Source organism: Leisingera sp. XS_AS12 (genome assembly GCF_041224635.1).
Lineage (GTDB): Bacteria > Pseudomonadota > Alphaproteobacteria > Rhodobacterales > Rhodobacteraceae > Leisingera.
Genome location: NZ_JBGFGM010000108.1, coordinates 1 through 210,279, shown reverse-complemented (window position 1 = coordinate 210,279; position 210,279 = coordinate 1). Strand labels below are relative to the sequence as shown.

Here is a 210,279-nt window from a genome sequence, read left to right as displayed (position 1 = left end):
ATCGCAAACCATTGCGATTTATGAAGATAATTCCGCTCAGCACCCGCTTGTCATCAACCCGAGGCTTGCCATGCGACTTCGGGAAAAAAGGGGTGAGCTTGGCCATCTGCTCGTCGGTCAGCCAGAAAAGATCGCTCATGTTACAGCTCCATTTTCCGAGCCGTGAATCACGCAGTGCGGCGGAAATCAATGCATCCTGACCCTAGGCGGCTCAGGGTCGAATCTAAAGATCAGGCGCGAGTTGTTATCATCCAGAAAAGTAATTATTCCTTTGTCTCGGCTCAGATATAGAATGCCACCGGAGTAGTTCGCAACCAACTCGAATGTTGCATCACTTTCTTCTTCTTGGGCGATCTGTACTACCGGAAGTGTGGCGCTTCCAGATTGAATGCCAAAAGACTGGTTCACTGCTTGTGAGATGAAGAGAGAAATTATAAGCGTGTATGCTGCCATAGCCGTAAGAGCCGTGTCGCTTAAGAAATGCTCAATATGCGGCTTGATTAGGCCCAAAATGAAGCGCCACAAAACAAGAATTAGGAAAAATGCGCCTATTTCTGGCGCAGCGCCAAAGAGGGTAAAAATGAATGCGCCAAAATAAATTGTCCCCAAGAATATATAATCAAAAATGTCCGATCTTTGAGGGGAGTTGCTCTTTGCTCTAATATTGCTCGGCTTTGCTCCGGAAAAAAAGTCGCCCCAGCCTTGAAGCAACATTATTACAAAAAAACCTGCACATGCTGGTAGCACGTAGATGGCGCTTAACAACACCATGTCGCTAATTTGCAATACGTCAAAGGGGCTTACGCCAAGCGTTTTTAGGAAGGCATACTGGTGAGAAAGAGCGAGAATAAAACCTGCTGCCGGGATTAGAGTTAGCAATCCGGCAATTTTTTCGTAAGTGATCTTCTTTGAAGCAGCATCATCACCTGAAAGCTCTTCCTCGCCCTCAAACATCCAGCTCCTCCACAAACTTCGCGTTCTCCTGAATATACTGGAAGCGCAGCTCGGGCTTTTTCCCCATCAGACGCTCGACCAGGTCGCCGGTCTCGCCGGGCTCGTCCTCGTCGATGGTCACCCGGATCAATTTCCGGGTCTTGGGGTCCATTGTGGTCTCCTTCAGGTCCTTGGCGTCCATTTCGCCCAGACCCTTGAAGCGGCTGACGTCGATCTTGCCCTTGCCGCCGAGGCCCTTTTCCAGCCAGTAGTCGCGCTCGGCCTCGTCCTGGCAGTAGACGCGCTTGGCGCCTTGCGTCAGGCGGAACAGCGGCGGGCAGGCCAGGTACAGGTGGCCGTGGTCGATCAGCGGGCGCATCTGGGTGAAGAAGAAGGTCATCAAGAGCGAGGCGATATGGGCGCCGTCGACGTCCGCATCGGTCATGATGATGATCTTGTCATAGCGCAGATCGTCGAGGTTGAACTTGGAACCCAGCCCGACCCCCAGCGCCTCGCAGAGGTCGTTGATCTCGGCGTTGGAGCCGAGCTTGTTCGAGGCCGCGCCCAGCACGTTCAGGATCTTGCCCTTGAGCGGCAGGAGCGCCTGGTATTCGCGGTTGCGCGCGCCCTTGCCGGAGCCGCCCGCGGAGTCGCCCTCGACGATGAACAGCTCGGTGCCGGAGCGGTCCTTGGAGGTACAGTCGGTCAGCTTGCCGGGCAGGCGCAGCTTCTTGGTGGCGGACTTGCGCTGGGTCTCCTTCTCCTGCTTGCGGCGCAGGCGTTCCTCGGCGCGCAGGATCAGGAAATCGAGGATGGCGCCGGCGGATTTGGTATCGGCGGCGAGCCAGTTGTCGAAATGGTCGCGGACCGAGTTTTCCACCATCTTGTTGGCGGATTCGGTGGACAGGCGGTCCTTGGTCTGGCCGACGAAGGCGGGGTCGGCGATGAAGCAGGAAACCAGCGCACAGCCGCCCGCCATCAGGTCATCGCGGGTGATCTGGGCGGCCTTCTTGTTGCCGACCAGTTCGCCGTAGGCCTTGATGCCCTTGAGGATCGCGGACCAGAAGCCGGTGACATGGGTGCCGCCTTCGGGGGTGGGGACGGTGTTACAGTAGGACTGCGTAAAGCCGTCGCGCGACGGCGTCCAGTTGATCGCCCATTCCACGTAACCCGGCTCGCCGAATTTCTCGCGGAACTCGACCTTGCCGGCGAAGGGCTGGTCTGCGTAGACGGAGGATTTGCCCAGCACCTCGGTCAGGTAGTCCTTGAGGCCGCCGGGGAAGTGGAAGGTGGCCTCGGCCGGGGTTTCACCGTCGTCGATTTCGGTTTTCCAGCGGATCTCGACGCCGGAGAACAGGTAGGCCTTGGAGCGCACCAGCTTGAACAGCCGTGCGGGCTTGAAACGGTGGTGGCCGAAGATCTGCTCATCGGCGTGGAAGGTGACGAAGGTGCCGCGCTTGTTCGGCGCTGCGCCGATCTTCTCGACCGGGCCTTGCGGCAACCCGCGGGAGAAGCGCTGTTCGAACAGCTCCTTGTTCTTGGCCACCTGCACGACCATGGAATCCGACAGCGCGTTCACCACCGAGGAGCCGACGCCGTGCAGGCCGCCGGAGGTCTGGTAGGCCTTGCCGGAGAACTTGCCGCCCGCATGCAGCGTGCAGAGGATCACCTCGAGCGCGGATTTGTCGGGGAACTTGGGGTGCGGGTCGATCGGAATGCCGCGGCCGTTGTCGGAGATGGTGACGGAATAATCGGCGTGCAGCGTCACCTCGATGCGGTTGGCGTGGCCGGCCACGGCCTCGTCCATCGAGTTGTCGAGGATTTCCGCCACCATGTGGTGCAGGGCGCGCTCATCGGTGCCGCCGATATACATGCCGGGGCGCTGTCGGACCGGTTCGAGGCCTTCGAGAACCTCGATGGAGGAGGCGTCATAGGTCTCGGCTGCGGGCGTGCTGAGGAGGTCGTCGGCCATGTGCGGGAGCTGCTCTTCCTTGGTTTTGGTTGACGGTCATTATGGCAGGTGTTGGGGCCGGGTGGAAGAGGGACGCAAGGGGCTGTGGATAAGCTGCGCAGCGCCGCGGCCGGCCTCGGGCGGGTGCGAAGCGCCCTCCCGTTTTGCCGAAGGCAAACCTTTGGTTTGACGGGGAGGTCGGGGGCTGAGCCGCGGACCGCCGGGCAGCTGCGGCGATATTCTCCGTGCAGCGTCGCGGTCTGCGGGCTAAACCTGCGGCCAGCACAGGGCAGGCAGAGGACGCGGGGATGGCGGATCAGGGAATCAAGACGCAGGACTGGGTGGCCTTCCGGGCAGAGGCGCAGCGGATGCTGGAGGCGGCGCTGGACCAGATGCAGCAGGCGGCGGAGCGCCCCTGGCAGCCGGTGCCGGACGACATCGATGCGCGCTATGCGGTGCAGGCCGAGGCGCGCGGGCCGCAAGAGACCGTGGACCGGATCATCGCCGATGTGCTGCCCTATCATGGCGGCAACACCCATCCGCGGTTCTGGGGTTGGGTGCAGGGCTCGGGGCTGGCCTCGGACCTGATCGCGTCGGTCGCGGCGGCTGCGGTCAATGCCAACATGGGCGGGCGCGACCACGGGGCGAACTACATGGAACGCGCGGTGGTGGATTGGACCCGCCGCAAGATGGGGATGCCGGAAGGGGCCAGCGGATTGCTGGTGACCGGCACCTCGCAGGCGACGGTGATTGCCTTTCAGGCGGCGCGGCTGAGGGCCTTGCCGGATCTGCGCAAGCGGGGACAGGGCGATGTGCGGCTGACGGCCTATGCGGGGGAGAGCGTGCACAATGCCACGCTGAAGGCGGTGGAGCTGCTGGGCATTGGCTCGGACAACCTGCGCAAGGTGCCGCTGGTTGATGGCAAGATGGATTGCGCCGCGCTGGCGGAGATGGTGGCGCAGGATCGTGCTGCCGGGGCGCTGCCGTTCCTGGTGGTGGGCACCGCCGGGTCGGTGGACCTGGGGCTGTTTGACGATCTGAACGCCCTCGCAGATGCGGCCGCCGAGCTGGGCCTGTGGCTGCATGTCGACGGGGCGTTTGGCGCCTGGACCCGGATCGCGGCAGAGCCCTACCGGTCGCTGAGCGACGGCATCGGCCGGGCTGACAGCATCGCGCTGGATTTCCACAAGTGGATGTACGTCGGCTATGACTGCGGCATGGCCTTGATCCGCAACGAGGCCGAGCACCGGGCGGCTTTTGCGGCGCGGCCCTCCTATCTGGAGGGCGCGGAGCGCGGGTTGGCGGGGGGCGAGCCGTGGTTCTGCGACTACGGCATCGACCTTTCCCGTGGCAACCGGGCGCTGAAGGTCTGGACGGCGCTGGAGACCTATGGCGAGGCGGCGTTCTCGGAGGCGATTACCGGAAACTGCGACCTGGCGGCCTTGATGGCGGCTGAGGTCGCGGCGCAGCCAAGGATGGCCCTGGCGGCGCCGGTGGTGTCGAATGTCTGCGTTTTCACCGCCCAGGCGGACCTGCCGCCGGATGCGCAGACCCGGTTGAATGCCGAGATCGCGCAGGTGCTGCAGGAAAGCGGCGAGGCCGTGTTCTCCACCACCCGCGTGGATGGCCGGGTGCTGTTGCGGGCGGCGATCACCAATCACCGCAGCCGCGCGTCGGACGTGCGCGCCGCCATCGCCGCGGTCGCGCGAGAGGCCGACGAGCGGGCAGGGGCCTAGCCTGCTGCGGCGGGCTGGCCCGGGCTGTCCGGCATCACGCACATGGCGTCGGCCTGTCCGGCATGGTGGCTGTCCCCCCGCGCATGCGGCAGCAGCACCATCGTCTGCGCAATGCCTAGGTGGTCGAGCTGGAACGGGGTGCCGCCGCGGAACTCCAGGTGGCCGCGGCCGATGATGCCGACCACCAGCGGCGCGTCCGGCGCGGCCGCCCGTTCGGCGATGCGGCAGGCAAATGCGCGGTCCCATGTCTGCTGCGCCCGCACGAAACGGTCAAAAGCGGGATCATCGGCGGATTGCGCCGCGCGCCCTTCGCGTCGGCCGCCGGTGATGTCGAACAGGTACTGGCGATAGGCGGCGGTTGCGGGCGCGGCCGGGCTCAGCCCTTCGCGGGCGTCCTCGGGGATGTTTTCCCAGCCGTCGCGGCCGACCTCGGCGACCAGCGCGCGGCGGCAGTTGAGGCCGATCATCTCGATCCCGAAATCCCGGGCAAAGCGGAAGATCGGCATGTAAAACTCGGCATCAAAGCCCCAGACCGTGCTCCATTCGGCGCGCTCCAGAAACGCCGCCTCGCTGAGCGTGCCGCCGACCCAGTCGGCCAGCACCGGGTTCAGCCGGGCCGGGAACATCTCGAAGCCGAGCACCAGATCCGGGCGATGCGCCAAAAGGCCCGCGCAGACGTGCATCTGCCAGCGGTGGTTTTCCGCCCTGTCGTGGCTTTCGCCCAGCAGCACCGCCTGCTGGCGGGCGGCGCGGGCGAGCACCTCCTGATGGCTGAGCGGGGCCTGCGTGCCGGGGGTGAACCAGGTGCCGGGGGTCATGTTTCGGTAATCTCCAGTCCGAGGGGCCGTGCCTGTGCATCAAGCGCGACATGGTGGCCTTTCGTGCTGTTCCAGGCGGCGATCAGGCCCGCGCGCAGGTGCAGGTGAAAGGGTTTGGTGATGATGTTCACATGGCCGCCCATCGGCATCAACCGGTCGATGACACCCTGCCAGCTTTGGCGGATCCCGTATTGGCGGGCGGTGATGCGCAGCGGTTGCGCAGCACGCTGGAACCGGCCCAGAAGCTGCAGGGCGGGGTCCTGATCGGTGGGATCATCGGGCGTGTCCACCGGGGCCTCGGCGCTGGGCGGCGGCAGCGGCGTGCGGTTCAGCGTGGCGAGGGGGGAAAGGAACGGGGCCGCGCCCTCCAGCCCGGTGACGGAGAACACATGGGTGCCGTCGCGGTCGAGGAACTCCAGCCGGGGGTAGAGCTTGCCGCGCATCTCGGCGCTGACATCCAGACGCACCGCCGCCAGCAGGCCCTGCGGGATGCGGGCAACCGGATCGGTGCCGCCGAGCACGACGTGATCGCCATCAAGGCACACCTCGCGGATCCGGCCCAGACGCTCATGCAGCAGCCCGTCCTGCCGGATTGCCAGCATCACCCGGTCCATCTGCGTCAGCCGTGCCAGCAGTGCATTCGGTTCGGCACCGCCGAGGGTCCAGCGGCCGCGCTCTGCGGCGTCGCCTGCGGGGAAGGATCGTGTGTCTGTCATGCGATTTGTCTTTCATCCGGGGTTGCGGGGCCGATCTGCCAGCGGTCGAAGGGGGCCAGCCCGCGGGGTTCGTGGTGGGCCACGCACAGGATCGCGGCCCGGGGCAGCGCGCGGCGGATCAGGGACAGCAGGCGGGTCTCGCTGGCGTTGTCGAGCGCGCTGGTGGCCTCGTCCAGCACCACCCAGGCGGGGCGGTTCAGCAGCACGCGGGCGAGCGCCAGGCGCTGGCGCTCTCCCATTGACAGCCCCTCGAGCGCGGCGGGGCCGGGCTGATCCAGCATGTCCAGCCGGTGGCCGAGGCCGATCTCCTGCAGCACCGCGCGCAGGCGGGCGGGGGCAAAGCCTGCCGGATCGCTGGGGTAGCAGGCGGCCGCGGCCAGCCCGTCGGGCAGCAGATAGGGTTTCTGGGGCAGGAACATCAGGCCCGCAGGCGGTGTCAGGATCTCGCCCTCGCCATAGGTCCAGAGACCGGAGAGGGCGGCCAGCAGCGTGGTCTTGCCGGTGCCGGAGGGGCCGCTGATCCAGACCGATGCGCCGAGCCGGATGGTGACATCCGGGACCGGGTCGAGAGCGCGGCCCTGCGGGGTGAACAGGGACAGCCCGCGCACGTGTAGCGCGTCGTCCGGGGCGGGCGCGCGGCGGATTGCGCGGGGCACACCGGGCATCGGCGCCGGGGCGCGGGTGCTGGCGAACAGCTCATCCAGGCGCTCGGCGATGGCGGCGATTTCGGCAATGGCCTTGTAGTTGAAGATGAACCAGCTGAGGGTCTGGGTCACCCGGCCGAAGGCGCCGGCCAGCTGCATCATGCCGCCGAAGGTGACGAAGCCTGCGAAATAGGCGGGCAGCGAGAAGAACATCGGCACCCGCAGCACGGTCTGGAAATAGGGCCGGTGAAAGATGTTGAGGACCGCCTCGCGGCGGATCAGCGCCAGCCAGTTGCGGCGGATGCCCTGAAACCGCTGGCCGAGGCGGCGCAGCTCGGCGTCCTCGCCGCCGGACTGGGCGATTTCGGGTGCGTTGTCGCGCAGCTGCACCAGCGCGTGTCGAAAGTCGGCCTCCTGCCGTTCCTGGCGGAAAAACAGCGGCTTGAGCTGGCGGCCCATCAGATGGGTGATGCCGCTGGAGATGCCGACATAGACGAAGGCGAGCCAGACGAGGTAATGCGGCAGGGTGAGCTCGGCGCCGAAGACGGGCACCGTCAGCACGAAGCCGGTCAGCCCCCAGAGCACCACCAGGTAGCTGACGATGGAGACGCAGTTCTCGATCAGGTCCAGCGACAGCAGCAGCAGCTTGTCGACGAACTGGCGGCAGTCCTCGGCGACGCGCTGGTCGGGGTTGTCGATCGCCTGCGGCGACAGACCGGGGCGCAGGTGCCAATAGGCGCGGGTGCTGGTCCAGGCGGAGAGGGCGCGCTCGGTCAGCTGCGCGCGCCAGCGCAGGAGCAGCCGCTTGCGCAGGTAGTCGCCGGCGATGAACAGCACCACTTGCAGCCCGGTGATGACAAAGAACACCGCCAGCTCGCGCAGGGTGGTGGCCAGGTCCAGCTGCTCCACCGCGTCATAGAAGCGTTTGTTCCAGGCGATCATCAGGACGCTGGTCCAGACCCCGACAAAGCCGAGGCCGAGCACCGTGGCATAGAGCACCAGCCCCTGCCACGCCTGCGGCCCCGAGGCCGCAAGCCGCGTCAGGCGGTAGAGTCTGCCGAACAGCGCCCGCATCAGAAGTCCAGGTTCAGGCTGACCTGGAAGCTGCGGCCTGCACCGGTCATCAGCTCCAGCGGGTTGGACCGGGCCACCGCCTCCGAGGGGGCGGTGCTGCGGCCGATGGCGTCGGCGGTGAAGTAACGTTTGTCAAAGACGTTCTGCACGCCGACGTTCAGCGAGGCGTTGGGCGCAACCTGCCATTTGCCGTAGAGGTCCAAGAGCGCGTAGCCTGCCGGTTTGAAACCGTCGGGATCGGCGGTTTCCTTGACCCGCGCGGCCACGGTGGCGACGGCCTCGAGCGTCAGGTCATACTGCGGCAGCGCGTAGCCATAGGTCAGGGTAGCGGTCAGCGGCGCAAGGTCATGCGGGGTTTCGGCGGCGCTGGCACTGGTCCGCTGGGTGCCTTTCTGCCAGGCGGCTGCATAGGTCAGCCAGCTGCGGTCGTTCAGATCCCAGGCGCCGGACATCTCGATCCCCCAGATCGAAACCTCGGAGAGGTTGCGGTAGGTGTACTGGCTGGTGCCGGGGATGTTGTAGAAGCTCTGGATGAAATCGTCGTAGTCGGACTGGAACAGGTTCACCGCGGTGTAGCCGCGCGCGCCTTCGTAACGCAGGCCGATCTCGTAGCTCTTGACGCTTTCGGGGCGCAGGCCGGGTGCAGGCACCAGATCGAAGAAGGTGGAATCCAGCGACTGGAACAGCTGCTGGGCGGTGGGCATCTTGAAGCCTTCGCCGTATTTGGCCCAGACCGAATAGCGGTCGTCGATGTGGAACTGCGCCCCGAGGCTGGCCAGCAGCTCGCTGTCCTTGCGCGTGACGGGCTCCGCGCCCGGCACCACCTGGTAGTCGGCGTCGGGCTTGGGCTCGATCCGGTAGGTGGCAAAGCGCACCCCCGGCGTCAGCTCGAAGCGGCCACCGGCAAAGCGCATCCGGTTTTCGGCATAGAGGTCGGCGCGGGTCGTCTCGGCGTTGGCAAAGTTGAAGCCGCCCGCGCGGGTCTCGGTCGTGGTGCCGGTGGTCAGGTTGCGGACCCGCGAGATCCGCTGGTAGTCGGTTTGCGCGTAATCGCCATCGAAGCCGAAGACCAAGAGATGGTCGATGTCTCCGGTCGTGAAGGTCTTGGTGGCCTGAATGTCGAGTTCGTGGAAGTCCTCGGAGTACGTCAGGATATCCGTCGTGCGCAGGCTGTCGCCCGCGGCAGAGGTGGTGGATTTGTGGCTGAGGCTTTCGTAGCTGTGGGGCACATGGGCCAGTGTGGTCTTGACTTCGTCCAGCCAGCCCTGCGCCGGGGTCCATTGGTGCTCGAGCCCGAACCGCTGGCGCGACAGGTCGAGGTGGCGGTCGCGGCTGTGGATCACCTCGCCCGTCGGCGCGCCCGAGAAGCTGGAGTAGACCGGGCCGAGATCCTGTTTCTGCGTTACATCCGTCTTGCGCGCCAGATGGTCGGCGCTGAATTCCAGCCGGTGCTGGGCGTTGGGGGTCCAGACCAGCTTGGCCAGGGCGCGGCTGGTGGCGGTGTCGGTGGGGTCCAGCTCGCCGCAGTGGGTGGCGCCGTGGCCGAGGTTGCGCGGACAGCCGTAAAGGCCGCCATCGGCGCGGGCGTTGGACTTTTCGATCTCATGCGCATGGCTGCGCTTTGCCCCCAGCAGGAAGCTGAGCTGGTCGTTCAAGCGCTGGGCAAAGATCGTCTCGGCCTCGGTACCGCGGTTGAGACTGTCATGGGACGCCTTGGCCCGGCCTGCGCGGTCCTGTCCCTGCAGCAGGTCTTTGGGGTTCAGGGTTTCAACCGCCAGCAGGCCCCCCAGCGCATCGGCACCCCATTTCACCGAGGCAGGTCCGCGCACCACCTCGGCCTGTTTGGTGAAGGAAAAGTCGAAGTAGTCGCGGGTGCCGTCGGTGATCCGCTCCGCCACCCGTGAGCCGTCGACCTGCAGCGCCACCCGGTTGCCGCCGACGCCGCGGATGGTCACGCCGCCGATGGTGTTGAACGGATCCGTTGCCGAGGTCTGGCGCGAGATGGTTACCCCCGGAACCGTGCGCAGGAGATCCTCCAGGTCCTGCACGCCACGGCGTTCCAGTTCGGTTTCGTCAACGACGGTGACATTGGCCGGAATATCCAGCGGCGTGCCGCCCGCGCGGTCGCTGGAGACGATGATCTCGTCCAGCAGCAGCGGGCTGTCCTCGGCCCATGCGGGGGCGGCCAGGCAGGTGCCAAGCAGCAGGGCGGCGATCAGGGGAAGGTGGGGGCGTAGGGAGGGGGCCATGGTCCAGGTCCGTTCATGCATACAGGGAGGGATGCGTGCTGGACGGTCTTGCTGGCTCCGCCGTTTGGCATAGGTATTCCGACTATTAAAGTCAACTTTATTTGCGGTGATCCCCGCGGGTAATTTTGCGGTGCCTTGACGATGGGCGGAGCGGCGCCACCGCTGCCGTCGTCGCGGTTGCAGCGTCGGGGCCATGGGCGTAGATCTTGGGACATGAAAAAAATCTGTCGATTGCTGTTGGGCGCCGCGCTGTTGCCGGCTGCTGCTGCGGCGCACCCGCATATCTTCGTGGACACCGCCGTAAAGGTGATCGTCAGCGAGTCCGGCACCCTGGAATCGGTGGAGGTCACTTGGGCCTATGATGAGTTCTATTCGTTGCTGGTGCTGGAGGACCGCGGGTTGGACAGCGACTATGACGGCAAGCTGACCGAGGCCGAACTGGCGCAGCTGCAGGGGTTCGATCTGGCCTGGTTGCCTGATTTCGAGGGCGATACCTATCTCGACCGGGAGGGGGAGGCGCTGGCGCTGGGGGACCCGGAGCACCTGTCGACCGAGGTCGAGGAGGGCCGGATCACCACCCGCCATCGCCGCGCGCTGGCACAGCCGGTGGCGGCCGACGGGGTGGTGATGAAGGTTTACGATCCGACGTTCTACACGGCGTACACGCTGAACCTCGGGCTTGAGGTGACGGGCGGATGCCAGGGCGAGGTGACGCCGCCGGATCTGAATGCGGCCTATTCCCAGGTGGAAGAGCTGCTTTATGCCGTGCCGACGCAGGAGGCGGAGTTGGAGTTTCCCAAGGTCGGAGAGAAATTCGCCGATGTGGTTCGGCTGCGGTGTGAGGGCTGAGGATGCGGTATGCGCTGACAGTGGCGGCGCTGGGCGTCGTGGCGCTGGCGGTCTGGCTGTGGGGCCTCGGCGGCGCGCAGGACGTGGCGAGCTGGGCCGCAGAGGGCCAGCGGCAGGCGCAGAACGCGATGGCGCGGGGGCTGCGCGCGCTGCGCGGCGGTGAGCCGGGGGCGCTGGCGGCGCTCTTGTCCCTGTGCTTTGCCTACGGGTTCTTTCATGCGGCGGGGCCGGGGCATGGCAAGCTGGTGATCGGCGGCTATGGCATGGGGCGACGGGTGCCCTTGATGCGGCTGGCGGCCCTGGCGGTGGCCTCGTCGCTGGCGCAGGCGGCGACTGCGGTGATCCTTGTTGCGGGCGGGTTGCTGGCGTTCGACTGGGGGCGCGAGCAGCTGACCGACATGGCCGAACAGGTGCTGGCGCCGCTGTCCTACGCGCTGATCGCGCTGGTCGGTCTGTGGCTGCTGGCGCGCGGGCTGCGGCGGTTGCTGGCCCGCACGGGGCCCGAACTGGCGCTGGCCACGGCCGGGCACGGAGAGGCCGCCCATTCCCATGACCCTGCGGGTCACCATCACCATCATCACGATCACGATCAGGTCCACGGGCACGTGCATGATCACGACCATGGGCACACCCATGGGGCGCAGGCGCATGACCATCACGATGGCGTTTGTGCCTCTTGCGGGCATCGGCACGGGCCGACGCTGGAGGAAGCGGCCAATGTCACCTCGCTGCGCGATGCGCTGGCGGTGGTGGGGGCGGTGGCGCTGCGACCCTGTACCGGTGCGGTGTTCCTGCTGCTGCTGACCTGGCGCATGGGCGTCTTGTGGGCGGGGGTTGCCGGGGTGTTCGTCATGGGGCTGGGCACTGCCACGGTGACGGTTGCCGTGGCTGTTGCGGCAGTGACCTTGCGTCGGGGCGCGCTGGCACAGTTGCAGGGGCGCGGTGCCCTGCGGGCCGCCGCAATGCTCGAGATCCTGGCGGGGGCGGTGGTGGCCATCCTGGCAATCCAGATCATGCTGCGCGCGCTCTAGGCCCTCAGCCCCGAAGGGCGTCCCCCAGCAGAGCGAAGGCCGGCGCGAGCGTCAGCTGCGTGGACATCACCGCCGCCATTGGCGCGGCCTGTTCGGCGCGGGACAGATCATGCCAGAAGGTCAGCGATTTGCGGCGCAGCAGGTCACCATGCGGATGCGCCTTGCCATAGGGCGCAGGGGTGCGTTTCAGCTCGGCCGGGCGGGTGGCAAAGCCCTTGAGGGCCAGAATGTCCACCAACGCCGCGGCTTCGTCCCCCGTCGCCCCGTCCACGGCAGCCCGCCAGCGGGTGACCTGCGCGGGGCTGAAGCCCATGATGCCACCGCCGGTGGTGCAGCGCGCGGGATCGATCCCGAAAAACAGCGCGCAGCTGGTGTCGGCTTCGGCGTCCTCGATCGACCAGAGCATATGCAGATGTGTCTTGTAAGGGGTCTTGTCCTTGGAGAAGCGGATGTCGCGCTGGGGGCGGAACAGCTTGCCCGTCACCTTGGCCCCCGTGCGTCGGCTGATCGCCTGGGCGACCTCGTCCACCAGGCGCAGCGCGGGGGTGCGCAGCTGCGCCTCGTAGCGGGATTTATGGGCATTGAACCAGTCGCGCGTGTTGTTTTCCGTCAGTTCGGCCAGGAAGGCGCGGGTGTCGGGGATCAGCGGGGCAAACGGGTCGGATTTCGAGGCGGGCATGATGGCGGGCTCCTGCGCGGGCGTGGCTGTGCAGTCTACCACCATAAGGCTGTGCGCGGGAAAGGAAACTCTGCCCTTGCCGGAACGCGTGACCGGGCCTAATGCTGGCGCATGAGCAAGACGGATAACAAAGCAATGGTCATGAGCGCGCGCGGCCATGCGCGTGCGATCGCGGTTCTGGGGCTGCCTTTGATCGGCGGCCATGTGGCGCAGTTTGCCATCGGCCTCACCGATACGGTGATGCTGGGCTGGTACGGGGTGGAGGCGCTGGCGGCGGTGACGCTGGGCTCGACCTATTTCTTCTCGATCTTCCTGCTGGGATCCGGCTTTGCCTTTGCGGTGATGCCGATGGTGGCGGCGGCGGCCGGCGCCGGGGAAGAGCGCCAGATCCGTCGCTCGACCCGCATGGGGCTGTGGCTGTCGCTGCTGTATGGCGCGTTGGCGATGCCGCTCTTGTGGTGGTCGGAGCCGATCCTGCTGCTGCTGGGGCAGAAACCGCAGGTGGCGCATGACGCGGCGGAGTATCTGCGCATTGCCGGCTGGGCGATCTTTCCGGCGCTGTTGTACATGGTGGCGAAATCCTACCTGGCGGCGCTGGAGCGCACCCAGATTGTTCTGTGGATGTCGGTGTTCGGCGCGGTGCTGAACGCGCTGGTGAACTATGCGCTGATCTTCGGCAACTGGGGCGCGCCGGAGCTGGGGGTGATGGGGGCCGCGCTGGCCTCGGTGGTGACCAACGGGGTGTCCTTTGTGCTGGTGCTGGCCTATGCGCTGCGGGTGCTGCCGGAGCATGAGCTGCTGAAGAATTTCCAGCGCCCGGACTGGGAGATGCTGGGCAAGGTTCTGCGCATGGGCGCGCCGATCGGGCTGACCACGGTGGCCGAGAGCAGCCTGTTTGCCGCCTCGGCGATGATGATGGGCTGGCTGGGCACGGTGCCGCTGGCGGCGCATGGGATCGCGGTGTCGCTGGGCGGGCTGGCCTTCATGGCGCACCTGGGACTGTCCAACGCGGCCACCATCCGGGCGGGCAATGCCTTTGGCCGGGGCGACCGGGCGCATATGGCACTGGGGGCCAAGGTGGTGACCGTGATGTCGCTGGCGTTTTCGGTGCTGGGGGTTGCGGCCTTCCTGCTGTTACCGGAGTGGCTGATCTCGCTGTTTCTCGACCCGGCCGATCCGCAGAAGGAGCAGATCGTGCTGATCGGCGTCGGCCTTTTGGCGATGGCGGCGCTGTTCCAGCTGATGGACGGCATGCAGGTGGTGGCGCTGGGGCTGCTGCGCGGGGTGCAGGACACCGCCGTGCCGCTGGTGATCGCGGTGGTAAGCTACTGGGCGGTGGGTATACCCGCGTCTTACGTGATGGGCTTTGTGCTGGGCTGGGGCGGCGTTGGCGTCTGGGTCGGGCTGGTGGCCGGGCTGACCACGGCGGGCGTGTTCCTGATGTGGCGCTTCTGGGGGCGGATCATCCGCACCGTCGGCACCGCCAACGCCTGAGCTCCATGGCTTGACCGCTGCGGCAGGCGTCGGCAGGCTGGGGCAAGTCCCCACAACCGGAAAGCGCCCGCCGATGATGACCGAAGATGACCGCCGCCTGTTGCGCATCGCCTATGAGGAAGCCCGTGCCGGGTTCGACGAGGGCGGCTGCCCGATCGGCTCGGTCCTGGCGCGGGGTGGTCAGGTGGTGGCACAGGGGCGCAATCAGCGGGTGCAGAAGGGCGATCCCATCGCCCACGGCGAGATGGACGCGCTGCGAAAGGCGGGGCGGCAGGCCAGCTACCGCGATACGGTTCTCTATACCTCATTGTCGCCCTGCATGATGTGCAGCGGCACCATCGTGCAGTTCGGCATCCCGCGCGTGGTGATCGGCGACAGCCAGAACTTTGGCGGCAACGAAGACTTCCTGCGCCGCCGCGGCGTGGAGGTGGTGGTGGCCGACGATCCGGACTGCATCGCGCTGATGGCCCGCTTCATCCGTGAAAAGCCCGACCTCTGGGCCGAGGACATCGCCGAGTAACGCCGCAGCCCTATTGCGGGTCGTCCCCGCGTGGCTCCTGTGCCTTCATCAACCGGTCAGCCTTCTTGCGCACCAGAACGCTGCGCAGGTCGTGCATGGCCAGCAACAGGGCGTCGGTGACCTCCTCCAGCTGCGCATCGGTGGCGCGGCTGTTGGCCCAGTGGGCGGTGAGGTTCAGATGGTCGATGGCGCGGTGGATGTCGTCGAGTTCGCGCGCGGCCAGCGTGGCGCTTCGCTCGGCCATCCAGCGTTTGATCTCCTCGAGGTCGCGGTCGGACAGCACCCGCTGGCCATGCGGCTTGATCTCGCCGTTGCGGATGTTGACGACCGCGATCTGGTCCATTTCGATCCGCCGCTGCCGGTTCTCGCCGTCGATGCGAAAGACAAAGGCGCCGTTTTCGCGGACGCGGAAATAATACTCCGGCAGGTCGGCACTCATACTCGCGGCCCCTTCAGTTCAGCTTGGCGCAGAAGGCCTGGATGCGGGTGCAGGCTTCTTTCAGCGCCGCATCCGAGGTGGCGTAGCTGACCCGGAAATTGGGCGACAGGCCGAAGGCCGCGCCAAAGACCACGGCGACGTCGGCTTCCTCGAGCAGGGCGGTGGCGAAATCCTCGTCGGATTCGATCACCTTGCCCGCGGGGGTGGTCTTGCCGATCAGACCGGCAATCGAGGGATAGACATAGAAGGCGCCTTCCGGCACCGGGCAGGTGATGCCGTCGATCGCGTTCAGCATCTCGACCACCAGGTTGCGACGGCGCACGAAGGTTTCGTTGTTCGGTGCGAGGAAATCCTGGGGGCCGTTCAGGGCCTCCACCGCAGCCCATTGGCTGACCGAACAGGGGTTGGAGGTGGATTGCGACTGCACCTTGCGCATGGCGGCGATCAGCGTTTCCGGGCCAGCCGCATAGCCGATGCGCCAGCCGGTCATCGCATAGGCCTTGGAGACGCCGTTGCAGGTGAGAGTGCGGTCATAAAGCTTTGGTTCGACCTGCGCCGGGGTGCAGAATTCAAAGCCGTCGTAAGCGAGGTGCTCATACATGTCGTCGGTCATTACCCAGACGTGCGGGTGGCGCAGCAGCACCTCGGTCAGCGCCTTCAGCTCGGCCCAGCTGTAGCCTGCGCCGGTGGGGTTGGAGGGCGAGTTGAAGATGAACCACTTGGTGTTCGGGGTGATCGCCGCGTCCAGCTGCTCGGGCGTCAGCTTGAAGCTGTTTTCCAGCGTGGTTTCCACCGTCACCGGGGTGCCGCCCGCCAGCAGCACCATGTCAGGGTAGCTGACCCAGTAGGGCGCCGGGATCACCACCTCGTCGCCCGGGTTGAGGGTGGCCATCAGCGCGTTGTAGAGCGTCTGCTTGCCGCCGGTGCCGACCGAGATCTGCGCCGGGGTGTAGTCGAGCCCGTGGTCACGTTTCATCTTGGCGCAGACCGCCTGCTTCAGCTCGGGGATGCCGTCGGGGGCGGTGTATTTCGTCTTGCCCGCGGCGATGGCGGCAACTGCGGCGTCCTTGATGTTCTGCGGGGTGTCAAAGTCCGGTTCCCCTGCGGACAGGCCGATGACATCGCGTCCGGCGGCCTTCAGCTCGGCCGCCTTGGCGGTCATGGCAATGGTCGGCGAGGGTTTGACGCGCGACAGCGTATCGGACAGGAATGACATGAAACGGGCCCCGGTTTGTATGTTCTGCAGAACTGTCATAGGGTGCCGCTAAACAGCGATCAAGCGAGCAAATAGGAGATCCGACGATGGAAGCGCAGGAGACTGACTGGTACGGACCGGACGCGGCAACATTCGGGGACCGGGTTGCCGCAGCACGCGAGGCTGCCGGGATGACGCAGGCGCAGCTGGCACGGCGGCTGGGGATCAAGAAAGCGACGCTGATGGGCTGGGAACAGGACCTGTCGGAGCCGCGGGCCAACAAGCTGACGATGATGGCGGGCGTGCTGAACGTGTCGATGTCCTGGCTGTTGACCGGCGAGGGCGAAGGCATGAGCGAACCGGCCAGCGGCGACGTGGATCTGGGCGATTTCGCGGGCGTCCTGCGCGAGCTTCGGGCGCTGCGCGGCGAGATGCGCAACAATGCGGAGCGGGCGGCGCGGCTGGAAAAGAAACTGCGCACGCTGCTGCAGACGGCCGAAGCCGCCAGCGCCTCGACAGGCGGGGAAGTCGCCGCGGGAGTTGCAGAATGAGCGAGACCCGCGAAATCCGTCTGAAGCGCCTGCACATGCGCTCCATGCGGCGTGGCATCAAGGAGATGGATATCCTGCTGTCGGGGTATGCCGCTGCAAATCTGGCGCAAATGGAAGACCCGCGCCTGGACCTGTATGAAGCCCTGCTGCATGAGAATGATCAGGATTTGTATCAATGGGTTACGGGGCAGGTTGCCGCCCCGGAACAGTTCCGTGACCTGGTGGGGGAGATCGCGCAAACCTACCAAAAATAATAAAATTCGGGCTTAACCGATTTTTGGGAAATTGTTGGCATCTTTACTCAGGAGCAAATTCGAGTCGGAGATGCGAATGAGTATGGAACTGCCAATCAACCAGACGGACCGCAAAGGGTTCATGACTGGTTATCTGGAGGCGCTGGCCCTTGTCGAGCGTCTCCACCGTCTGTTGCTGGATGTCATCAAGGATGAATTCGAACGCGTCGGCGTGCTGGAGATCAACGCGGTCCAGGCGCTGCTGCTGTTCAACATCGGTGACAACGAGGTCACGGCCGGGGAACTGAAAACCCGCGGTTATTACCAGGGCAGCAATGTCAGCTACAACCTGAAGAAGCTGGTCGAGATGGGCTACATGCACCATCAGCGTTGCGAGATCGACCGTCGCTCGGTGCGGGTGCGTCTGACGCCGCGCGGTCGCGAGATTCGCGATATCGTGTCGGCGCTGTTTGCCCGCCATGCCGAGGGGCTGGAAGGCAAGGATGTGATCTCCTCGCAAGGGATCGAAGATATCACCGCGTCGTTGAAACGCGTCGAGCGCTACTGGTCGGATCAGATCCGCTATATCTACTGACTGCCGCGCCGGGTTGCTCCTGGCAGGCAGAGGACAGCCGACGCAAGCGGGAAACATCGCGAGTCGGCATCGGGACATGCGGGGAAACCATGTCCCGGACGGGATAAAAGGGTCAGGCACCAGGTTGTGAAAACCTTGGTTGAAGGTCACAGAAGTGGCCGCCCTTTCCCCCACCTTTCGAAACGAAGAAATACGGGCCGCGACTTGTGACACGCGTCGCCCCTGATGCCGCGGATTGATCCGGGCAGCCAGTGCTGGCTGCGCGGAAATTGTCATGTCTGGCCTCGGGCGCGCCGCCTGCGTGGCGACGCGGGTGGGCATGTCTTGCCCGTCCTGCCAGTGGCCGTCTTACCAGTGGCCGGTGTTTTCCATGCTGGCCCAGGGTTCCGCGGGCTCGAGCCGGTCGCCGTTTTGCAACAGCTCGATCGAGATGTTGTCGGGCGAACGCACAAAGGCCATGTGACCGTCGCGCGGTGGGCGGTTGATGGTGACGCCATTGTCCATCAGGCGCTGGCAGGTCTCATAGATGTTGTCCACGCCGTAGGCCAGGTGGCCGAAATGGCGGCTGTCGCTGGGAAGCCCGTCGTCGCCATCCCAGTTCCAGGTCAGCTCCAGCGGGGTTTCCTCCTGGCCGGGGGCAGCCATGAAGATCAGGCTGAAACGTCCCTCTTCGGAGTCCTTTCGACGGATTTCCTTCAGGCCCAGGAGCTCATAAAAGGCCATGGATTTCTCCAGGTCCTTCACACGGACCATGGTGTGTAGATACTTGAGGGGCATGAGGCTCTCCTGTTTGGGTTGCGCTGCGCACTTTACCCACCCTGTTGGCGAAGGCCAGTCAAAGGCTCGGCGCGATCAGAATTTTGACTGGATGCCCAGCGAGACGGAAAACTCGCTGCTGTCGTATTTGCTGAGATTCGAAAACCGCTTGCCCGCGCGCAGGCGCAGCTGCGGCGCAAATCCGGCATAGTCGTAATCGGCAAAGAACAGGTTGAGGTCGGCATAGGCGGATCGGTCGGTCCGCCCGCCCGGCACCGGCTGCCAGGCGCTGCCGGTATAGACCACCTGATCGGGATAGGCGGAGTTGCCGAGGATCAGGCCGGTGCTGACACGGGCGGGGCCGACCTGCTCGTCAAAGGCGTAGCCGAGCCGCAGGGTGGTGGTCTGGCTGGCGAAGTATTTGCTTTTGGCGCGCGTGTCACGCAGGCCAAGGCTGACATCGACGCGGTCGCCGTTGCCCAGCTCGCGGGTGAGGGCGGCCCCCAGTCCCAGCACGTTTGCATCCAGCGACAACCGCTGCGGCGCGATCCGGTGCTCGGCGCTGCCGCTGAGGGTCAGGCGCATCTGCGGCGACAGCACCCAGCTGCGCGAGGCGCTGAGCTTGGCCAGGTCATAGCTGCGCTCACCGCCGTACCAGGAGGTGGCCGCGGTCAGCGCGACGCGGGCGCTGCCGCCGCTGTCGGCGGGGCCTGCGCGAAAGGCATGCGCCAGCGTCAACTCGCCATAGGTGGAGCCAAAGTCGGCGTTGCGCGGCACCGTGGTATGGGTCCTTGCGGCGGCGTCCTGCGCCTTTGCCTTGGCGCTGGAGGACAGCGCCACCCGCTGCACGTACAGCCGCGCGCTGAGCATGGTCTGGCTGTTGGCGTTCTGCGCCAGGCGGCGGCTGATGCCCGCATCCAGCGTGCCGATCAGCCCCGACAGCGCGATGGCGCGCGGGCCGAGCCGATTTTGATGCGAACCGAGCCCGTCGACCTGCAGCGTTGCCGCATCGGAGCCGTTGTTGACGTTGCTGGAGGGTTTCACCCCGCCACTGAGGCGGAAGGACCAGGGGTTGATCCGGCGCAGTGTCTTGTAGTCGCGGGCGATCAGCTGTTCGGCGCGGGCGTCCGGCGCATAGGTGGCGGTACGGCGCAGCCAGTATTGCGACAGCGTGGGCCTGCCGCTTTGATAGGCCAGTCGCGAGGCCAGCTGTGCCAACTGGTAGCGGCTGGCGTCATCGGGCGCGTGGCGGAAGGCGCGGGCGGCGGCCTTGCGGCCCTTAGCGGGTTGGCCGGTCTGGGCAAAAGCGGCGGCGCGCAGATGCCAGGCCGTGTGGTTCCTGCGGTCCGCCTGCAGCAATGCGCGGGAGAGTTCGAGGGTCAGGGCCGGGTCACCGTTTTGCAGCGCATGCGCCGCCAGCGCCTGCCCCTGTTCAAGGGACAGGTGCAGCTGTGGCGCGACCTCCTCGGCAGCGAGGCGAGCGGCCGAGAGGGGCAGGGCAAGGGCCAGCGCCAGGGCGGCCGCTGCAGGCCGCGTCATGGGGCAGGGCAGGCCGGGTCGGCATTGGCGCCATTGCAGGAGTCCAGAACGAAGACGCCGAATTCCTCGATCGGGACAGTGCCGTTGTTCAGTTCCTCGATATGGCCGGTGGCGTGCAGGGTGCCCGCAACGGCGGCGGCGTCGGTGCCGGTAAAAACACCGCCGTACTTGCCGACACCACCACCATCGACATGGACGTCGCCGGTGAAGGAACCGTCCGTGGCTAGGGTGCCCTCATAGAGTGTCAGATTTTCGACTGTCACGCCGGTGTGATCGGTAATGGTCCGGTCGTAGACACCGCCTTCGACCGAAAGCCCCCCGAAATCGGCATTCATGTAGGCTTTTCCAGTGACTTCAGCTGCTTGCCCCGGCAGAATATCGGGGTCCGCACCCGGACTGGGCGGAATCAGGTCTCCAGTGTCGCCATTGATGTTCAGAAGGCCAACATAGGTTCCCGCATAGCTGACAAGGCCGTTGTTAGGTGCTGTGACATCGGGCGCGGAAAAAGAATTGTCGCGTCCGTAGCTTGTGCCACCATGAAATGTTCCAAATTGGCCACCTGTCATCACGACGGTGGCATATCCTCCCTCGCTTTGACGGACATAGGCCGTGGCATGTTCTTTTTGCGCGTCCTGCTGGAACGTGTAGGCCTCATATCCGGCGCGGTCGAGTGCTGCGTTACGGACATATGTGGTCGTGTCCTGACCTGAAACCAGCTCTACACCAGAGATCGTGAGGGTTTCATTCACCGGGTCATAGCTGACGCTTGTCACATCCCCGGCAAGTTCCTCGGGGATCTGCAGCCCCGGGTCCGGGTCCGGCGTGGTGGTGTCATCCTCCAAGAAGGGATTGCCGCCGCCGCATGCCGACAGCGCGGACGCCGCCGCGAGCCCTAGCCAATAGCGCCTCATCTGCCTGTACCTCAAAATATGCTTTTTCGTTTTGTCGCACCATCATGCGCGGCTTTGGTAAAGTCAATTGAGCCTGAACCGTTAGGCCGCAACCGTGGCGGATGGGATACCTGCATATTGTAGCCAGGGCGTAGTTTGGGTGCAAATATTGTGGGTTTCATCTGGCGCAAGCGCGAAACTTTTTGACTTGGCGCGACGCCGGACAGGCGGTATGCGGGGAGGGCAAACGCAGTCACGACGGGGTGCCGCCATGCAGCAATATCTGGACCAGCTTCGCTACATCCTGGAGCACGGAGAGGTGTCGGATGATCGCACCGGCACCGGGACGCTCAGCTGTTTTGGCATGCAGGCGCGGTATTCGCTGGCGGAGGGATTTCCGCTGGTGACCACCAAGAAACTGCACCTGCGCTCCATCGTGCATGAGCTTTTGTGGTTCCTGTCGGGCGACACCAACATTCGATACCTGAAGGACAACGGCGTCTCGATCTGGGACGAATGGGCGGATGAGAGCGGCGACCTGGGGCCGGTCTATGGGCACCAATGGCGGGCCTTCCCACGTCTTGAGCCGCTCCCGGGGACCACCGGGGATGAGCCGCTTTATCGTGCGGGCAGCGTCGATCAGATCGCCGAACTGGTCGAGATGATCCGCAAGAGCCCGGACAGTCGGCGCCTGATCGTCAGTGCCTGGAACCCGGCTGATGTGCCGGACATGGCATTGCCGCCGTGCCATACGCTGTGGCAGGTGCGGATCATCGGCGGCAAACTGCATTTGCAGCTGTACCAGCGGTCGGCCGACATGTTCCTGGGCGTGCCGTTCAATATCGCGTCCTATGCGCTGCTGCAGGCGATGCTGGCCCATGTCACCGGCTATGAGCCGGGGGATTTCGTGCATACGATGGGCGATGCGCATATCTACTCCAACCACGTCGAGCAGGTGAAACTGCAGTTGTCGCGTGAGCCGCGACCGCTGCCGCAGCTGCGCATCAAACGTGAGGTCAGCTCGATCTTCGACTTCAAGTACGAGGATTTCGAGTTCGTGGATTATGACCCTCACCCCGCCATCAAGGCACCGGTCGCGGTCTGAGACGACCGGTCGATAGAACAAGGAAGACAGCAGATGATTACCCTAATCGCTGCGCGGGCGCGCAACGGGGCCATTGGCAAGGACAATGACATCCCCTGGTTCGCGCCGGAGGATCTGAAGGCGTTTCAGCGCGAAACGCTCGGTGGTGCGCTCATCATGGGGCGCAATACCTGGGACAGTTTGCCGGTGAAGCCCTTGAAAAACCGGTTGAACCTGGTCGTGTCCTCCAACCCCGAGGCCGCGGAAACGGTGCTGCCCTCGGTGTCCGCGGCCGTGGCGGCGGCGCAGGTGCAGGGCTACCGTCGGATCTATGGGATCGGCGGAGAGGGGATCTACCGCGAGATGCTGGCGATGGCGGATCGCTTGCTGATTACCGAAGTGGACCTGGAGATTGCAGACGCCGATGCCTATTTCCCAGACTTCTCCGCGCAGGACTGGCACCGGTTGGGAGAGCAGCCTCTGCGGGCCGAAGACCCGGCCTGCGTGATGGTGGAGTATCTGCGCAAGACGCCGCGGAACGGCTGAGGTTTCCGGTTGCCAAAGCCCGCTGCGCCCAGGCCGGAAGTGGTACCGGGCGCAGAGGTCAGCTTGGGGCGGGCTCGCGACTTGGCGTGTCGTCAGACCAGAACCGGCTTGCTGCGTCGGGCAGGATCCCTGTAGGCAGTCTGTATCGTCATGGTCGTAAAGGCCCGGGGTGCCACGGGTCAGACGGCCAGCGCCGTCAGGACCGGTTGCACCGGATCACAACGCCTTCAGGTCCGCCGCCATCTGGCGACCGTCGCGCCCTTCGGACAGTTCGTAAGCGATCTTCATGTTGTCGGCCAGTCCGGTCATGCCGGACCGTTCAACTGCTGAGATATGCACGAACACATCTTTGCCGCCTTCGTCAGGTTCGATGAACCCGTACCCTTTGGTGGTGTTGAACCACTTCACGGTGCCGCTTGGCATTTCCCGTGTCTCCTTCTAGTTTGCAACTTGCCTTGGGGATCCCCAGGGCATCCGGCCACGCCCCGGCACGACTGGCCGCAGGCAAGGCTGGACAACCTAGAGTTTTGCACGGGTCCGGCGAAAATCAAGAAAAACTGGTGAATTCTACCATCAATTCTGAAGATTTCTGTCGACCGCCTTGGAGGCGTTATGAAGATTTACGGGCTGAAAAACTGTGACACCTGTCGTAAGGCGCTGAAACAGTTGCCAGATTTCTCTCTGGTGGATGTGCGCGCCGAAGCGGTGCCGGATGCGGTGTTGCAGGCAGCGCACGCTCAATTCGGCAGCAAACTGGTGAACACCCGTTCGACGACATGGCGCGGGCTGAGCGAAGAAGAGCGTAGCGAAGCGCCCCTGGTGCTGCTGCGCGCGCATCCGGCGCTGATGAAACGGCCGCTGATCGAGCGCGACGGAGAATTGTTCCTGGGCTGGGACAAGTCGGTGCAGGCGGCCCTGGGGCTGGGCTGAGGCGACAGGGCAGAGGGCAGGCACCGCTGCTGCGGCAGGGTGCCTGTCACATGGGGCATCCGGATCAGCTGGGGACGGCTGCCACCCTGCGGCGCAGGAGTGCGTCCACCGACAGTGCGCCGCCGCCGCGAACCACCAGATAGGCCAGCAGGAACAGCCAGAACAGCCGCTGGTCGAGGATCACCGCATCCGGGAAGCGGTCGAACATCGCCCCCAGTGTCTTGGCGTCGGTGGCGCCATGGCCGATCACATCCGTCAGTGACTGCACGACGACGAATCCGATCATCCCGAGGGCGGCCAGCCGGGTTGCCAGCCCGAGGACGATCAGCAGCGGCAGGATGAATTCGGCGTAGGTGCCGGCCAGCACCACCAGTTTTTGCAGCAGGCCGAACTGCGAGACGTCATAGCCTGCGGCCTCCAGCTGCTTGGGGAAGATCTGGCTGTAGGCGCCGATCGAGGGGCTGAACAGCCCAAGCAGGCCATCGCCCAGCTTGGTCAGGCCGGAGTTCCAGAAGTAGAGCAGCAGCGTCGAGGCAAAGACCAGCCGCGCAGCCAGCGGCAGCAGCCAGCGTCCGGCGCGCTCGACCTGGCTGAAGACGGCGTCGTGAATGGTGACAAATGCGTTCATGGTCTTACCCTTTGTTGTCGAGCCCGGTGATCGCGCCGCCCTGCAACAGCAGGGTCAGCGTCGCGCCGAGGTCAAAATCTTGCTGGTCTTCGGCGGCCGCCTCGAGCGCCGTGCCGATGGTCTCACCTGCCTGGATCGCCGCGATCCAGGCTGCGCCGCCGGGCGGCAGCAGCTGTGGCAGCGGGTCGTACTCTGGGCGGGTGATCAGCACGTCCTGCGCTTGCGGCTGCGGCGCGGGCGCGCCGGATTCGGTGTTGAAGCGCCAGATCGCATGCACCGGCCAGGGCGAGCGCAGGACTTGCACCGCGGGGGCCAGCCGCAGTCGCGTGCGCATCAGCGCCTCTGCCCCGAGCTGACCGAGCACCTCCGGTGCAATGGCGGCGGCATCGGCAGCGTGATAGGCGCGGCGCAGGGCCAGCTCCAGCCGGGCGACATCGCCGAGATAGCCGAGGTGCCTGAGCTGCTCCATGCCTTCCAGAAAGGCGGGGAAGTCTTCGCCGTAGAACATCATCAGCGGCGAGGCTGGCGGGTGCTGCCGCAGGTAGAGACCCGCCAGCCCGTCCATGTTCTGCTTGCCCAGCAGTTTGGCGATCACCGGGAAGGCGGTGTGCATTGCCTCTGTCAGCGAGGCGGCGACATTGTTGCGGTAGACGTCAAAGCGGCGGCCTGCGGGCTGGCCGTGCTGATCCACCAGCCCGTCCGGCACCTGCTGGCCCGCATCCATCAGGGCGCGGGTGAAGTCTGCTTGCGAAACACTCATGCCGGGATGCGCTCCAGCGCGGCTGCGGCGCGGGCGGCTTCGGCCTCCAGCACGGGCCAGTCCGGCACGTCGTTGTCCCATTCCACCAGCACCGGCCTCGGGCCTGAACGCGCCAGCGTGTAGTCCAGCAAGGCCCAGACCGGATCGGCGATCTCGCGGCCGTGACTGTCGATCAGCAACGGGCGGCCGTGCTCATCCGCATCGGTGTCATGGCCGCCGAGGTGGATTTCGCCCACATGCGCCAGCGCGAAGGCGTCGATGTAGCCCTGCGGCGAGAAGCCGAGGTTGGTGGCGGAGACAAAGACGTTGTTCACGTCCAGCAGCAGCCCGCAGCCGGTGCGGCGGGCGATCTCGGCAAGGAAATCGGGCTCTGACCAGGTGCTTTCGGCAAAGGCCAGATAGCTGGAGGGGTTTTCCAGCAGCATCGGCCGGGCGACGGTATCCTGCAGCTGATCGATGTGGTCGCAGATCCGCTGCAGGCTGGCGTCGGTATAGGGCAGCGGCAGCAGGTCGTTGTAGAAATGGCTGTCGTGGGTCGACCAGGCGAGATGTTCGGAAAAGCTGGCCGGGTTCAGCCAGCCCACGAGGTGCTTCAACCGAGCGAGGTGGTCCGGGTCCAGCGGGGCCTCACCACCGATCGAGAGGCCGACGCCATGCACCGAAATCGGGAACTTCTCGGCCAGGTGGCGCAGCTGCGCCAGCGGGCGGCCGCCGTCGCCCATGTAGTTCTCGGCGTGGATTTCCAGCCAGGCAACACGGCCCGCGTCCTGCATGATGGCAGTGAAATGCTGCGGCTTGTAGCCGATGCCCGGTGCGGCGGGCAGGTGAGTCTGTGAGGCGGCGTCACGCATGGGGGTCCCCGTCGTCAGGGTGCAAAAAGGGCGGGAAAACCATGCTCCCGCCCCTTGATGTCAAATGGCTTAGGCCGGCAGGTCGCGTTCCAGCGGCTCCAGCGAGCCCTTGCGCTCGGTGCCGTCGGCCATGGCGGGCAGGTCGATGCTTTCGCAGGTGCCTGCATCGACCAGGGTCCAGGCGTTGCCCTGGTAGTCGGTGGTCGACGTGCCGGCGCAGGTGGTGCCGGGTCCGGCGGCGCAGTCGTTCTGACCGGCCAGAGACACGCCGTAGCATTTTTCCTTGGTGGCGGCAGCGGCGGGCACGGTGGAAGCAGCGGTCAGCGCAGCGGCGACGGCGCTGGCAACGGCCAGGGATTTTGCGGTGTTCGACATCTGGTAGGTCCTTTCGGTATCTGCATCCGGTGTCGTGATGACACTAGAACCCTAACCCGTGGCTACGGCGCGTTGAAGTCACGAGGGCGTGTCTCACGCCTGCGTCAGAAACCGTTACGGATTTGTCGGGGAGCTGTGGTCCCAAAGTGCTGAAAAGCGGCGATAATTGCAGTCTGTGACACAAAAACGGCCCCGCGAGGGGGCCGTTTCCGAAATTGCAGCGGCAAATGTTACAGCAGGTCGGGCGGGGTGGCTTCGACCGCCAGCGCCTTTGTAACATTTTCCAGGCTCTCGACGCTGGTGCGCTTTTCGCCGAGGCGGCGGATCGAGACGGTGCGCTCCTCGACCTCGCGGTGGCCGACGGCGAGAATGACCGGCACCTTGCCCACGGAGTGCTCGCGGACCTTGTAGTTGATCTTCTCGTTGCGGATGTCGGCCTCGGCGCGCACGCCTGCGGCGCGCAGGGTTTCGACCACCTCGTTGACGTAGTCATCCGCCTCGGAGGTGATGGAGGCCACCACCACCTGGCGCGGCGCCAGCCAGAACGGCAGCTTGCCGGCGTGTTCCTCGATCAGGATGCCGATGAAACGCTCGAAGGAGCCGAGGCAGGCGCGGTGCAACATCACCGGACGGTGCTTGGCGCCGTCCTGGCCGATGAAGCTGGCCTCCAGCCGTTCGGGCAGGTTGGCGTCCACCTGCAGGGTGCCGCACTGCCAGTTGCGCCCGATGGCGTCGGTCAGGGTGAACTCCAGCTTGGGGCCGTAGAAGGCGCCTTCGCCTTCGAGCACCTCGTAGTCGTAGCCCGCCGCCTTGCACGCATCGCCGAGCGCCTGTTCCATGTGGTCCCAGGTCTCGTCCGAGCCGATCCGCTTTTCCGGGCGGGTGGAGAGCTTGATGGTCCAGTTGTGGAAGCCGAGGTCGGCATAGACCTTGGACAGGAAGGCGATGAACTTGGCGGTTTCCGAAGTGATCTGGTCCTCGGCGCAGAAGATGTGACCATCGTCCTGGGTAAAGCCGCGCACCCGCATGATGCCATGCAGCGCGCCCGAGGGCTCGTAACGCGCGCAGGAGCCGAACTCGGCCATCCGCAGCGGCAGGTCGCGGTAGGATTTGAGGCCCTGGTTGAACACCTGCACGTGGCAGGGGCAGTTCATCGGCTTCAGCGCGTTCACCGCCTTTTCGCGGGCGTGGTCCTCGTCCACCTCAACGATGAACATGTTCTCCTGGTACTTGTCCCAGTGGCCGGATTTTTCCCACAGCTTGCGGTCCACCACCTGCGGGGTGTTGACCTCGACGTAGCCGTCGCGGTCCTGCATGCGGCGCATGTAGTCCTGCAGCGTGGTGTAGATGCGCCAGCCGTTGGGGTGCCAGAAGACCTGGCCGGGTGCCTCTTCCTGCATGTGGAACAGGCCCATTTCCTTGCCCAGCTTGCGGTGGTCGCGCTTGGCGGCCTCTTCCAGCATGGTCAGATGGGCCTTCAGCTTCTCCTTGCCGGTGAAGGCCACGCCGTAGATCCGTTGCAGCATGGCGCGGCTGCTGTCGCCGCGCCAGTAGGCGCCTGCGATCGACATCAGCTTGAAGGCATCGCCCGGCACCTGGCCGGTGTGCTGCAGGTGCGGGCCGCGGCACAGATCCTGCCAGTCGCCGTGCCAGTACATGCGCAGCGGCTCGTCGCCGGGGATGCTCTCGATCAACTCGACCTTATAGGGTTCGTTGTTGTCGGTGTAATACTGGATCGCGCGGTCGCGCTCCCAGACCTCGGTGCGGACCTCATCACGCTTGTTGATGATTTCCTTCATCTTCTTTTCGATGGTGCCGAGGTCTTCGGGGGTAAAGGGCTCTGCGCGGTCGAAGTCGTAGTACCAGCCGTTCTCGATCACCGGTCCGATGGTGACCTTGGTGTCGGGCCAGATTTCCTGCACCGCACGGGCCATGATATGGGCGAGATCGTGGCGGATCAGCTCGTTGGCCTGATCCTCGTCCTTCATGGTGTGGATGGCGATGGTGGCGTCGGAGTCGATCGGCCACTGCAGATCCCAGTGCTGACCATTGACGGTCGCCGAGATCGCTTTTTTACCTAGCGAGGTGGAGATGGAAGACGCGACCTGCGCAGGGGTGATGCCTGCGTCGAAGGATCGTGCGTTGCCATCGGGGAATGTAAGAGAGACTTGGGCCATGCTGCTGGCTGCTCCTCGTCGGTTTGGCGCCCACAGAACGCCCGGTTGCGGGTTATGGTGTCCGCCCGATTTGGCAGGCAAGGCGCAGGGTGTCAAGACGGCCGCGGCGCTGCCTGTGGCCCCCCGGCGTATTTTTCCCGCTGCGATAACAGCTTGGCCGCCGGTCAGCTGCCGACGTTATCCAGTGCCGGGGCGGGCACCCCGTCGCGGATCACCGCGGAGTAGTCGGGGGTCACCCCATGGGCCTGTGCGATCGGGGTGATGCTGCCGAGGGCGCGCAGTTCCTCGACGCTGTAGCTCTGGTCCAGAACACCCTGTTCCCATGCGTAATCGGGCAGGTAGCCGTTGGCCAACAACCGCCAGTCCAGCGGCACGTCCGGGGCAAAGCGGCGGATCAACCCCATGACCACCGAGGAACAATTGGCGGTCAGCGAATTGTACCACTGTGGCTGCGCGGCCAGCGTGTTGGCGGCATCGACGTATTCCAAGAGCAGGGTGCGGGCGGTCTCCGGGCTGACATCGATGCGGAACAGTTGCACGTTCTCGCCGCGTGCGTTGGTGCGGGTGGCCACCACGTCGCGCTCGTCGGCGGCGATCAGCACCAGGGTGTTGGATTTGAACAGATCCGCGATCGGGGAGAAGCCGCCGCCCTCCTTGCGCCGCACCTCGGCGGACCAGGCGACATGCTCGCCGCCCTCGAAGCCGAAGCTGACGATCATATGGGCCATCTGCGGCCCGGCCCAGTAGGACATGAACAGATCAACGGTTTTAATCCGGTCGAGGTCATAGCTGCGGGTCTCCCAGGCTGCGGTGAACTCCTCGGGCGTTTGCCAGGAGAAGTTGCGCACGTTGGTCAGGGTCAACTGGTTGCCCTCGACGGTTCCAGTGACCTGTCGCGCCACATCCGGTGCCCAGTTCCCGGTCGCGGGCGGGGTGAGGCTGGACCACCACAGGATGATCGCTGCCAGCGCCAGTGCAAATGTGGTCAGCCCCCTGAGCGCCGAACGCCGCCGCAGGGTCAGGATCACCATCAGGCCCAGCAGCGCAAAGCCCCCCGCCAGGAGCCAGCGCCACACGTCGTCCAGGGGCAGTCGATACCACAGCGCCATGGCGCCCCAGGCGGTGGCCAGCGCCACCGCGAGGGCGACAGCGGCAATGACGATGGCCTTGATGATCCTGAACATGCCCTAGATCCCTTGTGCAATTTTGCGCGGACCATAAGGAGGGTTGCAGGGGGCATGCAAGCGATGCGTGGTGCGGCTTGCCGAGCAGGCGCGAGCATGCCACATCTGGTGAAAACGACAGGAGATCACAGACATGCCCGCCACAGAGTTTCTGGAGACCGCGCAGGGACGCCGGATTGCCTATCACAAGACCGAGGGGCAGGGGCCCTGTGTCGTGTTCCTCGGCGGATTGAAGTCCGACATGGAAGGCACCAAGGCGGTGCATCTGGAGGCCTGGGCCAAGGCACGCGGTCAGGCGTTCCTGCGGTTCGACTATTCCGGCCACGGCGAAAGCTCGGGCCGGTTCGAAGACGGCTGCATCGGCGACTGGCACGAGGACACGCTGGCCGCGGTTCAGGAGCTGACCGAGGGGGAAATCGTGCCGGTGGGATCGTCCATGGGCGGCTGGCAGGCGCTGCTGCTGGCGCGGGAGATGCCCGAGCGGATCAAGGGCATGGTGACCATCGCCGCCGCACCGGACTTCACCGAGGATGGCTATTGGGCCAATTTCAGTGACGCCCAGAAGGCTGAGCTGGACAGCCGCGGCTATGTCGAACTGCCGAGTGATTACATGGAGCCCTATCACATCTCCAAGCGGATGATCGAAGACGGGCGCAAGCGGCTGGTGCTGCGCTCGCCGCTGTTCCTGCCGTTCAAGGTGCGCTGCCTGCAGGGCACTGCCGACACCGCGGTGTCGACCGAAACCGCGCTGCGGCTGATGGATCATGCAACCTGCCCGGACATGCGGTTGACCCTGGTCAAGGATGCCGATCACCGCTTCTCGGACGAGGCCTGCCTGAAGATGATCGAGGATGCGGTGCTGGATGTCCTGGGAGCGGCCTGAGGGCGGCTTCCATTCGTGACAAGCGCAGACGCGGAGGACAGAGGCGATGGAACAGCGTATCAGCCTGATCACCCTGGGGGTGCCGGATGTGGAAAAGGCGGCTGCGTTTTACGAGGCGCTGGGCTGGCGGCGGGCCGAGAGCCCGGACGGGGTGATCGCCTTCGACCTGATTTCGCAGACGCTGGGTCTGTATCCCTTGACCGCCTTGGCGGCGGACATCGGCCTGCCGGAGGACGCCCTGGGCACTGGGGCCGTTTCCCTGAGCCACAACACCCGCAGCAAGGAAGAGGTGGCGGAGCTGCTCGCGGCTGCCGAAGCCGCCGGGGCGGAGATCCTGAAACCGGCGCAGGATGTGTTCTGGGGCGGGCATCACGGCTACTTCCGCAGCCCCGATGGGCACCTGTGGGAAATCGCCTTCAACCCGTTCTCCGCGCTGTCACCCGAAGGGGCCTTTCGCTGGAACGGCTATTGACCGTGGCGGCAGGGTGGCAGCCGGAACGAAAGTTTTCCCCGTGTCACGGTTTTCCTTGAAGCGACGCGGTGCGCCTTGCACAGTTTCATGACGGGTGGAGGGCAAACCGTGAGGGCAGCAGATGCCTGAAAAAGAGCAGCCGTGTCGCGAACCCCTGGTTCTGTTGCCGGGCATGATGTGCGACGGGCGGATTTTCGAGGAACAGATCCGAACCTTTTCGGGCAGCATGCCGGTGATGGTCCTGCCATTGGCGGGTGGCAGCACTGTGGCGGAGATCGCCGAGCAGATGCTTGGCCATCTGCCGCCACGGTTTGCGCTGGTCGGCTATGGCATGGGGGGCGTTGTGGCGCTGGAGCTGATCCGGCGTGCGCCGCAACGGATCAGCCGTTTGTGTCTCATGGCCGTCAGCCCGTTGGCAGATACCCCCTTGCAGGCCGCGGATCGCGAACCGCAGATCGTGGCGGCCCGGGCGGGGCGACTGGCAGACGTGCTGCCCGCGCTCATGCCGTTGGAGGCGCTGGCACCGGGACCGCGGCGGCAGGAGATCCATGACCGGTGGTTGCAGATGGCGCTGGCGCTGGGGCCGGAACTGTTCGTGACGCAGGCGCGGCTGATGCAGCGGCGGCCGGATCAGCAGGCGGTTTTGCGGCGGATCCACGTGCCTGCCCTGGCGCTGTGCGGCGCCGAGGATCCGCTGGCGCCGGTGTGCAAGCACGAGTTGCTGGCGCAGATGATGCCGCAGGGTCGGCTGGAGGTGGTCGAGAATGCCGGGCATCTGCCACTGCTGGAGCAGCCGGCGGTGGTGAACCGGGCCTTGCTGCATTGGCTGGCGATGCCGAACCGTGCCAAGATGCCGCGTCCGGTGATCGTTACCGACGCGCGCTCCGGGGCCGGTGCCGCCGGTGCCTACGGGTAGAGCGCGGCGCGGCGTGACTTGCTGATCAATTCTGGCTCGGCCACGGGGCGACCGGTGACCGCGTCGAAAAAGGGTGTCTCCTTCCAGCGCCCCGAGAGGCGCGATGCGATCATGCGGCTGAGAATGCCCCAGGCCATCGCACCGCCGCCCTTCGTCGTGGGGGGCTTGCCGGGCACGGTGGACGGTATGAAGGCCCGGGCGCGGATCTTGCCCAGAGCGGTTTTGTCCTGAAACAGATCGGCGCGCATCCCCGCAAAGGGCAGGCCGGGCCGGGCGAGCGTGTTGGCAAAGGGCGTGCCGCAGCAGGCGGCATACCAGCGCAACGGGCCGCGCGGTCCCAGCCGGATCGCCCGCAGATGCTCTGCGCCGTGGGAGATGGTGATGCTGTCAGGGGCCAGCTGGAACAGCTCCACCGGGTCCGGTGCCGGGTCGGTCTGGCCGTGGTACAGCTCGTTGGCGCGACAGTCGGCGCAGTGGCAGACCAGCCGCAGGCCGGTCTTGATCCCGGCCTCCGAGACTTCTCCCCGCAGTGCCCCGCAGGTGCAGGCGAATGCCTGTGGCCCTGCCATCCGATCAGGCCGGAGTGGGTTTGCGCGCGGGTTTCCGCGAGGTGTTCTTCGCGACCGGGCGGCGGCTGTTTTCGTTCATGAAATCAATCACCAGCGGCCGGATGTTGTCGCGCCAGCTGCGGCCCGCGAAGATGCCGTAATGGCCCGCGCCGGGCTCGACATGGCTGGCCTTCTTGCTTTCGGGCAGTCCGGTGCAGAGATCGAGGGCCGCGATGCACTGGCCGGGCGCCGAGATGTCATCATTGGCGCCTTCGACGGTTTTCACGGCGACATCGGTGATCTTGCCGATGTCGATCTTGTGACCGGCGACGACAAATTCGTTGCGGGCGATTTCGCGGTTCTTGAAGATCCGTTCGACCGTCGACAGGTAGAACTCGGCCGTCATGTCCATGACGGCGAGATACTCGTCGTAAAACCGGTTGTGGGCATCGTGGTCCGACGCCTCGCCGCGCGATACGCGCTGGATCTGATCCATGAACGCCTTGGAGTGACGCTCACCGTTCATCGACATGAAGGAGGCCAGTTGCAGAAGTCCGGGGTAGACCTTGCGGCCGACGCCCTTGTACTTGAAGCCGACCCGCTGGATCATGGTTTCCTCGAGCTGGCCCATGGTCACCCGGCGGCCGAAATCGGTGACTTCGGTGGGGGTGGCGTCGGGATCCACCGGGCCGCCGATCAGCGTCAGTGAGCTGGGCTGCGCCTTGGGGTCCTGTTCCGCCAGGTAGGCGGTGGCGGCAAGGGTCAGCGGCGCCGGCTGGCAGACCGCCACCACGTGGCAGTCGGGACCCAGCTCCCGCATGAAGTCGGCAAGGTAGAGCGTATAGTCCTCGACGTCGAATTTTCCTGCGGAAACAGGAATATCGCGGGCATTGTGCCAGTCCGTCACGTAGACTTCACAATTGACGATCAGGCTTTGCACGGTGGAGCGCAGGAGGGTGGCGTAATGGCCGGACATCGGGGCAACAAGCAGCACCTTGCGCGGCTGTTCCTCGCGGTCGTTGACCTTGAAATGGATGAGGTCGCCGAACGGGCGTTCAACAACGGTGACGATGTCGACCAGATGGTCCTTGCCGTCCTCGCAGGTGAAGGTGCGGATACCCCAATCGGGTTTCACGACCATGCGTTGGTAGGTCCGCTCGGTCACCTCGCCCCAGGCGGCCATCCAGCTGAGGGCCGGATTTGGCAAGGCGGAGAAGACCGGGTACGATGCCATGGAGAGGGCCGTAGCGCCCAGCCATTGGTTGGTGTTCCGGACCGTTTCCATCAGGTCGTAGGTCATCATGTAGCGCATGCGGGGCTCCTTCGGCTCTGCCCTGGCGTCGGGATCTGGACACTTCGGAACACCGGACCTTTCGCCGCTTTGCCCCAAGAAGTGCAGATGCTTATTCTGCATAGCAGAAAGCCTATGAGGGATTCTTTTATATGACAACTGGTGACGGATTATCCAAGGCAGCCAATTCCGAGAGCATTGAAAAGCTTGCGAAAAACATGGCCCGCGTGGAGGAGTTAAGCAAGCGGCTGGCCGATGTCATGGCGCAGAAGGTGCCGCACAACCCGGCGCTCGACGGTCCGAATCAGGAGCTTTATGCACGTGCAGCAACCGCCTACTGGTCGCAGATCATGCAAAATCCCGCCAAGCTTCTGGAGCAGCAGATCGCCTTTTGGGGAAAATCTGTGCTGAATTTTGCCGAAGCCCAGCAGGCATTGACGGCCCCGCCGGAGGGTAGTGAAGCGCAGGACAACGACAGGGATCGCCGTTTCGCCAACCCCCTGTGGGACAACAACCCCTACTTCCATTTCGTCAAGCAGCAGTACCTGACCAACGCTGAAACCATCCGCAATGCGGTGCAGGAAGCGGTGGAGCTGGAGGAGACCGACAAGAAGCGTCTTGCGTATTTCGCCGACCAGATCATCGAGATGATGGCGCCCACCAATTTTCTGCCGACCAACCCGGACGCGCTGGAGCGGGCGGTGGAAACGGAGGGCCAGTCGCTCATTGACGGGCTGGAAAACCTGGTCTCGGATCTTGAGGCCAACAATGGCGAGCTGGTGGTCCGGCTGGCGGATGAAAGCGCCTTTGAGCTGGGGGGCAACATCGCGACCACCCCGGGCGAGGTGATCTATCGCAACCGCCTGATGGAGCTGATCCAGTACACGCCCACCACCGAAACGGTGCATGAAACGCCGATCGTGCTGTTCCCGCCATGGATCAACAAGTATTACATCCTCGATCTGAAGGCGCAGAACAGCCTTATCAAGTGGGTGGTGGACCAGGGCTATACCTTGTTCGTCGTCTCCTGGGTCAACGCGGATGAAAGCCATGCCGAGATCGGCATGGAGGATTACATCCAGGAGGGGTTCCTGACCGCCATCGAGACGGCCAAGGACATCTGTGGTGTCAGCCAGGTGAACGCGGTGGGATATTGCATCGCGGGGACCACGCTGGCGCTGACGCTGTCGCTGCTGAAGCAGCGCGGCGACAAATCGGTGAAATCGGCAACCTTCTTCACCACGCTCACGGATTTCGGGGATCAGGGCGAATTTACCCCCTTCCTGCAGGATGATTTCGTTGATGGGATCGAGGCGCAGGTGGCCGAGGACGGGCTGCTGCGGTCCTGGGTGATCGGGCGTACGATGTCCTTCCTGCGCTCCAAGGACCTGATCTATGGACCTGCGGTGAAAAGCTACATGATGGGGGAAACGCCGCCCGCCTTTGACCTCTTGTACTGGAATGGCGATGGCGCCAACCTGCCAGGGCGCATGGCGATTCAGTACCTGCGCGGCCTGTGTCAGCGCAACGAATTCGCCGGTGAGGGTTTCGAGCTGCTGGGCCATCGCCTGCGCCTGCGCGACGTGGAGGTTCCCTTGATGGCCATCACCTGCGAGACCGACCATATCGCGCGGTGGAAGGACTGCTATCGTGGCGTGCAGCAGATGGGATCGCGCAGCAAGACCTTCGTCGTGTCGCAATCCGGGCATATCGCGGGCATCGTCAATCCGCCCAGCAAAAAGAAGTACGGCCATTACACCAACCCGGATCTGAAAGGGGACAGCGATGCCTGGATGGCGGGCGCGGAGTTCCACGAGGGCTCCTGGTGGCCGCGGTGGCAAGCCTGGCTGAAGCCCCGGTCCGGCAAGCAGGTGCCCGCCCGTGAGGTGGGTGAGTCGGGCCTTGAACCCTTGGCACCGGCGCCGGGGACCTATGTAAGGGTCAAGGCAAACCGTTGATTTGCCCGGATTTGCGATTTTTTTCTGCAGCGCAGCAAGAAAAATCTTGAAATGCTGCGTTGCAGAAACGATATTCAGGTCATGCTGAAGAGCGCAGGATGGTCCTGCCGCAGCTTTCTGAGGAATTAGAACTATGGCAAAGACCCAAGATTTCACCGCGATGATGAAAGACTTCATGGGCGCATTCCCCGTCGACACCAAGGCGATGGAAGACATGTTCAAGAACACTGCTGCCCTGAACGAAAAACTGTCCGCTGTTGCGTTGGACGCGGCCGGCAAATCTGCCGAGATCTCCAACAAGTGGACCAAGGAAACCCTGGCCAAGCTGAGCGACGTCGCCAAGGTCAAGGAAGACCCGGCTGACTATGCCAAGTCGGCAACCGATTTTGCTTCGGCTTCCGCCGAAGTGGCTGCTGAAAACCTGGCAGCCTTTGCCGAAGTGGCAAAGAAAGTCCAGATGGACACGGTTGAGCTGATGATGGCGGCTGGCAAGGATATCTCCGAAGAAGCCTCCGCCGCGGTCAAGAAGGCCACCGCCGAGGTGACCACCGCCGCGAAGAAGGCATCGGCTGCTGCCAAGTAAGCCGCCGCTGACAACAGGACGTACACGGGCTGGTACCGGCTCTCCTCCCTTAGGTACCACACCGTGAGAAAAGGCAGGCCTGATGGCCTGCCTTTTTGCCGTTTGCGGGCCATGCGGCGCGGTGCGGTCCAGCCACTGGCTAAAACGCGGCGGCGCGGAAGTCGGGCAGCCGGGGTTGCCAGCCGGTCAACCGTCGCAGCTTGTCGGAGGCCATCTGCTGGTCCAGTGTCGGACCTTCGGCCCAGTCGCCATGGGTGAACAGCACATGTTTGAGCGAGCGCACCACATAATCGCCGGGGTGGCCGTGACGGCGCGCGATTTCCTCGGTGACCGCGGCCACTGGGACCCCGGCCTCGGCACTGGCGTTGAAGTGGCCGGTCAGGTCTGGCCGCTCGAGCAGGAGCCGATAGGCGCGCGCCAGATCGTCGCGCTCCACCAGCGGCCAGCGCGTGCGGATGCTGCCCCAGATCTCGAACGGTTGCTGCGCGCGGGCGGCAGCCAGGAAATCTGCAAAGGCACCGCCGCCTTGATGATAGACCATGGCCGGGTGGATCACCGCCGCCGAGACCGCCGGGGCGGCAAGGATCCGAGCTGCGTTTTCCTGCATCCAGGCAAAGGATTTGATCGGATGCAGCGGGCTGGATTCATCAGCCACGCGTGGCCCGGTCGCCCCATAGAGCCAGCAGCCGCCGGTATATAGCAGCCGCAGCGGTTCGGGACGCAGGGCTGCCTGTCGCAGGACGGCGTCCATCGCGGCGCGGTCCACAGTCCCCATATCCGTGTCGAAGGTGGCGGCCAGCTGGATCACGGCGTCCACCGATTGCACCTGCCGCGCCCAGAGGCCGGGCTGGCGCAGGTCGCCACGCAGCGGTTGCGCGCCCATGCCGCGCAGGGTGCGGTCGGAGGCGCTGGAGCGGCTGAGGCCGCTCACCTCGTGGCCGTGGCGGCACAGCTCCCGCGTGACGGCGGTGCCGATGGTGCCGGTACCTCCGAGGATAAAAACTTTCATGTCCGGAAATCTCCTGCTGTCGAATCTGTTCCGGAATGATCTGTAAAAGCTGAAGCTTACTTCAGGTCAAGCACCGCCGATCCCGCTGCGCGGCGCGGGCGGGCAGGGATGGTGCGCCGGTTGCACGAAGGCTTCCCTTTTGTTCTGCAGTGGCATAGGCTTTGCTGCAATGCGTCATGACCGGGGAGGAAGTAGATGGCAGAACAGGAAAAACCGCTGCTGATCAAACGGTACGCCAGTCGCCGGTTGTACAACACCGAGACCAGCGACTATGTCACTCTGGAGGATATTGCCGGGTTCATTCGCGACGGCCGCGAGGTGCAGATCGTCGATCTGAAGACCGGCGATGACCTGACACGGCAATATTTGCTGCAAATCATCGCGGAACACGAAAGCCGCGGTGAAAACGTGCTGCCGGTCAACGTGCTGAACGACCTGGTGCGCAGCTACATGGTGCCGGGCGGTGGGGTGATGCCACAGTTCCTGCAGACGTCCTTCGAGATGCTGCGCGAAAGCCAGTCGCAGATGATGGAGAACATGAATGCCATGAATCCGATGGCGCAGATGCCGGGGTTCGAGGCGCTCAAGGCGCAGCAGCAAGCGTTTCTGAAGGCGATGACCGGTGGCTTTGGCGGCCAGGGCTGGACAGGCGGCAGCCGCGAGGAAGCCACGAGTGACAGCGGCGAGGATCTGGACGAGATCAAGAAGCAGCTGGCCGCGCTACAGGAAAAACTGTCAAAGATGAAATGATCCGGGCGGCGCTCCCGCCTGTTTTGCGCCATTCAGATGAATGACACCCACAGTTGGGCGTGGCACCGCTAACGCGGTGCCACGCTTTTTCTATGCAGAAGGGCGTTGTCCGGCTGAGACCGGCCAGCCGCTCTGGCGTCAGGCGGCGGCCTTGCCCATGGTTTCGTCGGCGGCGGCCAGCAGAATGTCCGCGATCACGTCGAGTTCTTCGCGGCTGAGGCGCACCGGCAGGCGCACGTCGCAAGCTTTCATCAGCATCGCACGGGTTTTCGGCAGTTCGGGAATGTCGCGCAGGAACTGCCAGTTCCAGAAGGCGCGGGCATTGTCCTGCGACAGCCCGAACACCTGGACCTTCACACCTTTTGCATCGGCTGCAGACGCAAAAGCGCAGATCTGCTCTTCGGTGAGGCCGACAAGGTTGAACTGGATGGAGTCCGGTGCGCGCCGCTCGGGTGTCAGTGGTGCGGGCACGTCAAAGAAGGGCGAGGCGTTCAGCCGCTCCGCGACATAGTCGTGGTTCTTCAGACCGTCGCGGACCCGCCGGGCCAGCTCAGGCAGTTGCGGGCGGATCACCGCGGCGGAGAGGTTGCTCATCCGCAGGTTATACAGCGGCAGCTGGTTCTGCCACTTGGTAAAGGCCTGTTCCAGGTCCGGCGCATTTTCACCGCGCGGTCCCTTGTGTTTCTTCCAGTTGTGCTCGTAAGCGCCGGACATGATGACGGCGCGGGCGATCAGGTCAGCGTCATCGGTGATCAGGATGCCACCCTCGCCGGCGTTGACCATCTTGTAGGATTGGAAAGAGAAGCAGCCGACTTTGCCCAGGGTGCCGATGTTCTGCCCGTTCCAGGTGGTGCCCAGCGAATGGGCCGCATCTTCGACCACCGGGATGCCGCGGGCATCGCACAGCGCCATGATCGCATCCATGTCGGAGGTATGGCCGCGCATGTGGCTGATGATTACCGCCTGCACGCTGTCCAGCTTGGCCGCGAAATCCGCCATGTCGATACGGTAGTTGTCGCCAACCTCGCACAGCACCGGCACGCAATCCGCATGCACCACCGAGGAGGGCACCGCGGCAAAGGTGAAGGCGGGGATCAGGACGCGGGCGTCGCGGGGCAGGCCAAGCGCCTTCAGCGACAGGAACAGCGCCGCCGAGCAGGAAGACACCGCCAGCGCGTATTTGCTGCCCAGAAGTGCTGCATATTCTTGCTCCAGCAACGTGACCGGCGCGTTTTCCGGCGCGGTATAGCGGAACAGGTCGCCCGACTGCATCAGCGCGTCGATGGCTTCGCGGGCAGCTGCGGGAATGGGTTCAGCGTCATGCACGTTGGGCGGCTGGGCCATATTTCAAAATCCTGAATAATTTCTGTGGCAAATCTAAAACTAAGAAGCGCGCCTGCCAAGAGCTCCCTTGGCGGAAACCTGCGCCACGGGGCTTTTTTCACAAAAGTGTTGCGCAAGGTCGCGGAGTTCCGCCGGTTCAGACCCCGATGCGATCGCGCAGGGCAAACCAGGTCATTGCCAGTGCCAGCAGGGGCGTGCGCATTCCCGGCCCGCCGGGAAACCGCGGCGCCGGAACGCGCGCGAGCGTGTCAAAGCCTTCGGCCTGGCCCTGCACCGCCCTGGCCATCAGCTGGCCAGCATGGGTGGCGGTGCCGACGCCATGGCCGGAATAACCCGAGGCGGTCAGCACATTCGGCGCCAGCCGCGCAAGATAGGGCATGCGTTTCATGGTGATGCCCAGGGTGCCGCCCCAGGCGTAATCCACCTGTACATCCTTCAGATGCGGAAAAATCTCCGCCATCGGTTTGCGGACGGTTGCGGCAATATCGGCCGGGAAGCGATAGCCGTAGCTCTCGCCGCCGCCGAACAGCAGCCGTTTGTCGTGGCTGAGGCGGAAGTAATTCACCACGAACTTGGTGTCCGCCACCGCCACGTCGCGAGTCAGCACGCGCGCGGCGTCATCGCCCAGGGGCTTGGTGGCGACGATGAAATTGTTGATCGGCATCACCCGCGCGGCAACTTGGCCATTGAGCCCTCCGAGGTAGCCATTGCAGGCGAGGATCAGGTGATCCGCTGTCACGGTGCCGCCCGCGGTCCTGACACGCAAGGTGGGGCCTTCTTCGATGTCGAGGACCTCGCTGCCTTCGTGGATCTTCGCCCCGGCCCTATCCACGGCGCGGGCGAGACCCAGGGCATAGGCCAGCGGATGCAGGTGACCAGCACCCATGTCCAGGGTGCCGCCAACGTAGGCGGGCGAGGGGCAGAGCGCCTGCATGCCGTCGCGGTCCAGCAGCTCGATCTGGTCATAGCCGTAACGCTTGTACAGATGTTCGGCATAGGCGTGTTCGTGGCGTACTTCGCCCGCGGAGAAGCAGGCGTGGCTCACGCCCGGCTTCAGGTGGCATTCGATGCCATGGCGGGCAATCAGAGATTTCACGAGTTCCTTGGCGTCCTCGGCCAGCGACCACAGCTTTTGCGCATCGTCTTGCCCGACCAGCTTCTCCAGCCCGGTCTGCTCCATCCGCTGACCACTGCCGAGCTGGCCGCCGTTGCGCCCCGAGGCGCCAAAACCAACGCGCTGAGCTTCCAGCAGCACCACCGACAGGCCTGCTTCGGCCAGATGCAGGGCTGCCGACAGGCCGGTGTAGCCAGCGCCGACGATGCAGACATCGGCGCGCACGTCGGCCTGCAGCCGGGGGAAGGGCGGCAAGGGGGTGGCGGTGGCTGCGTACCAGCTGTTCGGGTATTCGCCCTTGCGGTCATTCGAATAGAGCAGGTTCAGAGCCATTGCGTCACCTCATATGGGAGGCCGGCCGCGGCCTGCCGGGCGCAGCGCTCCCCTCTTCATCTTTCCAGAAATACTCAAATGCGCTGGCGCTGCACCGGGGCGCAGCGCCGGGGGGTTACACGTTCAGCAGAAGATGTTCGCGCTCCCAGGGGGAAATCACTTGCAGGAATTCCTCGTACTCCGTGCGCTTCACGATGGAATAGACGCGGGCAAACTCCGGGCCGAGAACCTCGTGCAGGGCGGTGGCCGCGTCGAACAGGTCCAGTGCCTGGCCCATCACCTGGGGAATATCGCCTTCGCCCTCGTAAGCATCGCCCTTGAACTGTCTGCGCGGACGTTCTTCCCGTGTGAGGCCCAGATAACCGCATGCCAGCGACAGCGCGATGCCCAGGTAGGGGTTGCAGTCCATGCCGGCGATACGGTTCTCGACCCGCCGGGCCGCAGGGCTCGACAGCGGGATGCGGATACCGGTGGTGCGATTGTCGCGCGCCCATTCCAGGTTAATCGGCGCGGCATGATCCTTCACGTAGCGGCGGTAGGAGTTCACATAGGGCGCCATCACCGCCAGACCCGAGGGCAGGTGGTTCTGCAAGCCGGCGATGAAGTTGTAGAAGGCGTCGGTCTCCCCGCCTTGCGGGCCGGAAAAGATGTTCTCGCCGGTTTCGATATCGATCACCGAGTGGTGAATATGCATGGCGGAGCCGGGTTCGTCCTCGATCGGCTTGGCCATGAAAGTGGCAAAGCAGTCGTGGCGCAGCGCCGCCTCTCGGATCAGCCGCTTGAAGTAGAACACCTCGTCCGCCAGTTTGACCGGGTCGCCATGGCGCAGGTTGATTTCGAGCTGACCGGCGCCGCCTTCCTGGGTGATGCCGTCGATCTCGAAGCCTTGCGCTTCGGCGAAGTCATAGATGTCGTCGATGACCGGGCCAAACTCGTCCACTGCGGTCATCGAGTAGGCCTGGCGTGCGGCCGCCGGGCGACCCGAGCGCCCCATCATCGGCTTGATGCCATGGGCAGGGTCGATGTTGCGGGCGACCAGAAAGAATTCCATCTCGGGGGCGACCACGGGCTCCCAGCCGCGGTCGCGGTAGAGTTGCACCACGCGTTTCAGCACGTTGCGCGGGCTGAAGGGCACCGGCTGGTCGTCGCGGTCATAGGCGTCGTGGATCACCTGCAGCGTCCAGTCGCCGGTCCAGGGGGCGGCGGTGGCGGTGGACATGTCCGGCTTCAGCGTCATGTCCTTTTCGATCCAGCCATCCTCATCCGCCGCATCGGCCCAGTCGCCGGTAATGGTCTGGTAGAAGATGCTGTCGGGCAGGTGGAAATAATCTTGCCGCGCGAATTTCGATGCCGGTACCGCCTTGCCCCGGGCGATACCGGGGAGGTCCGAGATAACGCATTCAACTTCGTCGAGACGACGGCCCTCCAGGTAGGTTTTTGCTGCTTCGGGAAGGTCGTCGAGCCAAGCTGACATTAGGTCCTCTCTTTCCTGTAAAACTCTGCGAGGAAGGTTGCGATTTGCTGGTTGTCCACGGGGGTATCAAGTTTGGAGGCGGCCGCGTCGAGCAGCGTGTCCGGCACCACGCCACGGCCGCGTTTTTCGATCAGCCCCCCGACAAAGGCGCTGGGGAACTCCGGGTGCGGCTGCCAGGAAATGATGTGATCGCCATAGGCCAGAACGCCGTTGCGGCAGAAGCTGTTGCCGCCCAGCACGCGGGCGGTTTCGGGCAGTTCGACCACCTGGTCCTGGTGCCAGGCATTCAAGGTCAGATCCTTGCCGTCGACCGTGTAGGTGACCGGGCCGATGGCCCATCCCCCGGTGTATTTCTCGACCTTGCCGCCAAGGGCCTGGGCGATGATCTGATGGCCAAAGCAGATCCCGGCCAGCGGCTGCTTGCGGGCATCTATGGCACGGATCAGGTCTTCCAGCGGCGCGATCCAGGCGTGGCCTTCGTAGGCCCCGTGCTTGGAGCCGGTGATGAGCCAGCCGTCAGCGGCTTCGGGGCCGTCGGGAAAGATGCCGTCGACCACAGCCCAGGTCTGGAATTCAAATCCGTTGCCGCCCAGGAGTTCGCAGAACATCGCGTCGTAATCGCCGAAGTCGCCATAGAGATCCTCGGGGGAGTGGCCGGTCTGCAGAATGCCGATTTTCATGTGTCACCAATATGATCAAATTTAGCCTAGCCGAGGCGTGAAGGCCTGGCAAGAGCCGGCGAAACCGGCTGTCCTGAGATGGATCTATACGGCCTCGAGCCAGGACAGCCAATGAGTCTCGCGGGGGCGTTCGGCAAAGCCTTTGACCTCCTGGCGTTTGGTCATCACCAGGTTCTGAATGGCGAGCGCGGGCAGGATACGGGCGATCAGCGGGTCGGTCTCGAACCAGTCGATCGCCGTCTCCCAGTCCGCGGCAAGCTGCGGCAGGCCTGTCATCTCGTAGATATTGCCGGAAGAGGGCGGCGGCGGCTGCATGGCATCCTCAATCCCGGCAAGGGCTGCGCCCAGAACCGTGGCCAGCATCAGGTAGGGATTGATGTCGCCGCCCGCCACCCGGTGTTCGATCCGCCGCGCGCGCGGGCTGCCACCAGGAATGCGGATGGCGGCGGTGCGGTTTTCATAGGCCCAGGCGGCGCTGACCGGGGCGTGGGCGCCGGGCACAAGCCGTTCGTAGGAGTTCCCGTGCGGGGCAAAGATCAGCGAACTGGCGGGCATCGCGGCCAAGCAGCCCGCCACCGCGTGCATCAGCAGGTCTGAGCCTTTTTCGCCGCCATCGTCAAACACGTTGTTGCCGTTCTCGTCTTCGACCGAGAAATGCACATGCATGCCGTTGCCGGCCTCTTCCGCGTAGGGTTTCGCCATGAAGGTCGCGGCAAAACCATGCTTGCGCGCCAGACCCTTGACCAACGCCTTGAACAGCCAGGCATCGTCGGCGGCGCGCATGGCCTCCTGGTGGTTGAGGTTGATTTCGAACTGGCCCAGCCCGGCCTCCGAGATGGCGGATTGCGCCGGTATGCCCATCGCTTCGGCACCGTCGTAGAGATCGGTGAAGAAGGCATCAAAGGCGTCAAGCTCGGCCACCGACAGCACCGACTGCTGGTCCAGTATCCGGCCAGTCTGCGGATCGATCGGCGGAGCAGGCTGCGCGCCGCTGTCGTCCAGCAGGCTGAACTCCATCTCGGTGGCGGCTACAACCGTCCAGCCGCGCGCGGCGTAGCGGGCCAGCACGTCCCCGAGCACATGGCGCGGATCGCCCAGGAATGGCTTGCCGTCCTCCCAGTACATCGCCATCGGCACCAGCGCCGAGGGGCTGTTGAGCCAGGGCATGGGCACTGCGCCACGGTTGGTCGGCAACATGACCCCGTCGGCATCCCCGGTTTCGAACACCAGCGGGTTGTCTTCGACATCGCGGCCCCAGAGATCGACGTTCAAGGTCGAAATCGGCATCCGCGCCGCGCCTTCGGCCAGTTTGCCCGCCATCTCAGCAGGCAGGCGCTTGCCGCGCATCTGGCCATTCATGTCACAGGCGGCGATGCGGATGGTTTTCAAAGCGGACAGGTCCATTGGAGGCTCCATGATTTCACTGAGCCAACCCTAGCGCAGCAAATTTCATTCGCCAAGAAATTTGATCAAAAAAATCACCTGAGCCGTGAGGGCGCTTCACATTGTGCCGTTTGCAGCCACATCGGCATAAAAAATGGCCCCCGTGGGAGCCATTTCAGTGTTTTGGGTCGAGAGGTCAGCGGATCAGGTTGAACCGAAGTTTCGTCTTGGTCCGCTTTTCCTGCGGCAAATGCCGGTTGAGCCGTTTGTTCACCATTCCGAAGACCGCGATGATCACCAGCGTCAGCAGGATGAAATAGAAGGCCAGGATCGGGTAGGGAATGAAGGGGTTGAAGGTCTTGTCGGCGAAGTAGTTGGCGTAGTAGAGCGCGTCGCCCTTCTGCCGCCAGGCAGGAAAGCCCGAGAAGAACACCAGCGTCGTGGCGTGGAACAGGAAGATCGCCTCGTTGGTATAGGCAGGCCAGGCCAGCCGCATCATGGTCGGAAAGGTGATCCGCCGGAAACGCCGCCAGCCGGTCATGCCATAGGCGTCCGCCGCTTCCACGTCGCCCTTGGGGATGGACCGCAGGGCGCCGTAGAAGATCTCTGCCGAGTAGGCGGCGGTGTTCAGGAACAGTACGATCAACGCGCCCAGCCACGCCGAGGTGAAGGAATCAAACACCGGGTGGACGCTTTTGAGGTTCAGGAACAGGAAGTAGGCAAAGAAGAACTGGATGAACAACGGCGAGCCGCGGAACAGGAAGATGAACCAGTCGGCCGGTTTGCGCAGCAACGCGTTGTCGGACGCCTTGGCCACCGCCAGTGCATTCGCCAGCACGAAGCCCGCCAGCACGGCAAGGGTGCCAAAATAGATGTTCCAGATCATGCCTGACCCGATCAGCGTGAACTGGTCGCACAGCGTGAAGTCACTGCGCGGCAGCAGGCGTTCGCCGAACCCGATCGAGCGCAGGCCGTAATCCTGGATTGTCTGAAGACAGCTCATGCCGCTTTCCTTTGCTTCTCACCTGCAACGGTTGCCTGGCCGCGCGACAGGCGGGTGCTGATACGCTCCAGAACCACCTCGGACAGCTTGGTGAAGAGGAGATAGAAAACCAGCAGACCCAGGAAGTACCACATGCGCCAGTCCGGGTGCGGATAGTCGGTGAACCGGGCCGTCTTCGATCCGCCCAGCTCGCGGGCCCAATAGACGATGTCCTCGACCCCCAGCAGGAACAGCAGAGGCGTCGCCTTGATCAACACCATCCAAAGGTTGGACAGGCCGGGCAGGGCATAGACCCACATCTGCGGAACCAGGATGCGCCAGAAGGACTGGCGACGGCTCAGCCCATAGGCCTCGGCGGTTTCGATCTGCGCGCGCGGCACGGCCTGCATCGCGCCGAACAGCACATTCGCGGCAAAGGCGCCGAAGACGATCGCGAAGGTGACCACGGCCAGGCTGAAGCCATAGACCTCGTGAACCCACTGCGGCGAGGTTCCCAGCGGCATCTTGGCGATTTCGCAGACCACGAAGTCATTGCCCTGGCGGATCGGTTGTTCCCAATCAGAGCATTTCACCTTGTGTCGCAGCCATTCGATGGCCTGGTCCAGCGCGATCACGAAGAACAGGAAAAAGGCGATGTCGGGCACACCGCGGACCACCGCGATATAGGCCTTGCCGGGCCAGGACAGCAGCGGCAGCGGCGAGCGCGCGGCAATGGCCCCGCCAAATCCCAACAGCAGCGCAGCCGGGGCCGTCACCGCCAGAAGCAGCAACACCGTGCCGAAGGACAGGTAGAAAGACAGATGCTTTCCGGTGGTCAGATAGCAGGTCAGCCACTGGATACCCTCCAGGCTGGCCGGGTCTAGGCAATAGGCGAAAATGGCGGGCCTCTTGATGATCTGGGCCTGGGGGCGCGGCGTGCCGCAGGTGGCGCCGCGGGCCTCTCAGGGCGTCCGGTCAGGGGCGAAGGGGGGCAATAACGCCCCCCTTCCGTGATTTGGAATGCGTGGGCAGCTTAGAACTTGCCCTCGATTTCCCACTTGTCCAGCAGCGCGTTCAGCGAGCCGTCTTCCTTCATGCTGGCGATGGCTGCGTCGAATTTGTTGCGCAGCTCGTCATCGGACTGGCGGAACGCCATGCCGATGCCGTCGCCCAGGAACACGTCTTCGCCGACAAACTGCAGCTCGGTCTCGTTGACGATCGGGATCAGGAAGTCCTTGTCGGCCATCACCGCGTCCACTTCACCGGCGTTCACGGCCGCGACGGTTTCATCGGGGTTCGGGAATTCAACCAAGGTCGCGCCGGTGGAGGCCACATGCGAGGACTGGATGGTCGAAGCCTGGGCCGCGATCACGCCGCCTTCGAGATCCACGTCATCCGACAGCGCCGCGTAGGCGGAGGGCGACGGGCGGGTGTAGCCCTGGGTGAAGTTCACGACTTCCTTGCGCTCGTCGGTGATGGACATGCCAGCGATGATGGCATCGTAGTTGCCCGACAGCAGGTTGGGGATGATCGAATCCCAGTCGTTGGTGACCCATTCGCAGGTCAGCTCGGCGCGCTTGCACAGCTCGTCGCCCAGCTCGCGCTCGAATCCGTCGACTTCACCCGCGTCGTTCAGGAAGTTGTACGGAGGGTAGGCGCCCTCGGTGCCCAGGCGTACGGTGTCGGCCAGGCCCATGGTGGCGGTCAGCGCCAGGGCGGCGGTGCCAAGGAACAGAGATTTCATGAAAGTACTCCCATTTGGTTGGTTATTGATTTGAATTTATTGATCGTGGCGTGTCGATGACAGGAACCCGCGCAACCGTTCCGAACGGGTTCCGCCAAACACTTCGTCAGGCGTGCCTTCTTCCTCGATCAGCCCCTTGTGCAGGAACACCACGTGGCTGGAGACGTCGGCCGCCATCTTCATGTCGTGGGTCACGATCATCATCGTGCGCCCTTCGGCAGCAAGATCCTTGATAACCTTCACGACTTCCTGCTCCAGCTCGGGGTCGAGCGCGGAGGTAGGTTCGTCGAACAAAAGTGCCTCCGGCTCCATGCACAGGGCCCGGGCGATGGCCGCCCGCTGCTGCTGACCACCGGACAGCTGCGCCGGATAGGCGTCGCATTTGTCGCCGATACCCACTTTGGCCAGGTAGTGCCGGGCCTTTTCCTCGACCTCGGCGCGGTCCCGACCCAAAACGGTGACGGGGGCTTCCATCACGTTTTGCAGGATCGACATGTGCGCCCACAGGTTGAACTGCTGGAACACCATGCTGAGATTCGTGCGAATCCGCAGCACTTGCTTGGGATCGGCGGGGCGCCGTGCGAGGCCGCTGCCGGTCCAGGTGATCGGCTCGCCCTTGAACAGGATGTCGCCTTGCTGGCTGTCCTCCAGCAGGTTGCAACAACGCAGCAGTGTGGACTTGCCAGAGCCGGAGGACCCGATCAGAGAAACCACGTCCCCCTTGCGAGCGGTGATGTCCACACCTTTGATCACCTCCAGCTCACCATAGGATTTATGGAGGTCGCGGATTTGCAGAACGGGCGAAGTATCGGTCAAGGCGTGTCTGTCCCTGTGAATGGAAATTCGTTCTTATTGGACCGAAAAAAAGCCTGATTGCAATGTTCAAACCGCAGATCTGGCGGATCAGCTGGCGAATTGGAGCTTCGGAGCGCGCAAAACGGAGATGACGTTACGCCCGGCTGCCATGACGGATGCGCTGTTCGGTCAGCACAGGGCCGGGCGGCGTCGGAACCGCGAGGTAATCGCTTGGCGTGAACCGCACGAGACCCTGCAGGCGCAGGGTCTGGCGGTCCGCCTCCCCGAGCTCCGCGATGGCTGATTCCAGCGCGGAAAACAGCGGCGTCGGGTTCGTGCCCACGGCCGTGATATAGGGGAGCGCCGGAGACGGAGCGGTATGGTCGATCTCGCAGAGCGACGCGGCAAAGGCATCATGCTCCCGGATGATCTGCCAGCTGACCACGTCCAGCGCGGCAAAGTCGGCGCGCCCCTCGGCCACGGCCTTGGCGGATTGCTGATGCCCGCCGGTGGCCAGCAAGGCTCCGGGCAGGAGACCGCGGTCGTGCAGGTGGATCATTGGCGCGGCCCACCCCGATTGCGACAGCCCGTCGTTATAGGCGAAGGTGGCGCCATCAAACGCGCTGATCGGTTGACCGCTGCGCTCCGCCCTTGCGACAAACACGCTGTTGTAGAACCCGGGCGCGCAGCCGGGCAAACCGTGGTCGGGCGTGGCGACAAGTTCCACCTCGCCATAGAGCCGCGTGCGGTAGGGGCAGCCGCAGGTCTGTGCAAGCAACAGCTGCGGCGAGGTCCAGATCCGCCAGGGATCGCCATCGGCCTCGCGGGTCAACTGCTCGGGGCCGGACCCCAAGTGTGCGCGAATGAGGGTCCACAGGCGGTCGTTGGCGGCGGCGGTTTCGGGGCGATCATACATGCCCAGATATGCGATCACAGCGCCGCCTCCGCGCGTTGGCGTGCGCGCGCGCTTTCCATGTCGCTGACCCCGAGCAGGCTGGCGGATAGCCGCAGCAGCGCGTCCTCGTTCACATCCCGCTGACCGTCGGCCAGTGCCACCTGCCACAGCGCCTCGATCACCGCGATACGGTCCTCATAGGCCACGGCATCCTTGATGGCGCGGGTGAAACGGACAGTATCGGGAGCCTCGGCTTCGAGCGCCTCTGCCTGTTCGCGCAGGATCAGCGCACCGCCGGTGTCCAGGCCGTAGCGGGTGCCGAGGATGCGGTCGATGCGATCCTTCTCGACCTCGGAATAATTGTGGTCAGACCGCGCGATCCGGACCAGGAGGGCGGTCAAGGCCAGCCGGGCCCCCTCGTCGTCCAACTGCTTGGGCGCGGGATCCAGCAAACGGCGCAACAGGTCCTTGAACATCAGTGGTCTCCTGCCGGTCGGGCGAGTTTTTCCTCGGCGCGGGCGCGGGCCGCCTGACTGTCAGCGTAGGACAAGCCCATGGCGCTGCGGGCCTCCTCGACGATCTTCACCTCGCCTTCATGCGCATTGCCGTCAGCCAACACCACCTCCCAGAGCGCGTCGAGCGCGGCCATCCGTTCCTCCAGCCCGGTCGTCTCGCGGATCAGGCGACCGAAGGTGTCGGTTTCCGGGGCCGCGGCGTGCAGTTTTTCGCACGTCGCACGCACCTTGGCGGCCTCGATCGCGTTGTGCTGGTAAAGGCGGGCCAGGATCCGGTCGATCAGGCTGATCTCCTCCAGCTGATAGTCCCGGTCCGATTGCGCCACCCGGACCAGAAGCGCGCCCAGTGCCAGCTCCACATCGGGGTCGGGCAGGGCGGGCGGTTCGGCAGGGCGGAAGGCCTGAAAGAATTTCTTGAGCAGGGGCATGCGGGATCCTCGGTGTGCGCGTGCAGATGAGGCAGCGGTGTCAGCCGTCGTAGCCTTCGATAATTTCCATGTCACCCCTGGACACCGGGTCGCGCAAGGCTTTGGCGTCCTGATAGGCAACGGAATCATAACACGCTTTGGCGGTTGCGAAATCCTTGAATTCAATCACCACCGTGCGCGCCCGCATCTGGCCCTCACGCACTTCCTTGTGGCCGCCCCGCACAAGGAAGCGGGCGCCGTAGTCCGCAAAGGGTTTGGCATTGGCGCTGACGTAGTCCTTGTAACGGTCCATGTCCTCGACGTCGACATGGGCAACCCAGTATCCTTTGGGCATGAGCGAGGGTCTCCTAGGAAGTGTCCAGATTGCAAGCACGCTGAAACAATTCCGCGGCAAAGACAATGGGGGCTTTGCGGGGAATTTCACCCGGTCTGTGCCAGCGGATACAAAGCAGGCGATTGAATTACATAGCAAAACACCCGCAGGTCAGACCTGCGGGTGTGTCGCGTTTCAGGTGAGTGAGCCGGTCAGCCGATCTCGGCAAGCCGCGCAAGCGCTTCCTTGACCTTGGCTTCTTCCTCCTCGCGCGCCGCGAGGTTGGCGCGGGCTTCGGCCACCACCTCCTCGGGAGCGGACGCGGCGAATTTGGGGTTGTTGAGACGCCCGCGCAATCCGCCCAGCTCCTTGGCAAGTTTGCCCAGAGTCTTCTCCAGTCGCGCCTTTTCCGCATCGACGTCGATCACATCGGCCAACGGCAGGCCAAAGGAGGCACCGGGGGCCGACACGGCCGCGCAGCCCTTGGGGAAGCTATCAACCTGTTCCAGGGTGGTGATGCGGGCGAGCTTCTGGATCATCGCCTCGTTCTTTTCCCAGGCCGCGCGGGCCTGGTCGGAGAACTCGGTGACCACCATCGGGATCTTGGCGCCTGCCGGTACATGCATTTGCGCCCGGGTCGAGCGGATGTTCTCGATCGCGGTGATGACCCAGTTCATCTCGGCATCGGCCTCGGCGTTGACCAGTTCGGTGTCATAGGTCGGCCAGTCCTGATGAACCAGCATGTTGTCGCGCTTGGCGGTGTTGCCCCACAGCTCTTCTGTGATGAACGGCATGATCGGGTGCAGGAGGATCATGCACTGGTCCAGCACCCAGCCGAGCGTCTGGCGGGTCTCGGCGATCACGGTTTCATCTTCCGAGTTGAACAGCGGTTTGCTCAGCTCGATGTACCAGTCGCAGACCTTGCCCCAGACAAAGGCATAGAGGCTGAGCGCGGCGTCGTTGAAGCGGAAGGCTTCCAGCGCCTCGTCCACTTCAACCCGAACCTTGGCGGTCTCGCCAATGATCCACTGGTTCACGGCGGCCTTGGCATCGGGGATGTCATAGGCCCGACGGTCAGCGTCATAGACCTTGTTGAAATGGGCAAAGTTCACCGCATTCCAGAGCTTGGTGCCAAAGTTCCGGTAGCCTGCGATGCGCTGCATATCGAGTTTCAGAACACCGCCGAGCGAGGCCATGGCCGCATTGGTGAAACGCAGCGCGTCGGCGCCGTATTCCTCGATGATTTCCAGCGGGTCGACCACGTTGCCGGTGGATTTCGACATCTTCTTGCCCTTGGCATCGCGCACCAGGCCATGCAGGTAGACGGTGTCGAACGGGATGCGGTCCTTTACCGGCAGGTTTTCGTCCAGCACGGCCAGCTGCATCATCATCATCCGGGCGACCCAGAAGAACAGGATGTCCTGACCGGTGACCAGCGTCGAGGTCGGGAAGTATTTCTGCATCTCCGGCGTGTCTTCCGGCCAGCCCAGGGTGCCGATCGGCCAGAGACCGGAGGAGAACCAGGTGTCGAGCACGTCGGGATCGCGGAACATCGGCACTTGCATCGGGCCTTCGAAGCTGCGGATGGCGCCTTCGTCTCTGACGTCCAGCAGCTTGCGCTGTTCGGTCAGGATCTCGATGGCTTCCTGCTGATCGGCCACGATGCGGAACTCGGTTCCTTCAGGAGATTGCAGGCGCGCTTTTTCCAGCGCCTCTTCCTCGGAGGCGGCGCAGACCGGATACCAGTCATCTTCGCCGGGGATATACCAGACCGGGATCTGGTGGCCCCACCACAGCTGGCGCGAGATGCACCAGGGCTCGATGTTTTCCAGCCAGTGGTAATAGGTCTTCTCGCCGCTTTCGGGCAGGATCTTCACGTCGCCGTTCTTCACCGCATCCAGCGCCGGGCCGACGACCTTTTCCGCGTCCACGAACCACTGGTCGGTCAGCATCGGCTCGATCACAACCTTGGAGCGGTCGCCGAAGGGCTGCATGATCGGCTTGTTCTCGACGAAGGGCACGGTCTCGGTGACTTCGCGCTCGGTGCCGTCCTCGTCCGTCACCGTCTTGGTGATGGTTTGCATGACCGCAAGACCTTCGTCGGTGATCTCCTGAACCACCTTCTTGCGGGCCTCGAAACGGTCCAGACCACGCAGGTGATCGGGCACGAGGTTGATTGCGTCCACCTCGTTCTCGGTGAAAGCGGCCCCCTTGGCATGGGCCTGGGCCTTGGCGGCCTCCTCGGCATAGGGCGCACCGTCAGCGCGCATTGCGCCCTTGGCGTCCATCAGGCGGTACATCGGGATGCCGCCGCGCTTGGCGACCTGGTAGTCATTGAAGTCATGCGCGCCGGTGATCTTCACCGCGCCCGAGCCAAAGTCCTTGTCCGGGTACTCATCCGTGATGATCGGGATCTGACGGCGGTGCTCCTTGGGGCCGACCGGAATTTCCACCAGTTTGCCGACGATGGGGGCGTAGCGCTCATCCGAAGGATGCACCGCGACCGCGCCGTCGCCGAGCATGGTCTCGGGGCGGGTGGTGGCGATGGCGATGTAGTCGCGCTCCTCCTCGAGGATGACGTTGCCGTCTTCGTCCTTCTCGACGTAGGTATAGGTCTCGCCGCCTGCCAGCGGGTACTTGAAGTGCCACATGTGGCCCGCAACCTCGATGTTCTCGACCTCGAGGTCGGAGATCGCGGTCTCGAAATGCGGGTCCCAGTTGACCAGTCGCTTGCCGCGGTAGATCAGACCCTTGTTGTACATCTCCACGAAGACCTTGATCACGGCATCATGGAAGTTGGGGGAATTCTCGTGGCCGGTGCGGGTGTCGCCATGGGCGCCCGCCATGGTGAAGGCGGTGCGTTCGAAATCGCAGGAGGCGCCAAGACGTTTCAGCTGCTCGACGATGGTGCCGCCGGATTTTTCCTTCCACTCCCAGATCTTGGCGAGGAAGTCGGGGCGGGAGAAATCGGTGCGCTTCTTGCCCTCCCTGGCCAGTTCACGCTCGACGACCATCTGGGTCGCGATGCCTGCATGGTCGCAGCCGGGCTGCCACAGGGTGTCAAACCCCTGCATGCGCTTCCAGCGGATCAGGATGTCCTGCAGGGTGTTGTTGAAGGCATGTCCCATGTGCAGAACGCCGGTGACGTTCGGCGGCGGGATCATGATGCAATAGGTCGAGGCCCCGGGCTTGGCATTGGCCCCGGCCTTGAAACAGCCCGCTTCTTCCCAGGCTTTGTACAGGCGGCTTTCCGCTTCCGCTGCGTTGAATGTCTTTTCCATCGCCATCACTACATCCCTCATGCAATTGGGGTTCAATTACCCAATGGCACAGCGAAGGGAAAGGCGGATCGCGGTATTTCTTTGACCGCGACCCGGTCGGGCGGGGTTTCAGGCGTTGGTGCGGTCCAGCTTGGTTGCAAGATGGATCAGGCTCTCGGATGAGCGCACCCCGCGCGCCTCGGCAATGCGGTCGATGGTGTCGTCCAGTTCGGCGGTGCTGTGGGCGACGACTTGCGCCAGCAGATCGAACCGGCCCGAGGTGGTGTGCACCACCTCGACCCCCGGCAGGCTGCGCAGCCGGGACAGCACCTCCGGGCCGGAACGGGGCTCGATCGACATCAACACGGTCGCCTGCAGCGGCGGTCGCGCCGATGCAGAGGTGCGCAGCGTATAGCCCGTGATGACGCCACTGTTTTCAAGCCGCTCGAGGCGGGCCTGCACGGTGGTTCGCGCCAGCCCGAGCTGACGGGCGAGTTCCGATACCGGACGGCGGGCGTTTTCGCGCAAGAGGCTGACAAGGTGCTGATCGATGTCGTCAGTTTTCATTTTTGGCCTGCATTTTGACGATCTGGAGCGCCAGTTTAGTCAGTTTGAGGGGAGGAATCGACGGTCATTCTGCCAAAAATAGATCAACACACAGAGGTTTACATTGATGCAGCACATTCCTCCGCTTTGGCTCTCTCCGGAAACGCACCTGGCCCGCACGGCGCCGGATCACCCGATCCTGTATTTCTCACCGCGTGTCCTGCACGAGGTTGCGGGACGGTTCCAGCGGGGCTTCCCCGGGCTGGTGACCTACGCGGTCAAGGCCAATCCGCATCCGGCGGTCTTGTCGAACCTGGTCGCGGCGGGCGTGACTGCCTTTGATGTTGCGTCACCTGCCGAGATGGAAGCGGTGCGCGGGGCCAGTGCGGAAGCGGTGATGCATTACAACAACCCTGTGCGCTCCGAGGCCGAGATCGCAGCTGGGATCCGCCATGGTGTGGCCAGCTGGTCGGTGGATGAGCTGAGCGAGCTGGACAAGCTTGACGCGGTGCCGCGCAGCTGTGAAATCGCGGTGCGTTTTGCCCTTCCGGTGGCGGGGGCCGCCTATGATTTCGGCAGCAAGTTCGGGGCTGGCGCCGACGAGGCCGTCGAGCTGTTGAAGGCGGTGGCAGCCCGCGGTTGGCGGCCGTCGCTGTGTTTCCATCCCGGCACCCAATGCGAGGACGAGGCGGCCTGGGTCGAGTATATCCATGTTGCCCGCAAGATCGTCGATGCCGCCGGGGTCAGCATCGCCCGGTTGAACGTTGGTGGCGGTTTTGCCGCCAACCGCGATGGCGTCGCACCTGATCTCGAACGGGTTTTCGGCGCCATTGGTGCAGCGGCGCAGGAGGCGTTCGGTGCCGACGGTCCACAGCTGATCTGCGAGCCGGGACGGGCGATGGTGTCGGAATCCTTCACCCTCGCGGCCCGCATCAAGGGCCTGCGCCAGAACGGCGGCGTGGTCTTTTTGAACGATGGCATCTATGGCGGGCTGGTCGACATCCGTGACATGGGCTTGCCAGGCCGTGTCGAGGTGGTCGCCCCTGACGGCTCCCGCCGCACCGGGCCGCGTCGGCCCCGGGTGGTGTTCGGGCCAACCTGCGACAGTCTTGACCGGCTGCCGGATGGTCTGCCCCTTCCCGATGACTGTGTGACAGGCGATTATGTGCTGTTTCCCGGTCTGGGGGCCTATTCTTCGGCCATGAGCACGCAATTCAACGGCTATGGTCTGTCGGATGTGGCCACGGTGATCGAGCTGACTGGACAACCGCCCGCTTAGCGGTAGTCTCCCCCCTGACAATCAGCAGCGCGGCCAGCTCGTGCGGACAAGGGGGCAAGCATGGACAAATTCGGAAAAAGCCAGCCGGTAAAGCGCGTCGAGGATGTGAGGTTCCTGACCGGTCAGGGCCGCTACATCGAAGATGTCGCCCCGGCTGGCGCATTGCGGGCCTGGGTGCTGCGCAGCCCGGTGGCGCATGGCACGGTCACTGCGCTGGATGTGTCCGAGGCCCGCGGCTGCGACGGCGTCCACGCTGTGCTGACACTTGCGGATCTCGAAGCCGCGGGGCTGGACGTGCGGCTGGACGGCACCACCGTGAAAAACCGCGACGGCAGCGAGGCGGCGGCACCCGAACGGCCGATGCTGGCCCGCGACCGGGTCCGCTACGTCGGCGAGCCGGTGGCCGTTGTGGTCGCCGAGACCCTGGATCAGGCCCGCGATGCCGGCGAGTTGATCGAGCTGGAGATCGATGATCTGCCAGCCAAGCTCGATCTGGCACCCGGGGGGGAGCCGCTGCACGCCGAGGCGCCGGACAACCGTGCCTTCGACTGGGGCATGGGCGACGAGGCCGCAACCCGCAAGGCCTTTAACGAGGCCGCGCACCGGGTATCCCTGCAGGTCGAGGACAATCGTATCATCGTCAACGCGATGGAGCCGCGCGGCTGCTTTGCCGAGTGGCAGGATGGACGCTTGCACTTCTGCTATGGCGGGCAGGGTGTCTGGGCGATGAAGACCCAGATGGCGCAGAAGCTGGGGCTGGACGAAGACGCGGTGAAGGTGACGACCCCGGATGTCGGTGGCGGCTTTGGCATGAAGGCGATGCCTTACCCGGAGTATTTTGCCGTGGCCCATGCGGCCCGCGTGCTGGAGCGGCCGGTGTTCTGGGTCGCGGACCGCACCGAGTCGATGCTCAGTGACAATGGCGGGCGGGATCTGACCTCGCTGGCGGAACTGGCCTTTGACGAAGATCTGAAGATCACCGCCTATCGGGTAACGACGCGTTGCAACCTTGGCGCTTATAACTCGCATTTCGGACAGCCAATTCAGACGCAGCTGTTCAGCCGGGTGCTGGCCGGGGTCTATGATATCCAGACGGCCTGGCTGCAGGTCGAGGGGATCTATACCAACACCACCCAGGTTGACGCCTACCGCGGTGCCGGAAGGCCAGAGGCGATCTATGTGCTGGAGCGCGCCATGGACCGGGCTGCGCGAGAGCTGGGGGTTGATCCGCTGGAGCTGCGGCGGCGGAACTTTATCAAGCCTGCGGCGTTTCCCTATGGCACCGTGACCGGGGAGACTTACGACGTGGGTGACTTCGATCTGGTGCTGAACCGCGCTTGCGAAGAGGCTGATCTGGCAGGATTCGAGGCCCGGCGCGCCGCAGATGGTAAACGCGGCAAGTACCGGGGCGTTGGCCTGTGTTACTATATCGAAAGTATTTTGGGTGATCCTTCGGAAGGCGCAGAAGTGGAATTCCTGGAGGATGGCCGTGTGAATATCTATGTCGGCACGCAGAGCAACGGGCAGGGGCATGAGACCGTCTATGCACAGTTTCTGGCCGACCAGAGCGGCATACCGGCAGAAAACATCCAGGTCATTCAAGGCGACAGCGACCGTATCGCCCAGGGCGGCGGCACCGGTGGCTCGCGCTCGGTCACCACGCAGGCCAATGCCACATTGGCCACGGTTGAAACCATGGTGGCGGCCTTCACCCCCTTCCTCGCAGAGCAGATGGGGGTCGAGGAAGATGCGATTTCTTTCGACGGCGAAAGCTTCCGGGCACCGGGGTCGAACCTGACGCCCAGCATGCTGGACGCCGCAGAGATGGCCCGCGCGCAAGGGCGGCTCGATCTGCTGCGTCACGCGGCGCGGGCCAAGCTGCCGGGACGCTCGTTTCCAAACGGGGCCCATATTGCAGAGGTCGTGATCGATCCAGAGACTGGGCAATCGGTGGTGGAGCGCTACACTGTAGTCGACGATTTCGGAAATCTGATCAACCCGATGCTGGCCGAGGGCCAGGTGCATGGCGGGGTGGCGCAGGGACTGGGACAGGCCATGATGGAGCGGGTCGTCTTTGACGAGGACGGTCAGCTCCTGACCGCGACGTTCATGGATTACGCCATGCCGCGGGCCGACACCGTCCCGACGATCGGATTTACGTCCCAGCCGGTGCCCTCGACCCAGAACCCGATGGGGATGAAGGGGTGCGGCGAGGCTGGCACCGTCGGCGCGCTGGCGGCAGTGGCCAATGCGATGCAGGACGCGGTCTGGGACAAAGGGGTGCGGCAGATGGATATGCCGTTCACCCCGCAGAGAGTGTGGAAAGTGCTGAGGGATGTTTCTAAAGCAGCTGAGTAACAGGTTTCTCGAGTGGCTTGGACGGCCGCTCCGCTCGGAACATTCGGGCGAAACAAGGCTGCGCGGGCCGCAGGCCCATGTGATCATTCTCGATGGCACCATGTCGACGCTGGACGAGGGGCGGGAAACCCACGCAGGCAAGCTTTACCGCCTGTGTCGCGAGATGTCGGGGCCAGTGTCGGTCTACTATGAATCCGGCGTGCAATGGACCGGCTGGGGCAGCGCCCCGGACGTGATGTTGGGGCGCGGGATCAACCGGCAGATCCGTCGTGCCTATGGCTACCTCGCATCGCGCTATCATCCCGGTGATCAGATCTACCTGTTTGGCTACTCCCGCGGCGCTTATGCGGTGCGCTCGCTCGCCGGGGTGATCGACCGGATCGGTCTCCTCAAGGCGGAACATGCCACGGTGCGCAACATTCGCACCGCCTATCGGCACTACCGGCTGAACGGGCGTAGCAAGACCGGCGCCGCCTTCAGCCGTGCCTATTGCCACGAGACGGTCGAGATCGAGATGGTCGGGGTCTGGGATACGGTCAAGGCGCTGGGACTGCGGTTGCCGCTGCTGTGGCGCTGGGCGGAAAAGCAGCACAATTTTCACAACCACGAATTGGGTCACCACGTCAAAAGCGGCTATCACGCGCTGGCGCTGGACGAGACGCGCGATGTGTTCCACCCGGTGATGTGGGACAGTCCCGCGGATTGGGAAGGTCATGTGGAGCAGGTCTGGTTTCGCGGCGCCCATGGCGATGTCGGTGGTCAACTGGGCGGGTTCGAGGCAGCCCGGCCGCTCGCCAATATTTCGCTCGTGTGGATGTTGGAAAAGGCCGAGGAGCGCGGCTTGCCGTTGCCGCTGGATTGGCGGATGCGCTTTCCGGTGGACCCCAAGGCTCCCTCGGTCGGCACCTGGCGCGGCTGGGGCAAGATCTTCCTGCTGCGCAGCCGCCGCCGGGTCGGGCTGGATCCCAGCGAACGCCTGCACAGCAGTGTAGAGGCCGCGCGCAAGGATGCCCCGATCCCGGCCAGCGGCTGGCGGGCCATGTTCTCCCGCACCTGACCCCACGGCTTCGCTATCGCTGGAGCGCGCCGACGCGCGGGCAATCCGGCGCCGCCGTACGGGCAGCGGTTATTCCTGCTCCAGTGCCTGTCGCAAGCGTTTCAGGCAAAGCGTGACGATCAGCTTGTGCGCTGGGCGCACCGGCACCATGTAGGCACGTCCGAACAGGTTGTGCGTCTTCACCGACGAGGTCACCGTCAGCCCGCCGTTGTGCGAACTGAGGCAGGTCATCACGTCCAGATGCCGGTCCCGCACGGTCAGGGTCAGGATCCGGTCAGAGATCGCCTCGACCAGAAAGAAGTCCAGCTTGTCTCCGGGGCTGAGCTGCCGGGGCGTCGCACCGGAAATTGGGCCGATCCGGCGGACGCCAAAACGGGCCGAGATCGCATCACGCAGCCAGAAGGCCATTCGCAGGCCGGGCAGAGGGCGTGCATGCATCAGCCGCCAGGCCTCCAACGGTGTGACCGGGCGGGGCAGATCAATGGAGCGGGTATCGAAGAAATCGAGCTCAGCCTTGGGAGCCAGAACCTGGATGCGCGCTGTCGTGGCCCGCGCGAGGGTATTTGGCGGCATCATTGCCCCTTCCGTGGTGCGACTGAGTGACGATTGGAAGATAAGCCACGGATTTGCAAAGACAAGGCTGGCCGGGGACTGCGGCCGACCCTAGGCCACCTTCATGATGATGCAGGTGGTGGATCCGGTGGCGTAGAGCCGTCCATCGTCCACGCCGCGAATGTCGCCATGGGCAACTCCGGTGGATCGCCCGGCGTGGTCCACGGTGCCGGTGCAGTCAATCATGGTGCCGAGCGGAATGGGGCGCAAGATGTTAATCTTGTACTCCAGCGTGGTGTAGACCGAGCCTTGCGGCACCCGGGTCATCACTGCGCAGGCCATCGCGCTGTCCAGAAGGGTGCCGTACCAGCCGCCGTGCACGGAGCCCATCGGGTTCGTGACATGAAATTCCGGGGTGCCGCGGAACACGACCTCGCCTTCGCTGACCGCATGGAGATGGTAGCCGAGCGTGCGCGCAATCGGCGGGCCGGGCAGACGCCCATCCAGGATACCCTGCATGAAATTGAGCCCGGACATCCGCGTGGTCTGGTCGATCGTCAAGAGATCCGAGGGTGTTTCGGCATAGAACATGGCGCGCGGTCCCTGATGAAAGCTTTTGTTCATTAGGAACCGCGCAACGGCCAGTGCAATGCTTACGCTACGTTCTCCAGCGCCACCTTGGGCGTAACGCCCAGTGCAAAGCAGACATCGCGGGTCAGCTCAGGACGGTTGAGGGTGTAGAAATGCAGGTTCGTCACACCGCCTTCCAGCAGGTCGGAGCAGAGTTCCGTGCACAAGGCGGTGGCCAGCAGCTCTTCGCGGTCATCGCGAACCGCCTTCTCGAAGGCCTCTTCGACCCAGTGCGGGACCACGGTGCCGCAGCGGCGGGCAAAGTTGCGGGCGCCTTTCCAGTTTTCGATCGGCAGGATGCCCGGCGTCAGCTTGCTGCCGTCGATCCCGGCTTTCTCGCAGGCGTCGCGGAAGCGGAAGAAGGTGTCCGCCTCGAAGAAGAACTGGGTCAGCGCCTCGTCGGCACCGGCGTCCAGCTTGCGCTTCAGCCATTCCACGTCGGCGTTCTGGTCGGCTGCGTCGGGATGGCGGTCTGGATAGGCTCCGACCTTGATGTTGAACGTGCCGCGCGCTGCCAGGGCTTCGATCAATTCCACTGAATGCGCAAAACCCTCGGGGTGCGGGGTGAACTTGCCTTCCCCCTTTGGCGGATCCCCGCGCAGGGCGACGATTTCCTTCACCCCGGCCTCGGCGAACTGATCCGCGATTTCGAGGGTTTCGGCCTTGGAGGCGTTCACGCAGGTCAGATGCGCGGCGACGTTCAGGCCCGAGGATTTGTGCAGGGTCGCCACCGCGTCGCGGGTCAGCGTGCGGGTGGTGCCGCCGGCGCCATAGGTCACCGACACGAAGCGCGGCCCCATCGGAGCAAGCACCTGAACGGTATCCCAAAGCCGGAAGGAGGCTTCGAGATTTTTCGGCGGGAAGAATTCAAAGGAAATCTTGGGCGTCGTCATCTCAGGTCACTCGCTTGTTTGATTTCGACCCTTGTTGCACGCGCAGCATTGTGAGACAATTTCATAATTCTCAAGAACAACATGAGCGACACTACAGGATGCACATCGAATTCCGTCACCTGCGCACCATCAAGGCCATTCATGAGGCCGGCGGGCTGGCCCGGGCTGCCGATCAGCTGAATATCACCCAAAGTGCCCTGAGCCACCAGGTCAAAGGGCTGGAAGAGCAGGCCGGGGTTGAGCTTTTCATTCGCCGTTCCAAGCCGATGAAGCTGTCGCCTGCGGGGCAGAGATTGCTGCGGCTGGCAGAGCAGGTTTTGCCGCAAGTCGAGGCTGCCCAAGCGGAATTTTCCTCTTTGCGCGATGGGCATACCGGCCGGATGCACATCGCGATCGAGTGTCACGCCTGCTTTGAATGGTTGTTCCCGGTGCTGGAGGGCTTTCGCAAGAATTGGGGCGATGTCGATGTGGATATCCGTCCCGGGCTGGCCTTTGATGCGCTGCCCGCCCTGCAGAAGGAGGAGGTGGATCTGGTTGTCTCCTCCGATCCCGAAGATATCGCGGGCGTCGAGTTCATCGAATTGTTCGATTACAAGCCTGTCTTCGTTGCCTCGGCGCAGCATCCGCTGGCTGCGAAGGCTTACGTGGAGGCGGAGGATTTCCGCGGCGAGGCCTTGATCACCTATCCGGTGGAGAAATCTCGGCTCGACGTGTTCAGCCAGCTGCTGACCCCGGCAGGGGTCGAACCTGCATCGATCCGGCAGGTGGAATTGACGGCGGTGATTCTCTTGCTGGTGGCCTCGAACCGTGGCGTGTCGGTGCTGCCCGACTGGGTCGTGCGCGAGGTGAAATACTCCTCCGATTACGTGACTCGCCCGCTGACGAAGGAGGGCATCACCCGGCGGCTCTATGCGGCGATCCGTAGCGAAGACCGGGACAAGCCGTTCATGCAGGAGCTGATCCGTCTGGCGAAGGTCGAAGCCCGCAAGCTGCAGCAGCAATAAGAGTTGTGTTTGAAAAAAAGCGCGGAGCGGCCTGGCCCCCTTTGGGCGCCTGTGCCCGCTCCGCGCGGTTGCATAATCCGGCCAACGTAGCGGGCCAGAAACGCTGGTCAGCTTAGACCAGCTTGACGATTTGCTTGCCGGTATTGCCGCCCTGCATCATCGAAAGAAAGGCCTTGGGGGCGTTCGCGAGCCCTTCGGCCACGTCCTCGAGGTATTTGATCTCGCCCGCGGCCACCAAAGGGGCGACTTCGGTGAGGAACTCGGGATAGCGGTCGTAGTGGTTGAAGATGATGAAGCCGTTCACTGACAGGAACTTGGTCAGGATGTCTCGCCAGATCGCGGGGGCGGTCAGGCCGGTTTCGGCGCTGTTGTACCAGGCGATCATGCCACAGACCGGAATACGCCCGAAGTTGTTCATGTTGGGCAGCACCGCCTCCAGCACCTTGCCGCCGACGTTCTCATAGTAGATGTCGATGCCATCGGGGCATTCTGCTGCGAGGGCTTCGGCAAGTGCAGGGGCGTCGGCGTAGGCGCGGTGATCGAGGCAGGCGTCAAAGCCGAATGTGTCCACCGCCAGCTTGCATTTCTCGGCGCCGCCCGCGACACCGACCACCCGCAGCCCAGCCTGTTTGGCCAGTTGCCCCACCATCGAGCCGACCGGCCCTGTGGCGGCCGCGACCACCAGCGTTTCGCCTTTTTGCGGGCGGCCATAGGCGTGCAAGCCATGCCATGCGGTAAAACCCGGCATGCCAAGAACGCCAAGCGCGGTGGTGATGGGCGCCTTTTGCGGGTCCAGTTTGCGCACCTCGGATACCGGGGCGAGCCCGTGGCTGGCCCAGCCGAACATGCCCAGCACAAAGTCACCAGGTTGTAGATCGTCACTGCCAGAGGCGACCACTTCGCCGACGCCGGCGGCGGTCATGGTCTCGCCGATTTCGACGGGGGGCGCATAGGATTTGCCTGCATTCATCCGGCCCCGCATGTAGGGGTCCAGCGACATATAGTGAACTTTGACAAGCACTTCGCCATCACCAGGCTGGGGGAGGGGAGCGTCTTCCAGGCGAAAATTCTGTTCACTGGCCTGGCCTTCGGGGCGGCTGGCCAGCACAATGCGTTGCATCTGTTCGGACATTGGCGTCTTCCTTTGTTTTACCGATTGGACATTGGGAGCGCTCGCGGTTGATTTCAACCGCTTCGCCGGATCTTGACGGTCGGGCTGCGGATCAGGCGAAGACCGGAAAGCCCCTTGGCAAGCGGGGGCAGGCCGCGTATAGGCACGCATTGACCCGGCATCTCCCCGACCGACCTGACAGGACCGAACCGACATGATTGGCAGTGCAAACCTCAACGTGATGATCAAGGCCGCCCGCAAGGCAGGCCGTTCCCTGGTGAAAGACTTCCGCGAGGTGGAAAACCTGCAGGTCTCGATGAAAGGCGCGGGCGACTTTGTCTCCAAGGCCGACATCGCGGCTGAGAAAATCCTGAAGGACGAGCTGACCACTGCGCGCCCCACCTATGGTTGGATTGCCGAAGAGGGCGGCGAGATCGAGGGCGAGGATCCGACACGCCGCTGGATCGTTGATCCGCTGGATGGCACCACGAACTTCCTGCACGGCCTGCCGCATTGGGCGATTTCCATTGCGCTGGAGCACAAGGGCAAGATCGTCGCCGGGGTGATCTATGACGCGGCCAAGGACGAGATGTTCTTTGCCGAAAAAGGTGCAGGTGCCTGGATGAACGACACCCGTATCCGGGTGTCCGGCCGTCACCGGATGATCGAGTCCATCTTTGCGACCGGCGTCCCCTTTGGCGGTCGCGCCGATCTGCCGCTGACGCTGCAGGATCTTGCCCGTCTGGCACCCGCCTGTGCCGGTATCCGCCGCTGGGGCTCTGCCGCGCTGGACATGGCCTATGTCGCGGCTGGCCGCTACGAGGGGTTCTGGGAACGCCGTCTGAACCCGTGGGACCTGGCCGCAGGGATCATCATCGTCAAGGAAGCCGGTGGCCTCGCGGAGGCGATCGACCCGGAGGCGGGCATTATCGACAGCGGTTCCGTTGTCTGCTCGAACGAGCCGATCTTCGAAAATTTCGCCAAGGTGATCCGCGGCTGAAGCCACGCATCGCGTATCCACGGATCAAGCGCGGCCTCTGGGCCGCGTTTCTTCGTTAGACTTGGCCTGGGACTGCGGCGTCGGGAAGGGCCAGTTGCAGGGTTAGGTCTTGTCCGCCGGATGGTTGACACCGTCGTGCCATGGGATTTCGCCATAGGACGCGGCATGTGTCCTCGGGTTGCCGCCTTCGATGCAGCCCAGGTTGACGCCGCATTCCGCGGGGTTTGAGCGGCGCTGGTGGTGCGTGTAAATCCCGCAAGTCGTGCAGAAGTAGTGTTTCGCCGTGTGGCTGCCCCAGGTGTAGAGGCTGAGGTTCTCCGCCCCTTTCAGGACCCTGAGGCTCGCGGCTATTGCGGTGACGGCGGCTACCCCACGCCGCAGGCAGAACGAACAATCGCACCGCGCGGCTGTGGCCAGTCCCTTGGGGAAATCCGCCTCAATCTCCACGGCGCCGCAGTGACAGGTGGCTTTAAGACGCGCCATCTTTTCCGATGCTCCTGCTGCTGATTTTTCTCATGGCTGACCCCATGCCCAAAAAATTCCCCGGAAATACAGGGGCAGGCGACCTACCATTATACTGCCCTGAAAGTTTTCGGGGTGGCGGCCTGCGTGTTGACGAGTTCACTGTTACCTAGTTGACGCAGGCCGCATTTTCCATCCATTTCCACGGATCACTTTCCCCAGGGGCCGGGTTTGCGTCTTGCGCGGGGCAACTTTGGGATGCGGCTGGCGGCGTAGGAAGGCGGGCGTTCAGGATGCGGCGGTTGGCCAGCGGTTCGGGACCAGTACGCGGGTCCACCGCGGCGCAGCCACAGCGGCAGGCACAGCAGCAGCCCGGTGACAAACCCACCGGCGTGCGCCCAGTAGGCGACGCCGCCGAGGTTGGGGTCGGCGCGAAGGCCGCCAAAGAATTGCATCACCAGCCAGACGCCCAGCATCACGAAAGCCGGGATCGTGAAGATGCGGAAGTAGATCACCAGCACTAGCAGAATATCGACGCGGGCGCGGGGAAACATCAGCAGGTAGCCGCCCATGACCCCGGCAATCGCCCCGGAAGCGCCCACCGTCGGCACCATTGATCCCGGCGCCGAGATCACATGTATCAGACCGGCTCCGATGCCGCTGACCAGGTAGAACAAGAGAAAGCGCAGGTGGCCCATTTCGTCTTCGAGATTGTCGCCGAAGATCCAGAGGAACAGCATGTTGCCGCCCAGGTGCATCAGGCCACCGTGGATGAACATCGAGGTAAACAGCGTTCCCAACCCGTAGCCATGGCTAATCTCGGCGGGCACGATGGCGTAGCTGTCATAGAAATAGGCCAGCGCGCGCGGGCTGGCATAGGTGGCCGAGTAATAGGCATAGGCCAGGATATTCACCGCCATCAGCACGTAGACGACATAGGGCGTCCGGCCTGAGGGGTTGTGGTCGCGCAACGGGAACATTGCGGAACGCTGGGCCGTAAAGGGCCCAGCGTCAAGCGCTTATATGGTATAGCTCAGGCCATTCCGCCGAGCAGATCGGCGTTGCCACCCGAGGCGGTGGTGTCGACGCAGACGTGGCGCTCGGCCAGCACGCGGGCGCGATCGGGCTTGCCGGGGATCAGCGGGATGATGGGACCATCACGCTTTGCCAGTCGCTTCTCGATCTCGCGCGCGGTGGCCTCGTCGCCCCACCACAGCACACCGGCGATGCCCTCGATGGTTTCCAGCTTGTCCAGCTCCAGCATGCCGGATGGCGTGATCGCAGTGCCGCCGAGGCTGATCACTTCCCGCGCCTGTTCGGCGGACGCCTGTGCGCCCGGACCCATGCACAGCAACGGCGGACGCGCGGAGACCGTCAGGCGGTTGGACTCGCCGGTCGGGCCGGGCAGGGTGGTGGTCACTGGCTGTGCCGGGGTGCCGCTGGCTGCGGGCAGCTCTGTCACCGTGCTGGTCCAGCTGTCCGACACCTGCTGCCGGTCGGGGGCGCAAAAGCGGCTGAGGTAGAGCGGGCCGCCGGCCTTCGGTCCGGTGCCGGAAAGGCCCTCGCCGCCGAAGGGTTGGCTGCCGACGATGGCGCCGATCTGGTTGCGGTTGACATAGATGTTGCCCGCATGCACCCGGTCGCAGACGTGCTGGACCCGGTCATCGATGCGGGTATGCAGCCCGAAGGTCAGCCCGTAACCGGTTGCATTGATGTCGGAAATCACCTTGTCCAGATCTTGCGACTTGAACCGCGCCACATGCAGGACCGGGCCAAAGATTTCCTCCTCGAGGGCGCTGATGCCGGGCACCTCGATCATCGTCGGGGCGACGAAGGTGCCACCTTGGGGGGCGCGTAGTTCCTTCAGCACGCGGCCTTCGGCGCGCGCCTTGTCGATGTGGGCAAGGATGCCTGCGCGGGCGGTCTCGTCGATCACCGGGCCGCTGTCTGTGGACAGGTGCCAGGGGTCGTCCAGATGCAGGCAGTCCATCGCGCCTTTCAGCATCTTCAGCACGGTGTCCGCGATGTCGTCCTGCAGGTAGAGGCAGCGCAGCGCCGAGCAGCGTTGTCCGGCCGACTGGAAGGCGCTTTCGATCACTGCCTGTACCGTCTGCTCGGGCAGGGCGGTGCTGTCGACGATCATCGCGTTGAGGCCGCCGGTCTCGGCAATCAGGGGGGCGCCGGGTTTCAGGTTCTCGGCCATCGCGCGGCGGATGCGCATCGCAGTCGCGGTTGATCCGGTGAAGGCGACGCCTGCAACCCGCGGATCCGAGGTGATCGCGGCGCCAACCACGCTGCCGCGGCCCGGAACCAGTTGCATGGCGGCACGCGGCACGCCTGCTTCGTGCATCAATTGTACCGCCCGGTGGGCGACCAGCGGTGTCTGATCGGCGGGTTTTGCGAGGACCGCGTTGCCTGCGGCCAGGGCGGCGGCAACCTGACCGGTGAAGATTGCCAGCGGGAAGTTCCACGGCGAGATGCAGGAGAAGATACCGGCGGGCGGCGCCGCGGGAATGCGGGCTGCATAGTAACGCAGGAAGTCCACCGCTTCGCGCAGCTCTGCCACCGCGTCGGGGATGGTCTTGCCGGCTTCGCGGGCGAGGATGGCAAACAGCTCGCCGTAGTTTTCCTCATAGAGGTCGGCGACCCGGTTCAGGATTGCGGCGCGTTCCTCTGCCGGGGCGTTCCAGGGGGTGGCGGCGCTCAGCGCCAGATTGATATCGGCCTCGCTACACTGGCGGACGCTGCCAACCGTGCTGAGGTCGGTTGGGCTGGTAACATCTTTCGCCGGTTCCGGCTGGGCCTCGCCTGCCAGCAGCGGGCCGGCCTGCCAGTGATGGTCGCGCCAGGGCGCGCGGGCTTCCTCGATCCGGGCGAGGGTTGGCGCGTGGCCAAGGTCAAACCCCTTGGAGTTTGGGCGCTCGGGTGCAAACAGCTCGGGGCCGGTCGGAATCTTGCGGCTGATCTCGCCAACCTGGGCGAAGGGATCGGCGGCGACGACTTCCGGTGCGACATTCTCATCGACGATCTGGTTCACGAACGAGGAGTTGGCGCCATTCTCCAGCAGGCGGCGCACCAGGTAGGCGAGCAGGTCACGGTGGGCACCAACGGGGGCGTAGATCCGGCAGTTGGTCTTGTTCTGTTCCAGCACCATCTGGTGCAAGGTTTCGCCCATGCCGTGCAGGCGCTGGAATTCAAACAGCTGTTTGTCCATGCCCTCGGCCATGTGCAGGATGGCAGAGACCGTGTGGGCGTTATGGGTTGCAAACTGCGGGTAGATGCGGTCGGTCAGCCCCAGAAGCTTGCGGGCGTTGGAGATATAGGACACGTCGGTCAGCGCCTTGGAGGTGAAGACCGGGAAGCCGTCGACCCCCTCGATCTGGGCGCGTTTGATCTCGGTGTCCCAGTAGGCGCCTTTCACAAGCCGCACCATGAAGCGACGGTCGTATTTTTCTGCCATTTCGTGCAGGGCGTCGATTGCCAGCCCGGTGCGCGGGCCATAGGCCTGCACCACCACGCCAAAGCCGTCCCAGCCCGCCAGTGCCGGATCAGACACCACCGCTTCGATGACTTCCAGCGACAGCGACAGGCGATCGGCCTCCTCGGCGTCGACGTTCAGGCCCATCTTGGCGGCCTTGGCCAGCAGCGCCAGCGCCTTCAGGCGCGGCACCAGATGTTCCATCACGCTGGCGTCCTGCGCCAGTTCATAGCGCGGATGAAGCGCCGACAGTTTGACGGAGATGCCGGGGTTCTTGCGGATGTCGTCACTGTTGCAGGCAGCGGCAATGGCGGAGATCGCCTTGGAATACGACAGGTGATAGCGGGCGGCGTCGGCCTCGGTACGCGCGGCCTCGCCCAGCATGTCGTAGGAATAGGTGTAGCCCTTGGCTTCCATTCCGGCGGCGCGGTTCATGGCGCTCTCGATGCTTTCGCCCAGCACGAACTGGCGACCCATTTCCTTCATCGCGCGGCTGACGGCGGTGCGGATCACCGGCTCGCCCAGACGTTTGATGGCGCCGCGCAGTGCCCCAATCGGGCTGCGCTCTTCGTCCAGAACCTTGCCGGTCAGCATCAGCGCCCAGGTCGAGGCGTTGACCAGAGAGGATGTCGATTTGCCCAGGTGCTTCCCCCAGTCGGAAGGGGCGATCTTGTCTTCGATCAGCGCGTCGATGGTGTCGGCATCCGGCACCCGCAGCAGCGCTTCGGCAAGGCACATCAGCGCCACGCCTTCGTCGGTGGACAGGCCATACTCGGCCAGGAACACTTCCATCAGGCCGGGGGCCGAGTGGCCGCGAATATCGCGCACCAGCGCGGCAGCACGGGCCGAAATCCGGGCGCGGTCTTCCGCGCTCAGCGCGGCCTGGGCGATCAGTTGATCACGGATGGCGGTTTGGTCGACATAGGTGCCAGCGTCGATACGGTGGCGCAGGGATGTATTGGCAGTCATGCGGGGAAACTCCACAAAGGTGCAGGTCTTTTGGTGGATTTTATATCCAAAATGTCAGGACAACTGCCCAAAATCTCTGTAGGTGTAGGTCAAATGGACAAAATTTGGATGCTCGGTAGTGCAAATGGACTTTTCTGATCTGGACCGTCACGATATCGCGATTCTGAACGAGCTGAGCACGGACGGGCGCATTTCGATCGCTGATCTTGCACGCCGGATCGGTCTGTCAAAGACGCCGACCCAGACCCGGCTGAAGCGGCTGGAAGCGGAGGGGATCATCACCGGCTACCGGGCGCTGGTTGATCCGATCCGGTTGGGGCTGGATCACGTCGCTTTCGTCGAGGTCAAGCTGAACGACACCCGAGAGGCGGCGCTGGCCAAGTTCAATGCCGCGGTCACACGGTTGCCGGAGGTGGAGCAGGCGCATCTGATGGCATCGCACTTCGACTATCTCCTGAAGGTTCGCACCCGCTCCATGAGCGACTACCGGGCGGTGCTCGGCGAGAAGATCTCCGCCCTGCCGCACGTGGCTTCGACGTCGACCTATGTGGCGATGCAGGCCGTAAAAGAGGATGAGGCGCTGGCTCCCCTGTGATTTCCGTTGTTCTCGGCAGCGCGCGCCCACGGGGTTTTCTGACGGCGCAAAAATGCGCGTATTCGGCGAGAAAAGACATTGTCGTCATGCTGACAGGAGGTTAGACCATGCACGCGTGGCACTGCCGCCCGGTGCCACCTGCGGACGTGGTGGAATGGTAGACACCGGAGACTTAAAATCTCCTGGCCTTATGGCCGTGCGGGTTCGAGTCCCGCCGTCCGCACCACTGATTTTAAAGGGAAATTCTTTCTCTTTGCGAAGTGCGGAAATCGTCGAAACTGCGCCACTCCCACAACCTGCTCCCACAGTCTCCTTTCGTTCCCGTTCTGGTCCAACCTATTTTCGGCGCAGTTGAGCGGAGCGTGACAGGGCCTTTCGGCTTGCGCGGGCGCGGTAGTAGGCCACCATTTCGGCGCTCTGGTTTGTCACCGCCTGGATCTCGGCATCACTGCATCCGGCCTCGGCGAGGCGGATGATGGCGAGCTTGCGCAGACCATGTAGCACGTACTTCTCGGCCTTGGGTCCGAGACTGGCGCGCCACTCCCGAAAGGCTTTGGACAAGGCCCAATAGCCACGCGGCTGAGTAAGGTTCTTGGCCAGCACATAGGCCCCCTTGCGTGGCGCCGCGGCGATAAAGTTCCGAAGTTCCTGGGGGCAGTAGACCTCCATCCGCTCATCGTTCTTTTCGTCCAGGACGCTCATCCATTCGCCGTCAAAGTCCGAGAAGCGCATCGAGATTGCAGCGTTCGGGCGTTGGCCAGTGTTCAGGATCAGCGTTGCTGCTGCGCGCACATCTTCGGGTGCTTCGTCCAGCCTATCGACCATCCATTGCGGCCACGGTTCATATTCCCGCTGCTTGCCGTAGTGATCCACGCCCTTCGTTGGATTGTCTCCGAGCGGCCAATCCAGCTTGTTCGCGCCATAGTTCCACAGCAGGCTGATCGTCTGTAGGTAGCGATCGGCCTTTCGCGGGGTGTCGGCGAGCTTGGCGTGGGCTGCACGCACCGCGGCCTTGGAGGTGCGCCGGACATCCTTGTCGGCGTTCTTTTCGAGAATGCCCTCCATGTCTCGCCGGTAAGTCTTTTTGGTCCCGTCGGAGAGTTTGCCCTGGATTCGAGGGTCTTTTCGCCAGGCTTCGATGAGGGCGCGCCAAGTATACTGTGCTTGGACCTTCTGTCGCTGGTGTTTACCTGCAGCGCACTCCCAGTAGAGCACATCCAGGCGTTCCGCATCGCCTTGCCAATCCAGTTTCACCGCTCGCTCGCGACGCTTGCCGCCTTCCGTCCAGGTGACCCGGTGGTAAGGATCCCAAATGCCGCGCCGACCGTTCCACTTCCAGGCGAGGTTCGGCTTGGTGATCCTGGGCTTGGGAGGCTTCTTCAAAGCTCAAAGTCCTCTGATGGCCGTGCGGCCGTGCCGCTGAGTATGGCGCGCAAATCGTCGGCGCGCCAACGCTCCACGCCGTCCGCCAGTCGGACTGGACCGGGCAGGGCACCATGTTTGACCAGGGAGCGGAACTTCGTCACCGAAAGATCCAAAAAGGCGGCAGCGTTGGCTTCACGTAAGGCCGCAGGTTGAATGGTTGCCATCTATTCATCCTCTTTCAAATGCGCTTCGGCGAAGGGAGCCGGTCGGCATTCTTTGGGATTGTGGGGCGCGGCGCGGATCTGTGAGTGGTGGCCTGTTTGCCGCGCCCCGGCGGTGCGGGTGGCCGGTCCCGCGAGATGAAACGTGTCCAGTGTGATGGTTTCAGTTTCAGATTCTATCCTTAAGTCGATTTGTATTTGTCGGCAATGGCTTAGCGCCGTTGTAAGGGCAGTCAGGTCGACCATCTGTCGCGCGCCGAGTGCCGTCGAGGGTGTGGTGGATCCGCGCGGCGCGAAGCCAGGCATCCAGCGCCGATGGCATGTCGCTGCCTGAGGCCGAGAGGCCCAGCAGGGAGAGGTGCCAGCGTGTCGCCGCGAAGTCGAACCGGTCGCTCGGATCCATGCTTTCGGGCGTAAGCTTGCCGCCCAATTCTTGCAGCAGCATTGCCTGGCCAAACCGGCAGCGGGCGCGCAGGGCGCGGGCGGCAGCGTAGATTTCCTGGGCTGTCGACGGCATCGGTGTCCTGTCCTTGGATGGTCGCGGGCGGCGGATGGAATGGAGGATTGCGCCGCCCGCGTTGATCCGCGCCGCAAGACGGGCGCGAAACCTCAAAGAAAAGCGGCGCGTCAATCCTCCATCACGCGCCGCTACTCGGCTATTTCTGTTGGGGTGGTGCCCGCGGTGGTGATCGGACACTGCGGCTCGCCGCTGAGTTTGTGGTCGGGCGGGCGCGGGCCGATCTCGGGTCAGGCTGCATCGCGGTGTGGAACCGGGATGTTCTTCTCCGCGATGAGTGCGCGCACCTTTGCGCCGACACGGGCAAGGGTCTGGTCGGTAGGTTCCGGCGCAGGTTCGGGCCGGTCGATCAGGTGCGCTGCACGCAGCCGGGCGGGGTCGAAGCCTTGGCCGCGTGCGGCTTTCATCGTGGCCCATGCCTGAGTGAACAGGTGTGTATCGTCCAGATAGTCTTCGGGTGATCCGACGATCTGGCGTGCAGTGTTGGTGATGTCTTGCATTCAATCCTCCATCGGTTGATAGAGTGATTGGTAGTCCGAAAAATGCGGACGCGTCAAGCTGTCAGTTCAAAAAAATCGGATCAGCTTCACCTGAAATTAAGGCGGTGAAGTTTGCTTCCCGGATAAGTGGGGGGATTTAAGAATCGGAGAGCATAGATTGATTAGATTGGTTGCGCGGTTGAGGTGCTTGGGGTTGGACTTGAATTTGCTGTTTGATCCCGTGTGGACTATTCGGCTTCTAATGCAGCGAAAAGGCGATCCTGAACATCTTGGGGGAGCTGCGCGAAATCGCCGTGCAGGATGAAGTTGAAGTCGATCCTGTGCTGTCGATAGTAGTATTTCATCGTAGCTATACTTGGCGCTCCTCGGCTTTCCTGGGAGTGAAAGGTCGTCTTTTTGAGGCCGAGCGCCTTTGCCACTTCAAGTTGTTGTAGGCCGGTGGTCCGGCGTGCCGCCAGAAGCCGGAGGCGGATTGCCTCAGGGCTTACATCACCGGTCCTTGCGAGCTGTTCTTTTTTGTCGATGTCCATTTTGATTGACTAGCCCAAATCCGAATAAAATGAACTTTCTGTTCGTCGTACCTTGAAAGTCCGATAAATTCGGACTAACGCTTCCGTATGGATACACGGAAGTTCATAGAAGCGCTGGGTGGATACCGGCAGGTCGCGAACCGGCTTGGGAAAGGTCGCACAACGGTACATACGCACATGCAAGCGGGTGTCTTGCCTGCCTCTTGGTATGATGCGCTGTGCCAACTTGCGGTCGAAAAGGGCATTGATGCGCCTCCTAAGAGGTTCTTCTCGTTCCTCGACATGAGCAAGGCTTCGTGCTCCGAGCTGATCGAAAAGGATCCGCAGGGGGAGGCTGCGGCATGAATCGCCCCAAGCTGACTTTGATTGTGAACAACGGTACCTCATACCAGCAGCATGCAGCGGGCACGGCCAAAAAGTCTTGGTCAAATCAGTTTGACCCTTACGCGTTGAAGGCCCAGGCGCCAGATCTTTGGTCGGCCTACTTCCGCGCTCGTTTCCGCAGCCCGCGCGAGGTTGCGCTGTTCTGTGACGTGAGTTTCCAGACGGCATTGAACTGGTGGGGCGCGGTGACTGCGCCTGCGAGCCATATCGCGCTGCTGGTGATGTTGACGGACCCTGGCGCGCCCAGGTTTTTCGGCAAAGCGCTGGAGCGGGCGGCATGAGCGTTTCAAGCGCGATCATTCCCAACACTGCAGGTGGGGCCGCCATGTACCTTTGCCTGAGCGCTGACCGGGGGCAGGCGCGCCTGGGAGTGGCCCCCAATCACCTCCCTGTGGACCTTGGGCGCGCGGTGGCCTCGCTGCTGCGCGCCCCTTTTTGGGCGGAGGTGGTGCATGCTTGATTTCTCGGGCCCGTACAACTGGCAGCGGCTGCGCCAGCGCGCTGGATGCGCTGCTTTGCTGCATGAGGGCGCTTTGCTGGCTGATGTGGCGTCGATAGCGGCAGGCAAACTTGCCTGCCTCGCCACGCCATACGCGGGGTTCGACGGCGGGCCGGTGCTGGCTGCAGATCTTGCCGTTGCCTGGATGGGGATGCTGGCGCAAGTCGGTATCCTGCCGCTGTCTCCGGCTTTCATGGCCTCGGAGGCCGGTCTTGCCGTCGAGGATCCGACCGGACCGGTGCGCCATGCGGACCTGGTTGTCGTGCCGACGCTACCGGGCTGGCAGCAATCTGCCGGGGTCTGGCAGGCGGCTTTTCTGGCGCTCGAAATGAACAAGCCGGTCTTCGTTCTGGACGGAGGCGGGCCGAATGATCCGGAGGTAGGGCTGTGAAAGACGTGGTTGACGGTCTGGACGGGCGGACGCCTGATACTTGGCCATTGCAGCGCGGGGAAACCTTGTCTTCGCACGACTGGTTTCCCTTCTACGGGCACAAGTTCCTGTCGTCGCGGTTCCTGAGCAAATGCGTCATGACCGGCAGACGGGCGGACATCGGCACCGCGTTGATCCTGTGGTCGGAGGCGATGCGGCAGGATCCGGCGGGCACGCTGCCGACGGATGACCTGGAGCTGGCCGACATAGCCCGGTTCCGGTCTGTCAGCGAATGGCAGGAGGTTCGCGAGACCGTGCTGCATGGCTGGGTGACTGTGCTTGTCGAGGACCCCCGCTCGGGCGAGGCGGAGGAGCGCCTCGGGCATCCCGGTCTGATCGAGGAGATCGTCCAGGACATGTACAAGCGCAAGCGGGGGCGGGATGCCGCGCGCGAGGCGGGGCGGCTGGCGCTCAAGAAGCACAAGATCCGCAAGAAGATGGCGGAGATGGGCGCGCCCGATCACATCATCAAGGACGACCGAGCGATCACCGCGCTGGCGGAGCACTTCGAGCACTCCGAGTTGTACATCACGCCGGACAACGTGCGGGCGGCGATGGTCGAGGTGCTTGGTTACACCGGGGATGTGACGCCGATCAGTGCCGCGCGGAAGTGAAATTCATCTGAAATGAAGTGAAATGATTTCACCTGATTTCAGTACGATTTCAGGTCTTTCGGTGAAATTGCCCTACAGGACAGGACAATAAAAAACAGAAGAATACAGAACACCTTACTGGGGCCGCCGCGAGGTGAGTGTTTGAGAAAAACGTGTAGTTGCTGAGAAAGAGGGGAAATGGGCTATGAGCAGTAAAGAGCAGGCCGAGGCGGAGCGCCGGGTCAGGCAACGCCTGGTCGAGCCGCTGCAGCGGTTGGGTCTGGCGCGGCCCACTGGCGTCACTGCGGCGCAGTTTGAAGCAATGATTGACGATCTGTGTGGGCGGCTTTCCTACATGAGCGAGATGAACCTGGATGCGCTGGCCGAACAGGCGGCCGCTCGCCCGGGCGGTCGTGATGGCAACCGCTTTCCGATCGCGGCGAAACTCTTGACCTGGGCGGCGGAGATCCAGCCGCCCGCAGACAGCGCGTCACCGTTGATGCGGGCCGTCTTTGCAAGTGCGATCGGGCGAGCCGCAATGGCGGAGGACTGGGCGCCGGAGCTGCTGTCCTTTTTGCGCAAGAACCGCTGCTGGCCGAAGGAATATGACCTGCGCGGAATTCGCGAGCGGGCGGTTGAGGCTCGGCAACGGCTGCAGAAGCAAGACGAACAAGCAGCCCGTGGCTTTATCGTTGCGGACACTGAGCGGGAGTTTCGTGCAAGGCGAGAGGCGGCGCTTGACCGCTGCAAACGGATCGTTGAGGCGGTGGCTTCGAATGACTGAACATATCGTAATCGTTGCGCCTGACGGAGGCGCGGATCTGAAACCGGTGGCGGCGTACCTGGCCGCGCGCGCAGCGCGGGCCGAGGAAGAGGCGGCACGTATCGAGGCGGTGAAAGCACGCGGCAAAGTGCCGAGCGTTTGCGGGGATGAAATCCCTGAGGCTCCAGCCCGCGGCCCGTTTCAAGTGTTCGAGCCGGTGAGCCTCTATCCGACAGGGGAAGATGAGTTCCAAGCGGCGCCATCGGGGTATCGCGGCAGGTCAGCCATGCGTTGCGCTGACACGTTTGACGTGATGGCGGCCAGCGCCGCCCGTCGCAAGCGGCCAGCGCCATTTACACCGGGGCAGGTGGCCATGGGCCGTCACTACCGCGATCTGGTTGAGCGACATGCTTGCGCAGGTCTGCAATGCTCTTCGATCGAAGCGGTGCGGTCGGGAGGCAGCGGGCAGGGCGGCGCATTCATGGATGCGGTTCTGCGCGACCGGGAAGAGATCGAACGCCTGCGCCGCCGTGTCGGTTCGGGATATGCAATGCAGGTGCGACGGGTGCGCCCCTCCGATCGCAACCGCCGTCGACTGATCAGCGACCTTCAGCTGGTTGATATGGTGTGCATCGAAGACCGGACGCTGTCCGAGGTGCTCGAGGCCTGCGGCTGGGTGGGCGATGGGCAGCGGGCATCTGGCAAGCATATCAAGGCGTTGCAGCTGGCGCTTGGGGCCGCGTTAGACCGGATGGCCGGACCGGTGCGGCAACCGAAGATTGTGACCCTGTGACGAAGGGGCTTGACGGTTAGTCCGACTGCGTGCCAATGAATATGCATCATCACAAATTGCGCCCGCAGGAAACTGCCGGGCGCTTTTGCTTTGGGGGTTCGCGTATGACGGCCCGTAGTGAATACCACCACCTCTACAACCTCTCGGCCTGGCGGCGGCGCTTGCGGCCTCAGCACCTTGAGAAGGAACCGCTGTGCCGGGCATGTTTGCGGCGCGGTATCGTGAATGACGGCACGCTGACCTCGGCGGGTGTGGAACAGCCTAATCCGCGGCGGCGCTTCCTGGTGGTGGATCACCTGGTGCCGCATCGCGGGGACAAGGCGCTGTTTCTGGATCCGGATAATCTGCAGACGCTCTGCCCGGATGACCACGATCAGAACAAGCAGCGGCTGGAGACGCGGGGTTATTCGGAAGAGCGTGGCGAGGACGGCTGGCCACTGGATCCGATGCATCCGGCCAATGAGTAGGGTTGCCGACCCGTTCCGAACGGGAGGGGGAGGGGCGCAAGAAAATCCGCTTCGGGTGGAAACCGGAGGGGGAACCTTTCTGTGCGCAAAGTGGAAATTGAATAGAAAAAGCCACACTGGAGAAGGAGTTAGGTAGGGTCATGCGGGGGCGGAAACCAGCAGAAGAAAAGGTTGTGCCGCTCACCGAAGACGGGGGCCAGCTGCACAACCTTGATGAGCGCGCCCGGCTCCGATTGGAGGAGCTGCGGCCAGAAGGACTGACCGGTGAGCTGCGCTGGACCTTCGATCGCCTGGCGCTGCCGCTGTGCCACCCAACCGTCGATCGTCTGAAGCCGCACAACGTGTTCATGTTCCGCCAGCTCTGCGCCGCGGTGGTCCGGCATGAGCGGTTGACCCTGGAGCTGGAAGAAACCGGCGAGACCTACGAGAGCGAGACCCGCAACGGCAAGCAACTGAAGGCGCGCCCGGAGGTTGCCCAACTCAATGAGACCTTCCGGCAGATCCGGGCGCTGGCCAATGACTTTGGCATGACGCCTGCGGCGGAGCGGGGGCTGTCCGGCGGCGGGCAGATGGGGTTCAACTTCCCAGACCCGAACGGGCCGGAGAGCTATCTGACGTGACCGACGCGGTTGAGCCGGTCTCCTACGAGGATGATCCGGTGACAGCCTGGGCGCAGGACGTGGTGGCCGGGAAGATCGTGGCGGGGCCATATGTCCGGGCGGCGGCGGCGCGGCATCTGCGCGATCTGGTCGAGGGACCGAAGCGCGGCCTGAAATGGGATCTGGCCGCCGCGAAGCGGGCCATCAACTTCTTTCCCGAGGTGCTGCGGCTGAACGGCGGGCAGTTCGAGGGCAAGCCGTTTCACCTGCACCCGAGCCAGGCGTTTCGCATCGGCTCGCTGTTCGGGTGGAAGAAATACAGCACCACGCATCGTGCCTGGCTGCGCCGGTTCAAGCGCTTCTATGACGAAGAGGGCAACGGCAAGTCGCCGATGCTCGGCGGCATCGGTCTTTACATGCTGGTGGCGGATGGGGAGCCGCGGGCGGAGGTCTATGCGGCAGCGGCCAAGAAGGACCAGGCGGGCATCTTGTTCCAAGACGCGGTGGCGATGGTCGATCAGTCGCCGGTCCTGAAGCGCCGGGTGTCACAGCAAGGCGAAAATCCGGTCTGGCAGATGACCTATGTTGGGCGCGGCGGGGACAAGCGGAAGTTTAAGCCGCTGTCGGCCGAAAAAGCGCAGTCTGGCCCGCGGCCACATTGCGCGCTGACAGACGAGGTGCATGAGCATCCCAACCGGGACGTAATCGACATGCTGGAACGGGGCTTCAAATTCCGCAAGCAGCCGCTTTTGTGCATGGCGACGAACTCCGGCACCGACAAGAAGTCGATTTGCTGGGAAGAGCATCAGCACGGTGTAAACGTGGTGACCGGCGTGCAGGAGGATGACAGCACCTTTGCCTTCATCTGCTCACTGGATGAGGGCGATGACTGGGAGAATGACCCGAGTTGCTGGCCAAAGGTGAACCCGCTTCTGGGGGAGACGATCGAGGAAGACTATCTGCGCGAGGTGGTGAAACAGGCGAAGATGATGCCGGGCAAGCGCAATGGCATCGCGCGGCTGCACTTCTGCCAGTGGACGCAATCGGTCAAGGCGGCGATCAAGCGCGACGCCTGGACCGCCTGTCACGGTGATGTGGACCCGGAGGCGCTGACCAAGGCGGGCTATCCCTGCTTCGGTGGTCTCGACCTTAGCCAGGTCAGGGACTTTACCGCGCTGACGCTGACTTGGGTGCTGGACGCCACAAAGGACGCGGAAAAGCTGGTTTCAAAAACATGGTTCTGGACGCCGAAGGATACGCTGCTGGATCGCTCGGCGCGGGACCAGGCGCCCTATGAGCTTTGGGTCGATAGGAAGTTCATCGAGGCGGTGCCGGGTGAACGGTTGAAGTATCCGTGGCTGGCGGATGCGCTCGCGGATCTGAACTCGCGCTATCAGCCGGAAGTGATCGCCTGCGACCAATACGGGCTGGAACGTCTGAAGGATAGCCTGACGGAAAAGGGGCTGGTGCTGCCGACCGAGGTTCATCCGCAGGGGTTCCAGAAACGGGTGCTTGAAAAGGTGCCCGATCCGACCAACCCGGGGCAGGAGGTCGAGATCTACCTGTGGATGCCCGACTCGATCAACAAGCTGGAGAACGCGATCTATGACGGTCGATTGACCGTCGCGAAGAACCCGCTTCTGGACAGTATGGCGGCCTCCGTGACCTACGCCGAGAACCGGACGGGGCACCGGATGTTCGACAAGGAAAAGGCGCACGGGCGGATCGACGGCATGGTGTCGCTCGGCATGTCCGTCGGGATGGCGCTGTGCCGGGAACGCGGGCAGCCGGAACAATCGCCCTGGGCGGATGATGATTACTCGCTGGAGGACACACTTTGGGACTGACGGGAATTTTCCGGCGCGGCACGGCGGCGCAGGCAGCGGCCCCCGTGGAAGACCGGGCGCAGGTGGTCGTGGACAGCGGCGAGGCCACGATCGCGGAAGTGCTGAGCGGAGAGGTGACCGAAGGTGTCACCATGAAAGAGGCGCTGTCGCTGCCCGGCGTCTGGGCGGCGATCAACTTCCTGTCGGCGGCCATGGCGGGATTGCCGGTCGAGGTGTTCGAGAAGACCGGCGAGCCGGGCGGCGACAAGAAGGTGAGCGGTGGCGTGGCCGATGTGCTCGGCGCGGCGGTCAATGACAGCACAACCAGCTTTGCCTGGCGGGAGACTTTCTTTGCGGAGGTGTTCGGGCCCGGGCGTGCCTACACCTATGTCGAGCGGCGCGGGGGCAAGGCGGTGAACCTGTTCCCGATGGAATACGACCGCACCACCGTGCGGAAGGTGAAGGGGCGACTGTTTTACGACTATCGGGAGCCTTCGGGGAAGGTGAAGACCTATGAGGGCAAGGACGTGATCGATATCGCGTTTTTGCTGAAGCCGGATCATGTGGGGCACCACAACCCGGTGATGACCTGCGCCAGCGCGATCCGGCAGGGGCTGAACGCCAACCGCTACGCGCTGACGGTGTTCGGCAAGAACGGTGTGCCGCCCTACGTGCTGAAAGGCCCGTTCACGGCGGCCAAGGAAATGATGCGGGCGGCGGCGGACCTGATGAAGGTCACCCGCCGGTCGGCAGAGGAAGGCAAGCCGGTTCTGCCGCTGCCCTCCGGTCACGATCTTGTGCGTCTCGGCGATGATCCGGAGAAGATGCAGCTGACGCCGGTGCAGATCTTTGCGGTCGGGCAGGTGGCCCGGATCTACCAGCTGCCTCCGGTGTTTTTGCAGGAACTGAGCAAGGGCAATTACAACAACATCGAGCATCAGGATTTGCACTTGGTGAAGCACACGTTGCGGCGCTGGGTGAAGAAGTTCGAGCAGGAGCTCACGCTGAAGATCTTCGGGCGTGGCTCCAAGCGTTACGTCAAGCTGAACCTCGACGGGATCATGCGCGGCGACTTCAAGACCCGCATCGAGGCGATCGTGAAGGCGATCCAGAACGGTCTGATGACCCCGAACGAAGGCCGCGCGCTGGAGAACCGGGCGCCGCTGCCGGGCGGCGATACGCTGCTGGTGCAGGGTGCGACGGTCCCGATCGAACTGGCTGGCAAGGCCTTTGCCAAAGGCGCGGCGGGGGCCGCACCTGAAAATGATGCCGAACCCGATGAGGGCGCGGCGGGACAGGAAACCGACACAGACTGAGAGGAGGCCGCCATGAGCGACCCGCAACGCGAGGTGCGTTTCTGCGCCGTCGCGCCCATTGAGCTGCGCGACGCCGACACCGGGAGCGATTTGATCAATGTCACCGGCTATGCGGCCGTTTTCGGAGAGCGGGCGGAGATCGGCCCGCTGGACCGCTGGGGTTGGGCCGAGGTGATCGAGCGTGGTGCCTTTGCCGAGGCGCTGTCCCGCGGTGATGACGTCACCTTTCTGGTCGACCATGTCGGATTGCCTCTGGCGCGCACCTCGTCCGGCACGCTGAAGCTGGCGGAGGATCAGCGCGGCCTGCGTGTTGATACCGCGCTGGACCCGTCTGATCCGGACGTGCAGCGGATCCTGCCGAAAATGAAGCGGGGCGACATGTCCAAGATGAGCTTTGCCTTCATTGCCGACAAGGAGACCTGGGACGAGACCGGGGATTTTGCCCTGCGCACGATCCAGTCGGTTCAGCTGTTCGATGTCTCGATCGTGACGGACCCTGCCTATGACGGCACCGAAATCGGGCTGCGGTCAAAGACCGCGGCCTTGGGCGGCGACAGTGATTTCTATCGCCGCCAGATGCAGATGCGCGCGCGTCTGTCCGGCCTGGCCTGACCGGCCCGCCCAGCAAATTCGCGCCTTGGGCAAGCGCAGTTTCCAGACAACCGAAAGGGTTTGATATGTCGAAGATCAAGGAGCTGCGCGAGAAGGCGCAGAAGCTGCTGACCGAGGCCACCGGCATCCGGGATGGCATCACTGAAAAGACGCCGAAGGATGAGGCGCGTGCAGCGAACGAGAAGTTCGATGCGATGATGGACCAGTACGATGACCTGGTGAAAGAGGCCGATCGCGAAGAACGCGCCTGGAAGGCCAAGCAGGAAGAGGAACAGCGCCGCGAACAGCGTGAGCGCGAAGAGCGTGAAGAGCGCCGCCCCGGGCAGGAAGATCGCAGCCATTCCCCCGGCGAGAACGTCAGCGACGAATACCGGGAAGCTTTCCGCCAGTACCTTGCCTCTGGTGCCGACCTGTCCGAGCTGAGCAAGGAGGCGCGCGATGCCCTGCGCGCGGGGTATCGCGAAGAGCGGGCCCAATCGACCGGCTCGGGGGCGACGGGTGGTTTCCTCGTGCCGACCACCTTGGCCAATGCGATCAACATTGCGGCCGCGGCGCATGGCCCGATGATGGATGGCAATATCGCCACCGAGATCAACCTGTCCAACGGGGCGCCCTTTGATCTGCCCAAGGTCGATGACACGGACGAGGAGGCGAACCCCCATACCGAGGGCGACGAAGGCGTGGATGACAATTCCGGCGATATCATCCTCGCCAAGACGTCTCTGCTGGCCTACGGGCTGGTAACGCCCTGGATCAAATGGTCCTTTGAGCTGGCACAGGATTCCTCCTTTGGCTTCGAAGCTCTGCTGGCCAAGCTGATCGGCGAGCGCCTTGGTCGCAAGGGGAACAAGTGGCTGACGGTCGGCACCGGGACCAATGAGCCGCTGGGCTTCGTCACCGGCGCGCCGGTCGGTCACACCGCTGCGGCGGCGACTGCTCTGACCTTTGATGAGATCATGGATCTGGAGCATTCGGTGGATCCTGCCTACCGTGGCGGCCCGAAAGTGCGTTTCCAGATGCATGACCAGACCGTGAAAGCACTGCGCAAGCTGAAGGATACGAACGGGCGCTACATCTGGTCGGATGGCGACGTGACCAAAGGTGTGCCGGCCACGCTGAACAACAAGCCGGTGTCCTTCAACCAGGCCATGGCGCAGATCTCGGCCGGGGCCAAGCCGATCGCTTTCGGGGACTTCTCGGAATACTACGTCCGCAAGGTGGGAAGCCCGCTCATCGGCGTGGCGCGCGAAAAGTTCTTCCCCAACCTTGGCATCATGGGTGTTCACCGGATCGACGGTGCCCCCGCGCAGACCAAGGCGATCAAAACCCTGCAGATGGCTGCGGCCTGACCCAGCCCGGTTGCGGCGGTCCCCTCGGGGGCCGCCTTTATATTTCTCTTTCCCGAGGACTTCCCATGAAGATCAAGATCACGACCAATTGCGCCGGTCCCTTCGGCAGTTTTACCGTGGGACAGACGCCCACCGTCGCCGACGAGCTGGGACGCGACCTCCTCCGTGCGCAATATGCGGAACTGGTTGACGCGAAGGCGCAGCCGCCCGCACCTCGTTCCGAGGCCACCGAGGCCACCGAGGCCACCGAGGCCGCAGCCAAGCCTGCACGCAAATCGAAAGCTTGAACCAAGCCGTGGCAGCTGAGCGCTGCTGCGGTGCAGACCTCCGGAGGATCGCCCCATGGCCCTGACCCTTATCAGCCCGCCTGCGGTTGCGCCGGTGGAACTCGCCAAGTTGCAGGCGCATTTGCGCGTGGAGCCGGGCGACGATGATGAGTTTCTGCAGCATTGCCTCGATACGGCGATCGCGCAGTTCGACGGTGCTGATGGCGAACTTGCGCGGGCGCTGGTCAGCCAGACCTGGCGCGAGACCTTTGAAGCAGTGCCTGCGCGGGGGCAGTCGGTCGAGCTGTTTCTGGCGCCCGTGTCCAGCGTGGCCCGTGTCGAGGTTTTCACCTCGGCCGGAAATTGGGAGGCGGTGCCCGAGGCCTCGATCGAGTTGTTCGAGGACGATGGCAGGTTTCGGGTGGCTGCGGCGTCAGCGTGGCCGCGCCACGGGCTGCATCGCGCACCGCTGCGGATTGAGTATGTCGCGGGATACGGCGCTACCGCAAACGCCGTGCCCAAGCCGGTCTGTCATGCCGTACTGCTGTTCGCGGCGCATCTCTACAAGGCGCGGGAGCCGGTCGTGTTCGAGGGCGCGCCGGTAGAGGTGCCGCTGTCGATCGGACGGCTGGTTGCGAACTTCAAGACCTGGTGGCGGTGATGCGGATTGCGCAGCGTGATCGACGCATCCTCATCCTGAAGGCCGCCTTCACGGAGAATGAAGCGGGCGAACAGGAGGCGGCGGGCTGGGACGAATTCGCCATGCCCTGGGCTGCCTATCAGCCGGTCAGCGATGGCGAGCGGCAGCGGGCGGCGGCGGTTGAGCAGAAGACGGATGCCCGGTTTCAGGTGCTTTGGACAGCAAAACTTGCAGCGGTCACCGGTGCCTTCCGGATCCGCTTTCAGGGGGATGACTGGCGGATCACTGGGGTGAAGGAAATCGGGTACCGCGACCGGCTGGAATTCACGGCCTGGCGGCTGGTGAAGGGGGCAGACTGACATGGCCATGAAATTCAAGATGGAAGGCGCGGGCGATATCGAGCGCGCCCTTGCGGAATTGGCCCGCGGGACTGCGAAGGGCACGATGCGGCGGGCGATGAAGAAGACGCTGAAGCCCGTGGCCAAAGCTGCAGAAGGCCTTTCGGGTGGAAACTTCAAGGTGGCAGTGACCAGCAAGCTCGCGGCCAGCCAGCGGCGGGATGCCCGCATGGATCGCGGTCGCAGCAAGGTGGTTCTCTATGTGGGGCCGGTCATGCCGGATGGCGACACGGCACCGCACGCGCACCTTTATGAGTTCGGCACCGTGCAGCGCTTTCACAAGAAGTCTGGCAAATCCGTGGGCGCCATGCCCGCACGCCCGTTCATGCGCCCGGCTTGGGATGCGCACCAGGCGACCATGCTGGAAACGCTGAAGCGTGAGGCGTGGAAGGAAATCGAAAAGACGGTCGAGCGCGCACGCCGCAAGGCGGAAAGGGCGGCAAGATGAGCATGGAAGGTGAGCTGAAAGACCTGCTGAAGACGCTTGGCTATCCCGTGGTCTGGGGCGTGTTCGGGGCGGACGTGGGCTTTCCGCGCATCAGCCTGCAGCGGATCAGCAATGTCACAGGGTATTCGCTGACCGAGCGGACAGACATTGAGACCGCGCGCATCCAAGTGAATGTCGCAGCCGAGAAATACGGTCACCTGATCGGCCTTGTGCCGCTGGTCTCGCAAACCCTGACAAGTTTTCGCAGCGGTTCGGTTATCCGCTGCAAAGAGATATCCCGCCGGGACGGTTCCTCGGAAACCGGTGGTGATGTGATCCGGCTTCAAATGCTGGATTTCCAGGTGCGTTACCGCGCCTGACCCTGCCGGGCGACCGGCTTTCTCACAACATGATGAAAGGATGATGTGATGGCACAAAATGTCATTGCGGGTGATCTGTGTACCGTGAACTGGTCCGCGGACGGCGTTGCCTGGACGGAAATTCCCGGCTGTAAGACGGTCGGCATTCCGGAAGAAACGCAGGAATACCGGGACCGTACCTCGCTGGACAGCCCGGGCCGCAATCGCGAATGGGGCACCGGCTTGACCGATACGGGCGAGTTGACCCTGAACTGCTACTACTCGACGGCGCTCTATGAGCAGGCGCTTGCCTACAAGGCCGCTGGCAAGCCGGTCTATTTCCAGGTGGTGCTGCCGCCGGAAGACGGCGTGCAGTCGACCGGCGACACGTTCGATTACCAGGCCTTCCTGAACCCGTCGATTCCGGCGGTAGATCAAGACGGCGATCTGATGACCGACCTCAAGCTGCGTCCGACGGGGCTGGTCAACTGGACCAAGGGGGATCCGGTCGTATGATCAGCACCCATTCCGTGAAGGTGGGCAAGAAAACCCACAAGCTCAAAGCTTCCATGCGGGCGCAGGTGCGGCTGGAAGAAGAAACCGGCAAGCCGATCGGCGAGATCCTGTCCCAGCTTCTGAGTGGCGCTGGCGGCGTGAAACTGGTGTCGCAGGCCTGGGCGGCGTTCCTGGAGGATGGGGCCGGTGTCGAGCTCGATGATGCACTGGATCTGCTGGATGCGCTTGGCGGTGCAAACGCAGCGGGTGAGCACCTGTCCAAGGCGCTGCAGAACGCCTTTCCGTTCCTGCGCGAGGAGGAGGGAGAAGGCGGCGAGGGTGACGTGGGAAACGCGGAGAGCCCGGCCGTATAGACTGGCAGAGGCTGTTTTCGGTGTGGTGCGAGCTGGGCTTGCATTACGCCGAATTCTGGCAAGTCAGCCTGCGCGAATATGATCTGATCACCCGTGCCCGGATCAAGGCCAAGGATGCCGAGTTCTCGGCTCTGCGGGTGCTCAATCAGGAGCTGGGCATCCTGGTGCAATATGCCTTCCACGATCCGAAGAAGATGCCGGATTTCACCCAGGCAAGCGGCGGCAAGAAGAAAGTCGGCCGCGACAAGAAGCACGAACTGGCGCAGCTGCGCGCCGGTTTGATGAGCATGCATTACCAAAGCAAGAAGGGGCGGTAGATGTCCGCAGTCATTGGCGCGCTTCGCGGTGTCCTCTCTCTGGATTCCGCTGCATTCGAGAGTGGCGCGAAGCGCTCCAAGGCCGCCATGGGCGATTTGGAACGGCGCATGATGCGCATGGGGGCGGGGATCGAGGCCGCCGGACGCAAGATGGCGCTGGGTGTCACCTTGCCGCTGGCGGGTGCGGCTACTGTTGCCGTCAAATCCAGCCTTCAGGTGATCGATGCTCAGGCCAAGATGGCGCAATCGCTCGGCACCACTGTGAAGTCGATGCAGGTGCTGGAACGGGCCGCTGACTTGTCGGGCGTCTCGATCGGTGAGGTGCAGCAGGCGACTTTGCAGCTGACCAAGCGCCTGAGCCAGGCGGCGAGCGGATCCGGTGCGGCTGCCAAGGCGCTGACCCGTCTGCATTTGAATGCGCGCGAGTTGCAGCAGCTGCCGCTTGATGAGCGGCTGGCAAAGATCCAGTCGGCGCTTGCGAACTATGTGCCGGAGGCGGAGCGAGCCGCCGTGGCCTCGGATCTGTTCGGCAGTCGTGCAGGGTTGATCTTTACCCGGATCGATGGCTCCGCCCTGCGCACCGCGGCGGAGGATGTCGCGCGCTTTGGTCTTGCCGTGTCCGAAGTCGATGCGGACCAGATCGAAGTGACGAATGACGCGATTTCCCGGCTGGGCCTGGTGGGGCGTGGTGTCGCCAACCAGCTTGCCGTTGGGTTGGCGCCGTCGCTGGAGTACCTCAGCGAAAAGGCAGCGGATGCCGCAGAATGGTTCAACGGGTTGGGTGAGCGCACGAAGCAGTTCATTTCTGTTGGGGTAGCACTGACCGCGGCTGTTGGCCCGGCGGCGATCGGGCTGGGGCTTTTGCTGAAGGTCGCGGTGCCTTTGGGAGCCGCCTTGCTGGGAACCGTCTCAGCAGTTGCACTGGCACCGGTCAAGTTTCTTGCGGCAGCGAAGGCCGCTGTGGCGCTTGAAGTCGCGCTTGGCGCGACCAGTGCGAAAGCTGCGCTTGCCAGCATTTCCGTCAAGGGTTTGACCCGTGGGCTGAAGCTTTTGCGCATCGCGGCAATGGCAACCGGGATCGGGGCGCTGGTGGCCGTTGCGGGGGGCATCGCGGCCGGGTTCGTGCAGTCACAGCAAGCGGCTGAGGACTATGCCGAAGCCGTGCAAATGGTGGCCGATGCACATGACACGCTCACCGCGGCAACGGACGCGTTCTACAAGAACATGACCGCCAAGAACGCCGAGGCAATGCGCCGGGCCGCCGAGGCTGCACGTGATGCCACGCGTGAGGCGTTGGAAGCCGCGAGGGCTGAGCTAGAGGCCGCATCCTTCACCACGAACTTCTTTGGGGCCAGCCTTTGGGAAACAGACCGGATGGCGGCCGCGCGGGCGGAAATAGATCGGCTTGGGGCTGCGCTGGCAGAAGCCGAGGCGCGCCTCGATGCTGCGACCGTTGCCGCGCAGCGTGTCGCTTCAGAGACGGGAGCTGCGGCTGACAACACCGGCAATGCGGCCGACAACAGCAATGCCCTGGCGGGCGGGCTGGGATCTGCTGCGGGGCAGGCGTCTGCGCTGAGTACCTACCTTGCTTCGGTGCCGGGTGCCTTGGCCGCCGCGCAGTCCAATATCGCCGGATTGAAAGCGGGCATGGCGGTCCTGTCGGCTGGTGGGGGCGTGGCAGCGGCAAACGCTGCCAAGTACCGCGCCGAACTCGAAGCTGCGGCCGGGCCGCTGGATCAGATGCAGGATGGGCAGCGCGCTTACGTGCAAAGCACCATTGAGCAGCGTGTTCAACTGTATGAGCAGGAACAGGCTTTGCGGGCTGAGTACCAGAAGCAGGTGAACGCACTGAACAGTGTCAAATCTGCGGGTGGAGCCGCAACAAAGAGCGCGCTGGCGGGGCTGAAGAAGGAGATTGCCGATCGTCGGAAACTGGTCGGCTTGTCCGAAACGCAGCGCAAGCACATGCAGGCGGTGCGCCAGGTGCAGCAGCGTCTCGGCAAAGAGGGGGCCGGGCTGAGCAAGGCGCAGATCCACGGCCTGGCGGCGCAGGTGGTCGAGCTGGACAACGTGGAAGGCCGCATGCAGCGCGTCAAAGACTTGCAGGGCCAGTGGAGCGAGGCAATTACGCGCACCGCGTTCGAGGGTGGCAGCCTTGGCGACACGATCAAGGGCATGCTACGCGATATCGCCTACCAGTTCGCGCACACCAAGATCGTGCTGCCTGTCATCGCCTCGGTGACCGGGTTCCTTGGGTTGGATCAGCTTTTGCTAGGCAGCGGTGGTCAGGCCGTCGCTGGTGCGGCGGGTGGCGGCGGTGGTCTGCTGAGCCTGTTGGGAAGCGGTGCGAACCTGCTGGGCGGCGGCGGGGCCATTCTCGGCGGTTTTACTTCCGGTCTTGGTGGGATCTTGTCTGGCGGTGGCCTTGGCGCCAGCTTTGCGAACCTTGGCGGATTGGCGACAGGTGCGTCAGCGGGGTGGGGCGCCTTGGGCGCGGCGTTGCCCGCGCTCGGCATCATTGCGGGCGGGATCGCGGTTCTCGCGAAAGCCTTCAGCCGGAAATACAAGGGGTCAGGAATCGACGGAGCCCTTAGCCATGAGGGGTTCGAGGGTGGGCGCCTGTTCGATTTCTACAAGGGCGGGATATTCCGCAGCGACAAATGGGTTCACAAGGCCATCCCGCAAGAGATGACCGACGCCCTCGATGCGGCCATGAAGGGTGCGGCTGCGTCCGTGCTGGAGCTGTCTGATGCCCTGAACCTCAGCACCAGCGGTCTGAAGGAAATGGAGAATGTATCCTTTTCCATCTGGACCAATGGCAAGTCGCAGGAACAGATCCAGGAACTCCTTCAGGCGCAGGTGCAGAGGACCGCCGAGAAAATGGCGGAACTGATCCTGACGAACGAAAAGTATATCCGGGCAGGTGAGACCCACTTGGAGGCACTGGACCGCATGGCGTCAGGCTTGATGGCGGTCAACGACATGATGGACCTTCTGGGACGCACTGCGTTCAAGGCCTCTGTTGAGGGTGGCGACCGTGCATCCGACCTGGTTGAGGCGTTCGGTGGCGCAGAGCAGATGCGCGCTGCGGCCAATGCCTATTTTGCCGGGTTCTACAGCGAGGCGGAGCAGGCGGACGCATTGCGGCGCCGGGCACTGAAGCAATTGCGCGGCGAGTTCAAGGAGCTTGGCCTTGCCATGCCCAAAACCCGGCAAGGTTTCCGCGACCTTGTTGAAGGTGCTGACCTGACCACCGCGGCAGGCCGCGCGCTTTATGCCGAGCTTCTGCAGCTGGCCGCCGGAATGGATCAAGTCCTGCCAAAGGTTGGTGCGTTCTCCCAAGCCATGCAGGGGTTGGTCGGCAAGGTCGGGGCTGAGATTGAGCTCCGCATCGGGGCCGCGCGAGATATGGCGGCGGATGCCAAGGCCGCGGCGCAGCTTTGGTATCGCGCCGCTGGGACGCTTCGGGATTTTCTTGGCAGCTTGGTCAATTCCGACCTGACCGCCGCCAGTTCAGCCCAAGCGCTGGCGGTCCAGCGAGGGCGCTATGAAAGCGCATTTGAACGGGCGCGCGGCGGTGACGTCCAGGCGGCGCAGGCCATCCCGCAATTGGCGCGGGCATACCTGCAAAGTCTTCGGGCAGGGGCGGCCAGCTCGCTCGTATATCGCCGGGCCGCGGCTGAGGTTCAGGGGCAGTTGAACCTGGCCGCCGGCATCGCGGACCTGGAGGGCGCGAACCAGGACATTTTGCGCGGGCTTTACGAGCAGCAGATCGAGGTGCTGACAAGCCTTGGCCAGTTCCTGCAGTTGGAAGGGCTGACCGCCGAGGAGGTGGGGCAGCTGGGCGCCGGTGTGCAGGCGCTGGCGGAGGATTGGGACGGGACTGTTGGAGCCTTTGAGGGCGCTTTGGGAGCGCTGGAAGATGCAATCAAGAACGCCGAAGCTTTCAGCTATGATGACCTGGTGGGCCGCCTCGATGTTGCAGTGGGGCTGGATGACAATGCGCCAAAGTGGCTGAAGAAACTGGTGGCGCGCGCGGATAGTGGAATTCGGACCTCGCTGGATTTCGTGATCCGCAACGACGAGTTGTCGCCAGCCGACAAGTGGATCGCGACCAATGCCTTGTCCGAGCATGTTGCCGCGCTGGATTTGGTGCTGCGTGAAGATCTCGACGCGAAGACCCGCAAGCTGGTCCTGAAGACCTCGGCCAACCTGCGGCGTGACCTGAACTTGAACCTGGCGCAGGATCTTGACCCGAAGACGCGCCAGATGGTGCTGACCCGCGCGGCCACCCTGTCACGCCGGGTGAATGTCGCCTTGACGAAGGAGGGCGGCGCGACGGTGCGTCAGCTCAACCGCCTGCAAGATCTGATCGGTTCTAAAGGGAACGGCAAAATCACCTTCGGTGGCGGTGTCTTCTTCGAGCCGGATACGGCTTTCAGCACGCTGTTCGAGGACGTTGCCGACAGCAGCCGAGGCCTGATCAATCCGATGGGTAAGTTGTCTCGCATGCTGGGCAGGCTGCAGGCCGCCGTCGACAAGGACCGCAAGCAGCGCGAAACAGCCTTGAAGATTTCGGACCTGCAGAGCAAGGGCGCGCAGGCGATGTCCGACCTCTCGAACATGGATGGCCAGTCTATCATCAGCAAGATCCGGGCGCTGGAGCAATCCACCGGCGTCAGGTTGAACCCGGGCCATACGCTGAAGGTCGGAGAGGACGGCCAGATCCAGTACAGCGCGGATCACGTTGTGCGCAGTGCGGGAAGCAATCTGGACGCGTGGCGCAAGCAATTCTGGGCAGACGGCGGGCTGGAAGATCAGATCTTCGGGTTCAACCGCTCCAAGCGGCAAATGGAGGGCAAGCTCGACAAGCTGCGACAGCAGTTGCGCGCCTTGGGGGCTGTGCCGAAGTTCGCAACTGGCGGTCTTCACTACGGTGGCCCGCGCATCGTCGGCGAGCGCGGGTGGGAGATCGAGAACACGGGCGCTTCTCGCATCCACAGCCATGCAGAAAGCGTGGCGATGCTCGACAACCGGCCACTGGCGCAGGCGATCGATGCCTTCGCGAAAACCGCCCTGGCGCAGGGGCAGCGAATGGAGCTGTTCGTGCGCAAGATTACGCAGTTTCTGGAAGATTGGGATGAGGCCGGGCAACCGGCGGAGCGTGCGTGATGGATTTCAATATCATTTCCCCGATGCAGGTGACCGATGTGGAATTGGTCGCCTCGAACATTGCTGAAAATGATCACCCGGACTGGGGTGCCGGCACCACCTATGCGGCCGGTGACAAGGTGATTTCCACCGCGTCGCACCGGATCTACGAAAGCATGCAAGACGGAAACCAGGGCAATGACCCGGTGGCCGACGATGGCACCTGGTGGCTGGACCTGAGGGCAACGAACCGCTGGTCCGCCTTCGACAACCGGCGTTCGAACAAGGCCCGCCGCGCGGATCAGATCACCTATTCGATCGTCCCGACGCAGGACTGTGATGCGATCTCTCTCTTCGGCCTAACCGCCGGTTCGGTGCGGATCGAGGTATGGGATGGCGCGGTCAGGATCTACGACCAAACCTTTGTCATGGCCGATACCGGCCATGTCGTCAGCGTCTACACCTACTTCTTCGGCGGCATCGTCTATGCCCGGCAAAAGGTGTTGAACGGCTTCCCCGGCTACATCGGGCACCGGATCGACATCACGATTTCCGCGATCGGCGCGACGGCAGAGGTCGGACATATCGTGCTCGGCCGGAACCACCTTCTCGGCACCGTTCTGAACCTGCCGCGCATCGATTTCGTCAGCCACAGTCGAAAGGGCTATGACGACTTCGGCGAGGAGATCCTCGTCAAGCGCGGCTCGACCCGGAAGGTCGAGGTGTCCCTTGCGGTGCCCACCATCCAGGCGCCGCGGGTGATGGATATCATCGACGAAGTCGATGGGCTGGCGACCGCCTTCTACGCCTCGGGCAACGGCCCGAACTTCGGGGTCGAAGGCCTGGGCTTTGTGGATGACCACGGCCAGCCGCTCGATGTGGCGGGTGAGTCCGTTTTTCCCCTCATTCTGAAAACCCTCAAATAGGATCGATCGAGCATGAGCATTCCCAGCTTCTCGGAATGGCCGGACATTCCGCAGCGCAGCGCGCCCGAGGCGGATTTTGACGCCAAGATGTACGCGCTGTTCCAGCATTTCGCGACCACGCACCGCAATGAAATGCTGGCGTTCATCAACTTTCTTGAAAACAACAGCACGGTGATCAACGGGGCGCTGAACGGCACCTCGATCGGCCTTAACACGCCCGCGGCGGGCAAGTTCACGACACTGGAGGCGGACAGTCTTGGTGGCGCGGCGGTGCAGGCCAGCGCCACTGATGCCACGGTGGGCAAGCTCATGAAGGTTGGGGCGTTTGGGCTTGGGGGATCAAGCCTTCCAACTCTGGATGATTGCAACAAGGCCGGTCTGGTGTCCGGGATTTATCGCACAAACAGTTCCACCTTGAATGGTCCGCCTGCGGGTAATGATTGGGGCATGATGTTTGTGCTGGTTGCGGGGCCCATTGTAACGCAACTTTGGTTATCGGACGGAACTTCGAGTTTCCATGCAGAGGAGCGGATGTGGGTTCGCAGTGGTTCCATGGGTGGAACATACTCTGACTGGCAGCAAATGATTACCGGAGTGGGCAACCAGAAGATCAACGGTAAACTACAGGTTGAGGACGGGTCCGCGGGCCACGCTATCGCGGACAACTTCGTTGTCAGTAAGAACGCGGGCGATGTTGGTATGTCGCTGCTGACGCGCGACGGTGACGGGTTTGCACGTTTCTACCTTGGTTCTCAGACCGACACGCAAGCCGCAAAGGTTCAACACAACGAGAACACTGACGAACTGACTGTGCAGGCCAAAGGTGATCTTGTCTTGCAGTCTGGCGGAACCAATGACCATGTAACCATCGACAGCTCGGGCAAAGTCGGTATCGGCAGAAGCCCTGCCGCCTATCTTGACGTCTTGAACAACGTGGCAGGCCATGCGGCTAATTTTGAGTCCGGTAGCGGGAACGCGTCAAACAACCATGCGATGGGGGTGTCCCACAACAGCGCGTCATTCACAAATGATGTTGTGCGTATCATCGCCGCGAAGTCTGGAAACTCCGACTATTCCCTCTTGACCGCCCGCAGCGGCGGCGGGGCGGATATTGAGTTTCTTCTGACCGGTGATGGTTTGGGAAAAAGTGATCGAGGGTGGGAAGGGACCGGTGCGGACTATGCGGAATATTTCGAATGGCTGGACGGCAACCCGGATGCTGAAACCCGCACCGGCCTGTCCGTGGTTCTGGATGGCGATAAGATCCGCCCGGCGCAGGATGGGGAAACCCCCATCGGCGTGATTTCGGCTAATCCTTCCGTGGTCGGTGACGGCGATATTGACCGCTGGAAAGGCAAGTATCTGCGGGATGATTTCGGCGCCTACATCTGGGAGGATTACGAGGCCGTAAGCTGGACCGAAACCGTCACCGAGACCGAGACGGTGCAAGAACAGGCGACCGAGGCACAAGAGCGCACCCGCGAGGTGATCGAGGTGGCGAACGGGCAAGCGGTCAAGAAGATCGTGACCGAGACGGTCCAGGTGCCGCTGTTCGATGAGTTCCCGCTGGTGGATGAGGCGGGCAACGATCTGGGCACTTACCGTGTGCCGCGCATGGTCGAGGTGGTGAGGGAAACCGCTAAGGACGTGGGCCGCAGCTACGCCGCTGATGAGGTGCCCGAGGGCGTGACTGTGCCGGCCGATGCCGAGCGCGTGACCCAGAAACGCCGCAAGCTGAACCCGGAATATGATCCGTCGCAGCCGTACATCCCGCGGGCCGAACGCCCTGAATGGGATCTGGTGGGCCTCATGGGCAAGCTGCGCATCCGCAAGGGACAACCTGTGGCCCCGAGCTGGATCAAAATGCGCGACGTGTCCGCGGAGGTGGAAGAATGGCTGGTAAAGTGACCGCGGGGAGTGCTGTGGCCGCATCCGTCCGTAAGTTCTTCCTGGACGAGTCGCTCAAATGGATCGCTCGCACCGGTTTCGCTGCGGTTCTGGTTCTGTTGGCGGCAATCTTCACGCCGCTTAGCGACCAGGCGCTGGCGATCTGGCGCAGCCCTGATAGCCTTGAGCGCATCGATCGGCGACTGGCGCACCTGGTCGACCGCATCGATGAGATCGCGGGCGAAAACCGGATCATTCGCCAGCCGCGGGGCTACAGCTATGTCGAGGAGCCGGTGCGCGAAGGCGAGCCGCTCTGGATTGTGCTCTACATGGCCCGAACCAAGGCGGGAACGAACTGCACCTTTGTCGAGGGGGCGAGCGTTTTTGAGGACAGCCGCGGCGTTCGGCAAGGCGGATCTCGCCTGAAGCCGATTACGCAGGTTGGTATGTCTCCGGAGCGTTTGAGGGCGCCTGTAGACATGCCGGCCGGTCTGCGCCTGGGGCGTGTCGGCGTGCATATCGTCCTCGAATACCGCTGCCCGGTCGCAGGGGGGACAGAAACCCGCTGGGACCGCACTGACACGTTGTTCTTCGAGTTGCTGCCGAAGGCCTGATCCATCCCCCTCACAATTCAACTTCAATGGCCCGCCTGCGGGCTCTTTTGGCATGGAGAATTCCCATGAAATTTATCGACAACTGGCAGGCCACGCTGAAGGGCGCCTGGTCTGTTCGTCTTCTGGTGCTGGCAGCCGTCCTGTCGGTTGCCCCTGTATTCGTTTCGCTGGTCACGCCCGACATGCTGGGGCTGGACCCGCTGTGGTTTGCGCTGGCGGCGACCGTGGTGAACCTGCTCGCCATTCCGGCCCGGGTGTTGGTGCAGCCTGCCTCGGGGCTTTGGCGGGCGTTCCGGCGGGATGAGAGCGGTGCCTTGTGCAAGCGGACCGTCGGCCTGATCGCGGGCGGGTCGGTCGCTCTCGCCTCGGCGGTGTCCTTCATCGGCCAGTGGGAAGGGCTGAGGACGCAGGCCTACCGCGACATCGTTGGCGTCTGGACGGTCTGCTATGGCGAAACCAAGGGGGTCAGGCCCGGCGATCGCTACAGTAAAGCGGAGTGCGATGCGATGCTGGCGCGGGAAGTCGTCAGCTACGAGGCCGCATTGGACCGTTGTCTGACCGCAAAGGTGCCCGTGGGGGTCAAGATCGCGCTGGTGTCCTGGACCTACAATGTCGGTGCGGGTGTCGCCTGCCGCTCGACGCTGGTACGCAAGGCCAACGCAGGCGATCTGCGCGGCGCCTGTAATGAATTGCCGCGTTGGAACCGGGCAGGGGGGCGGGTGATCCGTGGCCTGACCAATCGCCGCCTGTCGGAGCGATCGATGTGCCTGCGGGCGCTGGATGCGGAAGCATGAGAGGGGCGGCCGTACTGGTCGCCCTCGCGGCTTTGGCGGCGGTTGCCGCGTTCGGCTATCGGCAGGGGGCCGCGGACTACCGCGCCAGCTACCAGGCGCGCGAGCTGGCTCAGATCGAGGCGTTCCGGAAACTGGAGGCCGCCCGGATCGAGGCTTTGCGCGCCCGCGATGAACTCTCACGCCAACTGGAGGAAAAGGCCCATGCGGATCCTGTTGCTGTGCCTCGCTGTCTCGGCCCTGGCCGGGTGCGGCGGCTCAATGCGCTACGCTGAGGCCGTGGAGCCGTGCGCGGCGCCGGTGCGTATCCCAGAGGGCTGGCTCAGCGATCAGCAGGTGGAGCTCCTATGGTCCCGGGACCGGCGCGCGCTGCTGAATTGCGGGGAGAAGGTCGAGGTTCTGTCGGGGCGACAGCCCCGCCAGTAGACGTGATGTGCGGCATTGAACGGCATCCAGTCTCGTGTTCGGCTTGTATGCTGATGAGCTGTTCGGCCACTAGAATTGTTCGCTTCACAAGAGGTTTCGAAATCGGACCGAATTCTAATCCAAGGCGAGGAAAGAGACTTGTTGCAGGTCAGCTGCAAAGGACAAAACGAAATATTTATTTCGACGAGGTAGGGTTGCAGGGGTTTGTGTGTAGGAGAGTACCAATGTGGTTAAACAGACGGTCTGTTGGCACCAATAATCAAGGACGTCACGGAACTAGTAGGCAGCTTGGCGTTTATGCAGTCGAGGCGGTGTGCCGCATGAGAATGAAGTCTCGCTATGACTGAGCCGGTGTTCAAAATCGGAGACGCAGCAATTGCCGAACTGTGGATAGGTGGCGGGGAACTTGTGACGGTGGTCGAAGGACCTCTGCAAAAGAGCGGAAAACTAGTGTATAAGGTCAGGCATGTCGAATGCGAAATGTTGTACGATGAAGACCACCTGACGCCTTGTGTCACCGAGGAATTCGGAAGGCTTTAAGAGGTGTGAGAGGGCGACAACTCGTTGACATAGCAACTATTGCCCCATGGGTAGAAATCGCATGTCGTCATGAGGCTCCTCGTAAGTAGGCCAGCGAGGTAGCGGATGAAAGTTTTCCGGCCGACTTGTAGCAAGGAGTAGGGCGATGAATGCAAAGGATCGGCGTTTGTATAGTGAGGTCTGCGACCGTCTAGCTTTGGCCTTGCGTCGTCTGGCAGTGGCTGGAGGGAAAGATCTGCCGTTCTGCCCGCTGAATGTCGCCGCGCATGCAGATGCAGCCGCGACGAAACTGCTTCCTGCCCCTAAATTGGTTAGCTCAAAATAGGTTTGGCGGTTTGAGGCGTAGGAAGGAGAGACTTAGGGCGGCACGTCTCGGTGAAACCCTGTTGGTCGTGGCTGGGTGCGGTGTCCTGTTTCTTCTGTTGCGTAGCGTCTACTACTTTGCCGGATTTCTGGCGTTCTAGGACATCTATCCATCAAGTTAGTGGTAAGCGGTGGGATGCGTGCAGGAGTGGCGGCGGATATCAGGTTGAGGGCGGAGTTTACTACAGCAGCTATAAAGAGGTCTGCCTGCTCTTGTTTGTGGGGGTTTAGACCTATCTGGCCTGGACGGGCAGCGGTGAGAGCCGCGTCGGAGCGAGCGCTGGCCTGCCAACTACGATGAACTGTCCCGAAGCCTGAGGGGCCGCTACGGACTGCCCAGCGTTGGCGGGGGTATCGCAGTGGAGGTTCTGAGCGCGTCCTATCGCTTCTCGCCTATCTAGGTCCGGCCGTCCACCCTGCCGCCGGACACCGATACGGTCGTGGTGTTGTACTTATCGATTGCGGTCGATTGCTGAGGCTTGATTGCAATTGAAGCCAGCATGATAATAAGGGAGTGGCCCTCCTTGACAGCCGCCGAAAGGGGGATACTCAATCATAATTCGGGCGAAGGTTGGGTGGTTGCCAGGCCAAAAATTTCGTCTAGCCTGCATCCCAAAATCAGTGAGATGGCACTCATGGCTGACTTAAGGCAATTTGCAAACAGGCGAAGAAGTACCGCCATAAGGCGAGGGGGCAAGAGCCGTCTTATAATCCTCATAGCGCCGGGTGTCCTTTTGCTGGCAGGCTGGCTTTTTACAGGCCAATGGACCGCGCCCGCACCTGAGCAGTCAAATGCGGTCCGCATGGTAGTGGTGGCTTCCCAGATCCGCGTTGTTGACGGAGACACGATCGAGGTCCACGGCCGGAAGTACAGACTTACCGGCTATGACACGCCAGAAACTGACATGTCCAAATGTAGCTCGGAGAAGGCGCTTGGCGACAGGGCAACTCGGCGCTTGCGCCAGCTGATTGACCAGGCGGGTTCTGTGAGGCTTGAAACAGAGCTAGGCAGGGACCGTTACGGAAGACGGCTGGGGCAGCTCTGGATCGATGGTCAGGATGCTGGGAGATTGTTAGTCAACGAGGGGCTGGCCAGGCAATACCGAGGCGGACAGCGCCAAAGCTGGTGCTGATCGGCGATCGTTTCTTGCAGTGTTTCTGGAGCTGATTGAAGAAAGGTTCCTTTGACCATTCCTAGAAAAAAGTGTGATCATGGCTTTCGTCAAGCTACCATTAAATTGCTTTGGCATGTCTGGAGCTGCGGTCCGTGTTGACGAGTGCTGTTTTTGTTGGTTATGCGGACCGCATTTCGCTTTCCTGACCATAGACCGGGTGATCTATGAAATGTCGGGGCAGTGTCATTGTGAGGGGCGAGCTATACTAGGGGCCCGCGGGGCAGTTCACTTAGAACTTCGGTCACAAGGGAACAACGTGCAACCGTCATCATCGCGCATTCACCGAAGGCTCCACTCATGAAGGCCGCAGCATCCAATAGGTGTGAATTCCAAGTCGAATTGCGGCGATGCGGCAGTTGGCACGCAGCGCTTCCGCTCCTATTGTCGGCAGTTGGATGGCACCAGTTAGCCCAATCACGACATTCGTGGAAGGCCCAGCGATGGCCCTGCTGCGAGTGCGAAGCCTTCGGGCCATTTTCCCTTAAGCGGCCAACCAGCAGGCGCTGGGGGTCCAAGGCGATGCTGCACTCTGCTCGAGTGTCAGCGAAGCGCAGAGTTCAGCGAGAACTTGGGTACTGGCGTCCACCTAAGACACTCGGCAGAGCTATCGCTAGAAGGCAACAGCCAGCAAGTGCAAAAAACCACGTGTCCACGAAGCCATAAAGTAAGGCGCCCGCGACACCTCCGAGTGCAAAAGCGGAAAGTGTCAGAACATGTAACGCCAATTTCGGTAGTGCTTCTTCGCGAGAGCGTCCGGGCATTATCACAGCTGCTAAGCCGATCCCAATATCCGTAGCCATCCCAGATACATGCGTGGTCCGGACACGAGATCTGGAGATGAGACTTGTGACCGCATTCTGAAGACCCATTACAAGGCTTAGGATTCCGACCAGAAACATGTTCGAAGTGCCAGCTGATGCTGAAAGAAGCACGCCTAAGGCAAGGACTACTACCCCCTCTACAGCGATGGCGGCGGCATAAATTGATCGGATGCCGCGTTGCTCACCGAAGGTGACGAAGGCTCCGGCCAATGCCGCTCCGCCTACGAAGAGGGCCAAAAGAAGCAGGAAACTAAGACTTGCCCGCCAGGAACCCTGAGCAACTTCGTCAGCGAAGGCAGAAACGTTGCCGGTCATATTCGCCGTGAAAGAGCGCGCCATGAGAAATCCTACCGCATTCAATGCTCCGGCCATTGAGGACAGTGCTGCAGCCAAGTACCGATCAATCCTGCCATTTCGTTCCTCACCGACATGGATCAGCATTTTCTGTCCCCGCTGCTCTGGCCCTAGCTATCCTATTGGCACGACATTTTCGGTGCAAATATCTTCTGGAAAAGGCGACAATCGAACATCCAGGGCGCGGATGGAGACGGCGCTTGAGTGTCCGGCAGCTTTGGGCAGGCTGCCGTTATATGGTGGCCAAACGTTCGCCGATCCAGAAAAGAAACTTTCGCCGTAATACTTCATGTCGGCTTTGATGCCTTACCCGCCAGTCTTGCTGCCCATAGATGGTGAAGGTGCATCAGGCAGCACACAGCCCGAAGCGGACACGACTTGTGCCGCCGCAGCACCAAGGCTTTTAAAAGTGTCGGCAGGAAGCCGACCTTCGCTGCTTCCTGAGCGAACGGCAGCGATGCGCAAGAAAGCATCGTTCGCGATTGCGCACCCTGGCAGCTGCGAGGCTTAAGATGGACTACACGCTGCATTAGCCTATTCGAGGCGATGGGATGAAGTAGAATGGTGGATCGTTGTACTTTCATCTGTAGGCCATCCCTCTGCAAAGAAAGCGGGGAATGAACTGTCAGGACAGAATCTATTTCTTACTGCCTGCCTTCTCAGCTACGCGTTCCATGAGGTAGAATAGATTAAAAGCGAACATCCCCGATACCATCGAAACGAAAATTGTCGCATAAACACCGCCAATCTCTACTGTTTCAGTGATATTGGCGGCTTGCAGTTCGCCTCCATTTCGTTCGGAAAAGTATGCTTCCAAGAAAATAGACACCAGACCGCTTTCAAAGCTCAATACTGCTAGAACGGCGATAAGGCCCGAACCAACTAAACCTCCCACGTGCCGAGCGAGAGAGGCGCCGCTCATAAGGCATCGAGTTATCGCGCCAGCAATCCCGCCCCAGAAGGCTGGAGAAAGTGAAAAGATCGCGTTAATATTCTGATCGATCAGAGACCTCACGCCGTCATCTACTCGAAATCCACCAGAATAAACGTAAACGGATAATGAAGCGCCAAAAACAGATATCAGGGTAGCGAAAATCACTTGAGCGGCGAAAAGCGCCCGTCGCTCCTGTTGTCTTTTCAAATGCTCAATATAGTTGAAAGCATCACGCTGTTCTACATCATTCGAATAGCCGTCTCCGCTAGCATCTTTCGCCTTGTCGGACGAGTTACCTTCATTCCTGGTGCCGTTAACATGTGTCTCTTCGATTTCGGGCGACTGCATTGATAGATCCTTGTTTTCTCGGCTGCTTATCATGTTAAGAAAGCGATAGCTGTTGACCTTGTGCTAGTCAATGTACGCATCGAGGATAGAGAGCCCGGAAACGCATTCTCGCATGAGCAGTGGTTGAGCAAGATTGGCTGTGAAACAGTATGACTGATCTATCCGCCCAGGTCGGTCGCTGAGGATAATTAGATCTCACGGACAGGGTCGCCAATGTAGTTTCTCGATGACTGATAGACCACACCTTCGGTGCTGACATGGCAAATCAGGCGGCGCTCGGAGGCTACTTGCCCTGGGTCGATGGGCAGCTAAGGACTGGACAACGGGCATGTTTCGTTCCGATTTCGGCGTGTGCGACGACCTACAACTATTCCATCGGACGCGGGCGGTTCTCCCCCCCGTTCCAATGGATCACTTAAAGACCAAGAAAAGTCTGGACGCGTCGTATTCGATATGTTCATCTTCCGACATCAAATTTAGGATGTACTATGACGGCTGGTCAGCAAAAGAACTCCGGCAACAAGAACTCCAGCAGTGGCCCCAGCACAAACTCCGGTGGTAGCGGCGGAGGTGGTGGGAAAGCACCATCTCGCAAGCCCAATTTGGTGGGCACAGGCGTACAGAAGGGCATTTCCACAAACCATGGCCAGAGTCGGGGCGGCGGGAACTCCAAAAAATAGTAGTGTTTGGCCACGAATGAGCCATTTGGCCTTTTGTGCGTTGGCGCGTTCGTTATTCTCGAAAGCGCGAAGCAATTCCGAAACTTCCGCTTCCAAGTATTCCCTCCAATGTTCATCCTTACCGTTCGTGTAATAGTCCATTTCGCCCAATTCAGGTCGACTCGGCCTGAGAATCCCAGCTTGTATTGATGCAACACGAAGCGATAGGGCAAATGTGATAATTACTGTCACTAAAATCACAAGCGTCGCAACTGACGTGGAAGTAAAGTAGACCCCCAATGCGCCTGCGTCGGTTTTCAACAAGTAGCCTAGTAAGCCAATTGATGCGGGGAGGAGGAAGGTCAGCCAATACTTAACCTTCGCTTCGATTTCGGAGAATTCTTGCCTGTGAAACTGAACGCCTCGGTCATACTGCTCGCGCAGGTGTTCAATCCGACTTTCGCGACAGTGTTCAGTGTGCATTTTCTCACCGATTATTAGTTCAATTGGTACCTTTTCACGACTTTGTTGCACAAATCCTGAGGAGGGTATAGTTCCCTTCCCTAGGCCAGTTTATCCTGCGGCCTTTGTGACGGGTCAACTCCGATCTTCTCGCTTCCACCGGTCTTTTCCTCTATGCCAAACGGGAGGCAGTCGCCAGCTTCTGAGCATGACATCGCAGCGCGGAACGCTGCTTGAAGGGATGGGGAAACTGAATTTGGAAAATTCACTTCCCGCACAAAGCTGGCTCTCAAGGCTGTCTGAGCTGCATGTGCGGTGAAAGCCCCCTTAGTCCCCAGACTGTGAGTTCGATCATCTCCAGATTTTACTCGCGCAGCGAGTGACCGGAAAGCGGGCTGCGCCTGCAGCAACGTGAGGGTAGGGCTAAGGTCCGGAATGGGCCGGATCAGGTTCCGAAGGGCGAAGACGGTTCGCAATTTTGCAGCGACGGCTTTCTGCGCTCCTCCGACATCCGTACCAAGCGCAGCATCGCCGTGGTCTTCTGAGCGATCTGGAGGTCCGCTCCTGGGAAAGCTTTGCATTTGCAGCATGACCTGTGCTGCGCCTGGCGCGAATGTCTAGTTTGGGCTGCCTGCTGTCACCTTTCGCAGCCCAGCGACCGTATGCGATTTCCCAGGGCCTTGATTCAAGTGCTGCATCTTCGCAAGGAGGCAGAAACGCAGGCTGCTCTGACTTCGCTAGCGAGCCAAAATGGACGGCCAGATGGACGGTCGGGCAATGACTGCAGTGGTATTTCAATTGGATCACAGGTTGAACCTTTCGCAAGCTGATGAAATTTTGCGCAAAACTCATCCGGAGGCGCGCATTTGCTTACTTTGAAATCACTCGGCCCCGCTGTCGCCCGCGTCTCAGGCGTTGAAGCAATACGTGCCGGGCTTGGTGCCCTGATCGGTTTGGGGTTAACCGGGCTTTTTCTTTTGTCTCCTCAGATCGACCAGGAACTGGGGCTCTATCTCGTCGCTCCATTCGGGGCGTCTTCCGTCCTGCTCTTCGCGGTGCCAAACAGCCCTCTGGCGCAACCTTGGTCGGCGATTGTCGGCAATACCGTCGCCGCCATCATAGGTGTGGCCGTCTGCCTACTGGTGCCGGACCAGACGCTTCGGATCGCCCTGGCGGTGGGTCTTGCGGTCACAGCAACCATCCTGTGCCGCGCCGTTCATCCTCCTGCAGGAGCGGTTGCTATGACCGCCGCCATGTCCCCGGACGCCATCGAGCAACTGGGGTTTTGGTTCGCGATTGCCCCCATAGCTGTTGGAACGACAACTCTCGTAATACTTGCGACCCTCTACGCAAGGCTCACCGGAAGGCACTACCCGTTCCGGCAATTCGATGATCTTAGCAAGCATGCAACAGAAGATCGCAACCCGACAGAACGGCTCGGTTTAACTGAGCACGAGCTGACTGGTATCCTCGAACGTTATAGCCAGTCCTTCAATCTCGGTGTCGAGGATCTCGCGCGGCTGATCGGCGCGGCAGAACTCCTGGCCGCAGCGCAATCGTCTGGTCCTTTGACCGCAAAGGATATCATGTCCCGCAACCTCATCACCGTCAGCTTGAACACATCCCTCGGCGAGATCGCGGACTTGTTTCGACAGCATCGGTTCACATCACTTCCCGTCGTGGGGGCCGACAAGGCGTTCAAGGGGGTCATATTCCAAATGCATCTCATTAACCAGGCCCGGGCCGACGCGTTGCGCCTGGAGCGAGGTTATTGGGCTGCGCTACGGCGCCTTCTAAGCCGTGAATGGACAAAGCAGCTGACTGCAGGGGACATCATGAGCGCAGCCGTGCCCCGCGCTACCACCAACACTCCAATCGGGGTGCTACTTCCAATGATGGCCGATGGGTATACCGATGCCGTCCCTGTGCTCGAGTATGGAAAAATTGTTGGCATTGTCACTCGGACGGATCTGATTGCCGCAATCGCCAGAAATGCTGCCCGCGGTCGAGGATGATCTTCATGCCTCCAGCAGGCTGCTATGAGTTTGATTGGCATAGGTGAATGCCTGATCTGTCCGCACTTCAGCGGGTGGCGCGGTGTGAAGCATCAGAAAAAGGGTTCGTGGCAAAATGAAGGTCCGCTTTCGTAAGTGGTTGGAAAACTTTGCACATGCACCATTCAGACCAGCGCGCTGCAACTTCACAGCAAGATTGGGCTGGTTCAAGTCGGTCATGGCTGGCCTAGGGCAGGCAGGCGCTAGTTTCTCGGCGTTTGCTCGCCGAATTTCCCCTGTCACTTGCTCCCTCGCTGCATGGCAGAGGTCAATCCACCGCAGACCTAACTAGTTCAACATCTTCTTAGCAGGCCAAGACCAAGGAAACTTGAGAGCCCCAAACAGCCCGCATAAACCGCCACACTAAGCTACGCTTGGTCGAGCGTACCGAGCTACTGTGCAAGATATTCACGTGATTTAAGCGCTGGCCTCTTGCAATCATCGATCGGATGACCCATCTTTGCTGGGCAAAGCTTCTTCCTACGACCTTCTGTTTCCTAACGGCCCCAGTTGTTCCTATGTTGACACTGGGCCGGGCTATCGCGTGTTGCGGATAGCAATTTTTAAGGAGACGACACGATGGCCAATGGCACCGTGAAATGGTTTAACTCTCAAAAAGGTTTCGGTTTTATTGCTCCCGAGCAAGGATCGAAGGACATCTTTGTCCATATTTCCGCCTTGGAACGCGCTGGCATCCAGCAGCTGAACGATGGCCAAGCCGTGACTTTCGACATCGAGAGCGGCCGCGATGGGCGCGAGTCCGCAAGCAACCTCGCACTGGCGTAAGCCTTCCAAGACCTGAAACCTTTAGCGGGAGCATTCTTGCAATGCTCCCGTTTCCGTATCTGCAGTAACAGTCTTCAGATGCGGTTTTCCCAAACAACATTGAAAGAACAAACTTGATAGAAATCTACTGGGGTACCCCCATGACTATTTTTCTGCCCTCCGAAGGGCGGACACGAAAAATCTCGACACTCGAACAAGCCCATGTCTGGCTTCAGAAAGCTTGGCCTGTTTCTGATAAACATAGAGACGTTGCGCTTGAAAAAATCGATGCAGCAATGGATTGCCTTGTCGGTGTAACCGCGGCCCGCGCAGCATTCGTCTCCGCTGTTGGGACTGCAGGATATCGAGTGGGCTTCACTGCTGCCGCTTAGGCTTCTGCATCGAAATGGCGCGATCACAGCGCCGCGCGTGCCATTTGCATCATGCCACACATGTCAAAGTTCCAGACTGAATTTTCGCTAAGAAAAGACTTGCCCACAATCAGCCCCGTAGGAGTTAGACGATGACCAAGTTTAATATCGAGCAGTTGAAGCTAACTGGCCTGTCCCACAAAGAAACATCGATGGAAAAAACCTCACGGACCGCGCGTGAAATCTTGCAAGATGAAAACGAACTGCGGCGCAACAAGATTGAGCGCCTGAAGCGCTCCCGGCTGCAGTACGAACGTGGCAGTAAGTGAGTTTGGCGAAAAGGCCATAGGATCTGCAATTCCATTGTGACTTGCCCACAAAGACGACGTCTCTCAGGCTGGAACACAACGTCAGCCGGGGTTTCGGAATCTGGTGAGGGGCGGCTTTTCCTGTTGGGAGGTACCAGCGGGTGCAGATCACAGAAGGGTTAGAATAGGTATAGACCGCTCTAATCGGTGTCGGCGCTTCTGAAGTTGCTTAAAGGGCTCATACCTTGGGTTTCCTGAGTTCGATCGGGGAAGCGACCCTGAAATTTCCGAATTGCTCGCAGGCGCCAATGATCCGGCTGGTTAGGATATGGCTGCGATACCGAGAGACGGATTGTAGATGCGCTCCCACTTTCACTGTATGTTCATGTTTTGTATGTGGGGGTGGTTTTGCTTAAGCGTTTGATTTTTCGCAATTCAATCATAACTTAAAATCTCCTGGCCTTATGGCCGTGCGGGTTCGAGTCCCGCCGTCCGCACCACTGATTTTAAAGGGAAATTCTCTCTCCTAGCGAAGGGCGCTTGCGCGTTTCGTGTCTTGTCGGGCCAATGGTGCTCGCGGGGGGGGCGCGCATTGCATTTCGCTAGCTTCAACCCAGCCGACAGCAACCGTCGCGACGGCTCGCCGTGTGCTAGCATCTGGGGGAGCGGACTTGGAGCCTTCACTGTTGCGCGACAGCTGGATGCCCGGCACGCTTAGGCGTTGAAGAAGACCCGTGCGGCCGCTTCGAATTCGCGTGGTTTTTCGGCGTGCAGCCAATGGCCTGCCTCGGGCAGCTTGGCGAACCGCGCGGCGGTGAACCGGGCGCGGATGACCGGCCGGTGTTCCGCCAGCACGTAATCCGAATTGGCCCCGGACAGGAACAGGGCCGGACCGGACCAGCTTGCATTGGTCTCTGGGAAAGACATGATATTGGGCATCTGGTCGGCCAACACGTCAAGGTTCAGCTTCCAGCGCCGGTTCGGCAGGTCCAGAGATTGGGTGAAGAAGCTTTGCAGTGCAGGTTCCACCCCCGCTTCGGCCAGTTGTGCCGCTGCCTCGGGGCGGCGTTGAACCCGGTCCAGATCGACCGAGCGCATCGCCTCGATATAGTGAATCTGCGTGTGCCCATAAGCGACGGGCGCGATATCCGCGACCAACAGGCGCCGCACCGCTTGGGGGTGCTTGAGTGCCAGCATCATGGCAGCCTTGCCGCCCATCGAATGGCCGATCACATCCATCTGCCCGCCATGGGCGTCGATCACCTCGGCCAGGTCGTCGGCCATCTCCGGGTAGCTGTGGCTGTCCATGCGGGGGCTGTCGCCGTGGTTGCGCATATCGACCGCTACCACCTGACGTTCATCTGAAAGCCGTTTCGCGATGACGCCCCAGTTGCGCGCAGAGCCGTAAAGCCCGTGGGCAATCAGGAGTGGCGGTTTCTCGGTGGCGGAGCCATGTGTGATCGTGTTCAGCATAGGCGCTTGATAGCCGCCTGACGCGCCGTGCGCCAGCCCCATTGAGAGCCCGACAAGGGCAGGCTAGGGTGGGGCGACAAGCCGACCAAAGGAGCAGGAAATGGCTGCCAGCCTGGAACAGGATATCGAAGAGATCCGCGTGCTTCTGAAGGAACGTGAGCATGCTTCGGGCGACCTCGAAATGGCACTGAAGCGGGCGCGCCGCCGCCTGCCGCGCCGGGTCTACCGACAGGGGCGCAAGCTGGCGGCTGCCGTGCCGTTGATCGAACATCCCAGGCTGCGGTTGACACTGGACGAAAAGCCGCTGCGCGGCGCTGCCCGCGAAGTGCGCGCGCACCTCGAACAGATCGATCTTGCGGATCGCCGCCGGGGGCTGTGGCTGAGCATCCTGGGCAGCATCGGTTTCTCGCTGTTGACGGTGATTGCGCTGCTGGTCGTGGTGCTGCGTTGGCGCGGGCTTGTGTGACCCGCACTGTGTTGCACCCGACGTGTGAAGCCTAGGGCAAAGGTGGATCCAGCGGCCGTCCACTTTTGGCTCGGTGCAGGTGCGTTGCAAATTCATGTGGCTGCTGAGGGTCGCGCAACGGGAGCGAGACGGGGGCTTGGCTCCTGCCGAGGCGGTCGCGCCCAAGCCTTATGTCTGCCCAGTATGCGAGGGGCTGTGGTGCGAGGCAGATCTCATCCGGTGCCAAAAATGAAACCGCCGCGACCAGGGGGCGCGGCGGTTCTTTTCGTCAATCCTGTTGGGCTTACAGGTTCGGGTACAGCGGGAAGCGGCCGCAGAGCTCCGCTACCTTGGCGCGCACGGAGGCTTCGACGTCCGCGTTGCCTTCTTCACCGTTGCTGGCCAGCCCGTCGATCACCTCGATGATCAGGTCGGCGATCTGGCGGAACTCGACCTCGCCGAAGCCACGGGTGGTGCCTGCAGGCGTACCGAGGCGCAGACCAGAGGTCACGGTGGGCTTTTCCGGATCGAACGGGATGCCGTTCTTGTTGGTGGTGATGTGGGCACGGCCCAGGGCCTTGTCGGCGATGTTGCCGGTCACGCCTTTGGGGCGGAGGTCAACCAGCATCACATGGGTGTCAGTGCCGCCGGTGACAATGTCCAGACCGCCCTTGATCAGCTGATCCGCCAGCGCTGCCGCGTTGGCGCGGACTTGCTTCTGGTAGGCTTTGAACTCGGGCTTCAGCGCCTCGCCGAAGGCAGCTGCCTTGCCTGCGATCACGTGCATCAACGGGCCGCCCTGGATGCCGGGGAAGATCGCCGAGTTCACCTTCTTGGCGATTGTGGCGTCGTTGGTCAGGATCATGCCGCCGCGCGGGCCGCGCAGGGTCTTGTGGGTGGTGGTGGTGGCCACATGCGCGTGCGGGAAGGGCGAGGGGTGCTCACCTGCGGCGATAAGGCCGGCGATGTGGGCCATGTCGACCATGAAGTAGGCGCCCACGCTGTCGGCGATTTCGCGGAAGCGGGCAAAGTCGATCTGGCGCGGGATGGCGGAACCGCCGGCGATGATCAGCTTGGGCTGGTGCTCCGTTGCGAGGGCTTGGATCTGGTCATAGTCGATCAGGCAATCGCTTTCGCGCACACCGTAATGCACGGCGTTGAACCATTTGCCGGACTGGTTCGGCGCGGCGCCGTGGGTCAGGTGACCACCGGAGGCGAGGTCCATGCCCAGGATGGTGTCGCCGGGCTGGATCAGCGCCTGGAACACGCCCTGGTTTGCCTGGCTGCCGGAGTTCGGCTGCACGTTGGCGAACTCGCAGCCGAACAGCTGCTTGGCGCGGTCGATGGCGAGGTTTTCGGCAACGTCCACATACTGGCAGCCGCCGTAGTAGCGACGGCCCGGGTAGCCTTCGGCATATTTGTTGGTCAGCACGGAGCCCTGCGCTTCCATCACCGCGGCAGAGACGATGTTCTCGGAGGCGATCAGCTCGATCTCGTCGCGTTGGCGGCCCAGTTCGGCTGTGATTGCGCCGTGCAGCTCAGGGTCGCGCTCGGCCAGCGATTGGGTGAAAAATCCGGGGTCACGGGTCGCTTCAGTCATGGTGGCTCCGTTGGAGTAGAGGGTCAGATTTGAGGATTTCCTATCGGAAACTTTGCTGCTCAGAAAGCCTGTAAAGCGACATTTGCGTGCGACAGAACGGCAACTATGGCCTTCGCTGGAAAGCTGTGCTTGTTTCGGAACCACATGGCTAACACCGGAAACAGATTTTATGTCTTTGAGAATCGCATTTCTTGCCAGCAAGGCCGACGTCGCACAGCAGGCTCTGGCCGAGCTTGAGACCCGATATGGCCATGTGTCACCAGAGCAGGCGGATGTCATCGTGGCGCTCGGCGGCGATGGGTTCATGCTGCGCACATTGCACTCCATGGTCGATCACCCCGCGCCGGTCTACGGGATGAACTGTGGAACCGTGGGGTTCCTGATGAATGAATACCGCGCCGAAGGGCTGACAGAGCGCCTTCAGGATGCGGTGCAGGAGATCATCAACCCGTTGTCCATGACGGCAATGGATCGGCAGGGGGGCGTCCACAAGGAACTGGCGATCAACGAGGTCTCCTTGTTGCGGGCGGGACCGCAGGCCGCGCGGTTGCAGGTCTCGGTCGACGGGCGGATTCGCATGCCGGAGCTGGTTTGCGATGGGGCGCTTGTGGCCACGCCTGCCGGTTCCACCGCCTACAACTACTCGGCACATGGCCCGATTCTGCCGATTGGCGCCGATGTATTGGCGTTGACCGCGATCGCCGCCTTTCGGCCGCGTCGTTGGCGTGGAGCGTTGCTGCCCAGCAATGCCATGGTGCGCTTTGACGTGCTGGAGCCCGAAAAGCGCCCGGTCATGGCAGATGCGGATTCCATTTCCGTGGCGGATATCGACTGGGTCGAGATCCGGACGGAACTGAACATTCGCCACAAGATCCTGTTCGATCCCGGGCATGGGCTGGAAGAGCGGCTGATCTCAGAACAATTCACCTGAGCTGTGCCCATGTGCGTATCATTCGCCCATGGGTGGAACGGGTGAACACTTTGGTAACACCTTCGTGCGATTATTGAACTCCAAGCGTTGGTTCAGGCCTGCGCTTGATCCCAAGGTGCCGCAAGCGGCACCAGTGGCGTAAGTGGTGTCTGGGTTACCTTTGTTTGCTGGCACGTGCCGCGTAACCGGTGAAGTGCCGCTTGCTGTCATTGCGGGCGGAACTGAAGCCGCGCAGCATTGCGTCAGGGTAGACGGTGAATGTGGTTCGGAACTGCCCCGGGGACGGAGTGCTCCGTTCCCCGGGTGATAAACCCGACCGTTCAACCTGTCAGGCTTACTGCGCTCGCTGCATCCGCTTCCACAGTGGCAGGCACATGCGGCCCACGCGGTCCTCGATCACCTTGCAGGCATCAACCGCCAGATCCTCGCGCCAGCGCTGCGCCGCAATCTGCACATTGATCGGTTGCGGTCCGCCCGGCAGCTCCGCTAGCCGTGCAGGAACGGATGCCGCGGGCAGGCCGAGGAAGTTCATCGCGTAGGAGTAGACGGCGCAACCGAGCACCTCCTGAACACCGGTCGCACCTTCGGTATCGCGGTCTGGACGGAAGAACGGCTGCGGCAGGAAGGGCGACAGCACCAGTGGGTACTCCTGCATGAACAGGGACCATTGGCGGGCAAAATCCGTTCGCTGCGCCATCACTTTCAACAATTCGTCGCCGGTGAAAGGGGGGAACTCCTGGAAATAGACCGCGAAGATATCCCGCACGGTCTGGGAGCCGGCTGCATCGACGTCAGCCTTCATCAAGGCATGGATTTCGCCCATCAGGGCGCGGTACCCGCTGCGACCTGCGTCGAACACATTGGGTGGCTCGACCTCTTCGACGATGTAACCGGCATCGCGCAGCGCATCGCGGGCTGTCAGAAGCGCCGCCTCCACCTCGGGATGCAGGTCATACCCGTGGGTGTTGCGCGTGAAGGCGACTTTCAGAGGCTGCTGGGTGTCCGTGCCGCGCCAGGGCATTGGCACGTGGAAGGGGTCGCGTGGGTCCGGCGCGATCAGGCTGGGCATTGCCAGGTGCAAATCTTCTGCCGTCCGAGTGATCAACCCCTGCACCGACATCAGCTGTGCCAGCAACCCGCGTTCGGCGCGTTGGCTGGGGTTCCAGGCAGGCACCCGCCCAAGTCCAGGTTTCACCGTGACGGCACCGTTTGCGGCCGCGGGAAAGCGCAGTGACCCACCGATGTCGTTGCCGTGTGCCAGCGCGCCGATACCGGCCATCACCGCGGCGCCGGCACCTCCAGAAGAGCCGCCGGCAGAGATATGCCGCCCCCAGGGATTGTGGGTGCGCCCATGAAGCGGGTTGTCGGTATCCGCGCGAAAGGAGAATTCCGGCGTGTTGGTGCGTCCGATCACCACCGCGCCAGCCTTTTGCAAGTTTTCCACGACCGGGGCATCGGCGGGCGCGATGAGATCTTTGAGCGCCACGACACCGTTGGAGGTGGCGTGTCCGGCCTGATCGACATTGATCTTTATGGTGACGGGGACGCCGTGCAGTGGCCCGGGTTCGACGCCACTTTCGCGCGCCTTGTCGAGCGCGCGGGCTCGGCTTCGCGCTTGCGTGCTGAGATCTTCGACCACGGCATTCAGGTCGGGGTTCACGGCTGCCATTCGCCCCAGTGCGGCCTCTACCGCGGCTTCAGCGCTGAGGTTTCCGCGCCGGGTGAGGCGCGTGAGTTCTGTCGCGCTCAGCTGCCAGATGTCTTGTTCGGTCATGTAGTTGCCTCCTGCCGTGCAGCCTAGGCGTGCGACGGCAAGTTGCAAGTCAATCCGGAGTGTCTCGCGTAATTCGAGCTTTTTTCCTGCGCGAAATAGCGGCACCGCCCGAAGGCGGTGCCAGCCCATGTTGCAAATTGAAATTCGGTTCCTGGCCGAGCTGACCGGTCGCGATCTAGCGGGCGTAACCGATTGTTTGCAAAGCTGCGGTGATTTCGTCCAGAACCGATGGATCGTCGATGGTCGCGGGCATTTTCCACGAGGTGCCATCCGCGATGTTCACCATCGTGCCGCGCAGGATCTTGCCGGACCGTGTCTTTGGCAGGCGGTTGACCACAACCGCTGTCTTGAAGGCGGCAACCGGGCCGATTTTATCGCGCACCAGCGTGATCACTTCGCTGACGATTTCCGCGTGGTCCCGTTCGGCTCCGGCATTCAGACACAGAAGACCGACCGGCATCTGCCCTTTCAGGCTGTCCGACACACCGATCACCGCGCATTCCGCCACATCCGGGTGGTTGGCGAGGACTTCTTCCATGGCGCCGGTCGAAAGCCGGTGACCTGCAACGTTGATGACATCGTCGGTGCGCGCCATGATGTAGAGATAGCCGTCCTCGTCCTTCATCCCGGCATCCCCGGTCTCGTAATAGCCCGGAAAGGTGGTCAGGTAACTTTTGCGGTAGCGGTCTTCGGCGTTCCACAGCGTCGGCAGCGTGCCGGGTGGCAAGGGGAGCTTCACGGCAATGGCGCCCAGCTCACCTGGTGCAACCGGATTGCCGCTCTCGTCCAGAATGTCGACCTCGTACCCGGGCATCGGGACCGCCGGGGAGCCGAGCTTGGTCGGCAGTTCCTCGATACCCAAGGGATTGGCAGCGATGGCCCAGCCTGTTTCCGTCTGCCACCAATGATCGACCACCGGCACTTTCAACTGCTGCTGCGCCCAGGTGATGGTGTCGGGATCTGCACGTTCGCCGGCAAGATACACCTGCTTCAGAGAGCTGAGGTCGTATTTCCCGACTTCTTCGCCCTTTGGATCCTCGCGCTTTACGGCCCGGAACGCCGTGGGCGCGGTGAAGAAGCTCTTGACCTTGTGTTCTGCGATGACGCGCCAGAACGTGCCGGCGTCTGGCGTGCCGACAGGTTTGCCCTCAAAGACCACCGTGGTGTTCCCGTGGATCAGCGGGCCGTAGCAGATATAGGAGTGCCCAACGACCCAGCCGACATCCGAGGCCGCCCAGAAGACATCGCCAGGGTCGACGTTGTAGATGTTTTTCATCGTCCAGTTCAGCGCCACGAGCTGACCCGCAGTGTGCCGGATCACCCCCTTGGGCTGGCCAGTGGTGCCCGAGGTGTACAGGATATAGGCGGGATGATTGCCCTCGACAGGCACGCATTCGGCGGGTTCGACGCCGAATTGAAACCCGTGCCAGTTGACATCACGACCGGGGACAAGCTCTGCGACCTCTTGTTCGCGCTGAAAGATGACGCAGAATTCCGGTTTGTGGGTGGCCTGTTCGATCGCGCCGTCCAGCAGCGGCTTGTAGTGCACTATACGGCCCGGTTCGATGCCGCAGGAGGCGGCAATGATGGCTTTGGGGCGGGCGTCGTCAATCCGCACGGCGAGTTCGTTTGAGGCGAAACCGCCAAACACCACCGAATGCACCGCACCAATTCGGGCACAGGCGAGCATTGCCTCCAGCGCTTCGGGTATCATCGGCATGTAGATAATGACCCGGTCGCCTTTCTCCACGCCTTTTGCGCGCAGGGCGCCGGCCAGGCTGGCCACACGATTGCGCAATTCGACAAAGGAAATCTGACGTTTGGTCTGGGTCAGCGGGCTGTCGTAGATGATGGCAGTCTGTTCGCCGCGGCCTTGTTGGACATGGCGGTCGACGGCGTTGTAGCAGGTGTTTACCCGGGCGTCGGCAAACCACTCATGCAGCCCGTCGCCCCGGTCGAACAGCGCTTTCTTCGGTGGCTCAACCCAGCTGATTGCCTCGGCGGCCTGCATCCAGAATCCCTCCGGATCCTGTTGCCAGGCAGAATAGATATCCTGATATCCCATGTCTTGTCCTCCTCCTCGCTTCCTGCGTAGGCGACTTGGCGACCAAAGGGCAAGTTTTACGCTAACGGGGCATGAAGTTCGTCAAGCAATTTACCGGTCCTGATCCTGCACACCCGCAACATTTACAGTTTTTACAAAGGTTGCCTGCCGGATCAGTCATTTTGTTTGCAAACTGTCCGGCAGGGGCGGGCTGACTGAAAAGTTTGGCAAAATTTGCAAACTACCGGGCAGGGGCGTCCGAATCGAAGGCGATATGCGCATGGCTGTTTTTCGATTTCTTGAATTGATGAAGATTTAACTTCGTTTAAAGCGACCGTTAATCCAATTTATCACACCCTAAAGTTGTTTTATGGTAACGATGAGGTGTGTGATGTACAGTCGCGAGATCAGCGTTTCGCCCTATCATGGCTCTGTGGTGACGACGGAGCTTCTGTCCTCAAAGCAGACGCTTGTGCTCAATGACTTTGGGCCGAGGGAAACCGGGACACTGTCGGATGATGATGGTGTTCTGTCCGATCAAGATGACGGCTTGTCGACCTTCAACGGTCATCCGATCAACTATCTGGGGAGCGGGACCGCCACGCCCGGCGTGGATTTGGCAGGGGCTACCGTGCCTTTGGGGGCGTCCAAGTCGGTAATCGTCTTCGAAGCGAACGGCTCCATCTATTTTCATTTTCCGGACGGCGAACCCAATCTCCTGGGAGCGGTCGCGCTCGTCGTTGATATCAAGCCCGTGAGCAGCACCGTCTTTACCCCGGTTTGCTTTGCGTCGGGTACGGCTATTCGCACCGTGACGGGCGACGTGCCGGTTGAAAACCTGCGCGCGGGCGACACGGTTCTGGATTGGTTTGGCGAGGCGCATGAGGTGGTGTGGGCAGGCGCAAAGCGGTTGCCCTTGCCCGCCGGATCCCGGTTTGACAAGTGGCGCCCGGTGCGTATTGCCGCCGGAGCCCTCGGGGAAGGGCGGCCAGAGCGCGACACCTGGGTTTCGCAGCAGCACAGGATTTACGTCGATGGCCTGCCCGTGGCGATGCTGTGCGGCGAGGATGCGGCGCTGGCTTCGGCTAGGAAACTGCTGAACGGGGGTACAATCTGCCTGGAGCGGGAGTGGGCAGAGGTCGAGTACTGGCATATCCTGTGCGCGCGCCACGTTATTTTGGTGGCGAATGGCATGCCTGCCGAAAGCCTTCTGGCCGAGGCCGACCCGGCCAATCCCGAGCATCGCGACCTGTTCGATGAACTGCGCGGGCTGCTGGGGGGGGATGCGCTGCCGATGCAACTGGCCGTGCCTGAAATGCCCGGCCATGCCGCGTACGGCGTTGCCCAGCTTTATCTCTGTTGAGAGGTGCTTTCGCCCTGCCATGCTAACACGGGCAGGGCGATGGCGTCGGTCTTCCTGGTGTCAGCCGTAGTGCGTCACTGGCGTTCCGGCAATTGCGGCCATGTTGAGCAGCCCGCGGGCGGTGATCGAAGGCGACACGATATGGGCGCGGTTGCCCATGCCCATCAGGATCGGCCCCACTTCGAGCCCGCCTGCACGCATCTTCAGGATGTTGCGCACGCCCGAGGCCGCATCGGCATGGGCGAAGATCAACACGTTCGCCGCGCCCTCCAGCCGCGAGTTGGGGAAGATCCGCGCGCGCAGCTCCGGGTCCAGCGCGCTGTCGATGTTCATCTCGCCCTCGTAGGCAAAATCGCGGCGCTTGTCGTCGAGGATTTCGAGTGCGGCACGCAGGCGGTTGCCGGTGTCGCAATCGATATTGCCGAACTGCGATTGCGAACACAGGGCGATCTTCGGTTCGATCCCGAAGCGGCGCACGTGACGGGCGGCCCCCAGCACGGTTTCGGCAATCTGCGCAGGCGTCGGTTCGATCCGAACGTGGGTGTCCGCGATGAAGAGCGGCCCATCCTCAAGGATCATCATCGACAGCGCGCCGTGCGGGGAATAGCTGTTGCCGCCGAGCACTTGCTCCACATAGTTCATGTGCCAGCGGTATTCGCCGAAGGTGCCACAGATCAGGCTGTCGGCCTCGCCGCGATGCACCATGATGGCGCCAATGGCGGTGGTATTGGTGCGCATGATCGCCTTGGCGAGATCTGGCGTCACGCCGCGGCGCTGCATCAGTTTGTGATAGCTGTTCCAGTAATCATAGTAGCGTGGGTCGTTCTCCGGGTTCACCAGCTGGAAGTCGCGGCCCGGCCGCACATCCAGGCCGAGTTTCTCGCAGCGCCGTTCGATTACCTCGGGGCGTCCGATCAGAATCGGCGTCTCCGTGGTTTCTTCCAGAATGGCCTGGGCGGCGCGCAGAACCCGCTCGTCCTCGCCTTCGGCAAAGACGATGCGGCGCGCAGCCGCGCGGGCTGCCTCGAACACCGGCTTCATCAGCAGGGCTGATTTGAACACGGTTTGATTGAGTTTCTGCTTGTAGGCGGCGATGTCCTCGATCGGGCGCGTGGCAACGCCGCTTTCCATCGCAGCCTTGGCCACCGCCGAAGACACAACCGCCACCAGCCGCGGATCAAAGGGTTTGGGGATTAGGTAATCGGCGCCGAACGTCAGCTGCTCGCCTTTGTAGGCGGCAGCGGCCTCGGCAGAGGTGGTGGCACGTGCCAGTTCCGCGATCCCGTCAACGCAAGCGATCTGCATCTCGTCGTTGATCTCGGTCGCGCCCACGTCCAATGCCCCGCGGAAGATAAAGGGGAAGCACAGTACGTTGTTGACCTGGTTGGGGAAATCGCTGCGGCCGGTGGCGATGATTGCGTCTGGGGCCACTTTGCGCGCGGCCTCCGGCATGATCTCCGGCGTCGGATTGGCCAGCGCAAAAATGATCGGACGCTTCGCCATTTTGCTGACCATGTCCGGAGTCAGCACATTGGGGCCTGACAGCCCCAGGAACAGGTCCGCGCCATCCATCACTTCGTCCAGTGTGCGCTTGTCCGAAGCCTGGGCAAAGGCTGCCTTTTGCGGGTTCATGTCCTCGGTCCGGCCCTCGTAGACGAGACCGTGGATGTCGCAGAGCCAGATGTTTTCTCGTTTCACACCCAGCTTCACCAACATGTTCAGGCAGGCAATTCCGGCCGCGCCGCCGCCGGTCGAGACGATCTTGATGTCCTCGAAGGATTTCCCGGCAACGTGCAGCGCGTTCTTGGCCGCCGCCCCGACAACGATGGCCGTGCCGTGCTGATCGTCGTGAAAGACAGGAATATTCATGCGTTCGCGGCAGATCTTTTCCACCACGAAACAATCAGGTGCCTTGACGTCTTCAAGGTTGATGGCGCCAAACGTCGGTTCCAGCGAGCAGACGATCTCCGCCAGTTTCTCCGGGTCGCTCTCGTTGACTTCGATGTCAAAGCAGTCGATGCCGGCGAAGTTCTTGAACAACACCGCCTTGCCTTCCATCACCGGCTTTGAGGCCAGCGCGCCGATATTGCCCAATCCCAGAACGGCAGAGCCGTTGGAGACGACCGCCACAAGGTTGCCCCGTGACGTGTATCGGGCGGCATTGGCCGCATCCGCCTTGATCTCGATGCAAGCCTCGGCGACGCCGGGGGAGTAGGCGCGGGCCAGATCCCGGCCGTTTGCCATCGGTTTGGTGGCGCGGATCTCCAGTTTTCCGGGCTGCGGGAACTCGTGGTAATTCAGTGCGGCCTGGCGCAGGTTCTGTGAATCGGACATCTCGCGCTCCTTCGAAATTCAGTTTGTTTAGTGTTAAACCATTTTCTGGGCGGAAACCTAGCCCAAACTGTCGCATTGCACTGCGGGACGGCACCGACCAGCGCGTTGTTGCCCGCTGAATTCAGCGGGCAGGGGGAGAATGGCCGCGGTTTCCACCTGTCTGCCTGGCGCGAGTGGCGAATGGATTCGGTGCCCTTTCGGGCGCCTTCTGGCCACTTGGCTACCTTCGCGTGCAATGCTTTGGCCTGCCGTCGTTTGCGGTCGCCCTTGCTAGAAGGCGGCCCCGAACGGCGCTTGCCGAGGGTTTTGATCCGATGACACAACCTGCATTTTTGCTAAAGAACCTGATTGATTATACGAAACCTCGTAAGTCGCGGGAGCGACGGAGCCTCTGGCAGGCGAGGCGGTGCCTTGCCGAAGGGCAGCGCGAGGGGCACGGGATGCGTGCGGCCTGATCTTACGTCAAAAGGGGTTCACCTTTGCGGCTGCGTGCCGCTATCCTGCGGCATCTTGTCCAAATGGTAAAAAACAGGGAATCACCATGAGCCTGAAGGCCGCTGCCACCGCTGTGCGTGAAAATGCCCACGCGCCTTACTCAAATTTCAAGGTGGGTGCCGCCATTCGCTCTGCATCGGGCCAGGTCTATGTCGGCTGCAATGTTGAAAATGTGGCTTACCCGGAGGGCACCTGCGCCGAGGCAGGCGCCATCGCGGCCATGGTCGCCGCGGGCGAGACCGAGCTGGCCGAGGTCTATGTGATTGCTGACAGCCCATCGCCGGTGCCACCCTGTGGGGGCTGCCGTCAAAAGCTGCGGGAGTTCGGGGGCAATGACGTGCCGGTTACCCTTGCGACCGTCGACGGGGCGGAGCAGACGACAAGTATCGGTGCCCTGTTGCCCGGTGCCTTTGATGCGGAACACATGGAGCGCAGCTGATGGATGCCCGCGGCATCATCTCCCAGTTGCGGTCGGGGCAAACGCCCTCGGACGATGCACTCACATGGTTTGCCCAGGGGCTGGCCAATGGTGCGGTGTCTGACGCGCAGGCCGGGGCGTTTGCCATGGCGGTTTGCCTGCAGGGCCTGACCGTTGAGGGGCGCCGCACGCTGACGCTGGCGATGCGGGACACCGGCGACGTGCTGACGTGGGGTCTGGACGGGCCGGTTCTGGATAAACACTCCACAGGTGGTGTGGGCGATTGCGTTTCCCTGTTGTTGGCGCCGGCGCTGGCCGCCTGCGGTGCCTATGTTCCAATGATCTCGGGTCGGGGGCTGGGGCATACCGGCGGCACCCTGGACAAGCTGGAGGCCATTTCCGGCGTTTCCACCAGTGTGAGCGAGGATCATCTGCGCCAGATCGTGCGGGACGCAGGCTGTGCCATCGTCGGTGCAACCGCGCAGATCGCCCCGGCCGACAAGCGGCTGTATTCGGTGCGCGATGTGACGGCAACGGTGGACAGTCTGGACCTGATCACGGCCTCGATCCTGTCCAAGAAACTGGCCGCCAGCCCGGATGCGCTGGTGCTGGACGTGAAGATCGGTTCGGGTGCCTTCATGAAGACCGCCGATCAGGCCCGCGCATTGGCCGTGTCGCTGTGCGAAACAGCCAATGCGGCGGGGTGCCGGACAGCCGCGCTGATTACGGACATGAACCAGCCACTTGCGCCTGCGCTTGGCAATGCGCTGGAAGTGGCTGAGGTCATGCGGGTGCTGACGGGCGGTTCAGCGGCGATGTCGACCGGCGGCCCGCTGGGGGAAATTACAGTTGCGCTCGGCGCTGAGATACTGGTGCAGGGGCGGCTGGCATCGGATATTGTCACAGGCCGCGAGATGATCGAAGCAGCCTTGAGCGATGGACGTGCCGCAGAGCGGTTCGAGCGTATGATTGCGCATATGGGCGGCCCTGCCGATTTTGCAGCGCGCTGGCAGGATCACCTGCCGGGGGCTGAGGTCGTCCGTGATGTTGCGGCTCTGGAAACAGGATATGTCGCCGCGATGAATGGCGAGGCGCTGGGGCTTGCGGTCGTCAGCCTCGGAGGTGGTCGCATGGTCGAGGGAGACCAGATCCATCCCGGCGTGGGTATCTCGGATCTGGTGCGGCTGGGCGATCTGGTCGACAAGGGCGCGCCGCTGGCCCGGATCCACGCCGACAGTGAAGCGGCGGCAGATGTGGCGGAAACGGCGGTCCGCGCGGCCATCGGGATTGCGGACGCCGCGCCAGAGCGGCCGTCGCTGGTGCATGAAAGGATCAGCTGATGCCGCGTGCCTTTGTTGTTGTCATGGATTCGGTCGGCATCGGCGGCGCGGCGGATGCTGGGAAGTTCTTCAACGGCGATCTGCCGGATCTGGGCGCCAACACGCTGGCCCATATCGCCCAGGCCTGCGCCGCTGGTCGGGCAGAGCAAGGCCGTAGCGGTCCGTTGCAGCTACCCAATCTCGACCGGCTCGGCTTGGGGGCAGCGATGCGGCTGGCATCATCCGTTCCGTTTCCAGGCTTTTCGGCGGAACCGCAAGGGCGCTGGGGCTGCGCAAAAGAGGCGAGCCCCGGCAAGGACACCCCCTCCGGCCACTGGGAGCTGGCGGGGCTGGTGGTGCCTTGGGACTGGCACTATTTCCCGGACACCGCGCCGTCTTTCCCGGCGGATCTGACCGCGCGGGTGGCAGCGCTGGCGGGCACGGAAGGGGTCTTGGGCAATTGCCATGCCTCTGGCACGGTCATCATCAATGAATTGGGAGAACGGCACCTGCAGACGGGCTGGCCGATTTGCTACACCTCGGCCGACAGCGTGTTCCAGATCGCCGCGCACGAGGAGGCCTTTGGCCTCGACCGGCTGTTGACGCTGTGCGAGGCGATCGCGCCCGAACTGCACGCGATGAAGGTGGGGCGGGTTATCGCGCGGCCTTTCATTGGCAACTCTGACCAGGGCTTCAGCCGTACAACCAACCGCCGCGACTATGCCATTGCGCCGCCTGCGCCGGTGCTGACCAACTGGGTGCAGGACGCGGGCCGCAAGGTGCATGCAATCGGAAAGATCGGCGATATCTTTACAATGTCGGGCATCGACACCCTGAAAAAGGGGAGTGATGCCAAGCTGATGGAGCATCTTTTTAATGCTGTCGAGGAGGCCGAGGATGGCAGCCTGACATTTGCCAATTTTGTCGAGTTCGACAGCCTGTATGGCCACACCCGCGATATCGCAGGCTATGCCCGGGCGCTGGAGTGGTTTGACAGCGAACTGGGCCGTCTGCTGCCGCGGCTGCGCCCGGGGGACATGCTGTTGCTGACCGCGGATCATGGCAACGACCCTAGCTGGCCGGGGTCTGACCACACCCGCGAACAGGTGCCGGTTCTGATCGCCGGGCTTGACGCAGGCCCCATCGGGCAAGTCAAATTCGTCGATGTGGCCGCCTCCGTTGCGGCACATCTGAATGTTCCGGCCCAAGGGGCAGGCAAGAGCTTTCTTTGACCTGATGGTCAAAACCCGCTTGCCAGTCCCGACCAAACCCATAAAAGCGCTGCAAACAGACTTTAGGAGAGCCCCATGACCGACCACCTGACCGTTGTTGATCACCCGCTTGTGCAGCACAAGCTGACCCTGATGCGGGAAAAGGGCACTTCCACCGCCAGTTTCCGCCAGCTGCTGCGGGAACTGACACAGCTTCTGGCGTATGAGATCACCCGCGAGATGCCGCTGACCACAACCACCATCGAAACCCCGATGGAGGAAATGGAAGCGCCGATCCTGGCTGGCAAGAAGCTGGCGCTGGTGTCGATCCTGCGCGCGGGCAACGGCATGCTGGACGGGGTGCTGGAGCTGATCCCCTCGGCCCGGGTCGGTTTTGTCGGCCTTTACCGCGACGAGGAAACCCTGGAGCCGGTGCAATATTACTTCAAGGCGCCCGAGGCGCTGGAAGACCGCCTGGTGATCGCGGTGGACCCGATGCTGGCGACCGGCAACAGCTCTGCGGCGGCGATTGACCTTCTGAAGAAGGCGGGCGCAAACAATATTCGTTTCCTGTGCCTGCTGGCCTCGCCCGAGGGTGTTGCGCGGATGAAAGAGGCGCACCCGGATGTGCCGATCGTCACCGCGTCGCTTGATCGTGAAATTGACGCCAAAGGCTATATCCTGCCGGGGCTGGGCGACGCCGGCGACCGGATGTTCGGCACCAAGTAAATCGGCCGTCTCGGCGAGAGCGCGTCGCGGCACGCATAGCTGCGACGCGCTGGCTTGCCATCTTGCGGCAAGTGGTTGGTGGGGACGCAAAAATGTCACCCGCCGCGCCATATTGTTGCCACGGAATCTTTACTCGCACGCCTGTTTCAGGCATCCTGTCGCCATATTTTGTGGGGTGCAGGGATGAAAATAACTAGAATTATTGCACTTGCCGCCATCGCGGGGATTTCGGGCGCTGCAGGACTACAGGCACAGACCCTGCGCCCAACCAGCCCGCCGGCGGAGTTTCCACCAGCCTCCTTCAAGGGCAAGCAGTATGTGGACAGCCGTGGGTGCATTTATGTGCGCGCGGGCATTGATGGCAACGTGACCTGGGTGCCGCGGGTGACCCGGTCCCGCAAGCAGATCTGCGGCTACGAGCCGACACCCGTCGTTGGCGCCACGCGGCAACCGCCACGCGCCCCGGCCCCGGAGTTGATCACGCTTGAGCCCGATCAGCAGATCGCCAAGTCGCCTGCGCAGACCTCTCCCAAACCTGCTGCCAGCTCCCCGCCCAAGGTGGTGACCACGTCGAAACCGCAGCGCACGGCGCGCACAACCAGCGTCCCGACGGCGCAGCCTGTTGAGGCAGCGGCGGCCACCGCGGCTGCGGCGACCGCGCGGGCCAAACCCGTAGTTCGGGCCAATCCCAAACCGATGGTGGTTCCTCGCGCTCAACCCACAATCCCGGCTGAAAGCGGCGCTGGTGGCTGTGCGGGGCTTTCCGATATCAGTCGTCAATACAGCAATGCCCCCGGTGCGCGCTGCGGTCCGCAGGGCGCCGCGCCTGTGACCTATGAACAGCAATCTTCGGTGCTCTTGACGCCCAATACGCGGGTGGTGCAGGCCCACATCTATCAAACCCGCCGCCAGTCAAACAGCTTCGAGGTGCCCAACGGGTATCGGCCCGTGTGGGATGATGGGCGTCTGAATCCGCGTCGTGCCGAGCGCACTCTGCGGCCAGCGATGGTAACGCCATTTTCGGGTGCGCCCGCCGGCTACGAGGTCGTGGAACGTGAGGATGGCCGGATGAACCCGATGCGCGGTCAGCGTAGCGCAACGGGCGATGCGCAGATGGCCGAGGTCTGGACCGATGGCCTGCCGCGCCGTTTGGTGCAAAAGCCGCTCGATCGACCGGTGGTGACCCTGTCTCGCCGGGCGAGCCGCAGCCCCGCCGAAGCAAAAGCACCCGCGCTGCGGTTGTCGACCCGTTCGGCGCCCGGGGCGGAGGCCCCGGCGCAGGCGAAAGTCGGCAATCTCTACGTCCGCGCCGCGACCTATGCGGAGGGCAGCGAGGCGAAAGCCGCGGCGCGCAAATTGGCGGCATCAGGGCTGCCGGTACGGCTCGGTCGGCTCAGCCGCGGCGGGCAAAGTTTCAGCGTCGTGCTCGCAGGGCCGTTTCAGAACCCACAGCGGGCGGAAGCCGCGTTGACGCGAGTGAGAGAGATTGGCTTCACTGGAGCCAAGTTGAGCCGCTAGGTTGTCGCCAGGTTCAAGTGCCGCGACGGTGGTTTATGCGAAGGCCGGGGGGATGCCCGGCCTTTTTCAACTGCAAGGTCACTCGGCCTTGGCCAAGGGCGGCGCAGGCAGGCCGTCGATGGGAAAGAGCAGGTCGTAGCCCCAGTTGAACAAGAATGCGTAGACCAGGTAAAATGCGGCAAAACCTGCGTCCATGACAAAGGCCTGAAGCAGCGAGATGTCGAGATACCAGGCAAAGAAGGGCATGAGCGCCAGCAGAAGCCCGAGCTCGAACAGCACCGCATGCAACACGCGTTGGCGCAGGGATTTGCGAACATGTCCCAACAGGCGCCGCATCGCGTGATCGTAGAGCAGGTTGTAGACATAGTTCCAAAGGGTCGCGACCGTGGCTGCAACCAGCGCGGCAACACCGATATGGTGCATGGGCATGTGAAAGACATAAGCCCCCAGCGGGGTCACGATCAGCAGGCCGATGATTTCAAATGACAGGGCATGGCGGATGCGATCCTTGGTGTTGCGCATGGCCACTCTCCTCTGATTGGCCGGGTCGTCCCGGCGGATGTGCAGATATGGTCGGAGGCCGTCCTCGCCAACGGCCAACCTATAGGCGCGGGCTAGGGTTTCAAGATATGTCAGCCACAGATATTCTGCAGTCGCACCCAGTCGCGGTCATTCAGAACCGGTTCCAGCTCCCGGCCTGCCATCGGATCCGCTTCGATCAGCCCAAGCACTGTTTCGCCCGTTATATCCAGTGCATAGGCATAGGGGGAGGAAGGCAGCGCAGCGCGGGCAAATTCCGCAAGAACAACATCATCGGGCAGCGTCGGGCGTGGACTTCCCAGCGTGGTTTCCGCATAGGCGTCCAGTGTGGCCCGCTCCAGCTCTCCGGTGGTGAGCAGTTTCAGCGTGGCCAGAAATCCACCGGCCTCCAGCAGTTCTGCCATCGGGTCGGTAACACCGGCCCGGGCGCGTTCGACAAGAATGGCGCCGGCGGCAACCGCGGGGTCCTCGAAATCTTCGACAAAGCTGCGGTTCAGCAGCACGATCCCACCCGGAAGATAAAGGCTGCCGGGAATCCCAGAACGCAGAATGGCCAGTTGCCTTACCCCGGTGCGATCCGCCAGTTTTGTCAGGATCGGCGCAGCTTCGCGGGTGGCGCAGGCCGGTCCCGAGACACGTTCGATACGCCCGAGCAGGGCCTGTCCTATCGCCTTGCGCTTGATCTCGGGCACCACGCTGACGGCGTGACGGGTGATGGCACCGGGCAACCAGACCAGCAGCAGCCCCATGACCAGTGCCAGCACGCCGACCAGGCTGACTGTGCGCAGGCGCCCGGGATGGCTGCGGGTCCGCCCGATTGCGGCCTGCACCCGCTGGATGGCATCCAGCATGGCGGTTTCGTCGCTCGGCAGTTCCAGGGTTTCGCCGGGGTCGCCATCGGGATGAAAGATTGCCGGGTAATCACCCGGATTGGCGCGTTCAACCGCCGCCAGCGACCAATGTGCCAGCGGACGGTCGTTCATGTCGGCGATGGTCAATGTTGCATCCCCGAGCGAGATGATGACATCGCGCCGTTGCGCCTTGGGATCTGCGCGCCAAAGCCCGGCGGCTTCCAGCCGTTCAAATTCCTTCAGTGCCGTCATGCAGCCAGCCCGGTCCCCAATCCTGTATTGCAGGCAGAATAATCACATAAGACCGGGCGGGCAATTTGCTTTGCTGCCTGACGCAGCCTGAGAGAGCTGAAAAGCTACAAATCCTTGGCTATTTTGCGGAGTTCAAACTTTTGTATCTTGCCAGTGGCCGTTTTCGGCAGCTCCGCAAAGACCACCTTCTTGGGGCATTTGAAACCAGCCAGCCGTTCCCGCGCATAAGAGATCAACGCGGCTTCGTCGGCCGAGGCGCCGGGTTTCAGCTCCACAAAGGCGCAAGGCACTTCTCCCCAGGTGTCGTCCGGCTTTGCGGTCACGGCAGCAAGCGATACATCCGGGTGCCCCATCAACACGCCCTCCACCTCGACGGAGGAGACGTTTTCCCCGCCAGAGATGATGATGTCCTTGGCCCGGTCAGCGATTTGCACGTAGCCGTCAGGGTGCTGCACCGCGATGTCACCGGAATTGAAATAGCCGCCCTTGAAAGCCTCCGCCGTGGCCTCGGGGTTTTTCAGATACCCTTTCATCACAACATTGCCGCGCAGGGCGATTTCGCCTTGTGTCTTTCCGTCCATCGGCAGCGGATTGTGTGCGCTGTCGCGGATTATCACAGGTTCCAGCATGGGCATCGCCACGCCCTGTCGGGCCTTGATTGCCGCGGTCTCATCCGCGTCCAAGCCGTCCCAGCGTTCTGCGTTCCAGTAGCACTCGGTGACGTGGCCATAGGTTTCGGTGAGCCCGTAGACATGCGTGACATTGAAGCCAAGCGCCTCGATCTTGGCGAGGGTGGTGGGGGCCGGGGGGGCGCCCGCGGTGAAGACTTCGACCTGGTGGTCAAACTCCTGGCGCACGGTCTCGGGGGCGTTGACCAGCATGTTCAGGACGATCGGCGCGCCGCCGAAGTGGGTGACGCCTTCGTGTTTGATGGCATTGAAGATATTTTCGGCGCTGATGTCGCGGCAGCAGACCAGTGTGCCACCCACCAGCGGCATCATCCACGTATGGTTCCAGCCGTTGCAGTGGAACAGGGGAACGATGGTCAGATAGACGGGGTGCAGCACCATACGCCAGGACACCACCGTTCCCATGGTCATCAGGTAGGCGCCGCGGTGGTGATAGACCACGCCCTTGGGACGCCCAGTCGTACCGGAGGTGTAGTTGAGCGCGAGGCTTTCCCATTCGTCCTGCGGCATGATCCAGTCGAAGTCAGGGTCGCCCTGGTCCAGAAGCGCTTCATAGTCCAGGTTCTTGCCGCTGGCAGGAAAGCCCGCTTGCGGATCGGCAACTTCGACCACCACGGGGGCGGGGCCCTTCATCCGCGCGATTGCGTCCTGCGCCATCGGCAGGAACTGCGGATCCACCAGCAATACCTTGGCCTCGCCATGATCGAGGATATAGGCAACCGTGTCGGCCTCCAGCCGTGTATTGATCGTGTTCAACACGGCCCCGCAGGCAGGCACGCCGAAATGAGCCTCGGCCTGGGCGGGCAGGTTGGGCAGAAGAGTTGCCACCACATTGCCCGGCGCAACGCCCAACCCAACGAGGGCGGACGCGAGACGGCTGCAACGCTCATGATATTGCGCGTATGTCACCCGGTGCTGACCGTACACAACTGCGGTGCGATCCGAAAACACTTGAGCGGCGCGCTTCAGGTGCGACAAAGGTGTCAGGGGCACAAAGTTAGCGGCTGTCTTGTCCAGCCCGGTTTCGTCTGCCATCCACCCCATTGTTATCCTCCCGGCATGAATCATTTTGATGTCGTTTTAAGGACAGATACTGCGGAAAGTTGCGGGCTAAGGGAAGAGTATGAAACATTCAGCAACCATTTCCTCAGCCGGTGCAGGTCCGGCTACAAGTCTTTCTGCCGACAAGCTGCGCCAGGCGCGGGCCGCGCAGTCCATGCTCGCCGCGATGCTGATTATCGGGATTACCGACAACGCGGTTCCGCTGATGGCGGAACATATTGGTTTGGGACAATTCTACCTGTTGCGCACGCTGATTGCCCTGCCGCTTTTGCTGCTGATGGCGCGGGCCGGGCTGGGAGGCCTGCGACCCGTTAAACTGGGCGCGGTGACCTTGCGGGCGCTGCTGCTCGCCGTGTCGATGGTGTTCTATTTCTCTGCGGTTGCATTGATGCCTTTGGCCCAGGCTTTGGCGGGTCTGTTTACGTCGCCAATCATCATCGTGCTGGTTTCGGTGTTGTTCCTGCAAATGCGGATCGGGCTGGTGCGGGTTGGTGCGGTTGTGGCCGGTTTTGTCGGGGTCCTGCTGGTCCTGCAACCGGATCCGGGGGCGTTTGATGCCTTGATCCTTTTACCGGTGGCGGGGGGCGTGTTCTACGCCCTCGGATCCATTGCGACCGGACGTTTGTGCCAGGGGGAAAGCACGGTGTCGATGCTGCTTGTCTACCTGCTTGTGCAGGGTGTCATGGGGGCAGCGATGCTCTTGGGTTTGCAGCTCTGGCCACAAGAGGTGGCGGCGGGCGCGGACGGCTTCCTGACCCGCGGCTGGGTGTGGGATCTGTGGCAGATCGCCCATCTGATCCTGTTGCAGGGCTTTGCCGCAGTCGGTGGGGTCTTCCTGATCACGCGGGCCTATCAGCTGGGGGAGGCATCCTTTGTCGCAGTTTTTGAATATTCGGTGATGATCGTGGGACCGGGCGTGGCTTGGTTGCTCTATGGCCAGGTGCTGAATGGTTGGCAGATCCTTGGTATCGGGTTGATCATGGCGGCAGGGATCACCATCTCGCGGCGCTCGTCCTAGCGCGGGGCAGGCGGTCGGGGGCTTGCAAAGCCATCGGTGCATCGGGCTCGGTTCGCCATGGAGCCTTGCCTGCCACTAGGCCTGGGGCCTGCAAATACGGCGTTTTCTTCGTCACCACGATTGCCTAGTGTCGGGTCATGATCCTTTCGCCGGGCCGAAAATACCTGTTTGTGCATATCCCCAAGACCGGCGGCACGGCGCTGGCCATGGCGCTGGAAGCGCGTGCCATGGCGGATGACATGATGTTGGGCGACACCCCCAAGGCGCTGAAGCGCCGCCGCCGCCTGAAGACGGCGCAAACGCGGGGCAGGTTGTGGAAACACTCCACCCTGGCAGACATCGAAGGTCTGGTGCCTCAGGACGTCTTGCACGGCCTGTTCACCTTTACGCTCGTGCGAAACCCTTGGGATCGCATGGTCAGTTACTATCACTGGCTGGCGGGGCAGAGCTTTGATCACCCGGCCGTGAGGCTGGCACAGCAGCTAAGTTTCCGCGCGTTTATACAGCATCCGCAGACCCTGCGCGCGCTTCGGCGCCATCCCGCGCGCGCTTACGTGCGCCACGCGGATGGTCAGCAGCAATGTGATCTGTTCATCCGACTGGAACATTTTGAACTGGATGCTCAGCCGCTCTTTCAGCACCTTGGTTTTGAACTGCATCTTCCGCGGGTGAATGAGAGCACGCGCCGTCGCGATTGGCGGCACTATTACGATGATGCCAGCGCGGAGGCAGTGGCGACGGCCTGCTCTGATGACATCACGCAATTTGAATACTCTTTTAACGATTTTTCCCTATCCCGGTAACAGGACAGGGCGCCTTGTCCGAAGATAGCGGCGAAATCCGCGACGCTTCGGGCGGCTGGTGCTCAAACGGCAACAATGCCGGGTTTCCGCCACGAAAATGGTCCGCGATGGCCCCGTTTGCTTGGCAACAACCCGGTAGCGTTTTCAGGGTGGTATCACCCAAGGGCGCGGGAAAGGAACGCGGATGCTGGATTGGCTGATGAAGAACAGGCAAAGCCCGACCGACCTCTTGAACGGCAGCGGTTTTCCAATGGTCCCCGTTGCAGAGGGCGGATTGCTTGCGGGCACGCATGTGGCATCGAACCTTGGATGGCGTCCGGTGGAGGCCCTGACGCCGGGCGACAAGGTCTTGACCTTTGACCATGGCATGCAGGTCATTGCGGAGTTGCACCGGGAAACCATTGCGGTCCCGTCGGGGCATCTGACCGATTTTCGCTGCCCGTTGTACGTTCCGCGTGATGCGCTGATGAACCGCGTCCCCCTTTGGCTGATGCCGGACCAGGGGGTGCTGCTGGAGAGTGAGCTGGTCGAGGACGCGCAGGGTGATCCCTTTGCGATCGTGCCCGCCTGTGCGCTGGAGGGTTACCGAGGCATCCGCCGCATGCATCCGGGCGGTGAACTGGAACTGGTGATCCCGCGGTTCGCGCAGGACCAGGTGATCTACCTGGAGGCAGGCACGCTGGGTTTCACGGCCGCATCGCGTAATCTGATGTGTGGACGGGTCTTCAACGATGAAAGTGCCTATCGGGTTCTTGCCCCCGATGAAGCGCGCGGTTTGGTGCTGGCGATGATCGCCGAGGAAGACGGCTGGAGCAGTGCTGCAACGGTCGCAGGCGCGAGAGACACCCAAGCGCCGTTGATCTGACCAGCCCCACGATTTTAAAGGACATCCCTTTGAAACAGCTGCGGCCGACGATGACGTCGGCCGCAGTTTTTGTATTTCAGTCCGGGTCAGGCCGCGGATTTCTCCGGTGCAAAGCGAGTGTAGAAGCTCTGCCCCTTGTCCGCCATTTCGCGCAGCAGCGCCGGACAGGTGAAACGCTCGCCGAACTTTTCCGCCAGCGCATCGCAGCGCTCGGCCGCGTAGGGCGTGCCTAGGATGTCCAACCAGCTGAGCGGCCCGCCGGACCAGGGCGCAAAGCCCCAGGCCAGGATGGCGCCCACGTCGCCCTCGCGGATGTCCATCAGCACGCCTTCCTCCAGCGCCCGTACCGCTTCCAGCACCTGCGCGAACATCAGCCGTTCCTGCACTTCGATCAGATCGGGTTGCTGGTCCGCAAGCGGGTATTCCTCCTGCAGGCCCTTCCAGTACTCGATGCGCTTGCCCTTGTCGTCATACTCGAAGAAGCCGGCATTGGCCTTGCGCCCCAGACGGCCCTGTTCTTCCATCCAGAAGATCAGATCATCCGCCGGGCTTTCCGGGTAGGCGTCGCCCATCGCCGCTTTGGTGGCGCGGGCAATCTTCGCGCCCAGATCGATCGAGGTCTCATCGGTCAGCTGCACCGGCCCCACCGGGAAGCCCAGTTGGCGGGCGGCATTGTCGATCAGCACCGGCGACACGCCCTCTGTGATCATCCGCATGCCCTCGTTGATGTAGGGGATGATGCAGCGGTTGGCGTAGAAGAAGCGCGCATCGTTCACCACGATCGGCGTCTTGCGGATCTGGCGCACGTAGTCCAGCGCCTTGGCGACGGCCCGGTCACCGGTTTCGCGGCCCTTGATGATCTCCACCAGGAACATCTTCTCGACCGGCGAGAAGAAGTGGATGCCGATGAACTGTTCCGGACGGCTGGAGGCCTTGGCCAATTCGGTGATCGGCAGGGTGGAGGTGTTGGAGGCAAAGATGCAGTCCTCGGGGATGATCGCCTCGACCTTTTGGGTCATCTCGGCCTTCACGCCCGGGTCCTCGAACACCGCTTCGATGATCAGGTCACAGCCCTTCAGCGCGTTTAGATCCGCAGTCGCGGTGATCTGGCCGAGCAGGGCTTCCTTCTTCTCCTCGGTTGCCTTGCCGCGCTTGATGCCCTTGTCCATGTAGGCGGCCGAATAGGCTTTGCCCTTGTCGGCGGCTGCCTGATCCCGGTCGATCAGCACCACTTCCATGCCCGCCTGAGCCGAGACCAGTGCGATGCCTGCGCCCATCATGCCGGCACCCAGCACACCGATCTTCTTCACCGACTGGTCTGGCACGTCCTTGGGGCGCACCGCACCTTTCTCCAGCGCCTGCTTGTTGAGGAACAGCGAGCGGATCATCGCGGAGGAGGAGGGGTTCATCAGCACATGGGTGAACCAGCGTGCCTCGATCTTCAGCGCGGTGTCGAAATCGACCAGCGCGCCTTCATAGATCGAAGACAGCAGCGCCTTGGCCGCCGGGAAGGCCCCTTGCGTCTTGCCGTGCACCATTGCCGAGGCACCGACAAAGGTCATGAAGCCCGCCGGATGATACGGCGCGCCGCCGGGCATCTTGTAGCCCTTGGCATCCCACGGCTTCACCAGGTCGGCGGGTTTGGCGTTCAGCACCCATTCTTTGGCCGCGGCCAGCGGATCTTCGGCCACGGCGTCGATCAGCTGCGCGCCCTTGGCCTTCTTCGGGTCCATCATCTTGCCTTCGAGCAGCACCGGGGCTGCCGCCATCGCGCCCACCATGCGCGAATAGCGCGTGGTGCCGCCGCCGCCCGGGAAGATGCCGATCATGATTTCCGGCAGGCCGATCTTGGCCTTCGGGTTGTCGGTCATCACCCGGTGGTGGCAGGCAAGCGCGATCTCGGTGCCGATGCCTGCGCAGGTGCCGTTGATGGCGCAGGCCACCGGCTTGCCGCCCTTCTTGGTCTTCGGGTCCATGCCTGCGAGTTCGAGTTTACGCAGGATGCGGTGGCCGCTCATGGTGAAGTCGAACAGGCCCTGCGCGGGGTTCTCGCCGGACTCCTCGCGGATCGTCGCCAGCACGTTCAGGTCCATGCCGCCGGCAAAGTCCTTCTTGCCGGAGGTGATCACGATGCCCTTCACGTTCTCGTCTTCCAGCGCCTGGTCGACATATTGCTCCACCAGGCCGAAGGCCTCGCGGGTGAGGACGTTCATGGACTTGCCGGTCGCGTCCCAGGTGATGATGGCGACGCCGTCGGCGTCCACGTCATATTTGAAATCGGTCATTCTTGGTGTCTCCAACCTTGTTCAGGTGAGGCTTTGGCGCTTACACGCGCTCGATGATGGTGGCGGCCCCCATGCCGGACGCGATGCAGAGCGTGGCGAGGCCGCATTCCTTGTCCTGCCGCTCCAGCTCGTCCAGGAGCGTGCCGATGATGATCGCGCCGGTGGCGCCCAGCGGGTGGCCCATGGCGATGGAGCCGCCGTTCACGTTGACCAGCTCCGGATCGACGTCGAAGGCTTGCTGGAAGCGCAGCACGACGGAGGCGAAGGCTTCGTTGACTTCGAACAGGTCGATGTCGCCGATCTTCATGCCGGTGTCGGCCAGGATCTTTTCGGTCACCGGCACCGGGCCGGTCAGCATGATGGTCGGATCGGTGCCGATCTTGGCGGTCGCCTTGATGCGCGCGCGGGGCTTCAGCCCGTATTTCTCGCCGAACTCCTTGTTTCCGATTAAGAGCGCCGCTGCGCCGTCCACGATCCCCGAGGAGTTGCCCGCGTGGTGGATGTGGTTGATCCGCTCCAGGTGCGGGTATTTCAGCATCGCCACCTTGTCGAAGCCGGGCATCTGCTCGCCCATCATCTGGAACGCCGGGTTCAGCGCCCCCAGGGCTTGCATGTCGGTGCCGGGGCGCATGTATTCGTCATGGTCCAGGATCGGCAGGCCGTTCTGGTCGCGCACGGGGATGATCGATTTCTCGAACCGCTTTTCCTCCCAGGCCTTGGCCGCGCGGCGCTGGGATTCCATCGCCAGCGCATCGGCCTGCTCGCGGGTAAAGCCGTACTCGGTCGCGATGATGTCGGCCGAGATGCCCTGCGGCACGAAATAGGTCTCCATGGCGAGGCTCGGGTCCACGGCAATCGCCGCGCCGTCCGAGCCCATGGCAACCCGGCCCATCATCTCGACGCCGCCCGCGATATACGCGTCGCCTGCGCCGCCCTTCACCTGGTTCGCCGCCAGGTTCACGGCTTCCATGCCGCTCGCACAGAAGCGGTTGATGGCGAGGCCCGGGATGCGCTCATCCAGGTCGGATGCCAGCACGGCAGAGCGCGCCAGGCAGCCGCCCTGTTCCATCACTTGGGTCACGTTGCCCCAGATCACGTCTTCGACGGCGTGGCCTTCCAGATTGTTGCGCTCCTTGATCGCATTTAGTGTCAGGGCGGACAGGCGGACCGAGGTCACCTCATGCAGGGAGCCGTCCTTGCGTCCCTTGCCGCGCGGGGTGCGCAGCGCGTCATAGATATATGCGTCTGTCATCTTGCTCTCCTCAGGCCCGGTCCGACGGGTTGCCGGGCATCAAGTCATAGGGGTGTTTCCAGCCGGGCAGGGCGCTGATGCGGTCCAGCCAAGCGTCGATATGGGGCCAATCGGCCCGGTCGAAGCCGAAGGGCTCCGGGTAAAACAGGTAGCCGCAGCAGGTCAGATCGGCGTTGGTGAGGCCATCGCCCACGATCCAGTCGCGGCCCTGCAAATGGGTGTCCAGGGTCTTGAAGGCAGCCTTCAAGCGGCCCTGCATGAAGGCAATCACCTCCTGCGGACGCTTGTTCTCGGGGATGAAGTTCATCAGGAAGCGTGTCATGCCGGCCTGGCTGGACAGTTTGTGGTTGTCCCACAGGACCCAGCGCAGAACTTCGTATTTGTCTTCCGGCGCGCCGCCGAACTTGCCGGTCTTGTCGCTGATGTACTGCTGGATCACGCCGGACTGCGACAGGCGCAGATCGCCGTCCACCAGCACCGGCGCCTCGGCCATCACGTTGAGGCCGCGGTAATCGTCGGTGCGGTGTGCGCCACCGAAGAAGTCGACAAACACCGGCTCCCAAGCCAGCCCCGATAGTTCCAGCGCCAAGGCTGACTTGTAAGAATGGCCGCTTTCGCCGAAGCAATGCAGTTTTATTGTCATGTGTTGCTCCCTGTATCGGATGGCGGAGCGGGGGTTTCACACCCCCGCGCCCCCGTGGAGTATTTTTGGAAAGATGATGGGGCGTTAACCTCAGTCTGTGAGCGGCGTGCTAACCTGGTCCCGCGGTACAGGCTGGAGAGCCGATGGCCGTGAAAGCTGAAGACGTCCCTGCTCATTCGGCGAAGGCCTGGGGGCAGGGACACTGCCCTTGCTTCATCTTTCCCCAAATACTCAAAATCCATCACCAGCCTCCCGTGGTGCCGCTGCGGCTCCTGCACCTACAGCGACCGCGCAATCAGCTCCTTCATGATCTCGTTGGTGCCGCCGTAGATCCGCTGCACGCGGGCGTCGGCCCACATTTCACCCACGGCGTATTCCTGCATGTAGCCGTAGCCGCCGTGCAGCTGAAGGCATTCATCCAGCACTTCTCCTTGCGTGTCGGTGATCCAGTATTTCGCCATCGCCGCCTTCTCGACACTGAGTTTGCCCTCTAGGTGCTCGGCGATGCATTCGTCGAGGAAGGCACGCGCCACCTTGGTTTTGGTCAGGCATTCGGCCAGCTTGAAGCGGGTGTTCTGGAACTGCAGGATCGGCCCGCCGAAGGCTTCGCGCTCCTTGCAGTAGGCGATGGTGCGCTCCACCGCGCCCTCCATCGCGCCGACCGCGCCGCAGGCAATGATCAGACGTTCCTGCGGCAGCTGCTGCATCATCTGGTAGAAGCCCTGGCCCTCGGCGCCGCCGAGGATGTTCTCCGGCGCCACTTCCACGTTGTCGAAGAACAGCTCGGAGGTGTCCGCCGCGTGGCAGCCGATCTTGTCGAGGTTGCGGCCGCGGCTGAAGCCCTCGGCGCCGTCGGTTTCCACCGCCACCAGCGAAACGCCCTTGGCGCCTGCAGACGGATCGGTCTTGGCCGCGACCAGGATCAGGTTGGCATGCTGGCCGTTGGTGATGAAGGTCTTCTGGCCGCTGAGCCTGTAGGCGTTTCCATCTCTCACTGCCTTGGTCTTGATCGCCTGCACGTCGGAGCCGGTCGAGGGCTCGGTCATCGCCAGCGCGCCGACCAGCTCGCCGGTCACCATCTTCGGCAGCCAGCGAAGTTTCTGCTCCTCGGTGCCATAGGCGAGGATGTAATGCGCGACGATGCCGGAGTGGATGCCATGGCCCCAGCTCGCCAGGTTGGCGCGGCTGCCTTCCATCAGGATCACCGCCTCATGGCCGAAATCGCCGCCCGCGCCGCCGTAGGCTTCGGGCACCGAGGGGCACAGGAGACCCAGCTCCCCGGCCTGGGTCCAGGTCTCGCGGTCCATCATGCCCTGCTTGCGCCAGGTCTCGAACTTCGGCGCCCATTCGTTGGTGATGAATTGGGCCGTCATCTCGGCAAGCATCCGATGCTCTTCCGTCATCCATGCGGACTGGCTACTGGTCATCGCTCTCTCCCCGTGCTTCCCCGCGATGGGGGTTACTTCTTGCGGCTTTCCAGCTCGGCATTGAACAGCCGCAACCGGTGGGTCAGGTTGTCATGGTTTGTAACGCTGTCGAAATTCTCAAACAGGAAGGACAGCGCCTCGCCCTCGTCCAGACCGGCTTCGTGCGCGAAGCTTTTCAGTCGCCGATACCCATCTTCCGTCATGGCGATGGGGAGGCGGCGGGTCAGGCGGAAGCGCTTGGGCATGGTTTGATCCTTAGCGTTTTGAGCGGCATCGGCGGCGCGGGCAGGGTGCGCCGCGCGGGCGCACCCCGGCTGTCTCAGAAGGCTTCTGCGTCCAGCGCCATCACAACATCGGCACCGCTTTCGATCCGGGCCAGGTGAAGCTTGGTCGCCGGCAGGCGTCGGGCCATGTAATACCGCCCGGTGGCCAGCTTTGTCTCATAGAACGCCGCGTCAGCGGCCCCAGCGTCAAGCTTTTCCTGCGCCGCCTTGCCCATGCGGGCCCACATCAGGCCAAGGCAGACATGCCCGAACAGGTGCATGAAGTCGTAAGACCCCGCCAGTGCCTGATTGGGATCCTTCATGCCGTTCTGCATGAAGAACATGCCCGCCGCCTGCAGGTCCTTGGAGGCTGCCTGCAGTGGTTTGATGAAGTCCTTGGTGTAGTCCTCGGAAATATCTTTGTTTTCCTGACAGAAGGTTTTGACCATGTCGAAGAAGGCAAGGACGTATTTGCCACCGTGCTGGCCCAGTTTGCGGCCCACCAGGTCCAGCGCCTGAACGCCGTTGGCGCCCTCGTAGATCATCGCGATGCGGGCGTCGCGGGTGTATTGCGACATGCCCCATTCCTCGATGTAGCCGTGGCCGCCATAGACCTGCTGCGCCTGCACCGTCATGTCGTAGCCCTGATCGGTCAGGAAGCCCTTGATCACCGGCGTCATCAGGGAGATCAGCCCGTCGGCATCCTTGTCGTTGGCGCGGTGCGCCTGGTCGATCAGGGTGGCGCCCCACAGAAGGAAGGCGCGCGCGCCCTCGGCAAAGCTCTTCTGATCCATCAGCGAGCGGCGGATGTCGGGATGCACGATCAGCGGATCGGCCGGGCCGTCCGGGTTCTTGGCGCCGGTCACGTCGCGGCCCTGCAGGCGGTCCTTGGCATATTCGACAGCGTTCTGGTAGGCGGCTTCGGCCTGCGCCAGTCCCTGCATGCCGACACCCAGACGGGCCTCGTTCATCATGGTGAACATGGCGCGCATGCCCTTGTGCTCCTCGCCAAGGAGGTAGCCGGTTGCCTCGTCATAGTTCATCACGCAGGTCGAATTGCCGTGGATGCCCATCTTTTCTTCGATCTTGCCGACCGACACGCCGTTGCGCGCGCCCAGCGTACCGTCCTCATTCACCAGGAATTTGGGCACGATGAACAGGCTGACACCCTTGATGCCCTCGGGGCCGCCGGGGATCTTGGCCAGCACCAGGTGCACGATGTTTTCGGCCATGTCGTGATCGCCTGCCGAGATAAAGATCTTCTGGCCGGAAATCTTGAAGCTGCCGTCCCCCTGCGGTTCTGCCTTGGTGCGCATCAGGCCCAGGTCGGTGCCGCAGTGCGGTTCGGTCAGGTTCATGGTGCCGGTCCACTCGCAGCTGACCATTTTGGGCAAATATGTTGCCTTCTGCTGATCGGTGCCATGCGCCAGAATGGCCGAGGCTGCGCCATGGGTCAGGCCCTGGTACATGGTGAACGCTTGGTTTGCGGCCGAGAAGAACTCGCCCACCGCGGTGCCGATCACATAGGGCATGTTCTGGCCGCCGAACTCTTCCGGCATGTCGATGCCGGGCCAGCCACCTTCCTTCACCTGCTCAAAGGCTTCGCGGAAGCCCTTGGGCGTGTGGACAACGCCGTTTTCCAGTCGACAGCCTTCGGTGTCGCCAACCACGTTCAGCGGATGCAGCACGCCGCTGGCGACCTTGCCGGCTTCCTCCAGCACCGCATTGGTGAAATCCGGTTCCAGTTCGGCATAGCCAGGGATGTCGCTTTGCGCGACTTTCAGTACGTCGTGCAGAATGAATTGAGCGTCTTTGGCTGGGGCAGTGTAGGAAGGCATTTTCGTCCTCGTCTTGAATTAAGTCTGATGCGGGGAAGGGGCAGGCTGGCTATTCCGCAGCCTTCTTGTCGGCCTTCATCGAGGCGATCATTCGTGCGCCCCAGGCCAGTTGCTCCTTCAAATCTTCAATCGCCTCGGTCAGCTCTTCACGCTGGCGCTCCATGTCGGCCAGGCGTTCCTGGGCAATCTCATAGGTGCGGCTCAGCTGGGTCAGCTGCTGGTCACCCACATGGTAGAGGTCCAGAAGCTGGCGGATCTCCTCCAGGCTGAAGCCGAACCGCTTTCCGCGCAGGATCAGCTTCAACCGGGCGCGGTCGCGCGACGTGAACAGCCGCTTTTGCCCCTCACGGATCGGGAACAAAAGCTCCTTGGCTTCATAGAAACGGAGCGTGCGGGGGGTCACGTCAAAGGCCTCGCACATTTCCCGGATGGTCATGGTTTTATCGGTCATTGTCGTCACTCTTACGGCTGGGTGCGTCTTCAGGCTGGGATCAGCGAAGGCGTCTTGCAAGAGAAACTTGACGTTGACGTAAGTTGTACGTTGCGTCACTCGAGGTCGCTTCGCGGCAATAGCAAAACGATCGTGAAATTACGCAACGTTCCGAGAGCGGGCGCGTGCGTCACATCGGCTGGACGGCAGGCAAACAGGGGTGTTTAGCCGCGAATCCGCGCGGCTAGGGCAGGTTGTACCTGAGCAGACAGATCTGCCGACCGGCGCGAGCCGGTCGGTTTTGAAAAAGACTATTGGAAAGGGGAAAGCCCTGGAGTTGGCTTGGCGCCGCCTATTTCAGCAGCGCCCTTGTCGCTTCGCGCAGGTCTGCCAATTCGGTGATGGCCTCGTCGATCTGCTCGCGTTGCTTCTTCAATTCGACCAGCTGCCGGTCCGCCATCTCGATAAAGGCTTGGTTCTGAACGTCATTGCCCTGTTCTTCGTAGATCAGCAGCCATTGGCGGATCTCCTCCAGGGGAAAGCCGAACTTGCGCCCGCGCATGATCAGCTTCATGCGTGCCCGTTCGCGAGGGCCGTAGAACCGGGCGCGGCCTTCGCGGTCCGGCTGCAAGAGTTCGATGTATTCGTAATAGCGCAGCGTTCGCGGTGTGACGTCGAACTCGGCGCACATTTCTTTGAATGACAGTCTGTTGTCGCTCATCCTGCTTCTCCCTTGCGGGGAACCTATGCACTTGCAGCAATCAGTGCAAGCGCCTGCTGCGCGCCCTTGCGCTTTGCCGGATGCGCGGCCAAAGATGGTGAAACGATTTTAGGGGAGCATAACCATGGCGGATCAGACCCGGCTCGCGCGGCAATTCATCGAAGCCATTCCCCATGCCCGGCAGTTGGGCATGACGCTGACGCAGATCGGCGACGGCACCGCCGAGATCCGCATGCCCTATGATGACAAGCTGATCGGCGATCCGGCCACCGGGGTCATTCACGGGGGCGCGGTCTCGGCGCTGATGGACACCTGCTGCGGTGCCGCGGTGATGAGCCATCCGGCAGCACCCGGCGGCACCGCGACGATCGATCTGCGCATTGACTACATGCGTCCGGCGACACCGGGCCATGCCATCACCACCCGTGCCACCTGTCATCACATCACCCGATCGGTTGCCTTCGTCCGCGCCGTCGCGATGGACGAGGACGAGAATCGTCCCGTGGCCACCGCCTCCGGTGCCTTTACCGTGGAGGACAAGTTTTGAGCCGCCCCCGTCCCGAACCGATCCAGGTTATCAAGCAGCGGCGCGACATGGCGCTCTCGGCGCTGGTCGACTCCGTGCCTTACATCCGGTTTCTGAACGTCACCTTCGATCGCCGCGGCGATGAGCTGACGGCGCAGTTGAACTATGATGACAAACTCATCGGCAACCCGTTCCTGCCGGCGATCCATGGTGGCGTGACTGCCGCCTTTCTTGAGATCACGGCCGTCATCACTCTGAACTGGTCGCACCTTTGGCCACGGATCGAATCCGGGGATCTGGACCCGGCAGAAATGGCGCTGGGGACCTTGCCGAGACAGCCGAAAACCATCGACTTCACGGTGGACTATCTGCGTTCTGGCCTGCCGCGGGATGCCTATGCGCGGGCGCGGGTCAATCGCTCGGGACGCCGGTATGCGTCGGTTCATGTTGAAGCCTGGCAGGATCACAAAGACAAGTTGTTTGCCCAAGCCACCGGTCACTTTCTGATGCCGCAGGATACGGACGCCGCCGGCTGAACCGCAGATGGCAGAGACGCAGGCCGAGATCACCCACAGCCGGGTGCTGAAAATCGCGCTGCCCATCGTGCTGTCCAATGTAACGGTGCCCATCCTTGGCGCGGTGGATACTGGCGTTGTTGGGCAAATGGGGGCTGCGGCACCAATTGGCGCGGTTGGGATCGGCGCGGTCGTGCTGTCCTCGATCTACTGGGTTTTCGGGTTCCTGAGGATGGGAACCACTGGGCTCGCCGCCCAGGCACGAGGGGCCGGGGACGATGCGGAAACGGGCGCATTGCTGATGCGCGGCCTGATGCTCGGCCTCGCCGCGGGGGTGGCCTTCATCCTGTGTCAGGTGGCAGTGTTCTGGGCGGCCTTTTCGCTCGCCCCGGCGAGCGATGACGTCGAAGCGCTGGCGCGTGGCTACCTCGAAATTCGGATCTGGGGCGCGCCCGCGACCATCGCGCTTTACGCCGTGACAGGCTGGCTGATCGCGGTGGAGCGCACCCGGGGTGTCTTTGTTTTGCAGGTCTGGATGAACGGGCTGAACATCCTGTTGGATCTGTGGTTCGTGTTGGGGCTGGGCTGGGGAGTCGAGGGGGTGGCCCTGGCCACTTTGATTGCCGAATGGAGCGGTCTGGCCCTCGGGCTCTACCTTTGCCGAGATGCCTTTGGCGGTAATCAATGGCGTGACTGGGGGCGCGTGTTCGACCGGGCGCGACTGCGACGGATGATGGAGGTGAACGCGGACATCATGTTGCGTTCGGTGTTGTTGACCGGATCCTTCACCACTTTCCTGTTCATCAGCTCCGGCGTGGGAGACGTGAACCTTGCGGCCAATCAGATCCTTTTGCAGTTCCTGTCGGTGACAGCATTCGGCCTGGATGGGTTCGCCTTTGCGGCTGAGGCGCTCGTGGGCTCCGCGGTGGGAGCCAAATGCCGCGCAGAGCTGCGCCGCGCCGCGATTGTTGCCGCGCAGTGGAGCCTTGGGGGTGCGGTGCTTCTGGGCCTTGGGTTCGCGGTGGCCGGACCCGCGGTCATTGATGTCATGACCACGGCCCCGGCGGTGCGCGAGGCCGGGCGGGCCTATTTGTTCTGGGTGGTCGTTGCCCCGGTGCTGAGTGTTGGAAGCTACATGTTCGATGGGATCTTTATCGGCGCCACCTGGACCCGAGAGATGCGCAATGCCATGATACAGTCGGTGGCGGCCTATGTCGTGGCTCTGGCCGTTCTGGTGCCGGTCTTCGGCAACCACGGGCTTTGGGCGGCGCTGATGGTCCTGAACCTGGCCCGGGGGATCACGCTGGGTCTACGCTACCCCAAGTTGGAGGCACGGGTCGCCGTGTGAGCAGACGTGGAGGCAGCCGGAACCCGGCTGCCGTGCACAGCGCCGTGCCTTGGCGGGCGCGGTCACAGAAGGGCTTCGAGTGCTTCAGTTGGGCGACCGATCACCGCCTTGGCACCTTTGATCGCAATCGGGCGTTCTATCAGGATCGGATGCTCCGCCATCGCTTGCAGCAGGGTGTCCTCGGGCGTATCCGTGTGCAGTCCCAGTTCCCTGAACACCGCTTCACCGCGGCGCATCATCTGCAGGGCAGGTACTCCAAGCGCCGATTGAACAGCCAAAAGCTCGTCCACGGATGGCGGTTCCTTCAGGTAGAGGCGAAGCGAGGTCTCGACACCCCGGTCCTCCAGCAGTTTCAGGCCAGCACGGGATTTCGAGCAACGGGGATTGTGCCAATAGGTGATCATAGCCAGTCTTTCCGTTTTGTTCCAACCGCTTGGGCGACGTTGTCAAAGCCGTCCCGTTCCAGCAGCCTGTCCAGCCCAGTGGCAATTTCGCCCGCCAATGACAGCCCGCCGTAGACCATCGCGGTATAGAACTGCACCGCCGATGCACCTGCGCAGATCTTGGCATAGGCCTGCTCAGCCGTGCTGATGCCGCCGACACCGATCAGCGGTACCTTGCCATCCAGCAATTCCGACAACTGCGCCAGAACCCGGGTGGACGCTTCGAACAACGGTGCGCCGGAAAGCCCGCCTGCCTCGGCCTTGTGGGGGCTGCGCAAACCGTCGCGGGACAAGGTGGTATTGGTGGCAATGACTGCGTCGATGCCGCTGTCCAGTGCGACGGCAGCAATGTCCTCGATCCCCGCGCGGTCGAGATCCGGCGCGATCTTGAGGAACACCGGCACCCGGCGGCTAAGACCATTGCGCGTGTCAATCACCCCGGCCAGCAGCGCCGACAGCGCTTCCCTGCCTTGCAGATCCCGCAGCTTTTCGGTGTTGGGCGAGGAAACATTGACCGTGGCAAAATCAAGATGCGCACCACAGTGGGCGAGAACACGGGCAAAATCCGCAGCGCGGTCTTCACTGTCCTTGTTGGCACCCAGGTTCAACCCGATCACCGCAACGCGTGGCCGTTGTGACAACCGGGCGCCAATCACCTCCATGCCTTCGTTGTTGAAGCCGAAGCGGTTGATCGCGGCGCGGTCCTCCGTCAGACGGAACAACCTTGGCTTGGGATTGCCGGGCTGTGGACGCGGGGTGGCGGCGCCGACTTCGATGAACCCAAACCCGGCTTTGGACAGGGGCGCCAATGCCTCGGCGTTCTTGTCAAACCCGGCGGCCAGTCCAACCGGATTGGGCAGGGAAATCCCGGCCAGGGAAGTCTGCAAACGCGACGAGGTCACCGGCCCCGGTGTGGGCGTCAGCCCCAGCTTGAGCGCCTTGATCGATGCACCATGGGCCGTTTCGGGATCCAGCCGATGCAGCGCGGAAAGCCCCAGCTTTTCAACCAGATTCACGCCATTTCCTCCGGAAATTGGTGGACGCCGTCAACCAGCGGCAGCGGTTTGCTCCAGATCACGTCCGACAGGCGGAGTTTGCGGTAGAGGTGAGGGAATTTTGCGCCGCCGCGGGAAACTTCCCATTTGAGGTCATCCGCCATTCCATCGGTGTCACAGGCCAGCAGTACCAGCCCCTCCGCACCGCTGAAATGCTTGGCGGCCGTTTCTGCCGCTTGGTCAGCAGTGGAAAAATGTACATATCCATCGCTCACGTCGATTGGCGCGCCTTGGGTCTCGCCGTCGGCTTGCAGGGCGGCCCATTCGTCCGCGCGGAAAATCTTGTAGATCAGCATGGGCGCGTGATGCCCTGCGAAGGGCGCTAAATCAAGGGGGAGCTGGCCTCATGCGGGCACGGATCGCGCGGTGCGCGAAGTGCGGGCAATGGCTCGGAACGTTCGGGCAAAAGTCGCTCAAGGCCGGTTTTCCCCTTTGACGGATTGCGGATTTGGGCGCACGATCACTCCAAAACATAACAACGGGAGTAAATTGTATGACTGGAAGATTTCTTACGTCGGTTGCAGTGCTTGCGCTGACTGCCGGTGCCGCCGCGGCGGAATTCAAGCTGACCATCCTGCACACCAACGACATTCACAGCCGGATCGAGTCGATCAACAAATATGACTCCACCTGCGGCGCGGAGGACGAGGCCGAGGGTAAGTGCTTTGGCGGCGTGGCGCGCATCATGACCAAGGTCACCGAGCGTCGAGCGGCGCTGGAGGGGCAGAACGTGCTGCTGCTGGATGCAGGTGATCCATTCCAGGGCTCGCTGTTCTACACCACTTACAAGGGGGCGGCAGAAGCCGAGTTCATGGAGGCGATCGGCTACGATGCGATGGCGGTCGGCAACCACGAATTCGACGACGGCCCGGCCGGGCTGGAGAAATTCGTCGATGCCGTTTCCTTCCCGGTCATTTCGGGCAACCTCGATCTCACCTCGGAACCGGCGCTGAAGGGCAAGGTTGGAAACCACGTTGTACTGGAGGTCGGGGGCGAGAAGATCGGCATCATCTCCGCGTTGGCCACTGACACGGTCGAGACGTCCTCACCGGGGCCGAATGTGGTGTTCCAGGATGAAATCGAAAGCCTGCAGGCCGATGTTGCAGCGCTAGAGGCCGAAGGCGTCAACAAGATCATCGCGCTGACCCATGTGGGTTTGCCGAAGGATCTGGAGATCGCGGAGAAGGTGGCAGGGATCGACGTGGTGGTTGGCGGCCATTCTCATACGCTGCTGTCCAACACCTCCGACAAGGCCGCCGGGCCGTATCCGACGATGGCTGGTGATGTTCCGGTCGTGCAGGCCTACGCCTATTCGAAGTATCTGGGCGAACTGACGGTGACCTTCGATGATGCCGGCAACGTGACCGCCGCCGAGGGAGAGCCGATCCTTTTGGACGCCTCGGTGACACCGGATGCCGACATCGCGGCGCGTGTCGCCGAAATGGGAGCGCCGATCGAGGAAATGAAGACCCGCGTGGTGGCCGAGACCACCGAGGCGGTCGAGGGATCACGCGAGGCCTGCCGGTCGGGTGAATGTGCGATGGGCAACCTGGTGGCTGACGCCATGCTGGCGCGCGTCAAGGATCAGGGCGTGACCATTGCTTTCCAGAACGGCGGTGGTTTGCGTGCCTCGATCGATCAGGGCGAGGTGACCATGGGCGAAGTGCTTTCGGTGCTGCCGTTCCAGAACACGCTGTCCACCTTCCAGGTCACTGGTCAGACTTTGATCGACGCATTGGAAAATGGCGTCAGCCAGATCGAGGATGGCGCTGGCCGTTTCCCGCAGGTGGCGGGTATGAAATTCGCCTTTGATGCGTCGAAAGAGGCCGGGGCACGGGTGTCCGACGTGATGGTCAAAGAGGGCGAATCCTGGACCGAGATCGACCCGGCCGAGACCTACAGCGTGGTCTCGAACAACTATGTTCGCAATGGTGGCGACGGCTACAAGATGTTCGCAGGCGACGACAAGAACGCCTATGACTTCGGCCCGGACCTTGCGGATGTGGTGGCGGAGTATCTCGCCGAGGTTGGCCCCTACAGCCCCTACACGGACGGGCGCATCGTCGCAAAATAAGCGTCTGGCTTTGCCCCGGTGTTGGCCCGACCAACGCCGGGGCGACTGCCCAAACCGGGTTCGGATCAATGCTCGCGAGATCGGGGGCGTCGCGGCGCGCAGGGGACCGAAGCTCTGCTGATGCGCCATTGCAGCGGCCTTTTGGCGTGACTATCATTCCGATATGGACCACCCGCTGATCGATCTGATAAACGCCCGCATCGAAGCCGCCGAGAAAGACGGGGCGTTCGACAATTTGCCGGGGGCGGGCAAGCCGCTGCCGACCTCGGACGATCCGGAAAATGAAATGCTGAACCGGCTGGTCCGTGAAAGTGGCGGTGTCCCGGAATTCATCAGCCTCTCCCGAGAGTTGCAGCGCCTGCGACAGGACTTGCGGGAGGCCGGAGACCGAAGCCGCCGTCAGGAGATTCTGAAAGAGATCTCCATGATGGATGCGCGGTTGGAATTGGCACGCAAGTCCTACGCCAAATAGCGTTGCGACAGGCGCAGGCCGTCTCAAACGGCGCAAACCGGCAAAGAGGGAGCCTGTGATGTGCGGACGATTTGCCATAACCACGCCCAGCGATGCGATGGCGCAGCTGTTTTCCGGGCAGCCCAGCAACGATCTGCCCAACGTTCCGAACTACAACGTGTGTCCAACCAACCCTGTGCATGTGGTGCAATGCGGGGAAAATGGGCGGCGGCTGGTTTCGATGCGCTGGGGCTTCCTGCCGCATTGGTATGGCAGCCCGAGCAACGGTCCTTTGCTGATCAACGCCCGCGCAGAGACCCTCGCGCAGAAGCCTGCCTTTGCCGAGGCCTGCCGTCAGCGCCGTTGCCTCGTTCCCGCCAGCGGCTTCTTTGAATGGACCAAGGCCGATGACGGCAGTCGCCAGCCCTGGTATTTTCAGCGTCGTGACGGGGGGATCCTGGCCTTCGGGGCGATCTGGCAGAGCTGGGGCGGCGAGACTGAGGCCATTCAGACCTGCGCTATCGTTACAACCGCTGCGAACGCACATGTCGCGGCAATTCACCACCGGATGCCGCTGGTGCTGGAACCGGATGTCTGGGCGAAATGGCTCGGCGAGGAAGGCCATGGCGCCGCCAGCCTGATGCAGCCCGCTGCGGAGGACATGCTGTGCTACCATCCGGTGGACCCGCAGGTGAATTCAAACCGGGCAGAAGGGGAGGCGTTGATCGAGCCCTTCCACGCCGCAGACACCCCGCCGGGGCGGTTGCTATGAAACCGATACTGGTTTGTCAGAACGCTAGGTCAGGTCGCCGGACTGGTTCTCGGGCAGGTCGCGCTGCGGCGCACGGCTGAGTTCATTCGCGGCAAGCGTCGCCTTTTGCAAAAGGCTGATGAACTGCTCGCGCTCTTCCGCGTTCAACCCGGACAGGAAGCGTGTCTGCGCCGCCTTTACGATTGGCAGAACCCGGTCCAGCAAGGCGATGCCAGCGTCGGTGAGCCGCACTTCGCGGGCCCGTCTGTCCACTGAGGAAATCTGACGGGCCACAAGCCCCTTGTCGACCAGCCTGTCCACGACCTTGCCCAGTGTTGCCCGGTCGTAGGCGACCAGACCAGCCACCGTGGCCTGGTCGATCCCCGGATGGCGGCGAATCGCGGCCATTGCGGAGAACTGCACTGGCGTCAGGTCGATGTCTTCCTCGGCCATGCGGTCCATGAACTGGGCAACGGAAATCTGGTGCAGGCGCCGGATCAGATGGCCGGGCAGAGCGTGAATATCCAGGGGGTCAGTGTCCAGTGCGTCGGTGTCCATCGCGGCATTTTCCCGATTACGGCCCGCGGATGCGTCCGCGGCGCAGTGGTTTTCGTGATTTCTCCTGCCATAGCCCCCGTCGCGCGCAGGGTGCAAGGTTTATTGCCACGAAGCGATCAATTGCCGCTTCCCCCACGCGGGATCGCGGATTACACCGGTGGCATGGCGCTGACTTTCACATCATTGCAAGACTTTTACGCCCATGGGTTCGATACGGTGATCGACGTGCGCAGCCCTGCCGAACACGCCGAGGACCATGTCCCGGGTGCCATCAACCTTCCCGTGCTGAACAACGAGGAGCGCGCGCGGGTCGGCACCATTTACGTTCAGGACAGCCCGTTCAAGGCGCGCAAACTTGGCGCGGCACTGGTGTTTCGCAACGCCGCTGACCACATCGAGCGCAGCCTCAGCCACCACGAAGGCGGTTGGAAGCCATTGGTCTACTGTTGGCGTGGCGGGCAGCGGTCGGGTTCGTTTACCTGGATGCTGCAGCAGATTGGTTGGCGGGCAGAGGTCGTGGCCGGAGGCTATCAAAGCTATCGTCGGCTGGTGCATCAGGCGATGTATGAAACCGAGCTGCCCCATCGACTGGTTCTGTTGGAGGGGTACACCGGCTCGGCCAAGACAGAAATCCTGAAGCGCGCGGGCGCGCTTGGCGTGCAGGTTCTGGATCTTGAAGGGCTTGCCAATCACCGAGGGTCACTGTTGGGCGAGCGGTCCACACCGCAGCCATCGCAGAAAGCTTTTGAATCGGCCGTGGCCTGGGCGTTGATGCAGCTGGATCCCAAACGGCCGGTCCTGGTCGAGGCGGAGTCCAACAAGATTGGCCAACGCATCCTCCCGCCGACCCTTTGGGAGGCCATGAAGAAGTCCCCCCGGGTGGAAATTCATGCGCCAGTGGCGGCGCGCAGCAGCTATCTGGTCCGCGCCTATGACGACATCTTGTCGGATGCGGACCGCCTGCGCGAAAAACTGGCGCCCCTGCGTGCGCATCGATCCGGGGCCGTGGTGGATGGCTGGTTCAAATGCATTTCGGCCGGGGACCGTGCCGGTTTGACCCAAGCGCTGATGGTCGAGCATTACGACCCGGCCTACCGCAAGTCGCGGGCGGCGATCGGGGCAAAGGTGCTGGCGCGCTTTGACACGGACAGGTTGGACGATACGGGGTTGGACGAGACCGCGCGGAAAGTGGCGGAGCTTCTGGCGGCGCAGTGAGGCGCCTCTCGGCTGATCTCTCCTTCCAGTCTCAAGAATATTCTGGACCGTTGCGATCAGGGATGTCCCTCGCTCAAGGTGATCGCGCCGGCAACAGAATTGGTCCGGCCGATGATTGCCGCCGGGTATCCCGCGTCCTGCAACTGTCTGAGAAGCGCCGGGGCGTCGGATGCGGGCACGGCTGCCAGCAAACCGCCGGCAGTTTGCGGGTCGAACAGCAGCTCTTTCCAGCCGCGCGTCACCAGTTCGGGGGTGGCCCCTTGATTTGCGCCGAAAAGAGAAGAGCGGATCCCGGCTTCGGCCAAAGTCTTGGCTCCCTGCATCAGGGGAACCTGGTCGGTGAACACCTCTGCACCAACAGATGAGGCCTCGCAGATGCCTAGAAGATGGCCTATCAGGCCAAAGCCCGTCACATCGGTCATTGCATGGCACGCAGGTCTCAAGATCTGAGAGGCGATGTCTTGCGATTGGCACATCTGCTGCCACGCGCTGGCCACCCAGGCGCCATTTGCCTTGCCGGCCATCTCGGCCGCCATCAGCACCCCGGAGCCGATCGGCTTGGTCAGGATCAGGGCGTCACCGGGGCGGCTGCCTGCGAGCGTGATGGGCGCTTTGGGGCAGAGACCGGTCACGGTGAAACCGATCGTCAACTCATCCCCGATCGAGGTATGACCGCCAACAATCGCGGCACCTGCCGTGGTAAAGACGTCGCTGGCGACCGCCATGATTTCAGCCAGGCTGCGGGTCTGAAGCTCTGGGGACATGCGGGGGAGGATGACGTTCACAGTCGCCGCTTGCGGTTCGGCGCCCATGGCCCAAATGTCTCCCAGTGCATGCACCGCCGAGATCCGGGTCATCATCGCAGGGTCAGTGCAGAAGCTGCGAAGATGATCTGTCGATATCACTTGTCGGGCCCCGCCCGTAGTCAACAGTGCTGCGTCATCACCGGGCAAGGGGGTTATGTCCTCCCGTTCCGCGGTCTTGATGCCGCCCAGGGCCGACCACAGTGCACCGCGACCAACCTTGGCGCCGCACCCTCCGCACAATGGCTTGTCTCCCAAGGCTTCCGCCATGCCAACAGTATGCTCGGCAGGCAGTTCCGGCGGCTCCATGGCTGGCAGCTCGCGGAATTGTTCCATGAAGTTCTGGTCGATCCGGTTCTTCCATCGCCACATCAATGGACCGCTGAAGCTGCGGCCGAAGCGCTCGGCCAAGGCCTGACGTTCCCCCAGAGAGACGAGTTTCAAGTAGTCCTTTTGCGGATGATATGCGCGCAGCGGGTCGCCCGTCAGGCTGGCCCGCAAGTTGTGAAATAGGACGGGGGCCTGGCGCACGGCGTACACCCCGGCCTTGGGGCGAGGTGCGTGATCCATGTGGGCACAATCGCCGACTGCAAACAGATTGGCAGCCGAACTTTGCAACGTCGGGCCAACGCGGATGAACCCGTCTTGCAGGTCCAGTCCGCTGTTCTCCAGCCAGCCGTAGGGCAGAGCACCCGCGGCCCCGGTGGTGAAGTCCGACAGGATCTCGCGGCCGTCCTGCAACCGGATGTGATCTTTCTCGATCCGCGCGACCGAGGCGTATTCCTCCAACCGGACGCCCAAAGCGCTCATGGCGCGCCGCAGGGTCTGCCGAGCTTGATCATTGACCGTCGCCAGCGCCTTGTCGCTGTCGATCAACGTCGCCTGCGCAAGTCGCCCGCGGGATTTCAAGGCATGCGCCATCGCCAGGACAAGCTCCGTCCCAGCGATGCCGCCACCGATCACGGCGACATGTGCGGGACCGCTCTCTTCACGGAACGTTTGCCAACGGGCGGCAAAATCATCCAGGGGTTTCGCCGGGGTCGCATGGTCGGCAAAGCCCGGCAGGTCGGGCATGTTTGAGGTGATCCCGATGTCGATGGAAGCGACGTCATAGGCAATTGGCGCGCGTCCCCGCACATGCACTCGTTGCTGCACCGTGTCGATATGCTCCGCTGCGCCCAATATGAGGCGGGCACCTGCAAATCGTGCGAGTCGGACGAGATCTATGTCCAGCTCCTCGCGGTGATAATGACCTGCGACGAACCCGGGCAGCATTCCCGAGTAGGGTGCGCAAGGCCCGGGGTCGATCAGGGTCAGCCGGGCCCCGGGCAAGGGCTTCATCGCCCATTTGCGCAGCACCAGTGCATGGCTATGGCCGCCGCCGATCAGCACCAGGTCTCGGGTCAGGGGCAGAGGAGGGGCGTGCATGGTGGGCTCAGTCTTTCTGTGCTGCGGGCCTCAGAGATCTGCGGGATCTGCTGCGGCGTTGCGGCGTTCCTCGTCTTCGGGGGTGTCATGGGTAGCCCAATGATCGTCTTCCCCGGCGGCGGGCATGGTTTCGCGGGTCTCCTGCCGGTGGATATGGACCTTTGCGATGAAATGAGCGGTGATCGGCGCGGTCAGAAACAAAAACAGCGTGATCATCAGCTCATGCATCGAGAAATATTCGCCAAAGGCCGCCGCGTTCAGCATTGACGCCAACAGCACACCGCCCACACCCAGAGTGGTGGCCTTTGTGGGAGCGTGCAGACGGGACATCGGGTCGTCGAGCTTGAGCAGCCCGAAAGAGCCGACGATGCCGAAAATGCCAGCGATCACCAGAAAGGCTGAAACCAGAAATTCAAACAGGCTGTCCATGTCCGCCCCTCACTCGATGATGTTTCCGCGCAGGATAAAGCGCGCATAAGCAACTGTGGACACGAAGCCGAGCATCGCGATGATCATGGCGGCCTCGAAGAAAATCGCGCTCCCCAGGGCCAGACCATAAAGCACCATCAGGGCGATCGCGTTGATGAACATGGTATCCAGCGCCAGAATGCGGTCGGCGACATCGGGCGCCGTGACGATCTTCCAGAGGTTCATCAATAGCGCCAGCGCGAAACAGCCAAAGGCGAAATAGGTGGCAATTCCGATCATTCGAAGATCTCCCTCAGGCGGCGTTCGTAGCGCTCCTTGATTTCGTCACGCACCGCTTCCGGATTGGGCGCATCAAGGCAGTGGACAAGCAGCGTGTGGCCCTCGTCCGAGACATCTGCGGACAGTGTCCCGGGGGTCATGGTGATGGTTCCCGCAAGGGCGGTGATCGCTTCGGGCGTTTTCAGGTCCAGCGGGATGGTGATCCAGTTAGGGCGGCGTTCGGCGTTGGGTTTGAACAGGACGATGCGGGCAACGATGATATTGGCCTGCACGATGTCCGCCAGAACCACCAGAACATATTCAATCACCTTCAAAGGGCGGCTCAGCCGCGGGCGGTTCGGCCAATAGGCCTGGGTCAGAAAGGGGATCAGAATCCCCAGTCCCAAGCCGAACAAGAGTGAATTCAGCGACCAGCCGTTGACCAGCAAAAGCCACGTTACGGTCAGCAGCAGGGTGAGCAGCGGGTGCGGAAACAGGCGGCGAAACAAGGTCATTCGGCCTCCGTGCCAAGTACGGTTTCGATATAGGCCGTCGGCGTGAAGAGTTGCGCAGCTGTGGCCTCGGCATAGCGGGTTGCCGGTCCGGCAAAGACTGTCAGGACCACCAGCCCGAACAGAAGGCCGAAGCAGGCAACGAAGGGCAGCTGGGCAACAGGTGCGGCCACAGCGGGCACTTCCCCAGGTTCATCCGCGGTTTCCTGCGGCAAGCCGTGCCCCTTCCAGAACAGTTGCGAGCCGGCGCGCGCCATCCCCAGGATGGTGATGAGCGAGCCCACCAGGATCACGCCCCAGATCCAGGTCGCCATCGTGTCGTTTCGGGTGGCGTCCAGCACCAGAAGCTTGCCTAGGAAACCCGACAGCGGCGGCATGCCTGCCAGCGCGATGGCCGCGGCAAAGAACAGCGCCGAGATCAATCCGGTTTGCGGCATCGGCAGCTGTGGCAGGATCCAGCGTCCCTGGCGCTCGATGACCAGATCCGCGACCAGGAACAGCAGTGCCGCCGCCAGGGTAGAATGGACCAGATAATAGAGCGCGGCAGCCGTGGCAGCAGGGGTGAACAGCGAGATCGCAATCAGCAATGTCCCCATGGAGGAGATCGCGCCGAACGCCGCAAGGCGCCCCAGCTTGCGCGAGCCCAGCACACCGATCGCGCCGGTGAGAAGGGTCAGCAGCGCCGCGGGCAAGAGCCAGTTTTGCGTCAGCCCATTGGTCGCTTCAACTTCTGGACCGAACACCAGCGTGTAGATCCGCAGGATCGAATAGGCACCGACCTTTGTCATGATGGCAAAAAGTGCGGCGACCGGCATCGGCGCGTTGGCATAGGCGGAGGGCAACCAGAAGTGCAACGGCAGCAGGGCCGCCTTGATCGCGAAGACCAGCAACAGGAGCACTGCGGCGACGCGCAGCAAGGCGGTTTCCTCGGCAGGGATCTGGGCGACCTTTATCGCGAGGTCGGCCATATTCAGCGTGCCCGTCACGGCATAGAGCGTGCCAAGCGCAAACAGGAACAGTGTGGACCCAAGGAGGTTGAATACAACGTATTGAACGCCTGCCTGAAAGCGGCGGGTGCCCCCGGAGTGGATCATCAGGCCGTAAGACGCGATGAGGAGGACTTCGAAAAATACGAAAAGGTTGAAGGCGTCGCCGGTCAGGAAGGCGCCCATGATGCCCATCAGCTGAAATTGGAACAGCGCGTGGAAGTTGCTGCCGCGGGTGTCCCAGCCGGACCCGATTGCGTAGAGCAGAACTGGCAATGCCAGCAGGGCGGTCAGCACGATCATCATGCCGGACAGACGATCCAAGACCAGCACGATACCAAACGGGGCAGGCCAGTCACCCAGCTCGTAGACGTAAACGCTGCCGTCGGCGGCCTTCGCCGCCAGTGTCACCGAGATCGCGGCCAGCAAAACGGCGCTGGCGACCGAGAAAATTCGCTGCAGGTCGATGTGGTGGCGCACCGCCATGATGATGAAGGGCGCCACCAGGGCCGGCAGCACAACCGGGGCAATCAGCAAGTGGTCCATCATGCGTCGCCTCCGGAACCCTCGGGTTCTGCGTTGAGGGCGGTACGATCATCGCGCGACGACAGATAGGCGCCAAGCGCAATCATCACCACCACCGCGGTCATGCCGAAGGAGATTACGATCGCGGTCAGCACCAGCGCCTGCGGCAAGGGATCCGTGTACAGAACCTCCTCGTATTTGTTGAGGATCGGTGGCGCGCCGGACATCAGGCGTCCTGAGGCGAACAGAAACACGTTGACTGCATAGGTCAGCAGCGACAGGCCCAGGATCACCGGGAAACTGCGGCGACGCAGGATCAGATAGATACCGGCCGCGGTCAGGATGCCCACGGCCGAGGCGACGAGAAGTTCCATTGTTATCCCTCCGTCCCGGTCTTGGCCGCTTCGTCGCGTGCCGGGTTGATGTCCATTGCATGTTCGGAGCTGATGCCGGGTTGCCAGGCAAAGCGCGACAGGCTTTCAAGAGCCAACAGCACCGCCCCGACCACGGCGAGGAAGACGCCAAGATCGAACAGCGCCGCGGTGGCCCATTCAAATTCCTCCAGCGGTTCCCAGTGGATGTATCCAAAGGCGCTGGTCAGGAAGGGCATGCCGTTGAACCAGGCGCCCATGCCGGTGGCGGCGGCAATCAAGACGCCTGACCCGATGATCGCATGATACGGGTAGCGCTGCCGCTCGGTTGCCCAGCCAAAGCCGGAGGCCATGTACTGCATGATGATCGCAATGGCGGCGATGAGACCAGCGATGAAACCACCGCCTGGCAGGTTGTGCCCACGGAAGAAGATGTAGGCCGCCACCATCAGCGCCAGCGGCATCATCACCCGTGTTGCCACGACCATCATCAGCGGGTGCGCATCGCCAGCCTGCGGCAGATCGGGTTTGCGGTTGAGGAGATAGGCGCGCACCCGGCTGTTCAGCACGGCCTCGGTGAGGGCAAAGATCACCATCGCGGCGATGCCAAGAACGATGATTTCACCGAACGTGTCATAGCCGCGGAAATCCACAAGGATCACGTTGACCACATTGGTGCCGCCACCGCCCTTGTAAGAATTGGCCAGGTGGTAGTCCGAGATCGTCGGGAAGGCGAAATCGCGCATCATCAGGGCGTAGATCAGACCGCCTGCGCCCAGACCGGCGACCACCGAGATCGCTCCATCCCGCAGACGGGTGGGCAACGGCGTCTCGACCGGGGTTTCCTTGGGCATGAAATTCAGCGCCAGAAGCATCAGGATGATGGTAACCACTTCGACCGAGATCTGTGTCAGGGCCAGATCCGGTGCCGAGAGATAGTTGAACGCCATCGAGACGACGAGACCGACGACACCGATCAACACCAAGGCAACCAGGCGGTTGCGGTGCTTTGCAACGATGAAAAGCGTGGACACGACGAGAGCGAACCACCCGACAACGGGCAGCAGCCCGGCCGTCTGCATCTCACGCGTGGCCGCACCCAGCGTACCGCCCCGGTAGGCGGCATAGCCGATGATCACCGTGAAGGTCACCATGATCGCCGCGTATCGCGTCAGCGCGCCATTGTGCAGCCCGTCCGTCACCACCCGCGCCGTGCGGGTCAGGGCATGGACCAGGGCTTCGAAGATCTGCTTGGCTTCGGGGCGCGGCAGTGCAGTCCAGATCCGTGTGAGTTGAGCGTGCAGCGCGAGGAACACCACACCACCGATGACGGCGACAATCGACATGTAGAGCGCCGGTGTCAGCCCGTGCCACAGCTTGAGCGAGTAATAAGGCAGTTCGCCGCCGCCGATCACGGCACCGGCAGCCGTTGCCACCAGCGGCCCGGCGATCTTGGCCGAGGCGAGGCCGATCAACACCACCAAGGTGACCAGGAAAGCTGGCCCGATCCACATGCCGGTGTTCGGGTCATGTGGGTGCCCGGGATAGTCGTCGCGCTTGGGGCCAAGGAACACATGGGCGATGAAGCGGAACGAATAGGCGGCAGAAAACAGCGCCGCCACGGTGACGAGAACCGGCACCAGCAGAGCGGAGCCGTACCAGCTGGTATGAGCCGCTTCTTCCAGCATCATTTCCTTTGACAGAAAGCCATTGAGCGGCGGAATCCCTGCCATCGACAATGCCGCCACCGTACCGATGGCAAAGGTGACAGGCATCAGGTGTCGCAGCCCACCCAGACGTTTGATGTCGCGGGTTCCGGCTTCGTGATCGACGATACCGGCGGTCATGAACAGGGCCGCTTTGAACGTTGCGTGGTTGATGATGTGGAACACGGCCACCACCGCCGCAATCTTGGTCCCGAAGCCCAACAGCATGGTGATCAGGCCCAGGTGGCTGACGGTGGAAAAGGCCAAAAGCGCTTTGAGGTCGTCCTTGAACAGCGCAATCACGGCGCCCACCAGCATGGTCACCAATCCGGTGGTTGCGACGATGTAGAACCACTCCGGCGTGCCGGCCAGAACCGGCCACAGCCGCGCCATCAGGAACAGACCGGCCTTCACCATCGTTGCCGAGTGCAGGTAGGCGGAAACCGGTGTCGGCGCCGCCATCGCATGTGGCAGCCAGAAATGGAACGGGAACTGCGCGGATTTGGTGAAACAGCCCAGCAGGATCAGGATCAGTGCCGGCATGTACAGCGGCGAGGCTTGAATGGCGTCCTTGTTTTGCAGGATCACGCTGAGATCGTAGGAGCCGACGATGTGCCCAAGCATCAGCATGCCTGCGATCATCGCCAGGCCGCCGGAGCCGGTCACGGCGAGCGCCATTCGCGCGCCCTGGCGCCCTTCGGGGAGATGTTTCCAATAGCCGATAAGGAGGAAGGAACTCAGCGAGGTCAGCTCCCAGAAAACAAGCAAAAGCAATATGTTGTCGGACAGAACTATGCCTACCATCGCGCCCTGAAACAGCAGCAGGTAGCAAAAGAACTGTCCCATCGGGTCTTCGCGCGAAAGGTAAAAACGGGCGTAGAGGATGATCAAAAGCCCGATGCCTAGGATCATCGCGGCAAACAGGAAGCCGAGGCCATCCAGAAAGAAATTGGCGTTCAGACCCAATGCCGGCAGCCAGTCTATGCTGGCTTGCACGGTTTCGCCGCGGAAGACTGCGGGGATGTGCAGCATCAGCCCGACAAAGGCCAAAAGAGTGGTGAAACCTGCGGCAGAGGCCGCAGCGTTACGTCCAGCGCGGATCAATAGCGCTGGGAAAACGGCTCCGAGAAAGGGCAGGGCCGCAATCAGGAAAAGGGACACGTGCAGGTCTCCTGTCGGTTTTCGCGCGTCTTGTTTTTGGTCAGTGCTAAGCGATTTTCGCGCTCAGAACCACCCTTGCTGCTCATGCTGCGGTCGGAATGCCGCAGGCCATCGTGCAAGCCGGACGCTTGTCATCGGCATAATTGGGGTGCGTTGGCGCAATAACAAGAACTTGACCGCCCGAAAATGCCTGTTTTTGGTGATTGGCCGGGGTGTGGCGGCTACTACTTGGGAGGGGGGGGCGTGGCGGGACATCCGCAAACGTCCGTCCGGGGCAGCAATGGAGAGAGACATGAACACGAGAGGTGATGATGGCACCGGCTGGTCGCGGCGTCGGGTGCTCGTGCTCGGCCTTGCAACTGTCGTGGCCGGTGCGGGCTATGCGCTTTGGCAGCGCCCGAACTCTGCTGAACAGCCCAAGCTTGGCGCGGCGCAGGCGTTTTCGGCAACGCAGGCTGGTGCCCTTACCCTGGTCGATATCCGGACGCCAAAGGAATGGCGGGCCACGGGCGTTCCTCTGGATAGCCACCAGATCGACATGCGGCGTGCTGATTTTGAGCCGCAGCTGCTTGCCGCCTTGGGCGGAGACAAACATGCGCCGGTGGCGCTGATTTGTGCGCGCGGAGTGCGCTCCGCCCGACAGGCGCGGCTCCTCGCGGATATGGGGTTCAGCAACGTGGTCGATGTCGCCGAAGGCATGCTGGGCTCGGCAGAGGGGCCAGGGTGGATTGCGCGCAAACTTCCCGTGGCGCGTTGGCCTGCAGAATAGCTACAGGACGGCGAAAAATGCGCGACGCGCCCGAGGAGGCGCGTCGCAATCGCTTTCATTCTGCCGGCGTATGATGGCGTGGGCCGCCTTCGAGCATGGCCTTCAGCTCGGCGCGTGCAGCGCGCGCGGCGCAGGTGATGCGGGGCTCCCGGAACTCCTCCCGGGTGGCCATCCAGTGGCGGACGCGGTTTGCAGGCCGAAGACCCGACAGCGCTGAAAGCGGCACCGCGAGAGCCAGCGACAAGGCGATCGGAGCCAACCACCAGGACACTGCGCCCGACAGGATCCCTGCCCATAGCGCCGCGCCGCTGATCGTTTCGAGCGCATGGCACACAAGCAGCGTGCGCACCCCGTAGCTGCCGCCGTCACGGGCCTGCGGCTCCCATCCTTTTTGCAAACCAAGCATGGTGCGGAACACTGCAATCATCTGCTGTACCATCAGGATCGGGGCATAGAGGATCGCCAGCACGACTTCCGACAGGAAGGACAGCATGAATTGGAGCGGACCACCGTATTCCGAGAACCGGCTCCCGGTGAGCGGCAAGGCGACCGCCGCCAGCAATTTCGGCGCCAGCAGCATGGCGTAGATCAGCACGATGACCAGCACGTGATTGGGTTGCGACATGTCAGGCCAGCTGGGGCGGAACGGGTTGCTTTCACTGAAATAGCGGATGACCGATGCTTCTTCGCTTCGACCGATCACCGCCCAGAGAACCAGAAGTGCAAACCAGACCGGGGCCATCAGATAGCCGATTGCGCCATGGAACAGGTGAAAGCGCGAGATCGCCCGGAATCCCTTGGCGCCCAGCAGGTTGAGGTGCTGAAGGTTGCCCTGGCACCAGCGCCGGTCGCGCAGGATGTGGTCGATCAGTGTCGCAGGGGTTTCCTCGTAGGAGCCGCGGATGCGGGGAAGGAACCGAACCGACCATCCAGCCCGACGCAGAAGGCCCGCCTCGACGAAATCGTGACTCATGATCAGCTTTTCGCCGCCCCCGAAAGGAGACCGCAGCAGCGGCAGTCCGGCGCAGGCGGCAAAGGCCCGGGTTCGAATGATCGCGTTATGGCCCCAGTAGTTGCCTTCGTGACCGGCCCAACGCGCCAGCCCTTCGGCCAGCGCCAGTCCGTAAACTCCGTTGGCAAATTGCTGCATGCGGCCAAAGACCGATTGCGCACCGATCAGTTGCGGGTAGCTCTGGATCAGCCCGGCTCCGGGATCGCGTGACAATGCATCGGTCAAACGGGCAATGGCGCGCCCCGTCATCAGGCTGTCGGCGTCCAGCACCAGCATCGCGTCATAGCCCGCGCCCCAGCGGCGCACCCAATCCGAGATGTTGCCGACCTTGCGCCCGGCGTTGTCCGGGCGACGGCGATAGTACAGTCGACTGCCCGGCGGCAACATGCTGCGCAGCGCCTCGACGCTGGCGCGCTCCTGTTCCGCGATGATCTCGTCTCGGGTGTCGGACAGGATGAACATCTCGTAATCGTGCTGACCACCGCGTCCGTGCAAATCCTGCAGCATGGATTGTGCGTTCCCCAGCACGTACCAGGGGTTCTCGTTGTAGATCGGGATCAGCAACGCGACCTTCATTGGGCGTGACGGGCCGAGGTTTCGTGTTCTGGGACGGCGGGATAGCCCGTAGAGCCCCAGAAGAACCGTGGAGACGGTGAAGGCGATCCAGAAGAAGTTGAACCCGATCAGCGTCAGCAGCAACACTTCGAGCGCCATGAAACCGTCGGCGGCGAACCACCCCTGCATGACCCAGCACAACAGGGCCGTTGCCAGCATCGCGGGTGAGAAGGCCAGCAGCCGCCAGAGGGCCACCTGTCTCGGCGGCTTCTGTTCCGGAGCGGCACTGTCATGAAACTCGCAAGCGAAATCCTGCGCGGGCATGGCCAGAGGTTGCTCCGGCGGCATCAGACTGTCAGCGGGCGTGGTTGCCACGTTTGGTTCTGTTGACTGCACTGTGGAAAGCTCCCGTGTCATGCTGTCCACCTGTAAAGCCAGACCTCGGACGCGGGGGCGCCATCCTTGCGAAGTTGCGCGCGCAATTCCACATGATCGCGATCACCGGGATCGAAATAGAACGCCAGGCGCAGACCGCCGGTTTCCGGGTTGCGTTGCAGGATGCCGTCGGTGGTTTGAACGTGCGGAGAATGGATATGCACGGTCAGGCCATCCGGATTGCCCTCGTGCAGAGGGTGCGGCTCATATTCGATGGTCATGATCCGTCCCGGCCCGCCAAAGATCCGTGCGCCGCTTGCGGTTTCCACCACGCGGGGCAGGGGCAGGGACGGTTCCGCGCCCCAGCTCAGCCGGTAGCTGAGGTTGACTTCGGACCCTGCGGCATAGGGCGTCTGCGGTCGCCAATACGCGACGATATTGTCATAGATTTCCTTGTCAGCCGGAATTTCGACAAGCGTGACGGCCCCCTTGCCCCAATCGTGTTTCGGTTCCACCCAAAGACTGGGGCGTTTGTGGTACAGAGCCTCGAGATCGTTGTAATCGGTCAATTTCCGCGCTCTCTGGATCAACCCGAAGCCGCGCGGATTTTCGTCGACGAAGGAGGAGACTTCCAAACGGTTGGGGTTGGCCAAGGGTCTCCACAGGGTTTCGCCGTTGCCGTTCGCGACCAGCAGCCCATCGCTGTCATGTACCGCGGGCCGGAAATCATCAAAGCGGTGGCGATTGGTGGCGTCGAACAGGAACATGGAGGTAAGGGGCGCGAGACCCGCATGTTTCAGTTCCTTTCGAGGGAAAAGTGTCGCCTCCACATCCATCACGGTGTTGGTCCCCGGGGTGACATGAAACCGGTAGGCGCCGGTGACCGAAGGCGAATCCATCAGGGCATGCAGGATGAAATGGCGCTGCTCCGGCTCCGGTGCTTCGAGCCAGAACTCGATGAATTCGGGGAATTCCTCGCCTTCCGGGTCCGCGGTTTTCAGCGCAAGCCCTCGGGCAGACAGCCCATATGTGTTGCCGATCCCGATGGCGCGAAAATAACTGGCCCCCTGAAAGACGCAGAACTCGGTCTTGTGGTCCGCCGTGTCCAGATTGGTGCGCAGGCGAAGTCCGGAATAGCCAAGGTGCCCCTCGGTCGAAAGCTCTGGTGCCTTGTCGGACTTGTCGAACAAGGACAGATCGAACGGTACCGGCGCGGTTCCCCCCTCGGTCACCGTGTTGATCTGCACGGGACGTGGGAAGTAGAGGCCGGGCAGGAAGAAGTCCACGTTGTAGCTGCGTTGCGTATCAGACCACAACGCGTCGGCGGTGCGGAACCAGCGCGTTCTGTAATCGTCATAGGATAGTTCGAGCCAGTCTTTCGGTACTGTGGGGCGTTCCACGTAGTCCTGTTGGGCCAGCGCGCGGGCCTTTTCCACCACCCTGTCATGGCTAAAGGGGAGATCGGCCCGGCCTTTCATCGGCAGAGCCGCCAGTATGGTCGTACCCAGGGCGGTTGTGAGGAAAGAGCGACGAGTGAGCGAAGTCATTTGCGCGCCCTCCACGGTTGGGATTTGAACCAGGCAGCGCCATAGGCGCAACCGATGATCAGGGCAAACCCCGCAAGGTTGGCCGCGGCGGTGGTCAGGACCGCACGCTCGGTCTGGTCCAGGGCAAACCCGATAAAGCGCGCCAACGCCATCGAGAACACGAAGACCGCAAGCGATTGCTGTCCAACCTTGGTGATCAGGCGGAGGAACAGCGCCCATGTGCGCGCACCGACTGTCTGCCCTGCTGCAACGAGCCGTTTGCCGCCGATGCCTGCCGCAACCCAGCCCAAGTATGCCAGCGCGAGGAAGTGGCCGTAGCGCAGCAAACCGAAGTCGGTCTTCTCGCGCCATTCCCGGATCGCCTCGCGGCCGGGTTCGATCAATTGCGCCAACTCGGGGCTGGCCGCGTTCACCCAGGTGAAGACTTTATGGCTGCCGAAGGGGGCGGACAGGATAACAAAGGCGAGAGCCAGCGCCACCAGCGGTCTGGAGACCGGGGGTTTCGGCAGCCACCCTTTCATGAAGGCGAACCCGGTGAAGAACAGCAGTTGCCAGCCGAGCGGGTTGAAGAACCATTCGCGATCCGACCATGGCTCGGCCGGGAAGGAAATGCCGTTGGGGCCGAGGCCCAGGATATAGGGGTTGGCCGTGAGCCAGATCAGGCAGCTGGCCGTCACCACTGCCCACATTCCGGCCTTGTGTAACGCCATCATCAGGGGCAGCAGCACCAGGACCCCAAGGTACATCGGTAGGATGTCGAAATAGTTGGGCACGTAGGTCAGGGTGAAGATGCCGACGATCTGCGTCATCGGATCCTTGAAGAAATGTCCAAGGTTCAGCGAGTTCACATAGCTTTTCTCGAAGCCGCCATAGAGGTCCAGCGCTGCCATCGACATCGCGAGAAAGAAGAACAAGCCGATGTGCGCCCAGAACACCTGCCAGCATCGGAACACCACGCGCGCCGTGCCCAACCACCAGCTTTGACGGTCGAAAGTGCCGCCAAAGGCAATCGCCGAGGCCATCCCGGAACAGAAGACGAAGATCTCCGTTGCATCGGAAAACCCAAACCTTGCCGGGATCCAGTTGGCCCACCGGTTGCCGGGGATATGGGCCACGAGGATGATGAACATGGCGATACCGCGATAGAAATCGAGACGCGGATCACGTGGGCGTGGCGATGCAGGTCTTGGGGCTTCGGCCGTTTGCTGTGGCGGCACCGCTTGATTGGCGGCGCCGGGGTCTTTGACGGGCCCGGGAAAGGGCGCAACGGTGGACATCTGTCGTTTCTGGTCCTTGGTGGGTTGAAATGTGAATGCGGAAATCCGCTGCAATCTATTCCGCTGGAACGCTCGTTGGGGCGGACGGGTTCCGCGCCTCCGCAATTAATTCGCGTCGGGCCAGAGAATAGTTGTCTTCAGTGCCGCCGCGCAGTCGGCGGCGGTCGTCGAGGAGCGTCTCGATCTCGTTCAGTCGTCCCGCGCGCAAGCCGGCGTCGATGGTGATGCGCTCGAAGACGTCGCGCTGGGCGTGGCTTCCGCCGGCCAGCTGCATGGTGGGGCGCGCCGCGCACAGGTGGGCAAAGGCAGCGGCGTAGTTGCCTTCTCCAAAAGCCTCCAGACCGTCGGCGGCGGCGCAGCCGGGAGAGGCCATGCGTGTCTGTGCTTCGGTTTGTGGGCTGCGTCCATCGGAATGAATGCGCTGCACCAGACGATGCGCCTCTTCCGGCCGGTGGCCGACCAGCGCCATCAGGTAATGCAGGTCAGCAAACACCAGGCTGCCGTCTTCGGTCCGCTGCGCGCAGAGCTCGGCCAGCTCCTCCCAGCGATCTCCGACGCTGACGCCTTCCAGTTCCAGACGCATCAAGAGGGACGTGGCATTGGAGATGTCGCGGTAATCGTCAGTCTTGTCGCTGCGCACTTTCGTGTCATAGAGCGCGAGAGCCTGGTCCATCTGGCCCAGATCCAGATACATCAGCGCCTTGTGCCACCACACGTGATAGCGGAAATTGTTGCAGTGGGCCCAGGCACCCTCGCGGCCCTCAAGCCACTCGAGACCGGCTCGGGCGTTGCCGGTCATGTCGTGGACATGTGCGACCGCGTGCAGCCCCCAAGCGTCGTCAGGTGCCGTCCAGAGCGCCTGACGCCCGGCTGTTGCCGCACGCTCGTACTCGCCGGTTTCTTCAAGGGCAAAGGCGTGGCATCCCAGCAGGTAGCCGCGTCCGGGATGGTCCGGGGCGTAGGTCGGCAGCACCCGTTCAAGCGAACCGCGCATCCCCTTGGCATCGCCGAGGATGAAGCGGATGCCGTGGCTCAGCTTCATCGCGAGGCTGTCCTGCGGCCAACGGGCCAGGACCTCTTCCATTTGGCTGACTGCACGGCTGGGCTGGCCCTGCAGCCAGCTGCCCAGGGCGTCGATATACTTGCGCTCGCGCGGCAGGGCAGTCTCGTAGCAGGCACGGGCGTCACGAAGTGCCTCTCGCGCCGAGGGGATGAGTTCGCTGCGGCCCAACATCAAAAGCGACAGTCCCTTGATCGCATGGCCGAGGGCAAATCGCGGCGCGCTCTGCAGCACTGCGGCAAGATGTTGGGCCGTGGACGCGGAATGGGACAATATCCCAAGCTGCACCGCGTTCCAGTCGTTCAGGGCGGCGCCAGCGGTCAGGCTGGTGTCTTGGCCGAAGATATCATGCGTCATGGGGTCCAATCTCTGTCGTAAAGCAATCGCGGTCAGGCCGGTCCAAGAAAGGTTAGATCATCGTATTGCTTCCGGCGAACCCCGCTCGCGCTTTGGTGATTGCCCGTGTGGTCCAGACGGCAGAATTTGGCGCAGGTGTAAGATTTCTAGAGATTTTTTTGCAAGAGCTCACGGCGAGAAACGACAGAAACACCGCCGTTTTGGCGGTGTTTTGCCGGAAACTGAAATACTTGGCAAAAACCTGCCGCAGGACGGCGCCCTAAGTCAGGTCAAAGGGGGAGGTCGCGCCCAGGATTTCATCGGTGCTGTCGCCGCAGGCGGGGGGCGGTCGACGGTATGTGACCGGGGTTCGGGAGAAATTAAGCGGGTTGCCCAAGAGTTTGACGGGACCGGCGACCGTATCCATATCGACCACCATGTTGCGGGCTGCCACCTGCTCTGTCTTGAAGAGGGTTGGCAAGTCCTGCACCGGTCCAGCGGGGACCTTGCGTTCTTCCATGGCCGCCAGCACTGCCTCGGTCGTGTGGCGCTGCACAGCCGGGCGGAGGATCGCGTTGAGAGCGTCGCGGTTGTCCAGGCGTGCCGGGTTGGTGGAAAAACGCGGGTCTTCGGCCAGGCCCTCGAGCTTCAGAAACTCCATGAAGCGGCGAAACTGGCTGTCGTTGCCGACGGCCAGAATGACATGACCATCGGCGGTTTCATAGGTTCCATAGGGCACGATGCTGGGATGTTCGTTGCCTCGCCGCCGGGGATTCATGCCGGTGTTAAGATGGGCGACACCCTCGTTGATCAGCCAGGCGATCTGGGAGTCGACCAGCGACAGATCGATCTGCTGACCTTCGCCGGTCTTCTCCCGGTGGTGCAGCGCGGACAGGATGCCGATGCAGGCATACATGCCACACATCACGTCGGCGATGCCGACGCCTGCCTTCATCGGTTCGCCGTCCGGCTCTCCGGTCAGGGACATGAACCCGCCGAAACCCTGGGCCATGATGTCATAGCCCGGTTTGTGGCTGTTCGGGCCGGTCTGGCCGTAGCCGGAGATCGAGCAATAGATCAGCCCTGGAAACTCGTCGCGCAGACTCGCGTAATCCAGTCCGTATTTTGCAAGGCCGCCGGGTTTGAAATTCTCGATCAGGATGTCTGCCTCCGCCGCGAGGCGGCGGATGGTGCGTTGGCCCTCTGCGCTGGCGATATCGACCGCGATCGAATGCTTGTTGCGGTTCGCAGACATGAAGTAGGCCGAGAGATCGGATTGTTTGCCAGCGAAGTCCACGACGTAGGGTGGCCCCCATTGGCGGGTGTCATCCCCGCCGGTTGCCGGGTTTTCCACTTTGATGACCGTGGCCCCGAGATCGCCCAGCAACTGGGTGCAGGTAGGACCCGCCAGAATGCGCGACAGGTCGAGAACCTTGACGCCTTTCAGCGCCCCGTGAGGTAATTGTTCAGATCCGCCCATCGTAGCCTCCTGCGTCGATCTCTGCCGAAATTACGGTAAATGTGTCGGCATTCAACGCCTCTTGCAACGCCTCGCGCAGCTGAAGGCGATTGCGCACGGTTGCTCCATTGCCACCAAAGGCGCGGCCCATGGCGGCAAAGTCGTGTCTGCCGAAATCGACCCCGGCGTTTTTCAACTGTCGCTGGCGCTGCTTCAGCTCGATAAGGGCGAGGCTCGCATCTGCAAATACCACGAAGATCGGAGCAACGCCCAGTTCAGCCGCGGTGGCGAGTTCGCCTGCGACCATCAAAAAGCCCGCGTCTCCGGAGAAGCTGACAACCGGGCGGTCCGGCTGTGCCAGTTTTCGACCAATGGCCATCGGCACGGCGCAGCCCATTGTGCAAAGCCCGGAAGACTGGATCAGCCCGCGAGGCTCGGTGCACTGCCACATCTGGCTGAGCAGAATTCGGTGCGCGCCGCTGTCGGCCGTGGCAAGCGTATCCGATGGCAAGATCGCGCGGCATTCCGCGATGACGCCCGCGGGCCCCCAGGCATCATTGTGCGCAAACGCCTCGGCCAGCGCGGCTTTGACCTCGAGATGCTGCCCGCAGGTCCAGGTCGCGCGAGGTGCTGCGCCAGTTGAGAGGGCCGTGAGTGTGGGTTTGAGGGCTGCGACGAAGTTCAGCCCTGCTTGGTGCATGTAATGGGTGTTTGCCTCGGGGGCGATGTCGATCACTCTTTGTCGGTTCGAATCCCACACATCGCGCCAGCCCGGCCGCATCTCGATCGGATCATAGCCGAGACACAGCACGAGGTCGGCCGCGCGCAGCAGTGGCAGCAGGAACTTGTCAGCCAGCGGCGACAGACCGGCCGCGCCAAGACAGAGCGGGTGGTCTTCGGAGACGATCCCCTTGGCCTTGTACGTGGTGACAAAGGGGATCTGGAATTTCTCAAGGAAACTGTGAAGCGCATCGCCCGCATTTTCCTGCAAGGCATCCAGCCCGATCACCGCTAGCGGTCGGTCTGACGCAGCGAGCCAGTCGTGCGCCCGCGCCAGCGCCGCGCTGTCTGGCACAGTTGCAGTCGCGGGCGCGCTGCGTGGCGAGGCGCTCGGGGCTGGTGCATCCGCAACGGAGATCGGAACGTCGATGTGCACCGGCCCGTTGCGTGGTGCGGTCGCAATTGCGATCGCCTTGTCGGCAATCAGCCCCGCTGCATTTGCGTCGAGCCGAAAGCTCGCCTTGGTGATGGGGCGCATGACCGCCTGATGATCGAGAACCTGGTGGGTGTAGCAATGGGCCTCGTCGGCGTCGACGCAGCCTGTCAGCACCAGCATTGGAACACGATCCTGCAAGGCATTGGCGACGACGTTAACACCGTTCAGCGCGCCGGGGCCGAGGGTGGCCACCAGCACAACGGGGGCCCCATCCGTGTGGTGAACGCCCTCGCCGATGAAACCCGCACAGTTTTCGTGCTTTGCCAGATGGAACGCGATTCCCGCCCGTGTCAGGGCATCGACCAGTGTCAGGACTTCGCCGCCGGGCATGCCGAAGGCGTGGCGGCAGCCTGCTTGATAAAGGCGCTGCGCCAGTACGTCAGCAGCTCGATGTTTCGGTGTCATGCCCGTTGTCCAGCTTGTTGAATTATCGCCAGATTGCCGAGGTTGTCAGCGCGCGCAAGCCCTCTCACGCCAGTGTGACACTTGGTGACGGCAGCGAAGCGCGGAAATCCACCCACGTTCGAACCTTGGGTGCCGCTGAAATAGGCAGTGGCAGGCTATCTGCGCATACATGCCGGGGGCGACACGCAATCGGTGGATGGCTTGGACGTAAGGCTTCCATATCTGCCACGGCCGAGGAGGATGAACGAAAAGCGCGCACCCTTCGAGGCGCGCGCAGGCTTTTGTCATGATAGGTGGCGGTTATACCGCAATCTTGCCACCGCCCTGGCGGGTGACCACGACGACCGATGGGCGCGGCGGCATCTTCGGATCGAAATCTGGCCAGCGGGTGGCCGGATCTTCAAACGTCGACGCGCGCTCGAACCCCTTCAGAGCCTTGGTTCCATCGGTGCCGGGGTGTTGGACCGCCAGGAACAGGGTTTCGTTGTCCGGCGTGAAGTAGGGGCCGCACAGCTCTCCGCCGACCGGGCAGCGGAAAAACAGCTTGGAATGCCCCCGCAGTTCGCCCTCGGTTTCGACACCATAAAGCCCATCGGACTTGCCCGTCTTGCCCCAGCCGCTGCCCTGGTCGGTTGAGACCCACAGGCGACCCTCGGCATCAAAGGCGCAATTGTCCGGAGAGCCGAACCAGCCGTTTTCAGAGGTCTCCGGGTTCCATTCGGCGCCGACCTCGGCCAAGGCGGGGTCACCGCATTTCACGAGAATGGACCAGTGACCGTGGGTCGCGGCGTGATCACCCCCGGCTTCCTTGATCTCGATGATGTGACCAAAGCTGGATTCGGCACGTGGATTGGCCGCATCGACCTGATCCGCCCCGCGGCGGGTATTGTTCGTCAACATCACGTAGGCCGTGCCGTCACCGCGCGGCTGTGCGTCTTCGGGGCGGTCCATTGGGGTTGCGCCCAGCGCATCCGCTGCCAGCCGGGTGTCGATCAGCACGTCCGCCTGGCTGGCAAAGCCGTTTTCCGCTGTCAGTGGTCCCTCGCCATGCACCAGGGGCAGCCAGGTCAGGGAGCCGTCCTCGTCGAACCGCGCCACATAAAGCGTGCCTTCACTGAGCAGCCGGGCGTTGGCTGCGGGATCTTCGGAGACCACGCCGTCGGAGACATATTTATACTGGTAATCAAAACGCGCATCATCGCCCATGTAAACCACGAGGTGCCCAGAGCTGGAGACGGTGGTTTCCGCGCCTTCGTGGCGGAAGCGGCCCAAGGCGGTGTGCTTCACCGGTGTGGCGTCAGGATTGCGCGGGTCAACTTCGACCACCCAACCAAAGCGGTTCAGCTCGTTGGGTTCCTTGTCGATATTGAAGCGATCATGATACTTGCCCCAGGCGTACCAGCGCCCCGGTGCACCGTAACGCTTCATCTGTTCCGCTTCCGCCTGCTCGGAGAGATCCGGCTTGCCGTCTTCGTCCAGTTTGTCGGTCCAGAAGTAGCCGTGGAAGTTCTCCTCGGCCATCAGCCAGGTGCCCCATGGGGTCATCCCGCCGGCGCAATTGTTGAGCGTTCCGATCACGCGGGTGCCGGTGGGGTCGGCGCTGGTCTGCATCCGCGGATGTCCGGCAGCCGGACCGTCGATGGTCATCTCCGTGTGCAGCGGCGAGATGCGCCGGTTCATATTGCCATCGCGCACCACTTGCCACTTGCCATCGTCACCTCGGGCGATCTCTACGACGGAGCCACCGTGGGCAGCCATTTCGGTGTCCACCAGTTCGCGGGTCATACCGGCGAAATCCGCGCGGTCCTGACGGCCAAGGCCCGGGAACATGACCTCTTCGTTGGTGTATTCGTGGTTGACGCACAGCAGGCCGCGACTGCCTTCTTCGTTCAGTGGCACGAAGCCGACGTAGTCGTTGTTGTAGCCAAATTGCTTCAACTGGGCTTCGGCGCTTTGGTTCATGACGTCGAATTCGGGGGCATCGGCGGTAATCGGGTCGCCCCAGCGCAGCAGAATGTCAGCGTCATAGCCATCTGCGACGTGGTGGGTTTCGTCGTTGCCCCATTGCAGTTCTGCAAAGTTGTAGCGCCCCTGTTCGGGCGACACGGCAGCGGCGCTCGGGCGCGGGGCGCTGAGCGCGGTCGCGCCGAACAGCGCGGTGGTTGCGGAGACTCCGAGGATGCCCTTCAGCAGTTCCCGGCGACCATACCGGGCGGCAATAACGTCGCCGATCGTGCGCTGCAGATTGGGATTGGCAGGAATATCGTCATAGGCTTCGAAGGCTTCGCCTTTGTTGCCGGTCTGCGGATCATTGATGATCTGTTTGCGGTCCATGTCTGGCTCCAAATTCTGTCGCTCGGTTGGCGCAGCCAAGGCTGTTCAGCTGCGGATCGCCTGCATCATGGATGGTTCTGTAACAGCTGTTTGAAACCTCATGAAAAATAATAAAATTATCACAATTTCGGGGCGATCAGGCTGCGGGGCGAAAGCCAACGATCAACTGGCGCAATCCCAGTGCGGCGCCGACAAAGATCGCGGCAGTGGTCACCGGGGCCGAGAGTGACAAGAGAGAAAACGCGCTGAGCCCCTGGCCAACCGTACAGCCCATCGCAATCACGGCGCCAGCCCCCATGATAGCGGCTCCGATGATCTGGCGGCGCAATTCGCGCGGGTCTTCGCAGGCCTCCCAGCGAAAATGCCCCTTGATCAATGAGCCCAGAAAAGCGCCGCACCATACGCCGCCGACCGAACCGACGGCAAACGACACCGGTCGCAGGCTGCCGGTCATCCACCACAGGATGCTCTCTCCCAATGGGGCGGAAAAGGAGTGTGAGACCACGGGCAGGGCGTCAAAGCCAGTCGTCGCAAGAAAGCTGCTGCCAAGCCAGCCGGACGTGATTGCAAACCCCACAATCGCGGCCCACATCAAGGCGCGGGGATCCCTCCGGATGCCGCCGCCCCAGAGCGAGGCGAGCAGGATCACCGCCCCAGCCCCGAGGCCAATTGCCGTTGGCGGCACGCCGGTTCCGGCCGCGACCATCTGGGCCAGTCCGGGCGGCAGCTCGGTGGTCACGTCCTCTTGGGGGAACAGCCAATGCCGCAGCGGTGCCAACGGTCCTGCCAGCACCACGTAGGTGGAGATCCCCATTACCAGCACGATCACGAAACTGCGCAGGTCGCCCCCTCCCAGCCGTGCAATCGCGCCGTAGCCGCAGTTGCCGCTCAAAGCCATCCCATAGCCGAACATCAGCCCGCCCAGGATCGAGGCCATCGGCATCCAGCGGGTCGAAAGGTAGAGGGAGGCTTTCATCTCGACCAAACCGGCGGCGGCCAGCGAGAATGTGGAAATGACCGACACACCGATGGCCACACCCCACATTCGCAACCGTAACGAGGATCCGCCATAGAGGACATCTTCTATGGCGCCCAGTGTACAGAAGCGACCCAGCCGGGCGGCCAGCCCCAACAGAATACCGCCAAACAGCCCGATCAAGGCTGCGAGCTGGTGTTCTGTTAAAAGCTCAAGCATGTTTCGTGTCGGGGGGCATCAGCTGCCGTCCTTGCAGAACAGGTCATAGACAACTTCAAGTATGCGGCGCGGCTTGTCATCGGCCAGTCGGTAGTAAATCGCCTTGCCTTCGCGTCTCGGGATCACCAGCCCTTCGAGACGCAAACGCGACAGTTGCTGGGAAACAGCGGCTTGCCGTGCCGATAAAAGCTCTTCCAGCTCGGTCACGGATTTTTCCCCGGAGACCAGGTGGCACAGGATCATCAGCCGCCCTTCGTGGCTGATCGCCTTGAGGAAATTCGATGCCTTCGCGGCATTGCTGACCATGCGGTCCATGTCCTCGGGCTCCATGTCAGCAGAAAACTGCGGTAGGGGCATTTTTGTCTCCTGGCGGTTCCGCGCCTGTTTCCGTTTGCGAAATCGACAGCGCGCTCAGCTGCCGTCTGATGATTGCGCGGTGTCGGCAAAGTCAGTGTGGTCGGTGAGCAGATCGGCCCAAAGGGGCCAGAAAAAGTCTTCTCCCGGATATCCTTCCAGTCGGGCCTTTTCCTGCCCGCCTTCGACCAGAAGAAATGTGGGAGTGAAAAGGACACGGCGACGCAGTTGCAGGTCCGGTGGCATGTCTTGCAGGTCCACCCGGCGCAGCGGTGCAAAGCGCCCCTCGGCCGTCTTCGGGTAAATCGGGGCGATCTCGGCATCCCAGCGCGCGCACCATTCGCAGCCTGTTTGTTCCACCATGACCAGTTCAGCCGCCAGCGCGGGCAGGGGCGCCAGAGTCAGGGCTGCCAGGGTCAGCAGTTGCCGAAAGCGCCGCATCCGTGTCATCCATCTGTTGACGGTTCGTTGAGATTCAACGTAATTCGAATATGTGAATGATACAAGCCGGACCCGTTGACGACCCTGTGGGCGCGGCAAACGAAGGGCGGGAACGGGATGCTGGAAATTACCCTGTTTGGTGCGCTGGCGGCTGGGCTGCTGAGCTTCTTCACGCCCTGCATTTTGCCAATGGTGCCGTTCTACCTCTCTTACATGGGTGGGCTGTCCATGACCGAACTGCGCGGAAATGGCGCGATTGCGCCGGGTGCGCAGCGGCGGTTGCTGATTTCCGCGGTCTGTTTCGCCGCCGGGGTGACGACGGTGTTCATGCTGATGGGAATGGGCGCAACTGCGCTGGGGCAGCTGTTCGGGCAGTACCTGGACATCCTGTCCTATGGCGCGGCCGCGCTGCTGCTGCTGTTTGGGCTGCATTTCCTGGGGGTCGTGAAAATCCCGCTGCTCTACCGTGAGGCGCGGATGGAAAGCCGTGCCGAGCCGTCAACGGTGCTGGGAGCCTATCTGATGGGGCTCGCCTTCGGCTTTGGCTGGACTCCCTGCGTGGGGCCGGCGCTGGCCTCAATCCTGATGATTGCCTCGGGCATGGGGGACATCTGGCGCGGCGGGTTGCTGCTGCTGGTCTACGGGCTGGGCATGACCGCGCCCTTCGTGGTTGCGGCGCTGTTTGCCCGGCCGTTCCTGGCCTGGGTGGCGCGCCACCGCGCGGCTTTTGCGTGGGTGGAAAAGGGTATGGGCGCGATGCTGGTGGTATTCGCGGTTCTGATCGCAACCGGCGGCGTGCGGCTGATTGCCGAGGCGATGATCCGCTGGATGCCCGCGTTCAGCACAATAGGTTGACTGAGGTTTGGAGAATAGCATGCTGAAATACATTGCAAAATTTGTCGTGGCGTTGGCCGTTGCGACGCCGCTTGCCGCTGCCGAGCTGGGCGATGACGGTCTGCACAAGGCGCCCTGGATGCGCGACACCTTCAAGGATCTGCGCGAAGACCTGCAGGAAGCCAACGATGAGGGCAAACGGCTGGCGCTGATTTTTGAGCAGCGCGGCTGCATCTATTGTACCCAGATGCACGAAGAGGTGCTGTCGCGGCCGGACATCAGCGAATATATCGCTGAAAACTTCTTTGTTGTGCAGCTGAACCTGCACGGTGACATCGAAGTGACCGATTTCGACGGCGAGGTTCTGGCGGAGAAAGACATGGCCCGAAAGTGGGGTTTGCTGTTCACGCCAACGATTCTTTTCCTGCCGGAAGAGGTGGAGGAAGGCAAAACCGCCCCGCAAGCCGCGGTGGCGGTGATGCCCGGCGCTTTTGGACCGGGAACCACGATGGACATGTTTACATGGGTCAATGAAAAGCGCTATGCGCTTGAGAATGAGGAAGATTTCCAGCGCTACCACGCGCGCCGCATCCGTGAGCGCAACAATGGGTCGACGGACTAGGGTGGCGGCGCAGCTTTTGGAAAAATTCACATGATTGAATTTGTTGTTGCGTATTGCCCGGGCCGCCGCCTAGGCTGGTCCGCAGCTAGCCAGGCCGCCAAGCGCGTGCGGCAGCCAACGGGAGGACACATGAAGCATCTAACTGTGACACTGGCGCAGGCCGCCGGTCTGGCCGCAACTATGGGCGCAGGTCTGGCGCTGGCCGGGACCGCGGCTCAGGCGGAGGAGGTCGCGCCGAACGCGGTGCAATACGGGGAATACGGCGAAGTGGAAACTTCGCTGACCGGCGTGCCGGGCGACGCAGAAGCGGGCGCGGTGATTGCCGGTAGCAAGTCCAAGGGCAACTGTGTTGCGTGCCATCAGGTAAGCGCATTGGCGGATGTGCCGTTTCACGGCGAGATCGGCCCCTCGCTGGATGGCGCCGGGGACCGCTGGACCACGGCCGAGCTGCGCGGTCTTGTGGCCAATGCCAAGAAGACGTTCGAGGGTACGATGATGCCCGCATTTTACAAGGTCGAGGGCTTCATCCGCCCCGGCGATGCCTACACCGGGAAAGCCGGGACGGAACCGCTTCCGCCCATCCTGACGGCACAGGAAATCGAGGATGTGGTCGCCTTTCTGGAGACCCTGAAGGAAGAATGACGCTGGTTGCGGTTCCAAGCCGCTGACCGACCGCGGGACAATCAAAGGAGAAATAAGATGGAGTTCTCACGCCGTGAGACCCTGGCCTTGGGCCTGGGCGCCGCCATGGTAACCGTGCTGCCGTTCCGCGTGAACGCAAAAGCTGAAGACCGGATCGCCGAATTCACCGGTGGAGCTGAGATGGCGGATGCCGGCATCACGCTGAACGCACCGGAAATTGCTGAGAACGGCAACACCGTTCCGATCTCGGTTGAGGCACCGGGGGCCACTGCCATCATGCTTCTGGCGACCGGGAACCCCGAGCCGGGCGTTGCCACTTTCAAATTCGGCCCTGCAGCGGCGCAGCAGGCGGCGTCCACGCGGATCCGCTTGGCTGGCACGCAGGACGTTGTGGCGGTTGCGAAGCTGGCCGATGGCAGCTTTGCCAAGACCAGTGCCACCATCAAGGTCACGATCGGCGGTTGCGGCGGCTAAATAGCCTCGCTCCAATCGGTATTATGAAGGAGAAACAAAGACATGGCATCCGGTGTTAAACCCCGCGTCAAGGTCCCGAAAACAGCTGCCGCCGGCGAGACGGTCACGATCAAGACCCTGATCAGTCACAAGATGGAAAGCGGCCAGCGCAAGGACAAGGATGGCAACACCATCCCGCGTTCGATCATCAACCGCTTCACCTGTGCCTTCAACGGTGAGATGGTGGTGGACGTTGCGATGGAGCCTGCGATCTCGACCAACCCTTACTTCCAGTTCGATGCCGTGGTGTCCGAGTCGGGTGAGTTTGTCTTCACCTGGTACGACGATGACGGCTCGGTCTATGACACAAGCAAGAAGATCGCCGTTTCCTGATCCGGTCCGGATCTTCAGGCACGCGCACTGGCCGGGGCTTGGCCGGGCAGGGCAGGCACCCACGGGAGGACAAGGAATGAAGAGACAGGTAATTGCAGCCGCCGCCGCGCTGGCGCTGCCTTTCGCCGCGGGCGCTGGCCCTGATGACGACACGCTCGTGGTGAACGACGAGATCGAAATGGTCACCAAAACCGCGGCTCCGGAGCATCTGTCGGATGTCATGGACGAGATAATGTCAGGTTGGCATTTCCGTTCGGATGAGACGCAGGCGCTGCAGATGGACGATTTCGAGAACCCGGCCATGGTGTTCGTGGACCAGGCGCTTGAGACCTGGGAAACGGTCGAAGGCTCCAAAGGCAAGTCTTGCGCCGGCTGCCATGGTGACGTCGAGGAGAGCATGGCGGGTGTGCGTGCGGTCTATCCCAAGTGGAACGAGACCGCCGGTGAAGTCCGCACTTTGAACATGCAGATCAATGACTGTCGCGAAACCCAAATGGGGGCCGAGCCGTGGAAATACACCGGCGGCAAGATGGCAGCGATGGAGGCGCTTATCTCGGTGCAATCGCGCGGGCTGCCGGTGAATGTGGCGATTGATGGTCCCGCCCAATCGGCCTGGGAGAAGGGCCGCGAGATGTATTACACCCGCACCGGCCAGTTGGAGTTGTCCTGCGCGAACTGCCACGAGGACAACTATGGCAATATGATCCGCGCCGACCATCTGAGCCAGGGCCAGATCAACGGCTTCCCTGTCTATCGCTTGAAGAACACAAAGCTGAACACGGCACATGCGCGCTTCAAAGGGTGCGTGCGCGATACCCGCGCTGAAACCTATGCGCCGGGTTCCGAGGAGTTCGTAGCGTTGGAGCTGTATGTTGCTTCGCGTGGAAACGGGCTGTCGGTCGAAGCACCCTCCGTTCGTAACTGACTTACTTGCCCCGCGCCTGAACCAGGGCGCGGGGCTTGTCTTTCTTTAAACATTCGTTCGCGTGAATGTGTCGCGCGTGCATAGAGGATGAGGGTACCGATGATCTCGCGCCGCGATTTTCTTCAGGTTTCAATGGCGGCCTCCGCATTGGTAGGGACGTCTGGCTTTGGCAACTGGGCACGCTTGGCGGCTCAGCAGTCGCTATCGCAGGATCAACTGCTGGAGTTCGACACCTACGGAAACATCAGCCTGATCCATGTGACCGATATCCACGGTCAACTGAAGCCGATCTATTTCCGCGAACCTTCGGTGAATATCGGGGTGGGCGCCAACAAGGGGCATGTGCCCCACATCACCGGTGCCGATTTCCGCAAGGCCTATGGCATCGCCGATGGCAGCCCGTCGGCCTACGCGCTGACCCATGATGATTTTTCCGTGCTGGCGCAGGCCTATGGCCGGGTCGGTGGGCTGGATCGGGTGGCGACGATCATCAACGCTATCCGCGCCGACCGCCCTGATGCGCTGCTGTTTGATGGCGGCGACACCTGGCACGGCTCCTACACCTGCCACCACACGGCGGGCCAGGACATGGTCAACGTGATGAACGCGTTGAAGCCGGACGCGATGACCTTCCACTGGGAGTTCACGCTGGGATCGGAGCGCGTGCAGGAAATCGTCGAAAGCCTGCCCTTTGCGGCGCTTGGTCAGAACATCTTTGACGCCGAGTGGGACGAACCGGCCGAGCTGTTCAAGCCCTATAAGTTCTTTGAACGCGGCGGCGCCAAGGTGGCGGTGATCGGCCAGGCCTTCCCTTACATGCCGATTGCCAACCCTGGCTGGATGTTCCCGGAGTATTCCTTTGGCATCCGGGACGAGAACATGCAGGCCATGGTGGACGAAGTCCGCTCAGCCGGTGCCGATCTGGTGGTGGTGCTCAGCCACAACGGCTTTGACGTCGACAAAAAGATGGCGGGCAAAGTGCAGGGCATCGACGTGATCCTGTCGGGCCACACCCACGATGCGCTGCCGGAGCCGGTTCTGGTGGGCAAGACGCATATCATCGCGTCTGGCTCCAACGGGAAATTCGTCTCCCGCGTCGATCTGGATGTGCGCGACGGCCAGCTGATGGGGCTGCGGCACAAGCTGATCCCGGTGTTCTCGGACGTGATCGCACCGGACCCGGCGGTTGCGCAGCTGATCGAGGCGGAGCGCGCGCCCTTCAAGGACCAGCTGGCGGAGGTGGTCGGCCAGACGGATACACTGCTGTACCGGCGCGGCAACTTTAACGGCACTTGGGACGATTTGATCTGCGACGCGCTGCTGAGCGAGCGGGAAGCGGATATCGCCATGTCGCCGGGGGTGCGTTGGGGGCCGTCTCTGGTGCCGGGCGATGACATCACCCGCGAGGATATCTGGAACGTCACCTCCATGTCTTATGGCGCTGCCTACAGGTCCGAGATGACCGGGGAATTCATCAAGGTCATTCTTGAGGATGTGGCTGACAACATCTTCAACCCCGACCCTTATTATCAGCAGGGCGGTGACATGGTGCGGATCGGTGGCATGGGTTACCGCATCGACATCAGCAAGCCGCAGGGCGAACGGATCAGCGAGATGACCCTACTGCGCACCGGCGAGTTGATCGATCCATCAAAATCCTACGTGGTCTCGGGTTGGGCCAGCGTCAACGAGGGCACCGAAGGTCCGATGATCTGGGATGTGGTGGAGGACCACATCCGCAAGCAGGGAACCGTCAGCCTGGCCCCGAATACCTCGGTTCAGGTGGCGGGCGTCTGAAGGCACCCGCTGGCGCCGGGGCGGCAAGGAGCCGTCCTGGCGCTCATTGAAAAAATTTTGCGCAGTTGAATTCACGAACTTGAATTTATCTATGTGAGGAGGCAAGCAAGATGAGTGATGATGCCAAGGGCATGGCGCCCTCGCGCCGCCAGTTTTTGACCGGGGCGGCGGCAGCCGGGGCCGGGGCGGTGGCTGCCGGGGCGGGTCGCGCCGCCGCACCCGATCCGCTGATTACGAAGGTGCAGGACTGGGCCAGTGGTCTGGGCGATGGCGTCGACGTCACTCCCTACGGGTTGCCGATCGAGTACGAGAGCGATGTGGTGCGTCGTAATGTGGAGTGGCTGACGGCGGACACCATCAGCTCAATCAACTTCACGCCGATCCATGCACTGGACGGCACAATCACGCCCCAGGGCTGCGCGTTTGAGCGGCATCATTCCGGCGCAATCGAGCTGCGAAAGGAAGACTACCGGTTGATGATCAACGGGCTGGTGGATACGCCACTGGTCTTCACCTACGCGGATCTTGAACGTTTTCCGCGTGAAAACCGGGTGTATTTCTGCGAATGCGCGGCGAATTCCGGGATGGAATGGGCGGGCGCCCAGCTGAACGGCGCGCAGTTCACCCACGGCATGATCCATAACATGGAATACTCCGGCGTGCCGCTGCGCTCCCTGCTGGAAGAGGCGGGAGTTAGCCCCGAGGGTAAATGGGTCTATGTCGAGGGAGCGGATGCCTCCTCCAACGGCCGCTCGATCCCGCTGGAGAAGGCGATGGACGATGTGCTGGTTGCCTTCAAGGCCAACGGCGAAGCGTTGCGCAAGGAACACGGCTATCCGGTCCGGCTGGTGGTGCCGGGTTGGGAGGGCAACCTGTGGATCAAGTGGCTGCGCCGGGTCGAGGTGATGGACCAGCCGGTGGAAAGCCGCGAGGAGACCTCGAAATACACCGATACGCTGGCCAATGGCATCAGCCGCAAATGGACCTGGGAGATGGACGCCAAATCCGTCATCACCAGCCCCAGCCCACAGGCGCCGGTCACGCATGGCAAGGGACCGTTGGTGATCACCGGTCTTGCATGGTCGGGGCGCGGCGCAATCAGCGGCGTTGATGTGTCGCTGGACGGCGGCAAGACCTGGCAGCAGGCGCGGCTGCCGGCTCCGGGCGCCGACAAGGCGCTGACACGGTTTTACCTCGACATCAATTGGGACGGCGCGGAAATGCTGCTGCAAAGCCGGGCGAGGGACACCAGCGGTTATGTGCAGCCCACCAAGGCGCAGCTGCGCGAGGTCCGGGGCCTGAATTCGATCTATCACAACAATGCCATCCAGACCTGGTGGGTGAAGGCAAACGGGGAGGCGGAGAATGTCGAGGTTTCTTGAGGCGCGCCCGGATCTGAAGGCCGGACGATACATCGCGGTGACCGCATCGCTGGTTTGCCTGGCGGCTTTGCCCGCGTCAGCCGGAAAATTCGGCCTGGGCCGCCCCGCATTGCCCGACGAAATCGCGGCCTGGGATGTGGACGTCCCACCCGATGGCAGTGGCTTGCCGGAGGGATCAGGCGATGTCCTGACAGGTGAAGAGATTTTCGCGGAAAAATGTGCCGCCTGTCATGGCGATTTCGCTGAGGGCGTCGGAAATTGGCCGAAGCTTGCGGGTGGCTGGGACACGCTGGATCATGACGATCCGGTCAAGACCGTCGGCAGCTACTGGCCGCATGCGACTTCGGTTTGGGATTACATCAACCGCTCGATGCCGTTTGGCGCGGCGCAGACGTTGTCGGCGGATGAGGTCTACGCGGTAACCGCCTATATTCTCTATTCTAATGATCTGGTGGACGACGATTTTACCCTGACGGACCAGAATATCCTGGAGGTCCGCATGCCGAACCGGGAGGGGTTCGTCGTAGATGACCGGCAGGAGGCCGAGCGGCATTTCTGGACAGACTCGCCCTGCATGGAGAATTGCAAGACCACGGTGGAGATTACCATGCGTGCGCGGACGCTGGACGTGACCCCTGAGACTCCGTCTGCTGCCCAGCCTGAAACGGCGGTGCCCCTGCTAAGTGATGCGGCTAAGGCTATTGAACCGGTACCGGATCCAGAGCTTGTTGCTGCAGGCGAAAAAGTTTTTCGCAAGTGCAAGGCGTGCCACCAGGTCGGCAAAGGGGCGCAATCCCGCAGCGGTCCGGCCCTGAATGACGTGGTGGGTGCGCCGGTCGCGCAAGTAGAGGGGTTCCGGTATTCCAAGGCGATGTCAGCCGCTGCGGCTGATGGCCTGGTCTGGGACGAGGAAACACTCGGCACCTTTCTGGCCAAGCCGAAGGCATTTCTGAAAGGCACCAAGATGTCATTTGCCGGGTTGCGAAAGGCCGAGGATATCGCCGCCGTGATTGCTTATCTCAAGGCGCAGTCCGACTAGATATTGCCAGATGGGTTACGGCGTGACCTTGCGCCGGAGGGAACAAGATCACATGACCTCCGGCGAAGGGCTCGATACGCCAGCTGGGCTCGGCTTCTGGTCTTGGCTTGCGCAGATGGGCCGGTAGAGTGTCGCAGGCCGACGGGGGCGGTTGCCTGAATGGGTGGTCCTCGCAGAGTATCACGTCGCGCTGGGTCAGAAGGTTCAGTCGACTGGCAAGGCTGCTGGCCTCATGGACCCCTGCCTTGCGGGCGCTGGGGTAATTGCGGACATCGCCGCTGATCAGCACGAGGCCCGGCAGATCCTGAATGTGTCGCGCGATGATCCTGGTTTCGGATTGCCAGGGGCGAAACAGGGTGAATTGCACCGCTGTCTGAACCAGATAGCTTGCGGCCACAAGAAGCACTGCATTGCGCGCCAGTCGTCCAGCCAGGTTGCTGGATTGGCTCAACTCCTGGGCAGACCGGACGATAAGCACAGCATAGAGGATCCAGGCAAAATGAAAGGCTCTGGCCGGAATAGTAAAACCGAGTTTCAGCACCTGCAGTGCCATGAGCGCGAGACCCAGCGCCATGACAGTCCAGAGGTAGATTGCCTCTAGCGGTTTCCTATACGCGACGACCGCCGTCGACACGGCCAGAAGTCCTATGTGGAACGCCAGCACCAGCTCCGATTGGAAGCTCATCTTTTGAAGGAACACTGCGAAGGTCTCACGCAGGAGTGGCAGATGGGCGGCCATTTCGGACAGTCCCTGTGCTGGGTCCGCGCTTCGGCGCGGGTCCAGTTGAATTCCGAAGATCCCGTGAACCAGCCAGTTTAGCGTATAGACCAGTACCAGACTGGCGGCGAGGCTGGCTGCAAATAGCAGGAGAAGGCTGGTCAAATCACGCAACGACCGCCTGCGGGTCGCGACAGCGCAGATGATCAGGATGATGATGGGAAAGGTCGTATAAGCAGTAAACGCGAGCAGCGTGAATGCTGGCAGCAACAGTCGCATGTGCTTTTGAGACAGCCGCAGGGCCAGCCACGCATAAAGCGCCAGAACCGCCAAGCCGGGAATGACGGTGCTGGCCCAGGGTGCCATGAGAAAGACCGGTGGTGTCGGCAGCAACACCAAAGCCAGAACCACGGTGAACCAGCGCCGCTCATATGCGCCTGCCGCAGCAGCTGCCAGCGCGGCTGCGGTTGTTGCCCAAAGCAATTGGTAGAGAGCAAAATTCACGCCAGCAGGCGTCGCCAGCCCGCGCAAGTGCCACAGATAGTTCAGCCAGCGGCCTTCGGTCAGGGTCTTGTCCCAAAATCCGTCAGGCCGTGCCAGCAAGGCCGGGTAGTCGTCGTAGCGGACAATGGGATCCAGGAGGTTGCTCGCTGAGAGGGCCAGCAGAAGCGGCCCGGCAACGGAAAACGCAATCACAAAGGCTTGACGATGTGGAGCAACGGAAGTCTTCGGGCCCAAAGGGGACAATTTTGTAAACATAAAGGCAGGTCTTGGCAGCAACCGAAAAGAAAGTCGTGCCAAGGATGTTCGCGCAGGAATACGGCAGTGATAAGGCTTCCGCAGCAAATCCTGAAGCTTTCGGTTTCTGCCGTGATCAGCTCCAGCCTTTGCGGAAGAAATGCGGGCTGGCGCCGAATTTGCGTTTGAACTGGCGCGAAAAATGCGTCGCGGAGTTGAAGCCCGAGGCCAGCGCGATTTCTGTCACGCTCATGGAGGTTTCGTTCATCAGCGCAAAGGCGTGGCTCAGCCGCATGTCGAAATAGACGTGCATCGGGCTTTGGTTCAGGTAGCGAGAGAACAGCCGTTCCAGCTGGCGGCGCGAGATGTCGAGCCGGTCGCAGAGTTCACCGATCGACAACGGTTCTTCTATCGATTCCTGCATCAGCTGGAGGGCGTTCAGCAATCTCTGGTTGCGGCTGCCGATGGCGACGGCATAGTTCGATTTCTGCGGCGCAGCCTGACCGCCGGAACGCACGTGCAGGCACATGTCGGCCACGATGATTGCCAGTTGCTTGCCGTGGTGCTCCTCGATCAGGTGCAGCATCATGTCGGTCGCGGCATTGCCGCCTCCGCAAGTCATCAACGGCCCCGAGATCTCGAAGATGTTGGGAGAGGGGGTGAGATTCGGATAGCTTTCCAGAAATCCCGGCTGGTTCTCCCAATGCAGCGTAAACTTGTGCTCCTTGATCAGACCGGCCTGAGCCAGCGCGAATGCGCCGGTGCAGACGCCGCCAATGGCGCGGCCAAAGCGGCTTTCGCGGCGCAGCCAGTTCAGGGTGACTTCACTGGCTGCATTCTGCGGTTCGACGCCTGCGCAGACAAAGCCCATCGACTCCGCGGGCAGCGGCTGAAGCGGCATGTCGGGGGTCACCACCATGCCGTTGGAACACCTGACGGGATGCCCATCTTCGGTCATGATGAACCAGCGATAAAGCCGGGTGCCGGTAACCTGATTGGCAATGCGCAGGGGTTCGATGGCCGCAGCCACCGGTAGCATTGTCGCTTTGGGCAGCAGCAGGAAGTAGAAATCCTTTGGCGCGCCATCAAAGGGGATGGCCAGATTGGCTGCCGCCCCTTTCTGTACAAAGCTGTCATCGGTCATGACGTTTCCCAATGCGAAAGCCAGGGCATAGCAGGCCCGGCAAGTTGCAGACTTCTTAGTCGTTTCCTAAGATGCCATGCCTCTCTCAAGCCCAAGAATTGCGACAGCGTTCTGGCAGATTGCGACACCTGTTGCAGCTTTGCGCCGTTGCGAAAATCACTGCCGCCTCTTGCAGCCCAAAAGGGGCGCGACTAAGACTCAGGTAACACTGTGTCGGGTATGGTACCGGACATAAACAACGCAGGCAGGTCGAAATGATTGATCCCAGAGAAACATACATGAATACCCTGGTCCCGATGGTGGTTGAGCAGACCAGCCGGGGCGAGCGCGCATACGACATCTTTTCCCGCCTGTTGAAGGAGCGGATCATTTTCCTGAATGGTCCGGTGCACGACGGGATGAGCTCCCTGATCGTGGCGCAGCTGCTGCACCTTGAGGCGGAAAACCCGTCCAAGGAAATCTCGATGTACATCAACAGCCCCGGCGGTGTGGTGACCTCGGGCCTGTCGATCTATGACACGATGCAGTACATCAAGCCCAAGGTTTCCACTCTGGTGATCGGCCAAGCAGCGTCGATGGGCTCGCTTCTGCTGACCGCGGGTGAGCCGGGCATGCGCTTTTCGCTGCCGAACTCGCGTGTGATGGTTCACCAGCCGTCCGGTGGCTTCCAAGGGCAGGCGACCGACATCATGATCCACGCAGAGGAAACGCTGAAGCTTAAAAAGCGCCTCAACGAGATCTATGTCAAGCACACCGGCCAGGATTACGACAGCATCGTGAACGCGCTGGAACGCGACAACTTCATGTCGCCCGAGGAAGCCAAAGAATTCGGCCTGATTGACGAAATCGTCGAAAACCGCGCCAAGGGCGATGACGAGCAGGGCTGAGGTCGCTGCTTGGCACAACCGGTGCCCCGGTTCGGACCGGGGCGCACTTTCACATTGTGGCGGGTTGAGCAGTGGCATAAGCTGGCACAAAGTAGGATTGCTCCGCCTTGCGGACACCAAAGACCGAGCGGACTGAAAGGTAGATCATGGCAACGAATTCAGGCGGCGACAGCAAGAACACCCTCTATTGCAGCTTCTGCGGCAAGAGCCAGCATGAAGTGCGCAAGCTGATCGCAGGCCCCACAGTGTTCATCTGTGATGAATGCGTTGAGCTGTGCATGGACATCATCCGGGAAGAGACCAAGGCCTCTGGCCTGAAGGCGACCGACGGCGTGCCCACGCCCAAGGACATCTGCCAGGTTCTGGATGACTACGTGATCGGCCAGGCCACCGCCAAGCGGGTGCTGTCCGTTGCGGTGCACAATCACTACAAACGTCTGAACCACGCCCAGAAGGCAGGATCAGACATCGAACTGGCGAAGTCGAACATCCTGCTGATTGGCCCCACCGGCTGCGGCAAGACGCTGCTGGCGCAGACGCTGGCGCGGATTCTGGACGTGCCCTTCACCATGGCCGATGCGACCACGCTGACCGAAGCGGGTTACGTGGGCGAGGATGTCGAGAACATCATTCTGAAGCTCTTGCAGGCGTCGGAATACAACGTCGAGCGGGCGCAGCGCGGCATCGTCTACATCGACGAGGTCGACAAGATCACCCGCAAGTCGGAAAACCCCTCGATCACCCGCGACGTGTCGGGCGAAGGCGTTCAGCAGGCGCTTCTGAAACTGATGGAAGGCACCGTGGCCTCTGTGCCGCCGCAGGGCGGGCGCAAGCATCCGCAGCAGGAATTCCTGCAGGTGGACACGACCAACATCCTGTTCATCTGTGGCGGTGCGTTCGCCGGCCTCGACAAGATCATCGCGCAGCGCGGCAAGGGCTCCGCAATGGGCTTTGGCGCCGATGTGCGTGACAATGACGAGCGCGGTGTCGGCGAAATCTTCCAGGATCTGGAGCCGGAAGACTTGCTGAAGTTCGGCCTTATTCCGGAATTCGTCGGCCGCTTGCCGGTTCTGGCGACGCTGGAAGATCTGGACGAGGATGCGCTTGTCATCATCCTGACCCAGCCGAAGAACGCCTTGGTAAAGCAGTACCAGCGCCTGTTCGAGCTGGAAGACACCGAGCTGGACTTCACCGAAGAAGCGCTGAAAGCGATTGCCCGCAAGGCAATCGAGCGCAAAACCGGCGCGCGTGGCCTGCGCTCGATCATGGAGGACATCCTGCTGGATACCATGTTCGAGCTTCCGGGCATGGACAGTGTCACCAAGGTTGTCGTCAACGAGGAGGCCGTGACCTCCGATGCGCAGCCGCTGATGATCCACGCCGATGCCGAGAAAGAGCCGGCCTCGGCGGGGTAACCCGCGGAGATTACCGATATAGCGGCGCGGGGCTTTCCGCGCCGTTTTCTTTTGAAGGATTACGAGATGATCAGACGGATTTCATCGGGCGGTGATTTCGAGGCCAGAATCGGGTACTGCCGCGCAGTTTTGGCGGGCGGTTTTGTCCATGTCGCGGGAACCGTTGGGCAGGGCGAAAACGTGGTCGAACAGTGCCGATCGGCACTGCAGATTATTGGAGCCGCTCTGGAGGAAGCCGGAGCCACCTTTGCGGATGTCGTGCGGGTGAACTATTACCTGCCGGACGCGGCCGAGTTCGAGCCGTGCTGGCCGGTATTGGCCGAAACTTTTGGCGCCAACCCGCCCGCGGCGACGATGATCGAATGCAATCTGATTGATCCGAAGTACCGGATCGAGATCGAGGTCACGGCACTGGCTCCGGCCTGATCAGTCCAGCATTAGGCTGGCGGAAACCCTTGTGGGGTAAAACTGCCAATTCCCGCCGTCCAGACGGCTTGCAGAGGGCAAGCCACTGGACCTTGGCGGGAAATTGGGTCATATCGGTTGCGGATAAATCCGGAGGCATCCATGGGAATCCTGAACACTCTTCTGCGCGCCGTGACCTGGTGGAACGGCAGCACGCTCAACACTGCGATTTTTACCGCCCGCAAGGGTATCAAGGTGGGCGAGGATGATCAGGGCAACTTGTTCTATCGCAACGCCGATGACAGCAAGCGCTGGGTGATTTTCAACGGCGAAGCGGAAGCCTCCCGGGTCAGCCCAGATTGGCATGGCTGGCTGCATCGTACGTTCGACGAGGTGCCTAGCGAGAAACCGTTGAAGCACAAGCCTTGGGAAAAGCCCCATCAGGAAAACCTGACCGGCACAATGTTGGCCTATGCGCCCGCCGGATCGATCCGCGCAGGCGGAGAGCCGAAAGAGCGCCGTGACTACGAGGCTTGGGTGCCCGAGTAAACCATCGCCAGAAGGCCGATAAGAATGTCCCATAATCCAACCGAAGTTTTCGCCGGCGGGATCGTGCTGGCCGCTGCCGTGGCTTTCGCCGTTTATGCCGGTCAAGCCGCGGGCCTCGCCCAGGGTGGCGCGTCCTACGATCTGAGTGCGTCTTTCCGTTCTCTGGAAGGGGTCAGCATCGGCACCGACGTCCGCCTTGCCGGTGTCAAGATCGGCACCGTGACCGGAGTGGAACTCAACCCTGAAACCTTCCGCGCCGACACCGTTTTTTCGGTGAAAGAGGGCATCCAGATCCCGGATGACAGTTCGGTTGTGATCTCCTCGGAGGGGCTGCTCGGCGGCAACTTCGTGGAAATCATGCCGGGCGGGTCCCCCTTTGCCCTGGAGGCGGGGGATGAGATCGTCGACACCCAAGGGGCGGTCAGTCTCATCTCGCTGCTGGTGAAATTCGTCGCAGGCGGGGACGATACCTGATGCGTGTGGCCGCGCTTTTGACAGCTGTCGCGCTTGCGCTGCCCTTTACAGGGCAGTCTGGTCACGCTCAGGAGCAGGCAAAACAGGGTGAGACCGCCAAGCCGGGCACAGCGGCGGTGCTGCGTGCACTGGACAAGGTCAACGGTCACACCATTGACGCCGAAGTCGCTGTTGGGGACAAGGCGGCCATGTTTGGGCTGCTGGTGTCAGTGCGAGATTGCCGCTACCCCGCCGACAACCCAACCGGTGATGCCTATGCCTTCTTGAGCGTGCATGACCCCGAAGATGGCACATCCCATTTCGAAGGGTGGATGATCGCATCCAGCCCGGCCTTGAATGCGCTGGATCACAGCCGCTATGACGTTTGGGTCATCCGCTGCAATAACAGCTGAGGGCTGGGAATAGGCGGGTGGGTGAAGTCTGCCTCGACCTGTAGGGCCTCTCGCAGTTGTGCGCGATAGCGGGCGCGGGTAATCTCGACACCCCCCAATGACGCCAGATGCGGTGTCAGGAACTGGGTGTCACACAGCACATAGCCAGCCTGCCGCAACCTGTCAGTGAGGTAAGCCAAAGCGACTTTGGAGGCATCCCGGCAGCGCGAAAACATGCTTTCGCCGAAAAAGGCACCGCCCAAAGACACGCCATAGGTGCCGCCGACCAGTTCGCCATCCTTCCAGATCTCCAGGGAATGGGCGTTGCCCATCTGGTGCAGCTCCTGGTAGCGGGCGCGGATTTCATCGTTGATCCAGGTTTCGGCACGGTCTGCGCAGCCATCCACCACGGCGGCGAAAGCCCGGTTCACGGTTACGTCGAAGCCGCCGTTGCGGATGCGTTTGGCGAGCGAGCGCGAGATGTGAAACGCATCCAGTGGCAACACCCCGCGCCGTTTGGGATCGACCCAGAACACTTCGGGGTCGTCACGGTGCTCGGCCATGGGGAATACCCCGGCAGAATAGGCGTGCAGCAAAAGATCCGCGGTCAGGCTCATGATAGTGGGAGTATAGGACAGATTTGGGCGAAAAAGTAAAACGGGGCGCAGCCAGTGGTGCGCCCCGTTGATGTTGGTCTTAGCCCGGACGGTTTTCTTCCAGCCACCGTTCCAGCCAGTGAATGCCGTAGTCGCCGCTGTGGATGTCCTCCTCCTGCAGCAGCGCGTGGAACAGGGGCACGGTGGTGTCGATACCGTCGATGATCAGCTCACCCAGGGCGCGGTGCAGGCGTGCCAGCGCCTCGGCCCGGTCACGACCGTGGACGATCAGCTTGCCGATCAGCGAGTCGTAATAGGGCGGGATCGAATAGCCGTCATAGAGCGCCGAATCCATCCGCACGCCCAAACCACCCGGCGCATGGAACGCGGTGATCTTGCCCGGGCAAGGGGCAAAATTCGGCAGCTTCTCGGCGTTGATCCGGACCTCGATGGCGTGGCCGTTGATCTCCAGTTCGTCCTGTGTGAACGACAGCGGCAGGCCTTCGGCCACCCGGATCTGCTCACGGACCAGGTCGACGCCAAAGATGGCTTCGGTGACCGGGTGTTCGACCTGAAGGCGGGTGTTCATTTCGATGAAATAGAACTCGCCGTCTTCATAGAGGAATTCCACGGTGCCAGCGCCGGAGTAGCCCATCTTGCCGATCGCGTCGGCGCAGATCTTGCCGATGCGGGCCCTTTCTTCGGGGGTAATGCAGGGGCCGGGGGCTTCCTCGAACACCTTCTGGTGGCGACGCTGCAGCGAGCAGTCCCGTTCCGCCAGGTGAAGGCCGGTGCCCTTGCCGTCACCAAAAACCTGCACTTCGATATGACGCGGCTTCTGGAGGTATTTCTCCATGTAGACTTCGTCATTGCCAAATGCAGCCTTGGCCTCGGAGCGCGCGGTGGAGAAGGCCATCTCCAGCTCTTTTTCGTTCAGAGCCACTTTCATCCCGCGACCGCCACCGCCGGCGGTGGCCTTGATGATGACGGGATAGCCCATGTCGGCCGCAACCTTCTTGGCGGTGGCCAGGTCGGGCACGCCGCCCTCGGAGCCGGGCACCACCGGGATGCCGAGCTTCTTGGCGGTTTCCTTGGCGGTGATCTTGTCACCCATGATGCGGATGTGCTCGGCCGAGGGGCCGATGAATGTCAGCCCGTGGTCTTCGATGATTTGCACGAAGTTGGCGTTTTCCGACAGGAAGCCGTAGCCCGGGTGAATCGCCTGGGCACCGGTGATCTCGCAGGCCGAGATGATGGCCGGGATCGACAGGTAGCTTTGCGCGCCGGACGGCGGGCCGATGCAGACGGATTCGTCGGCCATGCGTACGTGCATTGCGTCCGCGTCAGCGGTGGAGTGCACCGCGACCGACTTGATGCCCATTTCCCGGCAGGCACGGATCACGCGCAGGGCGATCTCGCCACGGTTGGCAATCAGGATCTTGTCAAACATGGCAGATCCTTACTCGATGATGACCAGGGGAGACCCGAATTCCACGGCGGCGCCGTCTTCCACCAGGATGCGCTTCACGGTGCCCGCTTTCGGCGCCGGGATGTGGTTCATGGTCTTCATCGCTTCGACGATCAGCAGGGTTTCACCTTCGCTGACCTGCTTGCCGACAGAGATGAACGCCGGTGCACCGGGTTCTGCCTGCAGATACACGGTGCCAACCATCGGGGAGGTAACCGCACCGGGGTGGCTGGCGGGGTCTTCGTTGGCGGCGGCGGGTGCTGCGGCGGGGGCAGCAGCCGGTGCGGGCGCAGCGGCAACAGGGGCGGGTGCGGCAGCTGCAGCTACCGGAGCGGGGGCGGCGGCCATCACAGTCTGGCGCGACACGCGCACATTCAGGCTGTCTTCCTCGCCGTATTCCCGTTTGACCTGCAGTTCGGTCAGATCGTTGTCGCGCAGCAGTTCTGCCAGCGCCTTGATGAATGCCACGTCAGCTTCGTGAGATTTGTTGGTCATTTTGTCCTCAGCCAATTCCGACAGGCCCGCCGGTCCGGCGGGCAGGAAATTATGGCGCTTATAGGGTAAGGATTACCGCAAGGAAAGCGCTGTCGATCCGTGCCGTAACATGGAGGTTTCGGCCCGGATTTGCAATTGCTGTGCCGTATTTCGGCTCAGAGCGGCATGCCGGTCAGTTTTGCCACCAGTTCCGGCAGTTTGCGGGCCCCGAACTTTTGCAGCAGATGGGCGCGATGGCTTTCCACCGTGCGGTAGGAAAGCTCCAACTGCTGGCCGATTTCCTTGGCCGACAACCCCTTGCAGGTCAGGATTGCCACCTCGCGCTCGCGCGGCGTCAGCGACACCACGGGGCGGTCGTCGGAGATGTCGGCAAAGGACCAGACGCCGGTCTGAAATGGTTCCTCGGGCGTGACGGAGCGGCCGCGCACGCGACACCAAAACAACGCACCGCTGCGCCGCCGCATGATGCGTTCATCGCTGTATCGGCCGCAACGGGCCTCGGGCTGGCGTAAGACGGTGCCAATGCGGTTGTAGTCTTCCTGGCTCGGGTACAGGTCGGCCACCGGCAGGCCGGTATAGTCGCCCGGCGCACCACCGAAGGTTTCGGCAAATTGCAGGTTGCACCGGGTGATGATGCGATGCTCCAGCACCGCGAGGCCGACAGGGGCATGATCGAAGGCAAGGTCACTCATTCGGGTGTCTTACCCTGTCCTGTCCGAAGAAATGAAGAGGGGAGTTTCGCGAGTCCCGAATTGGATTCGCCAGGCCGCGCACACGGCTGCGTGGATGTAGAGACGTATCGCCGGCGGTAAGCGGAAGATTCGGTTCGTTTTGTGTGTCCTTGCCCCGCTGCAATTGCCCCCGCACACGGGCCGAAGCCCTGCGGCAGGGGCGGAGAATTCAGATCGCCAGATACTCGGCGCGCAGTTCCTCGTTTTCGAGCACCTCGGCGGCAGTTCCGTCGAACACGATGCCGCCAGTGTCGAGAATCACCGCCCGGTCGGCAAGTTCCAGAGCGCGCACTGCGTTTTGCTCCACGATGATGGTTGTCATACCCTGTTCCTTGATGTGGATGAGCGTCTTTTCGATCTCGTCCACGATCACCGGTGCCAGACCTTCGTAAGGTTCATCCAGCAAGAGCACCTTGATGTCGCGCGCCAGGGCGCGCGCGATGGCCAGCATCTGCTGTTCGCCACCGGACAGCGTCACGCCCTCTTGTTTACGTCGTTCCCCAAGGCGCGGAAAAAGGTCATAGAGACGCTCCAGTGACCAGCCAATCGGCGGCGCGATCTGGGCCAGTTGCAGGTTTTCCTCCACCGTCAGACCGGGGATGATGCGACGGTCTTCGGGCACAAGCCCCAGCCCGGCCGCCGCCGCTTCATGCGAGGCCATTTTGTGCAGGGGCTGGTGATCCAGCCAGATTTCACCGCGCGTCACCATCGGGGAGCCGGTGCGCGCGATCGAGCGCAGGGTCGAGGTCTTGCCAGCGCCGTTGCGGCCCAGAAGTGCGAGGATCTCGCCCTCGTGGACGTTGAAGTTGATGCCCTGCACGATGTAGCTCTCGCCATAGTAGGCGTGCACGTCCCAGACCGACAGGAAGGCGGGCGCGGTGGTGGCCTGGTTGGCGTTCTTCGAGAAATCGGGTTTCACGTTCATGGGGTCTGCTCCTTACGCCGACTCGCCGAGGTAGGCTTCGCGTACCTTGGGATTGCCGCGGATATTCTGCGGATCGTCCTCGACCAGCGGCGTGCCCTGGGCCAGCACGGTGATCCGGTTGGCCAGGCTGAACACCACATGCATGTCGTGTTCGATGATGGCGATGGTGATGTCGCGCTCGTCGCTGATCTGTTTCAGCAGGTCGATGGTGTTGTTGGTGTCGGCCCGCGCCATGCCCGCGGTGGGTTCGTCCAGCAGCAGCAGGCGCGGCTCCTGGCTGAGGCACATGCCGATCTCTAGCCGCCGCTTGTCACCGCGGGACAGGGCAGCGGCATGCATGTGCCGCTTGTCCGCCATGTTCATCTCCACCAGCATGGCTTCAGCGCGATCCAGGATGTCCTGCTGCTTCAGCACCGCCGACAGGGCGTTCAGCTCGAACGCGCCGTCGCGCTTGGCGAAACAGGGGATCATCATGTTCTCCAGCACCGTCAGATCGCCAAAGATCTCGGGCGTCTGGAACACGCGGGAGATGCCCATCTGGTTGATCTCGTATGGCGCGCGTCCCAGCACCGACTGGCCGTCGAACATCACCGATCCGGTGTCGGGGATCAGCTTGCCCACCAGGCAGTTCAGCAGGGTGGATTTGCCCGCGCCGTTCGGCCCGATGATGGCGTGGACCGAGTTTTCCTTTACGCTGAGGTTCACATCGGACAGGGCCTGCAGCCCGCCGAACCGTTTCCCCACGTCTTTGACTTCAAGGATACCCATTGCTTTGTCTCCTTATTCCGCGGGGTTGGTTTCTTTGGCGGTGCTGCTGTCCTTGGCCCTGCGGCCCTGGATCCAGCCCTTGATCCGCTGGCCGCCTTCAACCAGGCCGCCGGGCAGGAAGATCACCACCAGCATGAACAGGATGCCCAGCGTCAGGTGCCAGCCCTTGCCGATGAAGGGGTGGATCAGGAAGACCACCGCGTCTTCCATGCCGTCTGGCATGAAGCTGAACCAGCTGTGCAGCACGTTGTCGTTGATCTTCGAGAAGATGTTTTCGAAGTACTTGATGAAACCGGCGCCCAGCACCGGGCCGATCAGCGTACCGGCGCCGCCGAGAATGGTCATCAGCACCACCTCGCCGGAAGCGGTCCACTGCATCCGCTCCGCCCCGGCCAGCGGGTCCATCGAGGCCATCAGCCCGCCCGCAAGACCGGCATACATGCCGGAAATCACGAAGGCTGCCAGCGTGTAGGGCCGGGTGTTCAGACCGGTGTAGTTCATCCGCTGCTGGTTCGATTTCACCGCCCGCAGCATCATGCCAAAGGGCGAGCGGAAGATACGGATCGACAGGTAGAAGGCCGCCAACATGATGAAAGCACAGAGGTAGTAGCCCGCGTTGAACTGGAACGCCCAGGGGCCGACCGCCATCTCGAAGGTGGAACGCATCTCGAGCCCGAACAGGTTGGTCACCGGGATCGAGCCGTCTGCCGTGGCGGAAACGCCCAAAATGCGGGGGTCTTCCAGCGTCAGCTGCAGACCGGTTTCACCGTTGGTGATCGGGGTCAGCACCGAGTAGGCGAGGTTGAACGACATCTGCGCAAACGCCAGCGTCAGGATCGAGAAGTAGATACCGGAGCGGCGCAGCGAGATAAATCCGATCAACAGCGCAAACAGGCCCGCCACGATCACCGACAGCACAATCGCCGGGATCACGTTCATGCCGATCAGCTTGAACATCCATACCGCCGAGTAGGAGCCGACACCGAGGAAGGCCGCATGGCCGAACGACAGGTAGCCGGTGAGCCCGAACAGGATGTTGAAGCCGATGGCGAAGATCCCGAAGATCACGAAACGCTGCATCAGGTCCGGGTAGCCCGCGTTGAACTGCGCCAGCCCGCTGTCGGTCGGGAAGGGGTTCAGGATGAAGGGGGCGAACATCGTCAAGCAGGCCACGATGATCAGCAACGAGGTGTCTTTTTTGTTCAGTCCGAACATGTCTTTAGTCCTCCATCACGCCTTTGCGGCCCATCAGGCCTCGCGGACGGGTCAGCAGAATGATGATGGCCACCAGATAGATGATGATCTGGTCGATGCCGGGGATCAGCGACTTGATCTCGTTCATCGAGGCAAAGCTCTCGAGGATGCCCAAGAGGAAGCCCGCCAGAACCGCACCGGGCAGGGAGCCCATGCCGCCGACGACCACCACCACGAAGCTGAGGACCAGGAAGTCCATGCCCATGTGGTAGTTCGGCGAGTTGATCGGGGTGTACATCACGCCCGCGAGGCCCGCGACGGCGGCGGCGATGCCGAACATGATGGTGAAGCGGCGGTCGATGTTGATGCCCAGAAGGCCCACCGTCTCGCGGTCAGCCATGCCGGCCCGCACCACCATGCCAAAGGTGGTGAACTGCAGGAAGCTGAAGATGCCCCCGATGATGACCACGGCAAAGAAGAAATAGACCACGCGCCAGACCGGATAGACAATGTCCATGCCGATCGCGGCGCCCAGGTTGACCACCCCGTTCAGCGCGTCCGGCGCCGGGGTCTGGATCGGGTTGGCGCCGTAGAAGTACTTGACCACTTCCTGCAGCACGATGGCGAGGCCGAAGGTCACCAGGATCTGGTCAGCATGGGGGCGCTTGTAGAAATGCTTGATCAGCCCGCGCTCCATCACGTAGCCGACGCCGATCATGATCGGGATGGCAAACAGGATGGCGAGCGGCACCGCCCAGTCGATGATGGCTCCGCCGAACTCGGGGCCAAACCAGGCCTCGACATAAGGGGTCTTCACCTTCAAAGGGTTGCCGAGGAAGTCGGTCTGCGTCTCGTCGACCACTTCATAGCTGAGGTTCAGCAGCCGCTGCAGGGTGACGGCGCAGAAGGCACCGATCATGAACAAGGCCCCATGGGCAAAGTTCACCACGCCCAGCGTGCCGAAGATAAGTGTCAAACCCAGCGCGATCAGCGCATAGGCCGAGCCCTTGTCGAGCCCGTTCAAGATTTGCAAAAGGATTGCGTCCATGGATCCCGCCCCCGGGGTTAGTCTGGGTGGTAGAGATAAAACCGGTCGGTTCAGGGGCTTCGCGGCCCCGGTCGAACGCCGCGCGTCCGGTTGCCGGTCCGGGATGGAAGGCCGGGCGCGTCAGGCGCCCGGCCGGATCTGCGGGGCTTAGGCGCCCGGATTGCAGGCGCCGAGGTTGCCGCCGGCAAACATCGGGTGATCCGGTGCATATTCCACCTGCGCGCGCGGCGTGACCTCGACCACTTCCAGAAGGTCGAATTCCGAGGTCGGGTTTTCCTTCCCGCGCACCACGAGAACGTCCTTGAAGCACTGGTGGTCTTCGGCGCGGTAGAGGGTCGGTCCGTTGCCCAGACCGTCGAACTCATAGCCCTCGAGGGCTTCGACGACGGCACAGGGGTTGAAGCTGCCGGCCCGTTCCACGGCATCCGCATAAAGCAGCGTCTGTACGTAGCAGGTGTGCGCTGCCTGGCTCGGCGGGAAGCCGTATTTGGTGCCGAAGGATTTCACGAAGGCCTTGGAGCCCTCATCCTGCAGCGTCCAGTGCCAGTTGGTGGAGCCATGGATGCCCTTCACGTTTTCGCCCGCACCCTTGGCCATCAGGCGGGAATAGAGCGGCACCACGATTTCGAAGTTCTTGCCGTTCACCACCTTGTCGCGCAGGCCGAACTGCACCGCGTTGGTCAGCGAGTTCACCATGTTGCCGCCATAGTGGTTCAGCACCAGCACATCCGCGCCCGAGTTCAGAACCGGCGCGATGTAGGAGGAGAAGTCGGTGGCCGCCAGCGGCGTGCGAACCTTGTTCACGGTCTGCCAGCCCAGTGCCTCGGTGGCGGCGGCGATCGATTCTTCCTGGGTCCAGCCCCAAGTGTAGTCGGCGGTCAGGTGATAGGCGACGCGGTCGGTGCCATAGAGGTTCTTCAGCACCGGCGCCAGCGCTGCCGCCGACATGTAGCCGTTGAAGAAGTGACGGAAACCGTTGGCTTTCTTGTCCTTTCCGGTGGTGTCGTTGGAGTGCGTGAGGCCAGCCATAAAGATCACGCCCGCTTCTTGGCACAGCCCCTGCACGGCAATCGCCACGCCCGAGGAAGAACCGCCGGTGATCATCACCGCGCCGTCTTTTTCGATCATCGACTTGGCGGAGGCGCGGGCGGCGTCAGACTTGGTCTGGGTGTCGCCGGTGACATATTCCACCTTCTTGCCGAGGATGCCGTTGCCTTGCAGCGCCTTGGAGCTGAAGGTGTTCATCATGCCGCCGTCGCCGCCACCGTTCAGGTGCTCGACCGCCAGTTCATAGGCGCGCAGCTCGTCCGCGCCCTCGTCGGCATAGGGCCCCGTCTGAGGCACGTTGAAGCCCAGGGTCACGCTGCTGCCGGTGGGCTCATTTGTAAAGGCTGCGGCGGATGAAGCTGTAAAGATCGTCGGCAGCGCCACGCCGGCCCCGGCCATGGCGCCGGTTCTCAGCACGCCGCGACGCGATACGTCAAATTTGGACATGTATTCCTCCCTAGTGTGATTGACACCTTGCAGCTCCTCACTTCTGCGCGGTATCAGCACTTTTCGTGCAAAATCAGTATGAGAGCGCGATGTAAATTCAGGCAATAAAACCCTTTGGTGGCTTGAAAATTATGTAAATAACTAAACAGTGGTCTTGGGTGGACTGTAAAGAACCTTATGTTGCGACGCAGAAAGCCCTTGAAATAGAAGTGTTTTGGGGAGCGCCCGCAAAATGGCACGCGACACTCTCACCGGCAGCCGGATCCGCGAACGCAGGCTCATCCTTGGGTTGCGGCAGGCCGAACTGGCCCGTCAGGCCGGGATTTCGGCGTCCTACCTCAACCTGATCGAGCACAACCGGCGCAGAATCGGCGGGAAATTGCTGGTCGATATTGCCGCAGTGCTGGGGGTTGAGCCCTCAATGCTGAGTGAAGGCGCCGAGGCGGCGCTGATCTCGACCCTGCGCGAGGCGGCGGCGGACAGCGGTGTGCCGGTGGCGGAACTGGACCGGGTCGATGAATTTGCCGGCCGCTTTCCCGGCTGGGCTGAGGTGCTGGCAGCCTGCCACAGGCGGATTGCAACGCTGGAACAAATGGTTGAAACCCTGTCGGACAGGTTGACCCATGACCCCAACCTCGCGGCCTCGGTGCACGAAGTCCTGTCAACGGCAGCGGCGATCCGCTCGACCGCTTCGATCCTGGCCGAACCGGGCGAACTGGAGCCGCAGTGGCGGGATCGGTTCCACAAGAACTTGAACGAGGATTCGCTGCGGCTCGCAGAGAGCAGTCGAGCTCTCGTGAGTTTCCTCGACGAGCGCGACACCGACAGCCCACGCCGTGGCATGCCACAGGAGGAGGCGGAGGATTATTTCCAGTCACAAGGTTTCCATTTTCCGGCTTTGGAGGACGGGCAACTTGGTATCACGGATATGATGGCTCAGGTTCCCGCCGAACTGAGCGCGGCTGCGCGCAGCCTGGTTCAGGTTGCGCTCGTGCAATACCTGTCCGATGCGCGGGCCCTGCCCATGGAGCCGCTGGCCGCCGAGATTGCGTCCGAGGGCATCGATCCCGTCGGTCTGGCCAGGCGTTTCGGCTGCGGTCTTCCTGTAGTTTTGCGACGCTTGGCGGTGTTGCCGGAAGCCGTTCTGGGACGCGAGGCCGGTCTGGTGATCTGCGATGCCTCGGGCACCCTGTTGTTCCGCAAACCTGTCACGGGGTTTGCGATGCCGCGTTTTGGGGCGTCCTGTCCGCTGTGGCCCCTTTATACGGCCTTGGTCCACCCGCATGTTCCCGTGCGACGCCATGTGGTGCAGCAGGGGCGCAACGCGGCCGCATTCGAATGCATGGCAGTTGCCTGGCCGCAGGAACAGCCGGATTTCGGGAGCGATCCCGTGTACCGCGCCGTCATGCTGATCCTGCCCTCAGGACAGGCGACGCAGGACGCGCAGCCGGTCGGCGCCAGCTGTCGGATCTGTCCGCGCCGGGGCTGCCCGGCACGGCGGGAGCCGTCGATTCTCAAGGAACAGTTTTGACAGTTGGGCAACTCCGGCGCTAACCTGCGCCGAAACAAGGGGGACAGCGTCTCCGCGCCGGCCCGGCCGGAGGCGGTGCGTCGGGAGGAAGAGCTGCGGATGGGCAGGCATGTTGTTCTGATTGAAGATGAGCCAAATATCACCGAAGCCATTCGGTTTTTGTTGACGCGCGATGGCTGGGACGTCGACGCGCACGCCGAAGGCAGTGCAGCTGTAGAGTTGATCCGGCAGGCGGGACCGGATCTCGTGATACTGGATCTCATGCTGCCGGGAAAAAGTGGATTGGAGATTGTCCGGGAATTGCGGGCGCATCCGGACATGCAGGCTTTGCCGGTGCTTATGCTGACGGCGCGCGGTCAGTTGCGCGATCGTGAAATGGCCGAAAAGGCTGGTGTCACCCGTTTCATGACCAAACCTTTCTCCAACGCCGAAGTGTTGACCGCGGTGCGCGACCTGCATGCTCAGGCGGGGCAGGGATGATCTCGCGATGAAACCCGGCGAGGGCCACGACAGACCGGCGCCAGCGGGCTCTACGTCCAGAGCACCAGCCATGTACGACAGGCAAGCAGGCAGCGCCGAGGCGGACCTCGACAGACCAGACGGCGCCAAGGGCGCCAGACGCAGCAGGGATTTTCGCCATGAGGTGCCGAGCGAAACGGGATCACCCGCGGAACGGCTGACTTATCGGCGTCGGCGGCTGATGGATATCGCTAGGTTATTGCCGGTCCTTGGGGCGTTGCTGCTGGCCTTGCCGCTGTTGTGGGCCGAAGCCTCCACCCATCCGGCCGCGCGGGATGGCGTCAGCATGTCTACTGCCATTATCTATGTCTTTGCTGTCTGGGCGGGGCTGATCGTGGCCTGTTTTGCCTTCAGCCTTGCGGTGCAGCGGTGGGCGGAACATTGGATTGGCCGTGACACGGGGCAAGCAGTCTCGCCGGGGCAGCAGGAGGGGCGGTGATGGCCTCTCTGAACCTGCTGGTCTTTGTTTGCCTCGCCTACGTCGCGTTCCTGTTCTTCATCGCATTCTGGGCCGACCGCATGGCGTCGCGCGGGCGAAGCGCGGCGTGGATGCGTTCGCCGCTCATCTACACGTTGTCCCTGTCAATCTATTGTACGGCTTGGACTTTTTATGGCGCGGTCGGATACGCGGTTCGCTCGGGACTGGAATTCGTCACGATCTATCTCGGGCCATCGCTGGTGATGGTTGGCTGGTGGTGGGGGCTGCGCAAACTGGTGCGGATCGGCCGCAGCCAGCGCATCACCTCGATCGCGGACCTTCTGTCATCGCGTTATGGCAAATCGAACCTGCTGGCGACCGGGGTGACGGTTCTCGCGGTGATCGGGGTGACGCCATATATTTCGTTGCAGTTGCAATCTGTCACGCTGTCGTTCGCCATCTTCGCCGAGGCGGACCCGCAGCGGGGCCACAACGAGACGTCAATCGTGTTCTGGGTGGCCTGTGGGCTGGCGGTCTTTGCTATCTTGTTCGGCACCCGCAACCTCAATGCCAACGAGCGCCATCACGGGGTGGTGACGGCCGTCGCCTTCGAGGCCATCGTCAAACTGGCGGCGTTGCTGGCCGTCGGGATTTTCGTGGTCTGGGGGGTCGCCGGAGGAGCTGGAGAGGCGCTGGCGCGCATCGATGCGTCACAGATCGGCCAGTGGAACGTGGATGGCAGCCGCTGGGCGACCGTGACTTTTCTGGCGGCGGCCGCCTTTGTCTGCCTGCCGCGGATGTTTCAGGTGATGGTTGTCGAGAACGAGGACGAGCGTCATCTGCGGATCGCGTCCTGGGCGTTCCCTCTGTACCTTTTATTGATGTCGATGTTCGTGGTGCCGATTGCCGCCATCGGCCTTGAATTGATGCCAGAGGGCAGTAACCCTGACATGTTCGTGTTGACGCTGCCGTTGCAGCAGGGCCAGCAAGGGCTTGCCATGCTGTCGTTTCTCGGCGGGTTCTCCTCGGCTACGTCGATGGTGATCGTCGCAGCGATGGCCCTGTCGACCATGGTGTCGAACCACATCGTGATGCCGGTGTGGCTGCGGCTACAAGATCGCAGGGCCTCGGTATCCGGCGACGTGCGCGACGTGGTGCTCTTGGCGCGTCGGGTTTCGATCGCCGCTGTCATGGGGCTGGGATACTTTTACTATCACCTGTCCGGCGGCGCAGAGGCGCTTGCGGCGATTGGGCTGATTTCCTTTGCCGGTGTGGCGCAGATCCTGCCTGCGCTGGTCGGCGGGCTGTTTTGGCGCGGCGCCACGCGCAGCGGGGCATTGGCCGGGCTGACGGTCGGATTTGCGATCTGGCTGTATACCATGCTGCTGCCGGCGCTTGGCGGGGGGCTGCTGCCCGATCATATCCTGCGCGAGGGGCTGTTTGGTCTCGACTGGCTGCGTCCGCGCGCCCTGTTCGGCATCGAGGGGCTGGACCCGACCGTTCATGCGGTGATGTGGTCGCTGACATTGAACGCACTGGCGTTCTGCGTGGTGTCTCTCATCAGCTTTCCTAGTCCGCTTGAGCGGTTGCAGGGCGCGCAGTTCGTCAATGTTTTTGAACATTCCGCCGCGCCGGGTGGCTGGACCGGTTCGGTGGCGCAGAGCGAAGACCTGATGATCATGTCGCAGCGCATCCTTGGGGCGGCCGAGGCACAGGCGCTGTTCCAGAGCGAGTTACGCCGCCAGGGCGGGCGCGGCACGCTGCCAGAGCCCACCCCGGTGTTCCTAGAACGGCTGGAGCGGGAACTCAGCGCCTCGATCGGGGCTGCGGCAGCCCATGCAATGATCGGTCAGATCGTGGGGGGATCTTCGGTTTCCGTGCAGGACCTGCTTGCGGTGGCGGATGAGACCGCGCAGATCCTGGAATACTCCAGCCGATTGGAGGCGCAGTCCGCGGAGTTGTCTGATACGGCGCGTAAACTGCAGGAAACAAATGAAAAACTGACGCAGATATCCAAGCAAAAGGATGCATTCCTTAGCCAGGTCAGCCACGAGTTGCGCACACCGATGACCTCGATCCGGGCCTTCTCGGAAATTCTGCGCGACGATGGCCAGCTCAGCGCCGAGGAGCAGCGTCACTACGCGGGCATCATTCACGATGAGACCTTGCGGCTGACACGGCTTTTGAACGACCTCCTCGATCTCAGTGTGCTGGAAAACGGTCAGGTTAACCTGAACCTCAGCGAAGGCAGCCTGTCGGAGGTTCTGGATCACGCCATCGCCGCGGCTCTTGCCGGGTCCGAACGGCCGCTGCGGGTGCGGCGCAGCCCGGAATTGGAGACCTTCCGGCTATCGTCTGACCTGGACCGACTGGCCCAAGTTTTCATCAACCTGATCTCCAACGCCCAGAAATATTGCGATGCAGCGGAGCCGGAATTGACCATTGCCGCCAATTTGTCCGGAGGGCGGCTGCACGTCGATTTTACGGACAATGGCAGCGGCGTACCGGTGGAATACCGGCAGATGATTTTCGAGAAATTTGCCCGCGTGCGCCCCGAGCGTGCCGGTGGTGCAGGTCTCGGTTTGGCAATCTGTCGCGAGGTCATGCAGCGATTGGGCGGGGACGTGACCTACCTTGGTGACCACGCCGGAGGTGCCTTCAGGGTTTCGATTCCGGAAATCGAAATAAAGGCGGCGTGACAATGGCTTGGATACAGGAGTTGTTAACCTTTTTTATGCTAGAAAGGGGCAAACGAGACGCGTGAAGGGCGGGTAAGGCAGCCTATGTCTGAAATAAATCCAGCAGAGGCAGACCGCGGCAAGCAGAGCGTGCTTGCACGCAAGCTTGCGGCGACGAAAGAGGGGACCAGTTCGACCGGTAGCTCCCCAACGTTGAAGGCATTGCGCCGCTCCGTCGCGCGCGCGGCAGCGGATTTGTGTGACCTGCCGGTGGCTGTATTGGCCGCGCGGCAGTGTAACCGCCCCCCCGAAGACCTGGCACCGCAATTGTCTGACGACGATCTTCTGGTGGTGCTGGATTGCCCGCAGGGGCGCATGGGCGCGGTTTGTATGGACGCGGCAACTGTGACCGCCTTGATCCAGAAACAGACCATCGGTGCCGTGATTGGTATGCCGCCCGAGGGCCGGACCTACACGCCGACTGACGCCGCCATGACCGCCGAATTTCTTGAGCGCAGCTTCGCCAAGGTGGTCTCGATGCTGGAGGGGCAGACGGATCAGGGCATCTTCTCGGGCTATCGCTTCGGGGCGCAGGTGGATTCCGTGCGCAGTCTCGTGCTGGGGCTGGAGGCCGAAGATTACCGGGTGATCGAGCTGAACCTGGACCTCGCATCGGGGGCGATGCAGGGCGTGATGAAGCTGGTCCTTCCCGAGCCGACCGCCGAAGAGCTGCAGGAGGCCAACGGCGGCGCTTTGAAAGGGCCGTCTTTGGGCGGCAACATGGGCGCGATCAGGGCGGAACTCTCTGCGGTGCTGTGCAAGATGCGCGTGCCGTTGCAGGAGTTTGCGAATCTCAAGGAGGGAGACCTGCTGCCTCTGGATGCCGCATTCCTCTATGAGACGGATTTGCTGACGATTGGCGGTCAATCGGTCGCGCAAGGACGGCTTGGGCAGTTGAATGGGTCACGCGCAGTGCGCCTGAACCAGACGCGAACGCGGCTGGTCAGCGATGTCGGGGCGGATGAGATGGCCTTTTCGGAGGGCGGTGCGGCTGCGGCTGATGGCCTGTCAGGCGGCGCGCCGACACTGGATATGGGCATCGCGGACCAAGGTTTGCAGGATCCGATGGCACTGGATGCAGTGCCGCAATTGGAAGCAACGCCTGCCTTGGGGAATGCTGGTGGTCTTGAGCCCGCGATGGGCGGTGACCTGTCCAATGGGTTTGACGGAGACCTTTCCGGCGGACTGACCGGCGATCTCGCGGATGAACTTATGGGTGAGTTTAATGCGGGGCTGGATGGTGGTTTGCCAGACCTGCCGGACTTGCCCGCAGCGGACCTAGGTGATTTTGATCCGGGCGATGCCGCGCTTGAAATCTCTCAACTGGCCGGGCTGGATTCTGCTTTGCAGGAAGGCAACTAGGCAACGCACCGTCTTGAGGTGAGGGGGTGTGCCCAAGGGCGGAGTTGGAACAGCTATCGTGAATAGTGGGGGGTCCGGAGGTGCGCTGTGCCCGGGATCCGCATGTGGGTGCTTTGCCCGGAACACGGCAAGCCAGCTACCGCATAAATCAGCCTAGGGCAAAGCGGGCGCGCACTAACTGGCCGCGCCGAAAGGGCGAGGCCAGTGATTTGACGTCAGCTGCTCGCCAGGCTTTCCAGCGTTGGGCGCAGCCCGTCGAGCTGATAGCCAGCAGCCTGTGTCCGCGACAGAATTTCCTCCGTCGGCAGATCACTTGCCTGGCTCAGCGCCCAGACCACTGAACAGCGGGTGCCGGATGCACAATAGGCCAGAACCGGCCCTTCGCAGTTCTCGTAAAGCGCACGCTGGCGCGCCACCTTCTCAGGCGTCATCGTCTGGTGGGTCAATGGCAGCACTTCAAAGTGCAGACCCAGCTCTTTGGCCGCGGCACCGATGGTTGCGGCGTGATGGCTGGGGGGAACTTCCTCATCCGGGCGATTGCAGATCACCGTCTTGAAACCGGCGGCAACAATAGCGGGCAGATCTTCGACCGAGATCTGCGGCGAGACCGAGTAGCGGGGGGTGATTTCACGTGCTTCCATGATGTGTCTTTACGCGGTTGTTTGCTGCCGGTCCAGATACCGGTTGAAGACTTGGGCGACAATCATGCCGCAGGCCATAGCGGCAAAGAAAGCGCGCCCCTTCAACCATCGCCGTGATCAAGCGCAGCATCAGACAAGCGCCCAGAGGTGGTGGGCAACCGCGAGGGGCATTACACCTGCCAGAATGTAGAATACCGTGGCAACAATCCCCCGCCACGACAATCATGAAATGCCGCAGACGCCGTGGCCGGACGTGCAGCCGTTTGCCATCTGTGTGCCGAGGCCGATCAACAGGCCGACGAGTCCGATCATCAGGCCGCCAGCCAACGCGCAGATCCAGTCCATTTGCGTGGCAGTCTCCGTCGTGTCAGATTTTGTTGATGGGGATCTTCAGGAATACGTCGCCCTGTTCGTCGGGTTCTGGCATCTGGCCTGCCCGCATGTTGACTTGCAGTGAGGGCAAGATCAGCCGCGGCATGCCCAGAGTGGCATCGCGGGCATCGCGCATCTCCACGAACTCCTCGAGGCTGCGACCTTGCCCGATGTGCACGTTCAGCGCCTTTTGCTCACCGACTGTGGTTTCCCAGGCGTAATCGCTCCTGCCGGGCGCTTTGTAGTCGTGTCCGACAAAAATCCTAGTGTCATCGGGCAGGGCGAGGATCTTCTGGATGGAGCGGTAGAGCTCTGCCGAGGAACCGCCGGGGAAGTCGCAGCGGGCCGTGCCAAAGTCCGGCATGAACAGTGTATCGCCCACAAACGCGGCGTCGCCGATGACATAGGTCAGGCAAGCGGGCGTATGGCCCGGCGTGTGCAGAACCTCACCACGCAACTGGCCGATCATGAAGACATCGCCTTCGCGAAACAGGCGGTCGAACTGGCTGCCATCGCGCTGGAATTGCGTGCCTTCGTTAAAGACTTTGCCGAAGGTGTCCTGCACAACAGTGATCTGCTCACCGATCCCGATCTTGCCCCCGAGCTGCTCTTGCAGGTAGGGGGCGGCTGACAGGTGGTCGGCATGGACATGGCTCTCCAGGATCCAATGCGTCTGCAATCCGCGCGCCTCGACCCAGGCGACGATTTCATCAGCCGATGTGGTGGCCGTGCGTCCGGCAGCCTGATCGTAGTCCAGAACCGCGTCGATGATGGCGCAGGCGCTGCCTTCCGGTTCCTTTACTACGTAAGAGACCGTGTTGGTGGCCTCGTCAAAAAAGGCCTTAACTTCGGGGGTCATTGGCGGCGCTCCCTCGTGCCTGAAGTGGGGTAGGTTTTCATATAACATTTTTGGAATATGTTTCAAGCGCGACCTTTGCGCCGCGAAGAAACTTATGGTGCCGGTTGTCTGCGTGCTGCATCCCGCAGCAGACCGTGCCGAGTCGCGTCCAAGCCTGCTTAAATTCGCGGCATTAGCGAGCGTTTTTACCCGAGTTTTGCATTGTTGTCGCATAAATCTGGCATACTCCCTGCAGGTAGGGAGGATTGAACATGACAAACGAGGATCTGTTGCACCGCGCCCGGTCGCTAGAGGCGAGCATTCTCGGCGCGGATGGGGCTGTTCGCATGGCTCTGCGCCCCGAATTCAGTCGGGTCGTCGACCGTTTGCGCCAGAACGGTGCCGCGGTTCCAGGGCGTTTGCGCCGTCTGGAGGCTGCACTGGTTCAGGACGCTGTCGAGGAAATGTTCGACAACATCCCGGTCTGAACACTAGCGTCCATTGATCTTCTGCTGTGCTACCAGATGGTTGCGCGTGGTCGCTTGGCTTTGATCACGTCTTGATGACGCATGCTCAGCCGAGGAAGATTCCGACCATGACCAGCATCAGGCCAAGGACCGACAGCAGCAACGCGCCGAGGTTGTAAGGCAGCACGGATTGGACGACGGCCCGCATGGCTTCGTCATCCAAGCTGCGGCGTCGCGCGCGGGCCACTTTAATGATGCACCACAGCAGCCCAATCAAACCGGCGATGGACAATGCGGCTCCGGCCCAGACGATGAAATCGAACATGTTTATTGCTCCTGCGCGTGACGCGCAGCGCCTAGCCGATCCTGCTCAGGAGCGCAAGTCAGCTGCACCTCCCAGACGCCCATGCGGTTCTGAGCGGGAAATCCCTCTCGACGCCTTTGCCGGCTTGCGGCGCAGCGGGCGGGGCGCTATCCCCTTGCGCTGACAGCAACTGACAGCAAGTGCCGACGGAGCCGCAGATGGATATGACCGAAGACGAGAAAAGCGAAAACTACCGTGTGACAGCCGGCGAACTGCGCCAGTTCGTGGAACGGTTTGAGCGGCTGGATGAGGAAAAGAAAACCATCGCCGAGCAGCAGAAAGAGGTCATGGCAGAAGCCAAGGGTCGTGGTTATGACACCAAGGTGCTGCGCAAGATCATTGCCCTGCGCAAGCGCGATGAAAATGATATCGCCGAGGAAGAGGCGGTACTTGAAATGTATAAAGAAGCCTTGGGCATGTAAGCTGCCTGATGCTCGCCCGGTGCCGATTGCCGGGCGGGCCTCAACTGGGCCCGGCCTTGTGCGGGATAGACGACTGCTAGCGATTTGACCAACGCCGCAGTCGCGATACAGCTTCGATAGCGACCACCGAATAGAGCCCCCAGAACAAGGGATGCAGCGTGTAGCGCATGCGTTCCTGTTCTGGTCCGTTGACCGCGTGGGCGAGGCCAAGAAACAGCACGACCGACAGAAGCATCACCTGAAAGAACGCGCGCTGTGTTTGGGTCGGCGCGCGGCGGGCCAGTTCGGCAAGCGCGATCAGTGCGAACAGATTGAGCGCCAGCGTCAAAAAACGCGACAGGCTGGGCGGGATGACGATCAAGTTGTCCGCAGTCAGCTCACGATAGGTATCCGGGATTTTCGGAAACCGATTCCAGTTCAGCGGTGGAAACAGATACTCGTTCGGCCAGAGCGACAGGCTGGTTGCCGTTCGCACCACAGCGCCTCTAACATATGCTAGCGGCTGGTCGCTGATCACGTCCAGGGACCGTTTCAGGCAATCCTTGGAATAGGGGATCATTCGCGGATCGTTCAATGCAGTGCCGATATGCACTCCGATCAGGTCGTGGGTCTCGGCAAAGGTCTTGAAGGAACAGCCTTCGACTGGTGACGGCGCGACTTGGGACACGTTCAGCCCCAGCCAACTGCCGGAGCTGAACATTCCAAACACCATCTTGTTCTTCACCGATGGAAGCAGGGCAACCGCCAGCGTCAGTGCAAGGATGCTCACGCGCAGTGGCGTTGCTCCGGCCTTTGCCAACAGAAGCCCTCCGACCAGCAGGATGTAGATCGGATGAAAGAGGGTCCAGATCAGCGACAGTATCGCTAGGAACGCGCAGAACAGCGCGAAGTAGCGGCTTTTACCGGTTTTCAACAGCAGCAGTGCGGCAAGGCATGAAAACGCGAAGAATGCAGCCGTAACATGTGCGTATTGGATGAAGTTCTCGTAGTAGAAAGCCGCAGGCGTTAGCGCATAGCTGAGGGCCAGCAGGACCGCTATCCTGAGTGAGCAGGTGAGCAGCCGCAAGCTGACATAGAGCGTCGTCGCGGTTGCGACTGTCAACACTACATGTACCTGCCAGATCAGCCGGATCATGCAGGGCGCTTCAGCCGCACAGGCCTTGGCAACGACCCCAAGGAAAAAGTTCCACAAAGGCGGTTGGGAATGCAGGTTTAGCAGAGCGCCTGACAAGTCGTCGTGGAGCTGTCGAATTGAAAGGTGTTGGTAAGCGGTTTCCAGGTGCACGGGGTCTGGCAGGATCTGGAGCCCATATGCAGCCATCAGCCTGGTGCTGGCCACAAGCCCCGCAAGGATAATAACGACGACCAGGGTTTCACGGATCAATCTGCCGTGCGGCAGGGCCGCAGAGTTTCGGGAGGTGTCGATTTGCGCGAATGCCATGCCTGTCCTCGGTCTTTTGCGTCTTATACCTGATCGTCCGCGTCCAGGGAATTGGCTGCCGCGTGCGACCGCACCGCGTGGGCTTGTTCGCAACACTTGTCGGTGTGGGCTGGGCATGGGGGGCGAGCGCCTAGTCAGGCCTGACCTGCGCTGGTAGAAGCAATCCACCGAAAGAGCTTATACTTTGGTTGACCTGATTTGACGACACAACCTTCGCCTGAGGCCGGTCAGCCCGGCGTGCTCGCCGTTGACCTCGACGGAACCCTTTTGCGCAGCAACATGCTGCATGAAACTTTCTGGTCCTCGTTCGGGCGCAACTGGAAAAGCCCTTTTACCGCGGCGCATGCGCTGTTGCGGGGACGTGCTGCTCTGAAACGGCATTTGGCCCAGACCGGCCGCGTGGACGTCACGACCTTGCCATATGACGCCGAGGTGCTTGCCTACGTGCAGGCTTGGCGCGATCGCGGGGGGCGAACGGTGCTGGTTACTGCCACGGACCAGGCCGTTGCTGAACGGATTGCTGCACACCTGAATCTTTTTGACGAGGTGCACGGCACGGGTGACGGGCGAAATTTGAAGGGCTCGATCAAGGCAGACTTTTTGCAAAAACGCTTTGGGGATCGTGGCTTTTCCTACGCGGGGGACGCCTATGCGGATGTGCCGGTGTGGCAAGTGGCGGAGAAGGCTATAACGGTGAATGCAGTCCCCAAGCTGCGCCAGAAGTCCGAGGCCGTGGCACGCAGCACTGAGCATCTGACCACAGGCGCGCCAACAGTGCGTGCTTATGCCCGTGCCGTGCGGCCGCACCAGTGGTTGAAGAATATCCTCGTGTTCCTGCCGATGCTGGCGGCGCATCAGCTTGAGGTGCCGACGATAGGGCAGGCGCTTCTGGCCTTTTTGAGCTTCAGCCTGATCGCTTCCAGCGTCTACGTGGTGAATGATCTGCTTGATCTCGGGGCCGATCGGGCACATCCGCGCAAGCGGCACCGACCTTTCGCGGCAGGGACTATCCCCATCGAACATGGGATCTGGATGGCGGCTGGGTTGTTTGCGTCCGGGCTGGCTGCGGCGGCACCGTTGGGGTTGTCGTTTCTGCTTGTTGTCTTGCTTTATTATTCTATGACAACAGCCTACTCGCTGTACTTCAAGCGGCGCATCGTGATGGACATATGCCTGCTGGCAGGGCTGTACACTATTCGCATAATAGCCGGCGGTGCTGCCACCGGGATTGAATTGTCGGTCTGGCTTCTGGCGTTTTCGATCTTCTTTTTCTTTTCCCTCGCGGCGGTCAAACGCCAGGCCGAGCTGGTTGATAGCGCTCGCCGCAAACAACTCACGGCGCGTGGGCGGGGGTATCATGTCGACGATCTTCCGATGATCTCGATGATTGCGATTGCGTCGGGATATGTATCGGTGCTGGTGCTGGCACTATATGTGAATTCGCCTACGGTGGCAGCGCTCTATGCAACGCCGCAGGGGTTGTGGGGGATCTGCGCGGTCTTGCTCTATTGGATCACCAAGACCGTTATGCTGGCGCATCGCGGCCAGATGCAGGACGATCCGGTGGTGTACGCGGCGCGGGACAGGGGCAGTCAGCTGTGCTTTCTTCTGACACTTGGGCTCGCGGTCTGGAGCAGCGCGCTGTGATCGCTAAGAAGCTCTTGCTCCTGTATGCCAGTTTTGCCGTGCTATCGACGGGCGTCAATCTGGCTGTGCAACGTGTCGTCCTGATATGGGGCGCGGGCTCAGGTATGCTCATGCTTGCGATGGCTTGCGGCACGCTTTGCGGTCTGGTGGTGAAATACCATCTGGACCGGCGTTGGATTTTTAAGGACCAGGGGCGCGGCGCTGCACATCATGGGCGGACCTTCTTTCTGTATTCGCTGATGGGGGTAGCGACCACGGCGCTGTTCTGGATCACTGAAACCGTGTTCTGGCTGACCTGGGGCACCGATGCGGCTCGCGAGGCCGGGGCAATTCTTGGCCTCGCGGCCGGTTACGCCGCGAAATACCAATTGGATCGCAAGTACGTGTTCAGCGGATCGGCCATGGAGACAGATCGGTGACACATCTGGCAGGCTGGGGCAATTTCCCCGTGAAAGAGACGACTTTGCTGGCGCCACGGAGCGAGCATCAGCTTATTGACCTGCTGGCCAGCAATCCGTCGGTGATCGCCCGTGGAAACGGTCGTGCCTATGGCGACAGTGCCATTGGCGCCCCAACCACTGTGCATATGCGTCATTTCAACAAGATGCTGGCTTTCGATGCGAATACCGGCCTGCTGGAGGCGGAAAGCGGCGTGTTGCTGGGCGACATTATCGCAGCTGTCTTGCCACGTGGGTGGTTCCCGCTTGTTGTGCCGGGCACGAAGTTCGTGACGCTTGGCGGTGCGATCGCCGCCGATGTGCATGGCAAGAACCACCACCGCGATGGAAGTTTCCGCAATTGTCTGGTCTGGATCGATGTGCTCGGGGCGGACGGCGTGGTTCGCCGTTGTTCACCGGAACAGAACCTTGAGATGTTCGACTGGACAGCGGGCGGCATGGGCCTGACCGGGATCATTCTGCGCGCCGCAATTCGACTGAGGCGGGTGCCTTCGGCATGGATCCGTCAGCAAACCTTGCCTGCGGTGGATCTCGGGGATGCAATGCAAGCCTTGGAGCGTTCGGTTGACGCTTCCTATTCGGTTGCCTGGATAGACTGTCTTGCCAGAGGTGCGCAATTGGGGCGGTCGGTCGTGATGTTGGGCGAACACGCAACCCCAGAGGAATTGCCGCCCCAGCAAGCGGCGCAGCCCTTAACGGCGCGACGAGTGAGCGGCCGACCTTTGCCGCGGCCATTTCCGTCCTTCCTTTTGAACCGCTACAGCGTAAGGGCCTTTAACGCCGCGTACTATTGGGCCGGGCAACGGCGGGCAGAATTTCAGATCGCTGATTGCGACAGCTACTTCTTTCCGCTCGATGCGCTGTTGGGCTGGAACCGGATTTACGGACGCAAGGGGTTCATGCAGTTTCAATGCGTGCTGCCGCCGGATCAGGCGTCGAACGGCCTGCGGGCACTGCTGGAGGAAACCTCAAGCGCCGGGCAGGGTTCATTCCTGGCGGTGCTCAAACGGTTGGGCCCGGGCGCGGGGCCGTTTTCCTTTCCGATGGAGGGCTACACGTTGGCGCTTGATTTCCCGGTCAGCCGCCGCAGCCTTGCGCTGATGGAAAGGCTCGACCGGATTACCCTGGCCCACGGCGGTCGTTTTTATTTGGCCAAAGACAGTCGAATGTCTGCGGATGTGTTGCGCCAGTCGGATTCACGTGTCGAGGCGTTCAAGGAAATGAGGCAGGCGGGCGGGCTGAGCGGCCGGTTTCGTTCCGCCCAGTCGCAAAGGTTATCGCTATGACGAAACTCCCGGTCCTGATCCTCGGGGCGCGTTCAGATATCGGGCTTGCCGTCGCGCATGCCTTTGCTGCTGAAGGTTATCCGGTGCAACTGGCCGCTCGCAATGCGGATGAATTGTCGGCAGCGAAAAACGATCTGGAATTGCGTTACGGGCAAAGCGTAACCCTGCATGAGTTCGATGCGCTTGCGCTCGCAGATCATGCCGGGTTCATCGACAGCTTGCCGCAACTTCCGGGGATCGCGGTCTGTGCTGTGGGGTTCATGGGGGAGCAGTCCGCCAGCGAGGCGGATCCAATAGTCGCCACCGAGGTTCTACGGAGCAATTTCGAAGGCCCAGCCAGTATCCTCGCTCATCTTGCCAACCGTTTCGAGGAACGTGGCAGCGGTGTGTTGGTGGGCATCAGCTCTGTGGCCGGAGAGCGCGGACGGGCAACAAATTATATCTACGGTAGCGCCAAGGCAGGGTTTACCGCCTTTCTCTCCGGTCTGCGCAACCGGTTGGCTGGGGCGGGGGTGCATGTGGTGACGGTACTGCCGGGGTTCGTTGCCACCCGGATGACCGAAGGCATGGACCTGCCCGCGAAGTTGACCGCCCAGCCCCAAGAAGTCGCGAGCGCCATTGTCAGGGCGACACGCAAGCGCCGAAATATCATCTATGTTCGCCCGATCTGGCAGTTGGTGATGGCAGTAATCCGCAACATCCCGGAACCAGTGTTCAAGAAACTCAAGCTTTGAGCGCGAGGCGGGCAGGGACGCAAAGTTTTAAGCTTGAAATAAATTCCGCTCCTCCGCTATGGTCGCCAGCAACCTGTCTAGGACCAGTTGCAAGGAAGGAATCCCGTCATGCCGGCTATCAGCGTGCATCCCGAAGGATGGAAACCCGCCAAAGGTTATGCAAATGGCATGGTGGCCGAGGGCCGTCTGCTGTTTGTGGGGGGGCAGATCGGTTGGACCGCCGATCAGTTTTTCGAAGCGCAGGACTTCATCGGACAGATGAGCCAGGCGCTGCGCAACATTCTTGAGGTGGTCGAAACCGCTGGCGGTCGCGCCGAGGACATCACGCGACTGACCTGGTATGTCACCGACAAGGCGGAATATCTGGCCAACCAGGCCGAGGTCGGCAAGGCGTACCGGGAGGTTATGGGGTACCATTTTCCGGCCATGACCATGGTGGTTGTGTCTGCCTTGGTCGAAGACGAAGCCAAGATCGAGATCGAAGCGACCGCAGTGCTGCCCAACTGAGGCACGGCGCCGCGGGCGACTGATCTTTAAAAATGCAATTGTTTCAGCGTGATACGGGCCGCCCTTTGAGGGTGGCCATTTTTTGTGCTGCCGCAGAAAATTTTACCAGTTGATAAAAAACCGAACTGTGGCACTCTGGAGGGCAAGAAAACATAAAAACAGGGAGACACCCAATGGCGACCAGCCATCAGGCATCCGGAATTCAGGCCGCGCGCTTGGACGCGGCTGGAATTGCCGAAAACTTCTCGGATCTGCATCCCCCGTTCGACGCGCATGAGGCTGCCGTGGCGGCCGATCGCTGTTACTTCTGTTTTGATGCGCCTTGCATGACGGCCTGTCCGACCAGCATCGACATTCCGCAGTTCATCCGCGAGATTCAGGCCGGGCATCCCGAAAGCGCTGCCAAGACCATTCTTGATCAGAACATCCTCGGCGGCATGTGCGCGCGCGTCTGCCCGACCGAAACCCTGTGTGAAGAGGCCTGCGTGCGGGAGGCTGCCGAAGGAAAGCCCGTCGAGATCGGTCGCCTGCAACGCTACGCAACCGACAGGGTGATGGAAAAGAACGCGCATCCATTTACTCGTGCAGAGGCTACAGGAAAGCGGATCGCCGTGGTCGGAGCCGGGCCAGCGGGACTTGCGGCCGCGCATCGTTTGGCCATGCTTGGGAATGACGTGCAAGTGTTTGACGCGCGGGAAAAGCCGGGCGGTCTGAACGAATTCGGAATCGCGGCCTACAAGGCCACCGATGATTTCGCGCAGCGAGAAGTGGACTGGCTGCTGCAGATCGGCGGCATTACAATGCAATATGGCCAGAAGCTTGGCGCGCAAATCTCGCTGGATGAGCTGAAGGAGCAGTTTGACGCGGTCTTCCTGTCGATCGGTCTGGCGGGCGTGAACGCGCTTCGGGCCGAGGGAGAGGACCTGAAAGGGGTGCGCGACGCGGTGGAATTCATCGCCGATCTGCGCCAGGCGGATGACCTGACCACATTGCCGGTGGGGCGCAATGTGGTGGTCATCGGTGGTGGCATGACGGCGGTCGATGCCGCCGTGCAGTCAAAACTGTTGGGCGCGGAGAACGTCACCATCGCCTATCGACGCAGCCGCGAAGAGATGGGCGCCAGCCGATTTGAACAGGACCTCGCCGCCTCCAAGGGGGTGAAGCTCATGTTCAACGTGATGCCGGTGGCGATCCATGGCGAAGAGGCCGTGTCCGAGATCGAACTGGAATATACCGAGGTCTCAGGCGGCAAAGTGACGGGAACCGGGGAACGGTTTCGGCTTGTTGCCGACCAGGTGTTCAAGGCGATCGGTCAAACGCTGGAAGGCCAACCGGATGCGATCGCGCTTGAAGGTGGCAGGATCAAGGTTGATGCCAATGGGCGCACCTCGGTCGCGGGGGTCTGGGCCGGGGGCGACTGTGCCTCGGGCGGCGAGGACCTGACCGTAACGGCCGTTGCCGAGGGTCGCGATGCGGCGATGGACATTCACTCCAGCCTGATGGGCTGAGCCAGCTCGGGTGTGGACGTTCTGCACCCAAGCTCGCCTTAAGAGGAGAGATCAAATGGCTGATCTGACAACAGAATTCCTTGGGATCAAGTCCCCGAACCCGTTCTGGCTGGCCTCGGCGCCGCCCACCGACAAGGAGTATAACGTCCGTCGCGCCTTCGAGGCCGGCTGGGGCGGCGTGGTCTGGAAAACGCTGGGCGCCGAAGGCCCACCGGTCGTCAACGTGAACGGTCCGCGTTATGGCGCGATCTGGGGGGCCGACCGCCGCCTGTTGGGGCTTAACAACATCGAGTTGATCACTGACCGCCCCTTGCAGACCAACCTCGAGGAGATCACCCGGGTCAAGAAAGACTACCCGGACCGCGCCGTGATCGTGTCGATCATGGTGCCCTGCGAGGAGCAGGCCTGGAAGGACATCCTGCCGCAGGTCGAGGCCACCGGCGCCGACGGGATTGAGCTGAACTTCGGCTGCCCGCACGGCATGGCCGAGCGCGGCATGGGCTCGGCCGTGGGGCAGGTGCCGGAATACATCCAGATGGTCACCGAGTGGTGCAAGAAGTATTACTCCAAGCCGGTGATCGTGAAGCTGACGCCGAACATCACCGACATTCGCCACCCGGCGCGCGCGGCACATGCTGGCCACGCCGACGCCGTGAGCCTGATCAACACGATCAATTCGATCACCTCGGTCGATCTGGACAACATGGCACCGGAGCCGACCATCGGCGGCAAGGGCACCCACGGCGGTTATTGTGGTCCGGCGGTGAAGCCCATCGCGCTGAACATGGTGGCGGAAATCGCGCGAGACCCGCAGACCCGCGGCCTGCCGATCTCTGCCATCGGTGGGGTGACCACCTGGCGTGACGCGGCTGAATTCATGGCAATGGGGGCAGGCAACGTGCAGGTCTGCACTGCGGCAATGACCTATGGGTTCAAGGTCGTTCAGGAAATGATCTCGGGGCTGTCGAACTGGATGGATGAAAAGGGGTACACCTCCACGCAGGACTTCATCGGCATGGCGGTGCCGAATGTGACCGACTGGCAGTATCTGGATCTGAACTACGTCACCAAGGCGCGGATCAGCCAGGACGACTGCATCAAGTGTGGCCGCTGCTACGCCGCCTGCGAAGACACCTCGCATCAGGCGATCGCGATGAGCGAGGACCGGGTGTTCACGGTGAAGGACGACGAATGCGTGGCGTGCAATCTGTGCGTGAACGTCTGCCCGGTCGAGGGCTGCATCACGATGGAGGAAGTGCCTGCCGGTCAGATTGACGAGCGCACAGGGCAGGTCGTCTCGGGTGAATACGCCAACTGGACCACGCATCCCAACAATCCCTCAACCACTGCAGCGGAGTAGTTTGCCGAGGTTTGGCCTGAGGTTCAGCGCGATCCGGCGGCGCTCCCGCCCGTCGTCGACCTCCTGTTCAGGAGATGCTCCTCCCGTTGGGCCCGG

210 protein-coding genes, 1 tRNA gene and 2 pseudogenes are annotated in these 210,279 nt (G+C 62.4%); 106 read left to right on the top strand and 107 right to left on the bottom strand.

The features are described 5' to 3' along the window. The 3 genes and pseudogenes from AB9K35_RS16270 to parE form a co-directional block, all read right to left on the bottom strand. A pseudogene (locus tag AB9K35_RS16270) lies at positions 1–139 on the bottom strand (IS5/IS1182 family transposase); the annotation flags it as partial. 47 nt (positions 140–186) lie between these two features. Then, on the bottom strand, positions 187–954 hold the full coding sequence (locus tag AB9K35_RS16265; RefSeq protein ID WP_369927655.1) for a hypothetical protein: 768 nt from the start codon (positions 952–954) through the stop codon (positions 187–189). Beyond that, positions 947–2,905 carry a DNA topoisomerase IV subunit B gene (parE, locus tag AB9K35_RS16260; RefSeq protein WP_222453926.1) on the bottom strand — a complete coding sequence of 653 codons (1,959 nt, stop codon included), beginning with the start codon at positions 2,903–2,905 and terminating at the stop codon, positions 947–949. Before parE ends, AB9K35_RS16265 begins: the two co-directional genes overlap by 8 nt. 287 nt (positions 2,906–3,192) lie before the next feature. On the opposite strand from parE, the gene AB9K35_RS16255 reads away from it, so the two are divergent. Beyond that, on the top strand, positions 3,193–4,620 hold the full coding sequence (locus AB9K35_RS16255) for an aspartate aminotransferase family protein (protein WP_369927652.1): 1,428 nt from the start codon (positions 3,193–3,195) through the stop codon (positions 4,618–4,620). On the opposite strand, the gene AB9K35_RS16250 is transcribed toward AB9K35_RS16255, so the two are convergent. From AB9K35_RS16250 to AB9K35_RS16235, 4 genes are read right to left on the bottom strand one after another with little or no spacing between them, the layout of a single operon-like run. Beyond that, positions 4,617–5,438 (bottom strand): ChaN family lipoprotein, encoded by an 822-nt coding sequence (locus tag AB9K35_RS16250; protein WP_369927650.1) that lies wholly within the window; start codon positions 5,436–5,438, stop codon positions 4,617–4,619. The genes AB9K35_RS16255 and AB9K35_RS16250 overlap by 4 nt on opposite strands. Continuing rightward, a complete protein-coding gene (locus AB9K35_RS16245) occupies positions 5,435–6,154 on the bottom strand; it encodes a hypothetical protein (RefSeq protein ID WP_369927648.1) in 720 nt (239 codons plus the stop codon). The genes AB9K35_RS16250 and AB9K35_RS16245 overlap by 4 nt, the downstream gene beginning before the upstream one ends. Beyond that, positions 6,151–7,872: an ABC transporter ATP-binding protein/permease gene (locus AB9K35_RS16240; RefSeq protein ID WP_369927646.1), complete on the bottom strand. Its 1,722-nt coding sequence runs from the start codon at positions 7,870–7,872 to the stop codon at positions 6,151–6,153. Before AB9K35_RS16240 ends, AB9K35_RS16245 begins: the two co-directional genes overlap by 4 nt. Continuing rightward, positions 7,872–10,121 (bottom strand): TonB-dependent hemoglobin/transferrin/lactoferrin family receptor, encoded by a 2,250-nt coding sequence (locus AB9K35_RS16235; protein WP_369927644.1) that lies wholly within the window; start codon positions 10,119–10,121, stop codon positions 7,872–7,874. Before AB9K35_RS16235 ends, AB9K35_RS16240 begins: the two co-directional genes overlap by 1 nt. 213 nt (positions 10,122–10,334) lie before the next feature. Between AB9K35_RS16235 and AB9K35_RS16230 the strand changes: the two genes are divergently transcribed. Both AB9K35_RS16230 and AB9K35_RS16225 read left to right on the top strand, forming a co-directional pair. Then, complete coding sequence (locus AB9K35_RS16230) at positions 10,335–10,970, top strand: DUF1007 family protein (RefSeq protein ID WP_369927642.1); 636 nt, start codon at positions 10,335–10,337, stop codon at positions 10,968–10,970. Positions 10,971–10,972: 2 nt separating this feature from the next. After that, the gene (locus tag AB9K35_RS16225; RefSeq protein WP_369927640.1) at positions 10,973–12,001 is read left to right on the top strand and encodes a nickel/cobalt transporter; all 1,029 of its coding nucleotides are present in this window, start codon (positions 10,973–10,975) and stop codon (positions 11,999–12,001) included. Positions 12,002–12,005: 4 nt separating this feature from the next. On the opposite strand, the gene AB9K35_RS16220 is transcribed toward AB9K35_RS16225, so the two are convergent. Further along, entirely contained in the window at positions 12,006–12,680 is a 675-nt protein-coding gene (locus AB9K35_RS16220; protein ID WP_369927638.1) for a DUF2461 domain-containing protein, read from the bottom strand. A gap of 111 nt (positions 12,681–12,791) precedes the next feature. Here AB9K35_RS16220 and AB9K35_RS16215 point away from each other — a divergent pair, with 111 nt between their 5' ends. After that, complete coding sequence (locus tag AB9K35_RS16215; RefSeq protein ID WP_369927636.1) at positions 12,792–14,174, top strand: MATE family efflux transporter; 1,383 nt, start codon at positions 12,792–12,794, stop codon at positions 14,172–14,174. Between the two features lie 73 nt (positions 14,175–14,247). After that, the gene (locus tag AB9K35_RS16210; RefSeq protein ID WP_369927635.1) at positions 14,248–14,694 is read left to right on the top strand and encodes a nucleoside deaminase; all 447 of its coding nucleotides are present in this window, start codon (positions 14,248–14,250) and stop codon (positions 14,692–14,694) included. 10 nt (positions 14,695–14,704) lie between these two features. On the opposite strand, the gene AB9K35_RS16205 is transcribed toward AB9K35_RS16210, so the two are convergent. Both AB9K35_RS16205 and AB9K35_RS16200 read right to left on the bottom strand, forming a co-directional pair. After that, positions 14,705–15,133 (bottom strand): hypothetical protein, encoded by a 429-nt coding sequence (locus AB9K35_RS16205; RefSeq protein ID WP_369927633.1) that lies wholly within the window; start codon positions 15,131–15,133, stop codon positions 14,705–14,707. Positions 15,134–15,146: 13 nt separating this feature from the next. Next, positions 15,147–16,349 (bottom strand): pyridoxal phosphate-dependent aminotransferase, encoded by a 1,203-nt coding sequence (locus AB9K35_RS16200; protein ID WP_369927631.1) that lies wholly within the window; start codon positions 16,347–16,349, stop codon positions 15,147–15,149. A gap of 86 nt (positions 16,350–16,435) precedes the next feature. Between AB9K35_RS16200 and AB9K35_RS16195 the strand changes: the two genes are divergently transcribed. The 3 genes from AB9K35_RS16195 to AB9K35_RS16185 all read left to right on the top strand — a co-directional run bounded on the left by AB9K35_RS16195 (position 16,436) and on the right by AB9K35_RS16185 (position 17,707). Further along, positions 16,436–16,879, top strand: coding sequence for a helix-turn-helix domain-containing protein (locus AB9K35_RS16195; protein ID WP_369927630.1), 444 nt, complete (start codon positions 16,436–16,438; stop codon positions 16,877–16,879). Further along, entirely contained in the window at positions 16,876–17,133 is a 258-nt protein-coding gene (locus AB9K35_RS16190) for a succinate dehydrogenase assembly factor 2 (RefSeq protein ID WP_222453913.1), read from the top strand. The genes AB9K35_RS16195 and AB9K35_RS16190 overlap by 4 nt, the downstream gene beginning before the upstream one ends. 76 nt (positions 17,134–17,209) lie before the next feature. Then, on the top strand, positions 17,210–17,707 hold the full coding sequence (locus tag AB9K35_RS16185; protein ID WP_222453912.1) for a winged helix DNA-binding protein: 498 nt from the start codon (positions 17,210–17,212) through the stop codon (positions 17,705–17,707). A 348-nt stretch (positions 17,708–18,055) separates the two neighbouring features. Here AB9K35_RS16185 and AB9K35_RS16180 read toward each other — a convergent pair whose 3' ends face one another. From AB9K35_RS16180 to AB9K35_RS16170, 3 genes are all read right to left on the bottom strand, one after another. Beyond that, the gene (locus AB9K35_RS16180; protein ID WP_369927627.1) at positions 18,056–18,484 is read right to left on the bottom strand and encodes a VOC family protein; all 429 of its coding nucleotides are present in this window, start codon (positions 18,482–18,484) and stop codon (positions 18,056–18,058) included. Positions 18,485–18,559: 75 nt separating this feature from the next. Further along, entirely contained in the window at positions 18,560–20,002 is a 1,443-nt protein-coding gene (locus tag AB9K35_RS16175; protein ID WP_369927625.1) for a surface lipoprotein assembly modifier, read from the bottom strand. Further along, positions 19,999–20,913, bottom strand: a complete 915-nt coding sequence (locus AB9K35_RS16170; protein ID WP_369927623.1) for a thymidylate synthase — start codon at positions 20,911–20,913, stop codon at positions 19,999–20,001. The genes AB9K35_RS16175 and AB9K35_RS16170 overlap by 4 nt, the downstream gene beginning before the upstream one ends. Positions 20,914–21,163: 250 nt before the next feature. On the opposite strand from AB9K35_RS16170, the gene AB9K35_RS16165 reads away from it, so the two are divergent. After that, positions 21,164–21,997, top strand: a complete 834-nt coding sequence (locus tag AB9K35_RS16165; RefSeq protein WP_369927621.1) for a thymidylate synthase — start codon at positions 21,164–21,166, stop codon at positions 21,995–21,997. Between the two features lie 33 nt (positions 21,998–22,030). Continuing rightward, positions 22,031–22,522, top strand: coding sequence for a dihydrofolate reductase (locus AB9K35_RS16160; protein ID WP_369927619.1), 492 nt, complete (start codon positions 22,031–22,033; stop codon positions 22,520–22,522). Positions 22,523–22,738: 216 nt separating this feature from the next. On the opposite strand, the gene AB9K35_RS16155 is transcribed toward AB9K35_RS16160, so the two are convergent. Beyond that, the gene (locus tag AB9K35_RS16155) at positions 22,739–22,945 is read right to left on the bottom strand and encodes a cold-shock protein (protein WP_222453906.1); all 207 of its coding nucleotides are present in this window, start codon (positions 22,943–22,945) and stop codon (positions 22,739–22,741) included. A gap of 189 nt (positions 22,946–23,134) precedes the next feature. Here AB9K35_RS16155 and AB9K35_RS16150 point away from each other — a divergent pair, with 189 nt between their 5' ends. Next, entirely contained in the window at positions 23,135–23,452 is a 318-nt protein-coding gene (locus AB9K35_RS16150; RefSeq protein WP_369927616.1) for an arsenate reductase family protein, read from the top strand. Between the two features lie 64 nt (positions 23,453–23,516). On the opposite strand, the gene AB9K35_RS16145 is transcribed toward AB9K35_RS16150, so the two are convergent. From AB9K35_RS16145 to AB9K35_RS16120, 6 genes are all read right to left on the bottom strand, one after another. Continuing rightward, the gene (locus AB9K35_RS16145) at positions 23,517–24,080 is read right to left on the bottom strand and encodes a DoxX family protein (protein WP_369927614.1); all 564 of its coding nucleotides are present in this window, start codon (positions 24,078–24,080) and stop codon (positions 23,517–23,519) included. A 4-nt stretch (positions 24,081–24,084) separates the two neighbouring features. After that, on the bottom strand, positions 24,085–24,840 hold the full coding sequence (locus AB9K35_RS16140; RefSeq protein WP_369927612.1) for a putative DNA-binding domain-containing protein: 756 nt from the start codon (positions 24,838–24,840) through the stop codon (positions 24,085–24,087). Then, the gene (locus AB9K35_RS16135) at positions 24,837–25,691 is read right to left on the bottom strand and encodes a DUF692 family multinuclear iron-containing protein (RefSeq protein WP_369927610.1); all 855 of its coding nucleotides are present in this window, start codon (positions 25,689–25,691) and stop codon (positions 24,837–24,839) included. The genes AB9K35_RS16140 and AB9K35_RS16135 overlap by 4 nt, the downstream gene beginning before the upstream one ends. Before the next feature lie 69 nt (positions 25,692–25,760). Continuing rightward, positions 25,761–26,066, bottom strand: a complete 306-nt coding sequence (locus AB9K35_RS16130) for a DUF2282 domain-containing protein (RefSeq protein WP_222453901.1) — start codon at positions 26,064–26,066, stop codon at positions 25,761–25,763. A 230-nt stretch (positions 26,067–26,296) separates the two neighbouring features. Further along, positions 26,297–28,243: a threonine--tRNA ligase gene (gene thrS / locus AB9K35_RS16125; protein WP_369927607.1), complete on the bottom strand. Its 1,947-nt coding sequence runs from the start codon at positions 28,241–28,243 to the stop codon at positions 26,297–26,299. A gap of 164 nt (positions 28,244–28,407) precedes the next feature. Then, positions 28,408–29,427, bottom strand: a complete 1,020-nt coding sequence (locus tag AB9K35_RS16120; protein WP_369927605.1) for a DUF4105 domain-containing protein — start codon at positions 29,425–29,427, stop codon at positions 28,408–28,410. Positions 29,428–29,560: 133 nt separating this feature from the next. On the opposite strand from AB9K35_RS16120, the gene AB9K35_RS16115 reads away from it, so the two are divergent. From AB9K35_RS16115 to AB9K35_RS16105, 3 genes are all read left to right on the top strand, one after another. Further along, the gene (locus tag AB9K35_RS16115; protein WP_369927603.1) at positions 29,561–30,310 is read left to right on the top strand and encodes an alpha/beta hydrolase; all 750 of its coding nucleotides are present in this window, start codon (positions 29,561–29,563) and stop codon (positions 30,308–30,310) included. Between the two features lie 46 nt (positions 30,311–30,356). After that, positions 30,357–30,782 carry a VOC family protein gene (locus tag AB9K35_RS16110; protein ID WP_369927601.1) on the top strand — a complete coding sequence of 142 codons (426 nt, stop codon included), beginning with the start codon at positions 30,357–30,359 and terminating at the stop codon, positions 30,780–30,782. A 121-nt stretch (positions 30,783–30,903) separates the two neighbouring features. Further along, entirely contained in the window at positions 30,904–31,698 is a 795-nt protein-coding gene (locus AB9K35_RS16105; RefSeq protein WP_369927599.1) for an alpha/beta fold hydrolase, read from the top strand. Here AB9K35_RS16105 and AB9K35_RS16100 read toward each other — a convergent pair. Beyond that, on the bottom strand, positions 31,689–32,267 hold the full coding sequence (locus tag AB9K35_RS16100; RefSeq protein ID WP_369927597.1) for a DUF6151 family protein: 579 nt from the start codon (positions 32,265–32,267) through the stop codon (positions 31,689–31,691). The two genes, AB9K35_RS16105 and AB9K35_RS16100, sit on opposite strands and share 10 nt — an antisense overlap. 4 nt (positions 32,268–32,271) lie before the next feature. Next, positions 32,272–33,558 carry a polyhydroxyalkanoate depolymerase gene (gene phaZ / locus AB9K35_RS16095; protein WP_369927595.1) on the bottom strand — a complete coding sequence of 429 codons (1,287 nt, stop codon included), beginning with the start codon at positions 33,556–33,558 and terminating at the stop codon, positions 32,272–32,274. A gap of 131 nt (positions 33,559–33,689) precedes the next feature. On the opposite strand from phaZ, the gene AB9K35_RS16090 reads away from it, so the two are divergent. Next, positions 33,690–35,495 (top strand): PHA/PHB synthase family protein, encoded by a 1,806-nt coding sequence (locus AB9K35_RS16090; RefSeq protein WP_369927593.1) that lies wholly within the window; start codon positions 33,690–33,692, stop codon positions 35,493–35,495. A 133-nt stretch (positions 35,496–35,628) separates the two neighbouring features. Then, positions 35,629–36,078 (top strand): phasin family protein, encoded by a 450-nt coding sequence (locus tag AB9K35_RS16085; protein WP_222453892.1) that lies wholly within the window; start codon positions 35,629–35,631, stop codon positions 36,076–36,078. 139 nt (positions 36,079–36,217) lie between these two features. On the opposite strand, the gene AB9K35_RS16080 is transcribed toward AB9K35_RS16085, so the two are convergent. Then, positions 36,218–37,087 carry an NAD-dependent epimerase/dehydratase family protein gene (locus AB9K35_RS16080; protein WP_369927591.1) on the bottom strand — a complete coding sequence of 290 codons (870 nt, stop codon included), beginning with the start codon at positions 37,085–37,087 and terminating at the stop codon, positions 36,218–36,220. Between the two features lie 195 nt (positions 37,088–37,282). Here AB9K35_RS16080 and phaR point away from each other — a divergent pair, with 195 nt between their 5' ends. After that, a complete protein-coding gene (gene phaR, locus AB9K35_RS16075) occupies positions 37,283–37,837 on the top strand; it encodes a polyhydroxyalkanoate synthesis repressor PhaR (protein WP_222453890.1) in 555 nt (184 codons plus the stop codon). 138 nt (positions 37,838–37,975) lie between these two features. Here the strand turns inward: phaR and AB9K35_RS16070 are convergent, their stop codons facing one another. The 15 genes from AB9K35_RS16070 to AB9K35_RS16000 all read right to left on the bottom strand — a co-directional run bounded on the left by AB9K35_RS16070 (position 37,976) and on the right by AB9K35_RS16000 (position 53,664). Next, the gene (locus tag AB9K35_RS16070; protein WP_369927588.1) at positions 37,976–39,181 is read right to left on the bottom strand and encodes a DegT/DnrJ/EryC1/StrS family aminotransferase; all 1,206 of its coding nucleotides are present in this window, start codon (positions 39,179–39,181) and stop codon (positions 37,976–37,978) included. A gap of 136 nt (positions 39,182–39,317) precedes the next feature. Continuing rightward, positions 39,318–40,628 (bottom strand): NAD(P)/FAD-dependent oxidoreductase, encoded by a 1,311-nt coding sequence (locus tag AB9K35_RS16065; protein ID WP_369927586.1) that lies wholly within the window; start codon positions 40,626–40,628, stop codon positions 39,318–39,320. Positions 40,629–40,743: 115 nt separating this feature from the next. After that, on the bottom strand, positions 40,744–42,102 hold the full coding sequence (locus AB9K35_RS16060; RefSeq protein ID WP_222453887.1) for a glutamine synthetase family protein: 1,359 nt from the start codon (positions 42,100–42,102) through the stop codon (positions 40,744–40,746). After that, a complete protein-coding gene (locus tag AB9K35_RS16055) occupies positions 42,102–42,782 on the bottom strand; it encodes a type 1 glutamine amidotransferase (RefSeq protein WP_369927584.1) in 681 nt (226 codons plus the stop codon). Before AB9K35_RS16055 ends, AB9K35_RS16060 begins: the two co-directional genes overlap by 1 nt. 84 nt (positions 42,783–42,866) lie before the next feature. Then, positions 42,867–44,186: a glutamine synthetase family protein gene (locus AB9K35_RS16050; RefSeq protein WP_222453885.1), complete on the bottom strand. Its 1,320-nt coding sequence runs from the start codon at positions 44,184–44,186 to the stop codon at positions 42,867–42,869. 175 nt (positions 44,187–44,361) lie between these two features. Continuing rightward, on the bottom strand, positions 44,362–45,168 hold the full coding sequence (locus AB9K35_RS16045) for an amino acid ABC transporter permease (protein ID WP_222453884.1): 807 nt from the start codon (positions 45,166–45,168) through the stop codon (positions 44,362–44,364). Next, entirely contained in the window at positions 45,165–46,046 is an 882-nt protein-coding gene (locus AB9K35_RS16040) for an ABC transporter permease (RefSeq protein ID WP_369927665.1), read from the bottom strand. The genes AB9K35_RS16045 and AB9K35_RS16040 overlap by 4 nt, the downstream gene beginning before the upstream one ends. Positions 46,047–46,180: 134 nt before the next feature. After that, positions 46,181–46,891, bottom strand: coding sequence for a transporter substrate-binding domain-containing protein (locus AB9K35_RS16035; protein WP_222453882.1), 711 nt, complete (start codon positions 46,889–46,891; stop codon positions 46,181–46,183). A 36-nt stretch (positions 46,892–46,927) separates the two neighbouring features. Continuing rightward, the gene (locus AB9K35_RS16030) at positions 46,928–47,707 is read right to left on the bottom strand and encodes an ABC transporter ATP-binding protein (RefSeq protein ID WP_369927581.1); all 780 of its coding nucleotides are present in this window, start codon (positions 47,705–47,707) and stop codon (positions 46,928–46,930) included. 133 nt (positions 47,708–47,840) lie between these two features. Continuing rightward, positions 47,841–48,620, bottom strand: a complete 780-nt coding sequence (locus tag AB9K35_RS16025) for a phosphate/phosphite/phosphonate ABC transporter substrate-binding protein (protein ID WP_369927579.1) — start codon at positions 48,618–48,620, stop codon at positions 47,841–47,843. Next, positions 48,617–49,057, bottom strand: coding sequence for a TerB family tellurite resistance protein (locus AB9K35_RS16020; RefSeq protein ID WP_369927577.1), 441 nt, complete (start codon positions 49,055–49,057; stop codon positions 48,617–48,619). Before AB9K35_RS16020 ends, AB9K35_RS16025 begins: the two co-directional genes overlap by 4 nt. Continuing rightward, positions 49,057–49,518 carry a TerB family tellurite resistance protein gene (locus AB9K35_RS16015; protein WP_369927663.1) on the bottom strand — a complete coding sequence of 154 codons (462 nt, stop codon included), beginning with the start codon at positions 49,516–49,518 and terminating at the stop codon, positions 49,057–49,059. The genes AB9K35_RS16020 and AB9K35_RS16015 overlap by 1 nt, the downstream gene beginning before the upstream one ends. A 46-nt stretch (positions 49,519–49,564) precedes the next feature. Further along, positions 49,565–49,858, bottom strand: a complete 294-nt coding sequence (locus AB9K35_RS16010) for a DUF1330 domain-containing protein (RefSeq protein WP_222453877.1) — start codon at positions 49,856–49,858, stop codon at positions 49,565–49,567. 191 nt (positions 49,859–50,049) lie between these two features. Next, a complete protein-coding gene (locus AB9K35_RS16005) occupies positions 50,050–53,124 on the bottom strand; it encodes a valine--tRNA ligase (protein WP_369927574.1) in 3,075 nt (1,024 codons plus the stop codon). A 102-nt stretch (positions 53,125–53,226) separates the two neighbouring features. Next, the gene (locus tag AB9K35_RS16000; protein ID WP_222453875.1) at positions 53,227–53,664 is read right to left on the bottom strand and encodes an Lrp/AsnC family transcriptional regulator; all 438 of its coding nucleotides are present in this window, start codon (positions 53,662–53,664) and stop codon (positions 53,227–53,229) included. Between the two features lie 106 nt (positions 53,665–53,770). On the opposite strand from AB9K35_RS16000, the gene AB9K35_RS15995 reads away from it, so the two are divergent. The 3 genes from AB9K35_RS15995 to AB9K35_RS15985 are packed head-to-tail and all read left to right on the top strand — an operon-like array spanning position 53,771 to position 58,337. Beyond that, a complete protein-coding gene (locus AB9K35_RS15995) occupies positions 53,771–54,922 on the top strand; it encodes a type III PLP-dependent enzyme (RefSeq protein WP_369927572.1) in 1,152 nt (383 codons plus the stop codon). 60 nt (positions 54,923–54,982) lie between these two features. Further along, a complete protein-coding gene (locus AB9K35_RS15990; RefSeq protein WP_369927570.1) occupies positions 54,983–57,280 on the top strand; it encodes a xanthine dehydrogenase family protein molybdopterin-binding subunit in 2,298 nt (765 codons plus the stop codon). Then, positions 57,258–58,337 carry a DUF2235 domain-containing protein gene (locus tag AB9K35_RS15985; protein WP_369927568.1) on the top strand — a complete coding sequence of 360 codons (1,080 nt, stop codon included), beginning with the start codon at positions 57,258–57,260 and terminating at the stop codon, positions 58,335–58,337. Before AB9K35_RS15990 ends, AB9K35_RS15985 begins: the two co-directional genes overlap by 23 nt. 69 nt (positions 58,338–58,406) lie before the next feature. On the opposite strand, the gene AB9K35_RS15980 is transcribed toward AB9K35_RS15985, so the two are convergent. The 3 genes from AB9K35_RS15980 to metF all read right to left on the bottom strand — a co-directional run bounded on the left by AB9K35_RS15980 (position 58,407) and on the right by metF (position 60,412). Next, the gene (locus AB9K35_RS15980; RefSeq protein ID WP_369927566.1) at positions 58,407–58,913 is read right to left on the bottom strand and encodes a DUF2867 domain-containing protein; all 507 of its coding nucleotides are present in this window, start codon (positions 58,911–58,913) and stop codon (positions 58,407–58,409) included. 87 nt (positions 58,914–59,000) lie between these two features. After that, positions 59,001–59,480 carry a PaaI family thioesterase gene (locus AB9K35_RS15975; protein WP_369927564.1) on the bottom strand — a complete coding sequence of 160 codons (480 nt, stop codon included), beginning with the start codon at positions 59,478–59,480 and terminating at the stop codon, positions 59,001–59,003. Between the two features lie 62 nt (positions 59,481–59,542). Then, entirely contained in the window at positions 59,543–60,412 is an 870-nt protein-coding gene (gene metF / locus AB9K35_RS15970) for a methylenetetrahydrofolate reductase [NAD(P)H] (RefSeq protein ID WP_369927562.1), read from the bottom strand. Between the two features lie 98 nt (positions 60,413–60,510). Between metF and AB9K35_RS15965 the strand changes: the two genes are divergently transcribed. Next, on the top strand, positions 60,511–61,416 hold the full coding sequence (locus tag AB9K35_RS15965; protein ID WP_222453868.1) for a LysR family transcriptional regulator: 906 nt from the start codon (positions 60,511–60,513) through the stop codon (positions 61,414–61,416). A gap of 112 nt (positions 61,417–61,528) precedes the next feature. Here the strand turns inward: AB9K35_RS15965 and AB9K35_RS15960 are convergent, their stop codons facing one another. Then, positions 61,529–62,548: an NADP-dependent oxidoreductase gene (locus tag AB9K35_RS15960; RefSeq protein ID WP_369927560.1), complete on the bottom strand. Its 1,020-nt coding sequence runs from the start codon at positions 62,546–62,548 to the stop codon at positions 61,529–61,531. Positions 62,549–62,741: 193 nt separating this feature from the next. On the opposite strand from AB9K35_RS15960, the gene AB9K35_RS15955 reads away from it, so the two are divergent. Beyond that, complete coding sequence (locus AB9K35_RS15955) at positions 62,742–63,527, top strand: inositol monophosphatase family protein (RefSeq protein WP_369927558.1); 786 nt, start codon at positions 62,742–62,744, stop codon at positions 63,525–63,527. A 102-nt stretch (positions 63,528–63,629) separates the two neighbouring features. Here the strand turns inward: AB9K35_RS15955 and AB9K35_RS15950 are convergent, their stop codons facing one another. The 3 genes from AB9K35_RS15950 to putA all read right to left on the bottom strand — a co-directional run bounded on the left by AB9K35_RS15950 (position 63,630) and on the right by putA (position 68,436). Then, the gene (locus tag AB9K35_RS15950) at positions 63,630–64,010 is read right to left on the bottom strand and encodes a GFA family protein (RefSeq protein WP_369927556.1); all 381 of its coding nucleotides are present in this window, start codon (positions 64,008–64,010) and stop codon (positions 63,630–63,632) included. Positions 64,011–64,198: 188 nt separating this feature from the next. Then, entirely contained in the window at positions 64,199–64,969 is a 771-nt protein-coding gene (locus AB9K35_RS15945) for a rhomboid family intramembrane serine protease (protein WP_369927554.1), read from the bottom strand. A gap of 53 nt (positions 64,970–65,022) precedes the next feature. Next, complete coding sequence (gene putA / locus AB9K35_RS15940; RefSeq protein ID WP_369927552.1) at positions 65,023–68,436, bottom strand: bifunctional proline dehydrogenase/L-glutamate gamma-semialdehyde dehydrogenase PutA; 3,414 nt, start codon at positions 68,434–68,436, stop codon at positions 65,023–65,025. Between the two features lie 124 nt (positions 68,437–68,560). Here putA and AB9K35_RS15935 point away from each other — a divergent pair, with 124 nt between their 5' ends. Together AB9K35_RS15935 and AB9K35_RS15930 are read left to right on the top strand one after the other, a co-directional pair. After that, positions 68,561–69,031 carry an Lrp/AsnC ligand binding domain-containing protein gene (locus AB9K35_RS15935; RefSeq protein WP_222453862.1) on the top strand — a complete coding sequence of 157 codons (471 nt, stop codon included), beginning with the start codon at positions 68,561–68,563 and terminating at the stop codon, positions 69,029–69,031. A 140-nt stretch (positions 69,032–69,171) separates the two neighbouring features. Further along, a tRNA-Leu gene (locus tag AB9K35_RS15930) sits at positions 69,172–69,257 on the top strand. Between the two features lie 110 nt (positions 69,258–69,367). Here the strand turns inward: AB9K35_RS15930 and AB9K35_RS15925 are convergent. The 5 genes from AB9K35_RS15925 to AB9K35_RS15905 form a co-directional block, all read right to left on the bottom strand. Then, a complete protein-coding gene (locus tag AB9K35_RS15925) occupies positions 69,368–70,414 on the bottom strand; it encodes a tyrosine-type recombinase/integrase (protein ID WP_369927550.1) in 1,047 nt (348 codons plus the stop codon). Beyond that, positions 70,411–70,620, bottom strand: coding sequence for an AlpA family transcriptional regulator (locus tag AB9K35_RS15920; protein WP_222453860.1), 210 nt, complete (start codon positions 70,618–70,620; stop codon positions 70,411–70,413). Before AB9K35_RS15920 ends, AB9K35_RS15925 begins: the two co-directional genes overlap by 4 nt. A 166-nt stretch (positions 70,621–70,786) precedes the next feature. Further along, the gene (locus AB9K35_RS15915) at positions 70,787–71,134 is read right to left on the bottom strand and encodes a hypothetical protein (protein ID WP_369927547.1); all 348 of its coding nucleotides are present in this window, start codon (positions 71,132–71,134) and stop codon (positions 70,787–70,789) included. Positions 71,135–71,364: 230 nt separating this feature from the next. Beyond that, positions 71,365–71,634, bottom strand: a complete 270-nt coding sequence (locus AB9K35_RS15910; RefSeq protein WP_222453858.1) for a hypothetical protein — start codon at positions 71,632–71,634, stop codon at positions 71,365–71,367. A 227-nt stretch (positions 71,635–71,861) separates the two neighbouring features. Then, complete coding sequence (locus AB9K35_RS15905; RefSeq protein ID WP_369927545.1) at positions 71,862–72,164, bottom strand: XRE family transcriptional regulator; 303 nt, start codon at positions 72,162–72,164, stop codon at positions 71,862–71,864. An 87-nt stretch (positions 72,165–72,251) separates the two neighbouring features. Here AB9K35_RS15905 and AB9K35_RS15900 point away from each other — a divergent pair, with 87 nt between their 5' ends. The 30 genes from AB9K35_RS15900 to AB9K35_RS15755 all read left to right on the top strand — a co-directional run bounded on the left by AB9K35_RS15900 (position 72,252) and on the right by AB9K35_RS15755 (position 96,902). Beyond that, positions 72,252–72,509, top strand: a complete 258-nt coding sequence (locus AB9K35_RS15900; RefSeq protein WP_369927543.1) for a carph-isopro domain-containing protein — start codon at positions 72,252–72,254, stop codon at positions 72,507–72,509. Next, positions 72,506–72,829, top strand: coding sequence for a hypothetical protein (locus AB9K35_RS15895; protein WP_369927541.1), 324 nt, complete (start codon positions 72,506–72,508; stop codon positions 72,827–72,829). The genes AB9K35_RS15900 and AB9K35_RS15895 overlap by 4 nt, the downstream gene beginning before the upstream one ends. After that, positions 72,826–73,008: a hypothetical protein gene (locus tag AB9K35_RS15890; protein WP_369927539.1), complete on the top strand. Its 183-nt coding sequence runs from the start codon at positions 72,826–72,828 to the stop codon at positions 73,006–73,008. The genes AB9K35_RS15895 and AB9K35_RS15890 overlap by 4 nt, the downstream gene beginning before the upstream one ends. Next, positions 73,001–73,438: a DUF1937 family protein gene (locus tag AB9K35_RS15885; protein WP_369927537.1), complete on the top strand. Its 438-nt coding sequence runs from the start codon at positions 73,001–73,003 to the stop codon at positions 73,436–73,438. The genes AB9K35_RS15890 and AB9K35_RS15885 overlap by 8 nt, the downstream gene beginning before the upstream one ends. Further along, the gene (locus AB9K35_RS15880) at positions 73,435–74,091 is read left to right on the top strand and encodes a hypothetical protein (RefSeq protein WP_369927535.1); all 657 of its coding nucleotides are present in this window, start codon (positions 73,435–73,437) and stop codon (positions 74,089–74,091) included. The genes AB9K35_RS15885 and AB9K35_RS15880 overlap by 4 nt, the downstream gene beginning before the upstream one ends. A 184-nt stretch (positions 74,092–74,275) precedes the next feature. Beyond that, a complete protein-coding gene (locus AB9K35_RS15875) occupies positions 74,276–74,854 on the top strand; it encodes a hypothetical protein (RefSeq protein WP_369927533.1) in 579 nt (192 codons plus the stop codon). Then, complete coding sequence (locus AB9K35_RS15870) at positions 74,847–75,626, top strand: hypothetical protein (protein WP_369927531.1); 780 nt, start codon at positions 74,847–74,849, stop codon at positions 75,624–75,626. The genes AB9K35_RS15875 and AB9K35_RS15870 overlap by 8 nt, the downstream gene beginning before the upstream one ends. Before the next feature lie 104 nt (positions 75,627–75,730). Continuing rightward, complete coding sequence (locus tag AB9K35_RS15865; RefSeq protein WP_369927529.1) at positions 75,731–76,093, top strand: HNH endonuclease; 363 nt, start codon at positions 75,731–75,733, stop codon at positions 76,091–76,093. Positions 76,094–76,233: 140 nt separating this feature from the next. Next, a complete protein-coding gene (locus AB9K35_RS15860; protein ID WP_369927527.1) occupies positions 76,234–76,713 on the top strand; it encodes a P27 family phage terminase small subunit in 480 nt (159 codons plus the stop codon). Beyond that, a complete protein-coding gene (locus AB9K35_RS15855; protein WP_369927525.1) occupies positions 76,710–78,539 on the top strand; it encodes a terminase large subunit in 1,830 nt (609 codons plus the stop codon). The genes AB9K35_RS15860 and AB9K35_RS15855 overlap by 4 nt, the downstream gene beginning before the upstream one ends. Then, positions 78,530–79,834: a phage portal protein gene (locus AB9K35_RS15850; protein ID WP_369927523.1), complete on the top strand. Its 1,305-nt coding sequence runs from the start codon at positions 78,530–78,532 to the stop codon at positions 79,832–79,834. Before AB9K35_RS15855 ends, AB9K35_RS15850 begins: the two co-directional genes overlap by 10 nt. 12 nt (positions 79,835–79,846) lie before the next feature. Further along, positions 79,847–80,446 carry an HK97 family phage prohead protease gene (locus AB9K35_RS15845; protein ID WP_369927521.1) on the top strand — a complete coding sequence of 200 codons (600 nt, stop codon included), beginning with the start codon at positions 79,847–79,849 and terminating at the stop codon, positions 80,444–80,446. Positions 80,447–80,511: 65 nt separating this feature from the next. Continuing rightward, positions 80,512–81,795 (top strand): phage major capsid protein, encoded by a 1,284-nt coding sequence (locus tag AB9K35_RS15840; protein ID WP_369927519.1) that lies wholly within the window; start codon positions 80,512–80,514, stop codon positions 81,793–81,795. 65 nt (positions 81,796–81,860) lie between these two features. Next, positions 81,861–82,082: a hypothetical protein gene (locus AB9K35_RS15835; protein WP_369927517.1), complete on the top strand. Its 222-nt coding sequence runs from the start codon at positions 81,861–81,863 to the stop codon at positions 82,080–82,082. Positions 82,083–82,137: 55 nt separating this feature from the next. Continuing rightward, positions 82,138–82,722, top strand: a complete 585-nt coding sequence (locus tag AB9K35_RS15830; protein WP_369927515.1) for a hypothetical protein — start codon at positions 82,138–82,140, stop codon at positions 82,720–82,722. Further along, a complete protein-coding gene (locus tag AB9K35_RS15825; RefSeq protein WP_369927513.1) occupies positions 82,722–83,060 on the top strand; it encodes a head-tail adaptor protein in 339 nt (112 codons plus the stop codon). Before AB9K35_RS15830 ends, AB9K35_RS15825 begins: the two co-directional genes overlap by 1 nt. A 1-nt stretch (position 83,061) precedes the next feature. Beyond that, a complete protein-coding gene (locus AB9K35_RS15820) occupies positions 83,062–83,547 on the top strand; it encodes a hypothetical protein (protein WP_369927511.1) in 486 nt (161 codons plus the stop codon). Continuing rightward, positions 83,544–83,906 carry a hypothetical protein gene (locus AB9K35_RS15815; protein ID WP_369927509.1) on the top strand — a complete coding sequence of 121 codons (363 nt, stop codon included), beginning with the start codon at positions 83,544–83,546 and terminating at the stop codon, positions 83,904–83,906. The genes AB9K35_RS15820 and AB9K35_RS15815 overlap by 4 nt, the downstream gene beginning before the upstream one ends. A gap of 48 nt (positions 83,907–83,954) precedes the next feature. Next, on the top strand, positions 83,955–84,401 hold the full coding sequence (locus AB9K35_RS15810; protein ID WP_369927507.1) for a hypothetical protein: 447 nt from the start codon (positions 83,955–83,957) through the stop codon (positions 84,399–84,401). Next, positions 84,398–84,754, top strand: coding sequence for a hypothetical protein (locus AB9K35_RS15805; RefSeq protein ID WP_369927505.1), 357 nt, complete (start codon positions 84,398–84,400; stop codon positions 84,752–84,754). The genes AB9K35_RS15810 and AB9K35_RS15805 overlap by 4 nt, the downstream gene beginning before the upstream one ends. Before the next feature lie 38 nt (positions 84,755–84,792). Next, entirely contained in the window at positions 84,793–85,071 is a 279-nt protein-coding gene (locus AB9K35_RS15800) for a hypothetical protein (protein WP_369927503.1), read from the top strand. Next, complete coding sequence (locus tag AB9K35_RS15795) at positions 85,072–90,243, top strand: hypothetical protein (RefSeq protein ID WP_369927501.1); 5,172 nt, start codon at positions 85,072–85,074, stop codon at positions 90,241–90,243. Next, complete coding sequence (locus AB9K35_RS15790) at positions 90,243–91,148, top strand: hypothetical protein (RefSeq protein ID WP_369927499.1); 906 nt, start codon at positions 90,243–90,245, stop codon at positions 91,146–91,148. The genes AB9K35_RS15795 and AB9K35_RS15790 overlap by 1 nt, the downstream gene beginning before the upstream one ends. Before the next feature lie 12 nt (positions 91,149–91,160). Then, positions 91,161–93,056, top strand: a complete 1,896-nt coding sequence (locus tag AB9K35_RS15785) for a peptidase G2 autoproteolytic cleavage domain-containing protein (RefSeq protein ID WP_369927497.1) — start codon at positions 91,161–91,163, stop codon at positions 93,054–93,056. Then, positions 93,041–93,649, top strand: coding sequence for a hypothetical protein (locus AB9K35_RS15780; RefSeq protein ID WP_369927495.1), 609 nt, complete (start codon positions 93,041–93,043; stop codon positions 93,647–93,649). The genes AB9K35_RS15785 and AB9K35_RS15780 overlap by 16 nt, the downstream gene beginning before the upstream one ends. A gap of 65 nt (positions 93,650–93,714) precedes the next feature. Then, positions 93,715–94,443 carry a lysozyme gene (locus AB9K35_RS15775; protein ID WP_369927493.1) on the top strand — a complete coding sequence of 243 codons (729 nt, stop codon included), beginning with the start codon at positions 93,715–93,717 and terminating at the stop codon, positions 94,441–94,443. Next, positions 94,440–94,715: a hypothetical protein gene (locus AB9K35_RS15770; RefSeq protein ID WP_369927491.1), complete on the top strand. Its 276-nt coding sequence runs from the start codon at positions 94,440–94,442 to the stop codon at positions 94,713–94,715. Before AB9K35_RS15775 ends, AB9K35_RS15770 begins: the two co-directional genes overlap by 4 nt. Positions 94,716–95,205: 490 nt before the next feature. Further along, positions 95,206–95,406: a hypothetical protein gene (locus tag AB9K35_RS15765; protein ID WP_369927489.1), complete on the top strand. Its 201-nt coding sequence runs from the start codon at positions 95,206–95,208 to the stop codon at positions 95,404–95,406. Between the two features lie 145 nt (positions 95,407–95,551). After that, positions 95,552–95,731, top strand: coding sequence for a hypothetical protein (locus AB9K35_RS15760; RefSeq protein WP_369927487.1), 180 nt, complete (start codon positions 95,552–95,554; stop codon positions 95,729–95,731). A 538-nt stretch (positions 95,732–96,269) separates the two neighbouring features. Next, positions 96,270–96,902, top strand: coding sequence for a thermonuclease family protein (locus AB9K35_RS15755; RefSeq protein ID WP_369927661.1), 633 nt, complete (start codon positions 96,270–96,272; stop codon positions 96,900–96,902). 599 nt (positions 96,903–97,501) lie between these two features. On the opposite strand, the gene AB9K35_RS15750 is transcribed toward AB9K35_RS15755, so the two are convergent. The 3 genes from AB9K35_RS15750 to AB9K35_RS15740 all read right to left on the bottom strand — a co-directional run bounded on the left by AB9K35_RS15750 (position 97,502) and on the right by AB9K35_RS15740 (position 100,543). Beyond that, positions 97,502–98,206, bottom strand: coding sequence for a YoaK family protein (locus tag AB9K35_RS15750; protein WP_369927485.1), 705 nt, complete (start codon positions 98,204–98,206; stop codon positions 97,502–97,504). Between the two features lie 550 nt (positions 98,207–98,756). Continuing rightward, positions 98,757–99,401 carry a hypothetical protein gene (locus tag AB9K35_RS15745; RefSeq protein ID WP_369927483.1) on the bottom strand — a complete coding sequence of 215 codons (645 nt, stop codon included), beginning with the start codon at positions 99,399–99,401 and terminating at the stop codon, positions 98,757–98,759. Between the two features lie 476 nt (positions 99,402–99,877). Next, complete coding sequence (locus tag AB9K35_RS15740) at positions 99,878–100,543, bottom strand: hypothetical protein (RefSeq protein ID WP_369927481.1); 666 nt, start codon at positions 100,541–100,543, stop codon at positions 99,878–99,880. Positions 100,544–101,388: 845 nt separating this feature from the next. Between AB9K35_RS15740 and AB9K35_RS15735 the strand changes: the two genes are divergently transcribed. Next, on the top strand, positions 101,389–102,537 hold the full coding sequence (locus tag AB9K35_RS15735; RefSeq protein ID WP_369927479.1) for an HPP family protein: 1,149 nt from the start codon (positions 101,389–101,391) through the stop codon (positions 102,535–102,537). A 3-nt stretch (positions 102,538–102,540) separates the two neighbouring features. On the opposite strand, the gene AB9K35_RS15730 is transcribed toward AB9K35_RS15735, so the two are convergent. Then, entirely contained in the window at positions 102,541–102,756 is a 216-nt protein-coding gene (locus AB9K35_RS15730; protein ID WP_369927477.1) for a hypothetical protein, read from the bottom strand. A gap of 399 nt (positions 102,757–103,155) precedes the next feature. On the opposite strand from AB9K35_RS15730, the gene AB9K35_RS15725 reads away from it, so the two are divergent. The 3 genes from AB9K35_RS15725 to AB9K35_RS15715 all read left to right on the top strand — a co-directional run bounded on the left by AB9K35_RS15725 (position 103,156) and on the right by AB9K35_RS15715 (position 104,041). Beyond that, complete coding sequence (locus tag AB9K35_RS15725; protein WP_222482531.1) at positions 103,156–103,362, top strand: cold-shock protein; 207 nt, start codon at positions 103,156–103,158, stop codon at positions 103,360–103,362. A 140-nt stretch (positions 103,363–103,502) separates the two neighbouring features. Further along, complete coding sequence (locus AB9K35_RS15720) at positions 103,503–103,733, top strand: DUF982 domain-containing protein (RefSeq protein ID WP_369927475.1); 231 nt, start codon at positions 103,503–103,505, stop codon at positions 103,731–103,733. Positions 103,734–103,864: 131 nt separating this feature from the next. Beyond that, on the top strand, positions 103,865–104,041 hold the full coding sequence (locus tag AB9K35_RS15715; protein ID WP_369927473.1) for a hypothetical protein: 177 nt from the start codon (positions 103,865–103,867) through the stop codon (positions 104,039–104,041). 693 nt (positions 104,042–104,734) lie between these two features. Here AB9K35_RS15715 and AB9K35_RS15710 read toward each other — a convergent pair. Continuing rightward, a complete protein-coding gene (locus AB9K35_RS15710) occupies positions 104,735–105,493 on the bottom strand; it encodes an alpha/beta fold hydrolase (RefSeq protein ID WP_369927471.1) in 759 nt (252 codons plus the stop codon). A gap of 100 nt (positions 105,494–105,593) precedes the next feature. Here AB9K35_RS15710 and AB9K35_RS15705 point away from each other — a divergent pair, with 100 nt between their 5' ends. After that, positions 105,594–105,959, top strand: a complete 366-nt coding sequence (locus AB9K35_RS15705) for a hypothetical protein (RefSeq protein ID WP_369927469.1) — start codon at positions 105,594–105,596, stop codon at positions 105,957–105,959. 283 nt (positions 105,960–106,242) lie between these two features. Here the strand turns inward: AB9K35_RS15705 and glyA are convergent, their stop codons facing one another. After that, a complete protein-coding gene (glyA, locus tag AB9K35_RS15700; protein WP_369927467.1) occupies positions 106,243–107,538 on the bottom strand; it encodes a serine hydroxymethyltransferase in 1,296 nt (431 codons plus the stop codon). A gap of 169 nt (positions 107,539–107,707) precedes the next feature. Here glyA and AB9K35_RS15695 point away from each other — a divergent pair, with 169 nt between their 5' ends. Continuing rightward, complete coding sequence (locus AB9K35_RS15695; protein WP_222453814.1) at positions 107,708–108,469, top strand: NAD kinase; 762 nt, start codon at positions 107,708–107,710, stop codon at positions 108,467–108,469. Positions 108,470–108,803: 334 nt separating this feature from the next. Here the strand turns inward: AB9K35_RS15695 and AB9K35_RS15690 are convergent, their stop codons facing one another. Next, positions 108,804–110,243, bottom strand: coding sequence for an amidase family protein (locus AB9K35_RS15690; RefSeq protein WP_369927465.1), 1,440 nt, complete (start codon positions 110,241–110,243; stop codon positions 108,804–108,806). Between the two features lie 175 nt (positions 110,244–110,418). Next, positions 110,419–112,308, bottom strand: a complete 1,890-nt coding sequence (gene prpE, locus AB9K35_RS15685; RefSeq protein WP_369927463.1) for a propionate-CoA ligase PrpE — start codon at positions 112,306–112,308, stop codon at positions 110,419–110,421. 370 nt (positions 112,309–112,678) lie between these two features. Between prpE and AB9K35_RS15680 the strand changes: the two genes are divergently transcribed. Then, entirely contained in the window at positions 112,679–113,650 is a 972-nt protein-coding gene (locus tag AB9K35_RS15680) for a Hint domain-containing protein (RefSeq protein WP_369927461.1), read from the top strand. A gap of 60 nt (positions 113,651–113,710) precedes the next feature. On the opposite strand, the gene AB9K35_RS15675 is transcribed toward AB9K35_RS15680, so the two are convergent. Continuing rightward, positions 113,711–115,984, bottom strand: a complete 2,274-nt coding sequence (locus AB9K35_RS15675) for an NADP-dependent malic enzyme (protein WP_369927459.1) — start codon at positions 115,982–115,984, stop codon at positions 113,711–113,713. Between the two features lie 541 nt (positions 115,985–116,525). Between AB9K35_RS15675 and AB9K35_RS15670 the strand changes: the two genes are divergently transcribed. The 5 genes from AB9K35_RS15670 (at position 116,526) to AB9K35_RS15650 (ending at position 121,674) form a co-directional block, all read left to right on the top strand. Then, positions 116,526–116,918, top strand: a complete 393-nt coding sequence (locus AB9K35_RS15670; protein WP_369927457.1) for a cytidine deaminase — start codon at positions 116,526–116,528, stop codon at positions 116,916–116,918. After that, positions 116,918–118,237, top strand: a complete 1,320-nt coding sequence (locus AB9K35_RS15665; protein WP_369927455.1) for a thymidine phosphorylase — start codon at positions 116,918–116,920, stop codon at positions 118,235–118,237. The genes AB9K35_RS15670 and AB9K35_RS15665 overlap by 1 nt, the downstream gene beginning before the upstream one ends. Beyond that, the gene (locus AB9K35_RS15660) at positions 118,237–119,448 is read left to right on the top strand and encodes a phosphopentomutase (RefSeq protein ID WP_369927453.1); all 1,212 of its coding nucleotides are present in this window, start codon (positions 118,237–118,239) and stop codon (positions 119,446–119,448) included. The genes AB9K35_RS15665 and AB9K35_RS15660 overlap by 1 nt, the downstream gene beginning before the upstream one ends. Positions 119,449–119,523: 75 nt before the next feature. After that, positions 119,524–120,156 (top strand): uracil phosphoribosyltransferase, encoded by a 633-nt coding sequence (gene upp / locus AB9K35_RS15655; RefSeq protein ID WP_222453806.1) that lies wholly within the window; start codon positions 119,524–119,526, stop codon positions 120,154–120,156. A gap of 183 nt (positions 120,157–120,339) precedes the next feature. Continuing rightward, positions 120,340–121,674, top strand: a complete 1,335-nt coding sequence (locus AB9K35_RS15650; RefSeq protein WP_369927451.1) for an SPOR domain-containing protein — start codon at positions 120,340–120,342, stop codon at positions 121,672–121,674. A gap of 78 nt (positions 121,675–121,752) precedes the next feature. Here AB9K35_RS15650 and AB9K35_RS15645 read toward each other — a convergent pair whose 3' ends face one another. The 3 genes from AB9K35_RS15645 to AB9K35_RS15635 form a co-directional block, all read right to left on the bottom strand. Next, complete coding sequence (locus AB9K35_RS15645) at positions 121,753–122,196, bottom strand: PACE efflux transporter (RefSeq protein ID WP_369927449.1); 444 nt, start codon at positions 122,194–122,196, stop codon at positions 121,753–121,755. A 110-nt stretch (positions 122,197–122,306) separates the two neighbouring features. Continuing rightward, positions 122,307–123,317, bottom strand: coding sequence for a hypothetical protein (locus tag AB9K35_RS15640; protein ID WP_369927447.1), 1,011 nt, complete (start codon positions 123,315–123,317; stop codon positions 122,307–122,309). Positions 123,318–123,421: 104 nt separating this feature from the next. Then, positions 123,422–125,050: an AMP-binding protein gene (locus AB9K35_RS15635; protein WP_369927445.1), complete on the bottom strand. Its 1,629-nt coding sequence runs from the start codon at positions 125,048–125,050 to the stop codon at positions 123,422–123,424. A gap of 79 nt (positions 125,051–125,129) precedes the next feature. Here AB9K35_RS15635 and AB9K35_RS15630 point away from each other — a divergent pair, with 79 nt between their 5' ends. The 3 genes from AB9K35_RS15630 to AB9K35_RS15620 all read left to right on the top strand — a co-directional run bounded on the left by AB9K35_RS15630 (position 125,130) and on the right by AB9K35_RS15620 (position 127,754). Further along, a complete protein-coding gene (locus AB9K35_RS15630) occupies positions 125,130–126,086 on the top strand; it encodes a DMT family transporter (protein ID WP_369927443.1) in 957 nt (318 codons plus the stop codon). 137 nt (positions 126,087–126,223) lie between these two features. Further along, positions 126,224–126,889: a sulfotransferase family 2 domain-containing protein gene (locus AB9K35_RS15625; RefSeq protein WP_369927441.1), complete on the top strand. Its 666-nt coding sequence runs from the start codon at positions 126,224–126,226 to the stop codon at positions 126,887–126,889. Between the two features lie 184 nt (positions 126,890–127,073). Further along, positions 127,074–127,754: a Hint domain-containing protein gene (locus AB9K35_RS15620; RefSeq protein ID WP_369927439.1), complete on the top strand. Its 681-nt coding sequence runs from the start codon at positions 127,074–127,076 to the stop codon at positions 127,752–127,754. An 86-nt stretch (positions 127,755–127,840) separates the two neighbouring features. Here the strand turns inward: AB9K35_RS15620 and AB9K35_RS15615 are convergent, their stop codons facing one another. The 8 genes from AB9K35_RS15615 to AB9K35_RS15580 form a co-directional block, all read right to left on the bottom strand. Next, positions 127,841–130,039 carry a 3-hydroxyacyl-CoA dehydrogenase NAD-binding domain-containing protein gene (locus tag AB9K35_RS15615; protein ID WP_369927437.1) on the bottom strand — a complete coding sequence of 733 codons (2,199 nt, stop codon included), beginning with the start codon at positions 130,037–130,039 and terminating at the stop codon, positions 127,841–127,843. A 40-nt stretch (positions 130,040–130,079) separates the two neighbouring features. Then, positions 130,080–131,291, bottom strand: a complete 1,212-nt coding sequence (locus tag AB9K35_RS15610) for an acetyl-CoA C-acetyltransferase (protein ID WP_369927435.1) — start codon at positions 131,289–131,291, stop codon at positions 130,080–130,082. Between the two features lie 10 nt (positions 131,292–131,301). Further along, entirely contained in the window at positions 131,302–131,934 is a 633-nt protein-coding gene (locus AB9K35_RS15605; RefSeq protein ID WP_369927433.1) for a glutathione S-transferase family protein, read from the bottom strand. Between the two features lie 278 nt (positions 131,935–132,212). Beyond that, on the bottom strand, positions 132,213–133,361 hold the full coding sequence (locus AB9K35_RS15600) for an acyl-CoA dehydrogenase family protein (protein ID WP_369927431.1): 1,149 nt from the start codon (positions 133,359–133,361) through the stop codon (positions 132,213–132,215). Between the two features lie 32 nt (positions 133,362–133,393). Continuing rightward, positions 133,394–133,606 carry a hypothetical protein gene (locus AB9K35_RS15595; protein ID WP_222453794.1) on the bottom strand — a complete coding sequence of 71 codons (213 nt, stop codon included), beginning with the start codon at positions 133,604–133,606 and terminating at the stop codon, positions 133,394–133,396. A gap of 74 nt (positions 133,607–133,680) precedes the next feature. Next, positions 133,681–135,462, bottom strand: coding sequence for an acyl-CoA dehydrogenase C-terminal domain-containing protein (locus AB9K35_RS15590; protein WP_369927429.1), 1,782 nt, complete (start codon positions 135,460–135,462; stop codon positions 133,681–133,683). A 49-nt stretch (positions 135,463–135,511) separates the two neighbouring features. Next, the gene (locus AB9K35_RS15585) at positions 135,512–135,913 is read right to left on the bottom strand and encodes a MerR family DNA-binding transcriptional regulator (protein WP_222453792.1); all 402 of its coding nucleotides are present in this window, start codon (positions 135,911–135,913) and stop codon (positions 135,512–135,514) included. 331 nt (positions 135,914–136,244) lie between these two features. Further along, positions 136,245–136,613, bottom strand: coding sequence for a MerR family DNA-binding transcriptional regulator (locus tag AB9K35_RS15580; RefSeq protein ID WP_369927427.1), 369 nt, complete (start codon positions 136,611–136,613; stop codon positions 136,245–136,247). Positions 136,614–136,737: 124 nt separating this feature from the next. On the opposite strand from AB9K35_RS15580, the gene AB9K35_RS15575 reads away from it, so the two are divergent. Genes AB9K35_RS15575 through AB9K35_RS15565 form a run of 3 tightly spaced genes read left to right on the top strand, consistent with a single transcriptional unit; the run spans position 136,738 to position 139,002 of the window. Then, the gene (locus AB9K35_RS15575; RefSeq protein ID WP_369927425.1) at positions 136,738–137,160 is read left to right on the top strand and encodes a PaaI family thioesterase; all 423 of its coding nucleotides are present in this window, start codon (positions 136,738–136,740) and stop codon (positions 137,158–137,160) included. Continuing rightward, positions 137,157–137,675, top strand: a complete 519-nt coding sequence (locus AB9K35_RS15570) for a PaaI family thioesterase (protein WP_369927423.1) — start codon at positions 137,157–137,159, stop codon at positions 137,673–137,675. Before AB9K35_RS15575 ends, AB9K35_RS15570 begins: the two co-directional genes overlap by 4 nt. Positions 137,676–137,682: 7 nt before the next feature. Further along, entirely contained in the window at positions 137,683–139,002 is a 1,320-nt protein-coding gene (locus AB9K35_RS15565; protein WP_369927421.1) for an MATE family efflux transporter, read from the top strand. 62 nt (positions 139,003–139,064) lie between these two features. Here the strand turns inward: AB9K35_RS15565 and arsC are convergent, their stop codons facing one another. The 3 genes from arsC to AB9K35_RS15550 are packed head-to-tail and all read right to left on the bottom strand — an operon-like array spanning position 139,065 to position 140,796. Continuing rightward, positions 139,065–139,406, bottom strand: a complete 342-nt coding sequence (arsC, locus tag AB9K35_RS15560) for an arsenate reductase (glutaredoxin) (RefSeq protein ID WP_369927419.1) — start codon at positions 139,404–139,406, stop codon at positions 139,065–139,067. Continuing rightward, positions 139,403–140,461, bottom strand: coding sequence for a quinone-dependent dihydroorotate dehydrogenase (locus AB9K35_RS15555; protein ID WP_369927417.1), 1,059 nt, complete (start codon positions 140,459–140,461; stop codon positions 139,403–139,405). The genes arsC and AB9K35_RS15555 overlap by 4 nt, the downstream gene beginning before the upstream one ends. Next, complete coding sequence (locus tag AB9K35_RS15550) at positions 140,458–140,796, bottom strand: DUF952 domain-containing protein (RefSeq protein ID WP_369927415.1); 339 nt, start codon at positions 140,794–140,796, stop codon at positions 140,458–140,460. The genes AB9K35_RS15555 and AB9K35_RS15550 overlap by 4 nt, the downstream gene beginning before the upstream one ends. 197 nt (positions 140,797–140,993) lie before the next feature. On the opposite strand from AB9K35_RS15550, the gene AB9K35_RS15545 reads away from it, so the two are divergent. The 3 genes from AB9K35_RS15545 to AB9K35_RS15535 all read left to right on the top strand — a co-directional run bounded on the left by AB9K35_RS15545 (position 140,994) and on the right by AB9K35_RS15535 (position 143,797). Beyond that, positions 140,994–142,574: a bifunctional UDP-sugar hydrolase/5'-nucleotidase gene (locus AB9K35_RS15545; protein ID WP_369927413.1), complete on the top strand. Its 1,581-nt coding sequence runs from the start codon at positions 140,994–140,996 to the stop codon at positions 142,572–142,574. A 163-nt stretch (positions 142,575–142,737) separates the two neighbouring features. Then, positions 142,738–143,046 (top strand): DUF1992 domain-containing protein, encoded by a 309-nt coding sequence (locus AB9K35_RS15540; RefSeq protein WP_369927411.1) that lies wholly within the window; start codon positions 142,738–142,740, stop codon positions 143,044–143,046. A gap of 58 nt (positions 143,047–143,104) precedes the next feature. After that, positions 143,105–143,797: an SOS response-associated peptidase gene (locus AB9K35_RS15535; protein WP_369927409.1), complete on the top strand. Its 693-nt coding sequence runs from the start codon at positions 143,105–143,107 to the stop codon at positions 143,795–143,797. 24 nt (positions 143,798–143,821) lie between these two features. On the opposite strand, the gene AB9K35_RS15530 is transcribed toward AB9K35_RS15535, so the two are convergent. Then, positions 143,822–144,334 (bottom strand): MarR family transcriptional regulator, encoded by a 513-nt coding sequence (locus AB9K35_RS15530; protein ID WP_222453781.1) that lies wholly within the window; start codon positions 144,332–144,334, stop codon positions 143,822–143,824. 162 nt (positions 144,335–144,496) lie between these two features. Between AB9K35_RS15530 and mnmH the strand changes: the two genes are divergently transcribed. Continuing rightward, the gene (mnmH, locus tag AB9K35_RS15525; RefSeq protein WP_369927659.1) at positions 144,497–145,549 is read left to right on the top strand and encodes a tRNA 2-selenouridine(34) synthase MnmH; all 1,053 of its coding nucleotides are present in this window, start codon (positions 144,497–144,499) and stop codon (positions 145,547–145,549) included. A 56-nt stretch (positions 145,550–145,605) separates the two neighbouring features. Here the strand turns inward: mnmH and selD are convergent, their stop codons facing one another. From selD to AB9K35_RS15490, 7 genes are read right to left on the bottom strand one after another with little or no spacing between them, the layout of a single operon-like run. Then, positions 145,606–147,780, bottom strand: a complete 2,175-nt coding sequence (gene selD, locus AB9K35_RS15520) for a selenide, water dikinase SelD (protein ID WP_369927407.1) — start codon at positions 147,778–147,780, stop codon at positions 145,606–145,608. A 30-nt stretch (positions 147,781–147,810) separates the two neighbouring features. Beyond that, positions 147,811–148,209, bottom strand: coding sequence for a Na+/H+ antiporter subunit G (locus AB9K35_RS15515; protein ID WP_222453778.1), 399 nt, complete (start codon positions 148,207–148,209; stop codon positions 147,811–147,813). 9 nt (positions 148,210–148,218) lie between these two features. Further along, on the bottom strand, positions 148,219–148,488 hold the full coding sequence (locus tag AB9K35_RS15510; RefSeq protein WP_222453777.1) for a K+/H+ antiporter subunit F: 270 nt from the start codon (positions 148,486–148,488) through the stop codon (positions 148,219–148,221). Continuing rightward, positions 148,485–148,982: a Na+/H+ antiporter subunit E gene (locus tag AB9K35_RS15505; protein WP_369927404.1), complete on the bottom strand. Its 498-nt coding sequence runs from the start codon at positions 148,980–148,982 to the stop codon at positions 148,485–148,487. The genes AB9K35_RS15510 and AB9K35_RS15505 overlap by 4 nt, the downstream gene beginning before the upstream one ends. Then, positions 148,979–150,511, bottom strand: a complete 1,533-nt coding sequence (locus AB9K35_RS15500) for a monovalent cation/H+ antiporter subunit D (protein WP_369927658.1) — start codon at positions 150,509–150,511, stop codon at positions 148,979–148,981. The genes AB9K35_RS15505 and AB9K35_RS15500 overlap by 4 nt, the downstream gene beginning before the upstream one ends. Continuing rightward, positions 150,511–150,864 carry a Na+/H+ antiporter subunit C gene (locus AB9K35_RS15495; protein ID WP_222453774.1) on the bottom strand — a complete coding sequence of 118 codons (354 nt, stop codon included), beginning with the start codon at positions 150,862–150,864 and terminating at the stop codon, positions 150,511–150,513. Before AB9K35_RS15495 ends, AB9K35_RS15500 begins: the two co-directional genes overlap by 1 nt. A 2-nt stretch (positions 150,865–150,866) precedes the next feature. After that, entirely contained in the window at positions 150,867–153,728 is a 2,862-nt protein-coding gene (locus AB9K35_RS15490; RefSeq protein WP_369927402.1) for a monovalent cation/H+ antiporter subunit A, read from the bottom strand. A gap of 292 nt (positions 153,729–154,020) precedes the next feature. On the opposite strand from AB9K35_RS15490, the gene AB9K35_RS15485 reads away from it, so the two are divergent. Beyond that, complete coding sequence (locus tag AB9K35_RS15485; RefSeq protein ID WP_369927400.1) at positions 154,021–154,497, top strand: rhodanese-like domain-containing protein; 477 nt, start codon at positions 154,021–154,023, stop codon at positions 154,495–154,497. A gap of 55 nt (positions 154,498–154,552) precedes the next feature. Here the strand turns inward: AB9K35_RS15485 and mdoH are convergent, their stop codons facing one another. From mdoH to AB9K35_RS15435, 10 genes are all read right to left on the bottom strand, one after another. Beyond that, positions 154,553–156,481, bottom strand: coding sequence for a glucans biosynthesis glucosyltransferase MdoH (mdoH, locus tag AB9K35_RS15480; protein WP_369927398.1), 1,929 nt, complete (start codon positions 156,479–156,481; stop codon positions 154,553–154,555). After that, a complete protein-coding gene (locus AB9K35_RS15475; protein WP_369927396.1) occupies positions 156,478–157,986 on the bottom strand; it encodes a glucan biosynthesis protein in 1,509 nt (502 codons plus the stop codon). Before AB9K35_RS15475 ends, mdoH begins: the two co-directional genes overlap by 4 nt. Next, the gene (locus AB9K35_RS15470; protein WP_369927394.1) at positions 157,983–159,263 is read right to left on the bottom strand and encodes an OpgC family protein; all 1,281 of its coding nucleotides are present in this window, start codon (positions 159,261–159,263) and stop codon (positions 157,983–157,985) included. Before AB9K35_RS15470 ends, AB9K35_RS15475 begins: the two co-directional genes overlap by 4 nt. Before the next feature lie 55 nt (positions 159,264–159,318). After that, on the bottom strand, positions 159,319–160,680 hold the full coding sequence (locus AB9K35_RS15465; protein ID WP_369927392.1) for a tetratricopeptide repeat protein: 1,362 nt from the start codon (positions 160,678–160,680) through the stop codon (positions 159,319–159,321). 259 nt (positions 160,681–160,939) lie between these two features. Then, a complete protein-coding gene (locus AB9K35_RS15460) occupies positions 160,940–162,139 on the bottom strand; it encodes a CaiB/BaiF CoA transferase family protein (protein WP_369927390.1) in 1,200 nt (399 codons plus the stop codon). Continuing rightward, positions 162,126–163,739, bottom strand: coding sequence for a thiamine pyrophosphate-binding protein (locus tag AB9K35_RS15455; protein ID WP_369927388.1), 1,614 nt, complete (start codon positions 163,737–163,739; stop codon positions 162,126–162,128). Before AB9K35_RS15455 ends, AB9K35_RS15460 begins: the two co-directional genes overlap by 14 nt. A gap of 300 nt (positions 163,740–164,039) precedes the next feature. Then, entirely contained in the window at positions 164,040–166,073 is a 2,034-nt protein-coding gene (locus tag AB9K35_RS15450; RefSeq protein ID WP_369927386.1) for a PhoX family phosphatase, read from the bottom strand. A gap of 136 nt (positions 166,074–166,209) precedes the next feature. Next, the gene (locus AB9K35_RS15445; RefSeq protein WP_369927385.1) at positions 166,210–167,268 is read right to left on the bottom strand and encodes a YeeE/YedE family protein; all 1,059 of its coding nucleotides are present in this window, start codon (positions 167,266–167,268) and stop codon (positions 166,210–166,212) included. A gap of 18 nt (positions 167,269–167,286) precedes the next feature. Beyond that, entirely contained in the window at positions 167,287–167,625 is a 339-nt protein-coding gene (locus AB9K35_RS15440) for a metalloregulator ArsR/SmtB family transcription factor (RefSeq protein ID WP_222453763.1), read from the bottom strand. 54 nt (positions 167,626–167,679) lie between these two features. Further along, positions 167,680–168,063, bottom strand: coding sequence for a hypothetical protein (locus AB9K35_RS15435; protein ID WP_369927383.1), 384 nt, complete (start codon positions 168,061–168,063; stop codon positions 167,680–167,682). A 117-nt stretch (positions 168,064–168,180) separates the two neighbouring features. Between AB9K35_RS15435 and AB9K35_RS15430 the strand changes: the two genes are divergently transcribed. From AB9K35_RS15430 to AB9K35_RS15390, 9 genes are all read left to right on the top strand, one after another. Next, entirely contained in the window at positions 168,181–168,918 is a 738-nt protein-coding gene (locus tag AB9K35_RS15430; RefSeq protein ID WP_369927381.1) for a cytochrome c biogenesis CcdA family protein, read from the top strand. Between the two features lie 19 nt (positions 168,919–168,937). Next, positions 168,938–169,519 carry a thioredoxin family protein gene (locus AB9K35_RS15425; RefSeq protein WP_369927379.1) on the top strand — a complete coding sequence of 194 codons (582 nt, stop codon included), beginning with the start codon at positions 168,938–168,940 and terminating at the stop codon, positions 169,517–169,519. Between the two features lie 129 nt (positions 169,520–169,648). Beyond that, positions 169,649–170,161 (top strand): sulfur oxidation c-type cytochrome SoxX, encoded by a 513-nt coding sequence (gene soxX, locus AB9K35_RS15420; protein ID WP_369927377.1) that lies wholly within the window; start codon positions 169,649–169,651, stop codon positions 170,159–170,161. A gap of 57 nt (positions 170,162–170,218) precedes the next feature. After that, complete coding sequence (gene soxY / locus AB9K35_RS15415) at positions 170,219–170,635, top strand: thiosulfate oxidation carrier protein SoxY (protein WP_369927375.1); 417 nt, start codon at positions 170,219–170,221, stop codon at positions 170,633–170,635. Positions 170,636–170,677: 42 nt separating this feature from the next. Beyond that, positions 170,678–171,007, top strand: coding sequence for a thiosulfate oxidation carrier complex protein SoxZ (soxZ, locus tag AB9K35_RS15410; protein ID WP_222453757.1), 330 nt, complete (start codon positions 170,678–170,680; stop codon positions 171,005–171,007). 76 nt (positions 171,008–171,083) lie between these two features. Next, entirely contained in the window at positions 171,084–171,932 is an 849-nt protein-coding gene (soxA, locus tag AB9K35_RS15405) for a sulfur oxidation c-type cytochrome SoxA (protein WP_369927373.1), read from the top strand. A 99-nt stretch (positions 171,933–172,031) separates the two neighbouring features. Then, positions 172,032–173,729: a thiosulfohydrolase SoxB gene (gene soxB, locus AB9K35_RS15400; RefSeq protein WP_369927371.1), complete on the top strand. Its 1,698-nt coding sequence runs from the start codon at positions 172,032–172,034 to the stop codon at positions 173,727–173,729. Positions 173,730–173,839: 110 nt separating this feature from the next. Next, positions 173,840–175,111, top strand: a complete 1,272-nt coding sequence (soxC, locus tag AB9K35_RS15395; RefSeq protein ID WP_369927369.1) for a sulfite dehydrogenase — start codon at positions 173,840–173,842, stop codon at positions 175,109–175,111. After that, complete coding sequence (locus AB9K35_RS15390) at positions 175,095–176,150, top strand: c-type cytochrome (RefSeq protein ID WP_369927367.1); 1,056 nt, start codon at positions 175,095–175,097, stop codon at positions 176,148–176,150. The genes soxC and AB9K35_RS15390 overlap by 17 nt, the downstream gene beginning before the upstream one ends. Here AB9K35_RS15390 and AB9K35_RS15385 read toward each other — a convergent pair. Both AB9K35_RS15385 and AB9K35_RS15380 read right to left on the bottom strand, forming a co-directional pair. Next, positions 176,131–177,669, bottom strand: coding sequence for a hypothetical protein (locus AB9K35_RS15385; protein WP_369927365.1), 1,539 nt, complete (start codon positions 177,667–177,669; stop codon positions 176,131–176,133). The genes AB9K35_RS15390 and AB9K35_RS15385 overlap by 20 nt on opposite strands. A 73-nt stretch (positions 177,670–177,742) precedes the next feature. Beyond that, positions 177,743–178,750 (bottom strand): GlxA family transcriptional regulator, encoded by a 1,008-nt coding sequence (locus AB9K35_RS15380; protein ID WP_222453751.1) that lies wholly within the window; start codon positions 178,748–178,750, stop codon positions 177,743–177,745. A 254-nt stretch (positions 178,751–179,004) separates the two neighbouring features. Here AB9K35_RS15380 and AB9K35_RS15375 point away from each other — a divergent pair, with 254 nt between their 5' ends. From AB9K35_RS15375 to AB9K35_RS15350, 6 genes are all read left to right on the top strand, one after another. Continuing rightward, on the top strand, positions 179,005–179,637 hold the full coding sequence (locus AB9K35_RS15375; protein ID WP_369927362.1) for an ATP-dependent Clp protease proteolytic subunit: 633 nt from the start codon (positions 179,005–179,007) through the stop codon (positions 179,635–179,637). 146 nt (positions 179,638–179,783) lie between these two features. Beyond that, the gene (gene clpX, locus AB9K35_RS15370; RefSeq protein ID WP_222453750.1) at positions 179,784–181,052 is read left to right on the top strand and encodes an ATP-dependent Clp protease ATP-binding subunit ClpX; all 1,269 of its coding nucleotides are present in this window, start codon (positions 179,784–179,786) and stop codon (positions 181,050–181,052) included. Positions 181,053–181,118: 66 nt separating this feature from the next. Continuing rightward, positions 181,119–181,478, top strand: a complete 360-nt coding sequence (locus AB9K35_RS15365) for a RidA family protein (RefSeq protein WP_369927360.1) — start codon at positions 181,119–181,121, stop codon at positions 181,476–181,478. Positions 181,479–181,619: 141 nt separating this feature from the next. Continuing rightward, the gene (locus tag AB9K35_RS15360; protein WP_369927358.1) at positions 181,620–182,006 is read left to right on the top strand and encodes an NADH:ubiquinone oxidoreductase subunit NDUFA12; all 387 of its coding nucleotides are present in this window, start codon (positions 181,620–181,622) and stop codon (positions 182,004–182,006) included. A 24-nt stretch (positions 182,007–182,030) separates the two neighbouring features. Next, a complete protein-coding gene (mlaD, locus tag AB9K35_RS15355) occupies positions 182,031–182,480 on the top strand; it encodes an outer membrane lipid asymmetry maintenance protein MlaD (RefSeq protein ID WP_369927356.1) in 450 nt (149 codons plus the stop codon). Further along, positions 182,480–182,872: a DUF2155 domain-containing protein gene (locus AB9K35_RS15350; RefSeq protein WP_222453746.1), complete on the top strand. Its 393-nt coding sequence runs from the start codon at positions 182,480–182,482 to the stop codon at positions 182,870–182,872. The genes mlaD and AB9K35_RS15350 overlap by 1 nt, the downstream gene beginning before the upstream one ends. On the opposite strand, the gene aat is transcribed toward AB9K35_RS15350, so the two are convergent. The 9 genes from aat to AB9K35_RS15305 form a co-directional block, all read right to left on the bottom strand. Then, positions 182,836–183,468, bottom strand: coding sequence for a leucyl/phenylalanyl-tRNA--protein transferase (gene aat / locus AB9K35_RS15345; RefSeq protein WP_369927354.1), 633 nt, complete (start codon positions 183,466–183,468; stop codon positions 182,836–182,838). The two genes, AB9K35_RS15350 and aat, sit on opposite strands and share 37 nt — an antisense overlap. Positions 183,469–183,547: 79 nt before the next feature. Continuing rightward, positions 183,548–184,897, bottom strand: coding sequence for an acetyl-CoA carboxylase biotin carboxylase subunit (accC, locus tag AB9K35_RS15340; protein WP_222453744.1), 1,350 nt, complete (start codon positions 184,895–184,897; stop codon positions 183,548–183,550). A gap of 9 nt (positions 184,898–184,906) precedes the next feature. Beyond that, the gene (gene accB / locus AB9K35_RS15335; RefSeq protein WP_369927352.1) at positions 184,907–185,410 is read right to left on the bottom strand and encodes an acetyl-CoA carboxylase biotin carboxyl carrier protein; all 504 of its coding nucleotides are present in this window, start codon (positions 185,408–185,410) and stop codon (positions 184,907–184,909) included. Between the two features lie 155 nt (positions 185,411–185,565). Continuing rightward, complete coding sequence (locus AB9K35_RS15330) at positions 185,566–186,102, bottom strand: PAS and helix-turn-helix domain-containing protein (RefSeq protein ID WP_222453742.1); 537 nt, start codon at positions 186,100–186,102, stop codon at positions 185,566–185,568. 208 nt (positions 186,103–186,310) lie between these two features. After that, positions 186,311–187,066 carry an ABC transporter ATP-binding protein gene (locus AB9K35_RS15325; protein ID WP_222453741.1) on the bottom strand — a complete coding sequence of 252 codons (756 nt, stop codon included), beginning with the start codon at positions 187,064–187,066 and terminating at the stop codon, positions 186,311–186,313. Between the two features lie 12 nt (positions 187,067–187,078). Next, the gene (locus AB9K35_RS15320; protein ID WP_222454187.1) at positions 187,079–187,834 is read right to left on the bottom strand and encodes an ABC transporter ATP-binding protein; all 756 of its coding nucleotides are present in this window, start codon (positions 187,832–187,834) and stop codon (positions 187,079–187,081) included. Between the two features lie 12 nt (positions 187,835–187,846). Continuing rightward, positions 187,847–189,049, bottom strand: coding sequence for a branched-chain amino acid ABC transporter permease (locus AB9K35_RS15315; RefSeq protein ID WP_222453740.1), 1,203 nt, complete (start codon positions 189,047–189,049; stop codon positions 187,847–187,849). 4 nt (positions 189,050–189,053) lie between these two features. Next, positions 189,054–190,076, bottom strand: a complete 1,023-nt coding sequence (locus tag AB9K35_RS15310; protein ID WP_058287187.1) for a branched-chain amino acid ABC transporter permease — start codon at positions 190,074–190,076, stop codon at positions 189,054–189,056. Positions 190,077–190,223: 147 nt separating this feature from the next. Then, the gene (locus AB9K35_RS15305; RefSeq protein ID WP_222453739.1) at positions 190,224–191,570 is read right to left on the bottom strand and encodes a substrate-binding protein; all 1,347 of its coding nucleotides are present in this window, start codon (positions 191,568–191,570) and stop codon (positions 190,224–190,226) included. A 232-nt stretch (positions 191,571–191,802) separates the two neighbouring features. Between AB9K35_RS15305 and AB9K35_RS15300 the strand changes: the two genes are divergently transcribed. The 5 genes from AB9K35_RS15300 to AB9K35_RS15280 all read left to right on the top strand — a co-directional run bounded on the left by AB9K35_RS15300 (position 191,803) and on the right by AB9K35_RS15280 (position 198,138). Beyond that, entirely contained in the window at positions 191,803–193,101 is a 1,299-nt protein-coding gene (locus AB9K35_RS15300; RefSeq protein ID WP_369927347.1) for a short-chain fatty acyl-CoA regulator family protein, read from the top strand. A 99-nt stretch (positions 193,102–193,200) separates the two neighbouring features. Further along, a complete protein-coding gene (locus tag AB9K35_RS15295) occupies positions 193,201–193,581 on the top strand; it encodes a response regulator transcription factor (protein ID WP_369927656.1) in 381 nt (126 codons plus the stop codon). Between the two features lie 70 nt (positions 193,582–193,651). After that, positions 193,652–194,059, top strand: a complete 408-nt coding sequence (locus AB9K35_RS15290) for a hypothetical protein (RefSeq protein ID WP_369927345.1) — start codon at positions 193,652–193,654, stop codon at positions 194,057–194,059. Next, complete coding sequence (locus tag AB9K35_RS15285; RefSeq protein ID WP_369927343.1) at positions 194,059–196,737, top strand: ATP-binding protein; 2,679 nt, start codon at positions 194,059–194,061, stop codon at positions 196,735–196,737. Before AB9K35_RS15290 ends, AB9K35_RS15285 begins: the two co-directional genes overlap by 1 nt. Positions 196,738–196,821: 84 nt before the next feature. Further along, positions 196,822–198,138, top strand: coding sequence for a FliM/FliN family flagellar motor C-terminal domain-containing protein (locus tag AB9K35_RS15280; RefSeq protein ID WP_369927341.1), 1,317 nt, complete (start codon positions 196,822–196,824; stop codon positions 198,136–198,138). A gap of 215 nt (positions 198,139–198,353) precedes the next feature. Here the strand turns inward: AB9K35_RS15280 and AB9K35_RS15275 are convergent, their stop codons facing one another. From AB9K35_RS15275 to AB9K35_RS15265, 3 genes and pseudogenes are all read right to left on the bottom strand, one after another. Then, positions 198,354–198,779, bottom strand: a complete 426-nt coding sequence (locus tag AB9K35_RS15275; RefSeq protein WP_369927339.1) for a TIGR01244 family sulfur transferase — start codon at positions 198,777–198,779, stop codon at positions 198,354–198,356. A gap of 129 nt (positions 198,780–198,908) precedes the next feature. Beyond that, a pseudogene (locus AB9K35_RS15270) lies at positions 198,909–199,091 on the bottom strand (YeeE/YedE family protein); the annotation flags it as partial. Positions 199,092–199,146: 55 nt separating this feature from the next. Next, positions 199,147–200,010 carry an MBL fold metallo-hydrolase gene (locus AB9K35_RS15265; RefSeq protein ID WP_369927337.1) on the bottom strand — a complete coding sequence of 288 codons (864 nt, stop codon included), beginning with the start codon at positions 200,008–200,010 and terminating at the stop codon, positions 199,147–199,149. A 251-nt stretch (positions 200,011–200,261) separates the two neighbouring features. Here AB9K35_RS15265 and AB9K35_RS15260 point away from each other — a divergent pair, with 251 nt between their 5' ends. Further along, positions 200,262–200,477: a hypothetical protein gene (locus AB9K35_RS15260; protein WP_222453731.1), complete on the top strand. Its 216-nt coding sequence runs from the start codon at positions 200,262–200,264 to the stop codon at positions 200,475–200,477. Positions 200,478–200,562: 85 nt separating this feature from the next. On the opposite strand, the gene AB9K35_RS15255 is transcribed toward AB9K35_RS15260, so the two are convergent. Continuing rightward, on the bottom strand, positions 200,563–200,781 hold the full coding sequence (locus AB9K35_RS15255; protein WP_222453730.1) for a hypothetical protein: 219 nt from the start codon (positions 200,779–200,781) through the stop codon (positions 200,563–200,565). A 197-nt stretch (positions 200,782–200,978) separates the two neighbouring features. On the opposite strand from AB9K35_RS15255, the gene AB9K35_RS15250 reads away from it, so the two are divergent. After that, positions 200,979–201,242 (top strand): DUF2312 domain-containing protein, encoded by a 264-nt coding sequence (locus AB9K35_RS15250; protein ID WP_222453729.1) that lies wholly within the window; start codon positions 200,979–200,981, stop codon positions 201,240–201,242. Positions 201,243–201,318: 76 nt separating this feature from the next. Here the strand turns inward: AB9K35_RS15250 and AB9K35_RS15245 are convergent, their stop codons facing one another. Beyond that, positions 201,319–202,683, bottom strand: coding sequence for a hypothetical protein (locus AB9K35_RS15245; protein ID WP_369927334.1), 1,365 nt, complete (start codon positions 202,681–202,683; stop codon positions 201,319–201,321). A 237-nt stretch (positions 202,684–202,920) separates the two neighbouring features. Here AB9K35_RS15245 and AB9K35_RS15240 point away from each other — a divergent pair, with 237 nt between their 5' ends. The 7 genes from AB9K35_RS15240 to preA all read left to right on the top strand — a co-directional run bounded on the left by AB9K35_RS15240 (position 202,921) and on the right by preA (position 210,183). Then, a complete protein-coding gene (locus tag AB9K35_RS15240) occupies positions 202,921–204,330 on the top strand; it encodes a UbiA family prenyltransferase (protein WP_369927332.1) in 1,410 nt (469 codons plus the stop codon). After that, on the top strand, positions 204,327–204,749 hold the full coding sequence (locus AB9K35_RS15235) for a GtrA family protein (protein ID WP_369927330.1): 423 nt from the start codon (positions 204,327–204,329) through the stop codon (positions 204,747–204,749). Before AB9K35_RS15240 ends, AB9K35_RS15235 begins: the two co-directional genes overlap by 4 nt. Further along, a complete protein-coding gene (locus AB9K35_RS15230; protein ID WP_369927328.1) occupies positions 204,746–206,074 on the top strand; it encodes an FAD-binding protein in 1,329 nt (442 codons plus the stop codon). The genes AB9K35_RS15235 and AB9K35_RS15230 overlap by 4 nt, the downstream gene beginning before the upstream one ends. After that, positions 206,071–206,808 carry an SDR family oxidoreductase gene (locus AB9K35_RS15225; RefSeq protein ID WP_369927326.1) on the top strand — a complete coding sequence of 246 codons (738 nt, stop codon included), beginning with the start codon at positions 206,071–206,073 and terminating at the stop codon, positions 206,806–206,808. The genes AB9K35_RS15230 and AB9K35_RS15225 overlap by 4 nt, the downstream gene beginning before the upstream one ends. 108 nt (positions 206,809–206,916) lie before the next feature. Next, on the top strand, positions 206,917–207,315 hold the full coding sequence (locus AB9K35_RS15220) for a RidA family protein (RefSeq protein WP_369927324.1): 399 nt from the start codon (positions 206,917–206,919) through the stop codon (positions 207,313–207,315). A gap of 173 nt (positions 207,316–207,488) precedes the next feature. Further along, positions 207,489–208,823 (top strand): NAD(P)-dependent oxidoreductase, encoded by a 1,335-nt coding sequence (locus AB9K35_RS15215; RefSeq protein WP_369927322.1) that lies wholly within the window; start codon positions 207,489–207,491, stop codon positions 208,821–208,823. Positions 208,824–208,878: 55 nt separating this feature from the next. Continuing rightward, the gene (preA, locus tag AB9K35_RS15210) at positions 208,879–210,183 is read left to right on the top strand and encodes an NAD-dependent dihydropyrimidine dehydrogenase subunit PreA (RefSeq protein WP_369927320.1); all 1,305 of its coding nucleotides are present in this window, start codon (positions 208,879–208,881) and stop codon (positions 210,181–210,183) included. Positions 210,184–210,279 lie beyond the last annotated feature (96 nt).

Excerpts from the sequence above, each read along its gene's own strand:
- AB9K35_RS15670 (WP_369927457.1), top strand. The coding sequence starts at position 116,526 with ATGAGCCTGAAGGCCGCTGCCACCGCTGTGCGTGAAAATGCCCACGCG.
- AB9K35_RS15760 (WP_369927487.1), top strand. The coding sequence starts at position 95,552 with ATGAATGCAAAGGATCGGCGTTTGTATAGTGAGGTCTGCGACCGTCTA.
- AB9K35_RS16150 (WP_369927616.1), top strand. The coding sequence starts at position 23,135 with ATGAAGATTTACGGGCTGAAAAACTGTGACACCTGTCGTAAGGCGCTG.
- AB9K35_RS15630 (WP_369927443.1), top strand. The coding sequence starts at position 125,130 with ATGAAACATTCAGCAACCATTTCCTCAGCCGGTGCAGGTCCGGCTACA.
- soxA (WP_369927373.1), top strand. The coding sequence starts at position 171,084 with ATGAAGAGACAGGTAATTGCAGCCGCCGCCGCGCTGGCGCTGCCTTTC.
- AB9K35_RS15495 (WP_222453774.1), bottom strand. The coding sequence starts at position 150,864 with ATGGAACTTCTCGTCGCCTCGGCCGTGGGCATCCTGACCGCGGCCGGT.
- AB9K35_RS15460 (WP_369927390.1), bottom strand. The coding sequence starts at position 162,139 with ATGGGCGGATCTGAACAATTACCTCACGGGGCGCTGAAAGGCGTCAAG.
- AB9K35_RS15505 (WP_369927404.1), bottom strand. The coding sequence starts at position 148,982 with ATGACCTTGTTTCGCCGCCTGTTTCCGCACCCGCTGCTCACCCTGCTG.
- AB9K35_RS15475 (WP_369927396.1), bottom strand. The coding sequence starts at position 157,986 with ATGACTTCGCTCACTCGTCGCTCTTTCCTCACAACCGCCCTGGGTACG.
- AB9K35_RS15575 (WP_369927425.1), top strand. The coding sequence starts at position 136,738 with ATGGCGGATCAGACCCGGCTCGCGCGGCAATTCATCGAAGCCATTCCC.
- aat (WP_369927354.1), bottom strand. The coding sequence starts at position 183,468 with ATGAGCCTGACCGCGGATCTTTTGCTGCACGCCTATTCTGCCGGGGTA.
- AB9K35_RS15995 (WP_369927572.1), top strand. The coding sequence starts at position 53,771 with ATGCAGCACATTCCTCCGCTTTGGCTCTCTCCGGAAACGCACCTGGCC.
- AB9K35_RS16140 (WP_369927612.1), bottom strand. The coding sequence starts at position 24,840 with ATGAGTGTTTCGCAAGCAGACTTCACCCGCGCCCTGATGGATGCGGGC.
- AB9K35_RS15975 (WP_369927564.1), bottom strand. The coding sequence starts at position 59,480 with ATGTTCTATGCCGAAACACCCTCGGATCTCTTGACGATCGACCAGACC.
- AB9K35_RS15710 (WP_369927471.1), bottom strand. The coding sequence starts at position 105,493 with ATGCTGAACACGATCACACATGGCTCCGCCACCGAGAAACCGCCACTC.
- AB9K35_RS16065 (WP_369927586.1), bottom strand. The coding sequence starts at position 40,628 with ATGGCTCTGAACCTGCTCTATTCGAATGACCGCAAGGGCGAATACCCG.
- soxY (WP_369927375.1), top strand. The coding sequence starts at position 170,219 with ATGGAGTTCTCACGCCGTGAGACCCTGGCCTTGGGCCTGGGCGCCGCC.
- AB9K35_RS15865 (WP_369927529.1), top strand. The coding sequence starts at position 75,731 with ATGACGGCCCGTAGTGAATACCACCACCTCTACAACCTCTCGGCCTGG.
- AB9K35_RS15585 (WP_222453792.1), bottom strand. The coding sequence starts at position 135,913 with ATGACCGATAAAACCATGACCATCCGGGAAATGTGCGAGGCCTTTGAC.
- AB9K35_RS15830 (WP_369927515.1), top strand. The coding sequence starts at position 82,138 with ATGGCCCTGACCCTTATCAGCCCGCCTGCGGTTGCGCCGGTGGAACTC.
- AB9K35_RS15660 (WP_369927453.1), top strand. The coding sequence starts at position 118,237 with ATGCCGCGTGCCTTTGTTGTTGTCATGGATTCGGTCGGCATCGGCGGC.
- mnmH (WP_369927659.1), top strand. The coding sequence starts at position 144,497 with ATGGCGCTGACTTTCACATCATTGCAAGACTTTTACGCCCATGGGTTC.
- AB9K35_RS15250 (WP_222453729.1), top strand. The coding sequence starts at position 200,979 with ATGGATATGACCGAAGACGAGAAAAGCGAAAACTACCGTGTGACAGCC.
- AB9K35_RS16250 (WP_369927650.1), bottom strand. The coding sequence starts at position 5,438 with ATGACCCCCGGCACCTGGTTCACCCCCGGCACGCAGGCCCCGCTCAGC.
- AB9K35_RS15825 (WP_369927513.1), top strand. The coding sequence starts at position 82,722 with ATGCGGATTGCGCAGCGTGATCGACGCATCCTCATCCTGAAGGCCGCC.
- AB9K35_RS15375 (WP_369927362.1), top strand. The coding sequence starts at position 179,005 with ATGATTGATCCCAGAGAAACATACATGAATACCCTGGTCCCGATGGTG.
- AB9K35_RS16195 (WP_369927630.1), top strand. The coding sequence starts at position 16,436 with ATGGAAGCGCAGGAGACTGACTGGTACGGACCGGACGCGGCAACATTC.
- AB9K35_RS15750 (WP_369927485.1), bottom strand. The coding sequence starts at position 98,206 with ATGCTGATCCATGTCGGTGAGGAACGAAATGGCAGGATTGATCGGTAC.
- AB9K35_RS16090 (WP_369927593.1), top strand. The coding sequence starts at position 33,690 with ATGACAACTGGTGACGGATTATCCAAGGCAGCCAATTCCGAGAGCATT.
- AB9K35_RS15280 (WP_369927341.1), top strand. The coding sequence starts at position 196,822 with ATGTCTGAAATAAATCCAGCAGAGGCAGACCGCGGCAAGCAGAGCGTG.
- AB9K35_RS15260 (WP_222453731.1), top strand. The coding sequence starts at position 200,262 with ATGACAAACGAGGATCTGTTGCACCGCGCCCGGTCGCTAGAGGCGAGC.
- AB9K35_RS16265 (WP_369927655.1), bottom strand. The coding sequence starts at position 954 with ATGTTTGAGGGCGAGGAAGAGCTTTCAGGTGATGATGCTGCTTCAAAG.
- AB9K35_RS16185 (WP_222453912.1), top strand. The coding sequence starts at position 17,210 with ATGAGTATGGAACTGCCAATCAACCAGACGGACCGCAAAGGGTTCATG.
- AB9K35_RS15530 (WP_222453781.1), bottom strand. The coding sequence starts at position 144,334 with ATGGACACCGACGCACTGGACACTGACCCCCTGGATATTCACGCTCTG.
- AB9K35_RS16110 (WP_369927601.1), top strand. The coding sequence starts at position 30,357 with ATGGAACAGCGTATCAGCCTGATCACCCTGGGGGTGCCGGATGTGGAA.
- AB9K35_RS15765 (WP_369927489.1), top strand. The coding sequence starts at position 95,206 with ATGACTGAGCCGGTGTTCAAAATCGGAGACGCAGCAATTGCCGAACTG.
- AB9K35_RS16200 (WP_369927631.1), bottom strand. The coding sequence starts at position 16,349 with ATGTCATTCCTGTCCGATACGCTGTCGCGCGTCAAACCCTCGCCGACC.
- AB9K35_RS15425 (WP_369927379.1), top strand. The coding sequence starts at position 168,938 with ATGCTGAAATACATTGCAAAATTTGTCGTGGCGTTGGCCGTTGCGACG.
- AB9K35_RS15455 (WP_369927388.1), bottom strand. The coding sequence starts at position 163,739 with ATGACACCGAAACATCGAGCTGCTGACGTACTGGCGCAGCGCCTTTAT.
- AB9K35_RS15445 (WP_369927385.1), bottom strand. The coding sequence starts at position 167,268 with ATGCTTGAGCTTTTAACAGAACACCAGCTCGCAGCCTTGATCGGGCTG.
- AB9K35_RS16155 (WP_222453906.1), bottom strand. The coding sequence starts at position 22,945 with ATGCCAAGCGGCACCGTGAAGTGGTTCAACACCACCAAAGGGTACGGG.
- AB9K35_RS15470 (WP_369927394.1), bottom strand. The coding sequence starts at position 159,263 with ATGTCCACCGTTGCGCCCTTTCCCGGGCCCGTCAAAGACCCCGGCGCC.
- AB9K35_RS15695 (WP_222453814.1), top strand. The coding sequence starts at position 107,708 with ATGTCTTTGAGAATCGCATTTCTTGCCAGCAAGGCCGACGTCGCACAG.
- AB9K35_RS16245 (WP_369927648.1), bottom strand. The coding sequence starts at position 6,154 with ATGACAGACACACGATCCTTCCCCGCAGGCGACGCCGCAGAGCGCGGC.
- AB9K35_RS16160 (WP_369927619.1), top strand. The coding sequence starts at position 22,031 with ATGATTACCCTAATCGCTGCGCGGGCGCGCAACGGGGCCATTGGCAAG.
- AB9K35_RS15955 (WP_369927558.1), top strand. The coding sequence starts at position 62,742 with ATGATTGGCAGTGCAAACCTCAACGTGATGATCAAGGCCGCCCGCAAG.
- soxC (WP_369927369.1), top strand. The coding sequence starts at position 173,840 with ATGAGTGATGATGCCAAGGGCATGGCGCCCTCGCGCCGCCAGTTTTTG.
- AB9K35_RS15350 (WP_222453746.1), top strand. The coding sequence starts at position 182,480 with ATGCGTGTGGCCGCGCTTTTGACAGCTGTCGCGCTTGCGCTGCCCTTT.
- phaZ (WP_369927595.1), bottom strand. The coding sequence starts at position 33,558 with ATGCGCTACATGATGACCTACGACCTGATGGAAACGGTCCGGAACACC.
- prpE (WP_369927463.1), bottom strand. The coding sequence starts at position 112,308 with ATGGGATATCAGGATATCTATTCTGCCTGGCAACAGGATCCGGAGGGA.
- AB9K35_RS15545 (WP_369927413.1), top strand. The coding sequence starts at position 140,994 with ATGACTGGAAGATTTCTTACGTCGGTTGCAGTGCTTGCGCTGACTGCC.
- AB9K35_RS16205 (WP_369927633.1), bottom strand. The coding sequence starts at position 15,133 with ATGAGTGCCGACCTGCCGGAGTATTATTTCCGCGTCCGCGAAAACGGC.
- AB9K35_RS16130 (WP_222453901.1), bottom strand. The coding sequence starts at position 26,066 with ATGTCGAACACCGCAAAATCCCTGGCCGTTGCCAGCGCCGTCGCCGCT.
- accC (WP_222453744.1), bottom strand. The coding sequence starts at position 184,897 with ATGTTTGACAAGATCCTGATTGCCAACCGTGGCGAGATCGCCCTGCGC.
- mdoH (WP_369927398.1), bottom strand. The coding sequence starts at position 156,481 with ATGACACGGGAGCTTTCCACAGTGCAGTCAACAGAACCAAACGTGGCA.
- AB9K35_RS15220 (WP_369927324.1), top strand. The coding sequence starts at position 206,917 with ATGCCGGCTATCAGCGTGCATCCCGAAGGATGGAAACCCGCCAAAGGT.
- AB9K35_RS16000 (WP_222453875.1), bottom strand. The coding sequence starts at position 53,664 with ATGAAAACTGACGACATCGATCAGCACCTTGTCAGCCTCTTGCGCGAA.
- AB9K35_RS16135 (WP_369927610.1), bottom strand. The coding sequence starts at position 25,691 with ATGCGTGACGCCGCCTCACAGACTCACCTGCCCGCCGCACCGGGCATC.
- AB9K35_RS15810 (WP_369927507.1), top strand. The coding sequence starts at position 83,955 with ATGGCACAAAATGTCATTGCGGGTGATCTGTGTACCGTGAACTGGTCC.
- AB9K35_RS15990 (WP_369927570.1), top strand. The coding sequence starts at position 54,983 with ATGGACAAATTCGGAAAAAGCCAGCCGGTAAAGCGCGTCGAGGATGTG.
- AB9K35_RS15730 (WP_369927477.1), bottom strand. The coding sequence starts at position 102,756 with ATGACCGACTTGAACCAGCCCAATCTTGCTGTGAAGTTGCAGCGCGCT.
- AB9K35_RS15295 (WP_369927656.1), top strand. The coding sequence starts at position 193,201 with ATGGGCAGGCATGTTGTTCTGATTGAAGATGAGCCAAATATCACCGAA.
- metF (WP_369927562.1), bottom strand. The coding sequence starts at position 60,412 with ATGACGACGCCCAAGATTTCCTTTGAATTCTTCCCGCCGAAAAATCTC.
- AB9K35_RS15390 (WP_369927367.1), top strand. The coding sequence starts at position 175,095 with ATGTCGAGGTTTCTTGAGGCGCGCCCGGATCTGAAGGCCGGACGATAC.
- AB9K35_RS16220 (WP_369927638.1), bottom strand. The coding sequence starts at position 12,680 with ATGCCCGCCTCGAAATCCGACCCGTTTGCCCCGCTGATCCCCGACACC.
- AB9K35_RS16120 (WP_369927605.1), bottom strand. The coding sequence starts at position 29,427 with ATGTTCAGGATCATCAAGGCCATCGTCATTGCCGCTGTCGCCCTCGCG.
- AB9K35_RS16210 (WP_369927635.1), top strand. The coding sequence starts at position 14,248 with ATGATGACCGAAGATGACCGCCGCCTGTTGCGCATCGCCTATGAGGAA.
- AB9K35_RS16230 (WP_369927642.1), top strand. The coding sequence starts at position 10,335 with ATGAAAAAAATCTGTCGATTGCTGTTGGGCGCCGCGCTGTTGCCGGCT.
- AB9K35_RS16235 (WP_369927644.1), bottom strand. The coding sequence starts at position 10,121 with ATGGCCCCCTCCCTACGCCCCCACCTTCCCCTGATCGCCGCCCTGCTG.
- putA (WP_369927552.1), bottom strand. The coding sequence starts at position 68,436 with ATGACTGCCAATACATCCCTGCGCCACCGTATCGACGCTGGCACCTAT.
- arsC (WP_369927419.1), bottom strand. The coding sequence starts at position 139,406 with ATGATCACCTATTGGCACAATCCCCGTTGCTCGAAATCCCGTGCTGGC.
- AB9K35_RS15590 (WP_369927429.1), bottom strand. The coding sequence starts at position 135,462 with ATGCCTTCCTACACTGCCCCAGCCAAAGACGCTCAATTCATTCTGCAC.
- AB9K35_RS15215 (WP_369927322.1), top strand. The coding sequence starts at position 207,489 with ATGGCGACCAGCCATCAGGCATCCGGAATTCAGGCCGCGCGCTTGGAC.
- AB9K35_RS15300 (WP_369927347.1), top strand. The coding sequence starts at position 191,803 with ATGGCACGCGACACTCTCACCGGCAGCCGGATCCGCGAACGCAGGCTC.
- thrS (WP_369927607.1), bottom strand. The coding sequence starts at position 28,243 with ATGGCCCAAGTCTCTCTTACATTCCCCGATGGCAACGCACGATCCTTC.
- AB9K35_RS16215 (WP_369927636.1), top strand. The coding sequence starts at position 12,792 with ATGAGCAAGACGGATAACAAAGCAATGGTCATGAGCGCGCGCGGCCAT.
- AB9K35_RS15885 (WP_369927537.1), top strand. The coding sequence starts at position 73,001 with ATGCTTGATTTCTCGGGCCCGTACAACTGGCAGCGGCTGCGCCAGCGC.
- mlaD (WP_369927356.1), top strand. The coding sequence starts at position 182,031 with ATGTCCCATAATCCAACCGAAGTTTTCGCCGGCGGGATCGTGCTGGCC.
- AB9K35_RS15275 (WP_369927339.1), bottom strand. The coding sequence starts at position 198,779 with ATGGAAGCACGTGAAATCACCCCCCGCTACTCGGTCTCGCCGCAGATC.
- AB9K35_RS15790 (WP_369927499.1), top strand. The coding sequence starts at position 90,243 with ATGGATTTCAATATCATTTCCCCGATGCAGGTGACCGATGTGGAATTG.
- AB9K35_RS15740 (WP_369927481.1), bottom strand. The coding sequence starts at position 100,543 with ATGCACACTGAACACTGTCGCGAAAGTCGGATTGAACACCTGCGCGAG.
- AB9K35_RS15225 (WP_369927326.1), top strand. The coding sequence starts at position 206,071 with ATGACGAAACTCCCGGTCCTGATCCTCGGGGCGCGTTCAGATATCGGG.
- AB9K35_RS15840 (WP_369927519.1), top strand. The coding sequence starts at position 80,512 with ATGTCGAAGATCAAGGAGCTGCGCGAGAAGGCGCAGAAGCTGCTGACC.
- AB9K35_RS15725 (WP_222482531.1), top strand. The coding sequence starts at position 103,156 with ATGGCCAATGGCACCGTGAAATGGTTTAACTCTCAAAAAGGTTTCGGT.
- AB9K35_RS15315 (WP_222453740.1), bottom strand. The coding sequence starts at position 189,049 with ATGTTCGGACTGAACAAAAAAGACACCTCGTTGCTGATCATCGTGGCC.
- AB9K35_RS15365 (WP_369927360.1), top strand. The coding sequence starts at position 181,119 with ATGATCAGACGGATTTCATCGGGCGGTGATTTCGAGGCCAGAATCGGG.
- AB9K35_RS15665 (WP_369927455.1), top strand. The coding sequence starts at position 116,918 with ATGGATGCCCGCGGCATCATCTCCCAGTTGCGGTCGGGGCAAACGCCC.
- accB (WP_369927352.1), bottom strand. The coding sequence starts at position 185,410 with ATGACCAACAAATCTCACGAAGCTGACGTGGCATTCATCAAGGCGCTG.
- AB9K35_RS15795 (WP_369927501.1), top strand. The coding sequence starts at position 85,072 with ATGTCCGCAGTCATTGGCGCGCTTCGCGGTGTCCTCTCTCTGGATTCC.
- AB9K35_RS15960 (WP_369927560.1), bottom strand. The coding sequence starts at position 62,548 with ATGTCCGAACAGATGCAACGCATTGTGCTGGCCAGCCGCCCCGAAGGC.
- AB9K35_RS15720 (WP_369927475.1), top strand. The coding sequence starts at position 103,503 with ATGACTATTTTTCTGCCCTCCGAAGGGCGGACACGAAAAATCTCGACA.
- AB9K35_RS16100 (WP_369927597.1), bottom strand. The coding sequence starts at position 32,267 with ATGGCAGGGCCACAGGCATTCGCCTGCACCTGCGGGGCACTGCGGGGA.
- preA (WP_369927320.1), top strand. The coding sequence starts at position 208,879 with ATGGCTGATCTGACAACAGAATTCCTTGGGATCAAGTCCCCGAACCCG.
- parE (WP_222453926.1), bottom strand. The coding sequence starts at position 2,905 with ATGGCCGACGACCTCCTCAGCACGCCCGCAGCCGAGACCTATGACGCC.
- AB9K35_RS15325 (WP_222453741.1), bottom strand. The coding sequence starts at position 187,066 with ATGAACGTGAAACCCGATTTCTCGAAGAACGCCAACCAGGCCACCACC.
- AB9K35_RS15985 (WP_369927568.1), top strand. The coding sequence starts at position 57,258 with ATGTTTCTAAAGCAGCTGAGTAACAGGTTTCTCGAGTGGCTTGGACGG.
- AB9K35_RS15430 (WP_369927381.1), top strand. The coding sequence starts at position 168,181 with ATGCTGGAAATTACCCTGTTTGGTGCGCTGGCGGCTGGGCTGCTGAGC.
- AB9K35_RS15285 (WP_369927343.1), top strand. The coding sequence starts at position 194,059 with ATGGCCTCTCTGAACCTGCTGGTCTTTGTTTGCCTCGCCTACGTCGCG.
- AB9K35_RS16255 (WP_369927652.1), top strand. The coding sequence starts at position 3,193 with ATGGCGGATCAGGGAATCAAGACGCAGGACTGGGTGGCCTTCCGGGCA.
- AB9K35_RS15515 (WP_222453778.1), bottom strand. The coding sequence starts at position 148,209 with ATGGACAGCCTGTTTGAATTTCTGGTTTCAGCCTTTCTGGTGATCGCT.
- AB9K35_RS15705 (WP_369927469.1), top strand. The coding sequence starts at position 105,594 with ATGGCTGCCAGCCTGGAACAGGATATCGAAGAGATCCGCGTGCTTCTG.
- AB9K35_RS16105 (WP_369927599.1), top strand. The coding sequence starts at position 30,904 with ATGCCTGAAAAAGAGCAGCCGTGTCGCGAACCCCTGGTTCTGTTGCCG.
- AB9K35_RS15775 (WP_369927493.1), top strand. The coding sequence starts at position 93,715 with ATGAAATTTATCGACAACTGGCAGGCCACGCTGAAGGGCGCCTGGTCT.
- AB9K35_RS15440 (WP_222453763.1), bottom strand. The coding sequence starts at position 167,625 with ATGCCCCTACCGCAGTTTTCTGCTGACATGGAGCCCGAGGACATGGAC.
- AB9K35_RS16055 (WP_369927584.1), bottom strand. The coding sequence starts at position 42,782 with ATGAAAATCGGCATTCTGCAGACCGGCCACTCCCCCGAGGATCTCTAT.
- AB9K35_RS16240 (WP_369927646.1), bottom strand. The coding sequence starts at position 7,872 with ATGCGGGCGCTGTTCGGCAGACTCTACCGCCTGACGCGGCTTGCGGCC.
- AB9K35_RS15625 (WP_369927441.1), top strand. The coding sequence starts at position 126,224 with ATGATCCTTTCGCCGGGCCGAAAATACCTGTTTGTGCATATCCCCAAG.
- AB9K35_RS16020 (WP_369927577.1), bottom strand. The coding sequence starts at position 49,057 with ATGTTCAAGGACCTGTTGCGCCGTTTGCTGGATCCCGCGCCCAAGCAG.
- AB9K35_RS15615 (WP_369927437.1), bottom strand. The coding sequence starts at position 130,039 with ATGACCGATTTCAAATATGACGTGGACGCCGACGGCGTCGCCATCATC.
- AB9K35_RS15845 (WP_369927521.1), top strand. The coding sequence starts at position 79,847 with ATGAGCGACCCGCAACGCGAGGTGCGTTTCTGCGCCGTCGCGCCCATT.
- AB9K35_RS15540 (WP_369927411.1), top strand. The coding sequence starts at position 142,738 with ATGGACCACCCGCTGATCGATCTGATAAACGCCCGCATCGAAGCCGCC.
- AB9K35_RS15605 (WP_369927433.1), bottom strand. The coding sequence starts at position 131,934 with ATGACAATAAAACTGCATTGCTTCGGCGAAAGCGGCCATTCTTACAAG.
- AB9K35_RS15485 (WP_369927400.1), top strand. The coding sequence starts at position 154,021 with ATGAACACGAGAGGTGATGATGGCACCGGCTGGTCGCGGCGTCGGGTG.
- AB9K35_RS16225 (WP_369927640.1), top strand. The coding sequence starts at position 10,973 with ATGCGGTATGCGCTGACAGTGGCGGCGCTGGGCGTCGTGGCGCTGGCG.
- glyA (WP_369927467.1), bottom strand. The coding sequence starts at position 107,538 with ATGACTGAAGCGACCCGTGACCCCGGATTTTTCACCCAATCGCTGGCC.
- AB9K35_RS15645 (WP_369927449.1), bottom strand. The coding sequence starts at position 122,196 with ATGCGCAACACCAAGGATCGCATCCGCCATGCCCTGTCATTTGAAATC.
- AB9K35_RS15360 (WP_369927358.1), top strand. The coding sequence starts at position 181,620 with ATGGGAATCCTGAACACTCTTCTGCGCGCCGTGACCTGGTGGAACGGC.
- phaR (WP_222453890.1), top strand. The coding sequence starts at position 37,283 with ATGGCAGAACAGGAAAAACCGCTGCTGATCAAACGGTACGCCAGTCGC.
- AB9K35_RS15565 (WP_369927421.1), top strand. The coding sequence starts at position 137,683 with ATGGCAGAGACGCAGGCCGAGATCACCCACAGCCGGGTGCTGAAAATC.
- AB9K35_RS15905 (WP_369927545.1), bottom strand. The coding sequence starts at position 72,164 with ATGGACATCGACAAAAAAGAACAGCTCGCAAGGACCGGTGATGTAAGC.
- AB9K35_RS15770 (WP_369927491.1), top strand. The coding sequence starts at position 94,440 with ATGAGAGGGGCGGCCGTACTGGTCGCCCTCGCGGCTTTGGCGGCGGTT.
- AB9K35_RS16145 (WP_369927614.1), bottom strand. The coding sequence starts at position 24,080 with ATGAACGCATTTGTCACCATTCACGACGCCGTCTTCAGCCAGGTCGAG.
- AB9K35_RS15380 (WP_222453751.1), bottom strand. The coding sequence starts at position 178,750 with ATGACCGATGACAGCTTTGTACAGAAAGGGGCGGCAGCCAATCTGGCC.
- AB9K35_RS15600 (WP_369927431.1), bottom strand. The coding sequence starts at position 133,361 with ATGACCAGTAGCCAGTCCGCATGGATGACGGAAGAGCATCGGATGCTT.
- AB9K35_RS15675 (WP_369927459.1), bottom strand. The coding sequence starts at position 115,984 with ATGTCCGATTCACAGAACCTGCGCCAGGCCGCACTGAATTACCACGAG.
- AB9K35_RS15255 (WP_222453730.1), bottom strand. The coding sequence starts at position 200,781 with ATGTTCGATTTCATCGTCTGGGCCGGAGCCGCATTGTCCATCGCCGGT.
- AB9K35_RS15500 (WP_369927658.1), bottom strand. The coding sequence starts at position 150,511 with ATGGACCACTTGCTGATTGCCCCGGTTGTGCTGCCGGCCCTGGTGGCG.
- AB9K35_RS15265 (WP_369927337.1), bottom strand. The coding sequence starts at position 200,010 with ATGACCCCCGAAGTTAAGGCCTTTTTTGACGAGGCCACCAACACGGTC.
- AB9K35_RS15915 (WP_369927547.1), bottom strand. The coding sequence starts at position 71,134 with ATGCCGTCGACAGCCCAGGAAATCTACGCTGCCGCCCGCGCCCTGCGC.
- AB9K35_RS15835 (WP_369927517.1), top strand. The coding sequence starts at position 81,861 with ATGAAGATCAAGATCACGACCAATTGCGCCGGTCCCTTCGGCAGTTTT.
- AB9K35_RS15640 (WP_369927447.1), bottom strand. The coding sequence starts at position 123,317 with ATGACGGCACTGAAGGAATTTGAACGGCTGGAAGCCGCCGGGCTTTGG.
- AB9K35_RS15310 (WP_058287187.1), bottom strand. The coding sequence starts at position 190,076 with ATGGACGCAATCCTTTTGCAAATCTTGAACGGGCTCGACAAGGGCTCG.
- AB9K35_RS15745 (WP_369927483.1), bottom strand. The coding sequence starts at position 99,401 with ATGCAGTCGCCCGAAATCGAAGAGACACATGTTAACGGCACCAGGAAT.
- AB9K35_RS15680 (WP_369927461.1), top strand. The coding sequence starts at position 112,679 with ATGTACAGTCGCGAGATCAGCGTTTCGCCCTATCATGGCTCTGTGGTG.
- AB9K35_RS15690 (WP_369927465.1), bottom strand. The coding sequence starts at position 110,243 with ATGACCGAACAAGACATCTGGCAGCTGAGCGCGACAGAACTCACGCGC.
- AB9K35_RS15895 (WP_369927541.1), top strand. The coding sequence starts at position 72,506 with ATGAATCGCCCCAAGCTGACTTTGATTGTGAACAACGGTACCTCATAC.
- AB9K35_RS16175 (WP_369927625.1), bottom strand. The coding sequence starts at position 20,002 with ATGACGCGGCCTGCAGCGGCCGCCCTGGCGCTGGCCCTTGCCCTGCCC.
- AB9K35_RS15980 (WP_369927566.1), bottom strand. The coding sequence starts at position 58,913 with ATGATGCCGCCAAATACCCTCGCGCGGGCCACGACAGCGCGCATCCAG.
- AB9K35_RS16060 (WP_222453887.1), bottom strand. The coding sequence starts at position 42,102 with ATGTCAGCTTGGCTCGACGACCTTCCCGAAGCAGCAAAAACCTACCTG.
- AB9K35_RS15875 (WP_369927533.1), top strand. The coding sequence starts at position 74,276 with ATGAGCAGTAAAGAGCAGGCCGAGGCGGAGCGCCGGGTCAGGCAACGC.
- soxZ (WP_222453757.1), top strand. The coding sequence starts at position 170,678 with ATGGCATCCGGTGTTAAACCCCGCGTCAAGGTCCCGAAAACAGCTGCC.
- AB9K35_RS15890 (WP_369927539.1), top strand. The coding sequence starts at position 72,826 with ATGAGCGTTTCAAGCGCGATCATTCCCAACACTGCAGGTGGGGCCGCC.
- AB9K35_RS16050 (WP_222453885.1), bottom strand. The coding sequence starts at position 44,186 with ATGGACCTGTCCGCTTTGAAAACCATCCGCATCGCCGCCTGTGACATG.
- AB9K35_RS16190 (WP_222453913.1), top strand. The coding sequence starts at position 16,876 with ATGAGCGAGACCCGCGAAATCCGTCTGAAGCGCCTGCACATGCGCTCC.
- AB9K35_RS15245 (WP_369927334.1), bottom strand. The coding sequence starts at position 202,683 with ATGGCATTCGCGCAAATCGACACCTCCCGAAACTCTGCGGCCCTGCCG.
- AB9K35_RS15920 (WP_222453860.1), bottom strand. The coding sequence starts at position 70,620 with ATGGCAACCATTCAACCTGCGGCCTTACGTGAAGCCAACGCTGCCGCC.
- AB9K35_RS15950 (WP_369927556.1), bottom strand. The coding sequence starts at position 64,010 with ATGGCGCGTCTTAAAGCCACCTGTCACTGCGGCGCCGTGGAGATTGAG.
- AB9K35_RS15715 (WP_369927473.1), top strand. The coding sequence starts at position 103,865 with ATGACCAAGTTTAATATCGAGCAGTTGAAGCTAACTGGCCTGTCCCAC.
- AB9K35_RS16035 (WP_222453882.1), bottom strand. The coding sequence starts at position 46,891 with ATGAAATCTCTGTTCCTTGGCACCGCCGCCCTGGCGCTGACCGCCACC.
- AB9K35_RS15580 (WP_369927427.1), bottom strand. The coding sequence starts at position 136,613 with ATGAGCGACAACAGACTGTCATTCAAAGAAATGTGCGCCGAGTTCGAC.
- AB9K35_RS15900 (WP_369927543.1), top strand. The coding sequence starts at position 72,252 with ATGGATACACGGAAGTTCATAGAAGCGCTGGGTGGATACCGGCAGGTC.
- soxX (WP_369927377.1), top strand. The coding sequence starts at position 169,649 with ATGAAGCATCTAACTGTGACACTGGCGCAGGCCGCCGGTCTGGCCGCA.
- AB9K35_RS15320 (WP_222454187.1), bottom strand. The coding sequence starts at position 187,834 with ATGGGTATCCTTGAAGTCAAAGACGTGGGGAAACGGTTCGGCGGGCTG.
- AB9K35_RS16170 (WP_369927623.1), bottom strand. The coding sequence starts at position 20,913 with ATGAGGCGCTATTGGCTAGGGCTCGCGGCGGCGTCCGCGCTGTCGGCA.
- AB9K35_RS16180 (WP_369927627.1), bottom strand. The coding sequence starts at position 18,484 with ATGCCCCTCAAGTATCTACACACCATGGTCCGTGTGAAGGACCTGGAG.
- AB9K35_RS15945 (WP_369927554.1), bottom strand. The coding sequence starts at position 64,969 with ATGTTCCCGTTGCGCGACCACAACCCCTCAGGCCGGACGCCCTATGTC.
- AB9K35_RS15595 (WP_222453794.1), bottom strand. The coding sequence starts at position 133,606 with ATGCCCAAGCGCTTCCGCCTGACCCGCCGCCTCCCCATCGCCATGACG.
- clpX (WP_222453750.1), top strand. The coding sequence starts at position 179,784 with ATGGCAACGAATTCAGGCGGCGACAGCAAGAACACCCTCTATTGCAGC.
- AB9K35_RS15535 (WP_369927409.1), top strand. The coding sequence starts at position 143,105 with ATGTGCGGACGATTTGCCATAACCACGCCCAGCGATGCGATGGCGCAG.
- AB9K35_RS15755 (WP_369927661.1), top strand. The coding sequence starts at position 96,270 with ATGATAATAAGGGAGTGGCCCTCCTTGACAGCCGCCGAAAGGGGGATA.
- AB9K35_RS15910 (WP_222453858.1), bottom strand. The coding sequence starts at position 71,634 with ATGCAAGACATCACCAACACTGCACGCCAGATCGTCGGATCACCCGAA.
- AB9K35_RS15290 (WP_369927345.1), top strand. The coding sequence starts at position 193,652 with ATGTACGACAGGCAAGCAGGCAGCGCCGAGGCGGACCTCGACAGACCA.
- AB9K35_RS15435 (WP_369927383.1), bottom strand. The coding sequence starts at position 168,063 with ATGCGGCGCTTTCGGCAACTGCTGACCCTGGCAGCCCTGACTCTGGCG.
- AB9K35_RS15550 (WP_369927415.1), bottom strand. The coding sequence starts at position 140,796 with ATGCTGATCTACAAGATTTTCCGCGCGGACGAATGGGCCGCCCTGCAA.
- AB9K35_RS15780 (WP_369927495.1), top strand. The coding sequence starts at position 93,041 with ATGGCTGGTAAAGTGACCGCGGGGAGTGCTGTGGCCGCATCCGTCCGT.
- AB9K35_RS15820 (WP_369927511.1), top strand. The coding sequence starts at position 83,062 with ATGGCCATGAAATTCAAGATGGAAGGCGCGGGCGATATCGAGCGCGCC.
- AB9K35_RS15965 (WP_222453868.1), top strand. The coding sequence starts at position 60,511 with ATGCACATCGAATTCCGTCACCTGCGCACCATCAAGGCCATTCATGAG.
- AB9K35_RS15935 (WP_222453862.1), top strand. The coding sequence starts at position 68,561 with ATGGACTTTTCTGATCTGGACCGTCACGATATCGCGATTCTGAACGAG.
- AB9K35_RS16010 (WP_222453877.1), bottom strand. The coding sequence starts at position 49,858 with ATGCCCAAAGGATACTGGGTTGCCCATGTCGACGTCGAGGACATGGAC.
- soxB (WP_369927371.1), top strand. The coding sequence starts at position 172,032 with ATGATCTCGCGCCGCGATTTTCTTCAGGTTTCAATGGCGGCCTCCGCA.
- AB9K35_RS16005 (WP_369927574.1), bottom strand. The coding sequence starts at position 53,124 with ATGGCGATGGAAAAGACATTCAACGCAGCGGAAGCGGAAAGCCGCCTG.
- AB9K35_RS15330 (WP_222453742.1), bottom strand. The coding sequence starts at position 186,102 with ATGAGTGACCTTGCCTTCGATCATGCCCCTGTCGGCCTCGCGGTGCTG.
- upp (WP_222453806.1), top strand. The coding sequence starts at position 119,524 with ATGACCGACCACCTGACCGTTGTTGATCACCCGCTTGTGCAGCACAAG.
- AB9K35_RS15305 (WP_222453739.1), bottom strand. The coding sequence starts at position 191,570 with ATGTCCAAATTTGACGTATCGCGTCGCGGCGTGCTGAGAACCGGCGCC.
- AB9K35_RS15620 (WP_369927439.1), top strand. The coding sequence starts at position 127,074 with ATGCTGGATTGGCTGATGAAGAACAGGCAAAGCCCGACCGACCTCTTG.
- AB9K35_RS16045 (WP_222453884.1), bottom strand. The coding sequence starts at position 45,168 with ATGAGCTGTCTTCAGACAATCCAGGATTACGGCCTGCGCTCGATCGGG.
- AB9K35_RS15870 (WP_369927531.1), top strand. The coding sequence starts at position 74,847 with ATGACTGAACATATCGTAATCGTTGCGCCTGACGGAGGCGCGGATCTG.
- AB9K35_RS15785 (WP_369927497.1), top strand. The coding sequence starts at position 91,161 with ATGAGCATTCCCAGCTTCTCGGAATGGCCGGACATTCCGCAGCGCAGC.
- AB9K35_RS15650 (WP_369927451.1), top strand. The coding sequence starts at position 120,340 with ATGAAAATAACTAGAATTATTGCACTTGCCGCCATCGCGGGGATTTCG.
- AB9K35_RS15635 (WP_369927445.1), bottom strand. The coding sequence starts at position 125,050 with ATGGGGTGGATGGCAGACGAAACCGGGCTGGACAAGACAGCCGCTAAC.
- AB9K35_RS15860 (WP_369927527.1), top strand. The coding sequence starts at position 76,234 with ATGCGGGGGCGGAAACCAGCAGAAGAAAAGGTTGTGCCGCTCACCGAA.
- AB9K35_RS16080 (WP_369927591.1), bottom strand. The coding sequence starts at position 37,087 with ATGAAAGTTTTTATCCTCGGAGGTACCGGCACCATCGGCACCGCCGTC.
- AB9K35_RS15465 (WP_369927392.1), bottom strand. The coding sequence starts at position 160,680 with ATGACGCATGATATCTTCGGCCAAGACACCAGCCTGACCGCTGGCGCC.
- AB9K35_RS15610 (WP_369927435.1), bottom strand. The coding sequence starts at position 131,291 with ATGACAGACGCATATATCTATGACGCGCTGCGCACCCCGCGCGGCAAG.
- selD (WP_369927407.1), bottom strand. The coding sequence starts at position 147,780 with ATGCACGCCCCTCCTCTGCCCCTGACCCGAGACCTGGTGCTGATCGGC.
- AB9K35_RS15510 (WP_222453777.1), bottom strand. The coding sequence starts at position 148,488 with ATGATCGGAATTGCCACCTATTTCGCCTTTGGCTGTTTCGCGCTGGCG.
- AB9K35_RS15815 (WP_369927509.1), top strand. The coding sequence starts at position 83,544 with ATGAGCATGGAAGGTGAGCTGAAAGACCTGCTGAAGACGCTTGGCTAT.
- AB9K35_RS16115 (WP_369927603.1), top strand. The coding sequence starts at position 29,561 with ATGCCCGCCACAGAGTTTCTGGAGACCGCGCAGGGACGCCGGATTGCC.
- AB9K35_RS15450 (WP_369927386.1), bottom strand. The coding sequence starts at position 166,073 with ATGGACCGCAAACAGATCATCAATGATCCGCAGACCGGCAACAAAGGC.
- AB9K35_RS16070 (WP_369927588.1), bottom strand. The coding sequence starts at position 39,181 with ATGGCCCAGCCGCCCAACGTGCATGACGCTGAACCCATTCCCGCAGCT.
- AB9K35_RS16165 (WP_369927621.1), top strand. The coding sequence starts at position 21,164 with ATGCAGCAATATCTGGACCAGCTTCGCTACATCCTGGAGCACGGAGAG.
- AB9K35_RS15805 (WP_369927505.1), top strand. The coding sequence starts at position 84,398 with ATGATCAGCACCCATTCCGTGAAGGTGGGCAAGAAAACCCACAAGCTC.
- AB9K35_RS16085 (WP_222453892.1), top strand. The coding sequence starts at position 35,629 with ATGGCAAAGACCCAAGATTTCACCGCGATGATGAAAGACTTCATGGGC.